This window comes from Ructibacterium sp. SJQ-7 (genome assembly GCF_054696575.1).
Genome location: NZ_CP195193.1, coordinates 461,372 through 692,057, shown reverse-complemented (window position 1 = coordinate 692,057; position 230,686 = coordinate 461,372). Strand labels below are relative to the sequence as shown.

185 protein-coding genes, 1 tRNA gene, 1 other RNA gene and 1 pseudogene (2 of these 188 cut by a window edge) are annotated in these 230,686 nt (G+C 39.0%); 170 read left to right on the top strand and 18 right to left on the bottom strand.

Annotation, left to right across the window (positions count from 1 at the left end; genetic code table 11):
* The 3 genes and pseudogenes from ACSAMO_RS03040 to ACSAMO_RS03030 form a co-directional block, all read left to right on the top strand.
* Positions 1–164 (top strand): annotated as a pseudogene (locus tag ACSAMO_RS03040) (IS3 family transposase) (its annotated part extends 733 nt beyond the left edge of the window); the annotation flags it as partial.
* A gap of 172 nt (positions 165–336) precedes the next feature.
* Positions 337–1,245, top strand: a complete 909-nt coding sequence (locus tag ACSAMO_RS03035) for a ParM/StbA family protein (protein WP_499209826.1) — start codon at positions 337–339, stop codon at positions 1,243–1,245.
* 151 nt (positions 1,246–1,396) lie between these two features.
* Positions 1,397–1,621, top strand: a complete 225-nt coding sequence (locus ACSAMO_RS03030; protein WP_499209825.1) for a hypothetical protein — start codon at positions 1,397–1,399, stop codon at positions 1,619–1,621.
* Positions 1,622–1,942: 321 nt separating this feature from the next.
* On the opposite strand, the gene ACSAMO_RS03025 is transcribed toward ACSAMO_RS03030, so the two are convergent.
* Positions 1,943–3,220 carry a transposase gene (locus tag ACSAMO_RS03025; RefSeq protein ID WP_499209824.1) on the bottom strand — a complete coding sequence of 426 codons (1,278 nt, stop codon included), beginning with the start codon at positions 3,218–3,220 and terminating at the stop codon, positions 1,943–1,945.
* Between the two features lie 181 nt (positions 3,221–3,401).
* Between ACSAMO_RS03025 and ACSAMO_RS03020 the strand changes: the two genes are divergently transcribed.
* The gene (locus ACSAMO_RS03020) at positions 3,402–4,268 is read left to right on the top strand and encodes an aldose 1-epimerase family protein (RefSeq protein ID WP_117968955.1); all 867 of its coding nucleotides are present in this window, start codon (positions 3,402–3,404) and stop codon (positions 4,266–4,268) included.
* A 309-nt stretch (positions 4,269–4,577) separates the two neighbouring features.
* Here ACSAMO_RS03020 and ACSAMO_RS03015 read toward each other — a convergent pair whose 3' ends face one another.
* Positions 4,578–6,263, bottom strand: a complete 1,686-nt coding sequence (locus ACSAMO_RS03015) for a DUF2264 domain-containing protein (protein ID WP_118447018.1) — start codon at positions 6,261–6,263, stop codon at positions 4,578–4,580.
* A gap of 284 nt (positions 6,264–6,547) precedes the next feature.
* Between ACSAMO_RS03015 and ACSAMO_RS03010 the strand changes: the two genes are divergently transcribed.
* From ACSAMO_RS03010 to ACSAMO_RS03000, 3 genes are read left to right on the top strand one after another with little or no spacing between them, the layout of a single operon-like run.
* Entirely contained in the window at positions 6,548–8,032 is a 1,485-nt protein-coding gene (locus ACSAMO_RS03010) for an L-fucose/L-arabinose isomerase family protein (RefSeq protein WP_117968544.1), read from the top strand.
* Between the two features lie 4 nt (positions 8,033–8,036).
* Entirely contained in the window at positions 8,037–9,542 is a 1,506-nt protein-coding gene (gene xylB / locus ACSAMO_RS03005; protein WP_499209823.1) for a xylulokinase, read from the top strand.
* A 39-nt stretch (positions 9,543–9,581) separates the two neighbouring features.
* Positions 9,582–9,716, top strand: a complete 135-nt coding sequence (locus ACSAMO_RS03000) for a hypothetical protein (RefSeq protein ID WP_499209822.1) — start codon at positions 9,582–9,584, stop codon at positions 9,714–9,716.
* A 97-nt stretch (positions 9,717–9,813) separates the two neighbouring features.
* On the opposite strand, the gene ACSAMO_RS02995 is transcribed toward ACSAMO_RS03000, so the two are convergent.
* The 3 genes from ACSAMO_RS02995 to ACSAMO_RS02985 form a co-directional block, all read right to left on the bottom strand.
* Positions 9,814–10,794: a phosphotransferase family protein gene (locus tag ACSAMO_RS02995; protein ID WP_499209821.1), complete on the bottom strand. Its 981-nt coding sequence runs from the start codon at positions 10,792–10,794 to the stop codon at positions 9,814–9,816.
* A 62-nt stretch (positions 10,795–10,856) separates the two neighbouring features.
* A complete protein-coding gene (gene manA / locus ACSAMO_RS02990) occupies positions 10,857–11,807 on the bottom strand; it encodes a mannose-6-phosphate isomerase, class I (protein ID WP_117968542.1) in 951 nt (316 codons plus the stop codon).
* Between the two features lie 229 nt (positions 11,808–12,036).
* Positions 12,037–16,779, bottom strand: a complete 4,743-nt coding sequence (locus ACSAMO_RS02985; protein ID WP_499209820.1) for a glycosyl hydrolase family 28-related protein — start codon at positions 16,777–16,779, stop codon at positions 12,037–12,039.
* A 202-nt stretch (positions 16,780–16,981) separates the two neighbouring features.
* Between ACSAMO_RS02985 and ACSAMO_RS02980 the strand changes: the two genes are divergently transcribed.
* The 7 genes from ACSAMO_RS02980 to ACSAMO_RS02950 all read left to right on the top strand — a co-directional run bounded on the left by ACSAMO_RS02980 (position 16,982) and on the right by ACSAMO_RS02950 (position 28,016).
* Complete coding sequence (locus tag ACSAMO_RS02980; protein ID WP_499209819.1) at positions 16,982–18,853, top strand: glycoside hydrolase family 3 C-terminal domain-containing protein; 1,872 nt, start codon at positions 16,982–16,984, stop codon at positions 18,851–18,853.
* A 105-nt stretch (positions 18,854–18,958) separates the two neighbouring features.
* Entirely contained in the window at positions 18,959–20,119 is a 1,161-nt protein-coding gene (locus ACSAMO_RS02975) for a LacI family DNA-binding transcriptional regulator (protein ID WP_117968538.1), read from the top strand.
* Positions 20,120–20,334: 215 nt separating this feature from the next.
* Positions 20,335–21,516 carry a substrate-binding domain-containing protein gene (locus tag ACSAMO_RS02970; RefSeq protein ID WP_499209818.1) on the top strand — a complete coding sequence of 394 codons (1,182 nt, stop codon included), beginning with the start codon at positions 20,335–20,337 and terminating at the stop codon, positions 21,514–21,516.
* Positions 21,517–21,727: 211 nt separating this feature from the next.
* Complete coding sequence (locus ACSAMO_RS02965; RefSeq protein WP_117968536.1) at positions 21,728–23,284, top strand: type 2 periplasmic-binding domain-containing protein; 1,557 nt, start codon at positions 21,728–21,730, stop codon at positions 23,282–23,284.
* 23 nt (positions 23,285–23,307) lie between these two features.
* The gene (locus tag ACSAMO_RS02960) at positions 23,308–24,255 is read left to right on the top strand and encodes an ABC transporter permease (RefSeq protein WP_117968535.1); all 948 of its coding nucleotides are present in this window, start codon (positions 23,308–23,310) and stop codon (positions 24,253–24,255) included.
* A 21-nt stretch (positions 24,256–24,276) separates the two neighbouring features.
* Positions 24,277–25,161 (top strand): carbohydrate ABC transporter permease, encoded by an 885-nt coding sequence (locus tag ACSAMO_RS02955; protein WP_117968534.1) that lies wholly within the window; start codon positions 24,277–24,279, stop codon positions 25,159–25,161.
* Between the two features lie 125 nt (positions 25,162–25,286).
* On the top strand, positions 25,287–28,016 hold the full coding sequence (locus tag ACSAMO_RS02950) for an alpha-mannosidase (protein WP_117968533.1): 2,730 nt from the start codon (positions 25,287–25,289) through the stop codon (positions 28,014–28,016).
* Positions 28,017–28,165: 149 nt separating this feature from the next.
* On the opposite strand, the gene ACSAMO_RS02945 is transcribed toward ACSAMO_RS02950, so the two are convergent.
* Entirely contained in the window at positions 28,166–29,443 is a 1,278-nt protein-coding gene (locus ACSAMO_RS02945; RefSeq protein WP_499209817.1) for a transposase, read from the bottom strand.
* A 180-nt stretch (positions 29,444–29,623) separates the two neighbouring features.
* Here ACSAMO_RS02945 and ACSAMO_RS02940 point away from each other — a divergent pair, with 180 nt between their 5' ends.
* The 37 genes from ACSAMO_RS02940 (at position 29,624) to ACSAMO_RS02760 (ending at position 93,482) form a co-directional block, all read left to right on the top strand.
* Positions 29,624–31,357: an S-layer homology domain-containing protein gene (locus ACSAMO_RS02940; protein WP_499209816.1), complete on the top strand. Its 1,734-nt coding sequence runs from the start codon at positions 29,624–29,626 to the stop codon at positions 31,355–31,357.
* Between the two features lie 14 nt (positions 31,358–31,371).
* Positions 31,372–33,999 (top strand): S-layer homology domain-containing protein, encoded by a 2,628-nt coding sequence (locus ACSAMO_RS02935; RefSeq protein WP_117967670.1) that lies wholly within the window; start codon positions 31,372–31,374, stop codon positions 33,997–33,999.
* 17 nt (positions 34,000–34,016) lie between these two features.
* Positions 34,017–36,731: a hypothetical protein gene (locus tag ACSAMO_RS02930; RefSeq protein WP_499209815.1), complete on the top strand. Its 2,715-nt coding sequence runs from the start codon at positions 34,017–34,019 to the stop codon at positions 36,729–36,731.
* Positions 36,732–36,744: 13 nt separating this feature from the next.
* Positions 36,745–40,269 carry a glycosyl hydrolase family 28-related protein gene (locus ACSAMO_RS02925; RefSeq protein WP_499209814.1) on the top strand — a complete coding sequence of 1,175 codons (3,525 nt, stop codon included), beginning with the start codon at positions 36,745–36,747 and terminating at the stop codon, positions 40,267–40,269.
* A gap of 10 nt (positions 40,270–40,279) precedes the next feature.
* Entirely contained in the window at positions 40,280–41,911 is a 1,632-nt protein-coding gene (locus ACSAMO_RS02920) for a hypothetical protein (RefSeq protein ID WP_147364950.1), read from the top strand.
* A 16-nt stretch (positions 41,912–41,927) separates the two neighbouring features.
* Entirely contained in the window at positions 41,928–43,040 is a 1,113-nt protein-coding gene (locus ACSAMO_RS02915; protein WP_117967654.1) for a glycoside hydrolase family 88 protein, read from the top strand.
* A 213-nt stretch (positions 43,041–43,253) separates the two neighbouring features.
* Positions 43,254–45,410 (top strand): hypothetical protein, encoded by a 2,157-nt coding sequence (locus ACSAMO_RS02910; protein ID WP_499209813.1) that lies wholly within the window; start codon positions 43,254–43,256, stop codon positions 45,408–45,410.
* Between the two features lie 17 nt (positions 45,411–45,427).
* Positions 45,428–47,578, top strand: coding sequence for a family 43 glycosylhydrolase (locus ACSAMO_RS02905; RefSeq protein WP_499209812.1), 2,151 nt, complete (start codon positions 45,428–45,430; stop codon positions 47,576–47,578).
* Between the two features lie 276 nt (positions 47,579–47,854).
* On the top strand, positions 47,855–51,712 hold the full coding sequence (locus tag ACSAMO_RS02900; protein WP_499209811.1) for a discoidin domain-containing protein: 3,858 nt from the start codon (positions 47,855–47,857) through the stop codon (positions 51,710–51,712).
* Positions 51,713–51,727: 15 nt separating this feature from the next.
* Positions 51,728–58,243 carry a sialate O-acetylesterase gene (locus ACSAMO_RS02895; protein ID WP_499209810.1) on the top strand — a complete coding sequence of 2,172 codons (6,516 nt, stop codon included), beginning with the start codon at positions 51,728–51,730 and terminating at the stop codon, positions 58,241–58,243.
* A gap of 17 nt (positions 58,244–58,260) precedes the next feature.
* The gene (locus ACSAMO_RS02890) at positions 58,261–63,021 is read left to right on the top strand and encodes an alpha/beta hydrolase family protein (protein WP_499209809.1); all 4,761 of its coding nucleotides are present in this window, start codon (positions 58,261–58,263) and stop codon (positions 63,019–63,021) included.
* Positions 63,022–63,082: 61 nt separating this feature from the next.
* Positions 63,083–64,720, top strand: coding sequence for a heparinase II/III domain-containing protein (locus ACSAMO_RS02885; protein ID WP_117967637.1), 1,638 nt, complete (start codon positions 63,083–63,085; stop codon positions 64,718–64,720).
* 233 nt (positions 64,721–64,953) lie between these two features.
* A complete protein-coding gene (locus tag ACSAMO_RS02880) occupies positions 64,954–67,668 on the top strand; it encodes an alpha-mannosidase (protein ID WP_499209808.1) in 2,715 nt (904 codons plus the stop codon).
* 2 nt (positions 67,669–67,670) lie between these two features.
* Positions 67,671–68,606 (top strand): ROK family protein, encoded by a 936-nt coding sequence (locus ACSAMO_RS02875; RefSeq protein WP_499209807.1) that lies wholly within the window; start codon positions 67,671–67,673, stop codon positions 68,604–68,606.
* A 69-nt stretch (positions 68,607–68,675) separates the two neighbouring features.
* Positions 68,676–71,396: an S-layer homology domain-containing protein gene (locus tag ACSAMO_RS02870; protein WP_117967633.1), complete on the top strand. Its 2,721-nt coding sequence runs from the start codon at positions 68,676–68,678 to the stop codon at positions 71,394–71,396.
* 68 nt (positions 71,397–71,464) lie between these two features.
* Positions 71,465–72,103, top strand: a complete 639-nt coding sequence (locus ACSAMO_RS02865; protein ID WP_117967631.1) for a lactate utilization protein — start codon at positions 71,465–71,467, stop codon at positions 72,101–72,103.
* 44 nt (positions 72,104–72,147) lie between these two features.
* Positions 72,148–73,776 carry a glycoside hydrolase family 43 protein gene (locus ACSAMO_RS02860; RefSeq protein ID WP_117967629.1) on the top strand — a complete coding sequence of 543 codons (1,629 nt, stop codon included), beginning with the start codon at positions 72,148–72,150 and terminating at the stop codon, positions 73,774–73,776.
* A 94-nt stretch (positions 73,777–73,870) separates the two neighbouring features.
* Entirely contained in the window at positions 73,871–74,407 is a 537-nt protein-coding gene (locus ACSAMO_RS02855; RefSeq protein WP_117967627.1) for an HAD hydrolase family protein, read from the top strand.
* A gap of 1 nt (position 74,408) precedes the next feature.
* Positions 74,409–74,558 (top strand): HAD family hydrolase, encoded by a 150-nt coding sequence (locus ACSAMO_RS02850; protein ID WP_499209806.1) that lies wholly within the window; start codon positions 74,409–74,411, stop codon positions 74,556–74,558.
* A gap of 449 nt (positions 74,559–75,007) precedes the next feature.
* Positions 75,008–75,856, top strand: a complete 849-nt coding sequence (locus ACSAMO_RS02845; protein WP_118447008.1) for a tyrosine-type recombinase/integrase — start codon at positions 75,008–75,010, stop codon at positions 75,854–75,856.
* Positions 75,857–76,586: 730 nt separating this feature from the next.
* On the top strand, positions 76,587–76,805 hold the full coding sequence (locus ACSAMO_RS02840) for an excisionase (protein ID WP_499209805.1): 219 nt from the start codon (positions 76,587–76,589) through the stop codon (positions 76,803–76,805).
* Positions 76,806–76,896: 91 nt separating this feature from the next.
* On the top strand, positions 76,897–77,670 hold the full coding sequence (locus ACSAMO_RS02835) for a site-specific integrase (protein ID WP_499209804.1): 774 nt from the start codon (positions 76,897–76,899) through the stop codon (positions 77,668–77,670).
* Positions 77,660–78,076: a tyrosine-type recombinase/integrase gene (locus ACSAMO_RS02830; protein WP_499210082.1), complete on the top strand. Its 417-nt coding sequence runs from the start codon at positions 77,660–77,662 to the stop codon at positions 78,074–78,076. The genes ACSAMO_RS02835 and ACSAMO_RS02830 overlap by 11 nt, the downstream gene beginning before the upstream one ends.
* 160 nt (positions 78,077–78,236) lie before the next feature.
* Positions 78,237–78,686 carry a low molecular weight protein arginine phosphatase gene (locus ACSAMO_RS02825; RefSeq protein WP_117967931.1) on the top strand — a complete coding sequence of 150 codons (450 nt, stop codon included), beginning with the start codon at positions 78,237–78,239 and terminating at the stop codon, positions 78,684–78,686.
* 1 nt (position 78,687) lies between these two features.
* Positions 78,688–79,146 (top strand): ribosomal protein S18-alanine N-acetyltransferase, encoded by a 459-nt coding sequence (gene rimI, locus ACSAMO_RS02820; protein ID WP_117967933.1) that lies wholly within the window; start codon positions 78,688–78,690, stop codon positions 79,144–79,146.
* On the top strand, positions 79,136–80,152 hold the full coding sequence (gene tsaD, locus ACSAMO_RS02815; RefSeq protein ID WP_117967935.1) for a tRNA (adenosine(37)-N6)-threonylcarbamoyltransferase complex transferase subunit TsaD: 1,017 nt from the start codon (positions 79,136–79,138) through the stop codon (positions 80,150–80,152). The genes rimI and tsaD overlap by 11 nt, the downstream gene beginning before the upstream one ends.
* 40 nt (positions 80,153–80,192) lie before the next feature.
* Positions 80,193–81,272: a 3-dehydroquinate synthase gene (gene aroB / locus ACSAMO_RS02810; RefSeq protein WP_117967937.1), complete on the top strand. Its 1,080-nt coding sequence runs from the start codon at positions 80,193–80,195 to the stop codon at positions 81,270–81,272.
* A gap of 11 nt (positions 81,273–81,283) precedes the next feature.
* Positions 81,284–81,751 carry a signal peptidase II gene (gene lspA / locus ACSAMO_RS02805; RefSeq protein ID WP_117967939.1) on the top strand — a complete coding sequence of 156 codons (468 nt, stop codon included), beginning with the start codon at positions 81,284–81,286 and terminating at the stop codon, positions 81,749–81,751.
* Positions 81,732–82,643 (top strand): RluA family pseudouridine synthase, encoded by a 912-nt coding sequence (locus ACSAMO_RS02800; protein WP_117967941.1) that lies wholly within the window; start codon positions 81,732–81,734, stop codon positions 82,641–82,643. Before lspA ends, ACSAMO_RS02800 begins: the two co-directional genes overlap by 20 nt.
* A gap of 76 nt (positions 82,644–82,719) precedes the next feature.
* Positions 82,720–83,781 carry a D-alanine--D-alanine ligase family protein gene (locus ACSAMO_RS02795; protein ID WP_499210081.1) on the top strand — a complete coding sequence of 354 codons (1,062 nt, stop codon included), beginning with the start codon at positions 82,720–82,722 and terminating at the stop codon, positions 83,779–83,781.
* On the top strand, positions 83,781–84,593 hold the full coding sequence (gene murI, locus ACSAMO_RS02790; protein WP_499209803.1) for a glutamate racemase: 813 nt from the start codon (positions 83,781–83,783) through the stop codon (positions 84,591–84,593). The genes ACSAMO_RS02795 and murI overlap by 1 nt, the downstream gene beginning before the upstream one ends.
* Positions 84,574–84,999, top strand: a complete 426-nt coding sequence (locus ACSAMO_RS02785; protein WP_022230744.1) for a YwiB family protein — start codon at positions 84,574–84,576, stop codon at positions 84,997–84,999. The genes murI and ACSAMO_RS02785 overlap by 20 nt, the downstream gene beginning before the upstream one ends.
* 5 nt (positions 85,000–85,004) lie before the next feature.
* Complete coding sequence (locus tag ACSAMO_RS02780) at positions 85,005–86,462, top strand: S41 family peptidase (protein WP_499209802.1); 1,458 nt, start codon at positions 85,005–85,007, stop codon at positions 86,460–86,462.
* 139 nt (positions 86,463–86,601) lie between these two features.
* Complete coding sequence (locus ACSAMO_RS02775; protein ID WP_499209801.1) at positions 86,602–87,672, top strand: ATP-binding protein; 1,071 nt, start codon at positions 86,602–86,604, stop codon at positions 87,670–87,672.
* A 78-nt stretch (positions 87,673–87,750) separates the two neighbouring features.
* Complete coding sequence (lon, locus tag ACSAMO_RS02770) at positions 87,751–90,063, top strand: endopeptidase La (RefSeq protein WP_499209800.1); 2,313 nt, start codon at positions 87,751–87,753, stop codon at positions 90,061–90,063.
* A 24-nt stretch (positions 90,064–90,087) separates the two neighbouring features.
* Positions 90,088–90,720: a ribosome biogenesis GTP-binding protein YihA/YsxC gene (gene yihA / locus ACSAMO_RS02765; protein WP_022230748.1), complete on the top strand. Its 633-nt coding sequence runs from the start codon at positions 90,088–90,090 to the stop codon at positions 90,718–90,720.
* Between the two features lie 251 nt (positions 90,721–90,971).
* On the top strand, positions 90,972–93,482 hold the full coding sequence (locus ACSAMO_RS02760) for an S-layer homology domain-containing protein (protein WP_499209799.1): 2,511 nt from the start codon (positions 90,972–90,974) through the stop codon (positions 93,480–93,482).
* A 52-nt stretch (positions 93,483–93,534) separates the two neighbouring features.
* On the opposite strand, the gene spo0A is transcribed toward ACSAMO_RS02760, so the two are convergent.
* Together spo0A and ACSAMO_RS02750 are read right to left on the bottom strand one after the other, a co-directional pair.
* Positions 93,535–94,317, bottom strand: a complete 783-nt coding sequence (spo0A, locus tag ACSAMO_RS02755) for a sporulation transcription factor Spo0A (RefSeq protein ID WP_499209798.1) — start codon at positions 94,315–94,317, stop codon at positions 93,535–93,537.
* Positions 94,318–94,544: 227 nt separating this feature from the next.
* Positions 94,545–96,677, bottom strand: a complete 2,133-nt coding sequence (locus tag ACSAMO_RS02750; RefSeq protein ID WP_499209797.1) for a heavy metal translocating P-type ATPase — start codon at positions 96,675–96,677, stop codon at positions 94,545–94,547.
* A gap of 453 nt (positions 96,678–97,130) precedes the next feature.
* On the opposite strand from ACSAMO_RS02750, the gene ACSAMO_RS02745 reads away from it, so the two are divergent.
* The 30 genes from ACSAMO_RS02745 (at position 97,131) to ACSAMO_RS02600 (ending at position 129,332) form a co-directional block, all read left to right on the top strand.
* Entirely contained in the window at positions 97,131–97,310 is a 180-nt protein-coding gene (locus ACSAMO_RS02745) for a DUF896 domain-containing protein (RefSeq protein ID WP_022230753.1), read from the top strand.
* Positions 97,311–97,313: 3 nt separating this feature from the next.
* Positions 97,314–98,321, top strand: a complete 1,008-nt coding sequence (gene asnA, locus ACSAMO_RS02740; RefSeq protein WP_499209796.1) for an aspartate--ammonia ligase — start codon at positions 97,314–97,316, stop codon at positions 98,319–98,321.
* Between the two features lie 93 nt (positions 98,322–98,414).
* Positions 98,415–99,818, top strand: a complete 1,404-nt coding sequence (gene asnS, locus ACSAMO_RS02735) for an asparagine--tRNA ligase (protein ID WP_499209795.1) — start codon at positions 98,415–98,417, stop codon at positions 99,816–99,818.
* 86 nt (positions 99,819–99,904) lie between these two features.
* Complete coding sequence (locus ACSAMO_RS02730) at positions 99,905–100,729, top strand: tetratricopeptide repeat protein (RefSeq protein WP_022230756.1); 825 nt, start codon at positions 99,905–99,907, stop codon at positions 100,727–100,729.
* A complete protein-coding gene (locus ACSAMO_RS02725; RefSeq protein ID WP_499209794.1) occupies positions 100,710–101,987 on the top strand; it encodes a replication-associated recombination protein A in 1,278 nt (425 codons plus the stop codon). Before ACSAMO_RS02730 ends, ACSAMO_RS02725 begins: the two co-directional genes overlap by 20 nt.
* Before the next feature lie 3 nt (positions 101,988–101,990).
* Positions 101,991–103,901 (top strand): NAD(+) synthase, encoded by a 1,911-nt coding sequence (locus tag ACSAMO_RS02720; RefSeq protein ID WP_499209793.1) that lies wholly within the window; start codon positions 101,991–101,993, stop codon positions 103,899–103,901.
* A gap of 25 nt (positions 103,902–103,926) precedes the next feature.
* On the top strand, positions 103,927–104,784 hold the full coding sequence (locus tag ACSAMO_RS02715) for a DMT family transporter (RefSeq protein WP_499209792.1): 858 nt from the start codon (positions 103,927–103,929) through the stop codon (positions 104,782–104,784).
* A 127-nt stretch (positions 104,785–104,911) separates the two neighbouring features.
* Positions 104,912–106,231: a DUF512 domain-containing protein gene (locus ACSAMO_RS02710; RefSeq protein ID WP_499209791.1), complete on the top strand. Its 1,320-nt coding sequence runs from the start codon at positions 104,912–104,914 to the stop codon at positions 106,229–106,231.
* Positions 106,232–106,243: 12 nt separating this feature from the next.
* Positions 106,244–107,569: a ribosome biogenesis GTPase Der gene (gene der / locus ACSAMO_RS02705; protein ID WP_022230761.1), complete on the top strand. Its 1,326-nt coding sequence runs from the start codon at positions 106,244–106,246 to the stop codon at positions 107,567–107,569.
* 12 nt (positions 107,570–107,581) lie between these two features.
* Positions 107,582–108,229, top strand: coding sequence for a glycerol-3-phosphate 1-O-acyltransferase PlsY (gene plsY / locus ACSAMO_RS02700; RefSeq protein ID WP_499209790.1), 648 nt, complete (start codon positions 107,582–107,584; stop codon positions 108,227–108,229).
* Positions 108,226–109,215, top strand: coding sequence for an NAD(P)H-dependent glycerol-3-phosphate dehydrogenase (locus ACSAMO_RS02695; protein WP_147513688.1), 990 nt, complete (start codon positions 108,226–108,228; stop codon positions 109,213–109,215). Before plsY ends, ACSAMO_RS02695 begins: the two co-directional genes overlap by 4 nt.
* Positions 109,212–110,564: a Trk system potassium transporter TrkA gene (trkA, locus tag ACSAMO_RS02690; protein WP_499209789.1), complete on the top strand. Its 1,353-nt coding sequence runs from the start codon at positions 109,212–109,214 to the stop codon at positions 110,562–110,564. Before ACSAMO_RS02695 ends, trkA begins: the two co-directional genes overlap by 4 nt.
* A 20-nt stretch (positions 110,565–110,584) precedes the next feature.
* Positions 110,585–112,027, top strand: coding sequence for a TrkH family potassium uptake protein (locus ACSAMO_RS02685; protein ID WP_499209788.1), 1,443 nt, complete (start codon positions 110,585–110,587; stop codon positions 112,025–112,027).
* Between the two features lie 75 nt (positions 112,028–112,102).
* A complete protein-coding gene (locus tag ACSAMO_RS02680; protein WP_499209787.1) occupies positions 112,103–113,455 on the top strand; it encodes a TrkH family potassium uptake protein in 1,353 nt (450 codons plus the stop codon).
* A 21-nt stretch (positions 113,456–113,476) separates the two neighbouring features.
* Positions 113,477–114,133: a potassium channel family protein gene (locus ACSAMO_RS02675; protein ID WP_499209786.1), complete on the top strand. Its 657-nt coding sequence runs from the start codon at positions 113,477–113,479 to the stop codon at positions 114,131–114,133.
* A gap of 333 nt (positions 114,134–114,466) precedes the next feature.
* Positions 114,467–117,052: a bifunctional acetaldehyde-CoA/alcohol dehydrogenase gene (gene adhE / locus ACSAMO_RS02670; RefSeq protein WP_499209785.1), complete on the top strand. Its 2,586-nt coding sequence runs from the start codon at positions 114,467–114,469 to the stop codon at positions 117,050–117,052.
* Between the two features lie 247 nt (positions 117,053–117,299).
* Entirely contained in the window at positions 117,300–117,767 is a 468-nt protein-coding gene (locus ACSAMO_RS02665; protein ID WP_118446660.1) for a zinc ribbon domain-containing protein, read from the top strand.
* Positions 117,768–117,771: 4 nt separating this feature from the next.
* Positions 117,772–118,776 (top strand): hypothetical protein, encoded by a 1,005-nt coding sequence (locus ACSAMO_RS02660; protein WP_117968889.1) that lies wholly within the window; start codon positions 117,772–117,774, stop codon positions 118,774–118,776.
* 203 nt (positions 118,777–118,979) lie between these two features.
* Positions 118,980–119,957 (top strand): foldase protein PrsA, encoded by a 978-nt coding sequence (locus tag ACSAMO_RS02655; RefSeq protein WP_499209784.1) that lies wholly within the window; start codon positions 118,980–118,982, stop codon positions 119,955–119,957.
* A gap of 119 nt (positions 119,958–120,076) precedes the next feature.
* A tRNA-Leu gene (locus ACSAMO_RS02650) sits at positions 120,077–120,165 on the top strand.
* Between the two features lie 143 nt (positions 120,166–120,308).
* Positions 120,309–121,118 carry a Rossmann-like and DUF2520 domain-containing protein gene (locus ACSAMO_RS02645; protein WP_499209783.1) on the top strand — a complete coding sequence of 270 codons (810 nt, stop codon included), beginning with the start codon at positions 120,309–120,311 and terminating at the stop codon, positions 121,116–121,118.
* Positions 121,115–121,951 carry a 3-methyl-2-oxobutanoate hydroxymethyltransferase gene (panB, locus tag ACSAMO_RS02640; protein WP_499209782.1) on the top strand — a complete coding sequence of 279 codons (837 nt, stop codon included), beginning with the start codon at positions 121,115–121,117 and terminating at the stop codon, positions 121,949–121,951. Before ACSAMO_RS02645 ends, panB begins: the two co-directional genes overlap by 4 nt.
* 1 nt (position 121,952) lies before the next feature.
* Positions 121,953–122,792 (top strand): pantoate--beta-alanine ligase, encoded by an 840-nt coding sequence (gene panC / locus ACSAMO_RS02635; RefSeq protein ID WP_499209781.1) that lies wholly within the window; start codon positions 121,953–121,955, stop codon positions 122,790–122,792.
* A 14-nt stretch (positions 122,793–122,806) separates the two neighbouring features.
* The gene (gene panD, locus ACSAMO_RS02630; RefSeq protein WP_022230778.1) at positions 122,807–123,190 is read left to right on the top strand and encodes an aspartate 1-decarboxylase; all 384 of its coding nucleotides are present in this window, start codon (positions 122,807–122,809) and stop codon (positions 123,188–123,190) included.
* A 24-nt stretch (positions 123,191–123,214) separates the two neighbouring features.
* Positions 123,215–124,399 carry a CDP-glycerol glycerophosphotransferase family protein gene (locus ACSAMO_RS02625; RefSeq protein WP_499209780.1) on the top strand — a complete coding sequence of 395 codons (1,185 nt, stop codon included), beginning with the start codon at positions 123,215–123,217 and terminating at the stop codon, positions 124,397–124,399.
* A 2-nt stretch (positions 124,400–124,401) separates the two neighbouring features.
* Positions 124,402–125,412 (top strand): glycosyltransferase family 2 protein, encoded by a 1,011-nt coding sequence (locus tag ACSAMO_RS02620; RefSeq protein WP_412615639.1) that lies wholly within the window; start codon positions 124,402–124,404, stop codon positions 125,410–125,412.
* An 89-nt stretch (positions 125,413–125,501) separates the two neighbouring features.
* On the top strand, positions 125,502–126,323 hold the full coding sequence (locus tag ACSAMO_RS02615; RefSeq protein ID WP_499209779.1) for a GDSL-type esterase/lipase family protein: 822 nt from the start codon (positions 125,502–125,504) through the stop codon (positions 126,321–126,323).
* Positions 126,324–126,345: 22 nt separating this feature from the next.
* Positions 126,346–126,792 (top strand): DUF4358 domain-containing protein, encoded by a 447-nt coding sequence (locus ACSAMO_RS02610; RefSeq protein ID WP_117967611.1) that lies wholly within the window; start codon positions 126,346–126,348, stop codon positions 126,790–126,792.
* Positions 126,793–126,810: 18 nt separating this feature from the next.
* Positions 126,811–128,205, top strand: coding sequence for an MBOAT family O-acyltransferase (locus ACSAMO_RS02605; RefSeq protein WP_499209778.1), 1,395 nt, complete (start codon positions 126,811–126,813; stop codon positions 128,203–128,205).
* Positions 128,206–128,216: 11 nt separating this feature from the next.
* Complete coding sequence (locus tag ACSAMO_RS02600) at positions 128,217–129,332, top strand: DHHW family protein (RefSeq protein WP_412294134.1); 1,116 nt, start codon at positions 128,217–128,219, stop codon at positions 129,330–129,332.
* A gap of 50 nt (positions 129,333–129,382) precedes the next feature.
* On the opposite strand, the gene carB is transcribed toward ACSAMO_RS02600, so the two are convergent.
* Both carB and carA read right to left on the bottom strand, forming a co-directional pair.
* Positions 129,383–132,595 carry a carbamoyl-phosphate synthase large subunit gene (gene carB / locus ACSAMO_RS02595; RefSeq protein ID WP_499209777.1) on the bottom strand — a complete coding sequence of 1,071 codons (3,213 nt, stop codon included), beginning with the start codon at positions 132,593–132,595 and terminating at the stop codon, positions 129,383–129,385.
* 1 nt (position 132,596) lies between these two features.
* Positions 132,597–133,649: a glutamine-hydrolyzing carbamoyl-phosphate synthase small subunit gene (gene carA / locus ACSAMO_RS02590; RefSeq protein WP_337600270.1), complete on the bottom strand. Its 1,053-nt coding sequence runs from the start codon at positions 133,647–133,649 to the stop codon at positions 132,597–132,599.
* Between the two features lie 562 nt (positions 133,650–134,211).
* Here carA and ACSAMO_RS02585 point away from each other — a divergent pair.
* The 5 genes from ACSAMO_RS02585 to recQ all read left to right on the top strand — a co-directional run bounded on the left by ACSAMO_RS02585 (position 134,212) and on the right by recQ (position 139,760).
* Positions 134,212–134,562 (top strand): P-II family nitrogen regulator, encoded by a 351-nt coding sequence (locus ACSAMO_RS02585; RefSeq protein WP_022230787.1) that lies wholly within the window; start codon positions 134,212–134,214, stop codon positions 134,560–134,562.
* Between the two features lie 32 nt (positions 134,563–134,594).
* Complete coding sequence (locus tag ACSAMO_RS02580; protein ID WP_499209776.1) at positions 134,595–135,878, top strand: ammonium transporter; 1,284 nt, start codon at positions 134,595–134,597, stop codon at positions 135,876–135,878.
* Positions 135,879–136,202: 324 nt separating this feature from the next.
* On the top strand, positions 136,203–136,553 hold the full coding sequence (locus tag ACSAMO_RS02575; protein ID WP_022230789.1) for a P-II family nitrogen regulator: 351 nt from the start codon (positions 136,203–136,205) through the stop codon (positions 136,551–136,553).
* A gap of 13 nt (positions 136,554–136,566) precedes the next feature.
* On the top strand, positions 136,567–137,799 hold the full coding sequence (locus ACSAMO_RS02570) for an ammonium transporter (RefSeq protein ID WP_022230790.1): 1,233 nt from the start codon (positions 136,567–136,569) through the stop codon (positions 137,797–137,799).
* Positions 137,800–137,936: 137 nt separating this feature from the next.
* Positions 137,937–139,760 carry a DNA helicase RecQ gene (gene recQ / locus ACSAMO_RS02565; protein WP_499209775.1) on the top strand — a complete coding sequence of 608 codons (1,824 nt, stop codon included), beginning with the start codon at positions 137,937–137,939 and terminating at the stop codon, positions 139,758–139,760.
* Positions 139,761–139,767: 7 nt separating this feature from the next.
* Here recQ and ACSAMO_RS02560 read toward each other — a convergent pair whose 3' ends face one another.
* On the bottom strand, positions 139,768–141,513 hold the full coding sequence (locus ACSAMO_RS02560) for an Rqc2 family fibronectin-binding protein (protein ID WP_499209774.1): 1,746 nt from the start codon (positions 141,511–141,513) through the stop codon (positions 139,768–139,770).
* Positions 141,514–141,651: 138 nt separating this feature from the next.
* Between ACSAMO_RS02560 and ACSAMO_RS02555 the strand changes: the two genes are divergently transcribed.
* The 35 genes from ACSAMO_RS02555 to ACSAMO_RS02385 all read left to right on the top strand — a co-directional run bounded on the left by ACSAMO_RS02555 (position 141,652) and on the right by ACSAMO_RS02385 (position 176,683).
* Complete coding sequence (locus ACSAMO_RS02555; RefSeq protein WP_499209773.1) at positions 141,652–143,037, top strand: copper amine oxidase N-terminal domain-containing protein; 1,386 nt, start codon at positions 141,652–141,654, stop codon at positions 143,035–143,037.
* A gap of 202 nt (positions 143,038–143,239) precedes the next feature.
* Positions 143,240–144,118, top strand: coding sequence for a YicC/YloC family endoribonuclease (locus ACSAMO_RS02550; RefSeq protein ID WP_337599460.1), 879 nt, complete (start codon positions 143,240–143,242; stop codon positions 144,116–144,118).
* A gap of 11 nt (positions 144,119–144,129) precedes the next feature.
* Positions 144,130–144,396: a DUF370 domain-containing protein gene (locus ACSAMO_RS02545; protein WP_022230795.1), complete on the top strand. Its 267-nt coding sequence runs from the start codon at positions 144,130–144,132 to the stop codon at positions 144,394–144,396.
* Positions 144,389–144,991: a guanylate kinase gene (gmk, locus tag ACSAMO_RS02540; RefSeq protein ID WP_117967592.1), complete on the top strand. Its 603-nt coding sequence runs from the start codon at positions 144,389–144,391 to the stop codon at positions 144,989–144,991. The genes ACSAMO_RS02545 and gmk overlap by 8 nt, the downstream gene beginning before the upstream one ends.
* Positions 144,992–145,010: 19 nt before the next feature.
* Positions 145,011–145,334: a DNA-directed RNA polymerase subunit omega gene (gene rpoZ, locus ACSAMO_RS02535; protein ID WP_117967591.1), complete on the top strand. Its 324-nt coding sequence runs from the start codon at positions 145,011–145,013 to the stop codon at positions 145,332–145,334.
* A 2-nt stretch (positions 145,335–145,336) separates the two neighbouring features.
* Complete coding sequence (priA, locus tag ACSAMO_RS02530; protein WP_499209772.1) at positions 145,337–147,772, top strand: primosomal protein N'; 2,436 nt, start codon at positions 145,337–145,339, stop codon at positions 147,770–147,772.
* Positions 147,773–147,786: 14 nt separating this feature from the next.
* Positions 147,787–148,236, top strand: a complete 450-nt coding sequence (def, locus tag ACSAMO_RS02525) for a peptide deformylase (RefSeq protein ID WP_022230799.1) — start codon at positions 147,787–147,789, stop codon at positions 148,234–148,236.
* A gap of 13 nt (positions 148,237–148,249) precedes the next feature.
* The gene (gene fmt / locus ACSAMO_RS02520) at positions 148,250–149,191 is read left to right on the top strand and encodes a methionyl-tRNA formyltransferase (RefSeq protein ID WP_499209771.1); all 942 of its coding nucleotides are present in this window, start codon (positions 148,250–148,252) and stop codon (positions 149,189–149,191) included.
* Between the two features lie 2 nt (positions 149,192–149,193).
* Entirely contained in the window at positions 149,194–149,883 is a 690-nt protein-coding gene (locus ACSAMO_RS02515) for a zinc metallopeptidase (protein WP_022230801.1), read from the top strand.
* Positions 149,883–151,142, top strand: coding sequence for a 16S rRNA (cytosine(967)-C(5))-methyltransferase RsmB (gene rsmB, locus ACSAMO_RS02510; protein WP_482489338.1), 1,260 nt, complete (start codon positions 149,883–149,885; stop codon positions 151,140–151,142). The genes ACSAMO_RS02515 and rsmB overlap by 1 nt, the downstream gene beginning before the upstream one ends.
* Entirely contained in the window at positions 151,143–152,162 is a 1,020-nt protein-coding gene (rlmN, locus tag ACSAMO_RS02505; protein WP_499209770.1) for a dual-specificity RNA methyltransferase RlmN, read from the top strand.
* Between the two features lie 44 nt (positions 152,163–152,206).
* Positions 152,207–152,950, top strand: a complete 744-nt coding sequence (locus ACSAMO_RS02500) for a Stp1/IreP family PP2C-type Ser/Thr phosphatase (RefSeq protein ID WP_499209769.1) — start codon at positions 152,207–152,209, stop codon at positions 152,948–152,950.
* The gene (gene pknB / locus ACSAMO_RS02495) at positions 152,940–155,108 is read left to right on the top strand and encodes a Stk1 family PASTA domain-containing Ser/Thr kinase (protein ID WP_499209768.1); all 2,169 of its coding nucleotides are present in this window, start codon (positions 152,940–152,942) and stop codon (positions 155,106–155,108) included. Before ACSAMO_RS02500 ends, pknB begins: the two co-directional genes overlap by 11 nt.
* Before the next feature lie 8 nt (positions 155,109–155,116).
* Complete coding sequence (gene rsgA, locus ACSAMO_RS02490) at positions 155,117–155,980, top strand: ribosome small subunit-dependent GTPase A (protein ID WP_147514829.1); 864 nt, start codon at positions 155,117–155,119, stop codon at positions 155,978–155,980.
* Positions 155,965–156,606: a ribulose-phosphate 3-epimerase gene (gene rpe, locus ACSAMO_RS02485; RefSeq protein ID WP_499209767.1), complete on the top strand. Its 642-nt coding sequence runs from the start codon at positions 155,965–155,967 to the stop codon at positions 156,604–156,606. The genes rsgA and rpe overlap by 16 nt, the downstream gene beginning before the upstream one ends.
* Complete coding sequence (locus tag ACSAMO_RS02480) at positions 156,606–157,214, top strand: thiamine diphosphokinase (protein WP_499209766.1); 609 nt, start codon at positions 156,606–156,608, stop codon at positions 157,212–157,214. Before rpe ends, ACSAMO_RS02480 begins: the two co-directional genes overlap by 1 nt.
* Complete coding sequence (locus ACSAMO_RS02475) at positions 157,211–158,338, top strand: cysteine desulfurase family protein (RefSeq protein WP_499209765.1); 1,128 nt, start codon at positions 157,211–157,213, stop codon at positions 158,336–158,338. The genes ACSAMO_RS02480 and ACSAMO_RS02475 overlap by 4 nt, the downstream gene beginning before the upstream one ends.
* Positions 158,339–159,517 carry a tRNA uracil 4-sulfurtransferase ThiI gene (gene thiI, locus ACSAMO_RS02470; protein WP_117967862.1) on the top strand — a complete coding sequence of 393 codons (1,179 nt, stop codon included), beginning with the start codon at positions 158,339–158,341 and terminating at the stop codon, positions 159,515–159,517.
* Positions 159,518–159,536: 19 nt separating this feature from the next.
* Positions 159,537–160,037, top strand: a complete 501-nt coding sequence (locus ACSAMO_RS02465; protein WP_499209764.1) for a CinA family protein — start codon at positions 159,537–159,539, stop codon at positions 160,035–160,037.
* A gap of 104 nt (positions 160,038–160,141) precedes the next feature.
* Positions 160,142–161,269: a recombinase RecA gene (gene recA / locus ACSAMO_RS02460; RefSeq protein WP_412274021.1), complete on the top strand. Its 1,128-nt coding sequence runs from the start codon at positions 160,142–160,144 to the stop codon at positions 161,267–161,269.
* Between the two features lie 176 nt (positions 161,270–161,445).
* Positions 161,446–161,709 (top strand): HPr family phosphocarrier protein, encoded by a 264-nt coding sequence (locus tag ACSAMO_RS02455; RefSeq protein ID WP_022230813.1) that lies wholly within the window; start codon positions 161,446–161,448, stop codon positions 161,707–161,709.
* 72 nt (positions 161,710–161,781) lie between these two features.
* Entirely contained in the window at positions 161,782–163,650 is a 1,869-nt protein-coding gene (gene uvrC, locus ACSAMO_RS02450) for an excinuclease ABC subunit UvrC (RefSeq protein ID WP_499209763.1), read from the top strand.
* Entirely contained in the window at positions 163,643–164,443 is an 801-nt protein-coding gene (gene pgeF / locus ACSAMO_RS02445; RefSeq protein WP_499209762.1) for a peptidoglycan editing factor PgeF, read from the top strand. Before uvrC ends, pgeF begins: the two co-directional genes overlap by 8 nt.
* 14 nt (positions 164,444–164,457) lie before the next feature.
* Positions 164,458–166,056, top strand: coding sequence for an ABC transporter substrate-binding protein (locus ACSAMO_RS02440; RefSeq protein ID WP_499209761.1), 1,599 nt, complete (start codon positions 164,458–164,460; stop codon positions 166,054–166,056).
* A complete protein-coding gene (locus tag ACSAMO_RS02435) occupies positions 166,053–167,276 on the top strand; it encodes a BaiN/RdsA family NAD(P)/FAD-dependent oxidoreductase (RefSeq protein WP_499209760.1) in 1,224 nt (407 codons plus the stop codon). The genes ACSAMO_RS02440 and ACSAMO_RS02435 overlap by 4 nt, the downstream gene beginning before the upstream one ends.
* 23 nt (positions 167,277–167,299) lie before the next feature.
* Positions 167,300–167,710, top strand: coding sequence for a HutP family protein (locus ACSAMO_RS02430; protein ID WP_022230818.1), 411 nt, complete (start codon positions 167,300–167,302; stop codon positions 167,708–167,710).
* An 18-nt stretch (positions 167,711–167,728) separates the two neighbouring features.
* Entirely contained in the window at positions 167,729–168,088 is a 360-nt protein-coding gene (gene aroH / locus ACSAMO_RS02425; protein ID WP_118445817.1) for a chorismate mutase, read from the top strand.
* A 17-nt stretch (positions 168,089–168,105) separates the two neighbouring features.
* The gene (cmk, locus tag ACSAMO_RS02420; protein ID WP_499209759.1) at positions 168,106–168,783 is read left to right on the top strand and encodes a (d)CMP kinase; all 678 of its coding nucleotides are present in this window, start codon (positions 168,106–168,108) and stop codon (positions 168,781–168,783) included.
* A 3-nt stretch (positions 168,784–168,786) separates the two neighbouring features.
* Positions 168,787–169,395 (top strand): lysophospholipid acyltransferase family protein, encoded by a 609-nt coding sequence (locus ACSAMO_RS02415; protein ID WP_117967880.1) that lies wholly within the window; start codon positions 168,787–168,789, stop codon positions 169,393–169,395.
* A complete protein-coding gene (locus ACSAMO_RS02410) occupies positions 169,392–171,413 on the top strand; it encodes a bifunctional 4-hydroxy-3-methylbut-2-enyl diphosphate reductase/30S ribosomal protein S1 (protein ID WP_499209758.1) in 2,022 nt (673 codons plus the stop codon). The genes ACSAMO_RS02415 and ACSAMO_RS02410 overlap by 4 nt, the downstream gene beginning before the upstream one ends.
* A 203-nt stretch (positions 171,414–171,616) precedes the next feature.
* Complete coding sequence (murD, locus tag ACSAMO_RS02405; RefSeq protein ID WP_117967886.1) at positions 171,617–172,990, top strand: UDP-N-acetylmuramoyl-L-alanine--D-glutamate ligase; 1,374 nt, start codon at positions 171,617–171,619, stop codon at positions 172,988–172,990.
* Between the two features lies 1 nt (position 172,991).
* On the top strand, positions 172,992–174,020 hold the full coding sequence (locus ACSAMO_RS02400) for a zinc-binding metallopeptidase family protein (RefSeq protein ID WP_499209757.1): 1,029 nt from the start codon (positions 172,992–172,994) through the stop codon (positions 174,018–174,020).
* Complete coding sequence (locus ACSAMO_RS02395; protein WP_499209756.1) at positions 174,005–175,021, top strand: M42 family metallopeptidase; 1,017 nt, start codon at positions 174,005–174,007, stop codon at positions 175,019–175,021. Before ACSAMO_RS02400 ends, ACSAMO_RS02395 begins: the two co-directional genes overlap by 16 nt.
* Positions 175,021–176,010 (top strand): M42 family metallopeptidase, encoded by a 990-nt coding sequence (locus tag ACSAMO_RS02390; protein WP_499209755.1) that lies wholly within the window; start codon positions 175,021–175,023, stop codon positions 176,008–176,010. Before ACSAMO_RS02395 ends, ACSAMO_RS02390 begins: the two co-directional genes overlap by 1 nt.
* 16 nt (positions 176,011–176,026) lie before the next feature.
* Positions 176,027–176,683, top strand: coding sequence for a zinc dependent phospholipase C family protein (locus ACSAMO_RS02385; protein WP_499209754.1), 657 nt, complete (start codon positions 176,027–176,029; stop codon positions 176,681–176,683).
* Here the strand turns inward: ACSAMO_RS02385 and ACSAMO_RS02380 are convergent, their stop codons facing one another.
* Positions 176,684–177,724, bottom strand: coding sequence for a hypothetical protein (locus ACSAMO_RS02380; protein ID WP_499209753.1), 1,041 nt, complete (start codon positions 177,722–177,724; stop codon positions 176,684–176,686).
* A 157-nt stretch (positions 177,725–177,881) separates the two neighbouring features.
* On the opposite strand from ACSAMO_RS02380, the gene ACSAMO_RS02375 reads away from it, so the two are divergent.
* The 25 genes from ACSAMO_RS02375 to ACSAMO_RS02255 all read left to right on the top strand — a co-directional run bounded on the left by ACSAMO_RS02375 (position 177,882) and on the right by ACSAMO_RS02255 (position 201,263).
* Positions 177,882–178,727, top strand: coding sequence for an NAD(+)/NADH kinase (locus tag ACSAMO_RS02375; RefSeq protein WP_499209752.1), 846 nt, complete (start codon positions 177,882–177,884; stop codon positions 178,725–178,727).
* 16 nt (positions 178,728–178,743) lie between these two features.
* Positions 178,744–179,190, top strand: a complete 447-nt coding sequence (gene argR / locus ACSAMO_RS02370) for an arginine repressor (protein WP_022230830.1) — start codon at positions 178,744–178,746, stop codon at positions 179,188–179,190.
* Positions 179,191–179,205: 15 nt separating this feature from the next.
* A complete protein-coding gene (recN, locus tag ACSAMO_RS02365; RefSeq protein ID WP_499209751.1) occupies positions 179,206–180,876 on the top strand; it encodes a DNA repair protein RecN in 1,671 nt (556 codons plus the stop codon).
* A gap of 25 nt (positions 180,877–180,901) precedes the next feature.
* On the top strand, positions 180,902–181,372 hold the full coding sequence (locus tag ACSAMO_RS02360; protein ID WP_499209750.1) for an acyl-CoA thioesterase: 471 nt from the start codon (positions 180,902–180,904) through the stop codon (positions 181,370–181,372).
* Positions 181,373–181,445: 73 nt separating this feature from the next.
* Positions 181,446–181,919 (top strand): SsrA-binding protein SmpB, encoded by a 474-nt coding sequence (gene smpB / locus ACSAMO_RS02355; RefSeq protein ID WP_337868984.1) that lies wholly within the window; start codon positions 181,446–181,448, stop codon positions 181,917–181,919.
* A gap of 3 nt (positions 181,920–181,922) precedes the next feature.
* Positions 181,923–182,274: a transfer-messenger RNA gene (ssrA, locus tag ACSAMO_RS02350) on the top strand.
* 435 nt (positions 182,275–182,709) lie between these two features.
* Entirely contained in the window at positions 182,710–182,892 is a 183-nt protein-coding gene (locus ACSAMO_RS02345) for a hypothetical protein (RefSeq protein WP_499209749.1), read from the top strand.
* A gap of 173 nt (positions 182,893–183,065) precedes the next feature.
* On the top strand, positions 183,066–183,248 hold the full coding sequence (locus ACSAMO_RS02340; RefSeq protein WP_499209748.1) for a hypothetical protein: 183 nt from the start codon (positions 183,066–183,068) through the stop codon (positions 183,246–183,248).
* A complete protein-coding gene (locus ACSAMO_RS02335; protein ID WP_499209747.1) occupies positions 183,245–183,439 on the top strand; it encodes a hypothetical protein in 195 nt (64 codons plus the stop codon). Before ACSAMO_RS02340 ends, ACSAMO_RS02335 begins: the two co-directional genes overlap by 4 nt.
* Positions 183,440–183,604: 165 nt before the next feature.
* Complete coding sequence (pyrR, locus tag ACSAMO_RS02330) at positions 183,605–184,156, top strand: bifunctional pyr operon transcriptional regulator/uracil phosphoribosyltransferase PyrR (protein ID WP_117967918.1); 552 nt, start codon at positions 183,605–183,607, stop codon at positions 184,154–184,156.
* 2 nt (positions 184,157–184,158) lie between these two features.
* Complete coding sequence (locus ACSAMO_RS02325; protein WP_499209746.1) at positions 184,159–185,079, top strand: aspartate carbamoyltransferase catalytic subunit; 921 nt, start codon at positions 184,159–184,161, stop codon at positions 185,077–185,079.
* Between the two features lie 15 nt (positions 185,080–185,094).
* Complete coding sequence (locus ACSAMO_RS02320; protein WP_118446831.1) at positions 185,095–186,384, top strand: dihydroorotase; 1,290 nt, start codon at positions 185,095–185,097, stop codon at positions 186,382–186,384.
* A gap of 10 nt (positions 186,385–186,394) precedes the next feature.
* A complete protein-coding gene (gene pyrF, locus ACSAMO_RS02315; protein WP_117967921.1) occupies positions 186,395–187,309 on the top strand; it encodes an orotidine-5'-phosphate decarboxylase in 915 nt (304 codons plus the stop codon).
* A 10-nt stretch (positions 187,310–187,319) separates the two neighbouring features.
* Positions 187,320–188,084: a dihydroorotate dehydrogenase electron transfer subunit gene (locus tag ACSAMO_RS02310; protein WP_022228861.1), complete on the top strand. Its 765-nt coding sequence runs from the start codon at positions 187,320–187,322 to the stop codon at positions 188,082–188,084.
* Positions 188,077–188,988, top strand: a complete 912-nt coding sequence (locus tag ACSAMO_RS02305) for a dihydroorotate dehydrogenase (RefSeq protein ID WP_499209745.1) — start codon at positions 188,077–188,079, stop codon at positions 188,986–188,988. Before ACSAMO_RS02310 ends, ACSAMO_RS02305 begins: the two co-directional genes overlap by 8 nt.
* A 242-nt stretch (positions 188,989–189,230) precedes the next feature.
* Positions 189,231–189,803 carry a flavodoxin family protein gene (locus ACSAMO_RS02300; RefSeq protein ID WP_022228859.1) on the top strand — a complete coding sequence of 191 codons (573 nt, stop codon included), beginning with the start codon at positions 189,231–189,233 and terminating at the stop codon, positions 189,801–189,803.
* 57 nt (positions 189,804–189,860) lie between these two features.
* A complete protein-coding gene (dnaG, locus tag ACSAMO_RS02295) occupies positions 189,861–191,663 on the top strand; it encodes a DNA primase (RefSeq protein ID WP_499209744.1) in 1,803 nt (600 codons plus the stop codon).
* Positions 191,664–191,667: 4 nt separating this feature from the next.
* On the top strand, positions 191,668–192,825 hold the full coding sequence (gene rpoD, locus ACSAMO_RS02290) for an RNA polymerase sigma factor RpoD (protein ID WP_499209743.1): 1,158 nt from the start codon (positions 191,668–191,670) through the stop codon (positions 192,823–192,825).
* A 67-nt stretch (positions 192,826–192,892) separates the two neighbouring features.
* Positions 192,893–193,858, top strand: a complete 966-nt coding sequence (gene prmA, locus ACSAMO_RS02285) for a 50S ribosomal protein L11 methyltransferase (protein WP_499209742.1) — start codon at positions 192,893–192,895, stop codon at positions 193,856–193,858.
* Positions 193,859–193,885: 27 nt separating this feature from the next.
* Positions 193,886–195,064 (top strand): FprA family A-type flavoprotein, encoded by a 1,179-nt coding sequence (locus ACSAMO_RS02280; protein ID WP_499209741.1) that lies wholly within the window; start codon positions 193,886–193,888, stop codon positions 195,062–195,064.
* 119 nt (positions 195,065–195,183) lie between these two features.
* Positions 195,184–196,314 (top strand): PP-loop family protein, encoded by a 1,131-nt coding sequence (locus ACSAMO_RS02275; protein ID WP_499209740.1) that lies wholly within the window; start codon positions 195,184–195,186, stop codon positions 196,312–196,314.
* Positions 196,315–196,501: 187 nt separating this feature from the next.
* The gene (locus ACSAMO_RS02270) at positions 196,502–197,854 is read left to right on the top strand and encodes a glucose-6-phosphate isomerase (RefSeq protein ID WP_412294137.1); all 1,353 of its coding nucleotides are present in this window, start codon (positions 196,502–196,504) and stop codon (positions 197,852–197,854) included.
* A 57-nt stretch (positions 197,855–197,911) separates the two neighbouring features.
* Positions 197,912–198,325, top strand: coding sequence for an ATP-binding protein (locus ACSAMO_RS02265; RefSeq protein ID WP_482489286.1), 414 nt, complete (start codon positions 197,912–197,914; stop codon positions 198,323–198,325).
* Between the two features lie 84 nt (positions 198,326–198,409).
* Positions 198,410–199,912, top strand: a complete 1,503-nt coding sequence (gene thrC / locus ACSAMO_RS02260; protein ID WP_499209739.1) for a threonine synthase — start codon at positions 198,410–198,412, stop codon at positions 199,910–199,912.
* 61 nt (positions 199,913–199,973) lie between these two features.
* Positions 199,974–201,263: a galactokinase gene (locus ACSAMO_RS02255; protein WP_499209738.1), complete on the top strand. Its 1,290-nt coding sequence runs from the start codon at positions 199,974–199,976 to the stop codon at positions 201,261–201,263.
* 53 nt (positions 201,264–201,316) lie between these two features.
* Here the strand turns inward: ACSAMO_RS02255 and spoVAC are convergent, their stop codons facing one another.
* A complete protein-coding gene (spoVAC, locus tag ACSAMO_RS02250; protein ID WP_022228849.1) occupies positions 201,317–201,766 on the bottom strand; it encodes a stage V sporulation protein AC in 450 nt (149 codons plus the stop codon).
* Between the two features lie 176 nt (positions 201,767–201,942).
* Between spoVAC and ACSAMO_RS02245 the strand changes: the two genes are divergently transcribed.
* Genes ACSAMO_RS02245 through ACSAMO_RS02225 form a run of 5 tightly spaced genes read left to right on the top strand, consistent with a single transcriptional unit; the run spans position 201,943 to position 206,301 of the window.
* On the top strand, positions 201,943–202,806 hold the full coding sequence (locus ACSAMO_RS02245) for a DUF5685 family protein (protein ID WP_499209737.1): 864 nt from the start codon (positions 201,943–201,945) through the stop codon (positions 202,804–202,806).
* Positions 202,793–203,386 (top strand): J domain-containing protein, encoded by a 594-nt coding sequence (locus ACSAMO_RS02240; RefSeq protein WP_499209736.1) that lies wholly within the window; start codon positions 202,793–202,795, stop codon positions 203,384–203,386. The genes ACSAMO_RS02245 and ACSAMO_RS02240 overlap by 14 nt, the downstream gene beginning before the upstream one ends.
* Positions 203,387–203,413: 27 nt before the next feature.
* The gene (locus tag ACSAMO_RS02235; protein WP_499209735.1) at positions 203,414–204,391 is read left to right on the top strand and encodes a DUF1385 domain-containing protein; all 978 of its coding nucleotides are present in this window, start codon (positions 203,414–203,416) and stop codon (positions 204,389–204,391) included.
* Positions 204,385–205,212, top strand: coding sequence for a peptide chain release factor N(5)-glutamine methyltransferase (gene prmC, locus ACSAMO_RS02230; protein WP_499209734.1), 828 nt, complete (start codon positions 204,385–204,387; stop codon positions 205,210–205,212). Before ACSAMO_RS02235 ends, prmC begins: the two co-directional genes overlap by 7 nt.
* A gap of 12 nt (positions 205,213–205,224) precedes the next feature.
* Positions 205,225–206,301 (top strand): 6-phosphofructokinase, encoded by a 1,077-nt coding sequence (locus ACSAMO_RS02225; RefSeq protein ID WP_499209733.1) that lies wholly within the window; start codon positions 205,225–205,227, stop codon positions 206,299–206,301.
* Positions 206,302–206,359: 58 nt separating this feature from the next.
* On the opposite strand, the gene ACSAMO_RS02220 is transcribed toward ACSAMO_RS02225, so the two are convergent.
* The gene (locus ACSAMO_RS02220) at positions 206,360–206,683 is read right to left on the bottom strand and encodes a helix-turn-helix transcriptional regulator (RefSeq protein WP_499209732.1); all 324 of its coding nucleotides are present in this window, start codon (positions 206,681–206,683) and stop codon (positions 206,360–206,362) included.
* A 132-nt stretch (positions 206,684–206,815) separates the two neighbouring features.
* Here ACSAMO_RS02220 and ACSAMO_RS02215 point away from each other — a divergent pair, with 132 nt between their 5' ends.
* Together ACSAMO_RS02215 and ACSAMO_RS02210 are read left to right on the top strand one after the other, a co-directional pair.
* A complete protein-coding gene (locus tag ACSAMO_RS02215; protein ID WP_499209731.1) occupies positions 206,816–207,295 on the top strand; it encodes a DUF4190 domain-containing protein in 480 nt (159 codons plus the stop codon).
* Between the two features lie 26 nt (positions 207,296–207,321).
* Positions 207,322–207,771, top strand: coding sequence for a zinc-ribbon domain-containing protein (locus ACSAMO_RS02210; protein WP_499209730.1), 450 nt, complete (start codon positions 207,322–207,324; stop codon positions 207,769–207,771).
* An 83-nt stretch (positions 207,772–207,854) separates the two neighbouring features.
* Here ACSAMO_RS02210 and sigK read toward each other — a convergent pair whose 3' ends face one another.
* Complete coding sequence (gene sigK / locus ACSAMO_RS02205) at positions 207,855–208,544, bottom strand: RNA polymerase sporulation sigma factor SigK (protein WP_022228843.1); 690 nt, start codon at positions 208,542–208,544, stop codon at positions 207,855–207,857.
* 219 nt (positions 208,545–208,763) lie between these two features.
* On the opposite strand from sigK, the gene ACSAMO_RS02200 reads away from it, so the two are divergent.
* On the top strand, positions 208,764–210,077 hold the full coding sequence (locus ACSAMO_RS02200) for a YARHG domain-containing protein (RefSeq protein WP_499209729.1): 1,314 nt from the start codon (positions 208,764–208,766) through the stop codon (positions 210,075–210,077).
* Positions 210,078–210,122: 45 nt separating this feature from the next.
* Here ACSAMO_RS02200 and metA read toward each other — a convergent pair whose 3' ends face one another.
* On the bottom strand, positions 210,123–211,040 hold the full coding sequence (gene metA, locus ACSAMO_RS02195; protein ID WP_022228841.1) for a homoserine O-acetyltransferase MetA: 918 nt from the start codon (positions 211,038–211,040) through the stop codon (positions 210,123–210,125).
* Between the two features lie 159 nt (positions 211,041–211,199).
* On the opposite strand from metA, the gene ACSAMO_RS02190 reads away from it, so the two are divergent.
* The 3 genes from ACSAMO_RS02190 (at position 211,200) to tyrS (ending at position 213,391) form a co-directional block, all read left to right on the top strand.
* Positions 211,200–211,898, top strand: a complete 699-nt coding sequence (locus ACSAMO_RS02190; protein ID WP_499209728.1) for a ClpP family protease — start codon at positions 211,200–211,202, stop codon at positions 211,896–211,898.
* A complete protein-coding gene (locus ACSAMO_RS02185; protein ID WP_022228839.1) occupies positions 211,895–212,080 on the top strand; it encodes a YlzJ-like family protein in 186 nt (61 codons plus the stop codon). Before ACSAMO_RS02190 ends, ACSAMO_RS02185 begins: the two co-directional genes overlap by 4 nt.
* A gap of 90 nt (positions 212,081–212,170) precedes the next feature.
* On the top strand, positions 212,171–213,391 hold the full coding sequence (gene tyrS, locus ACSAMO_RS02180; protein WP_337869015.1) for a tyrosine--tRNA ligase: 1,221 nt from the start codon (positions 212,171–212,173) through the stop codon (positions 213,389–213,391).
* A 43-nt stretch (positions 213,392–213,434) separates the two neighbouring features.
* Here tyrS and ACSAMO_RS02175 read toward each other — a convergent pair whose 3' ends face one another.
* Entirely contained in the window at positions 213,435–214,793 is a 1,359-nt protein-coding gene (locus tag ACSAMO_RS02175; protein WP_118445636.1) for a sodium-dependent transporter, read from the bottom strand.
* Positions 214,794–215,000: 207 nt separating this feature from the next.
* Here ACSAMO_RS02175 and csaB point away from each other — a divergent pair, with 207 nt between their 5' ends.
* The 10 genes from csaB (at position 215,001) to ACSAMO_RS02125 (ending at position 224,237) form a co-directional block, all read left to right on the top strand.
* Positions 215,001–217,235, top strand: coding sequence for a polysaccharide pyruvyl transferase CsaB (gene csaB, locus ACSAMO_RS02170; protein WP_499209727.1), 2,235 nt, complete (start codon positions 215,001–215,003; stop codon positions 217,233–217,235).
* Entirely contained in the window at positions 217,232–218,773 is a 1,542-nt protein-coding gene (gene murJ, locus ACSAMO_RS02165) for a murein biosynthesis integral membrane protein MurJ (RefSeq protein ID WP_499209726.1), read from the top strand. Before csaB ends, murJ begins: the two co-directional genes overlap by 4 nt.
* 4 nt (positions 218,774–218,777) lie before the next feature.
* The gene (locus ACSAMO_RS02160; RefSeq protein ID WP_499209725.1) at positions 218,778–220,634 is read left to right on the top strand and encodes an O-antigen ligase family protein; all 1,857 of its coding nucleotides are present in this window, start codon (positions 218,778–218,780) and stop codon (positions 220,632–220,634) included.
* A gap of 119 nt (positions 220,635–220,753) precedes the next feature.
* Positions 220,754–221,869 (top strand): glycosyltransferase family 4 protein, encoded by a 1,116-nt coding sequence (locus ACSAMO_RS02155; protein WP_117966281.1) that lies wholly within the window; start codon positions 220,754–220,756, stop codon positions 221,867–221,869.
* A 13-nt stretch (positions 221,870–221,882) separates the two neighbouring features.
* The gene (locus ACSAMO_RS02150) at positions 221,883–222,350 is read left to right on the top strand and encodes a DUF4330 domain-containing protein (protein ID WP_499209724.1); all 468 of its coding nucleotides are present in this window, start codon (positions 221,883–221,885) and stop codon (positions 222,348–222,350) included.
* A gap of 14 nt (positions 222,351–222,364) precedes the next feature.
* A complete protein-coding gene (locus ACSAMO_RS02145; protein WP_022230231.1) occupies positions 222,365–222,850 on the top strand; it encodes a DUF4330 domain-containing protein in 486 nt (161 codons plus the stop codon).
* A 105-nt stretch (positions 222,851–222,955) separates the two neighbouring features.
* Positions 222,956–223,180 (top strand): hypothetical protein, encoded by a 225-nt coding sequence (locus ACSAMO_RS02140; protein WP_117966272.1) that lies wholly within the window; start codon positions 222,956–222,958, stop codon positions 223,178–223,180.
* A gap of 12 nt (positions 223,181–223,192) precedes the next feature.
* The gene (locus ACSAMO_RS02135) at positions 223,193–223,498 is read left to right on the top strand and encodes a hypothetical protein (protein WP_022230233.1); all 306 of its coding nucleotides are present in this window, start codon (positions 223,193–223,195) and stop codon (positions 223,496–223,498) included.
* A 21-nt stretch (positions 223,499–223,519) separates the two neighbouring features.
* Positions 223,520–223,798, top strand: coding sequence for a hypothetical protein (locus ACSAMO_RS02130; RefSeq protein WP_118445641.1), 279 nt, complete (start codon positions 223,520–223,522; stop codon positions 223,796–223,798).
* A 52-nt stretch (positions 223,799–223,850) separates the two neighbouring features.
* Positions 223,851–224,237, top strand: a complete 387-nt coding sequence (locus tag ACSAMO_RS02125; protein ID WP_499209723.1) for a desulfoferrodoxin family protein — start codon at positions 223,851–223,853, stop codon at positions 224,235–224,237.
* A gap of 213 nt (positions 224,238–224,450) precedes the next feature.
* On the opposite strand, the gene ACSAMO_RS02120 is transcribed toward ACSAMO_RS02125, so the two are convergent.
* Positions 224,451–227,015 carry an S-layer homology domain-containing protein gene (locus tag ACSAMO_RS02120; RefSeq protein WP_499209722.1) on the bottom strand — a complete coding sequence of 855 codons (2,565 nt, stop codon included), beginning with the start codon at positions 227,013–227,015 and terminating at the stop codon, positions 224,451–224,453.
* 304 nt (positions 227,016–227,319) lie between these two features.
* Here ACSAMO_RS02120 and ACSAMO_RS02115 point away from each other — a divergent pair, with 304 nt between their 5' ends.
* The 3 genes in view from ACSAMO_RS02115 to ACSAMO_RS02105 are tightly spaced (at most 58 nt apart) and all read left to right on the top strand, a layout consistent with a single transcriptional unit that may run on beyond the window.
* Positions 227,320–229,206, top strand: a complete 1,887-nt coding sequence (locus ACSAMO_RS02115; RefSeq protein ID WP_499209721.1) for an S-layer homology domain-containing protein — start codon at positions 227,320–227,322, stop codon at positions 229,204–229,206.
* A gap of 58 nt (positions 229,207–229,264) precedes the next feature.
* Positions 229,265–230,407, top strand: a complete 1,143-nt coding sequence (locus ACSAMO_RS02110; RefSeq protein ID WP_499209720.1) for an AI-2E family transporter — start codon at positions 229,265–229,267, stop codon at positions 230,405–230,407.
* Positions 230,400–230,686, top strand: partial view of a BaiN/RdsA family NAD(P)/FAD-dependent oxidoreductase gene (locus ACSAMO_RS02105; RefSeq protein WP_499209719.1) — the 5' end (the start) only. The gene runs 910 nt beyond the window's last position; 287 of the gene's 1,197 nt are visible here — the first part of the coding sequence; it begins with the start codon at positions 230,400–230,402; its stop codon lies off the right edge, out of view. Before ACSAMO_RS02110 ends, ACSAMO_RS02105 begins: the two co-directional genes overlap by 8 nt.

The following is a 230,686-nucleotide window of genomic DNA, read 5'->3' as shown; positions in this document are numbered from 1 at the left end:
GAATATTAAAGCAGGAAATGTATTATGGAACTACATATTACAGCTTTGAAGAGCTTAAAGATGCTATTGAAAGATATATAAAATATTACAACGAGAAAAGAATAAAAGAAAAACTTGGGTGGATGAGTCCGGTTGAGTATCGGCTCAACACCTTGGCTGCATAAAAATAGCGTAGCAGTCGTTAAAACTACTACGCTATAAAAAGTCTAACTTTTGGGGGTCACATCATAAAAAATTTAAGCCTTATCTCTTTTTTATATTTAGAATATATATTTTAGTTGTAAATGAGCATTTTTGCTCGTGTAATATATTAAAAGATTTTGGAGGTACAAGATTATGTTAATAGCAATAGACCATGGGAACTACGCAATTAAGACACCGAAAAATTCATTTATATCCGGATTGTCCGAGCATACGGTAAAACCGCCTATGTGCTATGAAATCTTGGAATATGCAGGAAGCTACTGGACGCTCAGTGGCAAAAGACTGAGTTATATGAGTGATAAGACTCATGATGACCGATATTTCATTTTATCCTTGTTTGCAATAGCCAGAGAGCTTGAGGCGAATGGCAGGCATTCTCATATAGAACATATTGAGCTTGCTGTTGGTCTTCCGCCTGAACATTATGGCATATTAAGAGACAGTTTTGCAAAGTATTTCAAGCGTTACGGGGTTATAAAGTTCAATTATAAGGATAAGCCATACAGTATTATTGTGGATAAGGTTTTGGTCTTTCCACAGGCTTTTGAGGCAGTGATACCACAAAGCCATATACTTATAAACACTCTCAGAATGTTTATTATAGACATTGGCGGATATACAACCGATGTACTGCTCTTGAGGAACGGGAAACCGGATATGCAGTTCTGCCGCAGCCTTGAAACAGGTATTATAACTATGAACAACGAAATTGTAAGGAAAGTTGGTGCTCTGCACGATATGCGTATAGAGGATGAGCATATAAACGCAGTCCTCTGCGAACAGGAAACAATTTTGCCGGATGATGTAAAAAATACTATTCTTTGTGTAACAGAGCTACACGCAAAGGATATTCTTGACCAGCTTCGCGAATTGCAGGTGGATTTACGTTCAAATCCAGCAATTTTCATTGGCGGAGGTAGTATTCTGCTTAGAAAATTCATTGAAGAATCGACGCTGGTGGCAAAATCGGACTTTATAGAGTCACCGAATGCAAATGCCATTGGGTATGAAATGCTGGCAAGAAGCCAGTTAAAGCGATAAATTTGGAGGATAGCTTATGAAAAAGGACGGAAAATACAGATTTTCGTTGTAATTTAGAGCAGACTCAAAAGAACAAATCAGGGCAGGGGAATTATTAGAACGATTAGGGAACAAGAAAAGTCAGATTATTGTTACTGCTTTGAATGAGTATATGACAGAACATCCTGAGTTGTTAAATGAAGAATGTAAATTAGATATCAAATCATCATTTGTATATAGTCAAGAGGATATTAAAAGGATTGTAGAAGGTATGATACAATCAAAATTTGATAATATACAAACGTCAAATAATATGGAATATGGTATAGAATCTATGCAAGAAAATATTTCTGGTGATATTTCACAGATGTTAGATAATGTGGAGTTATTTAAGTAAATTGATTATAATGAAATGAATATAAATATGTATGAGTCATTGTAAAAGATACGTTATAAAGCCGATATGAGAGAAGGTTAAGTTCCAGTATAACTCTTGTGAGATTTAAATTGAAGTTTTTTGTTGCTATATTAATTGTATAGTGATATAATTAACATAGGTTTATGGGCATCTTTATAGAGAGGTGCAAAACACAAGAAATAAAAAGTAAATAAATCATAAATAAAGCTAAGCGAAGCAACAAAAGCGAATAATAGTTAAAAAAGTGCATAGCAAACAAACCTAACGGCAAGGAACAAAAATATTTGGTTTTAAACATTGTCAGGTAAGTCGTTTTAAAGTTTTTACGCTGCGATAAGAAACGTCTTTCTTAGTAATAACGGCGGCAATTGCAATCGATAAAAGTGATATATGAGCAATTGTATTAAGATTTTTTACAGAATTGCCATTACGAACAAAAACGCTTTCACAGCCTGCTTGCTTAAATCGTGAATTGTATCTTTCGGCTTCGGTTCTGAGAGCATAAACGGATTTAAAGGCTATTGAGCTTCTATCGATAGAAAGCCTGTAATCATCGGGAAGAGTTATGTATTTAGTACAACCGCGATTTTTCTTGCCATTATTCCAACATTTGTGATTACAAGGACAATTGCCATTTTTAGAGCGTTTCAACGGACAGCAGTATTTCTGACGTGTTCGACCGCTATCTGAAAACTTGCCGTCTTTATGCATTGCGAGTCCTGCTTCGCAAATGATATTCCCTGACGGTAACTTTTTAGGGCTTTTGGTATTTCGTTTGTTTAAGGCAATAAAGCAATCGCCATTGTATGTGTCATGCACAGTGTTGTAAATAGCCTTAACATCATAGGCTTTATCAGCTAAAAATGAGCATTCAGACATAGGAAGATAAGAATTTGCTCTTTTGAGTATTTCGAGTGTTACAGAACTGTCGGAAACATTGGCACCGGTTGTTAATTCACAAACGGGTAAGCCCGATATGCAGTCGACAAGAATATGATTTTTGTAACCCCAATAGAATTCATAATTCTTTTCGTTGTGCTGATTTGAAGCAGTTTGAACACCAAGCCTGCAATCTTTATCAGACTTTGGATGAGAGGCTTTGGAGAACTTATTCTTTTTAAAGGACTTGGGATTGTTGTTTGAAACATTAGCCTTAACAGGAGTAGCATCCAAAGCGATAAAAGATGAATCAATCAAAGATAAATCGGCAGCTTTCAAGACCTGTGATTGCATAACAGTTTGAAGTATATCGTTATCAAATTCACGGATAAATCGTGTGAATTTTGCATAAGAAGGTAATTCATGAGAAATGTCAAAGCCACAGTAATGGGCAATAATTAAGTTGTTTGACAGATAATCGTGTAAGTCCGAAATTTGAGAGAAACCTTCGCATTTCATAACGATAAAGGCACAAATCATAGAATGATTGCTATAACTTGCACGACCGAATTTTGAGTTTTGAGCCGGAATACAGCTTAAATCTAAATTAATGAATAGTTCATCGTAAAATTTAGCTTTTGGTTGTGAAGTGAAAAGACTGATGTCTTTTAAAATTTCTTGACGATAGATAAAAACCACTCTCCTTTGTGGGATTTTGATTTCAACTATATTATACCAAATCAGAGTGGTTTTTTCTATACATTAAATATTAAATTTATAGTGACCAAACGGATTTGCCACATTCGTAAAATTGCATAAACTCTATGTTTTTAGAGTTTTGCACGTGGCTAGGGCATCTTTATATAAAGGAGGGAAGAATATGCGTTACACAATGAAAAACAATATTATGTCTGTAGAAATAAACAGCAATGGAGCAGAGGTTAAATCTGTTATTAAAAATGGAGTAGAATATATGTGGAATGCCAATCCTGAATATTGGGGACGAACATCTCCAGTTTTATTCCCGTTTGTGGGTAGTCTTAATGGTGGAATATACAAAGTAGAAGATAAAGAATATGCTATGGGACAACATGGATTTGCGCGAGACATGGAGTTTGTATTGACTGAGCAGAGCGACACAAGGCTTGTTTTTATGCTTTCCTCAAATGAAGAAACACTAAAAAAGTATCCATTTGAATTCACTCTGAAAATTACTTATGCAATTATGGAAAATGTTCTTACTGTAGGCTGGAAAGTTGAAAATACAGCGGATAAATCAATGTATTTTTCTATAGGTGCGCATCCTGCATTTATGTGTCCTTTGAACGGTGGAAATCAAAGTGATTATAAGCTTAAATTTGACACTGACAAGGATATAGAATATTACTTGCTTGATGGAGGTCTTATTGACAAGTCTAAAACATATAAGTTATCTATATGCAATGGATATGCAAATATAAATGCAGGAATGTTTGACAGAGATGCGCTTATTGTGGAGGGAAGACAAGCGAGTAAAATTAGCTTGTGCTATCCAGATGGTATGGAGTATATATCTGTAAAAACAAATGCGCCCCTATTTGGCTTATGGTCACCAGCGGGTAAGGATGCGCCGTTTGTTTGCGTTGAACCATGGTATGGACGCGGCGATGCTGTTGGGTTTCATGGTGACTTATCCGAACGTGAATATTCCAATAATTTGCCTGCAGGTGAACAGTTTAGCGCAGAATACGCTGTGGAATTTAATTAATTTAAAAGAATTCGTATATTTCTATAATTTGGTGTTGAGGCATAGAATAAGTAGACAAAAAAGTGATCGTACCTTAAAATTTATTTTAATGTCAACCTATATCTATCATAAATTTTACTACAAATTTCTTTAATAGATATAGTCCCGTCAAGGTTGTATATTGACAAAATTGAAATAGCCAATCATACATGGTCGACTATTTCAATTTTTTTTCTTAAATAATAAAATAATTATGTATATGTGACATATAAACAAGACCACCGCTGAATAATGCGGTGGTCTTGTTTATAAAAATTTATGGAGAGCTATTTAGTATTTTACAATTGTTTCAAATTCCGTTGCACCTTTTTTTATATCATATACAACAAGCGGTGTAGCTGTTTTCTGATATGCGAGGCTCGTATTCGGATGGAATGAAACAACTTCTGGCTTACCGCCCGTACCGCTTTCTACAGTACAGAATGAAAAGTTGTTTTTAACCGTTACAGAATTGTCATCGCCATAGGATGTACAATCTGTGCCTTCGACACATGATACAGAGAAACCTGCATCACGCGCGATACAATCATAATCGCTTGTAATTTTATGACGGCGGATATGTCCCCCTTCAATAGGTATAAGAGTTGTTTCGACCATTATACCCTTGAAAGGAGACCAGAGAGAGAGAATTTTATCCTCTTCAACGTTTGTCTTTAGGGAGAGCCTACGAGTGAAGATATAGCCGTCTATTTCAAATGAGAGAGTACTGTCAGGTGCAGCGTGATTAAAAAACTTGTTTGAGCGGGGAACACTGAAACCAAATTCTGAGCTGTACGCGAATTTACAGTATTTCTCTGACACATGAACATGAATATTGTAATGTAGTCTACCTGGAGTAAGAGCTGTCACCTTGTCACCGTCGTGCTGAATAATCATTTGAGCTTCTTTAAGAAACTTATTTTTATTAAGCTGTGGCAAAGGATCAGCTTCTGCCTGCCAGAAAGGATGCTCATCAGGTAAAGCGAGTAATATAAACGCTTTTAAGCTCCAATATGGAGAACCTGGAGAGTTATAACTCTCTGACATATGTAAATTAGGATATCTATATCCGATTGTAAGAACGCCGCCGTTGTCAGTAATTGGATTTTGAAACCATTCTTCGAAATGACGGACAATAATTCCCTTTACTATGCCGTAAGAGAATACATCAACATCAGCATATAAGCAGGCACTCCAGAATGCAGCTTGAGCAAATCTGTATGTAAGCGATCTGCCATATACAAGAGCGCGTCCTTTCGAGTCGAACCAATATATGTATTCTTTAGCAAATTCTTCTGCGCGTTCTTTGAAAAGAGCGCAGCGTTCAGGATCGTCATTAGCGCAGACTTTAGCATAAATGAGACTGTAGAAGTGAAGAGCGAATGGGATATAATAATCACGCTGTTCAGTCACTCCGTCTTTATACCAACCATTTCCGAGATAGAACGAATCAAGGCGCTCCAGGCCATAATCAATTAAATGCTGGTCATACGGCTGATTGAGGCTTTTTAACGCAAGATTGACAAGAACGGGGAACATTCTCCAGTTGTTATCGGATACTTCATAATTGTTGCTTAATCTCAAATAAGCCGAAAGATTTTCTTTGGCTGTGTCACTGAGCGGTTCCCAAAGCTTATCTGGTGCAAGCAGCAGCCCATAGGATATTGCCGCTATTTCGACAAACTTCTGGTCGCCTTTTCTGAAACCACCCCAGTATTCGTCCGAAGACGGGTCTGTACCGGCAGTTAAGCCGGAGGCGTATATTTCTGAGAAGCCGTCAATATTTCCGCCGCCTGCCCACAAGGGAACAAGTCCCCAGAGAACTCTTGAAAATCCCTCCATAGGGATAGTGCGATCCTCATATGCGGCGCCTGTATGACCAAGGTACAGGTTTGCTCCTTTCGGAGAGTAATGCTGTTTTAAAGGCAGCACAAGTTTTTCAAGAAGCTTGACGAAATATTCTTTATCATAATTCATTGCACTAACCTCCAGAATTAAATTTGTTATATCAATCTATATAACAAAGACTAACTTTGTTATAATTGTATTATAACCTACTTAAGCTGGAATGTCAATAAAAAAGTAAAAAAAATACTGTGATTATGAGATTTGATGAAAAGTAGGAGCAATGATTGTATAAAATATATAAAAATATAACAAATGCAAGAAAAAGATTGAGTTTGATATATTATAATGATATAATCATATAGAAAAGTTTTTTAACAGAAATCAAATATAGAAATGGAAAAGAGGTAATAAAAATGAATAACATTCCAAAGGTAAAGGTGGGTATAGTTGCGGTAAGCCGCGACTGTTTTCCTGAAAGTCTCTCGGTAAACAGAAGAAAGGCGCTTGTAAAGGCGTATGCAGACAAGTACAGCGCAGATGGTATATATGAATGTCCTGTTTGCATTGTCGAAAGCGAAATACATATGAAACAAGCACTTGAGGACATAAAAAAAGCAGGCTGCAACTCGCTTTGCGTGTATCTTGGTAATTTCGGACCGGAAATCAGCGAAACTATGCTCGCGCAGCAGTTTGACGGACCTAAGATGTTTGTGGCGGCTGCTGAAGAAAATATCGGCACGCTTTCAGATGACCGCGGAGATGCGTACTGCGGTATGCTTAATGCGAGCTATAACTTAAAGCTTCGTGGTGTAAAGGTGTATATTCCGGAATATCCCGTCGGCAACGCAGAGGAATGCGCAGATATGATTAACGAATTTTTGCCTGTTGCGAGAGTGATTATCGGTCTTTCTGACTTGAAGATTATTTCATTCGGTCCGCGTCCGTTGAACTTCCTTGCCTGCAATGCGCCTATTTATCAGCTTTATCAGCTCGGTGTTGAAATAGAGGAAAATTCGGAGCTTGACTTGTTTGAAAGATTTAACGAGCATGAAGGAGATGAGAGAATCACTGAGGTTATAGCAGATATGGAAAAAGAGCTTGGTGAGGGCAATAAAAAGCCTGAAATCCTTTCAAAGCTTGCTCAGTACGAGCTTACATTGCTTGATTGGATTGAGGCTCATAAGGGGTCAAAGAAATATGTTGCAATCGCCGGTAAATGCTGGCCTGCGTTCCAGACGCAGTTTGGATTTGTTCCGTGTTATGTAAACAGCCGACTGACAGGAAGAGGCATACCAGTTTCCTGCGAGGTTGATATTTATGGTGCGCTCAGCGAATACATAGGAGCATGCGTATCACAGGATGCGGTTACGCTGCTTGATATCAACAATTCAGTTCCAAAGGATATGTTTGATGCAGATATTAAGGGTAAATTTGATTATACGCATAAGGATACCTTTATGGGCTTCCACTGCGGAAATACCTGCTCATCAAAGCTTGCGGCATGCTCGATGAAGTATCAGAAAATTATGGCTCGCTCACTCCCTGTTGAGGTTACAAACGGAACGCTTGAGGGAGATATAGCGCCGGGAGATATTACATTTTTCCGTTTGCAGTCAACCTCTGATGCTAAGCTTCGCGGTTACATCGCAAACGGCGAGGTGCTTCCCGTTGCGACACGTTCATTCGGTTCAATCGGCGTATTTGCAATCCCTGAAATGGGACGTTTTTATCGTCACGTATTGATTGAAAAGAATTATCCGCATCACGGCGCAGTGGCATTTGGACATCATGCAAAGGCTTTATATGAAGTATTTAAGTATGTGGGCGTTCCTGTTGAAGAAATTGGATACAATCAGCCGAAGGGGGTGAGATACCCGACTGAAAATCCGTGGGGTTAAGGCTATGGCTATGGCATATTATATAGGAATTGATTTAGGAACATCAGCAGTAAAAATGCTGATGATGGACAATAATGGAGAAATTATAAAAAGTGTTTCAAAGGAATATCCATTGTATTTCCCCCAAGCTGGTTGGTCAGAGCAAAATCCAGAGGATTGGTGGATAGCTGTAAAAGACGGATTAAAAGAACTTATAGCAGACTATGATAAGTCAATGATTGGTGGAATTTCTTTCGGTGGTCAGATGCACGGACTTGTAATGTTAGATAAGGACGATAAAGTAATAAGACCAGCCATTCTGTGGAATGACGGCAGAAGTACTAAACAGTGCGAATATCTCAACAACATAATAGGAAAAGAAACATTATCTGAATATACCGCAAATATTGCCTTTGCAGGCTTTACTGCTCCGAAAATCCTGTGGGTAAAGGAAAATGAACCTGATAATTTTGCACGTATAAATAAGATAATGCTGCCAAAGGATTATATAGCTTATAAGTTGACGGGGATACATTCAACAGATGTGTCGGACGCATCAGGTATGCTTCTTTTAGATGTAAAAAACCGATGCTGGTCTGAGGAAATGCTCGGTATATGCGGGATAAGGGAAGCAGTAATGCCAGGGCTTTATGAAAGCAGTGATGTTATCGGAACGCTTACAAAAGCAGCGTCAGAGGAAACGGGACTGCCGCAGAGTGTGAAAGTTATAGCCGGAGCAGGGGATAATGCTGCCGCTGCGATAGGCACAGGAACGGTAGGCAAGGGCAAATGCAATATTTCGCTTGGTACATCAGGAACAGTGTTCATTTCACAGGATAAATTTTCGATGGACAACAATAACGCGCTTCATTCCTTTGCGCATGCCGACGGTAAATATCATCTCATGGGCTGTATGCTTAGTGCCGCATCGTGCAATAAATGGTGGCTTGAGGAGATACTTGGAACGAAGGATTATGAGGGTAGTCAAAAGAACATACAAAACCTTGGTGAAAATAATGTCTTCTTTTTGCCTTATCTTATGGGCGAGCGCTCTCCTCATAATAATCCGGATGTGCGAGGAGCATTTATAGGGATGAGTATGGACACGACAAGAAATAATATGACTCAGGCAGTGCTTGAGGGAGTAGCGTTCGCTATAAGAGATTCCGTTGAGGTTGCAAGAACTTTGGGAATTAAGATACATAGATCCACAATATGCGGCGGCGGTGCAAAGAGCCCTCTTTGGTGCTCGATTATGGCGAATGTGCTTAATATGGAGATTGTAACTCTTGTAAAAGAAGAGGGGCCTGCAATGGGTGCTGCTATACTTGCAGCTGTAGGCTTCGGTGAGTATAAGGATGTGGACGAAGCGGCTGATAAAATCGTGAAAACGAAAGATGTATACACGCCGAGCGTTGATATTGCAGCAAAATATGAGGAAAAGTACAGAAAATTCGTTGAAATATATCCAAGTGTGCGGGAGTTGTTTAACAAGCAAAGCTTCCCGCAGCGCTTGAAACAGGAGAAATAGTATGATGAAATTGACTAAGTTATGGCGCTTGCAGGAGATATGGGAGCATCAGCAGGTCTGACAGCTGTAGGCTTTGCTGCAAGTGTGCTTGGCGGAAATTTGAAATACGGACTGCTTATTGCAACTGTTTTTTCGGTGGTAATGCTGCTTGGAATATGTAAATTGAAGGATTAGAACTGCGAAAAAAAGGCTTAATTTCATTACATGAAATTAAGCCTTTTTCTTAAACAATATTGAATTGGATTTACTCTTATGGAACGCAGCTGCCTGATTATTTTATGTGCAGTAGGGTGCTAAGTATATCTATCTGGTGTAAGGCTTTGATTTTTCTCTCATTAGCATTTTCCGGTTGATTGTATTCTTGTAAATAAACATAAGCATCGAGTAAGCTCCACAAAAGCGTATATATCGTTCTGCGGATGCGGCTGCCAAAATCCTGCTTTAGGGCTTTGCCATATCCTTCCCAAAATGTTGGTTCGCTATGTGTCCAATTGATTGAGGAAAACTCAACGTCGGGATCTCCCCACATTGCTCGGTCTGCATCAATTATTGCAGCGAATTCAGGAATGTCAGAATTAAAGCAAATCAGAACATTTCCTTTCCAAAGATCAGTATGCACAAGGCTGGGAGTTTGGATTTTATCCAAGAAAGGAATAGAATTTTCAAAAGTTCGCCTGATTTTTATATATTCAGCATCCGAAAAGAGAGAGGTTGATTTTGACAGGCGTTCCCATTGATTTAATTCGTGCAATAAGCAATCACTCCATTTAGAAAACCCTTTTCCATTTTCAACATCTACAATTCGCCCAAAATGAGAGTGTGTAATTGAGTGCATTTTTGCAGTTGCGGCTCCAATATCTCGGCAAATTTGTGAGTTATTATCAGAACATAATACTGCTTCATTCATTGGTACGCTTGGAATATATCTGACAATCATATAATCACAATCAATGATTCTTTTTGAAGTGTCCATAAACAAGATTTCGGAAACGGGAACTTGCGCTTCTCGGCATAATTTGTATACCAACTGTTCAGCTTGCATTAGGCTGTGTTCAAACGGAAGAAGCAAGTGCCGATTAACAGGACCTGCACGAAGCACTACTGAACCATATTTCATTGTATCTATGTAATAAGTGGTATTGAACAATCCTCCGGTAAGCAGTTTGGCGGAATTTATGTCAGTATTCAGCGTTTCGCTTATGAGTTTCCTTAATTCTTCTTTGGACAACTCAAGATATAAAGACGAATTCATAAAAATCTCCTTGTAAAATATTAATTCATCAGTTAGTTGCCGCATAAGTATACTAAGATATATTATACCTGCGACATAATCAGAGTGCAGTTTCCGTAAATATTCAATCTGCCTGACTGCGCGGGAACGAAAATGCTGTTGCCTTTTTCAAGTGAAAGCGTTTCGTGGTTTATTTCAAGCTTTGCGCTGCCCTCGGTTACTATCAGGGAACGGAAACTGGTTGTATCAAGGTCTATTGACGCAGTATCAGCTACGGTTATCTCGCGGACTGTAAAATATTCGCATTGAGCAAGTATTGCATTGCTTTCATCGGACTCTTGCTGAATTTCGGGAGCCTTAGATAGATTAGATACGGCGATTGCCTTTTCAACATGAAGCGGGCGCGTATTTCCTTTTTTATCACGTCGGTTATAGTCATATACACGGTAGGTAGTATTGGAATTCTGCTGTATTTCACATATCAGTATTCCGGCGCCTATTGCGTGTACTGTTCCAGCAGGAATGAAAAATACATCGCCCTTGTGTACGGGAATCTTGTTTAATATATCCGTAAGTGTGTTATTCTCAATCGCGTTCTTGTATTCTTCTTTTGTTACGTCCTTTTTAAAGCCATAATACAGCGATGCATTTTCTTCACAGTCGAGTATGTACCACATTTCTGTTTTCCCGTACTCGCCTTCATGCTCAAGCGCATAGCTGTCATCAGGGTGTACTTGCACGGAAAGAGCACTGCGGGCGTCTATGAGTTTTATTAGGATAGGAAAGTAATCAAAGTTTTTAGCATTTGTGCCAAGTGCGCTGTTTCCTATTGCGTTAAGGTATTGTGTTAGCGTAAGGCCGCTATATGGACCGTCTGCAACTATGCTTTCACCATCCTTGTGCGCTGAAAGTTCCCAGCTTTCAGCGACAATATCAAGGGCGGAATGTTTGTTATACATTGTTTTAAGCTTTGTTCCGCCCCAAATATAGTCTTTGTAGGCGGGTGTTAGTTTTATGGGCGATAATTTTGTCATAAAATCTTAATTCCTTTCTGATTAAAGATATATCAATTTAATTAATAATGATATAACAATTATAACACTTTAATATATCAAAATCAATCTTTTTTTGAGAAAAATATGACAAATAAGCGTATTTGGTTATAATGAATACAATTAAATGAATTTGTCAGTTAAAAATACAGCAGAAATGAAAAAAAGAGACCCGAGCAATAGCGTCGAGTCTCCCAAAGTCAGTTTATGATTATTGGGTCTTAGTCGATGTATAAGCGGAAAATATAGGTTCAGCAACGGGCATCATTCCGAATTCCCCATCTATATCATTCCATCTGAATAATGCGACTTTGTAATATTCTATGTTGGGAACAGTAATGTTTTCGAATATTAAAGTGTTTTCTTCAGGGGATTCTTTAACCGAATGCATTCGCACGCTTATAAGGACACCCGAATTATCATACAGTGCAAGTATTGCTGTATATGGATTGGTAAAAGGCTGTGCAAGCATTGCTGTTGCGGTAAATGTAAGTCCGCTATCCGACTCTGTCGCAGTTAAAGCTAAAAAATCTTTATCAGGAGCAGGAGTATCTGTTGTATGCGGGATATCCGGAGTATTTGTAGGTTCAGGTATACTTGTGGACTCTGGAGTATTTGTAGGCTCTGGAGTATTAGTGACCTCAGGAATTGTTACAGGCTTTTCAGACGGGATAACGGATACATCTCCTGACCATACAGAATCTACTGATCCATACAGTTCAAGTTCAAACAAACGGAAACCATATTTGTACTGAACCGAGCCATCCTCTTTTGTGTCAGGATTGTTTATATCGCTGTAGCCGCCTTCGGGGAAAGTGATTGTAAATTCATCTGCTGTTATATCAAGCGTTGATGACAGCACATAAGGCAGACTGCGCGGATAGCCTATTTCCGCAGGACTTTGCGCAGTGAACGAATGAGTGGATATATCAAAGCCTTTAGGATACCAGCCGTTAGGTCCCCATGCGTACAGCGCAAGCTGAGAAATACTGTATTCCTTATCAAAAGATGCCGAAACAAAGCTTGAAGAAGGCGTTGCTTTTGGGTCAACATGCCAGAACATTGAGAAATTGCTGTCGCTTGCTTTATTTCCGTCAAACATATATTCAGGGCTGCTTAAAAGCTCTGAGCCTGTTGCAGTGATTTTATATTGCAAGTTTTCATCCTTGTATAGCTTTACAATCGGCTTGTTTTCTGCCGTAATTTCAATATGATCCGCTGTGAGATTGTAAAGATTAAACACCTCCGAATTAGAATTATTTTCCGACGCCTCAGCCGCTCCGTTTAAAAGGTTGAGTGTCTTTCCGTTTACAGTTCCTTCTAAAATGATTCCGTTTACATTGACACGAACATCATCGCTTTGTTCCTCCTCCCACACAAGCTGTATGCGATTAAATTCTGTTGTTTCGTTAAGCTCGGCGATATATGTCGGTTTGGAGTTTAGCGGATAATATGTACCGGGTCTTGGATTGAGCGGTGCTCTCGGCTCGGAATTTGGTTTGTCTGATGGCTGTTTTGTTGTTTCTGGCAGGCTGTTATAGTTTCTGTTAAAAAACAAATCCCTAAAGGAAATATTATTCTCACCGATTACAGGCTGCACAGTGTTTGCGTTGGCGTTGTTTATCCATCCGGTTTGCAAAAAGACATATGCGTCATTGCTCAAATCCGCAAAAGCAGTTCTGCTTACACCGTTAAAGGTGGAGTTATACATATATATTTCTCCGCCGTTCGAGCGTATGTTAGCTGATGGTGTTGACCATGCGCTGGTATTAAGAAAATCACATCTTCCGCCGTATCCTTCGTCTGCGGTTATATGTGATGAATCAGTATAATAAAAGCTTACTATCTGCGTATTGACAAAATCCACATTGGCATTGTCTGCAACTCTCAGTCCAAAACGAGAGCCGTCGGCGCCCTGACCTATACAAAGTCCCTTTGTATCACCTTTCAAGGTGAGTGAGCTTGAACCGAAAATGCTGAAATTATTGTAAAGCAGTATGTTTTTACAATTGTCAACCGTGACACAATCAAGGTTCATTGACATATATTTTTCCATATACGGTTCATTTACTGAGCTGCGCGGGTCTATATTGCTGCCGTTTGCGTCTGTATAGCTGTTAATAGGTGAGTCTTCCCAGCAGCCGAGCTTGTTTTGCGAACCGTACAGCAGAGAACCCCAGTTAAATTGAGTATTTGCAATAACGCCGTTATCGGAATTGGCAATATCTATTTCACTGTGCCACGCAATGCCCGCAACCCCGTTTATATAATGGTTATTGCAGGAATAGGTCTTGAAATCTATGCCGTCATACACATTGCGAAGAGCGATGTTTTTAACATATATATTATTGCCTTGTCCCCGAATCATATAGGGAGAGGGATTGGGTGAGGGAAGATATTTCTGACCTATACAGTTAAATGTAATACCATTTATACCGCTGCCGCCTCTGAGCATAACCCATGCAGGTTCATTTAGCTCATTGTCCCTTTGTACGCTTGCGCCATGAACATATACTTCTGATTCACCGCTGCTCTCGCCTGAAACTTTAGAGGCTTGCAGAAGTATGTGGCCTACATTATCGACATTTCCTTGATAGGCATCCGGAAATTTAGCGGCAGACTTGAATATCTCGCCCTTTTGGTTGCCCTTTGTGGCTATTACGGTGGTTGTGATTGTTTTATTGTTTATATCTGTAAGGTCAAGTTCCCATCGGAAAGAATACATTTCATCATTCAAAAATTCAGTTTTTACGCCGCCTAGTAGCTCAAGGATATTACCGTTAGCCTTGAAATTGGCTATACGAAAAGCATCCGCATTTTTATTTGTTCCTGCATCATGTCTTGAAAGTGTTATAAAAAATTCGCCGTTCTCTTTAATGGATTTTGGAGACACAACAGCCTCAATGATATATTTACTGTCGCTTTTCCCGCATTCAAGCTGAGTTGAATGGTCAAATGCGTGAGCCTGTTCTGCGGCTGCAGCTGAATACAATCGTAAGCCGTAGGGTGTGACTGTTACAGAACGTGCAGCTGTACCGTCTTCGTTTACAATGGGAGAGGGCACTTCTCCAAAAATACTGTTGCCGCTTAAGACATTATCAATTCCGTCAACGGTTTTTGTGTTAAGTTCCGTGAAGGAGGTATTTAAAAATTCATTTTCGGGAACAACGGTATCAAATATAGTTCCGAGCTTTATCGGTAAGCGCGTATGGTCTATTGCGCCTCTGAGTTCAACACCGGCTGCAACTGAAAGGGGTGACTTTAATGTATATCTGCCGGGTGGACAGAATACAATACCTCCGCCGTTTGCTTCGGCGTCATCAAGAGCCTGTTGTATTGCCGCTGATGCGTCCTGTTCACATGGAGAGTTGAATTTTTGAAAGTCAACCTCGTTGTGCGGCGCGTTATACGGCGCATTGGTTACAACGAATATATCAGGCTTATACGGTTTTGTGACAAGGTTGGGCTCTTCTGTAATGCTGCTTACATTTGGAGGCATATATTGCAATGTATTATGTATAACCTGACTGCTGTTTTGATTATCTATGGCAGGAAGATTATCTGATGAAGAAATAATCAGCTGTCCTGTTTTTATAACGGGATTTCCATTTTTATCAAGAACTGTATCAGTGTTGTTTTTCAGCGTAATAGAAGGGCAGTTCTTAAATTCCGCGCCTGCGATAGAAACATTGCTGCTTTGAATATCTATGTTTCCGTCAATCTTTGAATTTCCTATACACATTCTCGAAAGAGCGTTATAGTTGATTGCATAATTGCTGCCGCTTATAACAGAGTTTGCTATTTCAAGATTGCCGTTGCCTGATTCGATGCCGTTTACAGCTTCAATTCCTGTGTCACAGTCATATATATTCATTTCAGCAACGAGCATACCCGCGCCGGAGGTTCCTTCTGAGAATAATCCTACTTCACAGCCGGATATATCTGCATTGTATATCTGTCCGTTAGGATACGACCATGCGTTCATAGTACCGTTAAGATCTCCGTCTTTGTAGCTTAGAACGCTGTGAGAAAGTGTAAACTCCATACCATGCTTACAGCCTTCAATTTCAGAAAAAGACAGATATGACCAGTCTATTCGCCCGAGCTTGATACCGGTTGCGTTTTCCTTTGTATACGTTCGCAGAGAATTTTCACACTCTTTGGCGTTATCAAGTTCGGAGTTAATCCAATAATCGGGCGAGATATGAATATTAGTGAAACGACCAACATCAGCAAGACCGTCAATATCAACTGCGGTGTGCAAGGGCGATATGTATACATTTTCAATATTGGGACAACCGCTTGAATAGGGTCCCTGACGAATAGCGTTGTATGAGTTCACAAATGTAACATTGCTTATTCTCGTGCTGTCCGCGCCCCATGTTTTAGGGTCGTACATACGAATAGTCGTCGGGTAGGGGACAATATTGTCAGGTGCCTGTTCGGGATACCATATATTTATTCCCTTGATGGATGCGTTTGGTTCGAGTGTTATAAACGGCATATTTTCAGTCTCACTGTCGTAATTGTCATTTATATCATTTTCTCCGCGTCCTGAGTATGCCATAAGTATTGTTCCGGCAGCCTTTCCGTTGTTTTCGTCAGGACTTTGCCAGTCGCCGGCAAGAATTACTCCCTGAGGTATTTTCAGTGTTCCCTTTACAACATAGCGTCCTGCAGGTAAAAATAACGTGCCGCCTCCGATTTTGTATAATTCGTCAAGAGCGGTCTGGATTTTTTCAGTTACATCAGTTCTGCCGTTAGCGGAAATTCCAAAATCCTTGGCTTCATATCCGGCTATAACATAATCGTCTGTTTTGTATTGTGTTTTTACTACATGCCAATTCGGATCAGGTGCGGCGGCATAGGATGTTGAAACAGGCATTGAAATGGCAATTATGGCAGCAGCCTGAACACCAGTGCATATGCGAAGCAATTTTGATGATAAATTCATATTGAAAACCTCCAGCAAAAAGAGTTTGTATTATATTCGAATACATATAATAAGTATAACAATTGACAATTTAATTCTATACTAAAAACATAACAAAGTCAAGAAAAAAGTATTGAATGTTATAAAAACATATGATAAACTGTATTTATAAAAAATTGAAAACAGTGGAATTATGAGAACTCTGTTCAGGGAGGTAAATATAATGGAGGATTTTAAGGAACGGGCAAAAGAGCTTGTGTCAAAAATGACATTGGCTGAAAAAATAGCACAAATGCAGCATGACGCGCCGGCAATAGAACGTCTTGGAATTCCGGCATATAATTGGTGGAATGAGGCTTTGTATGGCGTTGCGCGCAGTGGAACTGCGACTGTTTTTCCACAGGCAATTGCAATGGCAGCATCATTCAATGAAGATTTGATGTATAAGGTGGCTGAGGATATTTCAAATGAGGTGCGTGCCAAATATAACGGATACAAATCATTTGGATCAACAAAAATATATCAGGGACTTACCTGCTGGGCGCCGAACATAAATATTTTCAGAGATCCGCGTTGGGGCAGGGGTCATGAAACCTACGGGGAAGACCCGTATCTTGCAGGAGTGCTTGGTACGGCATTTGTAAAAGGAATGCAAGGTGATGGCAAGTACAGAAAAACAGATGCGACATTGAAGCACTTCGCTGTTCACAGTGGACCTGAGGGAATAAGACACAGTTTTAATTCTGTTGTCAGCGAAAAGGATTTGCGTGAAACTTATCTGTGGGCGTTTAAATATTGTATTGATAACGCAGAGCCTGCGGCAGTTATGGGCGCATACAACCGACTAAACGGTGAGCCTTGCTGCGGCAGTAAAACATTGCTTCAGGATATTCTCTGTGATGAGTGGGGGTTTGACGGATATATTGTATCAGATTGCGGAGCTGTTTGTGATTTTCATACACATCACAGAGTTACAGAAGATGCAGCTGAGAGTGCTGCGCTTGCTGTAAACAATGGCTGTATAATGAACTGCGGAGCTGAATATGCTTATTTGATAGCCGCCATAGCAAGAGGACTTGTGAGCGAGGAAACCATAACAAAAGCGGTGGAAAAGCTGTTTGAAGCAAGGTATAGACTGGGAATGTTTGATGATGACTGTGAGTACAACGACATTCCGCTTGATGTCATAGAATGTAAGGAGCATATGGAAACAAATCTTAAGATGGCGCAGGAAAGCGTTGTTCTTCTTAAAAATGACGGAATACTTCCGCTTAAAGGAACAGAACACATTGCGGTAATAGGACCTAATGCAGATGACGTTTCTGTGCTTCTTGGCAATTATAACGGAACACCATCGAGGTATTCAACCATACTCAAAGGAATACAAGATAAAGCAAGCGGGCATATTACATATGCAAAAGGCTGTGATATATCAAACTCAAACTCACCGCATATTCCGTTTGAGGAGGCAATTATAGCAGCAAGGAATGCAGATGTGGTAATCCTTTGTATGGGGCTTAATACTTTGCTTGAAGGAGAGGCTGGAGATGCGTATAATGCCGATTACAGCGGCGACAAGCGTGATTTAGAACTGCCTCCGTGTCAAATGAGGCTTTATGATGCAGTTATTGCACAAGGGAAACCGACTGTATTCTTTAATGTAACGGGAAGCTGTACTAATTTGTCGCGTCAGGATAAAGAGTGCAATGCAGTATTGCAGGTGTTCTATTCGGGCGCTATGGGAGGAGAGGCAGTGGCGGACATATTATTTGGTAATGTTAGTCCAAGCGGGCGTTTACCGGTGACTTTTTATGAGTCGATTGATGATTTGCCGCCATTTGAGGATTATTCAATGGAAAACAGAACATATAAGTTCTTTAAGGGAAAACCTGTTTATGAATTTGGTTATGGACTTACATACTCAAATATAACTGAAAATTGGATTGATGATAAAACTGTTGAAATTGAAAATAAAGGATATATTGATACCGCATACAGCGTGCTAAGATATGAATACATTCCTCATAAAAATCTCTGCGGATTTAAAAAGATTTTTCTTAAAGCGGGAGAAAAAGAAAAATATATCTTTTTATAAATGATATATTTCGTACAATAGCTATTTGACAAATTGTCTCAAAAGTGATATATTAAAATAAGAAAGAACACAGTTTAAGATATATTATTTTGGAGGAAAATACAAATGTCAGATAAGAAGCCGCTATATATGCAGGTTATAGATAAATTAAGGGAACGGATTAAGTCTGGAGATTTTGAATATGATGTTCCGTTTGTGACTGAGGACAGGATAACAAAGGAATTCGGTGTAAGCCGTATTACTGCTATACGCGCATTGGAAGAGCTTGAAAAGGCAGGTATAATTAACAGAAAAAGAGGCAGCGGAAGCTTTGTTTCGCGTGAAGCGGTTGATATTATAGAAGGCAGAAGTGTGTCTGATATCAGGACAAATTCGGAAAATAAAGACAGAGAAGTATTACTTGTAGCATTAGTGCTGCCATTTGACATAAAGCTGGGAAATATGTTTAAATGTTTTGATGGTATTAACAGTGTGTTAAATAAAGAGAATTGTTTTGCCAGTATATATAATGCAAACCGGGATGTTGAAACTGAGGCGAGTATTTTGCGCTCTCTTTTAAATCAAGGTATAGACGGAGTTATATGTTATCCTGTAAACGGCACAAAGAACTTTGAGGTATATAACCAGTTTCTTGCAAAAAAAATTCCGCTTGTTATTATTGATAATTATATTGAAAATATGCCTGTGAGTTATGTTGCATCGGATAACTTCGGGGGAACAAAGATGCTGTGTGAGTACGCTATAAGTAAAGGGCATAAAAAAATAGGCTTTTTCAGCAAACGAAGAATAAATGAGTCGTTGTCGATACGCGACAGATATATGGGCTATACATCTGCTCTTGCTGAGAATAATATTGAGGTAAATCTTGATTATGTATGTGTTGATCTTGACGATAAGTATAATATGCTTAATGAAACAGAGGCGGCTCGGTATGACAGTCTGAGAGCGTATATCGCTGAGATTATAGGACAAATGCGCGCAGAAGGAGTTACCTGTATTTTATGCCAGAATGACTGGGTTGCCGTTGAGCTGTATTCTGTTTGCGAAGAACTTGGAATATCAGTTCCTGATGATATGTGTATTATGGGATTTGACAATATGGACGAACTCAATAATATGCATGGCGGAGATAAAATAATAACCGTTGAACAGGACTTTTATGAGATAGGTGTGAGGGCAGGAGAAACAATACTTAAAGAAATCCGTGGGGAAGAAAAGGGTATAAGAGATGTTGTACCGGTAAAATTGATTACACGGGATTATTAACAGAATAAATATTGGATAATTCAAGGATATGTGAGATTGAACTTTTCACATATCTTTTTTTGTTAAGAAAATATAATAAATACAACACAAATACAAGAAAAAAACGAAAAAACACTTGACTTTGATATATTATATTGATATAATTTATATATCAAATGTTGAAAATCTGCAAAAACCGTAGAAAATTTTATTACAGTGTGAGGTGGGACCAATATATGAAAAAAATACCTTTATATTCAAAAATTATAGACGAGTTAAAGGAACGAATAAGAACAGGTGATTTTGAATATGATGTTCCCTTTGTGACAGAAGAAAAAATAACAAAGGAATACAATGTCAGCCGTATTACCGCAATCAGAGCACTTGATGAGCTTGAGAAGATAGGAGTTATATATAGAAAACGCGGCAGCGGAAGTTTTGTTACGGAGAATGGCATAGAAATACTTGACGGTGTGCAGAATGATACTAACGAGAAAGAAACTGTGTTTATTAAACGAAATAAAGAACTGTTACTTATCGCGCTTGTGCTTCCGTTTGATGTAAAAAGAGGCGGAATGATGGAGTGTTTTAACGGAATAAATGATTTGCTCAACAGTGAAAACTGTTTTGTACGTGTTTATAATACAAACGGGAAAAACGAGACTGAGGCAACCGTACTTAGGGAACTTTTGGACAATGACATAGATGGGGTTATCTGTTATCCTAAAAATGATAATAAAAATCTCGAAATATTTAATCAGTTTCTGACGAAAAACATACCACTTGTACTTATTGATAAATATATAGAAAATATGCCCATAAGCTATGTTGTGCCTGACAATTATAACGGCGCACGGGAACTATGCAATTATGCCATAGAAGCTGGGCATGACAGAATAGGATTTTTCAGCGTGACTGATTTTTCAGGAGTTTGCTCGCTGCGTGAACGATATATGGGATATGCTATGTCCATGAATGACCACGGCAAAGAGGTTAACCTTGACGATGTGCTGATAGGAGACCGAAGAAAAGATTTTTACTGCGAAGGTATGAAAAACGACGGCGAATATTTAAGGCATGCGGTAAAAAAGCTTTATAAGTCCGGAACAACCGCGATTATATGCCAGAATGACTGGGTTGCGAGAGATATTATTCATTGCTGTGATGAACTTGGAATATCAGTCCCAGACGATATGCTAATTATGGGGTTTGATCATGTAAACGCTTTTACTCCTATTGATGTTGGCGAAAGGATAACTACGGTAGAACAGAACTTCTATGAAATAGGTAAAAAAGCGGGAGAAGTGATTCTTAAAGAGTTGCAGGAAAGAAAAGGACAGTGCCTGAGAGTTGTAGTTCCGATGAAGCTTATTGAAGGTGTTTCGGATAGCGTCCTGAAAGAAAACGTATATGTTTAAAGACAGCCATTGTTTGATATAGCATAAATGATATATCAAACAATGGCTGCTTTTTGTATATTTCTTCGAAAATAATGGATATTTTTTTATAAAATATATTGACATTCTATATTAAATATGCTAAAATAAACTTAAATGATATATCAAACAATAAAACAGCTGTTTGATATGGGAAAGAGTTAAAACATTTAAAAAGAGGAGGAGTAAGAACATGAATAGTAAAATTAAAAAGGCTTTGTGCGTTGCTGTGGCAGGTGCCTCGCTTGTCGGTGCCTTGAGCGGCTGCAGTAATAGTAAAGAGGTTTCAAATGTTGTTACATATTGGGCAGGTATTCCGATGGGTGACGGAAGCAGCGATGCAGAAAGTATTCCGTTTGTTCAATATCTTCATGAGGCTACAGGTATAGATGTGGATTTCACGATTGCCTCAAGCGATGGGGGACAGAGAACAGAGCAGTTCAATATATTGATTGCTTCTAATGAGTATCCTGACATTATGGAATCAAACTGGGCAGGATTTAAAGGCGGCGCTCAGGGAGCGATTGACCAGAAAGTCATAGTACCTCTAAATCAGTATATGGATGAGGGTAAGCTGCCGAACTTTGTAAAATACCTTGAAGAGCATCCTGAGATTGACAAACTTTTAAAAACTGATTCGGGCGAGTATTATACAATCCCGTTCATCCGCGAGGATGATAAATCGCGTATGTTTAACGGACCTATTCTCCGTAAGGATTGGCTGGATGAACTTGGACTTGAAGTCCCGGAAACTATTGACGAGTGGGAAAATGTTCTTGCTCAGTTCAAGGAAAAGAAAGGTGCGACTGCACCGCTGACAATTCTCTCTAACTTCTGGGATGTGGGTGCATTTATGGGCGCATACGGCGTTAAAAATGGATTTATCCTTGACGATAGCGGCAAGGTAGTATATGGACCTATGCAGGACGGATATAAAGAGTTTCTTATAAAAATGAATGATTGGTATAAGAAGGGTCTTTTGGATAATGGATTTGCTCAGATTGACGGAAATATGCTTAATTCTCAAATGACGTCGGGAAAATCAGGCGCAGCAGTATTCTCGGCAGGCGGAGGAATGGGTAAATGGCTTGGCGCAATGTCAGACGATCCCACATATGACCTTGTAGGCGCGAAATTCCCTGTGCTTAACAAGGGCGACAGACCGAGATTCGGTACGAAAGCATCTGCATTTGATGGTTCAGGTGCTTCAATAACAACATCATGCCCTGAAGAGAGAATTGACAGTGCACTGAAGCTTCTTGATTATGCTTACAGCGATGAAGGAAGAAATCTGTTCAACTTCGGTAAAGAGGGTGTTGACTACACAATGGTTGACGGCAAGCCGACTTATACTGATTATGTAACAAACAATCCTGACGGAAAAACAATGTCTGAAATGCTTGCTCTTGAAACAAGAGCCACAGGCGGTCCGTTTGCTCAGAGCGTAAGATATACGGAGCAGTTCCTTGGTCTTCCTCAGCAGAGCGCTGCCGTTGACAACTGGAGAGATACAGATGATGAAAAATATTCGCTTCCGGCTGTTATGGCACTTACACAGGAAGAATCTGATGAATATACAAGAATAATGACTAATGCTAATACGCTTAAGGGCGAAAAGTTTGTTAAGTATATTCAGGGGACGGAAAGTATTGATACTTGGGACAGTTATATAGATGAGCTTAAAAATATGGGTATTGAAAGAGCTATAGAAATTGAACAGGCTGCATACGAAAGATTTTTGAGCAGATAAATTTTTGCGAGGGGGCTTCGGAAATGCGATTAAGAAAAAATAAGGCAAACACTTTAAAAGTAAGCAACCGCGGAGTTATAAGAGCGGATTTTCACAGAAATAAATGGGCGTATTTTATGTTTATACCTGTACTTGTATGGTATATTGTATTTTGCTACGCTCCGATGTATGGCGCTATAATCGCATTTAAGGATTATTCGCCGTCCCTGGGAATATTGGGAAGTAAATGGGTAGGATTAAAGTGGATAAAGGAATTTGTTACAGATTACTATTTCCTGCGTCTGCTGAAAAATACTTTGGTTATCAGCGTAACTTCACTTGTTGTAAACTTTCCGATACCTATCATATTTGCACTTTTGGTGAATGAACTTAGAAGCAAAAAGTATGGTAAGCTGGTTCAGACTGTTACAAGTCTGCCGCACTTTATATCATTGATGGTTATATGTGGTATGATTAAGACATTTACGATGGATACCGGCATAATAACAAAGATTGTCGGAGCGCTTACGGGAGATTATAGCAACCTTCTGAATAAACCGGGAGCGTTTGTTCCTATATACATACTTTCAGGAACGTGGCAGGAAATGGGCTGGAGCGCTATCATATACATAGCTGCTCTTGCGGGAGTTGACCAGGAACTTTACGAAGCTTCCGCCATAGATGGCGCAGGAAAGCTACGGCAGGTGTTTGCAATAACTCTTCCAAGCATTATTCCGACAATAGTCGTTATGCTCATACTGAGAATAGGCGGTCTGTTAAATGTCGGATATGAAAAGATTATTCTGCTGTATAATGAGGGTATATATGATACGGCTGATGTAATATCGTCATTTGTATACAGACGAGGTATTGTTCAGAGCGACTGGAGCTACAGTGCGGCAGTCGGCTTGTTCAATTCGGTAATCAACTTTATACTGATTATCACGGCAAACAAGATAAGCAATAGACTGACCGAAAACGGTTTATGGTAAAGGAGAGGGGTTGTGTTTGAAATGAAAATAAAACGCAGTAAAGCAGAACAAGCGTTTAATATATTTAATATTATACTTATGTTTGTTCTAATGGTTGTAACTCTGTATCCGTTACTATATGTATTGTTTGCATCGCTATCGGACGCGTCGAAACTGATGCAGCATAGTGGACTTCTGTTCAAACCGCTTGGGCTCAATTTGTCCTCGTATAAAATAGTTATACAGGATAGGCAGATTCTCAGCGGCTATATGAACACAATCATAGTAGTTGTGGCAGGAGTACTGATAAGTATGGTGCTTACTATACTTGGAGCGTACACTCTTTCGAGAAAGAACCTTTATTGGGGCAAGATGATTTCGATGATAGTAATTATTCCTATGTTTTTCAGCGGAGGATTAATACCGTTTTACTTGCTCGTAAAGAACCTTGGAATGTTGGATAGCCTTTGGGCGCTTATTCTTCCAACCGCCCTGTCTACATATAACATGATGATAATGCGTACGGCATTGGCGGGGGTTCCAAAGGCGCTTGAGGAAGCGGCGGAAATTGACGGGGCTAATCCGTTGGTCGTTCTTTTCAGAATTCTTATTCCGCTTACAATTCCTACGATTGCTGTTTTAATTCTCTATTATGCGGTTGCAAACTGGAATTCGTGGTTTAATGCTATGCTGTTTTTGCCGAAAGCAAAAGAAAAGTGGCCGCTGCAGCTGGTATTAAGGAATTTACTTATTCAAAATCAAACGGACGATTTAACATCGGGGGTAGCGGCAGCCGATAAATTTTCGGTTTCTGAAACAATTAAATATGCTACAATTATAGTATCAACGCTGCCAATACTATGCCTGTATCCGTTCCTGCAAAAATACTTCCTGAAGGGTGTCATGGTCGGCAGTGTGAAGGGTTGATGATTTTTACCTCAGAAAAATATAAATTGCAGTGAATTTTAATGACCGGCATAGAATGAGAGGGACGGGTTTTCCGTCCCGCTCGTTTTATAAAATAAAACTTATGCGAATATCGGAGGATTGTTATGAAAAAGGAATATTGCGTTATATCACATACGCATTGGGATAGAGAATGGTATTTTACTTTTGAACAATTTAGGTTTCGTCTTGTAAAGCTGATAGATAATCTGTTGGATATAATGGAAAAAGAAGAGAATTTTGTTTTTCATTTAGATGCGCAGACGATAGTGCTTGAAGATTATTTAAAAATAAAACCGCAGAATAAATTTCTTTTGGAGAAATACATAAAAGAAGGCAGAATTATAGTAGGTCCGTGGTATATACAGAACGATTTCTATCTGACAGACGGTGAGGCTACAGTAAGAAATCTGCTCGTCGGAACCAAAATGGCAAATGAATTTGGCGGCTGCGGAACTACAGGATATATTCCTGACCAGTTCGGAAATATCAGCCAGCTTCCGCAAATATATAATCAGTTCGGAATAAAGACTTGTCTTGTTGGAAGAGGCTACAGCTTCTATCACATAAACGATGACGACGAATTAGAGAGGATAATGACTTCTCCGGAATTCTATTGGAGAGGCAAGGATGGTTCTGAGGTGTTTACAGTACGCTTTACAACGTGGTATAACAACGCGCAGAGATTTTCCGAAGACGTATCGAAAAATCTGAAGCTGATTGATCATATAGAAGCTATGTATCAGGGGACGGACAGAATTCCGTATTATCTGCTGATGAATGGTGTTGACCACCTTGAAGCGCAGGAGAATCTGCTTGAGGTACTGCCGCCTACAAATGCGGCTCTTGAAAAAGGTGTAATTAAGCAGTGTACCATGCAGGAGTTTACAGATAAAGCAGAAAATTATATCAAAGAAAATGATATTGACATAGAAGAAGTGATCGGTGAGCTTAGATATGGACATGATAATGACCTTCTAAAAGGAACATTATCTGCACGGGTGTATTTAAAAACTGCAAATGTAAAGGCTCAGAACAAGATAGAGAATGTAGTTGAGCCATTATACGTTATGGCAGAAGCGATGGGCTTTAAGGGTATATATCCCAAAGACTATCTTGAATATTTGTGGAAGTTGCTTATGGAAAATCACCCGCATGACAGCATTTGCGGCTGCAGCATTGATGCAGTTCATTCTAATATGATGGACAGAACGGCAAGATTTAATGAAGCTGCTGATGAATTAACAAATGATATTCTCGGAGTTCTTACAGCGCATATCACACGAGAGGGTGTGAAAGAAAATGAATATATTGTTACAGTATGGAACACCTCGGAGATGAAAATCAGCGGCACTGCAACAGTTGAATTTAATTTCCCTGTGGAAGAAGACTTTGAAAATTTTGCTGTTATTGATGAGCAGGGCAGAGAAGCAGTGTTTGATGTGATAAGAAAAGACGCATACTGTATGAAAACAACAAGCCCGATAAATCTTCCGGGTCAGATTGATTGCGACAGTTATCTTGTCAAGCTGGCTGTCGATGAGATTGAGCCAATGAGTTATCGTACATATGTTGTCAAAAAGATAGATGGCAAATGTAAAGTAGTGGATGAGCAAGAAGTAGCAGCGAAGGAAATTAAGCTCGAAAATGATTTGTTTATGGTAGAAGTAAATGAAATGGGCGAGATTTCTGTAACTGATAAAAAGCAGAACAACACCTATGTAAATTGTATTAGAATTGAGGATATGGGTGAAAAAGGTAATTCATATATACATTATGATGTTGAAAATGATGTGCCTATTGTAACAGACGGTATAAAACCGAAAATCTCAGTGCTAAAGGATACGGACATTGAAAAGAGCTGTGTTCTGAGGTATACGCTCAATCTACCAACGCATTTAGATATCGAGACACTCACAAGAAGTGAAGAAATGGTAGAAAACATTGTTGAAATTAAGCTGTCACTCATAAAGGGTAAGCCGTGGATTGACATTGAATGCGCGGTGGATAATAAAGCAAAGGACCATAGACTTCGTATACTGTTTGATACAGGTATGACAACTGATTATACAACCTCGCTTATTCCGTTTGACACGATTGAGCGGGATAGACGCGAGGTACTTAAGAAAGTTTCAAATGGCACGCAGCCCAATAGCGGACTTATACATATAGAAGAAAATGGCAGCGGAATTGGAATTATGAATGAGGGGCTGTATGAATATGAGCATCTCTTAAACGATAGAGGTACTATTGCTGTAACGCTTATAAGAAGTGTAGGAATGATTTCAAATTTACCTGACAGACATCAGAGAAATACAATGAAGAATATTGATAGTCAATGTATAGGAAAATACACTCTGCATCTTGGTCTTACTTTTGCAAAAGGCGAGGCGGATATGCAGGTTAGCGAGTTGGTACGAAGAACCAAGATTTTCCAAAACGGACTTATCGGATATTTCCAGCCTTATTCGGAAAAGAAATTCACAGGCGGCAGACCTCAGGTTCAGGACACAGATATTGCAGAATTATTCTTCAGAGAGGATAGATATAAAGACATTAGTCTGAATAAGAGCGGAAAACTGCTTAATATAAGCGGTGATGCTATAACAGTATCGGCTCTGAAACAATCTGAGGATGGCGAGCTTATGGTCTTGAGGGCATATAACACTTCTGATAATGCAGCAGACTTCAAAGTAGAACTTAGTACAGAAACGGAAAAAGTTTACAGGCTTGCAATGAGTGAGGAAATATTGAAAGAGGAAGCCGTTGATGATAAAATAGTAAGCATAAGGGTTAAGCCCAGAGAAATTGTCACATTAGGTTTTAAATTAAAGTAAAATTCTAGAGAGGTGCAAAACACAAGAAATAAAAAGTAAATAAATCATAAATAAAGCTAAGCGAAGCAACAAAAGCGAATAATAGTTAAAAAAGTGCATAGCAAACAAACCTAACGGCAAGGAACAAAAATATTTGGTTTTAAACATTGTCAGGTAAGTCGTTTTAAAGTTTTTACGCTGCGATAAGAAACGTCTTTCTTAGTAATAACGGCGGCAATTGCAATCGATAAAAGTGATATATGAGCAATTTTATTAAGATTTTTTACAGAATTGCCATTACGAACAAAAACTCTTTCACAGCCTGCTTGCTTAAATCGTGAATTGTATCTTTCGGCTTCGGTTCTGAGAGCATAAACGGATTTAAAGGCTATTGAGCTTCTGTCAATAGAAAGCCTGTAATCATCGGGAAGAGTTATGTATTTAGTACAACCACGATTTTTCTTGCCATTATTCCAACATTTGTGATTACAAGGGCAGTTGCCATTTTTAGAGCGTTTCAACGGACAGCAGTATTTCTGACGTGTTCGACCGCTATCTGAAAACTTGCCGTCTTTATGCATTGCGAGTCCTGCTTCGCAAATGATATTCCCTGACGGTAACTTTTTAGGACTTTTGGTATTTCGTTTGTTTAAGGCAATAAAGCAATCGCCATTGTATGTGTCATGCACAGTGTTGTAAATAGCCTTAACATCATAGGCTTTATCAGCTAAAAATGAGCATTCAGACATAGGAAGATAAGAATTTGCTCTTTTGAGTATTTCGAGTGTTACAGAACTGTCGGAAACATTGGCACCGGTTGTTAATTCACAAACGGGTAAGCCCGATATGCAGTCGACAAGAATATGATTTTTGTAACCCCAATAGAATTCATAATTCTTTTCGTTGTGCTGATTTGAAGCAGTTTGAACACCAAGCCTGCAATCTTTATCAGACTTTGGATGAGAGGCTTTGGAGAACTTATTCTTTTTAAAGGACTTGGGATTGTTGTTTGAAACATTAGCCTTAACAGGAGTAGCATCCAAAGCGATAAAAGATGAATCAATCAAAGATAAATCGGCAGCTTTCAAGACCTGTGATTGCATAACAGTTTGAAGTATATCGTTATCAAATTCACGGATAAAGCGTGTGAATTTTGCATAAGAAGGTAATTCACGAGAAATGTCGAAGCCACAGTAATGGGCAATAATTAAGTTGTTTGACAGATAATCGTGTAAGTCCGAAATTTGAGAGAAACCTTCGCATTTCATAACGATAAAGGCACGAATCATAGAATGATTGCTATAACTTGCACGACCGAATTTTGAGTTTTGAGCCGGAATACAGCTTAAATCTAAATTAATGAATAGTTCATCGTAAAATTTAGCTTTTGGTTGTGAAGTGAAAAGACTGATGTCTTTTAAAATTTCTTGACGATAGATAAAAACCACTCTCCTTTGTGGGATTTTGATTTCAACTATATTATACCAAATCAGAGTGGTTTTTTCTATACATTAAATATTAAATTTATAGTGACAAAACAGATTTGCCACATCCGTAAAATTGCATAAACTCTATGTTTTTGGAGTTTTGCACGTGGCTAGTAAAATTCAGAAATGGAGGGGAAAAAATTGAAGAAATTCACGGTAGCATTGTTAACTGCCGCTGTTATAACCGGTAGTACAATTGCTTATGCTGCTGACGGAATAATTACTTCAATAGATACGGACCCTGATACACAGTATATTACTGTATCGGGCAAAATAAATTCCGAAAGCAACAGAGAGCGAGTTACTTTGAGAGTAACAAAAGCGGGAGATGTACCGCAGGAAGATACAATATTATGTACATATCAGGTTAACACTGATGAAACAGGAGAATACAGTTTTGGATTTTCTATGCCTGATGGCGCAGAGGCGGCAGAGTATGACGCATATGTGAAGGCGGATGTAACGGAAGAACTAAAACAAAGCTTTCGATATTTCGGAGATATTTCCTCTGTGTTAAGCTCTAAGATAAATGGAGCTTCAAATGCATCACAGCTGCGTTCGTTTTTAGAATCTGACAATAATGCAGGTATGGAGATGTTTGGTATTGATACCGAGGTATACGAAACATTAAGTGATACCGGAAAAATGTTTGTTGTATCTGCTGTATTTGAAACAAAGCGGGATTTAAGCGGATTTGTAAACGGTAAACAGCTTCGGGATACTTTTAATCAGGCGCTGATTATTGCACAGATACGTGAAAATAAGGAAACGATAAATGATAACAATATAGAAATGATTACAGTTAATTATTCAAAATCTGTAAACGGAAGTTATGATTCGTTTAAAACAATGTATGAAAGCGCAAAAAAAGCCGGCTCGTATGTAATGACAAAAGCAATGTCAGCTGTTCAGACATCAAGCGTAAAAGACGTGGAGTCTTTCTGGAACGCATATAACAACAGTGTGACAAATACAGTTATTTTTGGAACTGAGTACTGGACTGAGGTGCGCGACTTTATAACTGAAAATAGAGATCTTATCGGAGAAAAAGCCAATATAAGCTGGACTCAGTATAATAGCAATGTGCAGACTGTCTGCAAACAGCTTGTAAGAGGAAATTATGCTACACTGGATACCTTTGCGGCAGCGGTAAAAGCAGCGATTAGCGAGTCTGAAAATCCATCAAACAATAATAACAACTCCATCGGCGGCGGTGGAGTAGGTGGAGGAAACAACGGAATAAAATCAACCTCGGTATCGCTTCCGAAACCTGACAATTCAAATACAGGTATATTTGGAAGTAACGATGTCTCATCTCCGGTTACTTCTGACCCATATAAATTTGACGATATGCGCAGAACGCCGTGGGCAAATGATGCGGTCAATTATCTTGTAGAGAGAAAAGTTATAAGCGGCTACGGCGACGGCACCTTCAGACCAGAAAATAATATAACTCGTGCTGAGTTTGTGACACTTGCAATAAAGGCATTTTACGGTGATTCTGAGATGATGGATTGTGATTTTGATGATGTAGACAAGAACGCATGGTTTTATCCGTATGTAGCGGCGGCGAACAACCTCGGGCTGGTGCAGGGAATAGGGGACAATCAATTTGCTCCTAATGCCAACATTGTTCGCCAAGATATGGCAGTGATTATTAAGAATATACTTGATAAAACGGGACGTACTTCGGGTGCTGCAGGTGCAGAACCATTTGGTGATGAAAACGATATAAGAAGCTATGCGCTTGACGCGGTTAATACGTTAAAGGCGGAGAAAATAGTAAACGGTGATCAAAATAATAATTTCAACCCATTAGCAAATACAACACGTGCTGAGGCAGCGGTTATTATTTATAATGTATTAAGTAAGTAAGGAGGAAATCAGGCATGAAAAAGAAACGAATAATATCTATAATATTGTCGTTAATTACAATGTTCAGTGCTTTTTCTGCTTACGCAATTTCAGACAGCGAGGCACTTGACAGAGGTATATCTTATGGATGGGCAGAATATGACCATGACGAGAGTATAACGAGAGCGGAGTTTGCAGAAATGATGCTTAGGTTTGCGGTTATCCCTGCAACAGGCGGCAGTACAAGTTCGTTTGAAGATATACCAAATGGTGATGAAAGTTTATCATATATAAATACAGCGGTTGATCAGAAAATAATCCTTCCGTATCTCAACAACCGATTTGATCCTGAGGGTGTAGTTACAAAGCAGCAGGTAGCAAGAGCGGTACTTACAGTATTGGGTTACGGCGGATGGGCAGAATCTGCCGGTGGATATCCGAATGGCTATATTAAAACAGCGGCAGGAACTGCGATGTTTGATGGTATTAAAAAAGGCGAAACAGATGTTATGACATATTCCGATGTAATTAGAGTATTGGCGAATTCATCTACAATTCCTCTGTGTGAACCGGTTTATCAAAATGGATACATAGACTATGATGTTAATGAAGACAAGACTATCCTTTCTGAAAATCATGAAGCATCAAGCATTAAGGGCACAATAATTGCAAATGATATTACATCAATTACAGGTCTTTATGCGACGAAGGGTTGTATTATTGTGAATACAAATATCGGACATGTTCAGCTTAACAGCGGCGGAAAGGATGTAACAAAATACATAGGTTATAATGCGACAGTGTACTATAAAACAGAAAATGATCAGGATATTTTGGCATATATTGTACCGAATTCAAAAACAAAGGAAATAACCTTTAATAATTCTGATGTTGATAAGTATTCAAATGGTACATATCAGTATTATGAGGATGGGAAGAGAAAGACAGCTCGTATCGCAAATGATGCTGAGGTTATATATAACGGAAAAAGAGTGACTGATTTATCCGCGTTTAAGGATGCGTCATATATGTATTTTCCGAGGAATGAAAAGGAGATTCCGGACGATGGAACAATAAAGCTTGTTTCAACAGACGGGTCGAGTAATTATAATCTTGTATTTGTAAATGTGATGGATTGCTTTGTTGTTGATCATTATGGCGGTACAAACAAGTCTATATATTTTAAGGACAATAAGGCTGCCGTTAATGTTGAAGACGAGGATGACTACGATATATATGATTTAGACGGGAAAGAAATGCTGCCTACCGAGCTTAAAGAGTGGGATGTGCTGGAAGCTTATAAAGCTGCCGATAATTCCTATACAAAATATGTTGTTGTGCGAAATGTCGTAGAAGGTACTGTAACTTCAATAAAAAAATCAAATAATGATTATGACGAAATTGTAATCAATGGAAATAGCTATTATTATGATAATGAGGATGATGGTAAAATAGCAGTTGGCATTGGCGGTGTGTTTTTGCTTTCATCGAATAATAGGATTATAATGATGACAGATGAAAGTGTAGCTCATGATGTTACTTTCGGATATTTAGTATCTTCATGGCATGAGGACTACGAGGATATGGGAGAAGCACGAATTCTCACAATGGACGGTAATCTGGTGATATATAAATTCGCAAATAAGGTGAAACTTGACGGCGTAACATATAAAAAACAGGATGATATGCCGCTTGAAAATCGTCAACTTATAACTTATAAACTCGCAAACAATGAACTTAAGACTATTGATACGGTTTATTCGAATAAAACGGCTTCTCCGAGCGATTTAAGAGTGCTTTATTCCAATATGCCAAATGGTTCAGCATCTGAGTCTGAAAAGAGCGACGGACTTCTTTATAAAAAGAATTTGAACTGCTTCGGCGGTAGAATTCTTGTTAATGCCGATACGAAATTCGTCACTGTCCCGGATAAAAACAGTAGATTTGAAAAATATTCTGTAAATAGCATTTCAAGCTTAAAGAATGATAAGAATTATAAAAATCTCACAGCTTATGCATTAGGTAAAAACAGTATAACAGCTGATATTATTGTTCAGGAATTAGCCGGTGGAATAGATGGTGATATTGAGGGTGAAACAAATATTGCAGTAGTTTCAGATGTGATGTATGGTCTTAATCCCAAAGAAGACGAAGCAGATGCTATGGAGGTTTATATAAACGGCACGACTCAGAATATTTTTGGTGAAGGACGCAATACACTTGGAAAAACAGAAGGTGATAGTTTCTATCCTGTTAGTGTAGGTGATATTGTACGCTACAATATTGATTCGGACGGAATAGTAACAACACTTGATCCAATTTACATTCAAAGCTATGGAGAACTTGCGATGCCAGATGATTTTGAAAAAAATATATATGGCACTGACAGAAGATTTTTGTGCTGGGCATATGACAGGGCAGGAGACTTCCTTGGTGTAGCAGTAAACCCTAATCATGAAATTGTGTCTCCGGAAAGAGGCGGTGTTGTTTACTTTTCTGCGAGTCAGGCAAATGTATACATATACGACCGAAGCAGGAAAAAAGTTTACACTGGAACTTTAGATGATGTTGAGACTTACAGTACTGTAAGTGATGAATGCAGCAATATATATGTTTCGGCATTTAAGGGTGAAATTAAGGATATAGTGGTATTTCTTGACTGATAGAAAGGAGTATGTAAATGAAAAAGATAAAATATCTAATCGGACTAATAACTGCTGTATTAGCATTTACATCATACAGCGTTATGGCAGCCGATGCTGTTGTTAAAGAAGCATATTTCAAACAGAATAATGAAGTTGTACATACCCTTTCAAACGGTGGTTTGGAATGCGTTATCAATGCTTCTGGTATCAACAATGATGCGGTGATGATAAATGCAATATATGAAAAAAATACTAATAAGTTGGTTAGTGTCCGATATACAAATTCAAACAGCGGTGAATTTAAGAATACATTAGACATAACCAATGCGCAAAATACATATGTGACAATGTGCATTTGGGATAGTTTAAATAGTGCGAATGCTAAAACACAGGTTTATTCAATCGCGTCATCAGATACAGCTCCCGAAAATCCGTGGAATGTAAAGCTCAACAACAAGGGCGCAATATCCTTTAAATGGGAAGAATGCGAAGATAATATAAAAACTGAGGGTTACAGGATATACAAAAACGGCGAAAAAATCGGTGATACAAAAACAGCAGACTTTAATGACGAAAGTGTGAAATGGTATAAATCCGGAAAAGCAGAGTATCGTCTTACTGCATATGATGAATACGGCAATGAGTCGGACGGAAAACTTCTGACCGATGTTTCCATTGATAATTCTGATATAGCAGCAGTTTTGTTTTCACAACCTAATATAACAGAAAAAATGTCATTGTATATTGCTACTGGAAAGGAAACAGATGAGGGCTGGTATGGTTATAATACGGCTTACATACAGGATGGTGTTCCTTGCAGACGTATTCCAGCTGACGGAAGAGCAGTGTTTAAGTATTCAGGCGATTTTAAAAACCGTATAGGCGATGGAGTAAGAGACGCTGTTATACGCGTGACCTATTTTGACAACGGTACAGACGGATTTAAGGTGTCATATGTGGGAAAAGGCGCGCGTTATACCACATTTAACATTGTTAAAACAAATACACAGCAATGGATTACAAAAGAACAAAAAGTGTCCGATTTTACTGCGGCATTTATTGACCCGAGAGAGGGTGCTAAAACTCAGGACGAGGGTGTTGATTTCACAATATGGTCAAAGGCTGATTCAGATAAAGGTGATGTTGTCGATGTAGAGACATATATTTCCGAGGTTCAGGTAGTGCTTGAGGGCGATGCTCCGGAGCCTACACCAACATTGGAACCGGGTCAGACTCCTTCTCCGACAGCTGAACCAACACCGACACCAACTCCGGCTCCGACAATAAATCCTGCCGATATAAAGAAGGCATCTATCAACTTCCTCGCAGGACAGACAGCTGATAGCTGTTCAGAAAGCGAAAATGATCTTATTCATATATTCTGGGCAGGAAAGAATAATGATGAACAGATTAACAATTCTGGTGATAAAGCTTACAATTACGGAGTAACGCAAAATGACGAGGAATGTCGCGCGATTGACGATGATAAGCGTTTAGTGCTTATATACAGCAATCCGCTTAACGAAGCAATTGGAAATGAGCCGAGAAACGCTAAGATTCGCGTGAGATATCTGGATCAGGGAACAGATAAAATCAGAATTTCCTATATCAGTAAAACGAAAAGATATTCTGACCTTAACATACAGAAAACAGATAGCGGAGACTGGAAATGGGAGGAATTTGTCGTAACCGATTTAGTGAATGAAAGTGATGACCAGGGTTCAAAGGGCGGCTATCAGGATGGCAGAGTGGACTCTAAGGTTTCGCCGATATATCCTGACGGACCGAACCTTACTATATGGGCAAAGGGCTCAGGTGATGCCGTTGGTTCAACAGAATATATTTCTCAATTTGAGCTTATTCTTGAAGATGAAACTCCGGTTGAGACACCACAGCCTACCGAACAGCCGAAACCTTCCGATATTTCACTGGAACAGGATATGGATAAGTCAACGCTTGAGAATATAGCTTTTAAATGGGATGCAGTTGAGAATGCCGCAGGATATAATGTATACCGCGGTGAGGAAAAACTTACAAATGAGCCTATAACCAATACGGAATATGACGACAGCAGTGAAGAACTTGTATGGTATGAGGATTATACATATAAAGTGGAGGCGGTTGATATTGAAGGCACAGCTCTTGGAACAGGCACAGAGAAATTTACGGTCAATAAAGATAATTTCGCCGGAATAAGACTGCTTGACGGTACAACCTATGACACAACATATACAGGTGAAAAGATGACCGTATACTGGGGAGGCACAAATCAGCATGTTGCAAATACAGCATGGTTTGGCTATAGTGAAGCGGCAGAGATTGGCGGAATTAAATGCAGAAAAATTTTGGCTGCACATGAAAAAACAGACGGCTCAGGTGGCTGGATTAACGGTCAGAGAATTTCACTGAGATTTGATGATACGCTTCAGAATTTGATAGGCGCAGAACCGAGAAATGCAAAAATTCGTATTTGTTATTATGATAACGGTACGGACGGAATAAGAGTTTGCTATATATCCAATACGGACAGAAACAAGACAGTTAATATCCAAAAGGAAGATACCAATACATGGAAATGGTATGAACTTGATGTAACCGATTTGATAAATGCGAGTCCAGCAGACACGAGCGCTAATAATGGACTTCAGGATGAGAAGACAAATTTTGCGGTATGGGGCAAGACAAAAGAGGAATCCAACGAAAGAGATACGGATACGTATATTGCGGAAATTCAGTTAATTTTAGAATAGGAGGCAGCGGAACATGATGAAGAAAATTAAACAAGCAGCGGCGGCGGTTATATCCGCTGCCATGCTTCTATCAATTATTCCGGCGGCGAATGCTGCCGAGGAGGAAAAGCCTTCATATCCCGCTCCGAATTTTAAACTGTACCAGACGGATTACTATACAGATGAATATGTAATAGCCGGCTATACGGTTCAGGATTTCGGCGCTAAGGGTGACGGAGTAACTGATGATACCAAGGCGTTTCAGGATGCAATAGACGCGGCCGCTGCGGCAGGCGGCTGCACCATTTGGGTACCTGAGGGCAGATATGCTATTAAGGGAAATCTTGTTATGAAGCAGGGAGTTTCGATTAATGGAGAGATTGATACGCCTGGCAGAGATAAGGCTGTAAAAGGAACTATTTTGCAGGCATATGCCGGAAGAGGAAGTATAGAAGGAGATCCTTTTATCATGATGCAGCCGGTTACGGGTATTCATGACCTTGCAATATGGTATCCGGAGCAGGAGGCTGATAATATTCAGCCATATCCTCCTGCTATTCAGATGGGTGATCCGTCTGTTTGGGGTAACGACTATGTTACGGTTGACAATATTGAATTTGTCAACGCATATCTTGGCTATAAAAACAACCCTAATATGGGCGGTTGTCCCATTGTTCGTAATATATACGGCACACCGCTGAAAAGCGGAATTCGCATAGATTCTCTTGCCGATGTCGGCAGAATAGAGAACTGCGATTTTTCACCGCTGTATTGGGAAAACTCGGGACTTCCGGGAGCTCCCAGCGATAAAGATTCGCACAGAAGCTACATATATGAAAACGGTATAGCATATGAGATGAGCCGTAATGACTGGTCATACGGACGCTGGCTTACGGCGGACCGTTACGGTGTTGGCTTTTATGCGCTAAATTCCTTCTGCGAAGGAGCATGGAATGGCGAAAGCCGAATATCAAATATGTACCCTAACGGTGAAAATTACGGTATGAAGTTTAGCAATTGCCATATAGGTGTTGCGATTGAGGATACCTCAAATTCAGGTATGGTTATCACGCATACGGAGATTGATAACTGTGAAAACGGTTTTGTGGCAAGAAATACAATGGCAAGTAAAATATCGCTTATAGGCTGGACTATAAACGCAACGGATAACGCCATATTAAACGAGGGTACAGGTCAGGTTATGATGCAGGAGATGGATATAGAGAGCGGTAAGGTTTCTCTTTCAGCAGGCTATGCAAGCATGCTTAATTGTAAGTTTAACAATGCAGCTCCTCAGATAACGCTTGGCAAGTACAGCAATGCTTCAATACTTGGAAGCACATTTAAGGAAACTAAAACAATAGAAAACAATTCAGTTCTAACAGTTACAGTTGATGATACTCCTGTTGAAATGGAACCCACTCCTGAATTTCCTCAGGTAAATGTTCTGGAGGTTAAGCCGCCGAGAGCTGTTATGTATAATGCTAAAGATTTCGGCGTAAAAATAGACGGTGTAACCGATGATGCTCCGGCAATCCAGAAAGCCCTTGACAAAGCGGCGGCTGACGGCGGTGGTATCGTATTTTTACCGCCCGGATTCTATGGCATTAAGTCTGAATTAACAGTGCCGTCGAATGTCGAGTTCAGAGGCGCGCTTGATACAGGTACTATGCCGAGAAAGAACGGCTCCACGCTCGAAATATATCACGGCAAGGGTCAGGAAGGCGGAGCGACAATTCATCTTCAGGAGAAATCAACTATACGCGGTATCTGTGTAGATTATCCGGAACAGGATTATAATGACCCTATTAAATTCCCTTACACTGTGCAGGGTATGGGTGCAGATGTTTCAATTATTAATATGGCAATCAGAAACGCATATGATTTTGCTGATTTGTTCACATACAGATGCGACAGAGCATATATGGAATATCTCTGCGGTTCATGCTGGCATATTGGCGTGCGTGTAGGCGCCGGCAGCGAGGATTGCCTCATATCTAATACTCAGATGAATTATAACACAGTTACTACAGGATATGAGAGCAAGCATGGATCGTGGGAAGGCAGTGGAACTCCGGTCAAGAATAACAACGACCCGGTGATTAAGGAAAAATATGACGCTGCTGTTTCGGCGATTGATGGATATATGAAGGATAATTATCAGCCCTTCATTCTTGGTGACACAAAGAATATACTGTTTTACAACGATTTTATATTCCCGGCAGGCGTGGGATTGAGGCTTATGAGCGAAAATGGCACGGGTCCTTCAGGACTATCGCTTGGATATGGCTCAGACAATTCCAGAACTGCATTGTTGGTTGAGGATATAGGAGAGGGAGGCTTTTCGTTTATAAATACTCAGCTTGTTGGTATTAACAGCCATGATAAGATTTCGGGCGGATTTGAAACGGCACCGTCATTCAAAGGAAAGGTTACTCTGCACGGTATCGCAATATGGGGAAGTCTTGGTCACTTCGTTGAGTGCAACGGCGGAACGATAGAGCTTCAATCCGGAAATTTCGCATCCTCGCTCGACAGGTGCTTTATTCTTAACAACGGTCAGCTTATAGTGAGAAATGCAAAGATAAACACAATCAAGGAACGTCTAATGGACGGAAATACGGGAAACGCATCGTTTGTTGGCGTGAACTATCTTCACAATGCTTCTATGCAGGAAATTGTTCCGGGTTCGTATAAGGAATGGACAGGAAACCATGATTTGCAGGGAGTAGAATTTAGAAGGGTTAAAAATCCGGCTGTTACCGTTCCGCTTGCTGATTTATCTATTTCGGTGAGAGCGGGAGGAACGAAGCTTAATATGGAAAATCAGGTGCCTTTTATAGAGGGCAGCACGCTTTATGTTCCAATGGAGAAAATTCTTGAGCAGTTTGGATACTCATATGAAATTGACAATGGCTCAAAAACACTTTCTGTCTCGAGAAGTGATAAGTCAATTATGGTAACTGCGGACAGCATATATGCCATTGCGGACGGCAGAAAAGTAACGCTGTCTTTGCCTGCCAAGCTGATGAACGGGAGTATGATGGTTCCGTCGTCATTTATTACGGATGCCATAGGCTCACAGATTTCATGGAGTCCAAAGAATAGAGAATTGACGGTTAATATACCAAATCTCCCCGACGTAGATAAGAATTCAACAAGTCCGATTGTTAAGCTGAATACATATTCAATTTCAGCAACTGCACAGGAAACTGCGAATGTTGCCTCATATGCTGCAGACGGCAAAATGGATACAAGATGGTCGTCAATCGGTGCAAACAACATTATGATTGATTTGGGTTCAAAGCATCCGATAACCTCAATAAAGCTTGCATTCTTCTCCGGTAATCCGAGAGTATATCCGTTTACTATAGAGGTTAGTGAGGACGGCAAGACATGGACACAGGTGCTTGACACAAAGAACAGCGGAACAACAGATCAATTAGAAGAATATGTCTTGGAAACACCCGCATACGGAAGGTATGTATGCGCTAAGTTTAACGGCAATAATGTAAACCAATACAGCAGTATTTGGGAATTTGAGCTTTATGGAAGATAAGGAGGACGGCATGAAGAAATTTAAAAGAATTATTTCAGTGATTATTGCCGCTGCTCTCTTAGGTGCAAATGTTGCTGCGGCAGAGGTGACGAAGATTAATGACAAGGCAGAAGTGCTGTATCGTCTTGGGCTGATAAAGGGCGTAAGCGACACGGGCTTTGACCCGGGATTAGGGATGATTTGTACGCGCGAGCAGGCGATTGTTGCAGTTCTGCGTGTGACGGGAAATTTGGATAATGTATTTAAAGAAAATTATAACTGCTCTTTTGCTGATGTTTCAGAATGGGCAAAGCCGTATGTTGCATACGGTGAAAGTATAGGATTGTGTTATGGAATTGAGGATGGTTATTTCGGCGCAGCTGAGAATGTAACCTTAAGACAATTATGCGCAATGTATTTGAGAATGCTTGGATATAAAGGAAACGCATCGTCTGATATTTATGAACATGCGCTTGAGACGGCAAAGCCGTTGGGAATGTGTTCTGCTGACACTGATATGAACGGAAGTCGTTCAGACCTTATAGATATATCATATAATTCGCTGTATGTAAGCGTTTACGGCGGTACAACCGCGCTTGTGAGATATTTAGCGGACAATGGAATTATGTCGGTATCTGATATAGCCGGATGCGGTGACGATGGACTTATAAGCGCGTATTATTCAAGTGAACCGGCAGCCGGTGTTGTTTCCGATGAGCTTCGCGGCGATTTGGAGCATGCCATAAGTTATAACTTCGCTGAAGGCAGCGGAACAGGTATGTCAATAGCGACAGACAGTGAGAAAACGGAATATGAAGGAGTAACGTGCGAAAAAATAACCGTAGGAAAGAATTTGTCATTTAAGCTTGACGACGGATATATTACTTCTGATGATAAGTACTTTACATTGGTTGTAAAATATTTTGATAGCGGCGTTGACAGAATACGTATTGCATATAATGTCGCAAACATGCCGTATTGCAGCGGATATATTGCCAAGACAAATACAAATGTCTGGAAGGAAGCAAGGTTAGTTATAAAGAATGCGCAATTTTCTCATTCACAGAGCGATGGCGCTGATATAAGCATATTTGCGGAAAACGAGAGCGGCGCAGGTGTAGACGAGTATATATCAGAGGTTATGCTTGTCAAGCAGTCGCCTGATGAACAATATGTAAATCCGCTTGAGGTTGAACCTATTGTTACGACGGCTGTCATAAGCTTTGACGGAATGGGACAGAACGTATGCCTGACGCAGTCCACAACAGGAACAGCCACAGCCTATTATTACACAAAGCAAACTGAACAGGGTGGCGAGGGCTGTATTTCAATAGGTGTCGGAAAGAGATGTATATTGAATTTAGATGATGATTTTATGGATCCGGACGATCATAATTGTCAGATAAATATAACATATTTCGACCATGGAACAGATAGAATTCGTTATGCATACTCAACAGAGGAAAACCGCTATAAGGATGTATATATTCAGAAGACCGGCACAGATACATGGATTACGCATACTCTTAATGTAACTGACGCTTCGTTTATGAACCGTCAGGACGGAGGTATTGATTTCAGTATTTGGGGACTTTCCGCCGAGAATTCAAAAACAGGCGATGAAAATGAATATATAAGCAGAGTTGAAATTATTAAGCAGTGAGAGGATAAATAAAACTATGAATATTGAAAAAATCAAAAAAGCGCTTGAATACTGCATAGACAGGGAAAGAGAAAATATTGATATTTTCGGTTCTCTTTATCCGTGTCCTCAGAGCCGCGACTACTTGTACGACGGTCAGACAAATTATGAATGGACTAACAGCTTTTATACGGGTATGCTTTGGCTTGCGTATGAAATGACAAAAGAGGAATGCTTTATGAAAAAAGCGCAGGAGCAATCCGCCGATTTCAGAGACAGACTTGATAACAGGCTTGATACTCTTAATACTCACGATATAGGCTTCCTTTACAGTCTTTCATGTGTTGCCGACTACAAGATAACAGGCAGTGAGAAGGCAAAGAAAACTGCACTTGAAGCCGCAGAGTTGCTTGCAAAACGCTTCAGCGATAAGGGAGGCTTTATACAAGCATGGGGTAATCTTAACGACCCGGCAAGCCATAAGCTTATTATCGACTGCATGCTTAATATTCCGCTTTTGTTCTGGGCGGCTGAGACTACAGGTGAGGAAAAATACAGAAATATGGCGGTGTCACATCTGAAAGCAACTGTTTCAAATGCGATACGCGACGACTTTACAACCCACCACACCTTTTACTTCGACAAGGAAACGGGCAGACCGTTGAGGGGTGAAACACATCAGGGCTACAGCGATGATTCCTGTTGGGCAAGAGGACAGTCGTGGGGAATATACGGCACGGCGTTAGGCTACTCATATACGAAAGATGAAAGTATAATTCCGATATTCAACGGACTTGTGGATTGTTTCCTAAGCAAATTGCCGGAGGATAAAGTTCCCTACTGGGATATGATTTTTACAAACGGCGATGAGCCGCGAGATACTTCTGCGGCATCAATAACATTATGCGGCATACTCGAAATGAATAAGCATGTGCCAAATGAACGATATATGCAGGCGGCTGAGGAGATACTCAATTCACTTATTGACAAATATATGACTGATAAAATAACCTCTACGGGGCTTTTGACTGACGGTATGTATGCCCGAATGAGAGGTGACAGACCTGAGTGTAACATATGGGGCGACTATTACTTTATGGAAGCACTTGTCAGAATAGTCTCAGGCGGCGAATGGAAAAAGTATTGGTAAAATTAAATATTTAAGCAGTATATTCATTATAACGATGAACATGCTATTTAAGCGATATTCATATCGTATATATTACAGGAGGACGTAGCTAAGCGGCGCTGTTATCGGCGCTGCACGGCTGCGTCTTTTAACATTAAATAAATTTTATGCGGAGTAATGTCTGCGCTTTGCATAATAACAAATATTTGCAGACGGAAAGGCTTGGAAAAGATTATGAAAAAAATTAAAAAGAAAATCAGCCTGCTGCTGTCGGCAGGTCTGACAATGTCGTGTATGGCTGCCGTACCGAATGTGAGCCTTGCAGCGGATGAGCAGATTATTCCGTTTGGCGCGGTGTGCTCGTTTGATAAGTTTACATTATCCTATAAGGACGCGCAGACGGCTGATGTGATGATTGCGTTTTCGGAGGACGGAACAAATTACGGCGAGTATCAGACGGTAAGCTTTTCAAATGACACCGATGAAACAAAGTATCTTGAAAGCACAGCTAAAGCAAAATGTGCCAAGCTCAGGGTAGGTAGCGAGGGACTGCCGAAGATTAAGCTTGAACAGATTGTACGATATTCATCGTCAAAAGCCAATGTCGGACTTGGCTCAAGAGGTATCGACGGAAATACAAAACCGATGTGGAGTGCTGCCAATGACAATTTTACTCAGTTCTTTGACGGCACATACAATGCGGACGGCTCTATAGCAAATCTCGGAAAGTGCAATCTTACAGGTCTTTATCATGATGCGATAAAAGAAGGTAAGACAACGGATAAGTCATTGGCAATGGTAGAGCTTCCTTTTGTATTTGATGAAGCTTTGGAATTTGCGTATGCGATTGTCTATATGGACGCTTCAAATGCGGCGGATTTCTATGTGCGTATTCCTGATAAAAACGCGAAAAACAGACACGAGCTTACCAAAGCGAACGATTTTGGCGAGCCAAAAACAATAGATTCAGAAACCGGCAATAAGAGCGTTTTCGTTATAAAAGCTCCGCTTTGCAATGAGGGTGAAAAAACGAACAGCGTTGATTTTTATTGGCACAACTTCCACAATTATACGGGAACGCCGGAAAACGCTATGGTGAATATGCCTGAGATAGCGTTCTACTATTACAGTCCGGTGTTTGAGTCTGAGTACATACTTCATGACGGAGCGGAGTATACTTTTGACACTCCGAAGACCTTTTCAAGGATTGTCGGAGAGCTTCCTGCGGATATGTGGTACGTTGGGATAAAGGCTGACGGCGGCGAAGCCGATTTCAGAGTGAATGAAGGCGCCACGGGTTATTTTGCGGATAATCTTATGGAGATAAAGAAAATAATCGTGCGGGGATATAACGCGGAAAATGTGGCGAAAACAAAGCTGCCGAATACAATAAGGCTTTACGGTGAGGTCAGCGATTTGGCAAAGTCGGCATACACAGTCGATAGTAATTCTGTAACCATTGAGGGAAAAGCGACAGACGCAGATTTTGGCAGTGACCCGAGAAAGGATTATATGTCTGTTGAAAAGGAAACAGGCATTGCGGCGTTGTTTGACGGAGATACACAATACAACTCATATGCTCCTTATCATCCCTTTGTCGACTCCGACCCTGACCGTCTTACGCTTAAAAGCAACAGTTCAATTACAGTAGATTTCGGCAAAAAGGCTATTGTCGATACTGTATCATACTATGCAGGACCTCAGTATACACCGAAAAAGTATGATGTTTATGTAAGCGATACAGCCGCCTTTGGCAGTAAACCGGTATTTTCAAAGTCATATGACGTGGTGGAGGGACGTCTTTCGCCGTTCGTCAATGATTATGGACCATACTACTGCGCTATGCACGAGGACCAAAATGTAACAAATGCGGAGGGACGATATATAAAGATTGCAAACAACGGAGTTTTAAAGCCCGAAAGCGACAGGCTTCAAATTGTTGACCAAAACGGCAATACAGTGGTTGATACGGTTATGAAGAATGATGCGCTGATGAACAAAAATGTAATTCTTGCAAAGGAACTCAGAGTTATGGGCGCACCGCTTGTTGAGAGCATAACAACAGGCGAACAGACTAATGAATTCACCGTTACATGTAAATATAATGACGATAACGAGGTTAAAGCGGGAGATAACAAACTTACCTTTACCGTAAGCAACGCAACTGATAAAGTTGTAAATGACATTACAATCTATGTGGCCGTTTATAACAGTGATAAAACACTGAAGAGCATAAAAATAGTAAATACTTTTAATGCTGAAGCAGGTGATGAGAATATTGAAAAGACTATTGAAAATGTTTTGGCTTTAAAGGGTGATACAGTAAGACCGTTTGTATGGAACTTAGAACAGAAGCCGCTTGCGACAATTGACGGCGTTGTAGTTCAGTGATAGGGAGGAATAGAAAAATGAAAAGAAATATAAAGAAAATCATAGCGTCAATGCTTACATCTGCTATGGCTCTTGGTGGAGCGAATATTGCGTTTGCGGTAAACTTGCCCGCTCCCGATGTCGCAGAGGGTTATACAAGATACGAAGCGGAGGACGCAGAGCTTATAAACGGCGCAAATGTCGCCAATTTCAAGTTGGAAAATCAAGCGGGGCAGTCAAACGACATAAATACAGAGGGGAATGTTGTAGGAGGCTTTAAAAGCTTGAGTTCGGCAGAAAGCTTAAATTATGATTTCAGCAATACAACATCTGTCCGCTTTACGGTAGAAAGACAAGCGGAGGGAATGGTAACTGTTATACTCGGATACCGTTCCTCTCAGGAGGTAAATATGGAGCAGCGCTGCGGCAACATTCCGATTAAGTGTAATGACGGTACTGTAAAGGAGCTTGAGGTGGGAGTTGACCCAACGGCTGACAAACCGAAAAAACAAGTATCGGTAGATGTTGATATGAAGGTCGGAACGAATACGATTTATGTTGCGGGTCCAATAAAGGGCAGCGGCTGGATAAACATCGATTATATTGATGTAGCTAATTATACAGATACGGAGAATAGGGTTGAGCCTGAGGAGAAAGAAGCTGATGATATGGGAATAAATCCACCTATAAAAACGATATATACAGCTGACCCGTCAGCACATGTATGGAAAACAGACCCCGACAAGCTGTATGTGTATCCATCGCACGACAGATACCCTCAGCAAGGCTGTAACAGAATGGACGCGTTTCATATTTACTCGACAAAAAATATGGTTGACTATACTGATGAGGGCGAGATTTTCAGTGCATACGACCTTGAATGGGGCAGAGAAGCCTTCGACAAAGACGGTAAGTTTGACGACGGCACGTTTATGTGGGCGCCCGACGCGGCATACAGCGAGAAAACAGGCAAGTATTATTTCTATTATCCACGTCCCGCGTCAAGAGCATTTAATGACGAGTGGATGGTAGGAGTGGCGGTAAGTGATTACCCTGATCACGGCTTCGTTGATGTCGGCGTGCCGATTATTGGAATAGGCGGCAGGGGAATGATTGACCCCTGCGTATTTACGGATGATGACGGCAGAAGCTATATCTATCTCGCTGGAGGCGGAACATGGATGAATGGCTGTGCGGTTGCAGAACTTAATGACGATATGGTTACGCTCAAGGAGGTTCCGAAGGTTATGATAGTCGAGGGAATTCCTGAAGAGTGGGATGAAAACGGTGTGTATATAGGAAAGGATGAAAACGGAAATCTCATAAATATGGGCGGTATTCCTGATTATCACGAAGGAACTTATGTCGTAAAGAGGGACGGCGTATATTACATGATGTATGCGGACGCGTATGTACGCAATGAGGACAATGAATACGGTACAAAGGGAGCTCATAACAGACAGCGATATGTCTATAGCACTGTAAGTCCTAAAGGACCGTGGAAAATACCGACAGGCGACAATTCCTTATCATCAGAGCCGGACGGTGCAAAGGGGGTAATACTTGACCCCGAAAGCTCGGACACCTCGCATGGCTCTATTGTGCAGTTTAAGAATCAGTGGTATATGTTCTACCACACAATGGATTTATCAGGAAACGGTGCGCTCCGCTCGTTCCAGGCGGATAAGCTTACATTCACCGATGATACCATTGACAAGGTTATACAGACAGATGGCTCGGAACTGCTTATAGGCGACCGCGAGATAATAGCGGATGCTGATGTGGTATATGAGGCGGAGGACGCTGAATTTGCCAATACAAATACGGAAGCCGCGCAGCCTAACACGGAGAAATTTGAATATAACGGAAATCAGATTACCGCTGTTACAAATCTTATGATACCGGGTGCGTACGTTGCATTTAACAATACTGACGGAGGAGAAAATGGCGGCAGAGTAAATATCAAGCTGAAGTATTCGGCAAAAACACAATGCTATGCAAAGCTTATTGTAAATGGACGCGATTACTCATTTATAAATCTAATGGGTACGGGCGGCAAGGGCTTTTTCAAGGGTGAGTCAAATATTACCGTAACAATGAAGCCGGGAGAGAATAATACAATAAGTCTTACAGAGTTTAACAGTGCTGTTTCGCTTGATAGTATTGAATTGAGATATTTGGACAAATAGTTCATTTTTAAACAGGGACTGACGCAGAATTAATGTGAAAGTCCTTGTTTTATTACAAATTAAGCTGGGCAAACCAGCTATAAAAAAATGCTGATTGACAAAGTTAACATGTATTTTTTATATCAATTTTTAAAATTTGATATAAAAATAGTAAAATGCAATAAAACCTATTGACAAATTTGATATATCATAGTACAATATAATCATATAAAACATAATAAATGATATATCAAAAAAACAAAACGGAATAATGCAATTTTGCAGTAAGGAGGAAATATGAGAAAGTTTATTAAATTTATTGCGGCAGCATGTGCGGCGGCTATCTTTACGGGTAGTGTTTCAGCCGTTTCATTTGCATCTGGAACAGGAACGAAAAGTGTAGCTATAGCCGCACAGGAGGGCACTAAATCAGTAAAGATTACTACAGAAGAGACTATACCATTTGACGGTGTAGTTATTTACGCGGTTTATGAGGGGCAGACGCTGAGCTCTGTGGAGGCAAAGACGTTTAAGGATATTTCCTCCGAGAAAGAAGGAGAAGTTCAATTTGATAAGGATTATACAAAAACAAACTCCAAGCTTTTTGTGTGGAGCAGCCTTTCAGAAATGATACCGTATAATGTAACAGTTACACCGGAGAAAGTACAGATAAACACAGTGGCAAAGGTTGAGATTTCGGGTGATAAAACAGCTCCCGCGACTTTAAATGCAACTGTATCAGCAATAAATGATTCTGGATTTGAAGATACATCCGCTTTTATATATGAATGGAAAAAGGGTGAGGAAATTCTTTCGGAAACAGGATCAATACTTGAAGATGCCGCAGAAGGCAATTATACTGTAACGTCAACCTATACCGGTACAGGCAATTACGAAGGCAGTATAACAATCGCAGCTCCGTATGTTGTAAGTCCGGAGGGAGATACAAGAGCGGATATTACCGGCGATGATACCGTAAGCGTATCAATTAATGCTTCATCACAGACGGCTCCGTCAAATCTCACTGCACAGATTTCAGCCGGCGAAACGGCTCTGGCAGTAAATGACTTTACATATGTTTGGTCGCGGAACGGCTCGCCTATATCGGGCGGCGAAAACGGCACGCTTGAAAATGTGCAGGCGGGTGAATATACCGTAGTTGCTACCGTTAAACCGGATAATGCAAGCTACAAGGGAAGTACAGCGGCTTCACAGGCTGTAACCGTTAAGGCGGTTTATACAGTAACATGGAGTGTAGAAGGAGATACTACGCAGGAAACTTACGTTGAAGGTGAAATGCCTTCATACAGCGGCACGCCTTCAAAGGATCAGACAAATACAGATACATATGAATTCACGGGATGGACTCCGGAAATTACAGCTGTAACGGGTGATATAACCTATACGGCGCAGTTCAGCGCATCAAAGAGAAGCTACAACGTAACCTATAATACGAATGGGGGTACTATTGCGAATGAAACAAATTATACAAGCTATACCTGCGGCACGGCGTTGACACTTCCGATACCGACGAGAAACGGTTATACCTTCGGCGGCTGGTATGAAGAAAGCGATTTTAACGGCACACCGGTAAAGACTATTGACGCAGAGGCTTATGGTGATAAAGAATATTTTGCAAAATGGAACTCTAATGAGCCTGATAAATTTACTATCACATGGAAGAATGATGATGGCTCGACAATTAAAACCACACAGGTCTCAAGCGGCGTAATGCCTGTGTTTGACGGCAATAATCCTACAAAGGCTGACACTGCGCAATATACATATACCTTTGCAGGTTGGACTCCAGAAGTGATTGCGGCAACAGCAGATGCCGAATATACAGCTACATTTACTCCGACCACAAGAAGCTATAAAATCACATGGGTAGTTGCAGGTAAGGAGAATAAGGAAGAGGATGTTGAATACGGTGTAACTCCTGAATACGGCGAAATGCCAACAAGAGAAGCTACGGCAGAGTACACATATACCTTTAAAGAATGGTCGCCGGAAATTGCAGCTGTAACAGGGACGCAAACTTACACTGCAACGTGGAACGAGGTTAAGAACAAATACACCGTTACATGGAAGGATGGAAACAATACACTTAAAACCGAACAAATAGCTTACGGTGAAACACCTGAATACAGTGGCGATGCACCGACAAAGGAAGGCTACAGCTATACATGGACGCCCGAGATAACGGAGGTCACAGGCAATGCGACATATACAACTAACTGGACAATCAATAAGTATACGGTTACAAATAATTCTGCAACTGATGACGATGGCACAAAGCACGGTACAATCACACTCAACGGACTTGACGGTGATGGAAAGGCGGAGTACAATAGTACTATAAAAGTAACTCCTTCAGCAGCCGAGGGTTATGAACTGAAAAAGATAACTGTAAACGGTGCAGATATTACAAAACCGGTAAATGGCGTATGGCAATTTACTATTCCCGCATCAGATGTCGCGGTAACTGCAACCTTTGAGAAGGCTGTTAAGTCCATAACTGTAGAGGGCGCTTCGCGTGTTCAAAAGGGCAAGACGTCGAATTATACCGCAAAGGTTACAGCGGTGGATGATACGGATGTTACAGCCGTATATGCATCGGATATAGAATGGTCCGTTGATGAAGCCAGCACAGGTGCAGGAACTACAATAGAAAACGGCACTCTTGCCGTAAACAGCGCTCAGACATCGGAAATTACCGTTACGGCAAAGGTTGGAGAAGTAAGCGACACAGCAACGGTAACTCCGACAACTCAAAGACCTGACGCATTGAAAATAGTTTCGGCTGAGGATATAACTAATCATCTGAGTAACAATGCAGTAGCAGTAAATGCAATAGACGGTGATACAGCGACCAATTATAATGCAATAACGCAAGATCCGTCAGAAAATCCGACAGGAAGAACGCAGACATATATGACAGTTGATTTGGGTGCTGTTAAGAAAGTTTCAAATGTTCAGATTTGGTTTTATGCAGGAAATGCAAGAAAATACAATTTTGATATAAGAGTAAGTAAAGATGGAATTTACTGGGAAAAGATAAATACATTTGAAAGCAGTGGTACTACTGCAAACGGTTTTGAAACATTTGATTTTGGAAAGACGGTGAGCGTGCGTTATGTGCGTTATGTCGGACGCGGGGCATATGCAAATGCCAATAGTACATTCATCCAATACAATGCAATTCAAGAATTTGAAGTGTATGGTTCCGATACAGCAACTGATGCAGCAGAACTGCTCACTTCATCGGATACGCAAATTACAGCCAGCGCATATCTAAATGCAGATCAGGCGCCTTCAAAGGCTGTAGACGGCGATAAAACTACTCAATGGAATGCGATGATGACAAATACAGAACCAAACACATTAACTATTGACTTATTGGCAAAGCAGTCAGTATCAGCAGTTGAATTGCTGTTCTATCAGCCATGGATAAGGTCGCATAAGTTTAAAATTGAAGTAAGCGCTGATGGCTACGAATGGATTACAGTTGCCAACTATGTCGAAAACGGTGTCGGATATACGGTAGGAGAAGCATATGATGAGGGTGAACGAATTACATTTACCGCACAGACAGCGCGTTATATTCGATTTGTAGGCTATGGTTCAACGTTGAATAATGGAACTCAAAATACTTACAATCCTGTTCGTGAGTTCAGAGTGTACGGAACAGGTCCTAAATCTTTAACTCTAACTGCATCGGCAGAAAATGAGCATGGAGGAACCACTGCGTCATATGCAGTAGACGGTATCATTGGTAAGCTTGAGGATACTACTACTGATTCCCGTTGGTTGGCAATGATGATAACAGACACCAGACCAGAAAATAAAATAACCTTTGACCTTGGCGAGGAAAAGAAAATATCAGCTGTTGCAATATCATTCTATCTGGGAAACGCAAGGTCGTATAACTTTGACATTGAGGTCAGCTCCAAAGGTGATACTTGGACAAAAGTGCTTGAAAATAAAGATAGCGGCGCAAAGGTCGATAAAGAATATGAAGCCTTTGAGTTTGAGGAAACAACAGCGCGTTATGTGCGCTATATCGGACGCGGTGCGACAGAGTTGAGCGGTGGCGTGCATAACAATTACAGCAGCTTCTGGGAATTTAGAGTATATGGATATGACAACGAGTAAAAAGGAGGAAGAATGATGAAAAATATCTACAAAGCGGTTGCGGCGGTATGCGCAATGGCAGCTCTTATGAGCAGCGTGCCCGCGCTGCCTGTGAGCGCGGATACTGTAACAAAGCCTATGTATTATGCTCAGGCGGATATGGGTGCGGCGACAGATTTTAACAGAGTTAACATTGACTTTGGAGGCAGCGCGCCTGATGAATACACCGTTGAAAGCTCAATGGACGGCAAAATATGGACTGAGCTTACAAGCAATGTTACTGAAAAAAACGCGGCTGCTGATTTCAGCTTCAACGAAGCTAATAATTGCTACGTTTACAAGGATTATAACACACGCTATGTAAGAGTTGTTTCGGATGAAGATATGTCAAAAGCGACAATAAAAATAAGCAAAACAACAGACATTGCTCCGGAGGGAAGCTCAATGCTGTTTGAAAAAAACGACGGTACAGACATAAAATCGTCAACCGACGTCGTGGATGCAAGACTTAACAAGAAGGATATTTCTGCCTGTGCATATATTTACTGGGGAAGTGCAAGCCCTGAAACATATGATTTTGAAGAAGCTAATATCATAATTCCGCTTGGAGAAGAAAAAGAGATTTCAAGATTTGAGATAGGCTCGTATTTTAATGATAAAACGAAGGCTTTTCAAAACTTCTTTGCAAAGAATTATGAAATCTCATATATAAACAGCAGCACCGAGGTACATGCAAATACAGAAGGCTGGAAACCACTTAAATCCGGAAATACTGCTTCAGGCTGGCTGACTGCCGCATTTAATCCTGTAAAAGCAACTCATATAAAGTTCAATACGAACGACAAGGGAGTTGCAGGAAGAAATAACGGCAAAATCGCAACATTTTTAAGCTACATAGGAGTATATACCTCTGCCATTGTTCCGTCAGATATGAGATATGGAAGCTATGACACTGAGGTGGAAGAAGTAGAGGATATGGGCGAGGTTGACCTTGTAATGTTTATGGGGCAAAGCAACATGGCAGGACGCGGAGAGGCGGCGGACAGTGTGGTTTGTCAAAGCGGACACGGCTATGAATTCCGCGCGATAAGCGACCCTGCAAAGCTGTATGATGTAAGGGAACCGTTTGGAGTTAACGAGAATAATGCGGCGAGCGGAGTTAACGAGCTGGGTTCAAAAAGCGGCTCGATGGTATCGGCGCTTATGGAGGAATATTATTCCTATACCGGAGTTCCTATGGTCGGAGTATCATGCTCAAAGGGCGGTAGTCAGATAAGCTTTTGGCAGCCCGGCAGTCCGGCGCTTGACGATGCTGTTTCGCGCTATAAGGCGGCAAAGCTGTTTCTTAAAAAGAATGGCTATACCGTAAGACGCAAGCTTATGGTATGGTGTCAGGGTGAAAGTGATGCAGATGTGTCAACTCCTATTGCGGACTATAAGGAAATGACGCAGAATATGGCGCAGGCTATGATAGACGAAGGCATTGAGAAATGCTTTATGGTACAAATCGGACACAAGAATGATACAAGCGGTAAATATGACCCATATATTGAGGCTCAGTCAGAACTTTGCGCTGCAGATGATCGTTTCGTAATGGTATCGGAAAAGTTTGCCGATAATCAGGCAAGTATGAAGGATTTATACCATTATCATCAGTCGGTATATAACGAAGTCGGCGCAGATGCTGGTAAGAATATAGCTGCTTACTACGGAGATACAACAAAAAATCTTCCGTCAACTATAAATATAATTGATAAACTGAGAACCAATACGGAAGCGGGAGTTACAATAGACGGCGATACGGACGGTGTTGTAATTGCAGCGCTTTATGACAAAAACGGCGCACTTGAACAGAGTAAAATTGTAGATAAAATTGACAAGGCTACTACAGTAAAATTTATCACTTCGGAAAACAGCAAAACAATTAAACTTTTCAACTGGAATAGCCTTAGTGAAATGCAGCCGATAGGTGAGAGCAAAAGTATAAATATAAATGGAATAGATATAAAAACCTCGGCAACAACAAGCGACTTCCTCTATGGAAGCTATGAGGACAGTACAAAGTACGAACATGCTATGCCGTACAGATATATCCTGCCTGTCAATTATGACAGCAGTAAGGAGTATCCGATACTTATGTATCTTCATGGCGCAGGCAGACGCGGAAACGACAATGAAAATCAGTTAAATAACCCGAAACCGCTGTTTGACAGACTGTTGAGTGAGGAGAACATAAACAAATATCCTTGTATAATTGTCGCTCCGCAGTGTCCTGAAGGTGAGCAATGGGTTGACACACCATGGGGCAAGGGAACATATAAGGTAAGCGAAGTTCCTGTAAGCGATGAGCTGAGTATGGCAAAAGATATTATTCTTGATTTTGAAAATCGCTTCAGCGTAGATACTGACAGAGTTTATATAGCCGGACAGTCAATGGGCGGCTACGGAACATGGGATATGATTATGAGAAACCCCGATATGTTTGCGGCGGCAATACCGCAGTGCGCCGCAGGTGATGTGACACAGGCGGAAAGTCTTAAAACAATGGCTGTATGGGCGCATCACGGTGAAATTGATGACACCGTTCCTTTAAGCGGCTCAAGGGAAATGGTGGCGGCTCTTAAGGAGGCAGGCTCAACGAATGTGAGATACACTCAGTATCCAAGCATAAGCCATGAGGTACAGATTGAGACATTTAAGGAACCGGATTTGCTGTCATGGTTATTCTCAAAAAGCCTGACGTCAAATGCAAATGTTAAGGATGATTACACTTATCTTAAGGTTAATGATGTGCTTGTAAGAGAGTATACAGAGGAGAATCCAAGACCTGTTAAGCAGGACGGTAAGGTATATGTAAGCGCAGAATATATAGCATCAGAGCTTGGTATGACATATGAGAACAGCACAATGACAAAGGGTGAAAAATCACTCACTCTTACTGATGGAAACAGCATAACATCAGATGGCGTTGTTATGGTTGACTCGGCAGCTTTGGCGGAAACTCTTGGGCTTGCAAGAGAGTTTGACGAGGTGTCAAATACGCTTTCGTTCAAAGCGAATACCCAGCGTAATGGAGCGCTTGAAATTAAAGAAGTTACAGCGAGCTCACGTCTTACAGACGGAAACGAGCAGTATGCGGCAGACGGCAAGCCTGACACGCGCTGGACGGCGATTGTACAAGGCGCTGAAACAACTAACACCCTGACAGTAGACCTCGGTACAATAAGAGGTGTAGAGAAAGCGTCTATTATGTTCTATCTCGGCAATGCGAGAAAGTATGATTTTGATATAGAGGTCAGCACAGACGGAAGTACATATACAAAGGTAAAGACCTTTACAAGCAGCGGTACTACAAACGACTTTGAGGATTTTGTATTTGATCAACCTGTAAATGCGAGATGTGTAAGATATGTAGGACGCGGCTCGACAGTAGTGGCTAATAGTTCACATAACGATTATAACAGCTTCTGGGAATTTGAGATATATGGTTCAGAAGAGCCAATAGAGGATCCGAATGCACCTCAGGTATTTAAGGAGCTGAAAATAAACTCGGCAGAAGCAAATGCAGAGAGCATTGATTCAGGCAAAGGCATAGGTTATGCTTCTCAGGCGATAGACGGTATTGTAACTGATGCAAGCCGCTGGTCTGCTATGGTGACAACGGCAAAGCCTGAGAATACGGTAACTTTCGATTTTGGAGAAATAAGATGTGTCAGCTCCGTTGATATTGCCTTTTATGCATCGTCAGCAAGAAAGTATGATTTTGATATAAAGGTCAGCAATGACGGACAAAAATGGAAGAAAGTTAATACCTATGCGAGTGATGGAAAAACGCAGGAACTTAAATTCGAGAGATTCGAATTTGAAAAAGTAAATGCGAGATATATTCAATATTGCGGACGCGGTGCTACTGTTAACGGTGGCGGAACCAATCCATACAACAGCTTCTATGAGTTTAAGGCGTTCGGATATGATAAAGCGGATAAAGACGCACCCAATGCTCCTTCGTTTGCTGACCCTAATATCACAGTTGTGCGTGATGATGACAACACCACGTATGACAGCATAGGTCTTACGTGGACATATGACGGCGAAGCGGAAGACGCTCCGAAATACTATCGTGTTCAGCGTGTAATGGATGGCGTAGTGGAATTTGAAACCGACGGAGAAGTATCAACGACAAGCTATGTTGATAAAGGCAGTGCACAAAGACCGCAGTACGGTCCGTATGAGGCTGATTACAGTCAACAGGATAATGGCAGATATTATATATCGGATTTGAATGACACCACGAAGAGTTTGAGTGATGCGGGAGATACTACAAAGATCTATGAGGCATATGAGGGAATTCCGCTTGTTTCTGGCGGTGAATACGGATATATTGTAAAGGGCTATAATGCCGCAGGAGAGGTTGTTGCTCAAAGCGCTTTGACACCGCTAAAGACAATGGAAAAGGAAAACACAGCGTCATTGGTATTCAGCGGCGAACCGAGTACAGAGCTTGAAGGCTACAATATGTCGGTAAGTTACGTTAATAATATGAGCAGAGTGGATGGAATTTTGGATCAAAATGACCGAACAAAGGTGCTTACAAAAGGCTCCTGCTGGAATTTTAATCCTAAGACGGGCGACAATATAACAACGAGCGACATTCTAAATTCTAATTTGGGACTTAAATTTGATGATAAAAGCGGTCTTATGAATGCAGAGGAGGACAACTGGTATCTTCTAAAGATTACATGGGGCGCAGAGTTCTTTAATCCGAGTTCTACAATAAGAATGAACCTTCAGAGAACTGCAAATACTACCGGTTATAATCCTGAGCTGAACGCAGTGAAGCCTGCCAATGCAAACTCCGACTATTGGAAAAACTTCCTTCAGTTGGAGTCGGGCAGTATGGCGAGAAATCACAAGTGGTACACCAGAGAAGTGGCATATTGCGGAAAAAACAGCCACAGTATAAATGTGAATGACGTTCTGTCTGACATTGCGATAAACTCATACCCCAGCGGTATGTATGGACACGTATATATCAAGTCAATCGAAATCTCGCAATGGGATGGACCGGAGGAAAGACCGTTTGAAATACATATGCCGTCAATGTTCACGGATAATATGATTATCCAGCGTGATAAGGAAATTAACATCTGGGGACGACTTGACGGTACGCCGCGGAATGACGATAAAACCTATAAGTCGGCAACGGTAACGGCAATACTTAAAGATGAAGGTGGCGCAGAAGTAGCAAGCAATACTGCAACATCTGCCGCAACAAGAGCAGGTGACTGGACAATAACATTACCTGAACAATCGTATCAGGTAGACAAAACTTACACTCTTGAACTTACAGCTACAGCGGGTGATGCAACATCAAAAACAACTACAATCAGCAATATTATATTTGGTGATGTTTACCTGTGTGCCGGACAATCAAATATGAGATACGGTTATGAATATCCGTATTGGACTGACTACCATAATGATGTTGACAGCGGCTTGCTTGATAATGAAAATATAAGAATTATATCAAATGAAAACAATACGGTATCAAATTATTGGGAAACAGACACTGTCGGCTGGAAACAGTCAAACACTCAAAGCATACAGGACCTTAAATTCTCGGCGACAGCTTCGTATTTCGGAAAGCATCTGTATGGCGACAACGGCCATATTCCGATTGGCTTAATATCCTCGGCAGTCGGCGGCGCAAGCATAGAAACATTCCTTGTAAACCAGGTGGATAATGGCAATGGCGCACAGTTTGGTAATTCTGCGCTGTATAAAAGACTGATATATCCATATACAAACTGGGAAAACAGTGAGACAGGAAAAGGTATTCAGCTTGCCGGAGTGATTTGGTATCAGGGCGAAGCTGATGCCAACAGCAGCAAGATAACTATGCCGGCATATACAAAGGCTATGGAATCAATGGTAAGTGATTACCGCACGGTATTTAATGACGATAGTCTTCCGTTTATGTATGTTCAGCTTGCCGCATTTGATAATCCGGGCGGCGAATACGCAGCTATGCGCGAGGCGCAGTTTAACTATATGATAGGCAAGAATACCACTAACGGAAAACCTGAAAATGTAGGTATGGCGGTTATTACAGATAATACTGACAACATAAAGGATATTCACCCGAGAAATAAGAGTGAGGTCGGCAGAAGATTGAGCCTGTGGGCGAGAAAGCTTGTATATAATGAGGAAAATCTTGAATATACAGGACCGATATTCAAGGCCGTAGAGCAGGTGACAACAGAGGACGGTACAAAAGCGCTGAAAATCACCTTTGAGGACTATTCTGTTATGAATGGACTTAAGCTTAAAGACAACACACTTGTCGGTATGACGCTTGCGGGTGACGATAAAGAGTTTAAGACGGTATCTGGCTATGAGCTTGCGGATGATAATAAGAGTATCATTGTATGGAGTGATGATATAAGTGAACCGAAATATGTTAATTACGGTTATTACAAGCTTCCGACAGACGCAACGTTGTTTAACAATGATGATTTGCCGGCATCGGCATTCAGAAATTATGAGGATTAAGAAAGGATATGAAAGCAATGAACAAAAAAAGATTTATTTCATGGCTGTTATCAGCCTCAATGCTGATGCCATTAGGTATGTTTAATACGGCATTAGCGGCAGACCATCAGGAAGGCGCGCATGATTTCGGAGACCCATTTGCGCCGTATGTAGATACAAAGCTTGTTTTGAAGTCTCAGATTAAAGAGCCGGAAACAATATTGCATACATCAAAGAAAGTGCTTGGGAGTGACGCAGTTACGGCTGATATTATAGAATCATCAGCGCAGTTCTACACAAGAGATAACGGCAACAGCGGTCTTAATGACGGCGAATATAAGACTATAAATAATATAACCGAAAAGAGTGAATACGGAAATATAAAAAATAAGATGTTCGCATATATGTATGAGCCGGCAGCAGAAGGAACATACCCTGCTATATTATTTCTGCATGGCGGCGGCGGTACAGCCGACACGCTTAAGGAACGCGCAAAGGATTTTGCGGCAAAGGGTTATGTAACAATGGCAATAGACATTCCTGCGCTGACAGGAAGTGTGGGAACGGTCACAGTAAATGGCGTTGAGGAAACACGCTCGGACGGACAATACATAGGAAATGACAATTACCGCTTTAATATTACGGAAAAGGACGGCGGAGCGAAGAACTCTAACCTTGTTGACGCTGAAGTAGGCGTAATACAGGCGTTCAATTATCTTGCGTCAAATTCAAAGACAGACACAGACAAAATGGGCATTATGGGAAGCTCATGGGGCGGATACTCAACGACCTTTGTAACAGGTATTCTCGGCGACAAGGTAAAGGCAGCTTATTCGCAGTACGGTTCGGGCTTCTACGGTCCTACATCTGATGGCACAAAGTACGAGAGCTTCTGGACAGACAATGGATATTTTCCGAAAGATGAGTTTGCCATTGAGGAATGGTACAGCTATCTTGATCCTTCGGCTTATCTTGAAAATATAACGGCAAACTACTATATGGACGCTGCGGCAAAGGACACCTTCTTCAGACCCAAATCAGTTGAAGCTACCTTGAATAAAGCAGCAAATATGGGTAATGCGGCAAGCGCAAATCACGTATGGAGTTATAATTCGAGTCACGAAAGTATAAGCGGAAGTGACTCAGTATATACCTTTATGGATTATTACCTTAAGGGGCAGGGAACAGCTCCGTCAAAAACGGAAATAACAAAAACTGTTTTGCAACAGGATGGTACAAATAAAGTTCATATAAAGGTAAATTCTGATGCAGATCCGTTTTCCGTAAAGCTCGTATATAGTAAAAACAATGCTGCATATACGGCAAGAGAATGGAAGACTATGGATACCGTAAAGGAAAATGATGAATATACAGCGGTTATTCCGGCAGATGTAGTTGCTGACGGAGTAGAATACTATGCACTAACGCGCGATAGCGACAAAGCGATGTATTCATCAAGTATGATGAAAACAGGCTTCACTCAGAAGGTATCTGTTGACGGAACACCGTCATTTACGCTCAATAATCAAAATGTGTATTTCCTGGGTAAGGGCGAATTTGCTGCTAAGGTCCCGGTTGTAAATAATGACGACGCGGAGGCGAGCGATGTAAGAGTTCTGCTTGCTCTCTACGAGAATGGTTCATTAAAGGAGGTTAACTCCTCAGATACAACTCAGCTAACTGCGGGAGAAAGAAAAGAAATTTCTGTTTCGGTAGGAATTGACGCGGAGGATGTGTCAAATTATACCGCAAAGATTTTTGTATGGGACAGCATCGAGGGGATGAGACCGTATTCAAGAACATATAATCTTGCCGATACGGATACTGCTCCGACAGCTCCTGAAAATCTTGAGGTTGTACGCAGTACAATTAACGGTATAGAGCTTGCATGGGACGAGGCAGAGGACAATATTGCTGTCGAAGGTTATAATGTATACAGAAGAACGGACGGTACCTACGAAAAAATAGCTTCACTTTCAGGTAATGCGCTATCATATACTGATACAATGATAGAAGTAAATGAAAGTTATCAATATGCGGTTTCAGCCTTTGACGCAAGCGGTAATGAGTCGGAAAAGGCAGAAGTTAGAGCGGAGTCTGTAGAGGGTGCTAAGGTTGTATTTGACGCATTTGACGATGGCTCAAGCAATACAGTCACAGGAGAAAAAATGCAGGCGGTACTCCATACAAGAGAAGGCAGTCCTGTATCTATAGAAGAAGACCATAAGCCTCTTCAGGACGAAACAACATTGAACTGCTTGAAGGTTGAAAATACAGTCGGCGGAACGTATATTCAGCTTAAGGTTGACGATAACTATATCAATTCAGAGCTTGACAGCAGAGTGGCTGTAATGGTTACATTTGATGAGGTTGGATTTGATAATATTCGTATGCAGTACAATGCGGCGGACGGTACAAACAATAAGGGTGTGGTTGTACGTAAAAAGCTGAATGAACAGCGCTGGATGACACATACATATATTATAGAGGACGCTGCATTCGCAAATGCGCTCGGCGGCTATGATTTAAGACTTAACTTTGATAATGATACAAACTATATCCGTATGATTCAGATTGTAAATCTGTCAGATGATTTCAGCGCAATTTCTGCAGGAGTTGATTCAATAAAGCTTGCGTGGAAGACGGTAGAAAATGCGCAGGCATACAGCATTTACAGAGACGGTGAATTTGTAGAGATGGTTGATGCGCCGGCAAGAAGCTATGAAGATAGCGGTCTTACAATTGATACTGAGTATGAATACAGACTAATAGCGCATATAGGAGGAACAGAGCCGACTATAAGCGAAATAACCGCGTCAACTCTTAAAAAGGTTGCCGCTGAGGTTGATTTTGCTAATGGAACTGAAAGCAATATGAGAGCAACTGCAACGGGCTTTGAGGAGGAAGTAATTGACGGAATAAAAGCGTTTACAACTGAGTCAAATGCTAATACTTTAAAACTTGCTGTTGACAATACAGCTGTAACAGGCAAGGGACACAGACTTGTAATCTTTAAGTATAATGACTGCGGAAATAAGCTGAGAATGCGTGTTTCAATGATAAATCCTGCCATTGACCGCGCGCATTATTTCAGCACAACCGGAACAGGAAAGTGGGAAACAGCATCGGTATTAATACCTGACGCGTCATTCAATAACAATGCTGAAGATATTCAGCTTAAATCAGCAGATAACCTGAAATATGCAATAGCAGATGTAAAGCTTTCAGACTGTCCGTCATATGAAGTAGGCGGATACTATTTGAACGGTATTGTTTCAGGTGTAACTGTTGCAGATGATATGCTTAACACTACAATGGCTTCGTTAAGCACAGCAAATGAAAAAATGAGCGTAGAGGTTGCCGAGGTTGATGGCGAGAAAGCAATTAAGCTAAACTCAACTGATGTTAATAACGGTAATAAACGCGCAGAAATCAGGCTTGTACCGGATTATCGTTTTTTGGGTCAGGCATATGGCAATGCGAAACTTCCAAGTGAAAAGGATTATACCGAGGAAAATGCAGCGCAGGTAAGACCTGTAACAGTTAAGGTTACATACTACGCGAACAACACAAACGGTGCGCTTTATGTAAAGGGTGCAAAGAAAAAGGCAGAAGACGGCAGCATTTATTGGCCTGACAATGACGCTTCGCTCTCACTCATAGGCAGCGGCGAATGGAAAACAGTAAAGATTAATATTGATGATTACTATGTTAAGGGAACTTCAGAATCCACATTCAGCCCTATTCAGTTTATTGCTTCGGCTGTTCCTGAGAATGAGGATATAATTATCGGCAAAATTGAGGTAACTTACCGTGATTACAGCACAAAGCTGGGAGAATATAGCTTTGCTGACCCCGATAATGCAGAAGCGCTTACAATGACGGCTGACGAGGGAATAACAGTTGACGACGGGGCGGCTACTATAACAGGAACCGATAAATCACTTCATTTTGCGGTTGACAAAAATGTTGTATCAGGTCAGAAGGACAGACTTGTTACCATAACATATCATGATGGCGGCATGGCTGATATACCTGTAAGAGTTTCAATGATAAATACCGCTATAGACGGCGCGCACTATTTCTATACAGCCGGAACAAACCGCTGGGAAACAACTACTGTTCTTATTCCGGATGCTCAATTTGGTGGAATGGACAGTGATATAACTATCAGATTGACCAGAAGTGACGGTACTATCAAAATTTCAAAGGTTGAGTTGTTTGACGGCAGCGAACATGAGGACAGAACCGAGGATATGGGCGCGACAGGAGCAACAGGCATTCGTTCGGGCTTGACAGCGTATAACGGTATGTTCAACAGCTCGCTTGCAACGTGGAAAACAAACGATGTAACCTCCTTTGTACCTGAAAAACTTGATGACGGCACATATGGTATCAGAATAAAATCATCACAGGAAAATGAGCGCGCGGAATTTTCTATAGTACCGGATTACCGTTATCTCGGACTTACGCAAAAGAGTGAGTCTGTATCTGATGGTGTAAAAACTCCTATAAAGGTACGAGTAACATATAAAAAGAACGCGGGTACGATGTTTATAAAATGTACCGAGCTTAACGAGGAAGAAAACGGCTTGGTGATGACATCGGAAGACAATCAGCAGAGAATAGTGCTTGGAAGCGGAGATGGCGAATGGATAACTGCTGAAGTGGATTTGGATAATTTCTATATGGTCGGAGGCTCAACGAAGCGCGATTCGTATATACAGTTTGTAACAAACGCTGCAACAGGAGGGACTCTTATCAAATCAATTGAAATTATAAATAAAATAGTAGAATAATGCAGAATAAAACACCACAGAGCTATCTGTTCTGTGGTGTTTTCTATAAAGGGGTAAAAGTATGCAGGTAAATGATTTTAAGGCTATAAAAAATATGTCTTGTTTAGAGAAAAATTTAGCTTATATAAGGTCAGAGTACAAAAAATTCAGAGATATGGAAATGCCTGAACTGACTGAGGAATTATTTAACTATTTTTATGCAACAGGTCAGCGACAGGAATATGAACAAAAGTATTTTGTGCGTCGGGGCGCACTGCTAATGTCGGCTATGATGTGCTTTATTTACGGTGAAGATGAACATTTTGAGACGCTTTTACGAATTATAAATGATATATGCGCTGAAAAGACTTGGGCATTTCCGGCACATATGTCAGAGGGGACGTTACATCCCGAACGTGTGATTGACCTGTTCTCTGCGGAAACAGGTCATGCGCTCACGGAGATATGCGAATTTCTCGGCAGTAAATTGCCTGTGGATATTATCGAAAAAATCAGAGTTGAGGTAGAGACACGTATTATAAATCCATTTATAGAAGAAATTTTCCCTTGGGAAACATTTAATCATAATTGGGCTGCGGTTTGCGGCGGAGCTGTCGGAATGACATTTCTTTATGCGTTCCCTGAAAAATTTAATCTGGTAGAGAAACGCATTAACGGTGCGCTTAAGTCATACCTTTCGGGCTTTGGAGACGATGGAATTTCTACTGAGGGCTTAGGTTATTGGAATTATGGATTTTGGTATTTTACAGGCTTTGCTGATTTGTATAAGGAACGCTGCGGCGTGGATCTTATGAATAATTCAAAGGTGAAAAATATTGCTATGTGTCAGCAGAATATGTTTTTGACGGACAATAGTGTAATAAGCTACGGAGATTGCGTAAGACACGAACAGTATCATTCCGGACTTGCACATTATCTGAGAAATCGTTATGGCAGCGATATAAGAATTATAAATGACAAAATTTCGTCAGGAGTAGACCATTGCTACAGATTTCTTTCCTGCACGAGAACCTTTATGTGGACTGATAAAAACTTGGCGGGACTCAAAGAAGCCAAACCATCAGAAAGCTATTTTAAGGATGCGGAATGGTATATAAATCGTAAAGCAAAATTCGCATTTACGGCAAAAAGTGGCAGCAACGGCGGAAATCATAATCACAATGATGTCGGCAGTTTTATAATCGCGGGTGAAGAAGGACAGCTTATAGCGGATTTTGGTTCAGGCGAATACACTCACGAGTATTTTAATGAAGGACGGTATGATTACCTTTGTAATTCTTCAAGAGGACATAATGTTCCTATAATAGACGGCAAATATCAATCCGCCGGACAGAGTTTCAAGGGAAAGGTCATATGGAATGGAGCTGGAGTTTTTGAACTGGATATGGCAGAAGCGTATGCTGGTGTCATAAAAAGACTTAAACGAAAATTCAATCTGAATGATAACTATATTGAACTTACCGACGTTTTTGAATTTAATGATGACTCAAAGCATGATATAACAGAGCGCTTTGTTTCGGTAATAAAGCCTAAAATAACAGACGGAAAAGTTGCTATAGGCAGTATGGTGATTGAATGTGATGAAACTCCGATACTAGGCAGTGAGCATTTGCAAAATCATGCGGCAGAGGACGATGTGCTCTATTTTGTAGATTACAAATCAAATACAACTTTTAAAATAAAATTTATTATGCAATAAAAAAGCGGATGTTGAAGTGAATTACTCAAAGGAAATACGCATACTGCTTTTATGATATGCGTATCTTTTTTTGTAATTGTTATATATGAAATAATGAATAATATCTGTGCATTTGATATAAAAAATATCAAATGCATGTTGACTTTGATATGATATAATGGTATAATATCAATATAACAAATATAACAAACTCACATAAATGTTTTGAAAATATTCGGAAAGGTGGTATAACAATGAGTAAAAACATACATATAATATCACATTCACACTGGGACAGAGAGTGGTATCTTCCTTTTGAGGAACATAGAATGCGATTGGTTGAGCTTGTTGACAAGTGTATGGAACTGTTTGAAACTGACGGTTCCTTTAAGAGCTTTCATCTGGACGGTCAGACTATAGTGATTGACGATTATCTGGAGATTAAGCCGGAAAACAGAGATAAGTTAATTAAGTATGTCAAAGAGGGCAGATTTATTATAGGTCCCTGGTATGTTCTGCAGGACGAATTTTATACAAGCGGAGAATCCAACGTAAGAAATCTGCTTATAGGTATGAAATCTGCTGAAAAGTACGGCGGTATGTGTAAAATGGGTTATTTCCCTGACGCGTTCGGCAATGCAGGGCAGATGCCGCAGATTTTAAAACAGGCGGGAATGGAGACGGTTACTTTTGGCAGAGGTGTGCGTCCTGTTGGTTTTGATAACGAAGTTCAGGCAAATGGCAGCTATGAATCACCATATTCTGAAATGATATGGCAGTCGCCGGACGGTACGCCTATTCTCGGAATTTTATTTGCTAACTGGTATAATAATGGCAATGAAATCCCGACAGATGTGGAAACTGCAAAGGCATACTGGAATGAGCGCATTAAGAATGCTGCGAGATTTGCCTCAACGGATGAATACCTGATGATGAACGGCTGCGATCATCAGCCGGTTCAAACGGATATAGGTGAAGCTATTGAAACCGCGTCAAAGTTATATCCGGACATAAACTTCATACATTCCAATTTCCCTGATTATATAAAAGCATTAAATGATAATCTTTCTGATGATTTAACGGTAGTAAAAGGCGAGCTTACAAGTCAGGATACCGATGGCTGGACAACGCTTGTTAACTGCGCATCCTCACATGTATATTTAAAGCGCATGAACCGAAAATGCGAATCGGCGCTTGAAAATGAAGCTGAGCCTATATGCGTTATATCGTCTCTTTTTGGACAGAGTTATCCTGCTGACGAGCTTGAATATTCATGGAAAACCCTTATGCAGAATCATCCGCATGATAGTATTTGCTGCTGCAGTGTTGACGAGGTACAGCAAGAAATGGTAACGCGCTTTAATAAGAGCAAGCAAGTGGCTGATTATCTTATAAGTGAAGGAAAGAGCTATATAGCAGATAAAATTGATACTTCTGTGTTTGAAAAATATTGTGAGGCTATACCGTTCTCGGTATTTAATACAACTGGCAGAGAGAGAACGGGCGTTATATCGGTGGATTTGGATATAGTGCGTAAATCAGGTTGGCTTAAAAAATGTGCATATGAAATAGACGAGATTACCGTACCCGAATACAAACTTATTGATGCGGACGGCAGTTCAATTCCGTTCAGACTTGAGGATTTAGGTGTAACATTTGGTTTTGATTTACCTAAGGATAAGTTCAGACAGCCGTATATGGCAAGAACGGTGCGTATAACTTTTGAAGCAGAGAATGTACCCGTAATGGGATATAGAACATATGCGCTTGCAGAGGGCAGTGATATAGATACAAAGGAAACACTTGTCACAGGCGAAAACCGTATGGAAAACAGTGTAATAAGCGTGCAGATAAACGGCAACGGAACTCTCGACATAACCGATAAGATGAGCGGCAGAATATATAGAGGTGTCGGTTATTATGAAGAAACAGGCGACATAGGTAACGAGTATATGTATAAGATGCCTGAAGGAACAGAGCCGATAACAACAAAGGGAGATAATGCTAAAATTGAGCTTGTAGAGAACGAACCGTTCAGAGCTGTTTATAAGATTACAAATACAATAACAGTTCCCGAAGCAGGCGATGAAGCATTTGAGGACGAAAAGCGTCACATGGTATTTTTTAAAGAAAGAAAAGGCGGAAGAAGTAAAAATACTGTCGAGCTTACAATAGAAACTTATGTATCTCTTGATAAGCATGGAAAAGGCGTAAAAATAAAAATAGTATTTGACAATAGGGCAAAGGATCATAGAGTCAGAATAATGGTGCCGACCGGTATAGACTCCAAGGTACATAGTGCAGATTCTGTATTTGAGCTTGTTACGAGAAATAATTGTCATAATGCTTGCTGGGATAATCCGAGCGCCTGCGAGCATGAACAGGGATTTGTGAGTATAGACGACGGCGAAAGTGGCATAGCTGTTGCTAATATTGGTCTTTATGAGTACGAAATGCTGCCCGACATGAATAATACGCTTGCAATAACACTTCTGAGAGCTACGGGCGAAATGGGTGATTGGGGAGTATTCCCGGCACCTGAGGCACAGTGTATAGGCATAAGCGAGACAGAAATAGAAATTGTGCCGTTCAGCGGAAATATTATAAACAGCAAAGCCTATGAAGAATGTTATCAGTTCCGTGTGGATATGCCTGTTGCAACAACGAGCTTGCATAAAGGCAGTATGCCGGATAAATATTCAATGCTTGACTGGAGTGGAGAAGGTTTGACGCTTACAGGACTAAAAGCAAAACAGGATTCTGATGATATTATTATCAGATGGGTGAATTTGAGTGATAAGCCTACTGTATTGACGATAAAGAAGACAGAAGTAATAAACAACCTATATCAGAGTAATATCATCGAACAGCGTTTTACGGATATTGCCGCAAAAGATAACGAATACTTTAATATCGAGGTAAAACCGTATGAGATTTTGACAGTCGGAGTTGAGAGAAAGGAAGCGTAATAATGTATATAGGAATAGACCTTGGCGGAACAAATATAGCCGCCGGCATTGTAAGAGAAGATGGAAAAATTGTTGTGCAGTCTTCAGTACCGACGCTTTCTCAAAGACCTACAGATGAAATTGTAAAGGATATGGTATTTTTGTCAAAACAGCTTATAAAGGATGCGGAGCTTGAATTGAACGATATTGAGGCTGTCGGAATAGGCTGTCCGGGAACAATTAACTTTGAGACAGGCGAGGTTATTTATTCAAATAACATAAAAATGGAGCATTATATGCTTGCGAAGGAGTTTCAAAAATATCTTAATTTGCCTGTCAAGATTGATAATGATGCAAACTGTGCCGCTATGGGAGAGTATATTGTGAGTGGTAACAATGTTCCTATATTTATGTTTATAACGCTCGGAACAGGTGTTGGCAGCGGACTGATTTTGAATGGGAAGGTGTTTCGCGGTTTTAACGGAGCTGCGAGCGAAGCAGGGCATATTACTCTTGTTTCGGGCGGAGAACCGTGTACTTGTGGAAAACGTGGTTGCTGGGAGACGTATGCTTCGGTAACGGCGCTTATACGTCAGACTAAAGTAGCAATGGAGAAAAATCCTGAAAGCCTTATGCATGAAATCGCCAAGGCAGAAGGCAAAATTTCGGGCAGAACGTCTTTTGATGCGGCAAAGCAGGGTGACAAAGCTGCGCAGGCTGTTGTAAAGCAGTATGCTCAGTATGTTGCGGATGGAATTGTGAGCGTAGAGAATGTATTGCAGCCCGACATTATATCTGTAGGCGGAGGAATAAGCAGGGAGGGCGAGTATCTTTTGCAGCCTGTATGCGAATATGCAGCAGCAAACGGCTTCAATAAATTTATGCCTAAAACAAAAATTGTAACGGCACAATCCTTTAATGACGCGGGAATAATCGGCGCGGCTATGATTGCAAAATAAATATTGGGAAAAGAAGATGCCGATAAAATACTTTCTTTTCTATTCAAATTTAGAAAGGGGACATATCTAATGAAAAAAATAACAAAAGTGATTGCGGCGGCAACAGCGCTCAGTGCAGCGCTTGGAGTATGCGCGTATGCTGCGGAGGATACGATAGAGGATAAGGTTATAGCTGGCTATCAGGCATGGTTTAACACGGAAGGAGACGGTTCACCGAGAAATGAATGGGTACATTGGGGCAGACCGGAGGTTGGACATTTGACCTTTGACGCGTATCCTGATGTAAGAGATTACTCCGTGGAGGACTTGAAAGAAACATATTTTGCAGAACTTGGAAACGGTGAAAAATCAAAGCTGTTTTCTTCGTATCGCGCAGGTGTTATAGATAAGCATTTTGAGATGATGCACGATTACGGCATTGACGGAGTTGCGGTTCAGCGATTTGGTTCGGTTACAATAAACGGTGTTGAGGAAAGATTTAAAAACAGCGTTGATATACTGAAAAACGTAAAGGCATCGGCAGAAAAGCATAACGAGCTTTTCTATGTAATGTATGATATATCGGGTCTTAGCGAGGAAAATCTCGTAGAAGATTTAAAGGCGGATTGGCAGCAGGTGATTCTTAACGACTTGGATATTACCTCCTCGCCGTCATACGCAAAGGATAATGGCAGACCTGTTGTATGTCTGTGGGGTTTGGGAATACGCGAAGGTACTGGAGAACAGTATTCCGAACTGATCGATTGGTTTCACGATAAGGGCTGCTATGTAATAGGCGGTGTTTCAAAGAGCTGGAGAGATCAGATAGCGAAGGACGAAGCTATGGAGAAAGCATTCTGTAAGCTTGATATGCTGTCACCGTGGTCTGTCGGCAGTGCAAAAACAGACAGTGATGTTGACAGTGATGCGAGTATTCTTGCAGCGGATAAGGCATATCTTGACGAAAAGGGTATAGCGTATCAGCCTGTAATGTTTCCCGGATTTTCGTGGTCAAACTGGAAGGATAACGCGGTAAGAAATCAGATACCGAGACGCGCAGGGGATTTCATGTGGCGTCAGGCATATAATATTGCAAAGCAAGATATACACTGCGGATACATTGCGATGTTTGACGAATATGACGAGGGTACTGCAATTTTAAAGCTTGCGGAGGACTCGTCTATGATTCCTAAGGATCAATATTTTATAACAGCAAGCGCAGACGGAAGTTACACTTCATCGGATTTATACATGCGGCTTGCGGGATATATTCCAAAAGTGCTGCGCGGCGAAGAGGAAATTACAGAAGAAATGCCGCTGCTGTTAAGTGAAGGTCCTGTTTATTTCAGAAGCGGTTTTGAGAAATATTTTGATGCGCAGCCTGTAGATGGCAACGGTGAGCTTGTAAAGGATGAACTTACATATAACGGCAGATATGCCTTGAAGCTTAATAGAGTGGGCGGCGGAGGCGAAATGTTGACAAAGCTGTCCGAACTTGATTTCAGCGCGGAAAAGATAAATATAGGAATAAGCGCATATCTGGCAGGCGGCAGCGCGGAATTAAGCGTTGGACTTGAAACAGCTGACGGTGATGTATTATACAGCGACCTGAGTTTCGCGAATGGGAAGTGGACTTATAACACTCTTACAGATATATCTGTGGCAGGAAAGAATATTACAGGACTTATTTTGAAGGCTAAAGGCACAGATGATTACAAGATTTATATAGACGATGTAATCGTAACAGAGGACGCTTCACTTATAAATTCACAGGTAAACGGTTCAAAATACGATTTATACGCAAGAAATCTGTATAATCTCGGACTATTGGATGGCGAAAATGCTGATAAATTTGTAATGAATCTTGAGAACGAGGTTACACGTGAGCAGGCAGTAAAGGCGATAATAGGCGTTTTAGGCGAAAAGGCTGACGATAATGCAGAAAATCCGTTTACTGATTTATCGTCATGGGCTGTTCCGTATGTATCAAAAGCTTATGAAATGGGTATTGCTGTCGGCACAGGTGACAAAACATTTAGCGCAAAAGCGACAATTACAAAACGCGAGGCTACCGCAATTTTACTGCGCGCTTTGGGATATCAGGGTGACGCTTACGCAAACTGCGAAAAAATAGCGGTTGAGTCAGGATTATATAAGGATGAAAGCATGTGTGTAGAGTTAGACAGCCCGATTACATATGATGAGCTTGTATTCCTGTCATACCGAGCTCTTTTCACAAACCCGTATCAGACGAATAATGTATTGCTTGGTTCACTGCTTCAAAAAGGCGTAATTAAAAACGAGCAGTTAAACAAGGAGACTGATGTTCTGGAGGAATATAATATGTCTCTTGAGCCGCCCGCAAGAATAATATTCAACGAGGATTATTTCTATAATCTTATGAACATAACACTTAACACTGACCCGACTAAGGGCGATTCTTATACAAAGTCCGAACTAAAAAAGGAAACGGCATGTGTTTTTATTCCTGAAAATCAATATATGTACTGCCAGATAAGCGACACATATATTGCGCCGGAGGATAACAGGGTTAAAGTAACAATAACCTATCTTGACGAGGGTACAGGTGAATTCGGGATACATTACAATTCTTCAGATGAAGCGTTTGAGGGTAATGCAAGAAATTATAAGAATAGTATGTTTGAACCGAGAACAAACAGCGGAGAATGGAAAACGCAGTCTGTAGTTCTTGAAGACGCTTCGTTTAATAACAAACAAAATAACGGCGCAGATATGAGAGTTTTCGGACCTGACATATATATAAGAGAAATAGCGGTGGAGAAGCTTTAAAAAAGCGAGTTCCAACGAAAATAAGCAGTTATTACAAAATAGATTAAAGAAAAGGCTGGCAATCAAGAATGAATGAAATAAAAAAATGGAGTTTAGAATGCAGGGCAAAAGACGCTGTAGAGGTTTTGAATAAACGCAAATTTGATGCGCATTATGCCGATACAGCCGAAGATGCAAAAAAAATGGTTGAGAAAATGCTTCCGGAAGGTGCTGAAATTGCCGTAGGCGGCAGCGTAACGCTTCAGAAAACAGGAATACTTGATTTAATTAAAAGTCCAAAGTATAAATTTATTGACCGCTTTACGAATAAGTCGTGGGAAGAGGAACTTCATAAATATCGTCTGGGTTTCTTGTCAGATGTGTTTGTGACAGGGTCAAATGCAATAACTATGGATGGGCAGATAGTAAATATAGATTGCACCGGAAACAGGGTAGGATGTATAGGCTTCGGACCCAAAAAAGTAATTGTTGTAGTTGGCGCTAATAAAATTGTTGCAGATGCGGCAGAAGGAATTAAGCGCGCAAAATCAGTTGCTCCAATGAATTCTAAAAGAATACATCATAATAATCCGTGTGATGAAACCTGCCGATGTGAGGATTGTACAGGCGAAATGCGAGTATGTAATGTAATAAGCATTATTGACGGATGTTACAAATTCCCTGGACGTATCAGTGTTGTAGTTGTTGGAGAAGAACTTGGCTTTTGATTATGTAAACGATGAGTATAGAACAATGAGAGGATGAAGTATAAATGATTAAAAATCCTATTCTTCCGGGCTTTAATCCGGATCCGTGTATTTGTCGCAAAGATGACGATTATTATATAGCGGTTTCAAGCTTTGAATGGTTTCCCGGAATACCTGTTTACCATTCAAGGGATATGAAAAATTGGGAACTTTACACTCATGTACTCACTGATGATGAAACTGTTGACTTAAAAAAACTTCCCTCCTCGAAAGGTATATGGGCGCCGTGTTTGACATGGTGCGAAAGCGAGAATCTGTTCTATGTTGTTTACGGTGTAATGAACTCAATGAATGCAGGATATTTTGAGGTTGACAACTATCTTATTACAGCAAGTGATATAAAAGGTCCTTGGAGCGAGCCTGTTTATCTGCATTCGGCAGGATTTGATGCGTCAATCCTGCACGATGATGACGACAGAAAATATATAGTGTCACTTGAGTGGGAAACACGAGAGGGCTACGAAAAGCCGGGTGTGATTTCAATGTCAGAATATAATCCTGTAAAGAAAGAAATTATAGGCTATCCAAAACGTATATGGCGCGGCGGTACTAACAGAGGTTGTATTGAAGCTCCGCATCTGTATAAGAAAAACGGATATTATTATATAATGTGCGCTGAAGGCGGAACAGGTTATAATCATTGTGTCACAATGGGAAGATCGAGGAATATATGGGGACCATACGAAAAAGACCCGAATGGTCCTGTGGTGACTTCAAATCCGGTGGAAACGAACGAACGGAATAACATTGACCATTTAAAGCCTCAATATTTTAATCCTTATACTACGCTTCAAAAGGCGGGACACGGAAGTCTTGTAGATCTTCCAAATGGCGAAAGTTATCTTGTTCATCTGTGCGCAAGACCGTTTGTTCCGGAACTGCGCTGTACTTTAGGACGTGAAACAGCAATTCAAAAAATGAAATGGACTGACGAGGGATGGCTCAGAATGACCGATGGAACAAATATTGCAAAGGAATATACGGAGGAAAGCGCATTAGAGGAATATCCGGTGAGTCAAATTCCTGATTTTGATGATTTTGACAGTGATATTCTCGGCAGTTGGTATTACTCGCCGCGTATTATGCCATCGTGCTTTGCAGATATAAACGCAAGAAAGGGTTATGTGCGCCTTAGAGGTCAGGAGTCGAGAACATCATTAAACAAGGTAAGCATACTTGCAAGAAAACTCACAAGCACTTATGCGACTGTAACTACAAAAATGGAATATATTCCAGAAATGCCTCATCAGAGCGCCGGTCTGATATTTTACTATGATAATATGAACTATATCAATCTCCGTAAATATTATAGCGAAACACTTGGACAAAGCGCGCTGTCGATTATACATATTGAAAACGGCGAAAAAGCGGAGATGCTTGATACACGTGTGGCAGTTGAGGATGTCCCTGTATATATGAGAGTAGAAGTACGCGGTCGTAAAATGCAATTTATGTGGAGTCTTGACGGAAAAAAATATATACCAATCGGTCCTGTATTTGATGCTACGAAATTTTCGGATGAATACTGCCGGTATGGTGAGTTTACAGGAACAATGGTGGGTATTACCTGTGCGGATAGAGTCAAACACAAGCATTACGCGGATTTCGATTTTTTTGAATACAAGACGGAATAAATACTATTTTGAATTAAAACGTATTTATAATATTTGTAAAGAGTTTTATTTTAATATATAATAATAGAGAAAATAAAATTAAGGAGAGGCACTAATGATAGTATTTTTTGATTTGGACGGCACACTTATATCTGATGATGGGGCATATATAATCCCGGAAAGCGCTATAAACGCAATTCATAAAGCACAGGCAAATGGACATCTTATGTATGTTGATACTGGTAGGACTATTATGAATATTGAGCAGCGCTTGTTAGATATAGGTTTTGATGGTTATATATGTGGATGTGGAATGTATATAGAGTGTGGCAAAGAAGTAATATTTCAGCATAAATTACCGCAAAAACTATGTGATAGTGTAGCAGAACTAATATATGAGTGCGATATGACACCAATGTATGAACATTCAAAATCATTTTTTACCGATAAACGCTGCCGCTCATTTGAAGGCTTTATGAAACTTAAAAGACGTTTTGAAAATCAGGGTAAGAACTTGTCACCCGACGTAAGTGATGATAATTTTGCTTTTGATAAGCTGCTTGCGTGGTATGATGAGAAAAGGAACATGAATAGATCGTGTACTCAGGTATCATCATATACATTTATCAGATGCCTATGCCATAGGCGATAGTATGAATGATATTCCTATGCTTGAGGCAGTGCCAAATAGTATTGCAGTGGGTGAAAGTCCAGAGAAACTAAAACAACTATCTTCATTTGTTACCAAGAATTTATTAGATGATGGAATTGAGTATGCATTGAGGTATTTCAATATAATATGATATATAGTTCTTTTCAATAAGAACATAGCATAGAAAACTATTACAGAGGACATCGAAGTAGTTTACAGTTTGCTTTTCGCAAATTGCAAGCGTTGGTAAAATAATAGGAATTAAATAAATAAAAAATATATAGTTGATCTCAGAATATACGGGTACATGTGAACACCCCATAATAAGAATATCTCTCTCTCTTTTTTTCTTAAATATAACCGTGTATTCTGTGATGAGTGATATATTCAATATAGTAAGAAGTATATTCAATATGCAGACACATAACTAATTTCAATATTTAATATATTGCGGATAAAAAAGATTTTATTATAAGCATATAAAGCGCATTGCGAAATGGCTAAAAACCGTTTTGTAATGTGCCTTGTTTTTTATAACCATTTTTTGGTATATGACAAATTTAAAAATATATTGTATAATGGTTGTGGAGGAAATTATTGATGTTACAAAAAATTAAGGAATTTGAGAGCTACCTTATTTTGGAGGAAAAGTCAAAAGCGACAGTGATGAAGTACACTCATGATGTAACCGCATTTGTTCAGTGGCTTGACGGACAACAAATCAGCAAAGCGGTTGTTCAAGAATATAAGCAATTGCTGGAGAGTGAATATGTGCCTAAAAGTGTAAATTCAGTATTATCATCGCTAAATTCATTTTTTGGATGGATAAATCATCCGGAATACAGGGTAAAAAGTCTTAAAATTCAGAAAAACACATTTATTGAACCAAACCGTGAGCTTACAAAAGCGGAATATGACATACTTCTTAAAACAGCTTACGAACAGGGGAAAACACGTTTGTATCTTGTAATGCAGACAATTTGTGCTACCGGAATCCGTGTGTCCGAATTGGCATATATAACGGTAGATGCAGTGAAAAACGGTGTTGCAAGCATTAAATGCAAGGGAAAAAATTGTGTTATTTTCATTCCGAGCAAGCTGTGTAAGATGTTACAGCGGTACATTAGGGAAAAGAATATTAAAAATGGAGCTGTGTTTGTTACCAGAAAAGGAAATCCACTTAATCGGAGTAATATCTGGGCAGAGATGAAGCGTCTTTGCATTAAAGCAGGAGTGCTTGCAAGCAAGGTGTTTCCGCATAATCTAAGACACTTGTTTGGTAAAACATATTATGCTGTTTATCAGGATATAGTCCGTCTTTCTGATATTCTTGGACATTCGAGTATAAATACCGCGCGTATTTATACAGCGGAAAGCGGAGAAGTACACCGCAAGAGAATTCAAAATCTCGGTCTTATACGGGACTATTTTCTACACGATACAACATAATAATTGATTATGTTGTGATTATATCATTCGCAAAAGTAATTGTCAATAATTTCCACTACATTTTAGACAAGAATCGTTCGTGAATATAATCTATGAAATGTTGATTTTAGACAGTTTTTTATAATATTTTCAGCCATTTTCATTACAAAATCAATTATTATGTAACAGCCACAAATGTTGTCGCACTAAAATTGCGTTATGTAATGAAAAAAGTGTTTGATTAGCAGTTAAATTTGTTTTCAGATACTCGCAGGTGACATGGCAAAAGCTGTGCCGTCTTATTGTTGTGCTCTCAAATAAATTGTGGAATAACATACTGTTGATTATATAAATGGTCAGTGGAAGAACGTAAAAAGAAAGTCCCGGAAGACAATGCTGGGACAGAATAAGAGCAAGCGGATACATTCCTATATGAATGAGCCAGACGACAGATACGCCATAATCTATAATTTGCTTCTACCTCTTTGTATAATTTCTTTCATTGAAGTATATAGATTGCGATAAATTATCAATGCCGAAAAACAGAATTTGCAAGCTGTGGGCGATAATCTTGTATAGGGACAATGATACTTCTGTCCAGCCGTAGACCGCGCTATAAAAGGCGTGTATGCAAGCATCGGGGACAGTCCGGGCAGAGCGCCGGGAAGGTGAAATTCCTATGGAGCAGTCTTGCAAGCTGCTATTCGTTTTGCCTATATAGGGGGTGATATATTTTTAGGAGGTGCATATTTTGGATAAAGCTTCGGTTAAAAAAATTCCGATATCAGAAAAGTATTTACTGACAATTAAAGAGGCGTCGGAGTATTTTAATATCGGAGAGAATAAAATGTACAGGATAGTTAATGATTTTTTGGAATCCGATTATAAATTTATTGTTCAAAATGGTAGTAGAACAATGATAAACAGAAAAAAATTTGAATCCTTTTTAGATGAAACGACATCAATTTAGGAAATATAAAAAAATAGTAGAAATTTAGTCATAGATGTGATATACTAATATTACACTATGGCTTCTTTTTGTTAGAAAGGAGCAAATATTTATGAGTGAAAAAAGAAGAGATAAGAAAGGAAGGATTTTAAGAAACGGCGAATGTCAAAGGGATAATGGTTTATACCAATTTGACTATGTTGATATATTTGGTAAGGCAAAATGTGTTTACAGTTGGAAACTTGAAGAAACTGATCCGCTTCCTAAAGGAAAGAGAAAATGTATTTCATTAAGAGAAAAAGAAAAAGAAATATTGAAGGATATTGATGATGGACTTATACCATATGGTGGTAATCTTACGGTGTATGAATATGTTATTCAAAGAAGAGGAGTGCGAGAAAATACAAGAACAGGTTACAATACTGTATTGAGACGCTTAGAGAAAGAACCTTTTGGTATGCGTAGGATTGATGAAGTGAAAATTTCAGATGCAAAGCTTTGGCTTATAAAGCTTCAGGAAAATGATGGATTAAGTTACAGTACCATTCATAGTATAAGAGGTGTTTTACGACCGGCGTTTAAAATGGCTCTGGATGATGAACTTATACGAAAAAATCCGTTTGATTTTTCTGCTTTTACAATTATTGTAAATGATGGTGTAAGACGAGATGCATTGACACATGATCAAAAAAGAAAATTTTTGGCTTTTATCAAAAATGACAAGCATTTTTGTAAATATTATGATGCAATATATATTCTGTTTTATACGGGTATGCGTATTTCAGAATTTACCGGATTGACTATAAATGATATTGATTTAAAAGCAAAGAAAATCAATATTGAACGCCAGCTTATACGCCCAAGTAATATGAGGTATACTATATGAAAAACCCAAAACGAAGGCAGGAAAAAGGATTATACCGATAACAGATAATGTATGTCAATGTTTTGAAAGGATTCTTAATAACAGAACGTCCTTAAAGATTGAGCCTGTCGTAGATGGTTATTCGGGATTTCTCTATTTAGATAAAAACAATATGCCTACTGTTGCAATGCATTGGGAAAAGTATTTTCAGCATATCCGCGAAAAATATAATAGCATATATAAAGAAGAATTGCCGCTAATAACACCTCATGTTTGCAGTCATATGGCAAGTGCAGGAATCAATCCAAAACATTTACAGTATTTGATGGGGCATTCAGATTTAAGCGTTACTATGAATACATACACTCATGCAGAGTATGAAAATGTTGAGAAGGAGCTAAAACAGCTACAATGCGCCGTCCTGTAAATTCGTCAAAATCGTCTTATTTTACAGAGGATTTACAGAAAATGACCATCAAATTAAGTGGCAAATCATAAGAAAGCATAAAATTAACAGATAATGTAAAGTGTCGAAAAATGTAGGCATAGAGCCAAAAATAAGGGTTTAAAGGAGTTTAAAAGAGTTTATGAATATACTGTTTGTATGTACAGGCAACACGTGCAGAAGTGCGATGGCGGCGGCGATAATGGACAAAATCGCTGTTGAAAACGACCTTGATGTATTTATCGAATCAGCCGGAATATTTGCCGAGGACGGTCAAGGTGCAAGTGAAAATGCGATTAAAGCACTTATGAAATACGGCATAGACTTATCAGGCCATAGAACACAGCCTGTAACGGAGGACCTTATAAAGCAATGTGATTTAATCCTAACAATGACAGAGGGACACAAGCAAATACTTGAGCCTTTGGCAAAAGGCAAGGTATACACATTACTTGAATATGCAGGTTCAAGCGGTGACATATCCGATCCTTACGGCGGTGACCTTGAAGAATATGAAGAAGTTGCACAAGAGATTTATGACGCGCTTGTAGACATTGCGGAAAAAATCGCAGATATGCAAAGTAAAAAGTGATATGAAAAATATTACGATAACACGAATGACAGATGATGACGTTGCGGAAATTGCGGAGCTTGAAAAAAAGTGCTTTGCAGTTCCGTGGTCGGAAAAATCTTTTCACGACGAAATGCAAAACAAACTTGCGGTGTATTTTGTCGCAAAGGATAATGGTAAGTGTATAGGCTATGCAGGGTTTTGGAACGTGTCGGGTGAGGGTGACATAACAAATATCGCAGTACTTCCGGAATACAGAAAAAACGGAATAGGCAGTATGCTTATCAGTGAAATGATAAAAACAGCCATTACATTAAAGCTGGAACTTTTAACTCTTGAAGTCCGCAAAAGTAACATAGCGGCCCAAGGGCTTTACAAGAAATACGGTTTTGATATAATAGGTGAGAGGAAAAGATATTACAGTGATAACGGTGAGGACGCTTGGATAATGACGAAAAGCTTTGAACCGTGTGAGGAGTGATAACGTGCTTATACTTGGAATTGAAAGTTCATGTGACGAAACTGCGGCTGCTGTCGTAAAAGACGGCAGAGAGGTTTTGTCTAATGTAATAAATACGCAGATTGCACTGCACAAAAAATTCGGAGGTGTTGTGCCGGAGGTTGCGTCAAGACGGCATATTGAAACGATTGACGCGGTTATAGACGAGGCATTGGAGGAGGCAAACGTAACATTTGACGATATTGACGCGATTGCGGTTACATACGGTCCGGGTCTTGTCGGTGCGTTGCTTGTCGGAGTATCAACGGCAAAAGCACTTGCGTTTGCACTTAACAAACCGCTTGTGCCGGTACATCACATAAAGGGACACATAATGGCTAATTTTGTGGCACACAAAGATTTAGAACCGCCGTTTGTATGTCTTGTTGCGTCAGGCGGACACAGTCATATTGTGAGCGTTGAGGATTACACGCATCTTGAAATAATGGGCAGAACACGTGACGATGCGGCAGGTGAGGCGTTTGACAAAATAGCTCGTGTGCTTGGTTTGGGTTATCCGGGCGGCCCGCTTATTGATAAACTTGCCAAAGAGGGTAATCCGAAAGCGGTTGATTTTCCACGCGTGAGAATGGATAAAAATTCGCTTGATTTCTCATTCAGCGGTGTTAAAACAGCGGTCATAAATTATCTTCACAAACTTGAACAAAACGGTGAAGAATATAATAAAGCCGACATTGCCGCAAGCTTTCAGGATGCGGTTACGGACGTTTTGTGTGAACACACGATAGAGGCGGCAGAACAGAAAAACAGCAAGATTATCGCACTTGCAGGCGGTGTTGCGTCAAACAGTGCGTTGCGTGAAAAAATGACAAAACTTGCAGGCGAAAAGGGCATAAAAGTTGTATATCCGGAGCCTATACTTTGTACGGATAATGCAGTAATGATAGCCTGTGCGGGATATTACGGTTATCTTGAAAAGAATTTTGCGGATATGACGCTTAATGCGATACCGTCACTTTCACTATAAGGAGACACTAAAAACAGGGACACTAAAAGGAATATTGAATATGGAAAATTTATTTGTTGATTTAGGAAAAAAATCATACGATATACTTTTTTCGGATAGCTTTAACGGCTTTGCAAAAGCAATGTCGGATATAAATGCACCGAAAAAATTACTTGTTGTAACGGACAGTAACGTAGAAAAACTATATGCCGACGAAGTAAATGATTTACTTATAAAAAACGGCTATGATTCAAAAATATACGCATTTACGGCAGGTGAAGAAAACAAGGGTATGGATACAATACTCGGCATATGCGGTGCGTGTATCGAACACGAAATGGACAGAAAAAGTATGATTGTAGCACTTGGCGGCGGCGTGGTAGGAGATATGGCAGGATTTGCCGCGGCAATATTTATGCGCGGTATTGATTTTGTGCAAGTGCCTACAACACTACTTTCACAGTCGGACAGCTCTGTCGGCGGAAAAACAGGTATTGACTTTATGGAAAGCAAGAATATTTTAGGTGCTTTTCATCAGCCGAAACTTGTGTACATAAATGTGGCAACTTTGAAATCACTTCCGAACGAACAATTTGTTTCGGGTATGGGAGAGGTTATCAAGCACGGAATTATAAGAGACAGCGAGTTCTTTGATTATATCGAGAAAAACAGCGACAAGATAAAAACACTTGACAATGAAACGCTTATAAAGATGGACAAGATAAATTGTTCGATTAAGGCTGACGTTGTTGAGCAGGACGAAAAAGAAAATGGACTTCGTGCAATTCTCAATTTCGGTCATACAATCGGTCACGCGGTCGAATCGGCATACGATTTTAAGATGACTCACGGTGAGTGTGTCGGAATCGGTATGGTCGGTGCATCGTATATTGCGTATAAGCGAAATATGATTGATGAAAGTACATTAAATCGTATTGAGAACGTACTTGATATGTACGGTTTTAAAATTCGTGTTGATTTGCCTGAAAAAGAGGTTGTTTACGGCTATATGCAGAAGGATAAAAAGAAAATTGCAGGTAAATTAAAATTTGTTTTGCCGACAAAAGTCGGCGAGGTTATGCAGACGACTGATGTTTCAAAGGACGAAATATTTGCTGCATTCGATTATATTACAAAATAAGGAGATTATATATGCTTTGGCTTATTATTGCGATGCTTATAATTATAGCCGATCAAGCGGTAAAATACTTGGTCGTTTCGGGTATGAATGTAGGCGATACCGCATTTTCGATACTGAATTTATTTGATATAACATATATTCAAAATAAGGGCGCGGCATTTTCATTACTTTCGGGAAAACTCTCGCTTTTGAGCATTATTTCGGTTGTATTCTGCGTTTGTGCGGTAATATACTGGATAAAGAAAAAGCCGACACATCCGCTTTTGTGTACATCGATTACAATGATGTTTGCGGGCGCATTCGGCAATGCAATAGACAGAATTTTCAGAGGTTTTGTTATTGACTATATACAGACGTCATTTATAAACTTTCCGGTATTCAATATTGCCGATATAGGTATAACTGTCGGTGCGATATTGCTTGTGGTTTATTTTATTTGGTTTGATAAAGAGGATAAAAATGCAGACGTTAAAAATTAATGCGGCAGAGGAAAACAAAGGCGAAAGACTTGATAAATTCATTGCGGACAATTCGGATATTTCGAGAAGTTATGCGGCAAAATTATGCGAGGACGGTCTTGTGCTTTGCGGAGAAAAACAGCTTTTAAAGAAATATAAGATTTTGGGTACGGAGGAAATAACGATAAATGTACCCGAACCCGAAGAACATTCTATTGAGCCTGAAAATATACCGCTTAATATCGTATATGAGGACAGTGATGTTATCGTTGTGAACAAACCGCAGGGACTTTGCGTTCACCCTGCACCGGGTAACGAGAGGGGTACGCTTGTAAACGGTCTTGTCTACCATTGCGGTGACGAACTTTCTGCAATTAACGGTGTAATCCGTCCCGGGATTGTGCATAGAATTGATAAGGACACGTCGGGACTTTTGATAGTCGCAAAAAATAATGAGGCACATTTGAAGTTGTCGGAACAGCTTAAAGAACGCAAAGCAATGCGTAAATATGTTGCACTTGTAAACGGCAATATAAAAGAGGACAGCGGCACAATAAATAAGCCTATCGGCAGAAATCCGTCTGACAGAAAGAAAATGGCTGTTGTATTCGGCGGACGTGAGGCGGTTACGCATTTTAACGTACTTGAACGATTCGGACAATATACACTTGTTGAATGTATCCTTGAAACAGGCAGAACACATCAGATAAGAGTGCATATGGCGTCAATCGGTCACAGCATAGTAGGCGACCCGCTTTACGGAATTAAAAAAGAAAAGTTCAATTTAAACGGTCAGTTGCTTCACGCAAAAACGATTGGTTTTGTACACCCGCGGACAGGCAAAATGATGGAATTTACAAGTGATATACCGGAGTATTTTGAAAATGTACTCGAAAAGTTGAGAAAAAGATAAACTTTTAATAAATACACTTGCAATTTAGTGACGAAAAAGGTATTATAATATTATATAAAGTTTTAGGAGTGATTACATAATGTTAGAATTGTGTGTTATTTTCGGCGGACAGTCACCGGAACACGAAATTTCAAGAAAATCGGTTACATCGGTTTTAAATAACCTTAATAAAGATAAATACAATATTTCAACAATAGGAATTACAAAAAATGGTGCATGGTATCTGTACACAGGCAACTATGCAAAGATTGAAAGCGGAGAATGGGAACAGGATACGGAAAACAAGAAGAAGGCAATTCTTTCTCCTGATGCAGAGGATAAGGCTATACTTGTTTTTGAAGGTGATAAGGTTACGAAAATTCATCCTGACGTTATTTTTCCTGTACTTCACGGTGAGTTCGGAGAAGACGGAACAATTCAAGGTCTTTTTGAACTTTCGGGAATACCTTATGTCGGTATGGGTGTAATGGCGTCTGCAAACGGCATGGATAAGACTTCATCAAAAATCGTGTTTGCAAGTGCAGATATTCCGCAGGCTGATTGGGTTGTTGTAAATAAAACAGACAACTTTGCAGATAAGATGGATGAAATCGAAAACAAGCTTGGTTATCCTTGCTTTGTTAAGCCTGCAAGAACAGGTTCGTCTGTTGGTGTGGGAAAGGCTCACGACAGAAAAGAATTAAAAGCCGCACTTGAAAATGCCGCACAGTTTGACAGAAAAATACTTGTAGAAGAAAATATCGACGGTCATGAGGTTGAATGTGCCGTACTTGGTAATGAGGACGTAAAAGCCGCAACAGTAGGTGAAATTATGCCAACTGTTGAATTTTATGACTTTGATGCAAAGTACAACGACAACTCAACAGAACTTCAAATTCCTGCCGATCTGCCTAAGGAAACAATCGAGCAAATCAGAGAGTATGCCGTAAGAGCGTTTAAGGCACTTGACGGCAGCGGACTTTCAAGAGTTGACTTTTTTGTTAAGCACAGTGACGGAAGTGTTGTATTAAATGAAATCAACACACTTCCGGGATTTACAAACATAAGTATGTATCCGAAACTATGGGGTGCTGTCGGTATAGAATACAGCGAGCTTTTAGACAAACTTATCGAGCTTGCGGAAAAGAGAGTAAAATAATGGATAACAAATGTATAGGTGTTTTTGATTCAGGACTTGGAGGACTTACTGCCGTAAAGCAGATAATAAATGAGTTACCGAAAGAGGACATTATATATTTTGGTGATACGGGCAGAGTTCCTTACGGCTCGCGTTCAAAAGAAACGTTGCTTAAATATACAAGAGGCGACATACGTTTTCTAAACACATTTGATGTGAAAATTATAGTTATCGCTTGCGGAACTGCAAGTTCTGCGGCATTGCCTGCGATTAAGGACGAATTTGACGTGCCGATTATCGGCGTAATTGACGCGGCTGTTTATGCGGCGGTAAGAGCGACAAAGAACAAGAAAATCGGCGTTATAGGTACGGCGGGAACAATCAAAAGCGGTGAATACGAAAAGCAGATAAAGGCATATGACAGAGAGATGCAGACTTTTGCAAAGGCTTGCCCTATGTTTGTACCGCTTGTTGAAAACGGATATTTCGATACGGAGGTTACGAGAATTATCGTGGCGGAATATCTTGAAGAAATAAGAAATCAAGGTGTTGATACACTTATTTTGGGCTGTACGCATTATCCTTTGATTGAAAAGGTTATAAGAGAATATATGGGTGATGACGTTACACTTATAAATTCGGGTGCGGAGGTTGCAAAGTATTTAAAAAAGAAACTTACAAAAGAAAACCTTCTGCATGACGGCAAGTGTGACGAAAATCAATACAGATATTATGTAAGCGATGATATATCAAGCTTTGAGGAGCTTGGCGGAATTTTCCTTGAAAGAGAAATTAACGGACAGGTGAATAAGATTGACATTGAAAAATACTGATAACGAATATCGTATAACGGTCAGCAACAGACAGACGATTGATTCGGAAACCGACACAATAGAAGAAACGGCTTACGGAAATTACACCGAAAAAAACGGTAAGCAGTATATAACGTACAAAACAGAAAATGACGGAGATAAAATTTCGTCTATGATAAAAATAGACGGCAACGAGATACTTATAAAACGTACGGGAAGTGTAAATTCGTCAATGACGTATAAGGTTGATACAAAGAAAGAGTTTTTGTATCATTTGCCTTACGGCACAGTGCCGATGGAGATTGAAACGCAAAGAATAGTATCAAAACTTGACGAGAACGGCGGAACTATCGAGCTTGTTTATACACTTACGGTACAGGGCGAAAAATATTTTAACGATATGAAAATAACAGTAAGTAAGAGGTAGTGCATATGAAGAAGAAATTGACAGCGGCTATTTTGTCTGTTGTTATGTTGCTTATGTCGGGAAGTGTTTTTGCGGCTGAAACAGAAACAGCGGAAGAATCAAAATACAGCGGTGAATACGGTGCATTTGAACAAATGGCAAAATATGTTGCCGAAAGATATATAGACGATTCACTTACGGAAGAAGAAATAATGAAACAGGGTCTTTCAAAGTTGCTTGAAAATAATGACCCATTGTTGGTGCAGTTGTTGAAGTCAATGCTTGAAAGTCTTGATGATTACAGTGAATTTTACACTCCGGAGGAGTATAAGGCATTTCAGGATAAATTAAATCAGAATTTTTACGGTATCGGTATATCAATGAAAATGTCTGATGACGGTTATGTTGAAATTGTGGGTTTTCTCAATGAGGACAGTAAGGCTGAAAAAGCAGGACTTAAAATCGGCGACAAGATTTGCAAGGTTGACGGTGAGGACGTTACGGGTTGGAGCATATCCGAAGTGCGTAACAAAATAATCGGCGAAGAAAATACAAGCGTCAGAGTTTCCGTGTTGCGTGACGGGGAAGAACTTGAATTTATAACAACGCGTGTTGCGGTACATGAAAATTCCGTTAATTCGGCTGAATTGAAGGGTAATATAGGTTATATTCAAATTATAACCTTTAATTCGACAACTACCGATGAATTTACAGATGCACTTGATTGGATGCGTGAAAAGAATATTAAGAAGATAATTCTTGATTTGAGAAATAACGGCGGCGGTCTTGTATCGTCATCAGTTGAGATTGCACAGCAGATTGTTAAAAAAGGTAAGATAATCGACGTTAAATTCAGAGATACAAAGTATAACGTTACATATGAATCAAAGCTTGATAAGCCTGAATTTGACTTTGCGGTACTTGTAAATGAGCATACTGCGTCTGCGTCTGAAATTCTTGCAAGTGCAATTCAAGATTCCAAGGGCGGTACTCTTATCGGAACAAAGACTTTCGGTAAGGCGGTAATTCAAAATACATATCCGCTTTCAAACGGTTCTGTTTTTAAACTTACAACAGGTCAGTATGTGACAAGAAACGGTAAGGAAATAAACCATATCGGACTTACACCTGATGTTGAAGTTGAAAATACTACAGACAGAATAGATACATCAAAGTATACGCCGTTTGATTATACAACAAAACAATCATACGGTAATTCGTCCGATAATGTTAAAGCCGCAAAGGAAAGACTTTATCTGTTGGATTTCTATAACGGAAATACGGACAGTGATGTATTTGACGATGAATTGAAAACTGCGATAAAGGACTTCCAAAAAGCAAATGATTTGCTTTCATACGGAGTCCTTGACATACCGACTCAAAAGAAAATTGAAAAAGTTTTTTCAAAGATTGAAGTGACAACAGATAATCAGTTTGAAAAAGCATACGAATTGATGGGCGGAAATTTAGAAGATTTGAATTAGACATTACTTAGACAACAGAGCAAAAAGCTCTGTTGTTTGCGTTAAAGACTAAAAATATTCCCATAGACATTTTGGAATAATTAAAATTACTCTGAAAAGAATATAGTTAGAGTATTAAGAAATGTCCGGAGGAATAGATATGAATAGTGTAATAATGATAACACAGTTTTTCTTTACACTTGTTATAGGAATGTATTTTTTCACAAAGCTGAGGAATGAAAAAAGCGACAGTGAAACCCTTGCAAACAATTCAAAAAAAGAGGCTGAACACCTTAATTATATGCGACATATACATTTGTCTGAACCTGTAACGGAAACGGCAAGACCTAAAAACGTGAATGAAATAATAGGTCAGGACGACGGAATAAGAGCGATAAAAGCGGCACTTTGCGGTCCTGACCCGCAGCATATTTTGATATACGGACCGGCGGGTGTCGGCAAAACGGCAGCGGCAAGAGTGGCGTTGGAATGTGCAAAGAAAAGTAACGGCACACCGTTTTCAAAAAATGCGAAGTTTATCGAAACAGACGCAACGATAATGCGATATGATGAAAGAAGCATTGCCGATCCGCTTATCGGCTCGGTACATGATCCGATATATCAAGGTGCAGGCGCATACGGCGTTGCAGGTGTACCGCAGGTTAAAGAGGGAGCGGTGTCAAAGGCTCACGGCGGAGTTTTGTTTATAGACGAAATCGGCGAATTACAGACTTGCCAGATTAACAAGCTGTTAAAGGTGCTTGAGGACAGGAGGGTTATGTTTGAAAGTGCATATTACAGCGAAGAAAACAAAAAAATCCCAACGTATATACACGATGTATTCAAAAACGGCATACCTGCAGATTTCAGACTTATCGGTGCAACAACCAGAAAACCGGAAGAAATTCCCGAGGCTGTTCGTTCAAGATGTGTCGAAATTTATTTTAACCCTTTGACGAGGGATAATATAGAAAAAATAATTTACGGTGCGGCTGAAAGAATAAAAATCAATATAGAACAAAATGCGGTTGAGATGATTGCACGTTATGCGAAAAACGGCAGAGATGCGGTTAAAATTCTTCAAATGGCTAAAAATATTATATTTCTTGACGACAGAAGAAACGTAACTTTGGACGATATTGCGTGGATTTTAAAAACGTGTCATTATACAAACGGATATATAAGCAGTGATGAAAAAATAATTGATATATCGGTCATAAAACCTAAATAAAAAACTGTAAAAAACAGTTGAAAATTATACGAAAAAATTATATAATAGTAATATTAATCTTATAGGAGTGAAAACGGATTGGAAAAAGAACTAAAACGTGTGTCGGTAGTGCCAATGCGTGGAATGGTTTTGTTCCCGCATATGACGCTTAATTTTGACGCGGCACGAGAAATGTCTATAAAAGCACTTGAAAGTGCTGCTGAAAATGATTCAATAGTATTCCTTGCGGCGCAAAAGGATTATACAATAGAACAACCGACTGTTGACGATATATACAGTATAGGTACGTTTGCGGTTATAAAACAGGTTATGCGTATGCCCGGCGGTATAACAAGAGTTATAGTAAAGGGATTGGAACGTGGAATTATTGAAAATTTCATTTCCGAAAAGCCGTTTTTTGAGGCAGAAGTACAGGAATTTGACGATTTGTACGAAGAAAATCATCCTTTAAAACAGGCTTATATAAGACGACTTAAAAAGTCTTACGAAGAATATTTTTCTCAAAATCCAAAACTTACTGCCGATAATTTTATGGCGGTTATGGGTATTGAGGAAATAGGCGAACTTTGTGATGTGATTGCCACAAGTCTTGAAATTGACACAAAAGAAAAACAGGAAATTTTATCTGAATTTGATTCATATGACAGAGCGGAAAAACTTATAATTACAATACAAAATCAGCTTGAAGTATTGAAGTTGGAGCAACAGCTTGCACAGAAAGTCAAAGAAAGAATTGACAAAAATCAAAGAGAATATTATTTACGTGAGCAATTAAAAGTGATACAGGACGAGCTTGGTGATACTGACGGCATAAAGGCGGAAGTAGAAGAATATAAGCAGAAAATAAACAAATTGAAAACCGTTAAGGATACGAAAGAAAAACTTATGAAAGAAGTTGACAGGTTTTCAAAAATGCCACCGTCATCAGCTGAAAGTTCGGTGCTTAGAAATTATCTTGATACTGTTTTAAGCCTTCCTTGGAACAAACTGTCAAAGGAAAGCTTTGATATTAAAAATGCCGAAAAGATATTGAATGAGGACCATTACGGACTTGAAAAAGTCAAGGAACGCGTGCTTGAATATCTTGCGGTCAGACAGAACACAAAAGGCAAAAACGGTACGATACTTTGTTTTGCGGGACCTCCGGGAGTGGGTAAAACGTCGGTTGCAAAGTCAATCGCACGTTCGCTCGGCAGAAAATATGTCAGAATATCTCTCGGCGGTATTCACGACGAATCAGATATAAGAGGTCACAGAAAGACTTACATAGGCGCTATGGAGGGCAGAATTATAGCGGCAATGAAAGAGGCAAAAACAAAAAATCCGCTTATTTTGCTTGACGAAATTGATAAAATGGGTGCGGATTATAAAGGTGATCCGTCAGCCGCACTTTTGGAAGTGCTTGACTATGAACAAAACGGAACATTCCGCGACCATTATATTGAAGTACCGTTTGATTTGTCGCAGGTGTTGTTTATCACAACAGCAAATTCACTTGATACGGTTTCAAGACCGTTGCTTGACAGAATGGAAATCATTGAACTTTCGGGTTATACAAGCAATGAAAAATTCCATATTGCAAAGGATTATCTTGTGAAGAAATCTATGAAAAATAATGGACTTGATGACAATGATTTGACAATTTCAGATGACGCGATTGAGGCTGTAATCGAATATTACACCCGTGAGGCGGGCGTCAGAAAACTTGAACAGCAAATAGGTAAGATATGCCGTAAGGCGGTTAAGAAACTTCTTGAAAACACCGAAAGACCGATAGAGGTTACAAAGCAAAATCTTGAGGAATATCTCGGTAAGGAACGTTTCCATTTTGAAAAAATGAATGAGCAGGACGAAATAGGTGTTGCAAGAGGATTGGCTTGGACGTCGGTAGGCGGTGACACGTTGTCGATAGAAGTTAACGTTATGCCGGGAAGCGGAAAAGTCGAACTTACAGGTAAGCTCGGCGATGTTATGAAAGAAAGTGCAATGGCGGCAATCAGCTACATAAGAGCAAATTCACAAAAACTCGGTATTGCGGAAAATTTCCATAAAACAAAGGATATACATATTCACGTGCCGGAAGGCGCAGTACCGAAAGACGGTCCGTCAGCCGGAATAACAATGGCAACAGCAGTTGTATCGGCGCTTACAAAAAATCCTGTAAGAAGCGATATTGCAATGACAGGTGAAATCACGCTTAGAGGCAGAGTTCTTCCGATAGGCGGTTTGAAAGAAAAGTCGCTTGCGGCATTCAGAGCAGGAATAACCGATATTATTATTCCGAACGAAAACAAAGCCGATATAGACGATGTCCCTAAGGAAGTAAGAAGCAAAATCAATTTCATACCTGTAAAGAGTATGGATACTGTACTTGAAAATGCTTTGAGATAAGTGAAGAAAGGAATGATATAAATTATGAATATACATAATGTTAGCCTTACAATTTCCGCAGTACGTCCAAACCAATACCCAACGACAGGTTATATGGAATTTGCATTTGCCGGACGTTCAAATGTCGGTAAATCTTCGATGATAAATAAATTGCTTAACAGAAAATCGCTGGCGAGAGTATCGGGTACACCGGGTAAAACAATTACGATTAATTTTTATAATATCGACGATACAATTTATCTTGTTGACTTGCCGGGTTACGGATATGCACAGCGTTCAAAGTCCGAAACGGAAAAGTGGGGCAAGATGATGGAGGATTATCTTGCAAACCGTGAACCGCTTGTGCAGACGATATTGCTTGTTGACAGCCGTCATAAGCCGACTAAGGACGATATAACAATGGCAAATTGGATTCGCCATTATCATACGAATTTGATAGTTGTTGCAACAAAAATGGATAAGCTTAAAAAGAGAGAGATTGAGCCGAATCTTCAAAGAATTTGGGAAACTCTTGAAATGGGCGAAGATGATATTCTTGTACCGTTTTCAACACAAGATGATGAGGGCAAATATACTGTATGGGATATGATTGAAATGATGCGTGCAGGTGAGCTTTATTACAGTGATGATGAAGAAAGCGAAGAAACAGAAGAATAAAAATACGCCACCACTCCGCCTTTCAGGCATCTCTCCTCAAGGAGCGGCATACTAAGGCTCCCTTTGAGGGGAGCTGTCGTCAAAGCCGACTGAGGGGTGGCAAGAAAGATTGGCACATTTTACAACCCACAAAATACACATCACACACAAAACGGAACTGAGATGTTCCGTTTTTTTACGGAAACAAATGGAACAAAATTGAATTATTTAACGTCTAAATAAATATAAATATACAAAAGGAGGACGAGGAATTGAAGAAAATATTAGCAATTATAGTATTGCTTTGTGCATTGGGGGTAAGTGCATCGGCAGCAGATATGACATTTACGCCTGAAGGTGAAGGCAAGTGGATTTACTGCAACAATCCCGAAGCAATCAGAAATCAGGACTTAATGAACAGTGACGACAATCCGCCGTCATATATTATGAACAACGAAAATCTTGAACCGGATTTATATGACTTTCTTATTTGTCATATAAATTACACTGACAGTAACGGCGGTTACGGTGCAGGATATGAAATTGAAGTTGATGTTGAACTTACAGCTGTTGAGGACAGTGAAATAACTATAAACAAAGCCTTTTTTGAGGCTGTTGAGGACGAGTCGTTTATATTCAGTGACGGAACGTGGTCAAAAGAAACAAACAAATTCGGTTGCATTAACGGACTTGCGTCAATGCTTGGTGTAAACCTGTCACAATTAAACGGTGCCTGGTTATACGAGGCAAAGCCATATGAGCCTGTAACTGTTGAACTGAAAAAAGGCGAAACAATATGGCTTAGCGACTATATGGACGATTACACAAGTATCGGCTATCACAAGCCGTCACAGATACTTGGAGAATTATCACTTAATTACGGCAAAATGAATTTTAATGTTGCGGCATTCAAAACGGGTGATGAACTAAAGGACAGAAGCAGTTTTGACCCGAATGCAAAGTTCGGAAAATATTCATACACAAGAACGGAAAAAGGCATTGCCGATTCACTTCCAAAGGTTAATGTTGACCTTGAATATACTATTGACAATACATACAAAGACGGTGAGTATATAAAAAACAAAGTATTCAATCAATATCAGCCTGACGGCTATGTCACGGACGCGTGGTGCACCAATCTTAATCCGCAGGACGATATTTGGTCGAAAGATATATCTGTACAATCGGACTTGCTCACTTTGACATACAAAGATGATTCAAAACTTGATTATTACGGCTCTAATGTAAAGGAAAAAGAAAAAAATAATTTATGGATATGGGATCCGTATCACAGTGATACTGCGGAATATCCGGGTGCGTCAACTTGGTACAACAGAGAGGACTATGTTCCAAATTATGAACTTTCCGTTAAACGCAGTAATCAAGGCTACGGTTGCAGTATGGGCAACTATTGCGTAACCGAGGCATATAATTTAAAAGTTAAGAACGTAACGAATAAAGACAAGTATTTTGAATACGTTGCCGAAACTTCGTCAAATATTGCGGTGTATGTTGAGGACGAAAACGGCAAGCACAGCGGTCTTTTGAAAGACGAGTCAAGTCCTGCTAAAAAAGATACAATGGCAAGTGTATTAATTCCGGCAAACAGTGAAAAGGCATTTACGATTAATATGGTATTACCTATAAATTACGTCGGCGGTATAAGAAATTCATTCAGAGTATGCAATGAAAGTCATATTGATAAGTATTACGAAGATTATGTCGATGAACCGAGAGCAGAGCAAGGACCGATTACAACAGGTGTCTTGGCATCGGAAGTAAAGGACGAATTGCCGCAGGAAGTAAAGGATATTATAAACGGTAATTATGACAGTTACGAACTTTTGAAAACAAATACCGGATATATGTTAAGATGGATTGAATGGGACGGCTGTCCTTATTACTACACTTCAGAGTGGGGGAAGGTAAAGACAATTTACTATCTTGACAAAAATTATAAAATAAAAGATAAGTATGAATTTGATAAACTTATTCAGCTTGCCGTTTATTATGACGGATATTACTATGTTGAGGACGCAGACGGAAACAGATTTAAGTCGGCAGACGGTCAGAAGTGGGAGAACTATAATCATCGTATGCCGCTTGCAAATATAACATTCAATAAATCAAAGCCGTCAAAGTGGGCAGAAAAAGAAGTTAAGAGAGCGTATTCGCTTGATGTTGCACCGTACAGATACAAAGATACACTTGTGTATACGGACAATATGACGCGTGAAAAGTTCTGCATAATCCTTGCAAATATGCTAAAGGCAAAGGATAAATTGCCGACAGAGCAGAATGTCAAATTCAGCGATACAACAAGAGAAGAAGTTTCGCTTTTGGGTACGGCAGGAATTATAAGCGGTTATGAGGACGGTACGTTTAAACCTAATAATTCGATTACGCGTGAAGAGGCGTCGATGCTTTTGTATAAGACAGCACAGTATATGGGGTATAACGATTTCTATGAGGATTACAAATTGTCGAATTATAAGTATGCCGATGATGAAGAAATAGGCGAGTGGGCAAAAGAGGCTGTTTATCAGATGAACAAAGCCGAGATAATGACAGGTATGGGCGACGATATGTTCTCACCTAAATCAAATTATACAAATGAACAGTCAATCTCAACTATTATGAGATTATACGATTTGCAGAATAAACCTAAATCAACACCAACGCCAACTTTAGCTCCGACACCTGAGCCGACAGAAGTACCGACAACAGAGGAAACAGACATTCCCGAAACAGACGGCGGAGAAACAACAGTTCAAGAAAATTAACAAAAAAGTATCCTCAACAGAGGATACTTTTTTTGAGAGAAGATATATTTTATTATTTTAATTGAAGTCTGATTCTGTCGGCAACCATTGCGATAAATTCTGAATTTGTCGGCTTGCCTTTGCCTGTGTGGATTGTGTAGCCGAAAATTTCATTCATAACCTCAGGCTTACCTCTGCTCCAAGCGACTTCTATTGAGTGGCGGATTGCACGTTCGACACGGCTGGCGGTGGTATTATATGCCTTTGCAATTTCGGGATAAAGCTGTTTAGTGATGAAGTTTAACAGGTCCATATTTTCAACAACCATCATTATTGCACTTCGGATATATTGATAACCCTTAATATGTGCCGGAACACCAAGCTCGTGAATGAAGTCCGTAACGATAGTTTCAAGGTCTGTTTCTTCGGCTTTTTGAACTGTTATATTGTGTGAAAGCGGTATTGCGCTAACCATAGGAACAGATGTTAAATCTTGAATAACTTCGTATACACGTTCGTTGCTTTGTGGCTTTAAAAGACAGTAGTCTATTAAAGGACTTACTGACGCAGCCATTTTAATTGCTATTGATGAAACGGAATAAACTATGATTTTAGGCTTTTTATCAAATGTCAAAGTCTGCATACGCTTTAAAACTCCTATACCGTCAAGTTTCGGCATTACAAGGTCAAGAATTATAACGTCGGGTCTGGTTTGAGAAATAAGAGTGTAAGCCTCTTCACCGTCTGTTGCAATAGCCGTTACTGTCATATTAGGCTTTGCACCTATGTATGATGATAATTCCTTTGCTAAATCTTCGTTGTCATCTGCTATTAGTACAGAGATATTGTTGTTCATAAGTAAGTCCTCCTATTGTATAAAGTTAATATGATGTCTACTATTTGTAAATGTTTTCCATTACGTAAAGTATATTACCATAAAATGTTAATAAAATCAAGAGATTTTTCAAAAAAATTCCAAAAAATTTTAAAATATATTTTTTTAATGCCGTAAATACTGTAAAATACAACAAAAAAAGATGTCAAAACTTTTTGTTTTGACATCTCTTATATGGTGGTATGTTATTAATCTTTGTAATATAATGCTCGAAGTGAGTTTAAAATCGCAAGCAATGATACACCTACATCAGCGAAAATTGCAAGCCACATTGTGCTTATGCCAAGTACGCTTAAAATCATAACAAGAACTTTAACTCCGATAGCGAATACAATGTTTTGGATTATAACCGACATAGTTTTTGCGGAGATTTTAGATGCTTTGGCAATTTTTGAGGGTTCATCAGTCATAAGGACAACATCAGCCGCCTCAATTGCACTGTCCGAACCGATACCACCCATAGCAATACCGACGTCCGAACGCATAAGTACGGGTGCGTCGTTAATTCCGTCACCGACGAATGCAACATTCTTTTTAGGATTTTTAGAAGAAAGGATTTCTTCAAGTTTTGAAACCTTATCCTGTGGCAACAACTGCGAATAAACTTTATCAATACCAATCTGCTCTGCGGTATAATCGGCGTTTTTCTTTACGTCGCCTGTGAGCATAACAGATTTGATATTAAGCTGTTTCAATGCTGAAATTGCAGCTTTACTGTCAGCTTTGATTTCATCAGATATAACGATATATCCGGCAAATTTTCCGTCAACTGCAATGTATATAATACTTCCGATGTGTGATTTTGCTTTTTCGTGAGAGATATTGTTGCTCTCAAGAAGTCTGCCGTTACCGGCTAAAACTTTATGACCGTCTATATCTGCACTGATACCCATACCGGAAATTTCTGTGTAGTTTAAGATTTTTGCAGTGTCAACGGTGTTTTTGTAAGCATTTTTAACCGATACTGCGATAGGGTGTGTTGAGTAAAATTCAGCATAAGCGGCATATTTTATAAGTTCGTCTTTGTCGATAACAGAATATACGTCTTTTACGGCAAATACACCTTTTGTAAGAGTACCTGTTTTGTCAAATACGACAGTATCAAGTTTAGCAAGCTTTTCGATGAAGTTACTGCCCTTAACAAGAATACCGTTCTTTGACGCACAACCGATACCGGCAAAGAAACCAAGCGGAATTGATACAACCAATGCACAAGGGCAAGAAACCACAAGGAACATAAGTCCGCGATATATCCAAGTTCTGAAATCTCCGAGAAACAGGGGAGGAACGAACATAACTATTACCGCAAGTGCAACGACAATCGGTGTATAGTATTTAGCAAATACGGAAATAAATTTTTCCGATTTTGCTTTTTTGCTTTGAGCGTGTTCAACCATATCAAGAATTTTTGAAACGGTACTTTCGCCGTATGTTTTTTCTACTTTAATATATATAGGTGAGCCTGTATTCAAACTTCCGCTCAATACAGTATCACCCGTAACAGCCTTACGCGGTACGCTTTCGCCTGTAAGTGCTTTTGTATCAAGATATGTTTCGCCCGAAGTTATTGTACCGTCAAGAGGAATTTTTTCGCCGGGTTTTACAATTATAATATCTCCGATTGAAATTTCAGACGGAGAAACTTTTGTAATCGTGCCGTTTACTTCTGTATTGGCATAGTCGGGACGAATATCCATAAGTTCCGTAATTGAATTACGGCTCTTTTGTGCCGCACGTTCCTGCAATGCCTCGCCGACTTGATAGAACAGCATTACGGCAACTGCCTCAGGGTGTTCGCCGACTGCAAATGCACCGATACTTGCTATACTCATTAAGAAGTTTTCGTTGAATAAGTGTCCTTTGAATATGTTTTTAATCGCATTCAAAACTATATCATAGCCAAGAACAATGTAAGCGACTATAAATAAAATATCTGATACCAATGGGGAAGAAAGTACGTTTTCTGTTACGATACCTGCCGCAAAAAGTATTGCACCTGCTATAAGTCTTATGATAAGAACTTTTTCATTTTCCTCGCTATGTTCGCAACCGCAACCACATCCGCAGCCACAGCCATTTTCGTGATGATTGTGATCGTGACCGCAACCGCAATGGTCTTCATGCTCGTGTTCGTGATGATGGTCGTGACCACAACCGCAGTGGTCATCATGCTCATGATGATGTTCATGTCCGCAGCCACAATGAGCCTCGTGATCGTGACCGCAACTGCAATGATCCTTATGTTTATGATGATGTTCATGTTTTTCACAACAGACATCTTTATTTTTTTCTGAAATATTACTATCGTTATTCTTTTTCATATCTACACCTCCATACTTGAATATATGAATAACTGTTCATATATTCATTATACGGTATGCTCTATCATTTGTCAATAGTTTTATTCAAAAAATAAAAATAATACTTAAAAATATGTTTTTTCACCGCAAAAGAGCGGTGCTTCCGAAAAAACACCGCTGTTTGCCACTAATATTTTGAAAGTGGAGTTAATGTAAGATTAGTTGTTGCACATACAAGTAACGATAACGATAATAATAAGAACCCAAATAATCATATCAAGATCAAAATCGCAACCGCCTCTTTGACAACCGTTTCCACAACATTCGCCCATTGTGAGTGCCTCCTTTCAATGTTTTGTAATATATATTATGACTAATCTATTAATTTTGCACATTGTCCCATATTTTACTTGAATTTTTCTTCAAAATGGGTTAGAATAGTAGTAGTGATATTTTCTTGGGGAGGTAAATCTTTTGGATAAGAAGAAAATTGACAGAATAAATGAACTTGCGAAAAAGGCAAGAAGTTCCGATGGGTTGACGCCTGAGGAAATGACGGAGCGTGCAAAGCTCCGTGAAGAATATCTTAATGCCATACGTCAGAATTTCAAACAGACGCTTGACAATATTGAAATAATTGATAAAGGAGAATAAAAAATGTCACTAATAATTCCCGAAACCTATAAATCAAATCTTAACGGACGCGAAACGGAAAAAGCAATTAAATTTATAAAGGATACATTTCAGCATGAAATAATTTCTGCACTTAATTTGCAGAGAATTTCAGCACCGTTATTTGTACGTCCAGAAACAGGTCTTAACGATAATCTTAACGGAGTTGAACGTCCTGTAAGTTTTGATGCACCTTGTATCGGCGGTGCTACACTTGAAATTGTTCATTCACTTGCAAAGTGGAAGAGAATGACTCTCGGCAGATACGATTTTAATCCGGGTGAGGGCTTGTATACAGATATGAACGCCATAAGACGTGATGAGGAAGTGGACAATCTTCACTCTATGTACGTTGACCAATGGGACTGGGAGGCTGTTATAAATAAGTCAGACAGAACTGTTGAAACTTTAAAGAGTTTTGTAGAACGTATATATACCGCTATGAAGTCGACTCAAAGCAGAGTATGCCAAAAGTTCAGCGGTATTGAAAATAATTTCCCTGAGGAAATTACGTTTATAACAACGCAAGAACTTGAGGATATGTACCCTGATCTTGAACCGAAAGAAAGAGAAAATAAACTTCTTCGCGAAAAGAAAGCAGTATTCCTAATGCAAATCGGTAAAGAATTGAAGTCGGGTCAAAGACACGACGGCAGAGCACCGGATTATGACGATTGGGAGCTTAACGGTGATATTCTTGTTTATTATCCTGTTCTTGATATGGCTTACGAACTTTCAAGCATGGGCATCAGAGTTGACGAAGATTCACTTCTTTCTCAAATTAAGATTGCAGGCTGTGAGGACAGACTTGAACTTGATTTTCATAAGAAACTTCTTAATAAGGAACTTCCTTATACAATCGGCGGCGGTATCGGTCAGTCAAGATTGTGTATGTATATGCTTGGTAAGGCTCATATAGGCGAAGTACAGGCATCTGTATGGCCGGACGATATGCGTAAGACTTGTGAAGAAAAAGGAATAAAGCTACTATAATAAGCCTCTCCTTAAGGGGAGGTGCCTAAAATGCGAAGCGGTGGCACAGAGCTACTATATTTTATAACTATTGAAAGGATTATTATTTAGATTATGAAAACAGTTGTAAAAGACTTGTTCAGAAAACAGGATGAGTTTGGGGAAAAAGAAATAACAGTATCGGGTTGGATAAGAAACATAAGAATTTCAAAGAATTTCGGTTTTATCGAATTAAATGACGGTACATTTTTTAAGAATTTGCAGATAGTAATTGAGTCGGATAAACTTGATAACTTTGCGGAACTTTCAAAGCTAAACATTGCAGCTGCAATTACGGCAACAGGTACACTTGTACTTACACCGGACGCAAAACAGCCGTTTGAATTAAAGGCTGAAAACGTTGTAATCGACGGTGAATCTACACCGGATTATCCGTTACAGAAGAAAAGACACAGCTTTGAATATTTGCGTACAGTCGCTCATTTAAGACCGCGTACAAATACATTCTCGGCAGTGTTCAGAGTGCGTTCAATGATTGCGTATGCAATTCACCAATTCTTCCAGGAGAGAGGATTTGTATACGTTCATACTCCGATTATCACTGCAAGTGACTGCGAGGGTGCGGGCGAAATGTTCCAAGTTACAACACTTGATTTGAACAACGTCCCTAAGAATGATGACGGAACTGTTGATTATTCACAGGACTTCTTCGGCAAACAGGCAAACCTTACGGTAAGCGGTCAGCTTAATGTTGAAACATACTGTATGGCATTTAGAAATGTTTACACATTCGGTCCTACATTCAGAGCCGAAAATTCAAATACAACACGTCATGCGGCTGAATTTTGGATGATTGAGCCTGAAATCGCATTCGCAGACCTAAAAGACGATATGGAACTTGCAGAGGATATGCTAAAGTATATCATTAACTATTGTCTTGAAAATGCTCCCGAAGAAATGCAGTTCTTCAATCAATTTATCGACAAGGAACTTCTTGACCGTCTAAACCACGTTGTAAACAGTGAGTTTGCTCACGTAACATATACAGAGGCTGTAAATATACTTATCGAAGATTCAAAAGCCGGTAAGGTTAAGTTTGACAATAAGGTGGAATGGGGCTGCGATTTACAGACAGAACACGAAAGATACCTTACAGAACAGGTATTTAAGCGTCCGTTGTTTGTAACAGATTATCCGAAGGAAATCAAGGCTTTCTATATGAAACTTAACGATGACCAAAAGACGGTTGCGGCTATGGACTTGCTTGTTCCGGGCGTCGGAGAAATCATCGGCGGAAGCCAGAGAGAAGAAAATTACGACGTACTTGTTGAGAGAATGAAAGAACTTGGTCTTAAGGAAGAAGATTATAATTTCTATCTTGACCTTCGCAGATACGGAACAAACAAACACGCAGGTTTCGGTCTTGGCTTTGAAAGAGCTGTTATGTATATTACAGGTGTTTCTAACATTCGTGACGTTCTTCCGTTCCCAAGAACAGTCGGTACTGCCGAATATTAATCAAGACAAAACTATAGCGGTTTTGACTACTATTTTAAGAGGCTGCTTGCAGCCTCTTGATTTTTATAAAGAAAGGTACGATTTTTATGAATTTAATTGCAGTTCTTATTGCACTGGCTATAATTATTGTAGCGTTTAAGTTTAATGTATTTCTTGGAATAGCCGTTGCGATTGTGGCTATAGGTGTGGGAATATATAATTTTTTGCCGACCTATTATGCGATAAACGGCAACAAAGCATTTGAAATCGGTGACGAGGACCGTGCGAGAGAGTGGTATAAAAAGGCGTGTGAAACGGGCAGAGCAAATGTAAAGTTGAAATCGTCTTACGCATACGTGCTTTTACGTACAGGTTATGCCGACGAGGCGGAAAAAGTTCTTGATCCGATTATAAGAGTAAAAGGGCTTGCACCGGAAAAAAAGAATTTGGCAAAGCAACAAAGATGTATGGTTTACTATAAGCAGGGCAGACTTGACGAGGCGATTGAGGACGCACAGTCAATGATGAACGAAGGTTACAGAAATTCAAGTATTTACGGTATGCTTGGCTATTTTAAATTACTTAGAAATGATGACCTTGACGAAACGACAAAACTTTGTGAAGAAGCTTATGATTACAACAGTGATGACAGGGACATAAAAGATAATCTTTCAATTTGTTATTTCAGAAAAGGCGAATATGAAAAAGCAGAAAAAATATCTGATGAACTTGTCGGGTCGGCACCAAACTTTGTCGAGGGCTTTTATCACGGCATACAGATTGCAATGAAACTTAACAAGTACGATAAAGCCGCAGAATATGCCGAAAAGCTGAAAGAATGTAAGCGTTCTGGAATGACAACGGTTACGGAGGAAGAAGTTAATAAGCTTATACAAGAGGTAAAGAATCACAATGAAAACACCATTGGCTGATAGAATACGTCCAAAGACGCTTGATGAAGTTGTCGGACAAAAGCACCTTATAGGTGAAGGAAAAATTTTAAGAAACATAATCGAAAATGACGAAGTACCGAATATGATATTTTACGGTCCGAGCGGAGTCGGTAAAACTACCATTGCAAACATAATCGCTCAAAAAACGGGTAAAACTTTGCATAGACTTAATGCGACAACTGCGTCCGTTGCTGACATAAAAAATATTGTATCAACGCTTGACAGCTTTTTGGCAATGGACGGAGTATTGCTGTACCTTGACGAAATACAGCATTTTAATAAGAAACAACAACAGTCTTTGCTTGAATTTATGGAAAACGGCAAGATAACGCTTATCGCAAGTACAACGGAAAATCCGTATTTTTATGTGTATAATGCGGTGCTTTCGAGAAGTGTTGTGTTTGAATTTAAACAGATTGAGCCGAGCGAGATTGAAAAGGCACTTGAAAGAGCGGTTGAAGAATTAAAGCAATCGGATTATAAAGGCTTTGACGTAACCGTTGACAAAGACGCAATACGGCATATGGCACACGTTTCAAACGGAGATGTGAGAAAGGCTTTAAATTCGCTTGAAGTTGCATTTATTGCAACACCGCCAAACAAAGATAAAAAAATACACATATCGCTTGACACGGCGGTACAGGCAACGCAAAAAAAAGCTATGCGTTACGACCGTGACGGTGACAGTCATTATGATATTTTAAGTGCGTTTCAAAAATCAATAAGAGGTTCAGATCCGGATGCGGCAGTTCATTATCTTGCAAGACTTGTTTCGGCAGGTGATTTGCCGAGCATTTGCCGCAGACTTTTGGTTATTTCGGCAGAGGATATAGGACTTGCATATCCCCAGGCTATATCGGTCGTGAAAGCTTGTGTTGACAGTGCCCTGCAGCTTGGTTTCCCGGAGGCGAGAATACCGCTTGCGGAAGCGGTTATTTTACTTGCAACCGCACCAAAATCAAATTCGGCAATAATGGCGATTGACAGTGCGTTGAGTGATATTGAGGGTATGGATACGGGCGATATACCGGAACATCTGAAAGATTCGCATTACGGCGGAGCAAAAAAACTCGGTCATGGAACAGAGTACAAATATCCGCACAGTTATGAAAATCATTATGTCAAACAGCAATATTTGCCTAATAACATTAGGGACACTAAATATTACGATTTTGGGGACAATAAAACCGAACAGTCGGCAAAAGTTTATTGGGACAGAATAAAGAAAGGAATTTGATTTATGAAAGACGGATTTGTAAGATGTGCAAGCGCAACTGTTGATATAAAGGTTGCGGACACTGATTATAATACATCAAATATAATAAAGGCAATCGAAGACGCGGCTCAAAATAATATAAAGCTTATAGTATTTCCGGAACTTTGCATAACGGGATATACTTGCGGTGATTTGTTTTTGCAGAAAATATTGCTTGACAGTGCAAAAGACAGCTTAATCAAAATAGCAAAAGCAACGGAAAATCTTGATATAACCGCTGTTGTCGGACTTCCGTACGTTGCGGAGCAGACACTTTATAATTGTGCCGCAGTGGTAAACGGGGGACACATAAAAGGTCTTGTTCCGAAACTTAATATTCCAAATTATGCCGAATTTTATGAGGTAAGACATTTTACGGCCGGTAAAAATGAAGTGACATATGTGAATATAAACGGTGAAGAAATACCGTTCGGTGCGAATATATTATTTAAAACAGATGCGTGTGAAGATTTTGTTCTTGCGGTTGAAATTTGCGAGGATTTGTGGACGGCTATGCCGCCTTCAGTCAACCACGCGCTTGCAGGTGCAACAATTATAGCAAATCTTTCTGCGAGCAATGAAGTTATTGCAAAAGATGAATACCGCGAAATGCTTGTAAAAAGTCAGTCTGCAAAACTTTATTGCGGTTATATTTATTCCGATGCGGGATACGGCGAATCAACGACTGACTTTGTATTTGCAGGTGATAATATGATTGCCGAAAACGGCACGATTTTGGCAAGAAGTAAAAGATTTAACAACGAATGTGTATATACCGAGCTTGATTTGGAAAGACTTGTGGGTGAGAGAAAAAAGAGCAATACCTATAATATAGTCGGCAGTGAAAAATATGTGAGTGTAAAACTTGATATTAATATCGGGGACACTAAAATAACACGATATGTCGATAAACAGCCGTTCGTTCCGTCAGACGACAAAAAACGTGAAAAACGCAGTGAAGAAATTCTTTCAATTCAGTCGCTGGGACTTAAAAAGCGACTTGACCATACAAATGCCAAAACGGCGGTTGTGGGTGTAAGCGGAGGACTTGACTCGACACTTGCACTTTTGGTAACCGTGCGTGCATTTGACAGTCTTAATCTTGACAGAAAGAATATAATCGCGGTAACAATGCCGTGTTTCGGTACAACGGACAGAACGTATAACAATGCGGTTAATTTTGCAAATTCGCTTGGTGTTACATTAAAAGAAGTAAATATCAAAGCGGCGGTAAATCAGCATTTTGCGGATATAGAACACGATCCGAATGTCTATGACGTCACATATGAAAATTCTCAGGCGAGAGAAAGAACTCAAATTCTTATGGACGTTGCAAACAAAAGCGGCGGCTTGGTAATCGGTACCGGTGACATGTCCGAGCTTGCACTCGGCTGGGCAACGTATAACGGCGACCATATGTCGATGTACGGCGTTAATGCGGGTGTTCCGAAAACACTCATTCGCTACCTTGTCGATTATGAGGCTAAACGTACAAATAACGATATATTGAAGAAAACATTACAGGATATATTGGATACACCTGTAAGTCCCGAACTTCTTCCGCCGAAAGACGGAAAAATATCTCAAAAGACCGAACATATTGTCGGTCCGTATGAACTTCACGATTTCTTTTTATATCATCTTATGCGTTTTGGTTCAAAGCCGTCAAAGATACTGAGATTGGCTGAAGTTGCGTTTGAGGGGATATATGACAGAGAAGTTATACTTGAATGGTTAAAGGTATTTTACAGAAGATTTTTTGCACAGCAATTCAAACGTTCGTGCCTGCCTGACGGTCCGAAAGTAGGAAGTGTTGCTCTTTCTCCGAGAGGCGATTGGCGAATGCCGTCCGACGCCTCATATCAAATTTGGGCGAAGGAGCTTGAAACACTTTAACGCCCTATTCTATGGAGGGATTTCGGTGTCAAAGAGTAAAGCTTGTTTAATTTTATCGGCATTTATTTACGGATTTGCACCGATATTGGCTAAATTTGCATACAAAAGCGGAGCAAACGGAATTACGCTTACTTTTTTGCGTACATTCCTAATGCTGCCGCTTTTATTTTTTATAATGATTTTCAGAAAAGTGTCGTTTAAACTTACAAAAAAAGAGCTTGTAGATATAATTCTACTTGGTGTGGTGGGTGGCTCATTTTCAATGATTTCACTTTATGCCGCATATGACTATATATCAACCGGACTTGCAACAACGCTCCATTTTATATATCCGCTTATAATCGTAATAACGTCGGCGGTGGTTTACAAAGAAAAAATCAAGAAGATAAAACTTCTTGCGGTTATGCTTGTCACGCTCGGAATGTTTATGTTTGTTGACCTTAATAATACAGCCGATAAAATCGGCGTGATACTTGCGATTTTGTCGGGGATATTTTATAGCTTTTATGTTGTTTATATGTATCGTTCCAAACTTGACGAAATGGACTATATAAAACTTACGTTTTATCTTATGATTATTATGAGTATCGGCACATATATTTTCGGTTTGACAACTGATAGCTTGGTGTTTGCGGAAATGGATTATAAAGCATGGATACTGTCGGTGGCTATATCACTTATTATAACGCTTGGAGCAGTGCCGCTTTTTCAAGTGGGAGTACGCTGTGAGGGTGCGTCAACCGCTGGGATAGTATCGGCATTTGAGCCGATTACTTCAATAATACTAGGTGCGATATTCTTGGGCGAAACAATGGGATTGGTGCAGTATATCGGCGGTGGTTTGATAATTTTGGGTGTGGTATTGGCAGAAAAGTATGGATAATTTATAAATAAACATTAGATAAGACAACCTCTGATTACATTGGTTGTCTTTATTTTTGCCAAATGCCTTGATTTTTTTCTGTGTTTGTGTAATAATACATATTGGATAATAATGCGGAGATAAAAATATGAGAAAAGTTAATACCACAATTAAATATATAGAACCGTATTCAATCGCGGAAGATGCCGAAATTGAAGTCGGGGATAAGCTGATAAGCATCAACGGACACGATTTTCACGATATACTGGAATATCGCTATCTTACAGCCGAATATGAAGTTACTCTCGAAATACTGAAAAAGGACGGTACTACCGAAGTTATAACGGTTGAAAATGATTACGACGATATAGGTATTGAATTTGAAGAGGGACTTATTGACGAGGCACAAAGTTGTCGAAATAAGTGTATATTCTGTTTTATAGATCAGTTGCCTAAAGGTATGCGTGAAACGGTTTATTTTAAAGATGATGATACGAGATTATCGTTTTTGCAGGGAAACTATGTAACGCTTACGAATATGTCAGACGAAGAAATAGACAGACTTATAAAAATGCGTGTTTCGCCGATTAACGTATCGGTTCAGGCAACCAATCCCGAACTTAGATGTAAAATGCTGAATAATCGTTTTGCGGGTAAGTGCTATGACATAATGAAAAAGTTTGCGGCTAATAATATTTATATGAACTGTCAGATAGTGCTTTGTCCCGAAATTAATGACGGCAAGGAACTTGACAGGTCAATATCCGAGCTGGCGGCACTGTTCCCGAATGTAAACAGTGTATCAATCGTTCCTGTCGGTCTTACACGCTATCGTGACGGACTTTATCCGCTGAAACCGTTTACAAAGGAAACTTCCGCACAAACAATAAAACAAGTTGAGACTTGGCAGAAAAAACTGTATGATAAACTTGGAACAAGGCTAATTTATCTTTCTGACGAATTTTATTTGAATGCGGAATTGCCTATACCTGACGCAGAAGTGTATGAGGGTTTTCCGCAGCTTGAAAACGGTGTAGGATTGATTGCCAGTATGGCAGAAGAATTTGATTCGGCAATTAAACTTGTGAAAAACAAAAAGTATGACAGAAATGTAACTCTTGTAACGGGTGAGGCGGCGGCATCTTTTATAACGGGTTTGTCGGAACGTCTTATGGAAAAGACAGACGTAAAGATAACTGTTTATGCGATAAAAAATAACTTTTTCGGCGGAGGCGTAAACGTTTCGGGACTTGTCACGGGCGGAGATATAATCGACCAGCTTAAAGACAAGCCTATAGGGGATATAATGCTTATTCCGCACAGTATGCTGAGAGATGAAGACGGGATTTTCCTTGATGATTTGACTGTATCAGACGTTGAAAAAGCATTGAATGTGAAGATAGAGCCTGTCATAAATGACGGATATGAATTTATTGAGAAAATCTTGGGAGAAGAACTTGAATTTTAAAAGGAGAAGAATATGAAACCATTGGTAGCGATAGTCGGCAGACCGAACGTCGGAAAATCGACTTTGTTTAATAAGATAACAGGAAAGAGAATAAGTATAGTAGAGGACACACCGGGTGTAACGCGTGACAGAATTTATTCTGACGCAGTGTGGCTTGACAAGCACTTTACGCTTATCGATACAGGCGGTATCGAGCCTGCGTCAAAGGACGAAATCCTTGTACAAATGCGCCGTCAGGCACAGCTTGCTATTGAAATGGCAGACGTTGTTGTGCTTATGACAAACGTAAAAGACGGTGTTACGGCAAATGACCAGGACGTTGCACAAATGCTTTTAAAGGCGAAGAAAAAGATTGTGCTTGCCGTAAACAAGGTTGACAATACAGGCGATCCGCCGTTTGAATTTTATGAATTTTATAATTTGGGACTTGGCGATCCGATTGCTATTTCATCAACTCACGGTTTGGGTGTAGGTGATTTGCTTGACGAAGTTACTCACTTGTTCCCTGAGGACGCAGATACGTCAGATGACGAGGACGAAATTAAAGTTGCGGTAATCGGTAAACCGAATGCAGGTAAATCGTCGCTTATAAATAAAATTTTGGGTGAGGACAGAGTTATTGTAAGTAACATCGCAGGAACAACGCGTGACGCAATCGACTCACATTACGAAAAGAACGGCGACAAGTATCTGTTTATCGATACCGCCGGTATGAGAAAACGCGGTAAGATTGACGAAAACGTAGAGCGTTATAGTGTTGTACGTTCGCTTGCGGCGGTTGACAGAAGTGACGTGTGTGTTATTATGATTGACGCAAACGAGGGTATTACAGAACAGGACACAAAGGTTGCCGGCTATGCTCACGAGCAGGGTAAGGCTTGTATTTTTGCGGTTAATAAGTGGGATATTGTTTCTAAAGACACAAAGACTATGAAAAACTTTACAATGCGTGTGCGTGAAGAATTTGCGTTTATGTCTTATGCGGAAATTATATTCATCAGTGCAAAGACAGGTCAGAGAGTTGACAAGCTTTTGGAACTTATCAAGAAAGTAAATGAGCAGCACAAGAGAAGAATTACAACCGGTATGCTTAACGACGTCTTAAACGAAGCAATGGCAAAGCAACAGCCACCGTCAGACAAGGGCAGACGTTTAAAGGTTTACTACGGTACACAGGCTGCAACAGCACCGCCGACATTTATTTTGTTCGCAAATTCAAAGGATTTGTTCCACTATTCGTATTTGAGATTTATCGAAAATCAAGTGCGTGAGGCATTTGGTTTTGAGGGAACACCTATAAAGTTTATCGTAAGAGAGAAAAATGAAAAGAAAATGTAATGGGAGATAGTTATGACATATTTAATAATTGCCCTGACGGCAATAGTATCATATTTAATCGGTTCGGTTAATTTTTCTATACTGCTTTCAAAAATGCTGAGCGGTAAGGATATCCGTGAAAGCGGTTCGGGAAATGCGGGTGCAACGAATATGCTAAGAACATACGGCAAGAAAATGGGTGTTATAACACTGTTGCTTGACGTGTTAAAAGGCATAGTCGTGATACTTTTATCAAGACTTGTAAAAAATATTGCGGGTACAGATGAAATATATCCTGTTATAAGCTATATCGCAGGTGTATGCGTAATTCTCGGTCATAATTTTCCGCTTTACTTCGGATTTAAAGGCGGCAAAGGCGTTGCGACTTCGCTTGGTGTTGTGTTAATGCTTGACTGGAAAGTCGGACTTATTGTGGCTGTCGTTGCAATAGCGGTTATGGCAGTAACAAGGTATGTATCGCTCGGTTCAATCTTGGGCGGTGCAATGTACATAGTTATAGAAATCGTTAAAATGATTGTTACAAAGAACGTTGATGCAATTCAGCTTATGTGCGTTGTTATTATCGGCGGACTTTTAATAGCAAGACATCATGCAAATATAAAGAGATTGTTAAATGGTACAGAAAACAAACTTGGAGCAAAAAAAGGAGAAGTAAAATGAAAATTGCAGTAATTGGCTCAGGCGGTTGGGGAACTGCCATAGCGATACTTTTATCTTCAAGAGGACATAATGTATATTTATGGTCGTGGATACAGGAAGAAACGGACAGACTGAAAAAAGACAGAGAAAACAAAGAATTTTTGCCGGGAGTGAAATTTCCGGATACAATTTATTGCAGTCACGATATGGCTGAATGTACAGACGGAGCGGAGCTTATTATAACAGCCGCACCGTCACCGGCAACGAGAACAACGGCGAAACAGCTTTCGCCGCACGTTAAAGAGGGACAGAAAATAGTAAATATATCAAAGGGACTTGAAGAAGGTACACTTTTACGTCTTTCGCAGGTGTATAAAGAAGAAATTCCGCAGGCGGATATATCTGTTATGAGCGGTCCGTCACACGCAGAGGAGGTTTCAAGAGGACTTCCTACAACGAATGTTGTTGCGTCGGAGCATATTGATACGGCTAAATTTATTCAAGACGTGTTTATGGGCGATATGTTCAGAGTGTACACTTCAACCGATATAATCGGTGTTGAACTTGGCGGAGCACTTAAAAACGTTATCGCACTTTGTGCGGGAATAAGTGACGGACTTGGTTACGGCGACAATACAAAAGCGGCACTTATGACAAGAGGTCTTGCTGAAATTGCAAGACTCGGCAAGGCTATGGGTGCAAATGAAAAGACATTTATGGGACTTAGCGGTGTAGGTGATTTGATTGTTACTTGCACAAGTATGCATTCGAGAAACAGACGTGCCGGAATACTGTTGGGTCAAGGCAAGAGTTTAAAGGAAACTTTGGAAAGCGTTCATATGGTTGTTGAGGGTGTAAACACCGCAACGGCGGCATATGAAATGGCACACAAATATAATGTTGAAATGCCTATTGTTGAAGAAGCTTATAATATTTTGTACAATGGCAGAAATGCAAGAGAAGCGGTATTATTGCTTATGACACGGGAGAAAAGAGAAGAAAAATGAATGTCATCGTAGTAGGCGGCGGTAAGGTCGGCAGAAAGCTTGTAGAGGATTTTAATTATGAGGGCGACGACGTAGTTCTTATTGATATTAAAAGTGAAATCTGCGACCGAATTCAAGATGATTATGATGTAAGGTGCGTATGCGGGAGCGGTACTGACCTTGAAACTTTGCGCGAGGCGGAGGCTAACAAGGCGGACATATTTATTGCCGTTACGGAAAATGACGAATTTAACGCACTTTGCACCGTTATGGCTAAAAAACTCGGTGCGGACAGATGTGTTGCAAGAGTGAGAAACAGAGAATATTTTAAACAGCTTGATTTTATGCGTAACGCTCTCGGAATAAATCTTATAGTAAATCCCGAATATGCAACTGCTTGCGAAATATCGAGAATACTTCGTTTCCCTGCCGCAATTAAAACAGAAACTTTCGCAAAAGGCAGAATTGAACTTATTGAATTTAACATCAGTTCGGATAATGCACTTTGCGGAAAAGCTATTTTTGAGATATACAAAAAGTTTAAGATAAAACTTCTTATATGTGCGGTGCAACGCGGTAATGAGGTGTATATTCCGAACGGTGATTTTGTTATCGAAAGCGGAGATAAACTTCACATAACCGCATCTCACAGAGATGTTGCGAAATTTATGCGTGAGATAGGTGTTATAAACACAAAGGTTAAAACCGCAATTATAATCGGCGGCGGAAGAATATCGTTTTATCTTGCGAAACAGCTTCTTGAAAGCGGCATAAGGGTTAAAATTATAGAACACAATATGAACAGATGTAAGGAATTGACCGAGCATTTGCCGAAAGCGGATATTGTGTGTGCCGACGGAACAGATAAGCACGTTCTTGCGCAAGAGGGCATTGACAGAGTTGATTCGCTTGTTGCACTGACGGGTATTGACGAAGAAAATATGATTATATCAATGTATTCGCAGTCAAGATTTGTCGATAAGATAGTAACAAAGGTAAACCGTCTTTCGTTTGCGGAGCTTATGGAAAACACAGGCGTGTACAGTATTGTTACGCCTAAAAACATAACCGCAAATATTATAATCGGTTACACAAGAGCGATGAAATCGGCAAAGGATACGGAAATGAGAAGTCTTTACCGAATAGTAAACAATAAAGCTGAAGCTATGGAATTCAGAGTTACAAGAGAATCCGAGCTTACTTCAAAGTCACTTTCACAGATTAAGATGAAACATAATGCTTTGATTGCGGCAATTCTCAGAAATAACAAGATTATGCTGCCGGACGGTGAAAGTAAACTTGAAGTCGGTGATACGGTTGTGATTATGACAACGCATCATATTGCCACACTCGGCGATATACTTGCATAGCGGTTACGAAAGGAAAAGATATGAATTATAGGATGATAGCATATTCCGTAGGACGAATACTTGTAGCCGTTGCGGCAACAATGCTTGCACCTTTGGGATTGTCTTTGCTTTACGGTGAGTCAATAGCTTTGGCGTATGTAATACCGATAGTAATATCCGTATTAATCGGACTTTGTGTATCTGCAAAAGCACCGAAAAATAAAAGCCTTTACGGACGTGACGGAATGTTTATCGTTGCGATAGGCTGGATTGTAATATCAATAATCGGTTGTCTGCCGTTTTATATCAGCGGTCAGATACCGAGTTTTGTGGACAGTTTTTTTGAAACGGTGTCAGGTTTTACAACAACCGGTTCATCTATACTTACAAATGTCGAGGCACTTGACAAGAGCTTGCTTTTTTGGCGAAGCTTTACTCATTGGCTCGGCGGTATGGGTGTACTCGCGTTTGCAATGGCGATTTTTTCGTCAAAGGATACAAGAACAACTCATATGATGAGAGCGGAAATGCCGGGACCTGTTGTAGGCAAACTTGCAAGCAGATGGCAGTTTTCGCTTAGAATACTTTACGGAATATATATAGCGCTTACGGTCATTGAATTTGTGCTTTTGCTGTTTGGCGGTATGCCTGTATTTGACAGCTTGCTCCATACGTTCGGCACAGCCGGTACAGGCGGTTTCGGAATAAAGAATAGTTCCGTTGCGTATTATAACAGTGCATATATCGATTATGTTATCGGTATATTTATGATGTTGTTCGGATTGAATTTTAACGTGTATTTCTTGATAATTGCAAGAAAATTCTCGCAGATAAAGAATAATGACGAAGTTAAGTGGTATATAGGAATGATGATAGGTGCAACGGTAATTATTGCACTTAATATTATGCCTATGTATCACGGATTTGGCAGAGCGTTCAGATATTCATTCTTCCAAGTGTCGTCAATTATGACAACGACGGGATATTCAACTGCCGACTTTGTGCGTTGGCCTATGCTTTCACAGATTATACTTGTATTATTGATGGTAGTCGGCGCGTGTGCAGGCTCAACAAGCGGCGGTATGAAAGTTACAAGATTTATTATACTTATGAAAACAGCCACTCACTCAATAAAAAAAGCGGTAAGTCCGCGAAGTATATTTTCGGTTAAGGTTGACGGCAAAACGGTTGAAAAGAATATTGTAAACGGTGTGTTGGGATATTTCGTTGTATATATGTTGTTTGCGGCTGTGTCAATTCTTCTTATCAGCTTTGATAATAAGGACTTTACAACAACGGTTACTGCCGTAATTGCGACTATGAACAACATTGGTCCGGGATTGGGATTGGTAGGTCCGACAGGCAGTTTTGCCGATTTCTCGGCATTGTCAAAAATAGCGATGTCAATAGGTATGCTTGTAGGCAGACTTGAATTTTATCCGATACTTATATTGTTTTCGCCGTATGCGTGGAAACGAACTTAAAGAGTCTGACGACAGCTCCGAAAATTACATCGGAAGATGTGATTTTTGAGTATTTTTTGGAGGAAGCAAATAAATATGAATATTATCAGAAAAAATTTATTTCACAAAAGAATAAATACGGCAAGGTGTATTTCGTTTGGATTTGCGTTGATTATCCTTGTCGGAGCATTACTTTTAATGTTGCCGATTTCGTCAAAAGAAAGAGTTGTGACACCGTTTTTGTCGGCACTGTTTACAACAACGTCCGCAACTTGCGTAACAGGACTTACGCTTATAAATGTCGGTGCATATTTCAGCTTGTTCGGACAAGCGGTGATACTGTTTTTAATTCAGCTCGGCGGTTTGGGATTTATGACGATACTTTGTATTGTGTTTATAGTTTCAAACCGACAAATCGGACTTAGAAACAGAATGCTTATAGCTCAGACAATGGGTACGGAAAGCCTTGAGGGAATAGTCAAACTTGCAAAGCACGTTTTGTATATAACGGGAATTATAGAATTGTCGGGCGCGATAGTGCTTTCAATACGCTTTGTACCGAAATACGGATTTTTTAAAGGAATGTGGTTTAGTATATTTCATTCCGTATCGGCATTTTGCAATGCGGGATTTGATATAATCGGTGACGGAAAAAGTATGCTTTCATACAGACACGATCCGCTTGTGCTTTGTACGCTTGCGATACTTGTTGCCATAGGCGGATTGGGTTTTATTGTGTGGGAGGATATTATCGCAAAAAAATCGTGGAAACGACTTAACGTGTATTCAAAAGTAATAATTTTGGCACAGATATTTTTTATTGTCGTGGGTACATTTGTGTATTTCATTCTTGAATACGGCAACATAAATACAATCGGTGCTGAAAGTGTCGGTCAGAAAATATTGGCGTCATTCTTTCAGTCGGTCACAACAAGAACGGCCGGATTTGACGCACTTATACAGAATAATTTAACCGACTTGTCAAAGGCTTGGGGAACGGTGCTTATGATGATAGGCGGCGCTTCAGGCTCGACTGCGGGCGGCGTAAAGCTCGGAACGGCTGTACTTGTAATAATGACTTTGATTTCCGTATTGCGTGGCAAATCTGATGTTGTTATTCACGGCAGAAGAGTTGCACACACGACTATTCTTCACGCAATGGCATTGCTTGTCTTGTGGCTTATGCTTGTTGTGGGCGGTTCGGTGCTTATAAGTTATATTGATAATCAAGATTTGATAAATTCGATATACGAAGCTGCGTCGGCATACAGTACGGTCGGTCTTTCGGTCGGTGTATCGGGGAGCGCGTCCACATTTACAAAGATTTTGCTTATAGTGTATATGTTCTTCGGCAGAGTGGGCATTATGACGATAAGCGTTGTGTTTATGACTCGCATCAGAAAAACTAATGATATAAGGTATCCGGAATGTAGTTTCATTGTCGGATAGCAGAAAGGCTAGGGATTTGTTATGAAAACTTTTACAGTAATAGGATTGGGCAGGTTCGGAACATCTGTTGCAATGCAACTTTTTAATATGGGTTATGAAGTGCTTGCGATAGACAAAAATATGGATAAAATAAACGCTATTGCAAATTTGGTAACAAGAGCGGCTTGTACCGACGCAAAAGACGAAAGCTTGTTAAAACAACTTGGAGTGAAAAACTCGGATTGTGCAATCGTGTGTATCGGCGGTGACGATATAACGGACAGCGTACTTACAACTCTTGCACTAAAAGATATGGGAGTTAAGCAGGTTGTCTGTAAAGCAAAGGATAATATGCACAAAACCGTACTGAAAAAAGTCGGTGCGGATAATGTTATAATTCCCGAACAGGAGGCAGGCATTAAAGCCGCAATAGAACTTGTTTCGGACAGATTGTTTGATATAATTGAATTGTCGGACGAATACAGTATTGTGGACGCTGTTGTACCGAACACATGGATAGGCAAGAGCATTATGGAATTGTCTGTTCGTAAAAAATATAACGTAAATATTGTTGCGATAAAGAGTAATAACGGCGGTAAGGTGAATATTTCACCTGAACCCGAATACAAATTTAAAGATACCGATATTGTCGTGCTTGTAGGAGATATCGAGTCGATAAACAGATTGGAAAGTATATAAAAGAATGTATATAAAAAGTATTGCTGAAAATGCAATACTTTTTTATTTGTTTTAAACAAGAAAGTAATGAATTATATATGAAAAACTTACAAAGAATAAAAATATCAAAAAAACTATTGACAAAAGTTTAACAATTTCGTATAATAGTGTTGTAAAGATTGATAAATAAATAACGATAAAAATTTATCAATCTAAATAAACAAAGTTAATAATAAAAATTCGGAAGATTTCATACTATGTCAAAACAGAGTCTTCTGTATAAACATCTTATCAGCCTACAATAAGATGTAAAGAAAACTAACAACCCGTAGGCAGAAAGGCTATGGAATTATTATGGCAGAGATTAACGTAAATGAAATGATTGACGGCTACGTTGCAAAAGCACAAAAAGCTTTGAACGAATTTATGGCACTTAATCAAGAACAGATTGACGCAATCGTAAAGGCAATGACTCTTGCAGGTCTTGACAAGCATATGGAGCTTGCAAAGATGGCTGTTGAGGAAACAGGCAGAGGCGTGTATGAGGACAAAATAACAAAGAATATGTTTGCAACAGAATATGTTTATCATTCAATCAAGAATGAAAAAACAGTCGGTGTTATTGCTGAAAACGACCTTGAAGATTACGAAATTATAGCAGAGCCTGTAGGCGTTGTATGTGGTGTTACACCTGTTACAAACCCTACATCAACAACAATGTTTAAGGCTTTGATTTCCGTTAAGTCAAGAAACCCTATTATTTTCGGTTTCCACCCGGGCGCTCAAAAATGCAGTGCGGCGGCTGCCAAGATAGTTCTTGATGCGGCAGTTGCGGCAGGTGCACCTGAAAACTGTATACAGTGGATTGAATACCCATCAATCGAGGCAACAAACGCACTGATGAATCATCCGGGTGTTGCAACAGTTCTTGCGACAGGCGGCAGCGGAATGGTTAAGGCGGCATACTCAACAGGTAAGCCTGCACTTGGCGTCGGTCCGGGTAACGTACCTTGCTACATTCATAAGAGTGCTGACCTTGAACAAGCGGTTAACGACCTTATCCTTTCAAAAACATTCGACAACGGTATGATTTGTGCGTCTGAACAAGCCGCAATCGTAGATAAGGCAATCGCACCGAAATTTGAAAGACTTATGAAGAAATACGGCTGCTACTTTGCAAAGCCTGACGAAATTAAAAAGCTTAGCGATTACTGCATCGACAGTGAAAAGGGTGCTGTAAACCCTGTAATTGTAGGTAAGCCTGCAACATGGATTGCGGAGCAAGCGGGAGTGAAAGTTCCTGAGGGTACGAAAATTCTTCTTGCAAAACTTGACGGCGTAGGCCCTGAATATCCGCTTTCAAGAGAAAAGTTGAGTCCGGTACTTGCATACTTTATCGTTGATTCAACAGAAGAAGGAATCGACAGAGCAGAAGAAATGGTTATGTTCCACGGTATGGGACACTCGGCTGTTATTCACGCAAATGATGAAGATGTAATTCAAAAGTATGCTGCAACAATGAAAGCAAGCCGTCTTATCGTAAATTCACCGTCATCACACGGTGCAATCGGTGACATTTATAATACAAATATGCCGTCACTTACACTTGGTTGCGGTAGCTACGGCGGTAACAGTGTCAGCGGTAACGTTACAACGGTGAACCTTATAAATCAGAAGAGAGTGGCTAAGAGGAGAGTAAATATGCAGTGGTTTAAAGTTCCGGATAAGATTTATTTTGAGCATAATTCAATTCAGTACCTTGAAAAAATGCCGAATATCACTCGTGCATTTATCGTAACAGACCCGGGTATGGTTTCTCTTGGTTATGTAGATAAGATTTTGTATTACCTAAGAAAGAGAACGGAGCACGTTCATTGTGAAATTTTCTCAGATGTAGAGCCTGACCCGTCAATCGAAACAGTAAAACGCGGTGCACAGATGATGGACGAATTTAAGCCTGACGTAATTATCGCACTTGGCGGAGGCAGTGCAATGGACGCCGCAAAGGGTATGTGGCTGTTCTATGAACACCCTGATGTAGACTTTAATTCACTGAGACTTCGTTTCCTTGATATAAGAAAACGTGCGTTTAAGTTCCCTAAGATGGGTAATAAGGCACAACTTGTAGCTATTCCGACAACTTCCGGTACAGGTAGTGAAGTAACAAGTTTTGCGGTTATTTCGGATAAGAAGAATAATATGAAGTATCCTCTTGCAGACTACGAACTAACACCGAATATTGCGATTATCGACCCGCAGTTTGTAATGTCACTTCCGAAATCAGCAACTGCCGACACAGGTCTTGACGTGCTTACACACGCACTTGAGGCGTATGTATCTGTAATGGCGTCGGATTACACAGACGGTCTTGCAATGAAAGCTATTCAGCTTGTATTCAAGTATCTTCCGAGAGCATACAAGAACGGTGCTGAGGACGCAGAGGCAAGAGAAAAGATGCACAATGCAAGTTGTATGGCAGGTATGGCATTTACAAACGCATTCTTGGGACTAAATCACTCAATCGCTCATAAAATCGGCGGTGAGTATCACGTCCCTCACGGCAGAGCAAATGCAGTATTGTTGCCGCACGTAATTAAGTATAATGCGTCGACACCTTCAAAGTTTGTGTCATTCCCTAAGTATAAGAAGTTCATTGCAGATGAAAAGTATGCTGAAATCGCAGCATTCTTGGGACTTCCTGCAAAAACAACAGAAGAGGGTGTACAGAGCCTTATAAATGCGGTTATAGACCTTATGAAAGAAGTTAATGAGCCGTTGTCATTCTCTGAATGCGGAATTGATGAAGAAACTTATATGAGAAATGTTCCTGACATTGCAAACAAGGCTTTTGAGGATCAGTGTACAACTGCAAATCCGAAGTTGCCGCTTGTTAAGGAAATTGAACAGATTATGAGAGACGCTTATAAAGGTGTAAACTAATTGTTGAAATTTATCGGAAATAGGTATATAATTGATTGCGGAATATAAAGTTCTGTATTCCATAATCAATCAACGGGGGTTACCGAAAGGTAGCCCCTTTTCCTTTTTACTCAAAATAACGTAATGTCAGAATTTGTTGTGAAACGAAAAAATAATGAAAATGTCATATAAAAGCACTCATTTTATGTTATAATATAAATAATTAATTTAATCGGCATATAATAAATTAGGAAGGAGCGATTTTAAAATGGAAGAAGTATTTGATAAAATAAAGGAACACGCAAACAAAGCTAAGGACAGCGCGGTGCAGGTGACAAAAACAGTCATTGAGAAAACAAACAACATAGTAAACCAAACAAAATTAAAGTTTTCAATAAGCGAAACGAAAAGCAAAATTAAGGACATCTATACCGAAATCGGTAAGTCTGTATATGAAAATTATAAATCAACAGGCGAAGTGATTGACGATATGGAAGAAAAGTTCGCTAAAATCGACGCTATGACTGAGGAAGTTAACGAGCTTAAAGAACAGCTTTATCAGCTTAAAGAAAACGTAAAGTGTCCGAAATGCGGTGCGTATAATCATTCTGATGATGTGTACTGCTCAAAGTGCGGTGAAAGAATTTACAACGTAAATTCAGACGATACAGACAGTTATGACGATGATGAAGTTGTTATAATAAACGCTAAAAAACCTGAAACAGAAGAGGATTAATTATATGTCCGGTAGATTTGATAAGTTTTTTGATTATGCCTATGAAAAGGGCAGAGATATAGCTAAGAAATTTCACGGAAATAAGGGTGACAAGATGGATAAAAAGGGAATGAACATAGAATCATATGACGGTCAGGACGCTTTTTACACAGGCACTGACGAGGAATATGAAGAATTTTTGAAAAATGTCGATGTAAAAACAGATAATGATGCCGACGCAGAGCCTGTTGAAAACACTCAAAGAATTAATTTGAACGAAACGATTAATATTCAAAGTGTTATTGATAAATTCAAGAAAAAAGCCGGTGACATTGAAAACGGCGCAAGAAAGTTTAAAGACACGGTTGTAAGCAAGGTTGATGAATTTAAAGCTAAAAAAGAAGCCGAAAATACAACTGAGGCTGAAAACGAAAAAGAAGAAAAAAAGAAAGATAATTCTTTTGAAAAGGTTGTAAAAACGGCAGAGGATATTAAGGAAGATATTAAAAATGCCGTTGACGAAAGCGGTATAAAGGAAAAAGTTAAGAATACCGTTAAAAATTCGGTTGAAAAGATTGACAATAAGCTTGATAACATTCGCGAAAGCGTTGTTTCTGTATCTGAAATGTCAGACAGATTTGATGATGTTGAAAGCAAAATTCAAAATGTGTCAGAGGATATTGACGGCTTGAAATCGAAGATTAAAGATATTTCGGAAAAGTTGAATATTATTGATGTTCAAGATAACGAAAGAATGAAAGAACATAAGGATAATTATTCCGAGATCAAAAATTCGGTTGATGAAATAGCGAAAAGTGTTTCGGAAGTTAAACAAGCATTTAATTCGATTTCAAAACTTAATGACAGTGTGTTCGATTTGAAGAATACACAACTTAATACAAAAAATACAATTTCAGAACTTGAATCGAGTTTTGTAAAACTTAAAAAGAAATGCGTTCTCGGTGTAACAGTGCTTAGCATTTTAAGTGCGATTGTGATTGTGCTTGAAGTTGTATTAATGCTTTCATAAAATTGAATTATACATGAAAAGATCATAAGTAAATTATGGTCTTTTTGTAAACAATTTTTTAAATCTATTGACATAAACGTCAATAAGGAATATACTAATATGTGTTGTATGTGTTAAACATATAACGAATATAACGACTTATCTGCCCGCTGATAAGCGTTAGAATATAATAATTGTGGGCAGAAAGGCTATGGAATATAATTATGAATTTTGGCAGATTTGGAAAAATAGCAAGTGTATCATTGATTGGTGCAATGCTGCTTGCAGGTTGTTCGGGAAACGGTCAAACTGTTATGAAAATAGGCGATACTAATATTACGGAAGGTGCGGTTAATTTCTTCGCAAATTACGGAATGGGTACAGAGGACGTAGACACCGCAGTTGATAATCTAAAGCAAGAATATCTTCTAAAAGAAGTTGCAAAGGCAATGGATATAACTCTAACCGACGATGAGGCTAAACAAGTTAAAAGCACTATTTCAAATTTTAAGGCTCAACAGGGCGGTAAAAAAGCCGGCGATAAGTTGCTTAAAAAGTACGGTGTTGATGATGATATAATGGAAACAATTATTTCGGCATCAACATATTCAAAGCAGATAATGGATCAGCTTGACGTTGCAGAACCGACAGATGATGAAGTTAAGCAATATTTCGTAGATAATTATTTAAGAGCAAAGCATATTCTTATTTCAACAAAGGATATGACGACAGGTGCAGATCTTGATGAAGACAAGCTTGCAGAGGCTGAAAAGAAAGCAAACGAAATTCTTGAAAGAGCAAAGAACGGTGAAGATTTCGATGCACTTATAAAGGAATACAATGAAGACCCGGGTATGGAATCAAATCAAGACGGATACTTCTTTACAGACGGTGAAATGGTTTCTGAATTTGAAGATGCGACAAAGTCAATCGAGCCGGGCGAAATTACAATGTGTAAATCAGACTACGGTTATCACATCATAAAAAGATTACCGATAGACGAATCGGATTCAAAGTTCAGTGAGTATTTGGAAAACAATAAATCAGCAGTTCAGTCGGCAGTCACTTCAAAGAAACAAGAAGAGGCTCTTGAAAAGAAAGCTGAAGAATTGGGTATCAAGGTAGAGGTAAACCAAGATAAGATTGATAAAATGGTTATTCAGCCAAAGGATACGCCGGAACCTACAACAGAGGCTAAATAAAATGACAAATCAAGCAAGTCTGTTATAAAAACAGACTTGCTTTTTTAATCTTTTTTCGTACAAAAGTCTTGACTAATGTCAAAAAGTATGGTATAATTTCATATGTTGTTGACAAGTATGCCGATGTGGCGGAACTGGCAGACGCCCGGGACTTAAAATCCCGTGGGAAGAAATTCCCGTACCGGTTCGACCCCGGTCATCGGCACCAAATGACTTAGAACTTTGTTCTAAGTCATTTTTTGTTGAAAAAATATAATATTAATTAGTGAAATAATATTGTAATACAAAACAAAATATGATAAAATAAAACTGATGGGCGGTATTTCGGAAGAAAATTGCACCTGACATTTAGTGCGTTGCGGTGATATTATCGGAGGTGATAATATAAACGCAATAGGATTTATCGGAGCGGGAAAATGCGGTATGAGTCTGGCTTACTATTTCAGAAGCAAGGGCGTAAATGTAATCGGTTTCTCGTCACGAAGTAACAATACAGAAGATTTTGAGCTTTACAGCCGTGAAAAGCTTATAAATAATAGTGACATAATTTTTATAACTACAAATGATGATAATATCCAAACGATTTGGAACAAAATCAAAGATATGAATTTAAAAGAGAAAATTATATGTCATTGCAGCGGCTCTGTGTCAAGTGAAATTTTTAAAGGTGCAGACAGTGAAAATGTTTGCAGTGTTCATCCGATGCTGGCATTTAACAGCAAGCATACGTCATTAAATGCAATATCAAACGCTTTTTTTACAGTCGAAGGCGGCGGAAAAGCAGTTGATACTGTTTCAGAAATTCTTTCATTATGCGGTAACAGATTTAAGATTATTACATCGGAAAATAAAGCCAAATACCATGCGGCGGCGTGTTTTGCGTCAAATTTTGTCGTATCGGTTTGCTATAAGGCAACGGAGCTTTTACAGGAGTGCGGTTTTTCAAAGTCAGAAAGTGAGAGTGCACTGTCAACACTGATGAAGTGCAATATGGACAATATACTTAAAGTCGGTTGTGAAAAAGCAATCACAGGACCTGCGGCAAGAGGGGACATGGCGACTATTGAAAAACATATTGAAGTGCTTGATGAAAGAACAAGAGAGTTATACAAAGAACTGACAAATGTTATATTTGATATGAAAAACGGAGGAATAGAATGAAAAACACAACAGTAACCTTTAAAAATAAGAAAACTGACGGTGAAAAAATTACAATGCTTACGGCTTATGATTACACAACAGCAAAACTTGAGGACGAGGCAGGCGTTGATTCAATACTTGTAGGCGATTCGCTTGGTATGGTTATTATGGGATATGACAGTACATTGTCTGTGACAATGGAAGATATGATACATCACAGTAAAATCGTTGCAAGAGGTGCAAAAAATGCACTTGTCGTAACAGATATGCCATTTATGTCGTATCAAACATCTGTGTATGACGCAGTTGTGAACGCAGGCAGACTCATAAAAGAAGGTCATGCCGATGCGGTTAAACTTGAGGGCGGAGTTAAATTTGAGGAACATATAAGAAAAATCGTAGACGCGTCTATTCCTGTTGTCGGTCATATCGGAATGACGCCTCAATCGGTCAACGCGTTCGGCGGCTTTAAGGTTCAAGGCAAAAATATAGATGACGCAAAACGAATTATAGATGACGCAAAAGCGGTTGAAAGAGCCGGCGCATTTGCGGTTGTTTTGGAATGTGTACCGACACCTCTTGCAACATATATAACTGAAATTCTTTCAATTCCTACAATAGGAATCGGTGCGGGCAACGGCTGTGACGGTCAGGTGCTTGTATATCAGGATATGCTTGGAATGTATTCCGATTTTACACCGAAGTTTGTAAAGAAATATGGTGAATTGGGCGAGAGTATGAAAAAATGCTTTAAGGAATATTGCAGCGAAGTGAAAAACGGTACATTCCCAAAAGAGGAAAATTCGTTTAAAATGAGCGAAGAAGTTATGAAACAAATAACGGAGGAAAAATAAAATGCAGATAGTAAAAACAATAGATGAAGTAAGGAAAACAGTTAAAGCATGGAAAAAAGAAGGACTTACGGTTGGTCTTGTTCCTACAATGGGTTATCTTCACGAAGGACATAAAAGCCTTATAGAGCGTGCGGTAAAGGAAAATGACAGAGTTGTTGTAAGTGATTTTGTAAATCCTACACAGTTCGGTCCTAACGAAGATTTTGAAAGCTATCCGAGAGATATTAATGCGGATACGAAACTTTGCGAAAGTGCGGGTGCGTCAATTATATTTAATCCTGAAGCTGATGAAATGTATGACAATGCACTTACATTTGTTGATATGAACAAGATTACAAAGGTACTTTGCGGTAAAACAAGACCTATTCATTTTTCCGGTGTGTGTACTGTTGTAAGTAAGCTGTTCAATATCGTTCAGCCTGACAGAGCGTATTTCGGTCAAAAGGATGCGCAACAGTTGTGCGTAATAAAGAAGATGGTTAAGGACTTGAACTTTGATATTGAAATAGTCGGTTGTCCTATAATTCGTGAAAATGACGGTTTGGCAAAGAGTTCAAGAAACACATATCTAAACACAGACGAACGCAAGGCGGCACTATGCCTTTCACGTTCTCTTGAAATCGGCAAGAAGATGATTGCAGACGGCGAAACAGACGTAAAGACAATTATTTCGGCAATCAAAGCGGAGATTGGAAAAGAACCTCTTGCAAAGATTGACTATGTGGAAATGGTTGACTTCAATCAGCTTGAAACACTTGAAAAAGTACAAAAGCCGCTCCTTTGTGCAATGGCGGTATATATTGGAAAAACACGTTTAATAGATAATTTTATAATGGAGTAAGGAGAAAATAAGCAATGGAATTAACAATGCTTAAAGGTAAAATACATCGTGCAACCGTTACACAGGCAGAACTTGATTATGTCGGAAGTATAACGATTGATACGGCACTTTTGAAAGCGTCCGGTATACTTGAATATGAAAAGGTGCAGATAGTTGACGTAAACAACGGTCAGCGCTTTGAAACGTATACAATAGCCGGAGAAGAAAATTCGGGTGTTATATGCCTTAACGGTGCGGCGGCAAGATGTGTTCAAAAGGGTGATAAAGTTATTATTATGGCATACTGCAATATGACGGCGGACGAGGCAAAAGAACACAGACCGACAGTTGTATTTGTTGACGACAACAATAAGGTGTCGCAAATCACGCAGTATGAAAAACACGGAGAAATAAAGTAATCTTTGCATATTGGAGGGATATATATGAATTTGCATACATTTATAAAGAAGTCAAAGGATTATATTTCCTGTTTCGTAAAATACGGTGCGGCGGTAATTGTCGCACCTTTTGCGAAAAATAAAGAAAAGTATAAGGATTTATGGCTTATAGCGGAGCGTGGAATTGACGCAAGGGATAATGCGTATTATTTGTTCAAGTACATTACCGCAAATCATCCCGAAATCAATATTGCTTACGCAATAACGAAAGATTCCGCTGACAGAGAACGTGTGGAAAAACTCGGCAGAATTATAAATCATAACAGTTTTGAACATTACATTTCGCTTGTGCTGTCAAAAGTAAAAAGCAGTACACATATTATGGGTTACACACCGTATATAGATTTTTTTGTTAAGGCTGATAAAAAGGGGATTATAAAGGGCAAAAAGATATTTTTACAGCACGGTATCATCAAGGATAACCTCACATATTTGTATAACAATAATGTGAATTTGGATTTGTTTGTGTGTTCGGCAAAGCCTGAATACGAGTATGTCAAGAGCTTGTACGGATATAAGGATAACGTTGTGCAAATGCTCGGTTTGTGCCGTTATGACGCACTGTATAAAAATGAACAGCCGACCAAAAAAGTTTTGCTTATGCCGACTTGGCGATACAATCTTCAAGGGGCTGACAAAAAAGAATTTGTAAAAAGTGAATATTACAAGGTGTATTCAAATTTTCTTGCAAGTGAAAAATTGAAAAACGTTCTTGAAAAATACAATTATGAATTGCTTTTCTATCCTCATATTGAGTTTCAGAGATTTATTGATACGTTTAAAGGCGGCGAGCAAGTTAAGATTGTTACGTTCAATGACAGTACGGTGCAAAATTTACTTATTAAATCGGACGTTCTTATAACCGATTTTTCAAGCGTGTTTTTTGATTACGGATATATGGAAAAACCTATGATTTTCTATCAGTTTGACAAAGAGTCATTCAGACAACAGCATTACGAAGAAGGTTATTTTGACTATGAACGTGACGGTTTCGGTGAAATTTTGTATGATGAAAATGACGTTATAGACGAACTTGACAGAATACTTGAAAACGGTTGCGTGCTTGATGATAAGTACAGAAAAAGAATTTATAAATTCTTTACGCTTAGAGATGAAAATAATTCACAGCGTAATTTTGAGGCTATAAAAGAAATTTGCGACAGAGGTTGAGTATGAAAAAAGTAAGTATCATAATTCCCGTATACAATATGGAAGATTGGGTTGAAAGCGGAATTAAGTGTATAACGGAACAGACATATGAAAATCTTGAAATTATAATAATTGATGACGGTTCAAAAGACGGAAGTTATATGAAATGCCTTGCCGAGGCGGATAAGGACAGACGTATTGCGGTATTCGGCAAAAACAACGAAGGACCTGGTGCGGCAAGAAATCTTGCACTGAGAAAAGCAACGGGCGATTATATATATTTTTTTGATATAGACGATTATCTTGAAAAAAATGCGATAGAAAAATTTGTCCGGTATATGGAAAATGAAAATACCGACCTTGTTGTATGCAGTTTTTCTATGTTTGACGGTGAAAAGGTTTTTCGTACTGTCAAAAAGGCTGACGGACTTAAACGTACAGGCGGAGATGCACGAAAAGATTATTATGAGCATATGTTTATGTACGGCGAACGCGGTATTCAAGGGGCGGCTTGGTTTAAGCTATACAAGACCGATATAATCAGAAAAAACGGTATTGAGTTTCCTAAGCTCAGAAAAAGCGAGGACGATGTTTTTGTTGCAAGGTATGTAAACTGTATAGACAGTTTTTATATGACAGGCGATGTGCTTTGCAGATACTATGTAAACTCATATAAAAGATTTTGGGATAAGTATCGCTTTGATATTTTTGATACGTCAAGACAGTCTACAATGTACGTTAAGGATATTGTTTTAAGTTGGAACAGAAATAACAAAGATGTTTTGCAGAGAATTTATGACGATTATTTTCATAAAACATTCGGAAGTTTCTGCTTTTTGTTTAATCCGAACTTGAAATTAAACCGCAAGGCAAGGTATGCGAGGTTAAAAGAAATAACGGATATTTTTATGGACGATATATCTTGTGACGGTATAGAAATCAACCATCCGATTTTTAAGTGTATGAAAAAGAAAAATTACAGAGCGATTTATGTAAGAATTGTGCTTCATATTTGGAAACATAAATTCGACTGAATTTGATACAAGCTATTGACTAAAGAATAAAACAGTGGTACTATTTTATAGTGCCACTTTATTGATGTATAAATTAAGGGGAGAGAATTTTGAATCAGAAAGAACGTCTTGAAATGATCAGAAGAAAGCGTTTGCGTGAACAACGCAGACGTAAATTTTTAATTCGCAGAGTGTTTGTATTTGCAGTTGCAATTATAATTGCAGCTCTTGTCATATTCGCAATTAAAGGGTGCGTGTCGTCCGTATCGCAAAGGGCTGAGCAGAAAAGACAGGAGGAGCTTGCGGCTATGTCAATGCAGACGCCGACAACTGCACCGGCACAAAAATCAAATTCATCGGATATTGACCAAAATTATTATCAAAATTCGGCGTTCATCGGTAATTCGTTCGTAGACGGAATGATGAATTACAGCCTTGTAGAAGGTGCGGATTATTTTGCGAGAATCGGTTTGAATGTCAATGACGCAATGACGAAATCCACGTCAACGGGTACAGTGCCTGTTATTGAAGAACTTAACAACGGCAAGAAGTACAATAAAATATTTATGATATTCGGTGAAAACGAACTTGGTTGGGCTAATTCGGATACATTTGTAGAGCAGTACGGTGCACTTATTGACAAAGCAAAGTCATATCAGAGTACGGCAAAAATATATTTGCTTGCGATAACCCCGGTAACCAAAGAGGTATCGGACAATAACGTGGATAATACAAATAACGAGCAGATAGTTAAATACAATGAATTGATAAAGAAACTTGCCGAGAGCAAAGGTGTTGTCTATGCGGACGTATACAGTGCCGTTTTAGGCGAGGACGGCAATTTGCCTGACGGAGTGGCGAGTGACGGTATTCATTTCGGAGAAGATTATTATAAAAAGTGCTTGGTTTATATACAAAATAATATACAATAATTAAAAGAGAGGATATATTGAGATGAAAAAATTAGTTTTGGGTTTGGCGGCAGTTATGATGTGCGTATCGCTTGCAGGCTGCGGAGGTAAGGCTGTTGATATAAATGAGCTTGCGTCGGCATTGTCGAGTGATGGTAAATTTGCGGAACAGCTTACGGAGGTTTCATCGGATATTGCTGAAAAGAGATATATGATTTCAGACGGCGAAGTTGAAGAATGTGTGTCATATACAGGTACACCGGCGGTTGTTGATGAAATTACAATATTTAAAACATCAGATACGGAATCTGTGAAAGAAAAAGCCGAACAACATATTGAAACACAAAAAACAACATACACAAGCTATGCGCCGAATGAAGTGTCAAAGCTTGACGACTGCGTTGTTGAAACTGTCGGCGATTACGTTATCGTATGCGTAAGCGAGGACTCATCAAGCGTACAGAGCATAATTGACCAATATACAAAATAATTTGAAAGGGTGTAGGTAGTGTACTTTTCAAGTTTATTATTTTTGTTCGTGTTTCTGCCGATAGTTTTGGCGGTATACTATATTGTGCCGAGAAAATTCGGAAATGCATTTTTACTCTTGGCCAATCTTGTATTTTACGGTTGGGGAGAGCCTGTTTTTATTTTAATAATGATTGTTTCTGTCGTGTCGAATTATATATTCGGACTGCTGATAGAAAAATACCGTGATAACCAAAAACGTAAAAAAACGTTTTTGGTTTTGTCGCTTGTAATTAGTTTAGGACTTTTGGCGGTGTTTAAATATACGGGATTTGTGACTGATATATTGAGAGCAATTCCACCGTTTAGCTTTATGCCGAAAATCAATTTACCGTTGCCGATAGGAATTTCATTCTATACATTTCAGACGTTATCGTATACGATTGATGTTTACAGAGGGGACACTAAAGCACAAAAAAGCCTTGTGTCTTTCGGAACGTATGTTTCATTTTTCCCACAGCTAATAGCAGGACCGATTGTAAGATATACAGACATTGCGAAAATGCTTGATGAAAGACGTGAAAACATATCGCAGTTTGCCGACGGTATAAAGTTGTTTGCAGTTGGGTTGGCGAAGAAAGTTCTTATCGCAAATCAAATGGGTGTACTTTGGGATACAATCAGAGGAACATCGTCAAACGGCATAGTCGGTGCGTGGATTGGCATAATTTCATACGCGTTTCAGATATATTTTGACTTTTCGGGATATTCCGATATGGCTTGCGGACTGGGTAAAATGTTCGGTTTTGAATTTATGAAAAACTTTAATTATCCGTATGTTTCAAAGACGATAACTGAGTTTTGGCGCAGATGGCATATTTCGCTTAGTTCATGGTTTCGCGACTATGTTTATATTCCGCTCGGCGGCAACAGGTGCAAATTACCGCGTGTGATTTTTAATTTGTTTGCGGTTTGGGCATTGACAGGATTATGGCACGGTGCAAATTTTAATTTTATTGCGTGGGGAATTTATTATTTTGTTATCCTTGTGCTTGAAAAATATGTGTACGGCAAATATCTTGAAAAATTGCCGTCTTTGCTAAAACACATATACGCATTGTTTTTAATACTTCTCGGTTGGACAATTTTCTATTTTGAAGATTTCGGACAATTTGCGACGTATTTGACAAGTATGTTTACGTTGAAAAACGGTATTATCGGCGGTGATACGCTCAGTACAATACTTATGTATTTGCCGATTTTGATTGTGACGGCAATGGCGTCACTTCCGATATGGAAGAACACGTATTTGAAATTAAAGGATAAAAAGTATATGGGCGTGTTGGAAATTGCATTTTGTGCGGTTGTGATTGTGCTTTGTACGGCGTCACTGGTAAATCAAAGCTATAATCCGTTCCTGTATTTCCGTTTCTAAGGGGTGATATAATGGCTAAAAAAAGAGATATATTGCTTACAGTATTGTTTTGCGGATTTATAGGTGCAATGGCGGCGCTTACCGCGTTTTTGCCGAAACAAGAGGTTTCGGTGAACGAAAAACGAACACTTGCAAAATTCCCTGAATTCAGTGTACAAAAATTGTTTAACGGAAAATGGGAAAAGGATTTTGAAACATATATTTCAGACCACTTTCCCGCAAGAAATTTCTTTGCGTCAACCGATTCATATTATATGCTTTATTCGGGACGTAACGGCTCAAATGGGGTATATAAAGGAAAAGACGGGTATATTATTAACACACCTGTAAAGTGTGATGAAGAGAAATTAAATGCAAATATAACGGCGATAAATAATTTCGTGAAAAATACGGGTATCGAAACAAAACTTATTGTTGTACCGTCAACGGGATATATAATGTCGGAAGAACTTCCGAAAGTTCATACCGAATATAATGACGGCGAAATAATCGACGATATAAAAAACAGGGCAGAGAACGCAGAATTTATTGATATACGCGATACTCTGACCGAAAACAAGGACAAGCAGATTTATTATAAAACCGACCACCACTGGACAAGTTACGGTGCGTATTTGGCATATAAAAAGTGGGCGGAAAGTGAAAATATTGAAGTTCGCAGTGATTATGATATTGAAAGTACAGACGGCTTTTTCGGCACGACTTATTCAAAAAGTGCATTGTGGTACGAAAAATCTGACAGTATAGAAACGTGGGAATATCCGATTAATGTTACGGTGACGATTAATGACGGCTTTGAAGATGAGGTTTATGACAGTATGTTTTTTAAAGAACATCTCGAAGAACTTGATAAATACCCGGTGTTCCTTGACGGAAATCATAATTTTGAAAGGATTGTGAATAACGATAATGAGGACGGTAAGAAAGTGCTTGTGATAAAAGACAGCTATGCACATTGTTTCGTGCCGTTTATGGCTGAAAATTGTTCACAGATTGATATGGTGGACTTGAGATATTATCTTAATAATGTATCTGCATTGACGGAGCAGAACAGCTATGACGAGGTGCTTATACTTTACGGAATAAGCAATATGTGTGAAGCAAACGATTTGGCGATACTTCAATAATACAGAGTATTAAAAAAACGGAGATTTTTAAAATCTCCGCTTTTTGTATGTTATTTAATATCCGAAAGTGAAATAACTTCAACAGTATCAGGTGTATAGCGATGTTCCATAACATCAACAAGTGCTTTAACAGTGTCAAGACTTGTCATAATCGAAACGTCACATTCAATAGCTGTACGTCTGATTTTGAATCCGTCTGAATGAATATCATTACCCTTCTTAGGAATGTCGATGATAAGGTCAATCATACCGCTTCTGATAACATCAAGGATATTCGGAACACCCTCTGAAATCTTCTTTGCAACCTGTACCGGAATATCGTTATCTTCAAGCAATTTTGCAGTGCCGGCAGTGGCAATAAACTTGCAGCCAAGTTCGTGGAATTTCTTTGCGATAGGCAAGAAGTTTTCTTTATCCATTTCACGAACCGTAACAAGAATTGTTGAACCTGCCTTTGGAATTGTTGTACCGGCGGCAGTAAATCCTTTGTACATAGCCTCGTGGAAGTTTTGACCTACGCCTAAAACTTCACCTGTCGAACGCATTTCAGGACCAAGACTTACTTCAACCTGCGGTAATTTTTCGGTTGAGAATACAGGAACTTTTATAGCGACTGTATTTGTCTGCGGTGCAATACCTGTTGAATAACCCATTTCTTTAAGCGTTTTGCCAAGCATAATGTTTGTTGCAATATCAATAACAGGTACGTTTGTAACCTTTGTTATATAAGGTACTGTACGGCTTGAACGTGGGTTTACTTCGATAATATAAAGTTCATCTCTGAATTCAATAAACTGAATGTTAATCATACCGATAACCTTTAGTTCAAGTGCAATTCTGTATGTTACGTCAACGATTTTATCAATAATATGCTGAGGTACATTTTGCGGTGGATAAATTGAAATTGAGTCACCACTGTGTACACCGGCTCTTTCAAGGTGTTCCATGATACCCGGAATAAGAACGTCTGTACCGTCACAAATAGCGTCAACTTCAAGTTCACGTCCGCCAAGATAACGGTCGATAAGAACAGGATTTTTTGTATCTTTAATAAATGCATCTGTAAGGTATCTTACAAGGTCGATTTCGTTTCTTGTGATTTCCATACCTTGACCGCCAAGAACGTATGACGGACGTACAAGTAACGGATATTCAAGCTTATTAGCTTCTTCAATACCTTCCTTAACACTCCAAACAGCCTTACCTTTTGGACGCTTTATGTTAAGTTTTTCAAGCATTTCGTCAAACTTTTCTCTGTCCTCGGCCTCGTCAATGTACTTAGGCTGTGTACCAAGTACAGGAACGTGCATACTGTCAAGGAAGTTTGCAAGTTTGATAGCAGTCTGACCGCCGAATTGAAGAATAACACCGTCAGGTTTTTCAAGTTCGATAATGTTGTAAACATCTTCTTCTGTAAGCGGCTCGAAGTATAGTTTGTCTGATGTATCAAAGTCTGTACTTACTGTTTCAGGGTTGTTGTTTATAATAATTGTTTCGATACCTGCTTTTTCAAGAGAAAGAACAGAATGAACACTGCAATAGTCAAATTCGATACCTTGACCGATTCTGATAGGACCCGAACCGATAACGATAACTTTTTTCTTATCAGAAGGGAATGACTCTGTAGTTTCGTCATATGTTGAGTAATAATACGGAGAAACAGCCTCAAATTCACCCGCACAAGTATCAACCATTTTGTAAACAGGGATAATACCCAAAGATTTTCTAAGATTATATACCTCGTCTGCGTCACAACCGATAAGTTCTGAAATGCCCTTATCACTAAAGCCCATTTTCTTATATTTCTTTAGAATGTCATAAGTCAAATCGGCTAATTTATATTTCTTTAATTCTTCTTCTGCGTCTACGATATTTTTAATTTTCTGCAAGAAGAATGGGTCCATACCTGTGATTTCGGCAAGCTTTTCCATATTGTAATTTCTGCGGATAAGCTCTGCAAGGTCGAAAAGTCTTTCGTCATCGGGAACGATAACGCGTTGCTTTAATTCAACGGTGGTACGTTTCTTTGAAGATTTTCTTTCAAGTGTGTATTGTTTTATTTCAAGTGAACGAATACCCTTTAGAAGTGATGATTCAAGAGTATTGCCGATAGCCATAATTTCACCTGTAGCCATCATCTTTGTACCAAGGTTACGCTTTGCACCGAAGAATTTATCAAACGGCCATTTTGGAATTTTTGTTACAACGTAGTCGATAGCAGGTTCAAAGCAAGCGTATGTTTTACCTGTAACGGCATTCTTAATTTCGTCAAGGTTGTAACCAAGTGCAATCTTAGCGGCAATCTTAGCGATAGGGTAGCCTGTTGCCTTTGATGCAAGTGCGGATGAACGGCTCACACGAGGGTTAATTTCGATAACCGCATAGTTAAAGCTTTCCGGATCAAGTGCAAACTGTACGTTACAACCGCCTTTAATTTCGATTGAATTGATAATATCAATAGCCGCTTTACGCAACATTTGATATTCTTTATCAGCCAAAGTAAGTGCAGGAGCGACAACGATTGAGTCACCTGTGTGAACACCGACAGGGTCGATGTTTTCCATTGAACATACCGTGATACAGTTACCTTCACCGTCACGCATAACTTCAAATTCGATTTCTTTCCAACCCTTGATTGACTTTTCAAGAAGAACCTGACCTACTCTTGAAAGGTGCAAACCTTGTGAAAGGATTGTTTCAAGCTGTTCGGGATCTTCAGCAATACCGCCGCCTGTACCGCCAAGTGTGTAAGCGGGACGAACGATGACAGGGTAGCCGATTTTCTTTGCAAATGCAAGACCCGATTCAACATCTGTAACGATTTCAGACGGAGCAATCGGCTGATTTGTGCGTTCCATAAGACGCTTAAAGCTGTCACGGTCCTCACCCTCTTTGATAGACGGAATTGAAGTACCGATAACCTTCATATTATACTTTTCAAAAACGCCCTTGTCGTAAAGCTCACAAGCAAGGTTAAGACCTGTCTGACCGCCCATGCCGGCGATAATTGAGTCCGGACGTTCTTTTTGAATAATCTTTTCTACATATTCTGCGGTAAGCGGCTCAATATAAGTGTTTGTAGCCATACCTCTGTCAGTCATAATTGTAGCCGGGTTTGAGTTTACAAGTACAACGTCAATACCCTCGTCTTTAATTGCCTGACAAGCCTGTGTACCCGAATAGTCAAATTCGGCAGCCTGTCCGATTACGATAGGACCTGAGCCTATAACAAGAACTTTCTTTATACTTTTATCTAAAGGCATATTAGTTTACCCCCTTTAAAAATCTGTCAAATAACCAACCTGTATCAAGCGGTCCCGGTGATGCTTCAGGGTGGAACTGAACGCTTTGGATTGGTAGAGTTTTATGTCTGATACCCTCGCAAGTACCGTCATTTACGTTTACAAATGTTTCTTCAACAGTGTCCGGCAAATCTGCAACTATATAGTTGTGATTTTGACTTGTAATGAAAACATTGCCTGTTGTAAGGTCTTTTACAGGGTGGTTTCCGCCGTGGTGACCGAACTTTAATTTTTTAGTTTCGCAGCCAAGTGCAAGACCTATAATCTGATGTCCCATACAGATACCGCAGATTGGATATTTACCTATTAATTGCTTAACAGTATCAACTGTACCCGGAGCGTCAAGCGGATCGCCGGGACCGTTTGAAAGGAATACAAGGTCCGGATTTGCTTCTTCGATAACCGAAGCGGGAATGTTGGCAGGGAATACTGTAATTTTACAGCCTCTCTTCAATAAATCGCGGATAATACCTTGTTTTGCACCCATATCTATGAAAGCAACGTGCGGTCTGCCTGTTTCATTTAATGTATATACCTGCTCAGCAGTTGTGTCCATAATAACGTGACTGTTGTCAAGAGAGTTCATAAGTACATTGACTTCTTCATCACTCGGCTCGCCCTGCATAATGACACCCTTCATTGTACCTGCTTCACGGATAACTCTTGTAAGTGCTCTTGTATCGATACCCTCAATACCTACAACACCCTGTTGACGAAGAAAATCATCAAGGTTCATTTCATTTCTGAAGTTAGACGGAAAATCGCACTTTTCTCTTACTACAAATGCTTTAAGATTAGTGTGCTTTGCCTCCATATCCTCAAGATTAATTCCGTAGTTACCGATAAGAGGGAAAGTCATAGTGACAATCTGACCTGCAAAAGACGGATCAGTAAGAGTTTCCTGATAGCCTGTCATACCGGTTGTGAAAACTACTTCTCCGACGATGTTTTTCTCAGCGCCGAAAAGCGTTCCCGAAAAACGCATACCGTTTTCCAAAATAAGCTGTGCTTTCATAATTGTTCTCCTTCCATATTAGTGAATTAGGCTATATAGCCCAAAAAAAAAGACAATGAATAAATAACATTGTCAATTGGTTTTTAAAAAAGAAAATAGAAATAAAGGGGAAACAGAATACCCTTTGTCTGCTTTTATTGAGTTGTAATTGCCTACGCAGTACATACTGTTTTATATCTCCTTTATGTCATTTTTATTATTGTACCACGCAATGAGTGGTTTGTCAACATATAGTACGGATTTTGTTGGTTGGTGTCAAGGTTTGTTTATATTTTCTAAATAAATAAGTGCAAAGTAACTTTTATTTTGTAATGTTAGTCAAAATTAAAAAAAGCTATTGACATTTTAAATCCATAGGCGTATAATGCAATTAAAGTTAAAGAGATTGAACACAAGGGCGTGTTCGTAAGATTGAAAAAAGGTCTTACGAATGCGCTTTTTCAGTTCAATTAGGAAAACTTAATATTATACATTATAATTAAGCACAAAGGCGTGTTTATCGAAAGTATCAGAAAACTTCGATAGACACGCTTTTTTGTTTAAAAGAAAGGGGAGTTTAGTCATGGCAGAAATGACAAAAGTCGAAATTATCACCAGACAAAGCAAGCTTGAAGATTTAAAGGCGGCTTTGAATGAAATCGGAATCAACGGTATGACAGTTACCAACGTTCTTGGATATGGTGTACAGAAAGGTCAGAAACATCAGTACAGAGGTGTTGAGTATAACGTTGATTTACTTCCGAAAATTAAGATTGAAATGGTTGTATGTACAGTACCGGTTGAAGATGTTGTAAATACAGCGATTTCGGTTTTAAGAACAGGCGAAATCGGTGACGGTAAGATTTTCATTTCTCCGGTATCACGAGTTATTAAGGTAAGAACCGGTGAAGAAGACAGAGAGGCTTTATTATAGAAAGTTTCATTAAATAGGAGGATTGATTGATTATGAGTACAGAACTATTAACAACAGCAGTAGACTGTTTTTGGTTATTCTTTGGCGGTGTATTGGTGTTCTTTATGCAAACAGGTTTCACAATGGTTGAAGCAGGCTTTACAAGAAGTAAAAACACAGGTAACATTATTATGAAGAACATAGTTGACTTTATGTTCGGTTCAATTATTTATTGGTTTATCGGTTACGGACTTATGTACGGCGAAGGTAACGGATTTATCGGTATTCCGTTCGGAGATATGTTTATGAACGGTATGGCAGGTGCAGAGAATATGGATTATACGGCATTGTTCTTCCAAACAGTATTCTGTGCAACATCTGCAACAATCGTTTCGGGTGCAATGGCTGAAAGAACAAACTTCAAAGCATATTGTATCTACAGTGCGGCTATTTCATTGTTTATTTATCCAATCGCAGGTCACTGGGTATGGGGCGGCGGCTGGTTGTCAGAGTTAGGCTTCCATGACTTTGCAGGTAGTGCAATCGTACATATGCTTGGCGGTACATTATCATTTGTAGGTGCTGCAATTCTTGGTCCGAGAATCGGCAAGTACACAAAAGACGGAAAAGTAAACGTTATTCCGGGTCACAACATTCTTATCGGTGCACTTGGCGTACTTATCCTTTGGGTAGGTTGGTTCGGATTTAACCCTGCATCAACAGGCGGTCTTTCAGAAGGTGGCGTACAAGTAGCCGCTAAGGTATTTATCACAACTAACCTTGCCGCTTGTGCAGCTGCAATCACAACAATGTTCTTTACATGGATTCGTTACGGTAAGCCTGATGTTTCAATGACTCTAAACGGTGTTCTTGGCGGTCTTGTTGCAATCACAGCTCCTTGTGACCTTGTAACTCCGTTTGCGTCAATTATTATCGGTGTTGTCGGTGCAATCTTGATGTGTCTTGCAATTCCGTTTATCGATACAAAGCTAAAGGTTGACGACCCTGTCGGTGCAATCAGTGTTCACGGTATATGCGGTCTTTGGGGTACAATCGCAGTCGGTTTGTTTGCTTCAGATACAAGTGCCGGTGCAGAATTACTTGGTCTGTTCTATGGCGGTGGTCTAAAGGCTTTGGGCGTTCAAGCATTGGGTGCTGTTTCGCTAATTGCATGGGCAGCAATCATTGGTTCAATTCTGTTTGTTGTATTGAAGAAGGCAGGATTGCTTCGTGCTAAGCCACAAGAAGAAATTGAAGGTCTTGACTCAACAGAACATGGTCTTGCATCAGCATACCCTGACTTTGTTGTATCGTATAATGAGAAAAGATCAATGTAATTCAATAAGGTTAATCTCTTTTTCAAAGATTAATATATATACCCCCTCAGCGAGCTAATTTATTAGCTCGCTTTCTCTTTTTAGAAAAATTTCAAAAAAACTGTTGACAACAAAAAGTTAGTGTTGTATAATAATGTTACGGTGATTGAACACAAGGACGTGTTTGTAAGAGAATATTCTTACAAATGCGTCTTTTTTGTTTTTACGGTTCAATCGGAATAAAAAATAATGAGTTAAATTAAACACAAAGGCGTGTTTGACGGATTGATTGCGGTCAATTTGTCAGACGCGCTTTTTATGTTTAAGAGAAAGGGGAGTATAGTCATGGCAGAAATGACAAAAATCGAAATTATCACTAGACAGAGCAAACTTGAGGATTTAAAGACGGCTTTAAACGAAATCGGAATTAACGGAATGACCGTATCCAACGTATTGGGTTACGGTGTGCAAAAGGGACAAAAGCACCGTTACAGAGGTGTTGAGTACAGCGTTGACTTACTTCCGAAGATAAAAATTGAAATGGTTGTATGTACAGTGCCTGTTGATGATGTTGTTAATACGGCAATTTCGGTTTTGAGAACAGGTGAAATCGGTGACGGTAAGATTTTTATTTCACCTGTATCGAGAGTTATAAAAGTAAGAACCGGCGAAGAGGACAGAGAGGCTTTATTATAGGGGGGTATAAAATATGTTAAACAGTGGAGATATAGGATTTATGATAATTGCGGCAACGTATGTGTTTTTGATGACACCGGGATTGGCATTTTTCTATGGCGGTCTTGCACAAAGAAAAAATGTGCTCAATACAATGATGATGTCAGTAGCATTTATGGGACTTTCATCGGTATTGTGGGTACTTTGCGGATATTCGCTTTCATTCAGCGGTGACTTGGGCGGAGTTATAGGAAACTTAAAGTGGTTTGCGTTTAACGGTGTCGGAGCGGAGGCAGGTCCTTACAGTGACAATATCCCTAATATGGGTTTTGCGTTGTTTCAGATGATGTTTGCCATTATAACACCGTCGCTTATTACAGGTGCGGTTGCGGGAAGAATGAAATTTAAAGCAATATTCTTATTTGTATTCTTGTGGCAGTTTGTGGTTTATTATCCGATGGCTCATATGGTTTGGGGCGGCGGATTTCTTGCTCAAATCGGCTCAATCGACTTTGCCGGCGGTAACGTTGTACATATAAGCTCCGGTGTTTCGGGTCTTGTGCTTGCAATATTAATCGGTAAGAGAAAAGGCATTGAGAAAAGAAGTGTCGTACCGCATAATATTCCGTTTGTTGTACTCGGCGCGTCACTTTTGTGGTTTGGTTGGTTCGGATTTAATGCAGGAAGTGCGCTTGCAGCAGACGGTCTTGCACTTCACGCATTTACAACAACTAACACTTCTGCGGCTTGTGCAATGCTTTCATGGATGATTATAGATATAATCAAAGGCGGAAAGCCGACAGTAGTCGGAGCTTGTACAGGCGGTGTTATCGGTTTGGTGGCAATTACACCGGGTGCAGGTTTCGTACCGATATGGGCGTCGTTTATTATCGGTGCACTTGTCAGCCCGATTTGTTACTTTGCATTATCTGTACTAAAACCAAAATTCGGATATGATGACGCACTTGACGCATTCGGCTGTCACGGTATCGGCGGTATATGGGGCGGTATCGCAACAGGCTTGTTTGCACAAACTTCGATTAATCCGGTAGCTAAATGGGACGGTCTTGTTTTCGGTGATTATCATTTGTTCGTGGCACAGGTGCTTAGTATATTGGTAACAATAGCCGTTGCGGTTGTCGGAACATTGATTTGTGTGGGTATTGTAAGATTGTTTACAAAACTTCGTGTTGATGAAAACAGTGAAAATGTCGGTCTTGACGACAGTGAACACGGCGAACGCGCATATTCGGCAATATGGGAGTAAAGCATAGAAAAATGACAAAAGGCAGACAAAATCATTATGGTTTTGTCTGCTATTTTTTTATTTAAAAATATCTCTTGCAATGTATTATCTTTTTCGATAAAATAGTAGTAACATATGTAAACGAAAGAAGTATATTGATGAAAAAGGAAAAAGTTCTTAAAAAATATTTCGGACACAGGAAGTTTCGTGACGGACAGTCTGAGATTATAGATAATATATTAGAAGGAAACGATATTCTCGGAATAATGCCGACAGGTGCGGGAAAATCAATGTGTTACCAAGTACCGGCACTGATGATGGAAGGTATAACGATTGTAATTTCGCCGCTTATATCACTTATGATTGACCAAGTAAATTCACTTGTTCAGTCGGGTGTTGCCGCCGCATACATAAACAGTTCGCTGACTTTGGCACAGCAAAATAAAGTTGTAAGCAATATTTACAAGGGTATGTATAAAATAATATATGTTGCACCCGAAAGACTTGAACTTGAGGGATTTATAAGGGTAGCGCAAACAGTGAAAATCTCTATGATAACCATAGATGAAGCACATTGTGTATCGCAGTGGGGACATGATTTCAGACCGGGATATTTGAAAATAGAAGAATTTATAAAAAAACTTTCATACAGACCGATTATAGCTGCTTTTACCGCAACAGCGACCGACGATGTGAGAGAAGATATAATTCGTATTTTGAAACTAAACAATCCGTATGTTAAGGTTACGGGCTTTAACAGAGAAAATCTGTATTTTGAAGTGCAAAGACCGAAAGATAAATTTACGGCACTTTGTGATATTTTGGACAGTCATAAAAATCAAAGTGCGATAGTGTATTGCTCGACAAGAAAAACGGTTGAGGAAGTGTGTGAAAGACTTAATGACAACGGATATGATGCGACAAGGTATCACGCAGGACTTGACGATGACGAAAGGCAGAAAAATCAAGACGATTTTATATACGACAGATATGAAATAATGGTTGCGACTAACGCATTCGGTATGGGTATAGATAAATCGAACGTTTATCTTGTTGTACATTACAATATGCCGAAAAATATTGAAAGCTATTATCAAGAGGCAGGCAGAGCAGGACGTGACGGCGGTGATGCAGACTGTATTATGCTTTACAGTGCCCGTGATGTCAATACTGCAAGATATTTTATCGAAAATCCGGATGAAAACTCGGAAATATCAGACCAAATGCGTATCAAAATTATGGAGAAAGATTTTGAACGCTTGAAAATGATGACGTTTTATTGTACTACAAGTGAGTGTCTTAGAGCATTTATTCTCGAATATTTCGGCGAAAATCCGCCGCTTAACTGTGACAACTGCGGAAATTGCAATACTAATTTTGAAACAACGGATATAACCGTTGACGCACAAAAAATAGTGTCATGTGTATACAGAATACGAAAAAAGGGGAGAAGTTGCGGTAAGACGCTTTTGGCGGAGGTGCTTTACGGAAGTAAGCTCGACAAAATAAAAAGACTTGACCTTGATACTATTTCTACATACGGAATTATGAGCGATATGTCGCTTAAAAGGATAAGATATATCATTGATTATTTAATTCAAGAGGGTTATCTTGAAGTTGACGAAATGAATTACAGGACAGTACAACCCACACCAAAAACAAAGGAAATATTAAACGGTAAAGAACTTTCGATGAAATTGATTAAGGAAGTTTCTTATATTCATAAGAAGGATACCGTTTTGACATCTGAAGAAGACAGACTGTTTGAAAGACTAAAAAAACTTCGTAACAGACGTGCCGTTATGGCAAGTGTTCCTGCGTATGTTATATTTCAAGATTCTACACTTCGTGAAATGTGCCGTAAACGTCCTGTTACGGATAGCGAATTTTTGAATATTTCCGGTGTCGGCGAAATGAAAAAACGTAAATACGGTAAAGAATTTATGAAAGAAATACAAAAGTTTATAAAAGAGAACGAGTAGTCATTGACTACTCGTTCTTTAATTCTTTCGGTGTAACATATATTGTGTTGTAATAATCGTATATCACCATACCGGGTTTTGCACCGTTTGGTTTTTTGACATTTTTAATCTGCGTAAAGTCAACGGGAACTTGTGACGAATCACGACCTTTTGAATAGTATGCCGCAAGTTCGGCAGCCTCCGTGATTGTCGTTTTCGGAACGTCTTTATCAAGTCCGAGTTTTATGATTGTATGCGAGCCGTGAATATTTTTGGTATGAAACCACAAATCAGACGAATTTGCAAATTTTAATGTAAGGTAATCGTTTTGGGTATTATTCTTGCCCACATAAATATCGAAACCGTCGGAACTTACAAAGTGCATAGGTTTTGACGCATTTTGTTTTTGTTTTTTTGGATTGAACTTTCTGTTTAAATAGCCTTCGGCAATCAGTTCCGCGCGGATTGCGTTTAAGTCTGATTCCGTATCCGATGTTTCGATAGCGGCAAGCGTGCTTTCAAGATATTCAAGGTCATTTTTGGCGTTTTCAATTTGCTTTGCCGCCTCAATTTCGGCATTTTTCGCCTTGTTATATCGTTTGTAATACTTCTGTGCATTCTGTGACGGTGAAAGCTGCGGCGAAAGCGGGATTTTTACGGTAGGCGAATCCTCTTTGTAGTAATCTATAACTTCAACGCTCGACTGACCGTTTTTTATATTATAAAGATTTGCCATAAGCAAGTCACCGTATATTTTATATTTATCTTTATTCTCCGAATCGGCAAGCGTTTTATTTAAAATGCCGAGCTTTTTTGAAACACGTTCTATATTATTGTTAAGAAGTTTCACAAGGTCGGCACTTTTTTGACGCATTCTCTCGTGCATATCGCGTGTTCTGTAAAATGTGTCAAGCAGTACGCTTATGTCGTCAAATTCTTTAATTTCCGCAAGTGATTCGTACTGCGTTATAGGCGTGGCGCTGAATTCCATTAACTTGCCCGAGGCGGAATTTATAATCATACAAGGGCTGAAATTGTTTTGCTGAACGTCTTTGGCAAGTTTAACCGTTTCGTATAAAAGTTTATTTCTGCCGTTATCCGTAAGTTCGGAACACTTCACGTCTGTGCGACCGAACGCACGATATACAATTTCTCTTGATGTAAGCGGGCTGATACCTGCTATTGCGGAAAGAATGGCTTTATCGGCGGTCTGTATCGGTGACGAAAAATCTATGTTTGCTGTTTCGTTTATTTCCGTAAGGTCGGTTTTATCCTGGACAGGCGGTGAAACATAGTCAAGTCCGGGAAGCAGCTGACGTACCGAACTTACCGTAAAATCAATGTGTTTGATACAGTCAAGAATACGCATATCTTGATTGGTAAGAATAATATTTGAATGTCTGCCCATAATTTCGGCTATAAGATATTTTGTCGTAAGGTCGCCGAGTTCGTCATAACTTTCTATCGAAAATTTTATAATACGTTCAAAGCCAATCTGTTCAATATCCGTAATTTTACCGCTGCCGATATGCTTTCTCAAAAGCATACAGAACATAGGCGCACTGATAGGATTTTTCTTTGAAACGTTTGTGAAATGAACACGCGGATGTGCAGGACTTGCGGAAAGCACAAGTTTAAAATTATCCGTCATTGTTCTTAGATTTATTGTAATTTCGTCTTTTTCGGGCTGATGTATTTTATCTATACGGCTGTTTATAAGCTTGTCTTTAAGGTCTTTGACAAGACAACGAACCGCTACTGCGTCAAATGCCATAATGTCCTCCTGTGTAAATGTATTATTTTTTATTATACCATATTTATATAAAAAAACAATAAAAATATTGCTAAAACGATTTTGCTGTGGTATAATAACATCAAAGCAATGCTTTATACGAAAGTGAGGAAAAATAATATGAAGAAAATTATTGCGGCGGCAGTTGTGGCGTCAATGGTTGTACCGTGTTTTTCGGTAAGTGCGGCGGAAAGAGTAAAAGAAGTTTCGAGCGTGTACGGTGATAAATCGGAAATACATATTGTATATAATGATAAGGTTGTAAAATATGATGACGTTAAGCCTGTAAATACTGACGGCAGAGTTATGATACCATTCAGAGCGGCACTTGAAAATATGGGCGCAAGCGTTGATTATGATGATTCGAGCAGACTTGTAACGGCTAAAAAGGGTGACACAACAATTAAGTTTACACTTATGGACGATACAATATATGTAGACAATAACGGAAGTGAATCAACTGTTCAAATGGATACGCCTATGATTATTGTTGATGACAGAACTCTTGTTCCTATTCGTTTTATGAGTAACGCATTCGGTATGCAAGTAGGCTGGGACGGAGATACGGAAACAGTTGTAATCCTTGATGCTGATGATTATTTTAACGAATTTGAAAACTCGGCACCGAATATGTCAAAACTTTTAAATCAGGAAACACCGAAATATAATAAGGAATATACTGCATTTGATGTGAGTTTTGATTTGAATAACGGCAACAGTAAATACAGTGTTGCGGCAAACGGAAGTATTGACGGCAAAAATAAAGATAATGTTGCGGGTGCAGAGGTGAAGTTTAACGGCTCATTGAATGAAAGCAGTGTAAATGACGCAACACTTAACGCAGTAGTAGCGGATGATAAGGTTTACTTTAAAACAGATGTTATAGAAAAACTTGCTCAAAGCTCGGACAATGCAAAAATCAAGGCATTGGCACTTATCGTGAAGAGTGATGTATGGTACAGTGTTGATTTAAACAAAGCCTTGACTTCTCTTGGCGTACCGACTGCCACAATAAATATAGTGGACAGTGCTGTCAGCGGAAATACTGCAAAGGCTATGGACACATTAAAGAGTGCTTATCAGACAGAGGGTGATACTGATATTGATACTATTATTTCGTTGGCATCAATGTTTGATATGTATGAACAGATGGATAAATATATAACGGTTACAGAAACTGAAAACGGCGGTTACAGCCTAAAAATGAATATCAAATCAGAAGATATGCTTAACATTTTGAAAAATATAAGCAATATATCGGACAGTGACTATAATCAATTAAAAAATGATTTTAAGTTCAACATTTCCGCAAACAGCAAAACGGATGCAACAAAATCAACAAGTGACGCAAATATAGAAGTCGGATATGCTGATGATATGTCACTTAAAATGACAGTATCGTCAAATGCGGAAAAGGACGATACAATAGTGACACCTGAAATTCCGACAGGTGCGGCTGATATAACTGATTTATTTGTAAGTGCGATAAAAACAAAAAATAATTAAGTCGGTAAACAGACGAGCTGAATTTACAGTTCGTCTGTTTTTTTGTCGAAATAACAAACTTGACGGATACATTTCTGTTATTTTTGTAATGAATTTTTCAAAAAAATTTAAAATAAGACTGTTCAAATACAAGAACTTGTGGTATAATAAAAAAATAATGGGTTAATATGCCTATATAATATATTAGACGGGAGAACGTGCTATGCTGAAAAGTATGACCGGATACGGCAGACGAGAGGCCGTAACAGAAGGAAAAAAGATACTTGTGGAGATAAAATCGGTAAATCACAGATATTCGGATTACAATATAAAAGTGCAAAGACATCTTGGCTTTTTGGAAGATAAAATCAGAAAGTATGTATCGTCAAGTATAACTCGCGGTAAGGTTGATATATACCTTAATGTAGAAAACTACGAAACTGCCGACAAGCAGATTACATTAAATAAGGAAATCGCAAAAAATTACATAGATGTTTTATACCAACTTAGAGATGAATTTGGATTAAAGGACGATATAACAGTATCAAACGTTGCGTCAAATCCGGACATTTTCTCAACCGAAAGAGTTGAAGAAGATGAGGAGGCTCTGTGGAATACGGTTAAAACCGTTCTTGACGGCGCACTTAGCGACTTTATCGCAATGCGTGAGCGTGAGGGTGAGAGAATACAAAAGGACTTGTGCGAGAGAATTGACTATATGCGTACACTTGTCAAGGAAGTGGACGAGCGTTCACCGCAGACTGTTAAGGAATACAGTGACAAACTTTATGACAAGATTAAAGAAGTTCTTGACGGTAAAGAAATAGACGAAGCAAGAATACTTACCGAAGTTGCAATTTATGCCGATAAAGTGGCAGTAAATGAGGAAACAGTAAGACTTGGCAGTCACTTTGAAGAATTTGACACTATAATAAACAGCGGTTCGCCGGCAGGAAGAAAGCTTGATTTCTTAATTCAGGAAATTAACCGTGAAGTAAATACAATCGGTTCAAAGGCAAGTGATATTGAAATCGCCAAAACCGTTGTAACGCTAAAGGGTGAAATTGAAAAATTAAGAGAGCAAATTCAAAATATTGAATAACAGGTGATATAATGAAACTTATAAATATAGGCTTTGGAAACATGGTTAATGCCGAACGTGTTGTGGCAGTTGTAAGTCCAGAGTCCGCACCGATTAAACGTATAATTCGTGAGGCGGAGGATAAGGGTAATCTTATAAACGCAACATACGGCAGAAGAACAAGAGCCGTTATAGTAACCGATTCCGACCATATTGTTCTGTCGGCTTTGCAGACGGAAACGGTATCAGGCAGACTTAGCGGTGATACAGGAGAGGAGAGCGTTAAAGGCGATGAGTAGAGGTGTACTTTTTGTAATGTCCGGACCGTCGGGAACGGGCAAAGGAACGATTTGTAATGAACTTCTTGCAAATGAAAATAACGACGTATTTTTGTCCGTATCGTCAACAACGAGAGAAAAACGCAAAGGTGAAACCGACGGCGTGACATATAATTATACAACGGTGGAAAACTTTAAGAAGATGATAGACAACGGAGAAATGCTTGAATATGCTATGTACAGCGGCAATTATTACGGTACTCCGAAAAAGACTGTTGAAGATATGCTTGAGGGCGGCAAAAACGTTTTGCTTGAAATCGAGCCGCAAGGCGCACTTAAAGTTAAGAAACTTTTTGAAGAGGCAGTACTTATGTTTATAGCACCGCCGTCAATGAAAGTTTTAAAACAGCGACTTGAGGACAGAGGCCGTGAAACGGCAGAACAAATAGAAGAACGACTTGAGGCGGCAAAATGGGAATTATCTCAGTCGACGAAGTATGACTGTATATTCGTAAACGACGAACTTGGAGAGTGTGTTCGTGAAGTCGAAGAAACAATGCGTGATAAGGTTCAAAAGCGTAACCTTGTTGATAAATTATTAGCTGAAAATTATTGATTACTGGAGGAATATTATTATGATGATTAAACCTGGAATTTCGGAACTTTCAAAGTGTGTGGACAGCCGTTATACACTTGTTACAATGGCGGCAAAGCGTGCAAGAATGATTGGTGAAGAACGTATGCACGATATGGACGCATACGGCGATGAAAAACCTGTATCAGTTGCGGCAGAGGAAATCGTAGAGGGAAAAGTAGGCTATGTTCGTTCAGAGGCTATCAAGCGTGCAAAGGCTTGGGAGGACGAAAAGGCTGCGGCTATTCTTTCTCTAAACAGTAATGATGATGTACAGCCGGAAGAAGTTGAAGTCGTAGAAGACGATACAGAAGATAACGAATAATAATGATAGCAAAAATTATTGTGGATAATAAGTCAAAGCAAGTTGATAAACCTTTTGATTATCTTGTCCCGAAAGAACTTGAAGGCAAAATTAAAATAGGCAGCAGAGTGCTTGTTCCGTTTTCTTCCGGTAACAGAGAAATTGAGGGTTTTTGTGTCGGCACTGCGGATACAAGTGGCAGTAAACGTCTTAAATCCATAATAAGAACGGCAAACGATACCGTAGGCTTTGACGAAGATATGCTTGAACTTATCGAGTGGATGCACAAAAAATATCTTGCGTCATATCTTGATATAATTCATACGATTGTCCCGTCGGGTACAGCACTTAAAACGAAAGAATGGATTATTCTTGAAAATAAAAGTGAAGAAAAGTCGGAGATTAGACGACGTATTGCAGAAATACTGACTGATAACGGCGGAAGTATGGAATTTAAAGCACTTAAAGAAATGTGCGGAGTTGATATACAAAATCAAGTCCGTGCGATGATTAAAGAGGGTACTTTAAAAAAGGAATACAGACAATCGGTTGATATTAAGGATAAAAAAATTAAATGTGTAAAGCTTATATGTGACAGAGAAACAGCACTTGAAAGTGCCGAAATTTTACGCAGAAAAGCACCTGTTCAAGCAAAAATGCTTGAAGTGCTAAGCGAAAACGAGTATGTTTCTCTTGCCGATTTGCAGAAATTCACAAACGGCTCACACAGTACCGTAAAAGCACTTGAAAAGAAAAATCTTGTCAATGTGTTTGATATGACGGTTGAACGTGATCCGTATTGGAACAGAGTTTTTGAGAAAACAGAAAAGATGGTTCCGACACCGGAACAGGAATACGCGATAGATGAAATCACAAATTCCGTAAAATCGGGTGACGGAGGGATATATCTTCTGCACGGTGTGACAGGCAGCGGTAAAACCGAAGTTTTTATGCAGACGATTGAAAATGTGATAAATATGGGTAAAAGTGCGATTATGCTTGTACCCGAAATATCGCTTACACCGCAGATGGTTTCAAGATTTATGTCGCGATTCGGCGGCAGAGTTGCTATTTTTCACAGCGGTTTGTCCGCCGGTGAAAGATATGACCAATGGAAGAAAATTCGTGACGGTGAGGCTGATATTGTAATCGGTGCAAGAAGTGCGATTTTTACACCGCTTAAAAATATCGGAGTTATAATAATGGACGAGGAACATTCCGATACTTATAAGTCGGATATGTCACCGAGATACCACGCACGCGAAACGGCAATATTCAGAGCAAGTCAGTTTGGTGCAGCGGTTGTCTTGGCGTCGGCAACGCCGTCTGTTGAAAGCTATTACAAAGCACAGACAGGCGAATATAAGTTGCTTGAAATGAATACAAGATACAATAAAAATAAAATGCCCGAAATATCGGTTATTGATATGCGCAGCGAGTTGGAAAAGGGCAATAAAAGTATGCTTTCGGGTAAATTGTATAACGAAATCGAAGAAAATTTAAAACGCGGTGAACAGACGATTTTGTTTCTTAACAGGCGTGGATTTTCTACATTTGTTTCGTGTCGCAGTTGCGGATATGTACCGCATTGTCCGAATTGCAACATATCGCTTACATATCATAAATTTGAGGATAAATTAAAGTGCCACTACTGCGGATATGAACGATCGAATTATAAGCTTTGTCCGAAATGCGGAAGTAATTATATACGTTATTTCGGCGGCGGTACGCAAAAGGTGGAGGACGAATTAAAGCGTCTGTTCCCAAATGCGACAACTGTCAGAATGGATATGGATACAACAGGTAAAAAGCAGTCGCACGAGAAGATTTTGCAGAAGTTTGAAAAAGATAAAATCGATATTCTTATCGGTACGCAAATGGTGGCAAAAGGACTTGATTTTGAAAATGTAACGCTTGTCGGAGTTATAACGGCAGATACAATGCTCAATATTAACGATTACCGAAGCGGTGAGAGAACTTTTGCAATGCTTGAACAGGTTTCGGGACGTGCCGGCAGAGGAAGTAAAGAGGGCAGAGCCGTTATTCAGACGTATACGCCCGAACATGAGGCGGTCAGCCTTGTAAAAAGTCACAATTACAGAACTTTTTACGATAAGGAAATTGCAAAACGAAAGCTTATGTGGTATCCGCCGTTTTGTAAAATAGTGAGTGTGCATTTTCAAGGCAATGTTGAAAATACTGTTGCGAAAACGGCAAAATATTTTTTAAACACTGCAGAAAAAACACAGAATGTATCACAAAAAATACAGGTTTTAGGACCTGTGCCGTCATATATTTCAAAAATAAAAAACAAATACAGATGGCAGATTATTTTTAAATGCGAAGATGACGATAACTTGGGTGAGATACTTTCACAAGCTGAAATGACATGCAGAAAAAACAAGGAATTTTCGGATGTGGCGATAATAATAGACAAATCACCCGGTATGATAAATTAGAGAGGGGAAACATAATGGCAATCAGAGAAATAAGGGAAAAAGGCGATGAAATCCTTTATAAGAAATGCAAAGCTGTAGTGAAGTTTGACGAAAAACTTCATATACTTCTTGACGATATGTATGAAACAATGCAAAGCCGTGATGGTGTCGGACTTGCAGCTCCGCAAGTGGGAATACTGAAACGTGCGGTTGTCATAGATGTCGGTGACGGTAAAATTGAACTTATAAACCCTGAAATAGTAGAAGAAAGCGGAGAACAGACCGGCAGCGAAGGCTGTCTTAGCGTACCCGGAGTGTTCGGCGAGGTTACAAGACCGAATGTCGTAACCGTAAAAGCACAGGACAGGGACGGCAAGTGGTTTAAAATCACAGGTAAGGAACTCTTGGCAAGAGCTTTTTGTCACGAAATTGAACATCTTGACGGTAAATTGTTCTTGGACAGAGTAATTAGATTTATTGACTAACGGAGATGGTTGAATGAGAATTTTATTTATGGGTACACCCGATTTTGCGGCGGCGAGCCTTAAAGCTATGACAGACGCAGGTCTTGATGTTGTTGGTGTTGTATCTCAGCCGGACAGACCGAAAGGCAGAGGACATAAACTTGTACCGACTGATGTTAAGGCGGCGGCACTTGAGGCAGGTATAGAAAATATATATCAGCCCGAAAAACTGAGAAACGGTGAACTTCAGCCTGTTCTTGACAAACTGAAACCGGAGCTTATTGTCGTTGTCGCATACGGCAAAATTTTGCCTGATTATATAATAGATTATCCGAAATACGGCTGTGTTAATGTACACGCGTCACTTTTGCCGAAGTACAGAGGTGCGGGACCTATTCAGTGGGCGATTATAAACGGCGAAAAGGTTACCGGTGTTACGACGATGAAAATGGACAGCGGACTTGATACGGGCGATATGCTTTTAAAAGCGGAAACCGAAATCGGTGAATATGAAACGGCAGAGGAACTTTTTGACCGTTTAGCCGTAATAGGCGGCGATTTGCTTTTAAAAACAATAGACGGACTTGAAAAAGGCAGTATAACACCTACTCCGCAAAATGATAAGGAGCATACATATGCGCCTATGATTTCAAGAGAAACGGGTGTTATAGATTGGAGTAAATCGGCTCGTGAAATTTCAAAACTAATATGTGGCATGAATTCGTGGCCGCTTGCTTGCACAAAATATAAAGACGGAATTTTAAAAATTGTTTCCGCAAGAGTTTGTGATGAAAATTCGGATAAAGAGGCGGGAGAGATACTTGCACTTGAAAAGGGAAAAGGACTTAAAATTTCTTGCGGTGAGGGAACATTGTACATTGTAACGGCACAGTTCCCAAACAGTAAAAAAATGAATGTTGAAGATTATGCAAGAGGACATGAAATTGAATTAGGAGTTGTACTCGGAAAGGAGTAATTATGTTCAGCTATTATTTTGACCCAACGTATGTACTTGTAATAATTGCATTTTTACTTACATTGTTTGCGTCAATGGGAGTTAAATCGACTTTCAGTAAATACAATGATGTAAGAAGTTCAAGAGGAATTACCGCGGCGAGTGCGGCAAGGCAAATTCTTGATGCAAACGGACTTCAGAATATAAGAATTGAACACGTTTCGGGTGACCTTACAGACCACTACAGCCCGAATGAAAACGTCATAAGACTGTCGGATTCAACATATAATTCTACATCGGTAGCCGCAATAGGTGTTGCGGCACATGAGTGCGGTCATGCGGTTCAGCACCAAGTAGGATACGTTCCGATAAAAATTCGTAACGGAATTGTACCGATAGTAAATGTCTGCAACACGCTTTCAATGCCGATTTTCATAATCGGACTTATACTCGGACTTGGCAGACTGGCAATGGTTGGTGCGATACTTTTCGGTGCGGTGCTTGTATTTCAGCTTGTAACATTGCCGACTGAAATCAATGCGTCAAGACGTGCAATGAAAACTCTTGAAAGTATGTACTTACTTGAGGGTGATGAGCTTACAGGTGCAAGAAAAACACTTACGGCGGCGGCTATGACATATGTTGCGGCGGTTGCGTCAACGGCACTTCAATTTTTAAGACTTGTTTTATTGGCAAATCGTAGGAGAGATTAATGAGTAACGCAAGAGAAATTGCAATGAAAGTAATATACGACGTTGAATTTAACGGAGCATATTCAAATATGGCATTGAAAAAAGCTTTGAAAACGGATATGCCAAAACAGGATAAGGCGTTTATTTCCAATCTTGTTTACGGCGTCACAGACAGAAAATTGACTCTTGATTATGTTATAGGAAAGTTTTCAAAGATAAAATTGAAAAAAATATCGAAGTACATTCTTATAATTTTGAGAATGGGAATATATCAGATAATGTTTATGGATAAAGTGCCGATAAGCGCCGCAGTGAATGAGAGCGTAAAGCTGGCAAGAAGATACGGTCACGGTGCATCGGCAGGATTTGTAAACGGACTTTTGAGAAATGTGTCGAAAACAGAAATCGAATATCCGTCCGATAAAACAGAATATTTGTCTGTCAAATATTCGTTCCCGATGTGGCTTTGTGAAAAGTGGATTGATGAATTCGGATATGATTTTACCGAAAAATTGATTGAAAGTTTCGGCATGGAAAAAAGACTTAATATTCGACCGAACAGATTAAAGATAACGGCAGATGAACTTTGCAAGAAGTTTAACGACAACGGAATAAATGCCGAAGTTTATGACGGTTATATAGTGTCGGACGGATTTGACATTTCGGCGGACAGCTTATATAATGACGGATATTACACAATACAGGATTCAGCAGCAATGCAGACAGCAAAAGTGCTTGCACCGTGTGAGGGTGATACAGTGATTGATATGTGTGCCGCACCGGGCGGAAAGACAACGCATATTGCGGAATTGATGAACAACAAAGGCAAAATATACGCCTTTGACGTACACGAACATAAAATAGAGCTTATAAAAAAGAATGCCGAAAGGCTCGGAATAACGATAATAGAACCTAAACTTTCGGATGGCTGTAAAATAGACGAAAGTATGATAAATACGGCAGATAAAATACTTTGTGATGTTCCGTGTTCGGGTTTGGGAATAATCGGACGAAAGCCCGAAATAAAGTGGAACAGGGCAGAGGATAACGATTTACCGAAAATTCAAAGACAGATACTTGACAATGCGTCAAAATATCTTAAAATAAACGGTGAGATTGTTTATTCAACGTGTACGATTGAAAAAGAAGAAAATGAGGCTGTTACAGACAGTTTTACGGCGGATAACGAAAATTTTGAAAAAGTATTTGAAAAGACATTTTATCCGCACATAGATAACACAGACGGATTTTATATCTGTAAGATGAAAAGGATTAAGTAAATGATTGATTTAAAAGATTTTGAATATGATGAATTAATTGAATATCTTACATCCGTCGGCGAGAAGAAATTCAGAGCTGAGCAGATTTTTTCATGGCTTCATAAAGGCGTGGAAAGCTATGACGAAATGACGAACCTGTCAAAGGCAACAAGGGAAAAACTTGAAAAAGAAACGTATGTTTCAACGCTTAAAATCAGAGAAAAATATGTATCGAAAATAGACGGTACTGTAAAATATCTCTTTGAACTTCCGGACGGAAATTGTATAGAAAGCGTTGTTATGCGTTATCATCACGGACTTACGATTTGTATATCAAGTCAAGTCGGCTGCAGAATGGGTTGTCGTTTTTGTGCGTCAACGATAGGCGGACTTTACAGAAGTTTAACGCCGGGTGAAATACTTAATCAAGTTATTTTTGCACAAAAAGACGTCGGCGAGCGTATAAGCAATATTGTTATGATGGGTATAGGTGAGCCACTTGACAATTTCGATAACGTCATAAAGTTTTTGCACAATGTAAACCATGAAAAAGGACTTAACATAGGATACAGACACATTTCGTTGTCAACCTGCGGTGTTGTGCCGGGGATATACGCGTTGGCAAAGGAAAAACTTCCTATAACGCTGACAATATCTCTGCACGCGCCTAACAATGAAATTCGTGACAGTATAATGCCTGTAAATCATAAATACGATATTGAAGAATTATTGACGGCTTGCAGAGAATATGTAAAGACGACAAACAGACGTATCAGTTTTGAATATTCTCTTATTCACGGTGTAAATGACAGTATGGCAAATGCAGAGGAACTGGCAAATCTTGTCCGTGACCTGCACGGGCATATAAATCTTATACCTGTAAATAAAGTTGAAGAAAGAAATTTTGAAAAAGGAAGTAATGACGATATAAAAGCGTTCCAAGAAAAATTGACACATCTTGGCATAAATGCGACAGTAAGACGTGAACTCGGCTCAGATATATCAGCTTCCTGTGGACAACTGAGAAAAAAAGTGATATAATATCAAAAACTATAATTCTTTAGTGAAATGAGGTGATTTTCAAAATGCAGTTTGGTGCGGTTACCGATATAGGAATGCACAGAAAAATTAATGAGGACAATTATTACGTAAATGAAAGCGACACGTTCCCTTACGCAGTTGTTGCGGACGGAATGGGCGGTCATCAAGCCGGTGAAGTCGCAAGTATGATGGTTGTCGATATTATAGAAAACCACTTAGAAAAAAATCTTGATACCGAACTCGACTATGTAGAGGCAGGAGAAGTTATACGTCAGGCGTTTATATCGGCGAACAGTATCATATACAATTATGCAAAGAATCATTATAAAGTAATGGGAATGGGAACAACGGCGACGCTTGTAATGATTTATCAAAACAAGATTATTACGGCACACGTCGGAGATTCACGAGCCTATATGATAGGTGATGAAATCAAACAGATAACAAAAGACCATTCCTATGTACAGGAGCTTGTATCAAGAGGTGAAATAAGTCCCGAAATGGCAAAAAATCACCCTAAAAAGAACTACATAACGCGTGCTATGGGTGCAGAGGACACCATAAAAGTAGATATTTCGATTAAACCTTATAATGGTGAAACTCTTGTGCTATGCTCTGACGGTCTTACAAATTTCGTAGAGGACGATGAAATCAGAACATATATTAAAAATAAAAGCAACCTTCAGAAAAGTGCGGAAGAACTTGTAGCACTTGCAAATGAACGAGGCGGCGGAGATAATATTACCATTGTGGCTTTGGAAAGGGAGAAATGTGATAATGAACAGTGATAATTTAGTTGGAATAACACTTGGAAATAGATATGATATGCTTGAAAAAATCGGTACCGGCGGTATGGCTACAGTTTATAAGGCGAAAGATACGCTTTTAAACCGATATGTTGCGATAAAAATACTTCGTGATTCGCTTGAGGGTGAAGAACAGGTTGTTTCAAACTTTATAAAAGAGGCTCAGTCATCGGCGAGCTTGGTACACAATAACATTGTGTCTGTTTACGATGTCGGCGAAGAAAACGGGCTTAATTATATGGTTATGGAATACGTTGACGGCATTACACTTAAAGAATACATAAAGCAAAAGGGTGCACTTCCTTGGCAGGAGGCCTGCGACTTTGCTATTCAGATCGGACAAGGTATAAGCGAGGCACATTCTATTAATATAATACATCGCGATATTAAACCTCAAAATATTCTTATGACAAAGGACAAAACTTTGAAAGTAACGGACTTCGGTATTGCCAGAGCTGTTGCGGGAGAAACTACCGTTGTCGGCGGAAGTGCTTTGGGTTCGGTGCATTATATTTCGCCTGAACAGGCAAGAGGCGGATTTACGGACGCAAGAAGTGATATATATTCACTTGGTATTGTGCTTTACGAAATGCTTACCGGAAAAGTTCCTTTTGACGGTGATACTCCTGTGAGCGTAGCACTTATGCACCTTGAAAAAGAACCTGTAAACGTTAAATGCGTAAATCTTGATATACCGACTGATTTGGCATATGTTACAATGAAAGCAATTTCAAAAGAACAAAGTAACAGATACCAAAATGTACAGGAATTTGTTGACGATCTTCATGCTGTACTTGCAGATGAGCCGCTTCCGAGCCGTGATGATGTATATGAAGAAGTCGCACCGCAGGAAGATTATTCGTATGACGACGAAAGTGATTTTGACGATAATCTTGATGTGCCGGAAACGGTAGAGGAGGAAGAACCTTATGAAGAGGAACTTCCTGCAAGAGGTCGTACAAAACGTAAAAAAGTAGTAAAGAAAAAGAATAAAAAGCAGAAGAAAGAGGACAGGATTGCTGTTGTTCTTGCAATTTCAACGGCGGCGGTTATTTTACTTATAGTTCTTGGAGCATTTTTCTTTATAAATATGCGTAAAGAGGCGATTGTGCCTGACCTTAAAAATATGACTATTGAACAGGCAACTGCGGAAATTGAAAAAGCAGGACTTCATTTGGCTGATGAAATCGAATATTCGCTTTCGGATACGGTTGCGGAAAACTGCGTAATTTCACAAGACCCTACAGCCAAAAAGATTGTGGCAAAAAATTCTGATGTAAAACTTATAGTTTCAATAGGTTCATCGGGCGGTGATATTGTAGCGCCTGATGTTACGGGAAAACAGTTTGATGAGGCTATTGCGGAAATTCTTGAACTTGAGCTTAATTATACGGTTGTTGAGGAAGAATCTGATGATGTACCGTCGGGATATGTAATTCGTCAGACGCCGTTGGGCGGAACAAAGCTTAACAAAGACGATATTATAAATATCCACGTCAGCAAAGGTAAGGGAGAAAGCAGTGCGCAAGCTACTCCTGCAGCTGAAAGAGTATCAGTTCCGAGCATAATCGGTTTGGGCAGAGAACAGGCAGAGGCAACACTTAAAGCAAACGGATTAAATCTCGGTAACGTTTCAAGAAAAGCGTCTTCGGCACAAGAGGGAACTGTTATTTCACAAAGTCCTGAACTTGGCAAGACTGCGAATAAAGGCTCATATGTAAGCATTGTACTTTCAAAGGGTGAAGAAGCTCAGGCAGATCAATCAAATCAACAAGCGGAACAAAATAATTCATCACAGACAAAAAATGAACAAAACAATGCAAGCACAAACCAAAACAGTTCAAGCAATTCAAACACATCAAGCAACGACAATTCAAGTTCAAACACATCCGACAGTTCAAACAGTGATTCGGGTTCATCAAACCAAACATCAACAAGAACTTTCACTGTAAAAATTCCTGACACTGCAGATGATTCGGTTGATGTTGAAATTGTAGCAAACGGAAAAACAGTTCATAATGCAGTTCACTCAAAGGACGAAGGCACTGTATCGGTTGAAATTACAGGCTCGGGAACTGCGGAAGTTCAGGCTTATATAGACGGAAGTAAGGTAAGTGACAGAACAATAAACTTTAATTAGAGGTAATTATGGTTGGAACTATAATGAAAGGTATTGGAGGCTTTTACTATGTAAAGGCCTCTGATAGCATATACGAATGTAAAGCAAGGGGAATTTTTCGCAAGGAAAAGATAACACCTATGATTGGCGATAAGGTGAATATTGAAACGGACGGCGAAAAAGGCAGTATTATTGAAATAATGCCGAGAAAATCGTCGCTTATAAGACCACCGGTTGCAAATGTTGATACAATGATGCTTGTCGTTGCGGCGGCGTCACCGGAGCCGAATTTGTTTTTGATAGACAAAATGCTTATAAATGCGGAGATTAATAATATAACTCCTGTTATTTGCATTAATAAAACAGATATAAAAAAACGTGAGGATATAGAAGAAATATATTCAAAAGCCAAATATAAAATATTTTCTGTAAGTGCCGAAAGACAAGACGGCACGGATTTGCTTATGGGTTATTTGAAGGATAAGACGACTGCATTTGCGGGACTTTCGGGAGTTGGTAAGTCGAGTCTTTTGAGTATTATCACAAACGGAGAACTTGAAACGGGAAGTATTTCCGAAAAAATAAGCCGCGGAAAACATACGACGCGTCACGTTGAATTGTTTGAACTTGAAAGCGGAGGTTTTGTACTTGATACACCCGGTTTCAGTTCACTTGAAATTGAAAATATAAAGGCTGACGATTTGTGGCAGTATTTTCCCGAAATGGCGGACTCTCAAAATAAATGCCGTTTCAGAGGATGCTCACATATAAACGAGCCTGATTGCTATATAAAAGAAAAGCTTGAAAACGGAGAAATGGCTCAGTCACGATATGACAGCTATACTCAAATATACAATAAACTAAAATCAGTAAAGGAATGGAAAAAGAAATGATATTATCACCGTCTATATTGTCGGCAGATTTCGGTATACTTGCCGAGCAGGTAAAAAGGGCAGAGAACGCAGGAGCACAGTGGTTGCATATTGATGTTATGGACGGACATTTTGTTCCGAATATGACTTTTGCAATGCCTGTTATAAAGTCATTACGCAAGTATACAGATATGTTTTTTGATGTACATCTTATGATAGATAAGCCGGAAAGATATATTGATGAATTTATCAATGCCGGTGCGGACGGTGTTACTATTCATATCGAGGCAACCGAAAAGCCGAAAGAATGTATTGAAATGATACAGAAGAGAGGTAAAAAAGCGGCGATTTCGATTAATCCGAAAACACCTGTATCGGCGATTGAAAAGTACCTTGATAAAGTCGATATGGTGCTTGTTATGAGCGTTGAGCCGGGTTACGGCGGTCAGAAATATATTGAAAGCGTTAATGAAAAGATTGCGTATATTCGTGAAAAAATGGGCAGTGACTTTGATATTGAAGTTGACGGCGGAATTAATGCAAACAATATTGACAATGCGATTAATGCAGGCGCAAATATAATTGTTGCGGGAACGGCTGTGTTTAATGACGATATTGAGGGCTCTGTAAGGAGTCTTATGAGATAATGCGTGCGGTAATAATCGGTAACGGTGATATAAAAGACTATCAATATATAAAAAGCAAAATCAATGACAATGATTTTATAATATGTGCCGACGGCGGCTATAACCATGCGAAAAAAATGGGGATAGTGCCTAATGTGCTTATAGGTGATTTTGATTCGGCAAAGAATTTTGAAAAAGTTAAGGACAGAATTGAATATCCAAAACGCAAGGATTTTACAGACGGTGAACTTGCGGTAGCTTACGCGGTGGATAATGGATATGAAGACATAGTCCTTATCGCCATGACAGGCGACCGTTTTGACCACAGTATAGCGGATATTTTATTGCTTGAAAAGTGTAAAAACGGTGTGCTTATAGACGATAATAATGAAATTTATTTGTTAAAAGATAAATTGGCGTTAAACGGAAAAACAGGACAAACTCTGTCTATAATTCCGATAAAGGATAATGCGGTCGGAATAACAACAGACGGACTTGAATATCCGTTGAATGACGAAACTTTGTATTTCGGCAGCAGCCGCGGCATAAGCAATATTATGCTTGCGGATAAATGCAATATTACAATAAAAAGCGGAATGGCATTGGTAATAAAGGTGGAAAGAGTATGATATATCTTGATAATGCGGCAACAACAAAACCGTCAAAAGCGGCAGTTGATGCAATGATTAAGGCGGCGGAATGTTTCGGTAATCCGTCGTCGCTTCACGGTTTGGGTATTGAGGCTGAAAAACTCATAAACGAAAGCAAAAAAAATATTGCCGATATGCTTGGCGTTGAAAGTAAAAATATTTTGTTTACATCGGGCGGTACCGAGGCGAATAATTTGGCTGTTTTCGGCGTTGCGGCGGCACGTCACAAAATCGGTACAAAAATTGTTACGAGCAAAATCGAACATCCGTCTGTACTTGAGGCATTCAGAAAACTTGAAATTGACGGATTTAATGTTGAGTATCTTGACGTTGACAGTGAAGGCAGAGTTGACCTTGATATGCTTAGAAACGTTCTTGATGATGAAACGATACTTATAAGCGTTATGCACGTCAATAATGAAACGGGCGTTATTCAGCCGATTGAAGAAATAAGAGAAATTATGCTTGAAAAAGCACCTTATGCACATCTTCATACTGACTGTGTGCAGTCGTTTGGTAAAATAGATGTGAAACCGAAAAAAATGGGTGCGGACCTTGTTACGATAAGCAGCCATAAAATTCACGGCTTTAAAGGTACGGGTGCATTGTATGTAGCAGATACAAGAATGATACGTCCGATATTGTTCGGCGGTGAACAACAGGGGGAAATAAGACCGGGTACGGAAAATGTAGGCGGTATACTTGCGTTCGGTGCGGCGGCGGCTGAATGTGACACCGACCAATCAAAACTTATACATTTGAGAAACACAATGAAAGAAAAACTTCAAGAAATACCGAATATTAAGATAAACGGCTCTGACGAATATAATTCCGGCAGTGTTTTAAACGTATCGTTTATCGGCATAAAGGCTGAAATACTTCTTCATTCGCTTGAGGCACATAAAATATATGTTTCAACAGGTTCGGCTTGTTCAAGCCACAAACCGCAGCCGAGCCATGTACTTACGGCTATGGGACTTGATAAAAAAGAAATTAACGGTGCGGTGAGAATCAGTTTTGACAGATTGACAGAAGAATCAGACGTTATAAAAGCGGCGGAAATTATTGCAAAAGAGGTTGCGACAATAAGGAGATTTATGTAAATGAAAGAGATTATTCTTGCAAAATACGGAGAAATTATATTAAAGGGCGGTAATCGTCCGAAGTTTGAAAATATATTGATGAACAACATCAGAAATTCACTGAAAAATGTGGCGGAGGTAAAGGCAAGACTTGCACAGGCTACAATTTATGTCGAAGTTTTTGATGAAGACAAAATGGATATTGTAGTGGAAAGATTGTCGAAAATATTCGGTATTGTTTCAATTACAAGAGCGGTTGTTTGTGAAAAGGATATTGAGGATATAAAGGCGAAAGCCAAGGAATATTTGAAGAAAGACTTTAAGGACGGCGTTAAATTTAAGGTTGAGGCAAAGCGTTCTGATAAGCAGTTCCCGCTTAACTCACCTCAAATTTGTATGGAAGTCGGCGGTTATCTTGACGACGAATATCCGAATATAGTCGTTGATGTTCATAATCCCGAAGTTACGGTTAAAGTCGAAGTCAGAGATTTCGGTGCATACGTTTATGCAGATGAAAATAAAGTGCAGGGACAGGGCGGTATGCCGATAGGCACAGGCTCAAAGGCAACCTTGCTTTTGTCGGGCGGTATTGACAGCCCTGTTGCAGGTCATATGATTTCAAAACGCGGTGTTGAAATTGATGCGGTAAACTTTTTCTCATTCCCATACACAAGTGAGAGAGCAAAAGAAAAGGTTATTGAACTTGCAAGCATAATCGCACAATATACGTCAAAAATCAATTTGTATATCGTGCCGTTTACGGAAATACAGCTGCAGATTGCAGAAAAGTGCCCTGAGGAACATTTGACGCTTGTTATGCGTAGATTTATGATGCGTATTGCGGAGAGATTGGCGCGTAAGCATAAATCGTTGGCACTTGTAACAGGCGAGAGCGTCGGACAGGTTGCAAGCCAAACTCTTGCGGCACTTGACGTTACAAATTCGGCTGTTGATATGCCGGTATTGCAGCCGCTTATCGGTATGGATAAGATTGAAATAGTTGACAGAGCACACGAAATCGGTACATTTGAAACATCAATTTTACCGTATGAGGACTGCTGTACAGTGTTTACACCAAAGCACCCTACAACAAATCCGAAACGTGCAAATATTGAAAAGTCTGAAAATAGACTTGACGTTGAAACACTTATCGAGGCTGCTTTGGCAGGCGTTGAAAAGATAGAAGTATATCCTAAATAATAAGGCTTGGGTGATTGATATGAAAGTGGAAGTAAACGGTTTAAATGAAAAAGTTGTAAAAATGCTTGCGGAAAGAAAAATGACTGTTTCGGCGGCTGAAAGCTGTACAGGAGGACTTTTTGCGGCACTTATAACAAATGTTTCGGGTGCGTCGGAGGTTTTGAATGAAAGCTTTGTGACTTATGCAAATTCGGCGAAGATGAAATATCTCGGTGTCAAGGGCGAAACGCTGGAAAAACACGGTGCAGTGAGTTATGAAACCGCTTTTGAAATGGCAGATGGACTCAGAAAAAACACAGGTGCGAATGTTACTGTCGGCATAACAGGCATAGCAGGCCCGACAGGCGGAACGAAAGAAAAGCCGGTAGGACTTGTATATGTCGGCATATGCGTTATGGGTGAAACGGAAGTGAAAGAACTTCATTTAAACGGTACACGCGAAGAAGTTCGTGAGTGTACTTGCAAAATTACGTTTGAAAATATCGCAAACCGTATTGAAAATATCACTAAAGTACAATAAATTGTACTTTGCACGGCATTGAGTTAAAAACTGCTTGAAAAAAGAGTGTTTATGTAATATAATTGACGTATAAAATATAAGTGATACTTTAAAGGAGAAAATAAATGGCAAAAGAAAAGGATAAGAGTAAACCTAAAGTTGTAAAAATGACTGACGCAGAGGAAAAGAAAAAGGCTCTTGAATCTGTATTCAGTGTTATAGAAAAGGAATACGGTACAGGAAGTATTATGAAACTCGGCGACGCAAATTCGGTTGACGTTGAAGTTATTCCGACAGGCTCGTTGACGCTTGATATGGCACTTGGAGTAGGCGGACTTCCGAGAGGCAGAGTTATAGAAATATACGGCCCTGAATCTTCGGGTAAGACAACCGTTGCACTTCACGTTGTGGCAGAGGCACAGAAAATGGGCGGTGAGGCTGCATTTATTGACGCGGAACACGCTTTAGACCCTGTATATGCAAAAAAATTGGGCGTTGATATAGACAATTTAATTGTTGCACAACCGGATACCGGTGAACAGGCTTTGGATATTGCCGAGGCACTTGTACGAAGCGGTGCGCTTGACGTAATCGTTGTCGACTCTGTTGCCGCACTTGTTCCGAAAGCGGAAATTGACGGTGAAATGGGTGACAGCCATGTCGGTTTGTTGGCAAGACTTATGTCACAGGCTCTAAGAAAGCTTACTGCCGTTATCTCAAAATCGGGTACAGTCGTAATCTTTATCAACCAGCTAAGAGAAAAAGTCGGTGTTATGTACGGTAATCCCGAAACAACTCCGGGCGGTCGTGCACTAAAGTTCTTCTCATCTGTAAGATTGGACGTAAGACGCGGCGAGGTTATAAAGAACGGTACGGAACTTATCGGTAACAAGACAAAGGTTAAAGTTGTTAAAAACAAGGTTGCACCGCCGTTTAAAACTGCCGAATTTGATATTTTGTACGGCGAGGGTATTTCAAAAGAAGGTAATATTCTTGACTTTGCAGTTGAAAACAATATTATCAAGAAGTCGGGGGCTTGGTTCAGCTATAACGGTGAAAAAATCGGTCAAGGCCGTGACAATGTAAGAAAATATATGGTTGAGAACAAAGAATTTACTGCTGAAATCGACAGACAGGTTAGAGAATTGTTGAAAAATAACAGCGGATACTTGCCGAGTGAGGCTGACGACAGTGATAATACTGACGGCAAACAGCCGACGGAAACGGAAACAACCGAAACAACTGAAGAATAAGCGTGTATTATTTCACAAAATTATTATCCGAATAATAAAAAGATAAGTAAATAATAACTAAAAATTGTTACAAAACGATAAAAAGGATTGACGTGGGACAAATTTTTTAGTATGCTAATTATAATATTTATATCGGTAAAATATGTGATTAAAATTTAAGACAGGGGGCACAATTCATGGTTTCAAGTGAAGTGGCAGTTCAAAATTCGGTAGGCTTGCATGCAAGACCTGCAACATTTTTCATTCAAAGAGCAAATGAATTTAAGTCAAGCATATGGGTTGAGAAAGACGAAAGACGTGTGAACGCGAAGAGTCTTTTGGGAGTTCTTTCACTGGGTATCGTTAAGGGTACATCAATATCAATCATTGCTGACGGTAGTGATGAAGAAGAGGCAGTTAAGACTTTGGTTGAATTGATTGAATCTAATTTCTCTGAATAATTTTAAATAATATTTAAGAAAATAACTCTGCATTATTATGTAGAGTTATTTTTGGTGTAAGGAGGTGGCAATATGTTTGATTTGGAACAGGAATTAAAGAATTTGCCCGAAGATCCGGGTGTGTATATAATGCACGACAAGGACGATAAAATAATATATGTCGGTAAGGCGAAGATACTTAAAAACCGCGTCAGACAGTATTTTCAGAAAAATTCAAACCACACACCGAAAGTTCTTGCCATGGTGTCGAACGTGGCATATTTTGAATATATTGTCACAGACTCCGAAACAGAGGCGCTTGCGCTTGAATGTAATCTTATAAAAAAGCACAGACCGAAGTATAATATACTTTTAAAGGACGACAAGCATTATCCGTATATAAAAGTCACGATAAACGAACCGTATCCAAAGGTTTTGAAAGTCCGAAGACTTTTAAAGGACGGTGCGAAATATTACGGACCGTATGTGTCGGGAATAACAATAAAAAATACTCTTGAGCTTGTGCAGAAACTTTTTAAACCGCCGACTTGTCACAGAAAATTTCCGGACGATATTAGAAAAGGCAGACCGTGTCTTAATTATCACATCAATAATTGCTTTGCACCGTGTACGGGAAAGGTTTCAAAAGAGGAATACAGACAGGTGTTTTTTAATATTTGCCGTTTCCTTGACGGCAACCACAAGGAGCTTATAGCAGAACTGACAGAGCAAATGATGAAGGCTTCACAGAATATGGAGTACGAGAAAGCGGCTGATTTAAGGGATAAAATTCAAGCCGTAAAGGATATAGAAGAACATCAGAAGATTATAAATACCGATAAACAGAACGATAAAGACGTCATTGCACTTGCAAGGGAAGAAAGCGTTGCATTTTGTGAGGTATTCTTTATCAGAAACGGTAAAGTTATCGGCAGAGAAAGCTATAAAATTGACAACACACAGCACAGTACAAATGAAGAAATACTTACCGATTTCGTAAAGCAGTTTTATCAAAACAGTGAATTTATACCCGAAGAAATTTTGACCGAATACGAAGTTGACGACAGCGAAGCGATAATGAAGTGGCTCAGCGGTATAAGAAAACGCAAAGTTACTATTGCAATGCCAAAACGAGGCGAAAAACTTCATTTGGTTGAAATGGTGCGTAAAAATGCCGATATTGCACTTGGTAATTATAAAATTAAGGTTATGAAAGAACGTGAAAAGAATACTGTTCTTGATATGATGCAGGAACAGCTAAGAATTGAAAAACGTCCTTACAGAATTGAGGCATACGATATTTCAAATATTCAAGGTACAGATAATGTCGGTGCAATGGTTGTATTTGAAAACGGTAAGCCTGCGAAACGTAAATACAGAATATTCAAGATAAAATCGTTTGAGGGTGCGGACGATTATGCGGCTATGCGTGAGGTCATATACAGACGTTTCAGACACGCGCTTGAGGAGGAAGAACAGGTTGAAAAGGGGACGCTTTTGAAACGAAACGCAAAGTTTTTGCCTTTGCCTGACCTTATACTGCTTGACGGCGGTAAAGGGCATTTAAACGTGATAACAGAACTTCTGGATATGATTGAAGTAGATATTGAAACATTCGGTATGGTGAAGAATGACAAGCACAGAACAAGAGGACTTGTTTCAAAAAACGGTGAAATCGAACTCAGTGCAACAAGTCCTGTATTTAAACTTATAACTCACATTCAAGACGAAGTTCACGATACCGCAATATCATATCACAGAAAATTGAGAGGTAAAATCAATTCCGAACTTGATAAAATAAACGGAATTGGTGAAAAAAGGCGAAAAGCCCTATTGACTACTTTCAAAACTATTGATAAAATAAAAGAGGCGACTTTGGACGAATTGTTAAACGTCAAAGAAATGGACAGTAAATCGGCACAAAGCGTATATGATTATTTTCGGAGGAATAGCGATGTTTAAGCTTAACAGAAAAAACGGTGTTTCGTATTACACAATTACATCATTTGAGAAAACAGGACTTGTAAAACACGGTTTTTCCACGCGTGAGGGTGGCGTCAGCGACGGCTGTTACAGCAGTATGAATTTTCGCTTTCACTGTGATGATACACGCGAAAATGTGCTTAAAAACTTTGAAATAATGGCTGATACGCTTGGTATGGACTATAATAAACTTGTGCTTTCAAAACAAGTTCACGAAGATGTTATTCATACCGTGACAGAGGACGATTTCGGAAACGGTATTGTGCTTGAAAACAAGTTTGATAGCGTTGACGCGCTTATTACGGATAAGAAAGGTATTCCTATGGTTACGCTGTTCGCCGACTGCGTACCGTTGTTTTTTCTTGACAAAAAGCTCGGAGTAGCCGCATTGGCACATTCGGGTTGGAAAGGTACGGTAAAGCGAATAGGTCAGAAAACAATCGAAAAAATGAAAAGAGATTACGGAAGTCGTGCGGAAGATATTTTGACCGCTATCGGTCCGTCAATACAGGAATGTCATTTTGAAGTAGGTGACGAAGTTGCCGAAATATTTATAAAGGAATTCGGTGAAGATACCGCAGTGAAATACGGTGAAAAGTATCACGTTAATATGCAGAAAACAATCGAAAAACAATTTATTGAAAGCGGCATATTGAAAGAAAATATTGATAATTGCGGAATATGCACTTACTGTAACAGTGATTTATTATTTTCGCACAGAAAGACGAACGGAAAAAGAGGAAATCTCGGTGCATTTATTGAGTTAATATAGATTTGGAGAATTAGATGAGAAGGATAAAGGGTTTAGTGGCGGTGTTGCTTGCAGTATGTACAGTTTTTTCTGTAACAGGGTGCGATACCGTTGAAAGAATTAAAGAGAGAATATCACAGGAAACTGTTGATGACGAAAAGGTTGCAGATGAAAATAAGACGGAAGTATCAAACAGCATAAGCGTGGGATTGCTTGATTTTGATACGTTTAATCCGCTTTTGACAAAATCAGAAACGGTTAAAGAGTGTATGGAATTTGTGTATGAACCGCTTTTTGAACTTAACGAAAAATTGCAGGCAGTACCGATTTTGGCTGAAAGCTATACTGTATCTCCCGACGGCAGAACGATTGATATTACGCTTAAAAACAACATACAATGGCAGGACGGCTCAAATTTCAACGCATATGATGTAAGCTATACATTTAAGCAAATACGTTCCGGTGTTACTAATTACACATCTGTGTTTGCAAATATGGCGGATTATATGGCAACTGGCGATTATACGTTTCAGATTACATTGAATTACGCAGTGCCGAATTTTGTGTCACTTTTGACATTTCCGATAGTGAAATATCAAAGTGATATGAAAGGCAATGCGAATTATATACCGATGGGAACAGGTCCTTATAAGTATAATTCACAGTTAAGCACAGGCAAGCTGTTGTTTTCGGCATTTGACAATTATCACAACGGCAGAGCAAAAATCGACAGCCTTTATGCTTATACCGTACCCGACTTGCAGAAGTATGAATCAATGTTTGAAGCAAGCGAAATTGACCTCATGACAGGCAGAACGGTAGACCTTTCGGAATATACACCGAGAGGCAGTGCAAGAAATAATGAGTATATAACAAATCAAATGACTTTTATCGGGTATAATACGGCAAATCCGTTGCTTTCGGGCGTTGAAACAAGACAGGGTCTGTCGAATATTGTTGATAAGGACAGTATCGTAAATTCAACGATATATTCGCGCGGTAAGGCAAGCAATATTCCGATTAATCCGTCATCAATTTTCTATTATGACACAAGTACAAAATTTAAGCCTGATGAAATTTTGACAACACAGCATTTGGGCAATGATAAATGGGGTTTGGACAATGACGGAAAATATGTACGCCATGTCGGTGCGCAAAAACAGGTTTTGCAATTTGAAATTTTGACAAACAGTGACAGTGCGGAAAAGGTTAATATAGCAAACGAAGTGGCAGACAGTTATACAAGATTCGGTATTCCGACAACAGTTACTGCACTTCCGTATGATGAATATATTGCAAGAATTAATGCGAAAAATTATGATATAATGATAGGTGAGATAGAAGTCAGTGCAAATAATGACTTGACTCCGCTTGTATCGTCGACCGATAATTATTTCTCGTATGCAAATCTCGACCTTGATATGCTTATTGGTCAGCTTGGAATGACGAATGACGAAGAACAGCAAAAGGCTTTATTCCGTCAGTATGGTGACATAATAGTGAATGATATGCCGTTTACTGTATTGTTTTTCAGAAAAGGCAATGTAATGTCAGGCTCAAAAATTAAAAGCGAAATTCTGCCGTCTGTTGACAGAATGTTCAGAAATATTGAAACTTGGAGTGTGACGGAATGAAAATAGTAGTAATCGGTGCCGGTGCGGCAGGGCTTTTGGCGTCAGGAAAAGCCGCCGAAACGGCTGATGAAGTGGTAATAATCGAAAAGAACGATATAATCGGAAAAAAACTTCTCATAACAGGCAAGGGAAGGTGTAATATAACAAATTCAGCCGATATTGAGGATATGATAGGTCAATATCCGAGAAATGCGAAGTTTTTGTATTCGGCACTATATACGTTTACAAATGACGATATAATACGAATTATTGAAGAAAACGGCGTTAAAACAAAAGTTGAAAGAGGCGGCAGGGTATTTCCGGTAAGCGATAAGTCGCAGGACGTTGTAAAGGCACTTAAAAAATACGCTTTAAAGCCGAATGTGTCGCTTGTGCATGATACGGTAAAGTCACTTATAATCAGTGACGGTGCCGTAAAGGGAGTAAAGACGTCTAAAACGTCAATTACAGCGGACAGAGTGATAATATGTACCGGCGGTAAATCATATCCGAGAACAGGTTCTACGGGCGACGGATACAAATTCGCAAAACAAGCGGGACATACAATTATCGAGCCTAAAGCGTCGCTTATACCTGTTTTAACGGAAGAAAAGTTCGTTAAGGATATAATGGGCTTGTCGCTGAGAAATATTAAAATAACGGCATTTAATCAGAAAAACAAAAAGGTGTATTCCGATTTCGGAGAAATGCTTTTTACGCATTTTGGAATTTCGGGGCCGGTAGTGCTTTCGATGTCGGCATATCTGAAAAATATCGGTAAGGAAAAATATAAAATAGAGATAGATTTAAAACCGGCTTTGACCGATGAACAGCTTAACGCAAGAGTGCTCAGAGATTTTGAAAAGTACAGTAAAAAGCACCTTGTAAACAGTCTTGACGATTTGCTTCCGAAAGCACTTATACCGATTGTAATATCACTCTCGGGAATAGAGCCGCATAAGGCAGTAAATGAAATTACGAGAGAAGAAAGAAACGGGCTTGTTCACGTTTTGAAACACTTTACACTTACCGCAGTCGGCGTACGACCTGTCGAGGAGGCTATCGTAACAGCCGGCGGAGTTAAGGTAAGCGAAATAAATCCGTCCACAATGGAATCAAAACTTGTGAGCGGTTTGTATTTTGCCGGTGAAGTGATTGACATAGACGGTTATACAGGCGGATATAATTTGCAGGCGGCATTTTCGACAGGCTATCTTGCTGGTATGAATGCAGCCGAATAGCATAGAAAGGAACAGTTGTGGATATGGAAGTTGGCAGCAGAGAGGTTTGTAAGGCGGCTATACAAATTGCACTTACAGATTCAAGAGAAGAAGAAATTGAGATGAAAGCAAAAAATAAGGAAAACGGTATTCTTTCCGTTGCAGTCGATTTCGGCAGTGATTTCGGCAGTGCGGTACCGAAAGTGCTTGAAAGAGCGGTTGTTGCGGCGAAACGTGAAAATGTTATATCTTCAACCCATGCGGAAGAAGGTGCGGTTGCCGGTGCGGCACATGAGGCAATTCAGCAGATTGTTGATAAGTGTGTCGGACTTAATCTCGGCGGTAAGATCGGTATTGCAAGACACGGTTCACATATCGGTGTATGTGTATTTTTTGCTATCGGTTTATTAAATCTTAATGATGTCGCAATCGGTATGGGACACAGAGTTGTATAATCAAAGGAGAATGGTAGTATGGTAAGAGCAATAAGAGGAGCAACAACGGTTGAAAATAATGACAGGGAAGAAATTATAGAGGCGACAAAGGAAATGCTTGAAACTATAATTTCGGAAAACAATATAAAAACAGAAGATATGGTGTCTGTCATTTTTACGATAACGCCCGATCTTGACAAAGTTTTTCCGGCTGTTGCGGCAAGAAAAATGGGGATAGTTGATGTACCGTTGCTTGATATGAGCGAGCCGGAAATTGACGGTGCATTAAAGAAGTGTATAAGAATTTTAATGCACATAAATTCCGATAAACAAAATAAAGATATGGTACACGCATATTTAAGGGGTGCAACGGTGTTGCGTCCCGATTTGGTAAAATAAATCTAAAGGAGAACAAAATGAAATATATTTCAGTTGCGGTGGACGGACCGGCAGGAGCAGGTAAAAGCTCCGTTTCAAAGGCTGTTGCCAAAAGTCTTGGCTATACATACATAGATACGGGTGCAATGTATCGTGCGGTTGCACTTTTTGCTATTAACAACGGAATAGACGCGAAAAATGAAACAGAAAAACTGGTAAGCCGTCTTAACGAAGTGGAAATCGACATAAAATATACAGATGAGGGACAGCAGATTTATTTATTAGGCGAGAATGTTTCAAAGCGTATCAGAGAAGAAGACGTTTCTGTAGGTGCGTCAAATGTTGCGGTAATTCCCGAAGTCAGAAAAAAACTTGTTGAACTTCAAAGAAAAATGGCTGAAAGTGCAAATGTTATAATGGACGGTCGTGACATATGCTCATATGTACTTCCGAATGCGGACGTTAAGATTTTTCTTACCGCGTCGGCTGAATCAAGAGCGAAAAGAAGATATGACGAACTTTGCGGAAAAGGCATTGAATGTGATTTTGAGAAAATTAAAGCCGATATGGAATATCGTGACAAGAACGATTCTCAAAGAGCCGTTGCGCCTTTGAAAAAAGCTGATGACGCAACATTGATTGATACGACAGAATATGATTTTGACGGTGCGGTTAAGCTTGTAAAAGACTTAATTCTTGAAAAAACGGAGGGCTGAAATATGCTATATAAATTTTTAAGCGGTTTAGCAAAAGGCGTTACACACTGTATTTTCAGAGTAAAAGTAGTGGGCAAGGAAAATGTTCCGAAAGACGGCGGTATGATACTTGCCGTAAACCATAAAAGTAATTGGGATCCGATTTTTGCAGGGGCATATTGTCCGCGTCCGCTAAGATTTATGGCAAAAGCCGACTTGTTTAAAAATAAGCTTTTCGGCGGACTTATAAAAAAACTCGGTGCGTTTCCGATACAGCGCGGCAGAGGCGATATAGGTGCTATAAAAGGTGCGTTTTCAATATTAAAAAATAATGACGCAATGCTTATTTTTCCTGAAGGTCACAGAATAAAAAACGGCAAGAGAGTAAAGGCTAAATTGGGTGTTTCGATGATTGCCGTGTATGCCAAAGTGCCTGTCATTCCGCTTTGCATAAGCGGTGAATACAAGCCTTTTCACAAGGTCACAGTAACATTCGGTAAACCTATTACGTTTGAAGAATATTATGGCAAAAAGCCTGATAACGAAACTTTGCAGACGCTTGCCGATGAAGTTATGCAGACAATTTATTCGTTTGACAATACAGATATTAAGAAAATCGGAGAACAAAAATGATTAATGTTGCAAAAACGGCAGGATTCTGCTACGGTGTAAAAAGAGCGGTGGACGATGTTTATAAAGAAATCGAAAACGGTAAAAAAATCGCAACGCTCGGTCCGCTTATTCATAATAGGCAGGTAATCGAAGATTTGGCGAGCAAGGGCGTGTATGCGTATGACAGTATAGAGGATATTCCGAGTGACCATACGGTTGTTATAAGGGCGCACGGAGTGCCGAGAGCTGTTTATGACAAGATGAACGGTCGTGAGTATATTGACCTTACCTGTCCTTTTGTGGCAAAGATACATAAAATTGTATCGAAACATCACAAAGAGGGGTATCAAATTATTATTGTCGGCGATAAAAACCATCCGGAAGTTATTGGAATAAATGGCTGGTGCGATAACAAAGCTGTCATAATTAACGACGTGAAAAGTGAAATTGACGGTAATTTAGCCTCAAAAGACATATGTATTGTAGCACAAACCACAATTAATAGAGATTTTTTTGGTGAAATCGTACAAAATGTAAAAAAAACTTGCAAAAGTACCCTAGTTTTTGATACAATATGTAGTGCGACGAAGGATAGGCAAGAAGAGGCAGACAAACTTTCGAGAAATTCGGACATGATGATTGTAATCGGGGGAAAGGAAAGCTCAAATACAAGAAAGCTGTTTGAAATATCAAAGCGAAACTGTAAACACACCTATCACATCGAAACTTTTGAGGATTTACCTCAAGAAAAAACATATAATAAAATAGGTATTACTGCAGGAGCGTCTACACCCGGCAGTATTATCGAGGAGGTAGTAAAGGCTATGAGTGAAAATTTAAAAAATGAGGAGAACTTTGCAGAACTGTTTGCACAGTATGAAAGTAAAACTCTTAATAACGGGGACATTGTAGAGGGAACAGTTGTAGAAGTTCGCAATAATGAGGTCATCGTTGATTTGGGTGGCTTTAAGTATAACGGACAATTAGCAGCTGATCAGCTTACTGATGACCCTGCACTTAAGCCGTCTGATGTAGTAAAAGAAGGCGATACAATCAAGGTTTACGTTGTAGGCGTAAACGATGCTGAGGGTAAAGTAGTTCTATCAAGAAAGAAATTGGTAGCTATGGAAAGCTGGAACAAAATCAAAGAAGCTTATGAATCAGGCGAGACTTTGGAAGGAAAGATTATAAAGGCTGTTAAGGGCGGTGTTATTGCACTTACAGACGGTTCTCAGGTATTTATCCCTGCACGTCAGGCATCCGGAAGATTTGTACAGGACCTTCAAAGCCTTGTAGGAACAACTGTAAACTATAAGATAATCGAAATCGACGAAAGAAGAAGACGTGTTATCGGTTCAGTCAGAGTTATTCTTGAGGCTGCAAGAAAAGAAAAAGAAGAAAAGTTCTGGGCAGAGGCTGAAGTTGGCAAGAAGTATCAAGGTACTGTTAAGTCACTGACATCATTCGGTGCATTTGTTGACATCGGCGGTGTTGACGGTCTTGTTCACATCAGTGAACTTTCATGGAATAAAATCAAGCACCCTTCAGAAGTTGTTAAAGAGGGTGACGTTCTTGATGTTTACATTAAGGACCTTAACAGAGAAACAAAGAAGATTTCTCTTGGATTTAAGAAGATTGAGGACAATCCTTGGACAATCGCTCAATCAAAGATTAATGTAGGTGACGTTGTTAAGTGTAAAATAGTTCGTATGATGCCATTCGGCGCATTCGCTGAAATTATGCCTAACGTAGACGGTCTTATCCACATTTCTCAAATCGCTGACAGAAGAATCGGCAAGCCGGAAGATGTTCTTACAATCGGTGAAGAAGTTGAGGCTAAGGTTACAGATCTTAACTGGGACGAAAAGAAGATCAGTCTTTCAATACGTGCTCTAATTCCTACACCTGAAAAGGAAGAAGAAGTTAAGGAAGAAGAAGCTCCTGTAGAAGACCATAATGCTGAAACACTTGTTTATTCAACAGACCCTGAGGTAGAAGTTGAAGAGGCAATCGAAGTTGAGGCTGACAACGCTGAATAATTCAGAATATTAAAAGGGTATTGCAATGCAATATCCTTTTTTTATGCTTGGTTTTACTTTAATATCCCATTTCCTTGATTTTTGAACGCATTTGTGATACAATAGAAAAAATAATTGGTATATTTTCTGATATATGCAGTTAAGTTTAGTCAGAAAATTCGGAGTAATATGATAAAATAAGAATTTCGGAGGAATAATTTAGTATGAACAAATTAGATGAATTCAAGTATAATGTTGCCGGAAAGAATATAACTGTAATCGGAATCGGCATATCAAATTTGCCGCTTATAAAATATCTTGTGTCACTCGGTGCGAATGTAACGGCTTGTGACAGAAGAAGTGCAGAAGATTTGGGGGAGAATTATACCGAACTTGAGAAGTTGGGCGTAAAGTTCAATCTTGGTGACGGTTATCTTAACAATCTTTCTGGCGATATGATATTTAAAACTCCGGGAATGAGATATGACGTACCTGAACTTTTAAAAGCTAAGGAAAACGGAAGTATCGTAACAAGTGAAATGGAAGTGTTTTTTGAAGTGTGTCCGTCACATATAATTGCCGTTACAGGCAGTGACGGTAAGACAACAACAACGACGCTTATCCATAAAATGATGACTGATGCAGGCTATAAAACATGGCTCGGCGGAAATATCGGAAATCCGCTTTTGACTGATACCGAGAAAATGAAAGAAAACGACTGGGTAATTCTTGAACTTTCTTCATTCCAACTTCATACAATGAGAAAGTCACCTGAAATTGCGGTTATCACAAACATAAGTCCGAACCACCTTGATATGCACAAAGATTACAAGGAATATATCGACGCAAAGAAAAATATAATGCTTTATCAGAATGAAGGCGATACGCTTATCGTAAATGCAGATAATCAAGTTACGGCAGATATAGGCAAGAGTGCAAACGGTGCGGTTAAGTATTTCTCAAGAAACGGTATGGCTGACGTATATCTTGACGGAAATATTATAAAAAGAGGTATAGTAGAAATACTTAATATCAAGGACATTAAAATACCGGGTATGCACAATGTCGAAAATTATATGGCTGCTATTGCCGCAGTAAGCGGTTTAGTGAGCAAGGAAGTTATAGTGAACGTTGCAAAAACTTTCGGCGGTGTGGAACACAGAATTGAGCTTGTAAGAACACTTGACGGAGTTAAGTATTATAACAGCTCAATAGATTCAAGCCCTAACAGAACGATAAACACTCTAAGAGTATTTCCTAATAAGGTTATAATGATAGCCGGCGGTAAGGATAAGGGCATTCCTTATGACGAAATAGGACCTGCACTTGCCGAACACGTTAAGGTGCTTATATTAATCGGTGCAACATCGGATAAAATTCAAGAGGCGCTTGACGCTGAAATAAATAAGACCGGAAATGGTAAAGATATAGAGGTAATTCGTGCAACGTCTTATGAGGATGCAGTTAATACAGCAAGAAGTAAGGCACATGACGGTGACGTTGTTCTTCTGTCACCGGCAAGTACAAGTTTTGATATGTTCAGAAACTTTGAAGAAAGAGGAAATCTATTCAAGAAAATAGTAAATGAGTTGAATTAATATGAGAAAACTTATAAGAAAATTAAGTGATATGCGTGGTATATCGGGATTTGAATATCGTTTGACAGACCAAATTGCCGATATGTTTAAAAAGTATTGTGATGATGTAAAAATCGATTCTTTAGGCAGTGTGATTGCGGTAAAACGCAGTAATAAACCTAACGCACCTAAATTGATGATTGAGGCACATTGCGACGAAATAGGATTGATTGTCACATCAATTACGGATGAGGGATATTTGACATTCGCGAATGTCGGCGGTGTTGACGAAAGAACACTTCCGTCAACCGAAGTGACTGTACACGGCAAAGAAGATTTGTGGGGAGTAATAGGCATAAAGCCGAATTACTTACTGGAGCAAGGAAAGACAGCCCAATTAAAAGAATTGGCGGTTGATACAGGTTTGAGTGCCGAAAAAGTTAAAGAACTTGTGGCTGTCGGCGACAGTATAACTCTTGCACAGTCTGTAGGCAGACTCGGCAAAAAGCAATTCAGCGGTAAATCGCTTGACGACAGAGCAAGCGTTGCGGCTATAATGCGTGTTATGAAAAATATCAAAGATTTGGATATTGACATTGATGTGTACGCCGTTGCGGCAGTGCAGGAGGAAGTCGGCTGCAGAGGCGGTAAAACCACTGCATACGGCATTAATCCGGATATGGCTGTTGCGATTGATGTGTGTCACGGTATAACGCCTGACAATTCGGATAATGCGTTTGAAGTCGGAACGGGTACTGTTCTTTCGGTAGGTCCTAATCTCCACCCAAAACTTACCGATGAACTTTTTGCGGTATCAAAACGTCACGGAATAAAGGTAAGCACGGACGTTGACGGCGGCAATACAGGTACGGACGCTTGGGAGATACAAGTGGCGTGTGACGGTGTACCGACGGCACTTATATCAATACCGCTTAAATATATGCACACATCAGTTGAAACTTTGGCGGTTTCAGATGTTAAAGCGACAGTTAATCTGCTGACTGAATTTATAAAAGAACAGAGGGGAGAATTACAATGGCTGAACTTCTGAAAAAAATGTCTGAAATAAATGCTGTAAGCGGAAATGAAAATGATATACGAAATTTGATAATTGCGGAAATTAAAGATAATGTTGACGATATTACCGTTGATACAATGGGTAATGTTATTGCATATAAAAAAGGCAGTGACAGCGGTAAAAAAATCGCAGTTGCGGTTAATATGGACGAACCCGGTTTTATCATAAGCGGAGTAACCGAAAAGGGTTATTTGAAATTTAAAGCGGTAGGCAATATTGACCCGCGAAAAATTATTTCAAAAAAGGTTGTAATCGGTGCTGATAAAATCAAGGGTGTTATCGGTATGAAAGCAATACACTTGCAGACAAAGTCCGAACGTGAAAATGTTGTGGCAGCTTCAAAGCTGTTTATTGACATCGGTGCAAAGGACAAAGAGGATGCGGAAAAGTACGTTAAACTCGGCGATTATGTGACTTTTGACACTGAATTTATGCAAATTGGCAGTAACGTCAAAGGCAAAGCACTTGACAGGAGCGGTATTTGTACCTCGCTTATAAATGCAATTGAGAAAGAATATAAATACGACACATATATGTGCTTTTTGGTACAGCGTGAAGTCGGAGCAAGAGGCGCGAAAATCGTATCGCACAGAATAAATGCCGATGTTATATTGTCGGTTTCATCTGCCGAAACAGCCGATATGTACGGTTGTGAAAGTAATGCGGGTGTAAAACTCGGTGACGGTGCGGTTGTTAATTTTGCAGACAGAACAATAATTGCGGATAAAGAAATAACAGAAAAAATGATTAAAGCCGCTAAAAAGGCGAAAATAAAGGTACAGCCTCAGGTTTTAATGCCACAGACAAGTGACGGCGGTGCAATGCAGAGCGGAGCGGACGGTGCGATATGCCTGAGTTCGTCTGTTCCTTGCAGATATTCTCATTCGCCTGTTTCCGTAATGTCACTTGATGATATTAACAGTATGACGGAGTATATCAGATTATTTTTAAATAAAATCGGAGAAATGATATAATGGATATTTTAAATGTATTGGAAAAAGCAACACAAATAAACAGTGTTTCGGGCTCGGAAAATGAAATCAGAAAGTTTATTTCCGATAATGTAAAAAAGTATTGTGACGAACTTTCGGTTGATGCAATGGGTAATCTTATTGCTCATAAAAAAGGCAGCGGCAAAAAGATTATGTTCGCGGCACATATGGACGAGATTGGTATAATTGTAACCGATATTGACGATAAAGGATTTGTGCGTTTTTCGTCAGTCGGCGGACTTAATTTGAGAAATCTTGTAAATCTTCGTGTGCGTTTTGCAAACGGCGTTGAGGGCGTAATCGGTGCAGAGGAAGAAAGTTTTAAAGATAAACCGGCTATAAGCAAATTATACGTTGATTTGGGTGCGGCAGATAAGAAAGAGGCTGAAAAAATAGTTTCAATCGGTGATACCGCGTCATTTGTCGGCGGATTTGTGAAGTGTGGCGATAATGTTGTTTCAAAGGCTCTTGACAACAGAGTCGGCTGTGCGATTTTAATGCAGGCTTTGAGTGAAATAAAAGATTGTGAAAACGACTTGTATTTCGTGTTTACAACTCAAGAGGAAGTGGGACTTCGCGGAGCGAAAACGGCAGCTTTTGCAATCAATCCAGATATTGCGGTAGCGGTTGACGTTACCGATACGGGCGATACACCGTCCGCACCGACTATGGCGATTGAACTCGGTAAGGGTACGGCTATAAAGGTTATGGACCGTTCGATTATGTGTGATGCCGATGTTCGCACAATGATGATTGAAACTGCTAAGAAAAACAAAATTCCGTATCAGCTTGAAATTATGACGGACGGCGGTACAGACGCAGGTGCAATTCATCTTACAAGAGCAGGAATTAAGACGGGCGGTATTTCCGTACCGACAAGATATGTACATTCACCGTCTGAAATGGCAAGCATGAGTGACATAGAAAACAGCATTAAACTTTTGTATAATATAGCAATAGCTCAGTGGTAATCGGAGGTGTATTATATTGGCAACTTGGGGAGTTCATTTAAGAGTGGCAAGGTGTTTTATTGATAATTTAATAGCTAAAAAATATCATAGAGAGTTTGTCATAGGCAGTGTTGCACCTGACTGCGGATACGGTGTTAAGGACAGTTTTGGTGAGTTCACACCGCCGCCTAAAATAACTCATTGGTCACCGAGCGGTATGAAACGTGATTGCCGATATAACGACTTCCAAAAGGAATATCTAAACGATAAATCAAACGCCGATTATTGGTTTTACCTTGGGTATTATGTGCATTTGCTGACGGATATAATGTGGTCGGTTACGATGTATATGCCGACAAGGATTAAATATGCGGAGGAATATAAGAAAAACCCCGAATTTTTAAAGGTTATAAAAAAGGACTGGAATGATATTGACGTATGGCATTTAAGAAGTCTTACATATCATCCGACTTTTGATATACTGAAAAATGCGGGTGAAATAAAAGATTATCTGCCGTATTACGAGCATAATCAGCTTACAAAACAGGTTAAGTTTATTGTTGATTATTACGAAAGATACAGTTCAAATACGGACAGAGAATTTGAATATACACAAAAAGAAGATATTCAGAATTTTGTTGAATGTTCATGTGAATTGCTTTATAAAGTTTTAAAAGAAAAAGAACTTATCTGATTAGATAAGTTCTTTTCTGTATTTGGGAATATTTGAACTGTCGTTAAATGCAATGATTGAATTTGTACTTGATGTTATCGGCTCGTCAAGGTCGGTGATTTGACGACCGTCAACGATACCGCCGACTATAACCGTTTCGGGAGAAGTATATCCGCTGTCGTGAAGAAGTGACGAAACAGGCAAGCCTATCGGCACTTTGTAATTATTCGGCGGAAGAATATCGTCGCCTGAAACCGTTATAATTTTTTCCGTAACAGGCTTTTGAAGTGTAAGTGCGTCATAGATGTTGCAAAGTGTTTCGGGTGACAGTATGACGGTATTTATTTTGTCAATATCCTTGCCTGTAAGCGTTTTCACAAGAATGTCATCTCTGCTCTGCGGATAACGTGCTTTGAGCGAGCAGAGAGAAATATTTTCGTTATATCTAAGATTTAGTTTGAAATCGGAAAATATCTTTTTTGTATTATTTTCAACGGCTATAATTGCCTTTTTTGTATTAAGAATTTTCATCACAATGTTAAGACTTTTTAAGATTTTTTCGGTGTTTCCGAGTGAGGCAAACTGCGTTGAGGAAACATACGGGTCGCTGTCAAATGTAGGTACTATAATATATTCAGGTTTTTTTTCAGTACCTAAAAGTATGTGTGCCGGAATACCGTTTCTGACTTCGCAAATGCCTGCCTCACGAATAATCCACAACATTTCACGCGTGGTAAGAAAATTAATATTATCCGTTTTTTGAGTTTGGACTGCGGTGTACTTCATATTATTTTCAACGCATATAAACGTATCGCTTACAGATGTAACAATACCTGATACGGAACTGTATAACGGCATTGCGTCATAGCTTTCAAGATCGGCGATTTTTGAACCGATTTCAACCGTATCACCGACTTCGACAAGCGGACTTAACGCAACATCAGTGTTTTGAACAAGATTAAAAAAGTATACAGGTGCAGGGAGCGGTGAATGTATTTCGGCTGATTTATCAAATCCGTTATGCTTTTTATATTTTTTTGCTCCGCGAAATGAAATTGACATTTTAAATTCCCCTTATCACTTAATTATTAAAGGAATTTTACCATATAACGAAAAAAAATGCAAATATAAATCAATAAATCAATGCGATAAAAACTATTGAAAAAAAGCAATTTGTGGTGTATAATATGTATAATAGGGGTAGTGAGGTGAAACATTTATGAAAAGAATAGCGGTAATACCTAATAACAGTAAGGATATAGGTCTGGTAAACACAAAGCGACTTGTTGAATTTTTAAACGGAAAAGCTGAAATTTATATAGATGAGGCGTACAGCGTTCTTGGATTGAATGTTAATTACGTTGCCGAAAGCGAGATACTTGACAATGCGGAATATCTTATCGTTCTCGGCGGTGACGGTACTATTTTGCAGAGAGCTGCGGAATGTGCAAAAAGAAAAATTCCCGTATTGGGAATAAATCTCGGTAAAATCGGTTTTATGACCGAGATTGAAATAGACGATATGGGGGACGCTATTTCAAAGTTTTTGCAGGATGATTTCACTGTCGAAAAAAGAATGATGATGAAAGCGGAAATAAGAAAAGAAAATAAAATCCAATTTTCGTTTCATGCACTCAATGACGTTGTGGTGTCGAAAGTGGCGGGCGAAAAACTTATCTATATGGAACTTTCGACTGACGGTGTAGCGGTAAACAGATACACCGCCGACGGACTTATAATCGCAACACCGACAGGCTCTACGGGTTATTCAATATCAGCCGGCGGACCGGTGGTAGACCCTTGTATGAGATTGTATGTTGCGACTCCGATATGTGCACATATGTTGTCTGTCAGAAGTGCGGTACTTTCGTCAAATAAGGATATAAGAATAAAGCTTGACGGAGAATACGGAAATGCGGACGCGGTTGTTACGGCGGACGGTGACATTCAGGGATATATAAAAAATGCGGACGAAGTAATAATTACCGAATCCGAATATGATTTTGAACTAATAAAAATAGGTGAACAGTCGTTTTACGACACATTAATTAAAAAGTTATCGTAATTAGGGAGGATAAGAGTTGAAGTACAAAAGACAGGGTCAAATTCTCAGAATAATACATGAGAAGAATATCAAGACTCACGAACAACTTATAGGTGAACTCAATAAGTGCGGGTATAATGTTACACAAGCGACTGTATCAAGAGATATTAAGGAACTTGGACTTATAAAAATACCGTTGCCTGACGGTGGAAGTGTTTATTCATCTTCTAAGGATATTCCGGAGGAACTTGACAGACGTATAAATATGATTACCGATACGGTAATAAGTGTTGATTATGCAATGAATAATATCGTTGTGAAAACATATCCGGGAATGGCGTCGGCTGTTGCGGCGTCTGTTGATGCGTCTATGCGTAACGAGTTCTTGGGTTCTATTGCCGGTGATGATACATTGCTCATAATTGCAAGAAATGAAGAAAAGGCAGCGGAAATTGCAGAAAAATTGATTCAATTATTTCAGTAAGGAGTATTACAAAGTATGTTAAACCAGCTTTCTATCAGAAATGTAGCGGTGATAGATAAACTAGACATAAATTTGCATGACGGTGTAAGTGTGCTTACAGGTGAAACCGGTGCAGGTAAGTCTATTATAATAGATTCGATAAATATGATTTTGGGCGACAGAGCAAATAAAGAGCTTGTAAGATACGGTACGGATAAGGCTGTTGTACAAGCTGTTTTTGATGCACCTAAAAGTGTTATAAATGTTCTTGAAGAAAACGATATTGACGTTGAGGACGAAACTGTTATAATTACACGACAAGTTACAAAAGAGGGAAAAAGCGCAGCGAGAATAAACGGAATGGTTGTAACGCTTAACATACTTCGTGAAATATCGGACAGACTTATTAATATTCACGGTCAGCACGATAATCAGGCACTTTTGACGCCGATAAGACATATTACGTTTTTGGACGCGTATGCTGATAATGAGGAATATATAAACAGGTATAAGGACATATTATCAAAAAAACGTGAAATAGAAAAGAAGATTTCTTCACTTGAAATGGACGAGCAGGAAAAAATGCAAAGGATTGACTTGCTTGAATATCAAGTTAAGGAAATAAAAAAAGCGTCGCTTGAAAAAGGTGAGGAGGACGATTTAAGAGAACAACGTGATATATACACCAATGCGGAGCAGATAACAAAGTCCGTAAATGAGGCGTATATGAACTTGTATGAGGGTGATGAAATACAATCCGCATATGACGGTATAAGCATTGCCGTGAATGAGATTTCTCAGATAAGCGACTTAAATCCTCAACTTAAATCGATTTATGATACTTTAAATGAAATTATGTATTCGCTTGAAGATACGGCACACGAAATAAAAGAGTTCGGCGAAACTGTTGAATTTGATGAGCAGACTTTAAACGAAATTGAAGAACGACTTGATTTGATTTCAAGATTGAAACGCAAATACGGAAACAGTATTGAAGAAATACTTGAATATTTGAAAAAAGCCGAAAGCGAACTTAATGATATAAAGCTAAGTGATGAGAGAACAAACGAACTAAAAGAAGAACTTAAAAGCATAACGAAAGACCTTAAAGAAAAGGGCAATGTTCTTACGCAAAGACGTGAAAATGCCGCAAAAGTTCTTGAAGAAAATATCGAAAAGTCGTTGCATGAGCTTAATATGGAAAAATCCAAATTTAAGGTTAATATAGAGAATAACGGTACATTTTACGATAATGGTATGGATAAGGTTGAGTTTTTAATCAGCACAAATCCGGGTGAGCCGTTAAAACCGCTTGTGAAAATTGCGTCGGGCGGTGAATTGTCAAGAGTAATGCTTGCGATAAAGTCGATTTTGGCTGATTCGGACGGCGTTGATACAATGATATTCGATGAAATTGATACCGGTGTTTCCGGTAAGGCGGCAATGAGTATTGCGAAAAAACTTGCGGTTATTGCAAAAAACAAGCAGGTTATTTGTATTACACACCTTCCGCAGCTTACGGCAATGGCGGATAATCATTATTTGATACAGAAGAATACAGACGGCGAGCTTGCGTCTACAACTTTAAAAGAGCTTGACGAAGAAGGCAGAGAACTTGAACTTGCGAGAATAATCGACGGCGGCGAGGTTACGGAACTTGCTTTAAGTCACGCAAAGCAAATGCTTGAAAATGCTAAAAATAATTAAAAATGTGCAGTAGGGAGGCGGCATAATGGAATCACAGACAATGAAACACTCACATTCGATACTTGCACAGCTTGTATTGCCAATGCAGGCTAATCCGGCGGGGAATGTGCATGGTGGTGAAATTATGAAAATGATGGACAGTGCGGCAGGGGTTGCGGCACAGAAACACGCCCACACAAACGTTGTAACCGCACGAGTTGACGAGCTTAATTTTAAAAAGCCGGTGCTTGTGGGCGAGCTTGTAACGTGTAAGGCACAGGTCATATATGCGGGACGTTCGTCAATGGAGGTCTTTGTGACAGTCGAGTCGGAGGACCTTATTACAGGTAATAAACAGATTGCACTGACTGCATTTTTTACGATGGTTTCGCTTGATGAAAACGGTAAGCCGTCATCTGTACCGAAGCTTGTTTACGATGAAAATAATGCGTATGAGAGTAAATTATATAAAGTCGGCGAAAAAAAGCATATTTTGCATAATCAGAGAAAATCTTAATATATGATTTTGTTTGCAATTTGTTTTAGGATATGTTATAATATCAAAGCAGTTTGACGAAAGGAGAATTTCTATGGCGGATAAAAAAGAAAATACAAAAACTCTTGCGCAGAATAAAAAAGCACGTCACGAGTATTTTATTTTGGAAACAATAGAGGCAGGCATAGAATTAGCCGGAACAGAAGTTAAATCTGCAAGATTGGGTAAGGTTAATCTTACCGACGCGTATGCGTCAATCAAAAACGGGGAAGTATTTATAAAGCAGATGAATATAAGCCCTTTTGAACAGGGAAATATATTTAATCGTGACCCTCTTAGGGACAGAAAACTTCTTCTTCATAAGAAAGAAATATTGAAACTTACAAACCAAATGCAGCAGGACGGTTATGCTTTAATTCCTCTTGCAGTGTATTTGAAAGGCTCTTTGGTTAAAGTATCTTTGGCAGTTGCAAAGGGTAAAAAACTTTATGATAAGCGTGAAGATATTGCAAAGAAAGACGCAAAACGTAATATTGAGCGGTCGATAAAAAATTATAACCGTTATTAATATGGGGGTGCAATGGTTTCGACGGGGATGTTGAATCCCGAGTAGCGAGTAGTGTTGAGTGCCACTTAAAACGGCTCAAACTTTTAAATATAAACGCTAACGATACAGAATTAGCTTACGCTGCCTAATTGCGGCGTTGTCTCCCCTGTGAGTACCACGGCATAGGGCAAGGCATCATTTTAGTGGTGAACGTGAGTAAAGGGATGTCCTGACCTTTTCCATGATTTAAGGACTACCGATGATATAACTTTGGTTGTGGAGTAGTATCAAAGGGAATATTGACCATAACCTGCACTCGGAGAAACTTGGGTGGATATGTTTTCGGACAGGAGTTCGATTCTCCTCACCTCCACCAATTAAAAAACAAACCGCTAAAATTGGCGGTTTGTTTTTGTTTTAAATAGACTGTACACGTTTTTTACACGTTTTTTCTTACGGAATATATTTCAGTTAAATAATAAAGGATACAATATCTATACGAAACGGCACAACAAAGGCGCCATTAGGTAGTATAAATATTGTATCCTTAACAGATAGTATAGTCTATAATGAAATAATTGTCAAGAATTTTTGAGGCAGAATGTAGATAATAAAATTATTTTGTGATATTAATTTCAATAAAAAAGCCGTTGTCTTACTTCAGAAGGCAAGGCTCCGATTGCCAAGAGTCCTGTTTCAAAACAACGGCTTTATATATAGTATAAGTGAAAAATTTACAGAGGTCAATCCTAAAATTGAAAATTAACCTTGAAATATGATATTTATTAATTTAAGAAAGAGAGGATAAAATATGAAAAATCAAGAAAAGGAATTACAGAATGAGAACTCGGACAATACAGAAAGAAAATTGACAAAAGAAGAGTTGACGGCTTTATGTCGAAGAGCGAAGGAACACGCGCAGAAATTCGGAGAGTATATGAGAATGGTGGAAGAAGAACGTGAAAGAGCAGAACAAGAGAAAAATCAAAAATAAAAAAAGTAACCGCCTACTCTGCCAAGTAGACGGTTAAAGTTTATAATAAACCGTTATGCAGAAATAACCGTTGGTTATTCCTCTTGCTTACATTCTATCAAATAAAGGTTGTATGGTCAATGAGTTTTTGTTATATTTTATTTATATAAAATATGATTGAAAGGATTAAGAAAATGGAGAGCAAGAAAAGTGACTGGGCAAGAGGTACGATTAAAGAAGTACCGTTTTGGAGAGAAGATATGTCGGTTGAAGAATACGAGGAAGAAAGAAATTATCTTAATAAACATTGGACTGATTATATGAATAATAGATATATTCCATTATGGAAACAGAAACAAACAGGAGATAAAAAATGAAATTAAAATATATAGGTGAGAGTTTTGGAGTTGATAGTCTGACAGATGGAAAAAATTACGAGGCAATAGACGAAGGTGACGTTTATAGAGTAATTTATGATAGTGGCGAAGACTGTTTATATTCAAAAGTTAATCCTGCACCGTCTGATAGCAGTAGCTCTGGCGGAGTATGGTTGGTTATAGAAAAATAAAAGCACGTTTTAAACGTGCTTTTTTCTTACCCAAGAAAAAACATAGGTAAATTATTTTGAATGTTTTGTCTGTCATTGTATAGACAAAAAGTGAATTATGTTATATAATAATATAAATAAATATGGCGTAATATAATACAGTACAGCCAAGACGGAGGAAAGGTTATGGCGAATTACGAAGAAAAAACAGTGCTTATGGATGAGGCTACCTCAAAAAGAGCGGTCAGCCGAATTGCATATGAAATTGTTGAGAGAAATCGAGGAACTGAAAATCTTGTCATAATAGGTATTCAAACGAAAGGTGTATCACTTGCAAAGCTTATAATCAAGAAAATCGAAGAAATCGAGGGTATTAAGCTTGAACTCGGAAGTCTTGATATAACGTTTTACAGAGATGATTTGACAAGACTCAGCAAGCACCCGGTAGTTGCGGGAAACGACATTGCATTTTCAATAGAGGATAAGAAAATAATCTTAGTTGACGATGTATTGTATTCAGGCAGAACTATAAGAGCGGCGATGGAAGAACTTTTTGACATGGGACGTCCGGAAAAAATCGAACTTGCGGTACTTGTAGACAGAGGAAACCGAGAACTTCCTATCCGTGCTGACTACATTGGAAAAGATGTTCCGACTTCACATGATGAATATATTGATGTTGTAATAAACGATGATAAATTAGAAAAAGTATCAATATGCGGTAAGGGGGATAATTAATAATGAAGAAAGATTTACTCGGACTTAAAGACATAAGTGCGAAAGAAATAGAAAACATACTTGAAACAGCCGGAACGATGAAACTTATATTAGGTCAGACTAATAAAAAGACTCCTCATCTTCAAGGCAAAACTGTTGTAAATCTGTTTTATGAAAACAGTACAAGAACAAGATTATCTTTTGAGCTTGCGGCTAAATATATGAGTGCCAACGCGGCTAATATTACTGCAAGCGGTTCATCGGTACAGAAAGGTGAAACGCTTATAGACACTGCCGAAACAATCAATGCAATGGGTACTGACATTCTTGTAATGCGACATAATATGAGCGGTGCACCGCATCTTATCGCTCCGCTTGTAAGTGCGTCGGTAATCAATGCCGGTGACGGTATGGACGAACACCCTACGCAAGCACTTTTGGATATGCTTACAATCAAGGAGAAAAAGGGCAGTTTTAAAGGTCTTAAAGTTGCGATTATAGGAGATATTTACCACAGCAGAGTTGTGAGAAGTAATGTTTACGGACTTACAAAGCTTGGTGCAGATGTAAGCGTAGGTGGCCCTACAACGCTTATGCCTCCGGGAATGGAAAGACTTGGAGTAAAAGTATTTAACAATGTTGAGGATGCGATAAAAGACGCAGATGTTGTTATGGGACTTAGAATACAGCTTGAAAGACAGAAAAAAGGCTTGTTCCCAAGTATAAGAGAATATTACAGATTCTTCGGAGTTGACAACGAGAGATTAAAACTTGCCAAACCGGGCGCACTTGTAATGCACCCCGGACCGGTAAATCGCGGTGTGGAATTTTCATCAAGCGTCATTGACGGCGAACAAAGCGTTATAAACGAACAGGTTACAAACGGTGTTGCAGTCAGAATGGCGGTTATGTATATATTGTCAAGAGGCGGATTTGAAGACTAACGAAAGGGAAAGAATATGAAGATATTAATTAAAGGCGGTAGGGTAGTTGACCCTAAAAATGATTTTGATAAAGTAGCGGACGTACTTGTGGATAACGGCGTTATATCCGAAATAGGCGAAAACATTAATGCCGACGGTGACGTTACCGTTATAGATGCAGAAGGTAAAATTGTGTCACCGGGACTTGTTGATATGCACAGCCATTTGAGAGATCCGGGACAGGAATATAAAGAAGATATTGAATCGGGTACAAGAAGTGCCGCAATGGGCGGTATCACATCAATCGCTTGTATGCCGAATACAAAGCCTGTAACAGACAGTGAGCCGATTGTTACTTATATAAAGACAAAGGCTAAGGAAGTCGGTCATGTAAACGTATATCCGATAGGCTCAATTTCAAAAGGTCTTGAGGGTAAGGAGCTTGCTGAAATCGGCGAACTTAAAAATGCCGGTGCGGTTGCAATATCAGATGACGGCAGACCTGTTGTTGAATCGGGGCTTATGCGAAGAGCGTTGGAATATGCAAAAATGTTTGATATAGCCGTTATATCTCACTGCGAGGACTTGGGACTTGCCGACGGCGGTCAGATGAACGAGGGCTTTATGGCAACATATCTTGGTTTAAAGGGTATAACAAGAGCGGCAGAAGAAGTAATGGTTTCAAGAGATATACTAATCGCAGAAGCTACACATACTGCAATTCACATTGCGCATGTAAGTACAAGAGGTTCTGTTGAACTTGTAAGACAGGCTAAAAAACGCGGAGTAAACGTTACTTGCGAAACTTGCCCGCATTACTTTACACTTACTGAAAATGCTGTTGACGGCTTTAATACAAATGCGAAAATGAACCCGCCTTTAAGAACTTCTGATGATGTCGAGGCAATCAAAGAGGGATTGAAAGACGGAACGATTGATTGTATCGTAACAGACCACGCACCGCACCATATTGATGAGAAAAATTGCGAGTTTGCACTTGCATTAAACGGTATCGTAGGTTTTGAAACATCATTGGGATTGGGACTTCAATACCTTGTAAAATCCGGTGTTTTGACTTTGAACGAACTTATTGAAAAAATGGCAGTTAATCCGTCAAGAATACTAAGAATTAATAAAGGCAGTTTGTCGATAGACGCAGACGCCGATATTACGATATTTGATCCGTCAAAAGAATGGACGGTTGATATTTCAAAATTCCAGTCAAAGAGCAAAAACTCTCCGTTTGACGGCTTTACTCTTTGCGGTAAACCGGAATACGTTATAGTAGGCGGAAAAATAGTTGTAAACAATGGTGAACTTGCGTAGGAGGTAAACAATGTCAGTAGATTTATTAGTACAGAAAATTAAGGAAAAGGGCAATCCGTCAGTAGCCGGACTTGACCCGAAAATCGAATATGTTCCGGAGTATATCAGAAAAAAAGCATATGCCGAATACGGACAGAATTTAAAGGGTGCGACAGAGGCTATATGGGAATTTAACAAGGGTCTTATAGACGCACTTTATGACGTTGTACCTGCTGTAAAGCCACAGTCGGCTTTCTATGAAATGTACGGTCTGTGCGGTGAGGAAGTAATGCACAGAACTATTTCGTATGCAAAAGAAAAGGGTTTGTATATAATTCTTGACGTAAAGAGAAATGATATAGGCAGTACGGCAGAGGCTTATTCAAAAGCATATCTCGGTAAAGTTGATATAGATGGTGTGGAATGTGAGCCTTGCCCTGTTGACTGTGTTACAGTAAATCCTTATTTGGGAACAGACGGAATACAGCCGTTTGTAAATGATTGTAAGACGTTTGATAAGGCGATATTTGCACTTGTAAAGACATCTAATCCGTCATCCGGCGAATTGCAGGATTTGCTTGTCGGTGACGAACATATATATGAAAAGGTTGCACAGTGTGTTAATAAGTGGAACGAAGAAACTATCGGCAAGAGCGGATACGGTGCAGTCGGCGCGGTTGTCGGTGCAACATATCCCGAACAGGCAAAGGTTTTGAGAAAGCTTATGCCTAAATCATACTTCCTTGTACCGGGTTATGGTGCACAAGGCGGCGGCGCAGAGGGTGTTAAGCCATGCTTTAATGAGGACGGACTTGGTGCGATAGTGAACTCGTCAAGAGGTATTATGTGTGCATATAAAAAGGGCGATTGGAAAGAAGAACAGTTTGCCGAGGCGGCAAGAGCAGAGGCAATCAGAATGAAAAATGATCTTACAAGCGTGTTATAAGGAGTAGCAGATGAAAAAAGTTGAGAATTGCAAACTAATCAGCAAGACGGAAATTATAGACGGAATTTTTGATTTTGTAATCGAAAGTGAAGATATTTCAAAAGAGGCACAATGCGGACAGTTCCTTCATATAAATTGCGGTGACAGCACATTTTTAAGACGTCCTATAAGTATTTGTGACGCCGAAAACGGAAAAGTAAGATTTATTTTTGAAGTCAAGGGTAAGGGTACAGAGGAACTTGCTAAAAAAGAAGTCGGCGATTATATAGATGTTATGGGTCCTTTGGGACACGGCTTTGAAATAAAGGACAGTGTGAAAAATGCTGTTATAATCGGTGGCGGTATCGGTGTATTTCCACTATACAAATTGGCAAAGAATATAAATGCCGATGTATTTCTCGGTTTCAGAAGTAAAGACAGAGTTGTTATGGAAGATGAATTTAACGATGTTTCAAATATGGTTATAGTCGGAACAGATGACGGAAGTTACGGTTACAACGGATATATTGCATCGGCTATGGAACAATATCTTGATTCGCATAAGTGCGATATGATTTATTCATGCGGTCCTATGCCTATGCTTAAAGCTGTTAAGAAAATTGCGGAAAGCAGAGGTATAAAGTGTCAGGTGTCTTTGGAACAGCGTATGGGCTGCGGTATCGGTGCTTGCCTTGTATGTAGCTGTGAAACGAATAAAGAGGGTACAGACAGATATGCAAAGGTTTGTACAAACGGTCCTGTTTTCTACTCTGAGGAGGTGACTCTGAATGACTAATACAAAAATTGATTTTTGCGGTGTTGAATTTAAAAACCCTATCGTAACTGCATCGGGTACTTTTGGCTTCGGTATGGAATACAATGAATTTGTATCTATCGAGGAGTACGGAGGGTTCGGTGCAAAAGGTCTTACAAGAGTACCGAGAGAGGGAAACAAACCTCCGAGAATTGCAGAAACGCCGAGCGGTATATTAAACAGTGTCGGACTTCAAAATCCGGGTGTTGAGCATTTCGCAAAGCACATAATGCCGATACTTGCGGAATATGACACAAATGTAATTGCAAATATGTCGGGTAACACGATAGAGGAATATTGTGAAATGGCTGAAATTCTTTCAGATACTGACGTTGCAATCATAGAAATGAATATTTCTTGCCCTAATGTAAAGCACGGCGGTTTAGCTTTCGGAACAGACACTAAAGTAGTAAACGAACTTACAAGTGCAGTAAAAAAACATTCAAAGAAACCGCTTGTTGTAAAACTTTCACCGAATGTAACTTCAATCACTGAAATCGCAAAAGCCGCAGAGGCGGGCGGAGCAGACGGATTGTCGCTTATAAATACGCTTATGGGTATGAAAATTGACATACACACAAGACGTCCGATTTTGGCAAACAATACAGGCGGACTTTCAGGTCCTGCCGTAAAACCTGTTGCAGTCAGAATGATTCATGAAGTGCATGAGGCTGTAAAATTGCCATTGATAGGTATGGGCGGCGTTATGAGCGGTGAGGATGTAATCGAATTTATGCTTGCCGGTGCTTCGCTTGTGGCTTTGGGTACAGGACTTTTTGTAAAACCGGATTTAATTCTTCCTGTAAAGCAAGAAATTAAGGAATATATGGAACGTTACAATATTGAAGATATTAACAGCATTATCGGTACTGCTGTTATGAATTAGTTACAAAAAAGAGGGTGGTATCATCCTCTTTTTTGCGGATTATGAGAAATTTTAAAATTAAAAAAGGATTTTTGGGTGCGTATGTTGTATTATAAAAAGCGAAAGTTTTTAAGACATAAAGCATTTTTTGAATAAAATTTCAATATAATATAAATAAAATGTTATAAAATGAGAAAATGGGGGTAAATATAACGTGAAGTGTATTTTTACCTCTGTTTTGATGAAAGATTGGAGCGTATAATATGTACATATTAGCATTAAACGGAAGTCATAACAATGACGGAAATACAGCATTTTTGCTTAACGAAATTTTAAGACACTGTGCCGAAAAGGGTGCAGAAACTGAAATTTGCAGTGTCAGTGAGGCGATTATGGATACAAAAACACCGTTTTGCGTAGCCTGTTCAACGCCTTGTACAAAAAAGTGCTATAAAGATACAAAACTTGATACATTATTTGATAAAATCGAAAGAGCTGATTTTGTCGTTTTCGGAAGTCCTGTTTATTTTGGTTCTATGACGGGTCAGATGAAATGTTTTTTTGACAAGACAAGGGACGCAAGAGCTAATAAAAAGTGGCTCGGAAAGCCTATGGCGGCGGTAACTGTCGGTGCGTCAAAGTACGGCGGTCAGGAAAGGACTTTGGAGCATATTCATTCATGCGCGCTTGTTTCGGGTATGACGCTTATAGGCAACAGCTCTGTATCGGGTATGGGACATTTCGGTGTATCTGCTCAGAAACCGGCAAATGAAGATACATATGCTATAAATCAATGCAAGATTTTAGCAGAAAGAATAATTGAAACGATAAGATAAGTATATTTTTACGCATTATGTGTGAAAATAGTACCATTGATAAAAGGAGGTGACGGTGTGCCAAGAAGAATTTCGGACGATATGATAGCGCAAATATGTGATGAAAATGACATAATTGACTATGTATCGAGATATGTACAATTAAAAAAATCGGGACGTGATTACAGCGGACTTTGTCCGTTTCACCACGAAAAAACACCGTCATTCCATGTAAGTCAAGAGAAACAGCTTTTTCACTGCTTCGGATGCGGTGCGAGCGGTAATTTGGTGCAGTTCGTAATGCGTACAGAAAATCTTGACTTTATTGATGCGTTGAAGTTGCTTGCCGACAATGCAGGTATAATAATTCCCGAAGATGACGGGAATTTTTCGGACGCGTCGCATGAAAAGAAGAAACGTATTTTGGCAATGAACAAACTTTCAGCGAGATTTTTTTATAATTGCCTGCGTGATAAAAGCATAGGCGAAAAAGGTCAGAAGTATTTTGCAAAACGTAATATACCTTGGAAAACGGTTACGGTATACGGTTTGGGATATGCACCCGAAGGACACGATCATTTGCTTAAATATTTGACTTCGCAAGGGTTTAAAACAGAAGAAATTGTCGAGGGCGGACTTGCCGTAAGCCGTGAGGGCAGAATATACGATAAATTCAGAGATCGTGTTATGTTTCCGATAATTGACGTTAGAGGAAATGTTATTGGTTTCGGCGGTCGGATTATGCACGACAATAAAGAAATTAACGGTTATAAAATACCAAAATATCTGAATTCGCCCGAAACACCTGTTTTTGATAAAGGCAGAAACTTATTTTCGCTCAACTTGGCGAAAAATGCAAAATCGTCGGAGATAATACTGTGTGAGGGATATATGGACGTAATATCCGTATATCAAGCCGGTATAAAAAATATTGTTGCAACGCTCGGTACGGCTATTACGGAAAATCAGGCTAAATTGATGTTGCGTTACGGCAGTGAAATACTGATATGTTACGACAGTGATGAGGCAGGTACAAAAGCGGCGTTAAGAGCTATTGACATAATAAACAATGTAGGTGGCAGAGCAAGGGTGATACGGCTTAAAAATGCCAAAGATCCCGATGAATACATAAACAAAAACGGAGTTGAAAAATTCAAAGAGGCGGTAAAGAATGCGATGCCTGCCACTGAATTTAAGATTTCTTTGATAAAAAAGCAGTACGACGTAACGAGTACGGACGGTAAGATACTGTTTATAGATGAGGTAGTAAACATATTTACAAAATTAAAAGATGCCGTTGAGGTAGACGCCTATATAACGAAAGTCGCGGAGGATACTGGAATAAGCCGAGAGGCGATAGCAAGCAAATACCGCGAAAAAATATCAAAGGGCAGCTATAAAAGAATACCGACTAAAAATGAGTATCAGAAAAAAGTCGAACAAAGAAAGCGTGAAACAACGAAAAATCAAATGGTTACAAGCAGTTTGCTTGAAGCTGAAAAACGGCTTTTGGGACTTATATCGCAAAGTAAAAAACTTTATAAAATGTCGTCGGCGCATATTAAAGCCGAGGAATTTTCAACAGATGTGTACAGACGTTTGGCGAAAAGTATGTATGTCAGCTATGAAAACGGAATGTCACCCGATCCGGCAATGATGTTAAATGATTTTTCGGGTGACGATTTGAGTGAGGCGTCGGAAGTTTTTTATAATCTTGAAGTTTACAGCGGTGACGAAGAAACCGTCAAAGAACTTTTATATACAATTAAATTGGAGAAGTTGAATATGCATATCAATGCCGAAACAGACCCTACGAATTTGATGGATTTGTTTAAGCAACGTGAAGAACTTCTAAATGAGAAAAATACTTGGGAGGAATAGTTTAATGCAGGAAAAGAAGAAAGACATTAAAAGAGAACTTATCGAAAAAGGTAAGAAAAAAGGGGTACTTACTTTTAAGGAAATAAGTGACGCTTTTGAAGACATTGAAGTGACACCGGAAGAAATAGAAAGACTTTATGACGTTTTTGAAAAAGAATCTATCGAACTTGTTGAAGATTTGGATAAGGAACTTGAAGAAATCGAAGTAAGTAAGGAAGAACTTGAGGACTTGTCTGTTCCGGAGGGTATCAATATTGATGACCACGTTAAAATGTACCTAAAAGAAATAGGTAAAGTTAATCTGCTTACTCCCGAGGAAGAATTGTCACTTGCAAAAAGAATGGCAGACGGAGAAAAAGCGAAAGAACAGCTTGAAGAAATTGGCGAGGAGATAGACGAAGATACTAAAAAACAGATTGATTTATTGATTGCGGACGGCGAAAAAGCAAAGAAAAGCTTGGCAGAGGCTAACTTGCGTCTTGTTGTAAGTATAGCAAAGCGTTATGTCGGTCGCGGTATGCTTTTCCTTGACCTTATTCAAGAGGGAAATCTCGGTCTTATCAAGGCGGTTGATAAGTTTGACTATACAAAGGGTTATAAATTCTCAACATATGCGACATGGTGGATAAGACAAGCTATTACAAGAGCCATTGCGGATCAAGCGCGTACAATCAGAATACCTGTTCATATGGTTGAAACCATCAACAAACTTGTAAGAGTTTCAAGACAGCTTGTGCAGGAACTTGGCCGTGAACCTACGCCGGAAGAACTTGCAAAAGAACTAAATATGCCTGTTGATAAAGTGCGTGAAATTTCAAAGATTTCACAAGAGCCTGTTTCACTTGAAACTCCTATCGGCGAAGAAGAGGACAGCCATCTTGGCGACTTTATTCCGGATGAGGATGCGCCTGCACCGTCAGAGGCGGCAAGTTTTGTACTTCTAAAAGAACAGCTTGGAGCGGTTTTGGAAACATTGTCTGAAAGAGAGGCGAAAGTTTTAAGACTTCGCTTCGGTCTTGACGACGGACGTGCAAGAACGCTTGAAGAAGTGGGTAAGGAATTTGATGTAACAAGAGAAAGAATAAGACAGATTGAGGCAAAGGCACTAAGAAAACTTCGTCACCCGAGCAGAAGTAAGAAATTAAAAGATTTTCTTGATTAATAACTAAAAAAGCAATAACGAAAGTGTATTGCTTTTTGCAAATGATTTTATAAACACGGAGGATATTATGGATTGGATTAAAGTATCTATATTTACGACATCAGAGGGGATTGAGCCTTTGAGCGGAAGACTGTATCAGCTTGGGATAACAGGTCTTGAAATTGAGGACGAAAAAGATTTTAAAGATTTTCTTGAAAACAATAAACAGTATTGGGATTATGTTGATGATGAGCTGATTAAGGAAAAAGAGGGCGAAACGGAAGTAATCGCCTATGTCAGCGATAATGCGGCAGGTCATGAAATGCTTATGGCAATCAGAAATACTGTTGCCGAAATGAAACAGCTTGATGATGAAAACGAGTTCGGCAGACTTGAAATCCATATTGACAATATGAAGGAAGAAGACTGGGCGAATAACTGGAAGAAGTATTTTCACCCGTTGGAAGTAGGCGAAAAAATTCTTATCAAGCCTGAATGGGAAGAACTTAAAGATAATACCGACAGAATTGTATTCAATATAAATCCGGGTATGAGTTTCGGTACAGGCGGACACTATACAACACAGCTTTGTATCGAAACACTTGAAAAATACATAAAACCGGGCGTTAAAGTGCTTGATTTGGGCTGCGGCAGCGGTATTTTGTCAATTATATCATTGCTGTTGGGTGCAGACAGTGCGTTTGCGGTTGATATTGACCCGAATGCGGTTGATATTGCATATCAGAACGCAGGCATGAATGATGTCGACATATCGAAATATACGGTTAAAGCCGGAGATATAATTACAAATACAGAATTGCAAAATGAAATTGCCAAAAATGAATATGACGTTGTTGTGGCAAATATTGTTGCAGATGTCATTGTAGCACTTGCTCCAAAAGCACGTGAATATATGAAAAAAGGCGGTGTGTTTATTACTTCGGGAATAATTGAAGACAGAGTAGACGACGTTAAAGCGGCACTTGAAAAATGCGGCTTTGAAATAAATTCAATCAAGCAAAGAAAAGATTGGGTATCTATTGTTTGTAAATAGCATTAACGGTGAAAGGAATGATAAAAAATGCTTGAATTAAAGAATAATATTTTTTATGTGGGAGTGAAAGACCCTACACTTAGAACATTTGATATTTTTATGAAAACTGAATACGGTACGACATATAATGCGTATCTTGTAAAGGGTGAAAAGACGGCACTTATAGAAACAGCACACGAAAAGTTGCTTGATTCGTATATTTCAAATATTGAGGAAATAATGCCTGTTTCTGAGATTGATTATTTGATATGCAATCATACAGAGCCTGACCATTCGGGAAGTGTCAAGAAGATACTTGAATTAAATCCTGATATTGAAGTTGTGGGCAGTATTGCGGCTATAAGAAATCTAAAAGAAATAACAAATATGACTTTTAAGGAACATATTGCAAAAGACGGTGCAGAGCTTGATTTGGGTGACGGAAAGGTATTGAAATTCTGTATAGTTCCTAATTTGCATTGGCCTGATACTATGGTGACATATCTTGAAAGTGAAAAGACACTTTTCAGCTGTGACGTATTCGGTGCACACTATTGTGAGGACGCAGTGGTTGATGAGGATATAATTTACTACGATAAGTATGAAAAAGCAATGAAAGTTTATTATGACTGCATTGTATCGCCATTTAATTCTTTTGTTGTCAAGGCACTTGAAAAGTTGTCGGCACTTGACATTGAAATGGTTTGTAACAGTCACGGACCTGTACTTAAAAAATATATAGCAGAAGCCGTTAAAAAGTATTCTGCTTGGAGTGCACCAAAAATTACAGAGAAAAAAACAGTCGCAATATTCTATGCGTCGGCTTACGGATATACAAAGAAAATGGCAGACACTATTGCAAAGACGCTTAATTCTTGTGATTTTGATGTTAAAGAATATGATGTTGCCGAAATCAACGACGAAATGATAACGGCACTTCACAGTGCGGATGCGCTTGTATTCGGTACACCGACAATCAACAGAAATGCGGTAAAGCCTGTATGGGATATTATTTCTTCGATTGACCTTGTTAATATGAAGAATAAGCCTTGCTTTGTATTTGGCTCATACGGCTGGGGCGGTGAAGGTATTCAGTTGGTGCATAATCATCTTGAATTGCTTAAACTAAAGCCTTTTGAAAAGCCGTTCGGTTGTATATTCAATCCGTCAGACGAAAAACTTGCCGAACTTGAAGATTATACAAAGAAATTTGCGGAAACGATATAAAACAAAAGCAGAGTCATAAGATATGACTCTGCTTTTTTGTATTTGACAAATCGACAAATTTGTTATAAAATTATGCCTACTGAAATAATAGGAAATATATTTGAGGATAGGGAATAATTATGAGCATAACAATAGAAGAATTGAATAAATTAGATAAAGACACATATCAAATTATAGATATTCGTGACAAAGAAGAAGTTCAAAAAGACGAAATGCCGGGAGCGGTTTATGTTCCGTCAGATGAAATAGAAACAAGCGAAAAGGTTGATTTATCAAAAAAACTGATTATTTGCTGCAGAATAGGTAAAATCAGCATAGACGTTGCGGAGCGGCTAAGAGAAAAAGGCATTGACGCGGTGAGCCTTGAGGGCGGATATACTGCATGGCTGTTGGATTCGATAAAGCGAAAAGAGGCTGAGAGTATAAGTCGTGATGTTGAACAAAGTATAAGAAAAAAATTCCGTAAAAAAATTTGGCGTATGTTTGCAAAAGCAATTAATACTTATGATTTGGTTAAAGAGGGCGACAAGATTGCGGTCTGTATATCGGGCGGAAAAGACTCAATGCTTATGGCAAAACTTTTTCAGGAACTTAAACTTCACAATAAATTTGAATTTGAAGTGAAATTCTTGGTTATGGATCCCGGTTACAGCCCTGAAAACCGTAAGGTTATAGAGGAAAATGCAAGGAAATTGAATATCCCTATAACTATTTATGAATCCGATATATTTGAGTCGGTTTATAATGTTGAAAAGTCGCCTTGCTATTTGTGTGCAAGAATGAGAAGGGGATATTTGTATAAATTCGCAAAGGATATGGGCTGTAATAAAATTGCGTTGGGACATCACTATGACGATGTAATTGAAACGATATTAATGGGAATGCTGTATTCGGGACAGGTGCAAACAATGATGCCGAAACTTCACAGCACAAACTATGAGGGAATGGAACTTATACGACCGCTTTATTTAATTCGTGAGCAGGATATAAAATCGTGGTGTCGATATAACGATTTGCATTTTATACAATGTGCCTGCAAGTTTACGGATACTTGTACAACGTGTAATAACGAAGAAAACCGATCAAAGAGAGTTGAAATAAAAGAACTTATAAAAACATTGAAACAGGTAAATCCGTACGTTGAGGGGAATATATTCAAAAGTGTTGAAAACGTCAGTTTAGAGGCGATTGTTGCGTACAAAATTGACGGTGTGAAACACAGTTTTCTTGAAACGTACGACGAAGAATAACTATATGTTGTACCGTTCAATTTGGCGTTACACAACAAAATCCAAACAAAACAAGAATTTTGAAATGAAAAAGAAATAAATATTCACAAACTATTTTCACAATGACTATTGATTTATTTGGCAAAATAGTATAGAATAATAAGTAACAAAACATAATATGTTTTATATGAAATTTAGGAGGCAATATATAATGAGCAATATTAGGTTTGACTATTCAAAAGCACTTCCGTTTGTCGGACAGCATGAGATTGATAATATGGCTGAATATGTTAAAGAGGCACATAATATGCTTCATAACAAAACCGGTGCAGGTAACGATTTTCTTGGTTGGGTAAACTTGCCTACGGATTATGATAAAGAAGAATTTGCAAGAATTAAAAAAGCGGCTGAAAAGATTCGCTCTGATTCAGATGTACTTGTTGTAATCGGTATAGGCGGTTCGTACCTTGGTGCAAGAGCGGCTGTTGAAATGTTACAACATTCATTCTATAATGCTCTTGACAAAGACAAGAGAAAAGGTCCTGCTATTTTCTTTGCCGGAAATAACATCAGTTCGACATATATGGCTGATTTGCTTGAAACAGTAGAGGGTAAAGATATTTCAGTAAACGTAATATCAAAATCCGGAACAACAACAGAACCTGCTATTGCGTTCAGAATATTTAAAGACTTGCTTGAAAAGAAGTACGGCAAGGAAGGCGCAAAAGAAAGAATTTATGCAACAACAGATAAAGCTCGCGGTGCATTGAAGTCGCTTGCAGATGAAGAAGGTTACGAAACATTTGTTATCGCTGATGACATCGGCGGCAGATACTCTGTTCTTACTGCAGTAGGTTTACTTCCGATTGCAGCGGCAGGTATCGATATTGACAAGATGATGCAGGGTGCAAAAGAGGCACAGGATGAATATGCTAATCCAAATCTTTCAGAAAACCAATGTTATCAATATGCGGTTGTAAGAAATGCACTTGCAAGAAAAGGCAAGACTGTTGAAATGATGGTTAATTATGAGCCTGCACTTCACTATTTCGGCGAATGGTGGAAACAGCTTTACGGCGAAAGTGAAGGTAAGGACAACAAGGGTATTTTCCCGGCGGCGGCAGACTTCTCAAGTGATCTACATTCAATGGGACAATACATTCAAGAAGGACAAAGAATTTTGTTTGAAACAGCTTTGCTTGTTGAAAATCCTCGCAAGAATATTGAAATTCAAGCAACAGAGGATAATATCGACGGACTTAATTTCCTTGCAGGCAAGACTATCGACTATGTAAATTCAAAAGCCGCACAGGGTACGGCTTTGGCTCATACAGACGGTCAAGTTCCTAACCTTGCGGTTATTGTACCTGCGCTTGACGCATATAATTTCGGTAAAATGGTATATTTCTTTGAAAAGGCTTGCGGTCTTTCAGGATATTTGCTTGGGGTAAATCCTTTTGATCAACCGGGTGTTGAAGCATACAAAAAGAATATGTTTGCACTTCTTGGTAAGCCGGGTTACGAAAGCGAAAAGGACGCTCTTGAAGCAAGATTAAAGTAAAATCAGAGAGGGCGACTCTCAGAAAATAAAAATTTATTATAAAGGAGGAAGGTTAACATGGTTGAACTTCTAATTGGAAAAAAAGGCACCGGTAAGACAAAGGCTCTTATTGAGAAAGTGAACAACGCTCTAACGGTTGCAAAGGGCAACGTTGTTTTTATCAGCAACGACACAAACAGAAATATTTTTGATGTAAAGTCAAAGGCGAGAATGGCAGACACATCAGAGTTTGAAATTAAGTCATATGATGAATTCCTTGGATTTATCAGCGGTATTGTAAGCCGTGACTTCGATATTACAAACATTTTTGTTGACGGTATTTTCAAAATTGTCGGCTCAGACAATCTTGACGGATTTGAATCATTCCTTAACAGACTTGAGACTATGAGCCAAAAGTTTGAAATCACATTTGTAATATCAGTAAGCATAGATGCTGAAACGGCACCTGATTACATAAAGAAATTAGCGTAAGACGCGGAAAAAACAAAGGTGCCTGTATGAATTGAACGTATGAAATTTGTACAGGCACGATTAATTATTTGGAGGTTTTGATTAATGCAGTATCATAGTACGAGGGATAAGAGCATATCTGTAAGTTCGGCAGAGGCTATAAAAACAGGACTTAGTGCAGAGGGCGGACTTTTTGTTCCGGAAAGCTTTCCTTCAGTTAGTTTAGATGAGATTAAAAATTTGGCGTCAAAGTCATATAACGAAAGAGCATATTTTGTACTTAGCAAGTTCCTTTCGGACTTCACGGAAGAAGAACTTAAAAAGTGCATAGACAGTGCATATACAAAGGAAAAGTTTGAAACAGAGAGCATTGCTCCTGTTTATAAACTTAACGATACAACATATTTCCTTGAATTATGGCACGGTCCGACTTGTGCTTTTAAGGATATGGCACTTCAAATTCTTCCTCATCTTCTTACAACATCAATGAAAAAGACTAATGAAGATAAAGAAATCGTAATCCTTGTTGCAACGTCGGGTGATACAGGTAAGGCTGCACTTGAAGGCTTTAAAGATGTTGCAGGCACAAGAATTATCGTATTCTATCCTGACAACGGTGTAAGTGAAATTCAAAAGCTTCAAATGGTTACTCAAGAGGGTAATAACGTAAGTGTTGCCGCGGTTAAGGGTAACTTTGACGATGCTCAAAGCGGTGTTAAGAAGATATTTACAGACACTGATTATAAAAATCTTCTTGACAGAAATCAATTTAAGCTTTCATCTGCAAACTCAATCAACTGGGGCAGACTTGTTCCTCAGATTGTATATTATTTTTCATCATATGCAGAGCTTGTAAAGAATAACGAAATTGAAATCGGCGATAAGATTAATGTTGTCGTTCCGACAGGTAACTTCGGTAATATTCTTGCCGCATATTATGCAAAGAAAATGGGCTTGCCAATCGCTAAGTTTATTTGTGCGTCGAATGAAAATAATGTTTTGACAGATTTCATAAAGACCGGTGTTTATAATAAGAACAGAGATTTCCATACAACAATCTCACCGTCAATGGATATTCTTATTTCAAGTAACCTTGAAAGATTTCTTTATGACCTTACAGGTTGTGACGATAAACTTGTTGGCGAATGGATGAAAGAGCTTAACACTAATGGCAGCTATGAAGTTTCAGCTGACGTTAAGACAAAAATGCAGGAAATGTTTACTGCAGGTTGCTGTGATGATGCAGAAACAATGGCTACAATTAAAAAGTGTGCATCTGAATATGATTATGTTATTGATACTCATACAGCTGTTGCAAAGTCTGTTTATGATAAGTATGTTGCTCAAACAGGCGACACAACAAAGACAATTATTGTATCAACTGCAAGTCCGTTCAAGTTTAATCAGAGCGTTCTTATTGCACTTGAGGATCACAATGCAGTTGTCGGTAAAGACGAATTTACTCTATTGAAGGAACTTTCTGAAAAGAGTAATATGCAAATTCCTAAGTCACTTTATGAACTAAAAGATAAGTCAGTTGTATTTGATCTTGTATGCGATAAGGATGAAATGCAACAGATTGTAAGTGACTTTCTTATGGTTGAGTAAAATTAAATAATTAAGGCAAGGTGTAACTGAGTTACACCTTTACTTTTGACGGAGGTTTTATATGCGTTCTATAAAAGAAACAATAAATGCACTAAAAAACGGTGAATATGATGATAAGCTTACATATTTGTATTCATGCGATAAAAATGATGTGAAAAAGTATTCGGACAGATATATTGATGTTATAAACGGCTTTGAAGAAACATTCGGTAAAGATGGTGATATTGCTTTGTTTTCTGCTCCTGGCCGTACAGAAATCGGCGGTAATCATACAGACCATCAGCACGGTTGTGTACTTGCGGGAAGTGTTAATCTTGACGTTATATCTGCCGCAAGGCCAAACGGTACAAACACAGTTCGTATTCAATCAAGAAACTATCCGCTTGATGTGATTGAACTTGACAGTCTTGAAATAAGAGAAAAGGAATTTGACAAGGCAATTTCTCTTATAAGAGGTGTAATTAAAAAATTTGTTGATTTGGGTTATGATGTTAAAGGCTTTGACGCGTACACAACATCAAATGTACTTAAAGGCTCGGGACTTTCATCGTCAGCGGCTTTTGAAGTGCTTGTCGGAACAATTATAAACGGACTTTTTGCAAATAACGAAGTAAATCCGATTGAAATTGCAAAATTCGGACAGTTCGCCGAAAATGTTTATTACAATAAACCAAGCGGACTTATGGATCAGATGGCATCATCTGTCGGTTCGGTTGTGGCTATTGATTTTAAGAGTACGGAAGAACCGATAGTTGAAAAAGTTGAATTTGATTTGAAAAAGCATAATCATGCTCTTTGCATTATTGATTCAGGTGCGGATCACGCAGATTTAACTGATGAATATGCGACAATTCCGTCTGATATGAAAGCAGTTGCGGGATTTTTCGGTAAGAAATTTTTGCGTGAAGTTGATGAAAATGAGTTTATGGCGAATATCAAAAACATTCGTGCAAAACTTAATAATGACAGAGCAGTACTTCGTGCAATCCATTTCTTTAATGATAACAAACGTGCACAGGAAGAAGTTAAGGCTTTGAAAAATGATGATTTTGAACTTTTCAAACAACTTGTAAATAAATCGGGACAGTCGTCGTATATGTATCTTCAAAATGTGTTTGCAACAAGTATGCCTAAAAATCAAGCAGTGTCGTTGACATTGGCTTTGTGCGACGAAATACTTGGCGACAGAGGCGCGTACAGAGTTCACGGCGGTGGTTTTGCCGGAACTGTACAAGCGTTTGTTCCGCTTGATATGCTTGATGAATTTAAAACAAAAATTGAGAACGTGTTGGGTGAAAATATGTGCCACGTTCTTTCAATTCGTCCTGTCGGCGGATATGAACTTAAATAATTAAAAAAATCTTCTTGAAGTAAATTTTGTTTCTTCAAGAAGATTTTTGTTTTTTAAAACAAACTTATAATCCAATACACAATACCGGCAACGAACGAGGCGAGTGTACCGTAAAGGATAACAGGACCGGCGATTGTGAATATTTTCGCACCGACACCGAGCACCATACCTTCGGTTTTTGCCTCAAGAGCAGGGGAAACAACGGAATTTGCAAATCCGGTAATCGGTACAATAGTTCCCGCACCCGCAAATTTAGCGATTTTCGGGTAAATATCAAGTCCTGTAAGCAATGCACCGGCAAACACCAATATGATTGAAGTGGCAGTGCTTGCGGCTTCTGTATCAAGTCCCCATTTTTTAAACATAGTTAAAATAAAATGCCCGATTACGCATATTATTCCGCCTGATACAAATGCTTTTAAACAGTTTGAAAAAAGCTTTGAATTGGGTGTTTTTGTTTTTACGTATTCATTATATTCTTTGTTAGTCATTTCGTGTTTCATATTAAATTACTCCAGTCACATTATTTTAATATTATTTTCTCATAATAACGATAAAAGTATGCTTAATTATGAATAAAAAATAAAATTTTATCTTAAATATATCATACACCTTGAAATTTATGGCGATTTGAGATATACTTTAAATATACTTATGTTATTATGGAAGGAATGTTTTAATGTTCGGATACGTTACAGTATGCAAAAATGCGTTGAGCGAACAAGGCTTAAAGACGTTTAAAGCATATTATTGCGGATTGTGTAAGGCTATCGGCAAGAGATGTTCGCAATCGGCAAGGCTGGGACTTAGCTATGACATAACATTCCTTGCGATTGTTTTATCTTCGGTTTGCAAAAACGAAATAAGTATGAAAGATAAAAAATGCGTGTTACATCCTATCCGTGAAAATATATGTGTTGAAAATGATACGGCTCTAAATTATGCCGCTGATATGGGTGTTATACTCACTTATTTGAAATTGCTTGACGATTGGAACGATGACAAAAGTATAAAAGCGTTGTTTAGTATGTTGCTTTTTGCAAACGGTGTCAGAAAAGCTAAAAAACATTATCCGAGAGAATATGAAAGTATCAGAAAATGTCTTGATGAATTGAGTCGGCTTGAAAAAAATAACTGCAAAGAAATTGATGAAACAGCCGATTGTTTTGCAAGAATTCTTGAAATATTATTTACACCCGATTTTATTGAGGACAAGGATAAAAAACGTATTCTTGCGTGGCTTGGATATAATACAGGACGATGGATATATATAATTGACGCATATAACGATTTGGAAAAAGACGTAAAGAAAAATGATTACAATACCTTTAAAGCAAAATATGAGGATAAAAACGCACAAGAAATAAAAGACACGATTAGAGAGGGTTTATATACCTCAATGACGTTCACTCTTGAAAATGCGGCGTCTGCATATAATTTGCTTGAGATATACAAAAATAAAGAAGTTTTGGACAATATTATGTATATTGCACTAAAAACTAAACAGAAAAGTATTTTAGGAGAAAGTAATGAATCCTTATGAAGTATTGGGCGTTAGTGAAAACGCCGATGAAGAAACAATAAAAAAAGCGTACAAAGAATTGGTGAAAAAATATCATCCTGACAGATACATTAATAATCCGCTTGCGGATTTGGCGGCTGAAAAGATGAAAGAAATCAACAAAGCCTACGATATGATAACGAATAAGCGTACCGCAACTAATGCGGGATACAGTACGTCATCAAGAGGATATTCAACATCACAGACGCATACAAGCGGACAGGCAAGTTTTCAAAATGTTCGTATTCTTATAACGCAGTCACGAATTCGTGAGGCACTTGAAATGCTTAACTTATTGCCGAAAACAGCGGAATGGTATTATTTATCGGGTCTTGCGAGAATGCAGGTCGGTTGGTATGACCAAGCTATAAGCTTTTTACAGACTGCTGTACAGATGGAGCCGAACAATGTTGAATACAGAAGTACATTAAACAATGTAATGAACAGAAACAGAACATACACATCAACCACAAGTACCGGCTCAGATTCGGCAGGTTGTTGCGATTGCAGTGACTGTTGTAATTGCTGTACAACGTGGTTATGCTGCAACTGTATGTGCTGATAATATTAAACAGATTGGAGAAAATAAATGAGTAAAGAAGGACAACAGCAACATATTACATCAATAGGCGGTCAGGCGGTTATGGAGGGCGTAATGATGAGAGGACCTTTCAAAACAGCCGTGGCGGTGAGAAAGCCTGACGGTGATATTGAATGTAAGGTCGAGGAAAACGGAACAAAAACAAGAAAGAAGTTTTGGAGATTGCCTATAATAAGAGGTTGCGTGAGTTTTGTAGACAGCCTTGTTATAGGAATGAAAGCACTTATGTTCAGTGCGGAATTTGTCGATATTGAGGAAGAGGAAGGAACGGAAAGTAAGTTTGACAAGTGGCTTGACGATAAGTTCGGCGACAAAATCAAGGATATAGTAATTTATGTATCAATCGCAATATCGCTTGTATTCAGTATTGCTTTGTTTATGGTACTTCCTACTTTTCTTACGAAAGGTGCGGAAAAAATCGGTACACTTATTCCGCCAATTTCGGCATTTACAGATTCACACTTATTTACAAGCCTTTTTGAGGGTATAATAAGAATGGTGATATTTATAGGATATTTGGCTATTGTTTCAAATATGAAAGACATTAAACGTGTATTCCAATATCACGGTGCGGAGCATAAGACGATAGCGTGCTATGAGGCAGGAGAAGAACTTACTGTTGAAAATATAAAAAAGCATACAAGATTTCATCCGAGATGCGGAACAAGTTTCTTACTTTTCGTTATGATAGTGAGTATTTTGCTTTTTGCACTTTTGCCGAGAGTGGATATGGTTATATTGCGTGTTTTAATGCGTCTTGCGCTTTTGCCGGCTGTAGCGGGTATTTCATTTGAAATTATAAAATTCGCCGGAAGAAGTAAAAGCAAATGGGTGGCATGGCTTTCAAAACCGGGATTGTGGCTGCAAAAACTTACTACAAGAGAACCTGACGCGTCGCAAATTGAAGTAGCGATTGAATCAATGAAACCGTGCATACCTGAAAATAAAGAGGACGACAGATGGTAATATCGGAATTTGTGAGAGAAACGGCAAAACAGCTTGGAGATAATGCAAGGTTTGAGGCGGAGCTCATGGTTATGAGCGTTATGGAGATGAACAGAACTCAGCTTGTTTTAAACGGCAAATTGCCCGTAATGCCTCAACATACTTACAGAATGAATAAAATGATTGAAAGACGTAAAAAAGGTGAGCCGCTGCAATATATACTCGGAGAAACCGAATTTATGTCACTTGATTTTTTTGTTAGGGAGGGTGTGCTTATACCGAGAAGTGATACGGAAATTCTTGTTGAAACCGTAATTGATAAAATCGGCGATAAGAAAACAACCGTAGCCGATATATGTACAGGCAGCGGCTGTATCGGAATAAGTATTGCACATTACAAAAAAAATACAGATGTTGAGCTGTTTGATATAAGTGATATTGCACTTGAAACGGCTGAAAAAAATATTAAAAGAAATAATGTGTCAGACAGAGTGAAATCGTATAAAATGGATATATTAAATGAATATCCGAAAAAAAAGTATGATGTTGTCGTATCAAATCCGCCGTATATAGAAAAAGCGGTTATTGAAACGTTGCATACGGAAGTTAAGGACTATGAGCCGAGAATTGCGTTGGACGGCGGTGAGGACGGACTTGTTTTTTACAGACGTATAACCGGAACGGCACATAATTTTTTGAAAAAAGGCGGTCTGCTTGCATTTGAGATTGGCTATAATCAAGGCGAATCTGTAAGAGGTCTTATGCAAAACGACTTTTATGACACAGAAGTGATAAAAGATTTAAACGACAATGACAGAGTCGTAATCGGAAAACTAAAATGAGAGGATGATTTGATGAAAAAGATTGGTATTTTAACAAGCGGCGGAGATTGTCAAGGTCTTAATGCGGCAATCAGAGGTGTTGCAAAGGGACTGTATGAAGAAATTGACGACGTTGAAATTTACGGTATTCAAAACGGTTATGCCGGACTTATCCACGGTGATTACAAGAAGATGAATCAATCTGATTTTTCCGGTATACTTACAATAGGCGGTACAATTTTGGGTACATCACGTCAGCCGTTTAAGATGATGCGTGTCATTGAAGATGAAAACAGCATTGATAAAGTTGCGGCAATGAAAGATACTTATAAGAAAATAGGACTTGACTGTCTTGTTGTTTTGGGCGGTAACGGTACACATAAAACCGCTAATTTACTTTCTGAAGAAGGTCTTAATGTGGTTACAATGCCAAAGACGATTGACAATGATGTTTGGGGTACGGAAATGACTTTCGGTTTCCAAAGTGCCGTTGATATTGCAACGGAAGTGATAGACTGTATTCATACAACAGCTACTTCTCACGGACGTATTTTTATTGTTGAGGTAATGGGACATAAAGTAGGTTGGCTTAATTTGTATGCAGGTATCGCAGGCGGTGCGGATATAATTCTGTTGCCTGAAATTCCTTATGATATTAACGAAATTGCCAAAGTTATCGAAAAGAGAGAACAAGCCGGAAAGAGATTTTCAATTCTTGCCGTTGCAGAGGGTGCAATTTCAAAAGAAGAGACAAAGATGAAGAAGAAAGAGCTAAAAGCACTTCGTGCGTCAATGCCTTATCCGTCAATCTCTTATAAGATTGCAAAGGAACTTGAAGAAGTTACGGGTCACGAAATCAGAGTAACTGTTCCGGGACACTTCCAAAGAGGAGGAAGCCCTTGTGCATATGACAGATTTCTTTGCACACGTTTCGGTGCGGCTGCCGCAAGACTCATAAAGAACGAACAGTACGGCTTTATGGTTGCATTGCAGAATGAAAAAATTGTTCCTGTACCTCTTGGCGAGGTTGCCGGAAAACTTAAAAAAGTCCCTGTTGACAGCGATATTATCGAGGCGGCAAAGGAAATAGGCATATCATTTGGTGACTAAAATCAGAAATATATATAAAAAGATACATTCCAAAAAATAGAATGTATCTTTTTTGTTATTAATCATTATCAGAAGAAAACTCTTTATGAGTTTCGTGAAAGGATTCGACAATGTTTAAAATAGCGGTTATTTCACGGTCTGTCAAGTTATCCGTACGTATGGTAATGCAATCGTCAAGTCCCAATAGATAGTCTGTTGTGACGTGAAAAAGTCTTGATAATTCAACAAGAAAAGGTGTAGATGGAGCAGATAAAGCCATTTCCCAAGCATTTACGCTTGCTCTTGTAATTGATAATTTCTTTGCCAATTCCGATTGTGTATAGCCGTATTTATCACGTAAAATTTTTAATCTGCTTGGAAAATCATACATAGTTTCTTTCATAAATAATCACCTCTAAGTTTATATTAACTTATCATTAATGATATAACATTATCATTAATGATAAGTATAGTTGACAAAAATAAGTATGTGTTGTATAATAGAGAAAAATACGAAGAAAGGTGGGAACGTAAAATGTTTTGTAAAAATTGCGGTGCAGAATTAACGGCGGACACTAAATTTTGCCCGAAATGCGGAAAGGGGGTAACAAGTAATAACGCAAACAAAATGTATTGCTCAAATTGCGGAAAAGAAGTGCATGACGAGTATTGTTCAAATTGCGGTACGAAGATTACCGAAAACGGTAATTGCAATAATGTGCATAATATAAACTTAAATATCGGCAGACAGCATAATCCTTATAAAACAAATACATATGCAATATGGAGTTTGATATTGGCTTGTACGTCGTTTGTTTTTGGGTGGTTTCTACTTGCCATTGTAGCAATTATTTTAGGTAATATGGCTAAAACGCAGATAATGGAAAGAAATGAGCAGGGGTGTAATCTTGCATCGGCGGGAATTGTATTGGGGTGGATTAATATAGGCTTGTCGATTTTCGCGGTTGTGCTGTTGCTTATTTTTTCGGCAGGATTTTTAGCTTGGTTGGTATAAATTAATTTTTTGAAAGGATGTTTTTTATGTTTTGTAACAAATGCGGAAAAGAAATACAAGGGAATGTGAATTTTTGCAACAGCTGCGGCAACCCGTTAAATGGCGTAGGGAATAATGCGGAAAAACTGTTACATCAACTATCGGAACGATACAAAATAAACGGAATTATATGGATTGTTGTAGCGGTAATTCAAATTATTCTCGGCATTTTTGTTAATTGGATTTGCTTGATTGTAGGTGTATTGAACATAATATCGGCAATTCAAGATATTATTTTCAGCGGGAAAATGCTTAAAAATCCTAATGGTATCGTTGATAAGGTACGACCGCTTGTGGGAGCAATCTTAATTTTGATTTATAACGTAATATTCGGCGGTGTATTGGGTGTTGCAGGTTCTATTTATTATTTGGTGGGTATACGAAATTTTGTAATGAAAAACGAAGGCGAATTCAAATCGTTGGAAATACAAGCGTAAAATAAGAAAATTAAAAAAAATTTTAACCTTTTTTATGGTTATAGATTAATACATTTAAAGGCTCTCCGTGATTGTGGAGAGCCTTATTCTTTTAATTCGTCTAAAAGACGTTCAAGACATTTTTTCTCTATTCTGCTGACGTAACTGCGGCTTATGCCGAGTATATCGGCAATTTCTTTTTGCGTTTTTTTCGGCTGATTACCGAGTCCGTATCGCCAACAGAGAATATTTATTTCGGTTGGGGCTAATATTTTTTTCATTGCGTTGTACAGTTTTTGAGCTTCAAGCTTGCCGGAAATGAGGTCGGCAATATCTGTTGAATCGCAAGTCAGTATATCCGAAAAAGTCATATTGTTGCCCTCACGGTCTGTGCCGATACTTTCATCAATGGAAATTTCATTTTGAAGTTTCTTTGACGAACGCATAACCATAAGCACTTCATTCTCAATACAACGTGAAATATATGTAGACAGACGTGAATTTTTTTCAGGATTGAATGTGTTTATCCCTTTGATAAGACCGATTGTGCCGATAGATATAAGGTCCTCAAGATTTTTTTCGTCAGCATACTTTTTTGCAATGTGGGCAACAAGTCTGAGATTGTGTTCGATAAGTACATTTTTTGCACTTTCATCACCTTTTGCATACAAGTCAAGATATTTCTTTTCTTCACTTTTGTTTAATGGCTTTGGAAATGTCGCATTACCCGAAACGTATCCGGCAAGTATTAAAACAGTCTGTATCCATTCAAAAAATAAACCGCCAAGAAACATATCTCATAACCTCCTTTACACATAATATGCTTAACATATCGTACAAATAGCTAAATTGATGTCCTTATTTTTGTTAAAATTCGGAAAATTGGGTAAAATTAAAATGGTTGACGTAAAATGTCTTTTTATTGTAAACAATACGATATTGACTTGAAATGAGGAACATAATATAATGATAATTGAATAGGTATGAAATATTGAAATCGGAGGGTAGAATATATGCTATGTAAAGTATGTGGAGCTCAGATACCGGATGATGCTCAAGAATGTGAATTTTGCGGTACAAAAGTTAATGAAGATGCAAGTGCGGCAGAAGAAACAAAAGTAATTAATACAGATGAAATAGAAAATGCGTATCAGGAACATCAAGCCGAGTTGAATGAAAATTTGGGTGATAAACAAAATGATAATTCTGAAGAACAAGCAAATTCAGAAGGTGATGAAATCTATGATGATAATGAAAGAAGACGTCGTGAACAGGTAAAGAAAATGATGGAGGATAAGAAACAACAGTTGTCTGAAATCGAACGTCGCCGTAATGAAAAAAGAAAAAAACAAAGACGTAATCGTATTGTGCTTATCGGTGCAATTTGTGCTCTTGCAGTTGCTGCTGCCGGAATAGGTGTGTATTATCTTGTGTCTAACGTCAACGGCGGAAACAAAATAGAGGAAACACCTGCACCGTCAGTGGCAGTTGTGTCAACACCGAGTGTAATTGCAACACCTGCGGTAAGTGAAGAACCTGTACAGACGCCTGAGTTGTCAATGGAAACATCTCCGAGAGATGAAAACAGTACATCATCAAACAGCCAATCGTGGTCTGCAACAGGTAATACAGGCAGCGGTACATCAGCCTCAAGGAGCGGAAGTACATCGTCAAGCGGCACAACATCTAAGAGTAATACTTCAAAAGGTTCATCAAGTACATCATCTAAAGGAACAGGTTCAAGCGGTTCATCATCAAGTACATCAAGTTCAAGCGGTACAGGCTCATCGTCAAATACATCATCTGCGCAAAACAGCGGAGTTTCATCTTCAAACATTTCTTCACAGCTAAGTACAGGCGGTGAAGTTATATATGACTCAAATGCCGGAAAACATTTAATGACATTTGTAACCAATAATGTTAAATATTATGCAACTGTTTCAGCTGGTAGTACAACGGAACAGATAAACGGCAAGCCTTACACGATAACGGCTGTACCGACGTCGGAAACGTATAACGGAAATACTGTATATGAAATTACGAGTATAACGAATTATGCAGGGGACTATATACTTGCAAATTCGGGTACAAAACTTCTTACAAATGATGATATTAAGGGAATGTCAAAGCACGACCTTGCACTTGCGAGAAACGAAATATATGCCCGTCACGGACGTAAATTCCAAACGGAAGAATACAGCAAATATTTCAGCGGTAAGTCTTGGTATTCAATTAATCCGAATTATAATTACAGTGATGATGACAGTAATCTTAATTCGATAGAAGTTAAGAATGTGCAATTTATATTAAATGCTGAAAGAAATTAAATAATATCAATAAACTAAAAAGTCTGACCCACAGGGTCAGACTTTTTAGTTTATGCTGTCAATATCATAAGGTGTGATTTGATATACAAAGTAATTGAGCCAATTTGAGAATAACAAATTAGCGTGAGAACGCCAACGGACGATCGGTTTTTTTGTAGGATCGTCATTAGGGAAATAGTGTTTTGGTATTATCGGATTTTTACCTTTGTCCAAATCTCTGAAATATTCATCACGCAACGTTGTTGCGTCGTATTCTGCGTGACCTGTTACAAAAATACGTCTGCCGCCTTTTGTAAATACGATATACACGCCCGCCTCTTTTGAATCACAAAGAATTTCAAGCTCTTTAACCTTTTTTATATCCTCTGCACGCACTTCCTGAAAACGTGAATGCGGTGCGTAAAATTCATTGTCAAAACCTCGTACAAGCTTTGCCGTGCGTCTGTTCACCTTGTGTTTAAAAACTCCCGAACATTTTTCTTTTAACGGATGCTTCGGCACACCGTAATGATAGTAAAGACCGGCAAGTGCCGCCCAACATATGTGCAATGTTGAAGTGACGTGAGTTTTGGACCAATCCATTATGCGTGTAAGCTCGCCCCAATAATCAACATCTTCATATTCAAGGTTTTCAACAGGCGCACCTGTTATAATCATTCCGTCATATTTTGAATCTTTTATTTCATCAAAGGTTGTATAAAATGTTGCCAAATGTTCTGACGGTGTGTTTTTTGATTCGTGTGTATCCATTTGCAGAAAATCTATTTCAATTTGTAACGGTGAATTTGAAAGCAGTCTTAAAAGCTGTGTTTCGGTAGCTATTTTAGTCGGCATCAAGTTCACTATTACAATTTTAAGCGGACGAATATCTTGGTGCATAGCCTTTTTTTCGCTCATAACAAAAATATTTTCTTTTCTGAGCTGTGCTGTTGCCGGAAGTTTGTCCGGTATCTTTATAGGCATATATATCCACTCCCTTGCTTAATATACTAACGTTTATTATAACACAAAACAGTATATATTACAATAGATTATCATTAATTATAATATAACAGAAAATTTGCAATATGTATAAATTATACCCAAAAGCATTATAATAAGTATAGTACGGAGGTGTGTACAGTGATAAATGATACAGATACAGAAAGTAATATAGCGGAACAGGAACGACGGAATATTGAGGATTTGGGAAGTGTTGAAACAAAAAATCCGAGAGGTAATATACATTGTCTGAATATAATCGGTCAGGTTGAGGGGCATATGGTATTGCCGCCGCAGAACAAGACAACGAAATACGAACACGTTCTGCCGCAGCTTATAGCGATTGAGGAAAATCCAGAAATTGACGGACTTATGGTGCTTTTAAATACGGTAGGCGGTGACGTTGAGGCGGGATTGGCGATAGCTGAAATGATAGCCGGAATGAGTAAACCCACCGTTTCGCTTGTTTTGGGCGGTGGACACAGTATAGGTGTACCGCTTGCGGTTGCGACAGACTATTCATTCATTGCACCGACCGCAACTATGACAGTGCATCCACTCAGAATGAACGGCGTTGTAATCGGCGTTATGCAGACATTTCAATATTTTCAGAATATGCAGGACAGAATAATTGATTTTGTTGTTTCCAACTCAAATATATCATACAACAAATTTAAACAGTTAATGCTCACGACTGATGAAATAGCAAACGACGTGGGGAGTATATTATTTGCAAAAAAGGCGGTTGAATATGGGCTTATAAATGAAATGGGCGGACTTAAAGACGCACTTGAAAAAATGTATGAGCTGATAGAAAAGGAGAGAGAAAATAAAAAATGATTTATTCAATAGTGCCGACAGATGTTGTGTTTTTCGACAATACTCAAATAAGACAAAGACATCTAAAAATGTATAACAACGTGACACTTGAATTGACAGACGGACGTGTGGAGAGAATTATAAGCACAAATCCTCAGGATTATCTGAAATATCATAATTTACTCGGTTCAAACAATATTTAGAAAAAAAATCTTGCAAAACTTTGTCTTATGGTGTATAATGTAACAGATTGCCGTACTCGTGGCAATACACTAATGAAGGAGGAAAAGAATATGCAAGATAATGTATATGACGTTTTGCTGGAGCGTGGACTTATTGCCCAGACAACACACGAACAAGAGATACGAGAATTATTAGGAAAGGAAAAAGTTACGTTCTATATTGGCTTTGACCCAACAGCAGACAGCCTTCATGTAGGACACTTTTTGCAGATGGTCGTAATGCGACATATGCAGAATTACGGACACAGACCGATTGCCCTTGTCGGCGGCGGTACAGGTCATATCGGTGACCCGTCGGGAAGAACCGATATGCGTCAGATGATGACTAAGGAAATAATTGACCATAACTGTGAATGTTTCAAACAGCAGTTATCAAGAGTTATTGATTTCTCGGACGATAAAGCTATAATGGTAAACAATGCCGATTGGCTTTTAGACCTTAATTATGTGGAATTTTTGCGTGACATCGGTTCATGTTTCTCAGTAAATAAAATGCTTACTGCCGAATGCTTTAAGCAAAGACTTGAAAAGGGACTTTCATTCCTTGAATTTAACTATATGCTTATGCAGAGCTATGACTTCTTAATGCTTAACCGTAAGTATGACTGTAAAATCGAATTGGGCGGCGACGACCAGTGGAGTAACATTCTTGGCGGTATCGACCTTTGCAGACGTAAGGACCAAAAGCAGGTTTACGGTATGACATTTACTTTGCTTACAAACAGTGAAGGTAAGAAAATGGGTAAGACACAATCGGGTGCTGTTTGGCTTGACCCTAAAAAGACTACTCCGTACGATTTCTATCAGTATTGGGTAAACGTACAAGATGCTGACGTTATTAAGTGCTTAAAACTTCTTACATTCGTTCCTATGGACGAAATTCGTAAAATGGAAAAGTGGGAAGGTAAGGAACTTAACGAAGCTAAGAGAATTCTTGCTTATGAAGTAACAAAGCTCGTACACGGTGAAGAAGAGGCTGAAAAAGCTAAGAAAACAGCAGAAGAAGTATTCGCTAAAGGCGGAGTAAGTGCAGATATGCCGACAAGCGTTATACCTGACGTTGTCGGAATGGGTGTACTTGATATGCTTGTTAAGACAGGATTGTTGCCGTCGAAGGGTGAGGCAAGACGTCTTGTTCAACAAAACGGTCTTTCAATCAATGATGTAAAATACAATGACGTAAACGGTGTTGTTACGGAAGATATGATTACAGATGAAGGTATGATTATCAAAAAGGGTAAAAAGACATTCCACAGAGTTGTTACAAAATAAGACAAAAATTAAAAGCGTTCACATTTAGTGAACGCTTATTTTTTTAGAATTTTATAATTCCGAGTGCTTCAAGTATTGAAGAAATCAATATTGCAACGATAAACACAGGTGCAACGTATTTAATCATAATATCGAAAAGTTTTTGACGTTTGAATGCTGATGATATGCGTACTTCATCGTGTATTGAGTTGACGCCGATAACGTATGCGACAAATATACAGGTAAGCAATGCGCATATAGGCATAAGTATTGAATTTGTGGCAAAGTCCATCATATCAAGAATTGTCATACCGCCTAAAGTCGCTTTATCCCAAACATTGTATCCTAAAATCGGCGGTATACCGAATAAGAAAGAACCGATACCTGCACAGATTGTTGTCTTATTTCTGTCCCAACCGAAACGGTCACAAAGCGAAGAAACGATAGCCTCCATAATTGAAATGGAAGAGGTAAGTGCGGCAAGCAGAACAAGTATGAAGAATACACTTCCTATAACCGTTGCCATACCCATGCTTTCAAATACCTTTGGCAATGTCACAAACATAAGGCTTGGACCTTTGCCCAAAGCACTTTGGTCACCGCCTGAAAAAGCGAATACCGCCGGAACAATCATAAGACCTGCCAATATAGCGATAGCTGTATCGAAAAGTTCAATTCTGCCTACATTCTTTTCAAGGTCACTGTCTTTAGGCAAGTATGAGCCGTATGCAATCATAATACCCATCGCAAGCGACAGTGAGTAGAACATTTGTCCCATTGCGGCAAGCACACCTTGAATTGAAAAGTTTGAAAAGTCGGGAACGAAGAAATACTTAACACCCGTCATAGCACCCGGAAGTGTAATTGAGTACACCGCAACAATTATTGCAAGTACGATAAGTACCGGCATAAGTATTGTACTGAACTTTTCAACGCCTTTTTGAACACCTCTTAAAATTACAAAAGTCGTAATTGCCGAGAATATAAACTGATAAATAAGAAGTCTTTGCGGTGATGCAAGCATATCAGTAAAGAAATTGTCTTGTGCCAAAAGCTGATGATTGCCTGTTACATATTTTGTTGCATATTCGATAACCCAACCGCCGATTACGTTGTAGTAAGGCTGAATAATCATGGGAATAAGCGTTGCGATAATTCCGATAAATCCCCATTTTTTACTAAGTTCGCGGAATGCACAAAGTCCGCTCTTACCTGTTTTACGTCCGATTGCGTTTTCGGCAATCATAAGTGAAAAACCGAATGTTACGACAAGAAGTATGTAGAATAATAAGAATATACCTCCGCCGTATTTTGCGGCGAGGTAAGGAAAACGCCAAATATTACCCAATCCTACCGCACTTCCTGCCGCAGCAAGAACAAATCCGAATCCGCCTGAAAACATGCTTCTTTTTTTGTTGTTCATAAGAAAATACCTCTCTTGATTTTATAATAATGAATTTATTATACTACATCGCAAACAATTTGTAAAATACTTTTTGATAAATGTCAGATATTTTGTGAATATTGCTGTAACATAGTATATAAGTTGCCGACAAAAACAGTGATTGAAATTTAATACAGAATATGATATAATAAAAAATAAGTATGTATGAAAGAGCAGGTGAGTACTTTGGAAAAAGGTGCAAATATCCTTTTATCATTGATGCAGTTAAATATCGGAGGTGCGGAAACACACGTTGTCGAACTTGCAAAAGAGCTTAAAAGAAAAGGCTTTAATGTAATTGTTACATCAAACGGCGGTGTTTATGTAAAGGAACTCGAGGACTCGGGAATAAAGCATTACGCAGTACCTTTGCAGAATAAAAATCCTTTGAATATGCTGAAATCGGCAAGACTTTTGAAGAAGATAATTAAAGACGAAAAAATAGACATAGTTCATTCTCACGCTAGAATCCCTTCTTTTATATTGGGAAAACTTCAAAAGAGAATGAAGTTTCCGTTTGTGACAACGGCACATTGGGTATTTAATACAGGCTACGGTCTTAAATATATAACCGATTGGGGTGAAAAGACTGTTGCGGTGTCGGAGGATATAAAGACCTACTTAATGGACAACTATCACATACCGGCAGGTGATATAAATGTTACGATAAACGGTATTGATACTGAAAAGTTTTCACCTAAAACAGATTGTGAAGATATAAAAAAGGAACTCGGTATAAAAGATGACGATACGGTTATAACTTATGTAAGCCGTTTGGACGAATCAAGAAGCCTTGTTGCAAAGCAGCTTATCGAAGCAGTTCCCGAAATCGACAAAGCGGTTAATAATTTAAAAGTTATAGTTGTCGGTGCGGGCGATGATTATGATAATGTAAAAACTATGGCTGACAGCGTAAATCAAAAGTTGGGTCGTGATGTCATTGTACTTACAGGTGCAAGAACAGATATAAATAAACTTATTGCACCGTGTAAACTGTTTGTGGGTGTGAGTCGTGCGGCTCTTGAGGCAATGGCGGCGGACAAGCCTGTTATAATTGCAGGTAATGAGGGATATATCGGATTGTTTGACGAAAGCAAACTTGCGGTCGGCATTGATACTAACTTCTGTTGCCGCGGTTGTGAAATGTCGGACAGTGAGCTTATAAAACGTGATGTACTTAAATTCTTCAATCTTGACGAAAATAAGCAGAAAGAACTCGGCGAATACGGCAGAGAACTTATTAAGAAAGAATATTCCGTAACTCGTATGGCTGATGACAGTATAAAGGTTTATGATTGGGCATTGCAGAAAAACAAAGAAATTCTTATATCAGGTTATTACGGCTTTAAAAACAGCGGTGATGACGCACTTTTGCAGGCGATTATAAATGATTTAAAGCAGTATAAGGAAAGTCCGAACATAGTTGTTTTAAGTGCAAACCCTGCCGAAACAATGGAATATTACAAGGTTAAATCTATAAATCGATTGAATGTATTAAAGATTGCCAAACATATGAAAAAGGCAGATATGCTTATTTCCGGCGGCGGTACACTGATACAGGACAGAACAAGTACAAAGTCACTTTGGTATTATCTTACGGTTATTGCAATGGCAAAAAAGAAAAACATGAAAGTTATGCTTTATTCAAACGGTATAGGTCCGCTTGAAAGAAAGGGCAATATCAAGAAAACCAAGAAAATACTTGATAAAGTTGACCTTATAACATTGCGTGATGAACGTTCATATAAAACATTGCGTGAAATCGGTATTGAAAACAAAAATGTAAAGGTTACAGCCGATCCTGCACTTGATTTGGATATTGCAGACGAAAAGCTCGGAAAGGCTATTTTGAAAAATGAGGGTGTTCCGAGTGATAAAAAACTGCTCGGAGTGTCGGTAAGAAAGTGGCAGAACTTAGGCAGTGACTTTGAAACTCAAATTGCGAACGCTTGCGACTACGCATACGAAAAATACGGCTACTATACGGTATTTCTTCCTATGCAGTCAAGTCGTGACACAGCTATAATGCAGAACATAAAACGCAAAATGAAACACGAATCGGCAATTATCAAGAAACGTTATTCCGTTGAGGGAATGCTTTCAATTATTAAATGCTTTGATATGTGTATCGGTATGCGACTTCATACATTAATTTATGCGGCTATAAATTCCGTACCGCTTATCGGTTTGGTGTATGACCCTAAGATAAACAGTTTTATGGAATACACACATCAAAGACACTACGTTGACGTAAATGAAGTAACAGATGAAAATTTAAAGAAAATGCTTGATGAATGTGTGGCAAATTACGACACGATAAAGCAGGATTTAAAAGAAAATTACAGCCATTTAAAAGAAAAAGCAAAGCTTAACGGCAAATATGCGATTGAGCTTTATGAAAAAGGGAGTGTGACGCTGTGAAAGAAAAAACTTCCGGACAGAAAATGCTCCTGACGGCAGGCTTTATGGCAATGGCAACGCTTTTGTCAAAGGTACTCGGACTTGTAAGAGATTCGCTTTTAACAGCATATTTCGGTTCCGGCTTGGAGTCGGACGCATTTTTAACCGCGTCAACTATTCCTACAACGTTGTTCGATGTCATAATCGGCGGAGTTATATCTGCGGCATTTATACCTGTTTTCAACGATATAATGTCGAAAAGAGGCAAAGACGAGGCAATGAAATTTGTCAATAAGTTCGTAACGCTTATTGTCTGTATAACCTTATTTATCGTTGTGGGCGGAATAATTTTCAGAGATGTACTTGTGAACATACAAGCACCGAATTATACAGCCGACAAGCACAATCTTGCGGCACAGCTTACCGCGATAATGTTCCCGATGGTAATATTTACGGGACTGGCATTTTCATTTGTCGGATTGTTGCAGTCATTCGGCGAGTACAATATTCCGTCAATAATAAGCCTTGTATCGAATTTGGCTATTATACTTTATTATGTGGTATTCGGCAAGAAGTTCGGTATTTACGGTTTGTCGGTAACAATGGTTATTGCATGGAGCTTGCAGTTTATAATACTGATACCTTGGATAAAAAAATTCGGAGTAAAGTACAGACCTGATTTTAAGTTTAAAGATCCGTATATAAAGCAAATGCTTTTGCTTGCAGGACCTATGCTTATATCAACTTGGGTACAGCCGCTTTATTCAATAGTCAATCAAAGATTTGCGTCAAATATCGATTCTGCGGTAACATATATTCAGCAGTCGAACAGACTGTATATAATCGTTGTCGGAGTATTCAGTTTTGTGGTTACAAACTTGATATTCCCAAAACTTGCACGTGCGGTTGCGGACGGAAACGACAATGAGGCGAAAAAACTTACAGTAAGCTCAATGCGTGCGATTGTGATTGTAATAGCACCGCTTATGGCAGGATTTATAGTTCTTTCAAAACCGATTGCGTCTGTTATTTACGGCTACGGCAAAATGGGTGCAGAGGATGTTGAGGCAATAAGCACATTGCTTAAATTCTATTCTGTCGGTATGCTTGGACTCGGACTTAATGAGATTTTGTCAAAAGCATTTTTCTCGCTGCAGGACAGCAGAACGCCTATGAGAAACTCGGTTATAAGTATGGTTATAAATATTTTGCTTGCGTATGTACTGTATAATGTAATGGCAACCAACGGACTTGGACTTGCGGCGGCAGGCGGTTCAATCGTGAATGCGGTTTTGAACTGGTTCTGTATGCACAGAAAGTATCCCGATATGATAAAAGGCAGAGATATTTTGAATATGATAAAAGCCGTTATATCGGCGGCTGTTATGGGAGTAGGCGTATTCTTCGTTTACGGATTTGTAGGTGCAAGATTTGACGGTGTTGTAGGCAATATCCTCACTTGCGGTATATGCGGTGTGACAGGAGTTATAATATACGGTATTATGATTTTTGTTACGGGCGAGGACGATATAAAAAGTATTATAAAAAAGAAAGGGTGAGAAGATGAATAGTTTTATACTGTCTTCAATAGCGGCATTTTGTCACAGCTTTGCAAATGCGTTCAGAAAAAGCGGACTTTGCAAATTGCTTATGAAGATATATAACGGAATATCAGGTTCTTGGAAAAACAGTTCTGTTATGACTTGGATCAGAAATATAGGTCAAAACGAGTCAAACAGTGTTGCGGTAAGAATTGTCAGATGTCCGTTTACGTTTTTAACTTTTATAAAAAAGAAAATCGGAAAATTTGTGGAAAGCAACATAAAAAACAGTTTTATATGTCATTGGGCGAGAGTATATATACAGAATTTTATGGCGGTGAATACACGTTTTTTCGGTATAATGATTCTTGCAACGGTTGTATGTTACAGTATTGTAGGTATGCACCTGTCGAAAATCGCTTTGATTGTCGCTGTTATCGGCGCGATTATGAGTGTGTTTAACTTCAATCTTATGTCTTTTTTAAATCCGAGTAAGGTCGTAAGTGTAATCAAAAGTGCGGCGGGATTTAAAAATCTTGATTTTGAATTTTACGATGAAAAGTATACAAATGGCAAGCTAAGACTTGTACTTGCACTTTTGTGCGGTATTATTGTCGGAGCGGTAATGAGCGTTTCAAAGCTTTACGGCTTGGCAATACCTTTTGCGTTGTTCGGTATGGTACTTGTTATGTATGCACCGATTACGGGTGTATATGCGGCAGTATTTTTAGCACCTTTTATGCCGACAATGATACTTGCCGGTATATGTTTGTGGACGGCTTTGTCACTTGTTATTAAATCGCTTTCTGACGAAAACTTCAAGTGGAAGTTTGACGGTGTAGGTATGTGTATATTACTTCTTTTGGGAGTATTGCTTGTATCATCACTTGCGTCATTCGCAAGAATGGGAAGTCTTAAAGTATGGACGATGTATCTTGTATTCCTAACATTTTACTTTGTGGTAGTGAATACGGTTAAGACAAAGGAACAGCTTTACGGATTGTTTAAGATATTTGTTATATCGGGTGCACTTGTTGCACTTTACGGTGTAATGCAGTACGCATTCGGTTGGACAACTTCAAATGCGTGGATTGATGAAGAAATGTTTGAAGACGCAACAATGCGTGTATATTCAACACTCGGCAATCCGAACGTACTGGGCGAATACTTGCTTTTGGTACTTCCTGTTGCGGCGGTATATATGCTTAAAAACAAGTGGAAAGAACTTTCAAAATGGGCGTACGGATTAATGTTCCTTGTGCTTGCGTTGTGTCTGGTACTTACACAGTCAAGAGGCTGTTGGATCGGCTTTATGCTGAGCGTAGTTATATTCTTAACATTCTATGAAGGAAAATGGTGGGGCTTTATACCGATTGTGTTGTGTATATTGCCGTTTATCATACCGCAGACTATTGTTGACCGTATAATGAGTGTCGGCAATATGGAGGACTCGTCAACATCGTATCGTGTATATATTTGGATGGGTACGCTCGGAATGATGAAACATTATTGGCTCGGCGGTATAGGTATGGGCGAGGCGGCATTTTCACAGGTATATCCTTTCTTCTCATACAACGCTATCATAGCACCTCATTCACATAACTTGTTCTTACAACTTCTTGTTGAGGCAGGTATAAGCGGACTGGGAGTATTCTTGGTAATGCAAATCGTATTTGTAAAGAAAATGTCTGATGTATACAGAATGGATGATAAAAAGAGCACGGATTCAATGCTTGCATTGGCTTTGGGCAGCGGTGTAATAGGATTTTTGGCACAGAGTATGTTTGACTATACATTCTACAACTACAGAGTAATGGCAGTATTCTTTATGGTGTTAGGTTTGGGTTTAGCGTTGAAACACTTAAAAACGACTGACTAAAATTGCCCACAACACCACTTTTTGCTCGGTGCAGTACCTATGTACGGCACCGTGAGCTGCAAAGCGGTACTGTGAACAATTTTTAAATTAGTTTGGAATTTCTGTGAAAGGAGTAATCTATGAAAAAAATAAAAGTAATAGAAGTGTCCTCGGATACAAACATAGGCGGTGCGGGAAAATGTCTTCTTACACTGCTTGAAAATTTTGATTACAACACATTTGACGTAAAAGTAGTTCTTCCGAAAAACAGCCTTTTAAAACCGCATATTGACAAGATGAATATACCTGTAATCGAGGTTGACGGAATTGCGGATAAGTCGCTTGATTTTGCGGCGGTAAAGGAACTTAGAATGATATTTAAACGTGAAAGACCCGATATTGTTCATACTCATGCAAGTATGTCAGCAAGAATTGCGGCAAAACAAGCGGGTGCAAAGGTTGTTTATACGCGTCACAGCGTATTTGAACCGTCAAAGAAAATATCGAGAGGTATAGGCAAGGTTATAAACGGAATGATTAACAATCATTATGCGGACAGTATTATTGCCGTTGCAGAGGCGGCAAAGGACAACCTTACTGATACGGGTGTTAAGGAAAGCAAGATAAAAGTCATTTTAAACGGCGTTGACGGACTTACACCTGTTTCGACAGACGAAAAACGAATTATAAAAGAACGCTTCAATCTTCCCGACGGATATAAAGCGGTGTCAATCGTTGCACGTCTTGAGGATATAAAAGGTCACGATTATTTTATCGAGGCGGCGGACAGACTTTTGCAAAAAGGAATAAAAGCAAGATTTTATATTGCCGGTACAGGTTCATATGAAAATCACTTAAAAGAAAAAGTTAAAAATATGAACAGACAGGAACAGATTATATTTACCGGTTTTATATCTGATGTAGATAAACTTATGAGTATAACTGATGTTCAGGCGAATGCATCATTCGGTACAGAGGCTACATCGCTTGCTTTACTTGAAGGTATGAGTCTTGGAATACCGGCAGTCGTTTCGGATTTCGGAGGTAATCCGGGGGTTATAAAGAACGGACAAAACGGATATATCGTTCCGAAACAAAATTCAAAGGCTTTGGCTGATAATCTTGAAGTATTGCTTACAGATCAAAAACTTTACGATTATATGTCGCAAGGTGCTAAAAAGATATTCCAAAAGACTTTTACGGCACAGGCGATGACGAAACAAACAGAACAAGTATATCTTGATTTGATGAAATGAGGAGGATAAATAAATGTCAGAGAAGAAAGCAAAATTCACTGCGATAGACGCAATAATAATCTTGGTTATACTTGCGGTTATCGTTGTTGGTGCAATAAAAATTCTTCCGTCGTTTACAAGCGGAAGTGAAAAAGAAAAGGTTGATTTTACAGTTATGGTTCAAAACAAAGACGAGGACTTTGCAAATGCAATCACGGTAGGCGATGACGTAACAATCAGTCTTACGGAAAAAGACGGCGGAGTTGTGAAAAATGTTGAGTCAAAACCGGCTGTAACTATGGTTTACAACAGTATTGACGGTACTTACTCAAACGAAGTTATAGAAGGTAAATATGACGTGTATGTGACGATTGAGGCTGATACAGATGTTTCTGATCTTGCTATAAAGGCAGGAGGTACGGCAGTTAAAGTCGGTGCGGAAATACCTGTAAGAGGTAAAGGTTATGCGTCAACAGGCTATGTTATAGGAATAGATGACTAAAGGAGGTATGTATCGTGGATAAGAACGGAAAAATCGGCGGAAAAGTAAGCATTATTGATATTCTTGTTGTTGTGCTTGTTGTTGCCGTAATAGTGGGAATTGTGGCAAGATACGGCAGCAGTGTTACGGGTGCGGTTAAATCAAATAAACAGTTTGAATATGTACTTAAAGTTGAAAGCGTAAGACAGTATACTGTTGACGCACTTGAGAAAAAAGGCAAGGTTACAGATAAAAAGTCTGAAAAAGACTTGGGCGAAATTGTTGATGTGCAGGTTGAAAATGCAACATTGCAGTCAACAACCGCGTCGGGTGAACTTAAAAACCCTGAATTGCCCGGAAGATATACTTGCTATGTGACAATCAGAGCAACAGGCAAGGAATCGGACGATAACTATATCCTTGAGGACAGTACGGAATTGTCTGTCGGAAGAAATGTAGATTTGTATTCAAAGTATGTTAAAACTTCTGGCGACATAAAGAGCGTAAAAGTTGTTGAATAAAACACTGTTTTAGATGAGTATGTTTTTGGACATACTCATTTTTTTTATTGCGGAATATAATAAAAGGAGGTAACATAGTATGTTTTAAGAGAGGAATGGTGAATTATGAACAGGTTAGAGAGAATGTTAAAGGATTTTGATGAAAATCAGTTAAGAGAGATAAATAAATTTTTAAATTCGGCAGACGGAAGAAGATTAAAAAGTCATATTAATTCAACAGATAAAGATAAGTTGTTGCAGGAATTTTCAAAACTTGACCCAAATGAAGTAAAAAAAAGAATATCGGGACTCAGCACGGCTGATTTAATGAAGATTATGAAAAATTTATAAGAGGTGAGTGAAATGGCAGACGCAATGGATACACTCAAAAATATATTGGGTGATGACGCGGAAGACAAAATTAAAACTGTAATGAACTCACTTTCTTCTGCGGATAATACATCGGAGGGAATTGACAGTTCAAACGGTTTAAATCAAATTATGCAGATAAAAAATATTATGGACAGTATGGCGGTGAACAAAAACGATCCGAGAACAAATTTACTCCTTTCGTTAAAGCCGTATATGCGTGAGGGCAGAAAACATTCTATTGATTCGGCGGTAAGGCTTTTGGGGCTTACAAACGTAACAAAAATGCTGAAGAAATAATATGATTTTGGAGGTGGCGAGATGTATAGGACGTATAGCTATAATGATATGCCGATTCCGGTACAACGACGTAATGAGGATATGAGGAAACCTATGCCGCCACCCAAAAAAGAAATAGAATGTAAAGAGGAGAAAATTGAGAAAAAATTCGACAAACCCGACAACGGCGGAATTTTAAGCGGTTTGGGTACTGACGATTTAATACTTATTGTGGTTGCATTGGTATTACTTATTGACGATTGCGACGACAAACTTCTTTTGATAGCACTTGCATTTATATTTTTATCGGAGTGGTTTTAGTATAAATTACTAAAATTAGAAAATACTAAAGAAAAAGGAGGCGAGGGCAAAATTGCTTTATGAACCTAAATTTTATAAATGCGGTGTATGTGACGCGATATTGGAGTCGATAACACCGCATTGCTGTGATGATTTGACTTGCTGCGGAAAGCCTATGGAATTATTAAAGGCGAATGAATTGATTGCTCTTGAAGAAAAACATTTGCCAATAGTCAAAAGGGAGGGGAATAACTTAACCGTATGCGTGGGGCGTGTGCTTCATCCGATGAGTAAGGAACACAGCATACAGTGGATAGAAGTAAAGAGTAAATATCTTGAACAGCGTATTACGTTGAAAAAAGGTGACGATCCGATTGCAACGTTTGGAGTACCTGAAAATGTGCCTGTTACGGTGTATTCATATTGTAATTTACACGGGCTTTGGAAAACTATGTCGTAGAATGTTGCATTATGATTACAAACAATGTCTGAAACGCTTACATTTTATTTACAACATTCAAAAACGTTTGATTTACCAAAATTTTTATTGTATAATTATGTTGTAGGAAAACACAAGATAAAAGGGTAAAATTAAAATAAAGCGGGTGTTCTGAATGAACACCCGTTTTGTCGTGTAAAGAGAAGATATTTTAAGCTGATAGATTAAATGTTATTACTTGATAATTACGATTTCAGAAACTACATCATCATAAATCTTTATGAAGATTCTGTTATTTTCGTCTGAATCAAAGTTTTGAATATCACTGATTTCAGCAACTGTAATCGGATTCTTTGATTTTGTTGTATCCACGCTGTAAACAGGTGTTTCAGCCGGGATAGTGTAGTTTACTGTATTTGAATCATTTACAGATACGTTTACGGAATTTGAAAATTTCTTTGTAACCTTGCCGTATACTATTTCAAGTTTGTCGGTTGGGTTTAGTGTAAATTCGTTATTCTTTGCAGTTATATCAAGAAGTAATCTAATGCTTACGATTTCGCCTTTTGAGTTAGTTTTGTATTGAATGATGTCGCCTTCTTGCAACTTTCTGTCACCGTTTACAAGGATATTTTCGCTTTCTGCGTAAATTGATACTTCCTTGCCGTCAACAAGTGCTACAAGCATATCTGTTTGTTCATCATCATTATTTGTTGCTTTCACAATATCTTTAACAACTGCGATTGAAGAATCGGCTGCTGCGTTAATTTGTGAATTTGTAACAACAATAACTTTTGCGGTATAGTTTTCAGACATATCATAAACTGACGCATTGTATGTCTGACCGTCCTCAAACATAGCGATATTTCTTATTGCGTAATCATCTGTATTTTCTGTAATATCGAATATAACAGTATTGTCATCAACTCTTACATTGCCTACTTTTGAAAGAGTTTTTGAAAATTTTGCGTTTGTAAGGTCATAGTTCTTTGTGAACTTGTCAGTGTTTACCGCACCGCTTTCACTGTTATCAACGGCAGTGTTTATGGCAGTGATTTTGTTGTCTGCATTTGTGCTGTAAGTTACAAGCTGACTTGCTGTTACATCTTCAGATGTGTTTAGTGAATTTACAACGTCAAGTGCTTTAACATTGCTTTTACCGTTGAATTTTATCTTGTTGTTTGCGTCAAGAGTTACTTCTTTTCCGTCCTTTGTAAAAAGTTTGAATGACGCTTTTTCTGTGTTCTTTGTATAGTATGCTTTCATCAAATAAGCATAGTTTGAACTTAGAGTTTTTGATGCGTCAAATGCAGCAATTTTGCCGTCTGTATCAAGATAGAATACACCCTCACTGCCGATGTCGATTGAATCGGTGTAGTTTGCCGCAACTTTGTATTTTGTACCGTTGATAAGAACACCCTTACTGTCTTTACCGGTTACTTTGCCCTCAACGGTTTTGTTTGTTACTTCAACTTCGTAAAGCTCTTTGTCAAGACTTGCCGCAACTGAAAGTACATCATATTCCGCAAGATCTGAAACGCTTATTTCTTCAAGACCTTTTGTAATTCTGAAGTCAACAGTATCATCAAGCTTTAACACCTTTTGAGAATACTTATCAACAATTTTACCTGTTGAAGAAACGCTGTCTACAACGATGTTTTCATAATTTTTTACGAAAACAATATCGTATTTACCGTTCTTGTTTGAGTCAAGAAGTGTAATGTTACCCGACTTATCTGTAAGGTCAATCAAGTTTTTGTCCATAGCCTGATACTTACCGTTATAAATAAGTGTGGCGTCTGATGAAATTTCTGCGGTATTTGTCTTTGAAGTGTTTTCATCTTTGAAATATTCAATGGCTGTGTTGCCGTTCTTTGTTGTAAGTTTTGAGAATAGCTCTGATGAGATTGTCAAATCATTGTTTTGATTTTGAATAGGCATTGCAAGAATAACCGATTCATCATTTTTACCCTCGTTTTTCACATAGTAAGTTACGTTGTAACCTAATAGATTATTCATATTGTAGGCTGTTTCGTAAGTTTTGTTGTCAATTTTGATTTGTCCCTTTGCAAGTGATGATGAACCCGTAAGGGAAGTGTTTTCTATTGCTGTGATACGACCTGTATCTTTTGTGACTTTTAACTTGTCTTTTAAAAGGGTTTTTTCTGTAATTTCATATTTGCCGTCAGAACCGAAACCTGTTTGTTCCATTAGTTTTGATTCAAGTGCATTTGTTGTAAGGTATGCAACGTTACCTCTTGAAATCTTGTCTGAATATGAGCCTTGAACATTCTTTGCAAGACCGTTTGAAGTACCGGTTTTCATATATCCGTGAGGATAACCGCCGTTTTCTTCGGCTGATACCGTATAACCTGTTGCGCGAACCATTATAGTCATTGCCTCTGCATATGAAATAGGTGCGTTAGGTCTGAAATTACCGTCACCGTCACCCTCGATAATGCCTTGAGATACTGCAAGGTTTATATAGCCGTTAGCCCAGTGTTCGGCTGAAACGTCGTCAAACATAGTCTGACCTTTTGAAGATTCTGCCGCATCTTCGAGTCCAAGTGCGTGTATTGCCATTTTGGCAACTTCAGAACGAATGATGGTATCATCAAGTCTGTAAGCACCGTTTTCGTCACCGACCATAATGTTAAGTGCCGAAAGAACTTGTACAGGTTCTTCGTAACGTGTACCTTGTACGTCAGCCGGAATAGCCGCCATACTTACAGGAACACAGGAAAGAACTGTACTTGTCGCAACTGCGACAGATAAAATCTGCTTTTTTAAATTGTTCATTTAAAAATTACCTCCTTTGGGGTTGCCCCTTATCCTAAATAGCAAATGGGTGAATTGTTATCAACCACAAGTGAGATAATACAGTATAACACAGTAAGTTTCAAGCTGTAATATTTGACAATGTGAAAGGTTTTCGGACTATATTAAAGTAGCAACTGAGTTTTGTTCTCAATAATTAACATTACGAAAGTTAATTTTTTGTTAATTTTTGTTTAAATCGCAAAAAGCTATTGCACAAATAAAACTGATATGTTAAAATTGATATATGTAAACCAATGTTATGTTTGGAAAAGGAGAAATTATAATGAAAAGAGTAATAAAAACAGCGTCGGCAATATTGCTTGCACTTGCTATGACAACACCTGCATTTGCGGCACCGACAGATACAGATACCACAACAGATACACCTATTGCTACACCTACAGCAGCACCGTCAACATCAATTCGCTTTACTGATATTAACAGTGAAGAATTTGCTTGGGCAAAGTCATATATTAATGATATGGCGGGCAAGGGCTTTATTTCGGGTTATGAGGACAATACATTCAGACCTGACAATGATGTAACAAGACTTGAGGCATTGTCGCTTTTCGCAAGAGCAATGGGTTCAAATGATTCTGCTAATACTGAATTATTGAAAATCGCACACGATAAGTTCGACAGTGTTATAAAAGAGTACGGCTTAAAGTGGGGGACTGATGAAATCGCATATCTGATGTATAAGGGTGCTTTGAAGAAAACAGACCTTGATACATACCTAAAAGATGATGAAAAAGATACACCGATGAAACGTTATGAGGCTGCTATAATCATAACTAAGGCAATGGGCGGCGAAGAAAAAGCACTTTCAGAATTGGGTGTAGTGCTTGATTACACAGACGCACGTGAAGTACCGTCAAATGCTATTCAGTACGTGTCTTATGCAACAGATGCGGGAATTATGGAAGGTATGGGAGAGGGCCTATTCTCACCTAATACAGCTGTTAAGAGAAGTCAAATGGCAGTTATGCTTTCGAGAACTGTAGACAAGACAAACTATACATTTGAAAAGAATAAGATAACAGCTGTTGATACCGAAAACAAGACAATCACGGCAACAAATTCAAAAGGCAAGGAAACTCAATACACATATACAGACAGTACAGTTATAAAGAGCCTTGGTGACGAAATACAAGCGTCAAGACTTGTTTCGGGTGTTGAGGCAGTGTTCGTTAAGTCGGGTAATACACTTGTAAGCGTTGACACTGTATCAAGTGAACCGGACAGAACAATCACAGGCAGATTTGTTAATTCATCTGTTAAATCCGGCGTTGTATCAATAAAGATTAAGCCTGACGATTCGGAAGAAAACGAAACTTATGAATGTGCGTCGAATATATCGGTAACATATGACGGCTCACCGGCAACTGTAAGAAGTTTTGCAGACGGTGACGTTGTAACAGTAAATCTTGTAAACGGTAAAATCGCATCTCTTGCAGGCGAATCAAAGACAACTACAATAAGCGGTGCAACAATCGAAGATATGGAAATCGGTGACGATATTAAAATAACAATCAGCCACGGAAATGATGCTTACAACGGTAAAACATATGCTGTAAGCAGTGACGTTGTTGTAAAGAAAAATACTTCAACTGTTGACCTTTCAAGTATATACAAGGGCGATAAGGTTACACTTACATTGAAGTACGGTGTAATCACACAAATCAACGCAACTTCAAGCACAAAGGTTGTTGAAGGTACAATTCAGTCACTTACTATTGCAACTAAGTCAATTATGGTTGTAAAGGTTGACAATAAGGAACAGACATATGAAATTCCAAGCGGCGTACAAATTCTTATAAACGGTGAAGAAAAGACGCTTTATGATTTCAGAGTCGGCGATATTGTAAAACTTACAGTTGAAAGTGACGCAATAACAAAGATTGTCGCAACATCAACTCAAGAATCATCGGGTTCAATGTCCGGTGTCGTTACGGGAATTAATACTTCTTACGGCGTAATCAGTGTACAGCCGGAGGGATCAACAGATTCAAAACAAGCATTCTGCAAAGACGGAAATACAACTTTTGTAACGGCTGCAGGTATTGCAAAGAAAATGAAAGACATCAAAGTCGGACAAAAGGTAGAAATTAAAGGTACAATTTCAGGCGGCGTATTTATCGGTAAGCTTGTTGTTATTGTTTCTGAATAATATATGCTTTAGATAAAAGGGCGGAAGTGTTTCCGTCCTTTATTATTAAGGAGAAAAAATGAAGAGATTTGAAAAATATTACGGATGGATAATTGCATTTGTATTTTGTGTGGCAGTTATTGCAGTGTACAAAACTTTTGATAACTTTAATAATATAACGCAGTATTTGGCTAAAATTTTTGACGCGGTAAAGCCGTTCTTCATCGCATTTATAATTGCGTATATCCTCAACATACCCGCAAAACGTATGCAAAAATGGCTTTCTAAATCGAAAAAGTCATTTATAAAAAAACATACGCTTGGTATAAGTATTATAACAATATATGTTTTGGCGATTATGGCTGTTCTGGCAATTTTGAGAATGTTAATTCCGGCATTGTACAAGAATATTATGGACTTGTATAACAATTTGCCGAATTATATAACTTCATTCCAAGACTACATCAATAACTTTGAAATTATCAAAAAATCAAGCTTGTTTGCAAATGGTATTGATTTGTACAGTGAGATGAATAAGATAGTTACGTCAATAGATATGTCGCAGTTCGGCAAGTACGCACAGGGTGTATACAATATGACAACGGGATTGTTTGATATATTTGTTGCGGTGATTGCGTCAATATATATGCTTATTGACAAGGAACGGCTGCAAAAGGGGATTTTTCGGTTGATGGGAATATTCCTAAAAGAAAAGCGTGCAAATTCAATTACGGAACACGCAAAACGTATAAATGATATTTTTACAAATTATCTTTACAGCCGACTTATGTGCAGTATTATAATGGCTGTTGTGTGCAGTATCGTGCTTATGATTATGAATGTTAAGTATGCGCTTATACTCGGTTTGTTTATCGGTGCAATGGATATGATACCGTATTTCGGTTCGATTATATCATTTGTTATTTCGCTGATTGTGACGTTCATCACAGGCGGAGTGTGGAAAGGCGTTTGGACTGGTATTGTTTTGCTTGTCCTTCAACAAATTGACGGAAATTTGTTAGGTCCTAAGATTATGGGGGATTCGCTTGAAATCAGACCTTTGTGGATTATTTTCGCTGTTACGGTCGGCGGCGCATTGTTCGGTTTTATGGGAATGTTGTTCTCAGTGCCTGTTCTTGCGATAATTCGCGCGATTATGTCGGACTATTTTACGGCCAGAGAAATGAAGAAAATGTCAGAGGAAAGTGAAAATAATGAGTAAGAAAATTGCGGTTATAGGCGGAGGGGCGTCCGGACTTTTTGCGGCGATATTTGCGGCACAGAACGGAAACAGCGTTACGATATATGAAAGCGGTGAAAGAGTAGGCAGAAAGATACTTGCAACCGGCAACGGTCGCTGTAATATGACTAATATGAATGCCGATATTGAAAATTATCACGGCAGAAATCCTAAATTTATAATGGGTGCAAGAAATAAATTTTGGGTGGAAGAAACACTTGAATTTTTCTCTGAACTCGGTATTGTAAGTAAAACCGAAGA

Coding starts and splice junctions, on each gene's coding strand:
- ACSAMO_RS02960 (WP_117968535.1), top strand. CDS start 23,308: ATGCGATTAAGAAAAAATAAGGCAAACACTTTAAAAGTAAGCAACCGC.
- smpB (WP_337868984.1), top strand. CDS start 181,446: ATGGCGGATAAAAAAGAAAATACAAAAACTCTTGCGCAGAATAAAAAA.
- recQ (WP_499209775.1), top strand. CDS start 137,937: ATGAAAAAGGAAAAAGTTCTTAAAAAATATTTCGGACACAGGAAGTTT.
- ACSAMO_RS02155 (WP_117966281.1), top strand. CDS start 220,754: ATGAAAAAAATAAAAGTAATAGAAGTGTCCTCGGATACAAACATAGGC.
- recA (WP_412274021.1), top strand. CDS start 160,142: ATGGCAAAAGAAAAGGATAAGAGTAAACCTAAAGTTGTAAAAATGACT.
- ACSAMO_RS02915 (WP_117967654.1), top strand. CDS start 41,928: ATGAATATTGAAAAAATCAAAAAAGCGCTTGAATACTGCATAGACAGG.
- ACSAMO_RS02110 (WP_499209720.1), top strand. CDS start 229,265: ATGAAGAGATTTGAAAAATATTACGGATGGATAATTGCATTTGTATTT.
- ACSAMO_RS02800 (WP_117967941.1), top strand. CDS start 81,732: ATGCAGACGTTAAAAATTAATGCGGCAGAGGAAAACAAAGGCGAAAGA.
- prmC (WP_499209734.1), top strand. CDS start 204,385: ATGGTAATATCGGAATTTGTGAGAGAAACGGCAAAACAGCTTGGAGAT.
- uvrC (WP_499209763.1), top strand. CDS start 161,782: ATGTTTGATTTGGAACAGGAATTAAAGAATTTGCCCGAAGATCCGGGT.
- ACSAMO_RS02480 (WP_499209766.1), top strand. CDS start 156,606: ATGCGTGCGGTAATAATCGGTAACGGTGATATAAAAGACTATCAATAT.
- ACSAMO_RS02775 (WP_499209801.1), top strand. CDS start 86,602: ATGAATAGTGTAATAATGATAACACAGTTTTTCTTTACACTTGTTATA.
- ACSAMO_RS02625 (WP_499209780.1), top strand. CDS start 123,215: ATGAATTTGCATACATTTATAAAGAAGTCAAAGGATTATATTTCCTGT.
- ACSAMO_RS02435 (WP_499209760.1), top strand. CDS start 166,053: ATGAAAATAGTAGTAATCGGTGCCGGTGCGGCAGGGCTTTTGGCGTCA.
- ACSAMO_RS02275 (WP_499209740.1), top strand. CDS start 195,184: ATGAGCATAACAATAGAAGAATTGAATAAATTAGATAAAGACACATAT.
- ACSAMO_RS02340 (WP_499209748.1), top strand. CDS start 183,066: ATGGAGAGCAAGAAAAGTGACTGGGCAAGAGGTACGATTAAAGAAGTA.
- ACSAMO_RS02875 (WP_499209807.1), top strand. CDS start 67,671: ATGTATATAGGAATAGACCTTGGCGGAACAAATATAGCCGCCGGCATT.
- ACSAMO_RS02855 (WP_117967627.1), top strand. CDS start 73,871: ATGATAGTATTTTTTGATTTGGACGGCACACTTATATCTGATGATGGG.
- ACSAMO_RS02620 (WP_412615639.1), top strand. CDS start 124,402: ATGAAAAAAGTAAGTATCATAATTCCCGTATACAATATGGAAGATTGG.
- ACSAMO_RS02850 (WP_499209806.1), top strand. CDS start 74,409: ATGAATGATATTCCTATGCTTGAGGCAGTGCCAAATAGTATTGCAGTG.
- ACSAMO_RS02570 (WP_022230790.1), top strand. CDS start 136,567: ATGTTAAACAGTGGAGATATAGGATTTATGATAATTGCGGCAACGTAT.
- ACSAMO_RS02720 (WP_499209793.1), top strand. CDS start 101,991: ATGAAAGACGGATTTGTAAGATGTGCAAGCGCAACTGTTGATATAAAG.
- ACSAMO_RS02215 (WP_499209731.1), top strand. CDS start 206,816: ATGTTTTGTAAAAATTGCGGTGCAGAATTAACGGCGGACACTAAATTT.
- ACSAMO_RS02200 (WP_499209729.1), top strand. CDS start 208,764: ATGCTATGTAAAGTATGTGGAGCTCAGATACCGGATGATGCTCAAGAA.
- panD (WP_022230778.1), top strand. CDS start 122,807: ATGGAATTAACAATGCTTAAAGGTAAAATACATCGTGCAACCGTTACA.
- manA (WP_117968542.1), bottom strand. CDS start 11,807: ATGACAAAATTATCGCCCATAAAACTAACACCCGCCTACAAAGACTAT.
- ACSAMO_RS02500 (WP_499209769.1), top strand. CDS start 152,207: ATGCAGTTTGGTGCGGTTACCGATATAGGAATGCACAGAAAAATTAAT.
- aroB (WP_117967937.1), top strand. CDS start 80,193: ATGGAAAATTTATTTGTTGATTTAGGAAAAAAATCATACGATATACTT.
- ACSAMO_RS02845 (WP_118447008.1), top strand. CDS start 75,008: ATGTTACAAAAAATTAAGGAATTTGAGAGCTACCTTATTTTGGAGGAA.
- ACSAMO_RS02325 (WP_499209746.1), top strand. CDS start 184,159: ATGAAGAAAGATTTACTCGGACTTAAAGACATAAGTGCGAAAGAAATA.
- ACSAMO_RS02900 (WP_499209811.1), top strand. CDS start 47,855: ATGAGAAAGTTTATTAAATTTATTGCGGCAGCATGTGCGGCGGCTATC.
- ACSAMO_RS02695 (WP_147513688.1), top strand. CDS start 108,226: ATGAAAATTGCAGTAATTGGCTCAGGCGGTTGGGGAACTGCCATAGCG.
- murD (WP_117967886.1), top strand. CDS start 171,617: ATGAACAAATTAGATGAATTCAAGTATAATGTTGCCGGAAAGAATATA.
- ACSAMO_RS02395 (WP_499209756.1), top strand. CDS start 174,005: ATGGCTGAACTTCTGAAAAAAATGTCTGAAATAAATGCTGTAAGCGGA.
- rlmN (WP_499209770.1), top strand. CDS start 151,143: ATGATTGATTTAAAAGATTTTGAATATGATGAATTAATTGAATATCTT.
- ACSAMO_RS02305 (WP_499209745.1), top strand. CDS start 188,077: ATGACTAATACAAAAATTGATTTTTGCGGTGTTGAATTTAAAAACCCT.
- ACSAMO_RS02905 (WP_499209812.1), top strand. CDS start 45,428: ATGAAAAGAAATATAAAGAAAATCATAGCGTCAATGCTTACATCTGCT.
- ACSAMO_RS02140 (WP_117966272.1), top strand. CDS start 222,956: ATGAACAGGTTAGAGAGAATGTTAAAGGATTTTGATGAAAATCAGTTA.
- yihA (WP_022230748.1), top strand. CDS start 90,088: ATGAATATACATAATGTTAGCCTTACAATTTCCGCAGTACGTCCAAAC.
- recN (WP_499209751.1), top strand. CDS start 179,206: ATGTTAAACCAGCTTTCTATCAGAAATGTAGCGGTGATAGATAAACTA.
- ACSAMO_RS03000 (WP_499209822.1), top strand. CDS start 9,582: ATGGGAGCATCAGCAGGTCTGACAGCTGTAGGCTTTGCTGCAAGTGTG.
- ACSAMO_RS02920 (WP_147364950.1), top strand. CDS start 40,280: ATGAAGAAATTTAAAAGAATTATTTCAGTGATTATTGCCGCTGCTCTC.
- ACSAMO_RS02220 (WP_499209732.1), bottom strand. CDS start 206,683: ATGAAAGAAACTATGTATGATTTTCCAAGCAGATTAAAAATTTTACGT.
- ACSAMO_RS02115 (WP_499209721.1), top strand. CDS start 227,320: ATGAAAAGAGTAATAAAAACAGCGTCGGCAATATTGCTTGCACTTGCT.
- ACSAMO_RS02280 (WP_499209741.1), top strand. CDS start 193,886: ATGCTTGAATTAAAGAATAATATTTTTTATGTGGGAGTGAAAGACCCT.
- trkA (WP_499209789.1), top strand. CDS start 109,212: ATGAATGTCATCGTAGTAGGCGGCGGTAAGGTCGGCAGAAAGCTTGTA.
- ACSAMO_RS03015 (WP_118447018.1), bottom strand. CDS start 6,263: ATGAATTATGATAAAGAATATTTCGTCAAGCTTCTTGAAAAACTTGTG.
- ACSAMO_RS02880 (WP_499209808.1), top strand. CDS start 64,954: ATGAGTAAAAACATACATATAATATCACATTCACACTGGGACAGAGAG.
- ACSAMO_RS02970 (WP_499209818.1), top strand. CDS start 20,335: ATGAAAAAAATACCTTTATATTCAAAAATTATAGACGAGTTAAAGGAA.
- ACSAMO_RS02995 (WP_499209821.1), bottom strand. CDS start 10,794: ATGAATTCGTCTTTATATCTTGAGTTGTCCAAAGAAGAATTAAGGAAA.
- ACSAMO_RS02430 (WP_022230818.1), top strand. CDS start 167,300: ATGGAAGTTGGCAGCAGAGAGGTTTGTAAGGCGGCTATACAAATTGCA.
- rimI (WP_117967933.1), top strand. CDS start 78,688: ATGAAAAATATTACGATAACACGAATGACAGATGATGACGTTGCGGAA.
- carA (WP_337600270.1), bottom strand. CDS start 133,649: ATGAAAGCACAGCTTATTTTGGAAAACGGTATGCGTTTTTCGGGAACG.
- ACSAMO_RS02455 (WP_022230813.1), top strand. CDS start 161,446: ATGGTTTCAAGTGAAGTGGCAGTTCAAAATTCGGTAGGCTTGCATGCA.
- ACSAMO_RS02910 (WP_499209813.1), top strand. CDS start 43,254: ATGAAAAAAATTAAAAAGAAAATCAGCCTGCTGCTGTCGGCAGGTCTG.
- ACSAMO_RS02410 (WP_499209758.1), top strand. CDS start 169,392: ATGATTAATGTTGCAAAAACGGCAGGATTCTGCTACGGTGTAAAAAGA.
- ACSAMO_RS02750 (WP_499209797.1), bottom strand. CDS start 96,677: ATGAAAAAGAATAACGATAGTAATATTTCAGAAAAAAATAAAGATGTC.
- ACSAMO_RS02580 (WP_499209776.1), top strand. CDS start 134,595: ATGAGTACAGAACTATTAACAACAGCAGTAGACTGTTTTTGGTTATTC.
- ACSAMO_RS02465 (WP_499209764.1), top strand. CDS start 159,537: ATGAAAGTGGAAGTAAACGGTTTAAATGAAAAAGTTGTAAAAATGCTT.
- ACSAMO_RS02885 (WP_117967637.1), top strand. CDS start 63,083: ATGCAGGTAAATGATTTTAAGGCTATAAAAAATATGTCTTGTTTAGAG.
- rpe (WP_499209767.1), top strand. CDS start 155,965: ATGGAAAAAGAAATGATATTATCACCGTCTATATTGTCGGCAGATTTC.
- def (WP_022230799.1), top strand. CDS start 147,787: ATGGCAATCAGAGAAATAAGGGAAAAAGGCGATGAAATCCTTTATAAG.
- ACSAMO_RS02265 (WP_482489286.1), top strand. CDS start 197,912: ATGGTTGAACTTCTAATTGGAAAAAAAGGCACCGGTAAGACAAAGGCT.
- ACSAMO_RS02685 (WP_499209788.1), top strand. CDS start 110,585: ATGAATTATAGGATGATAGCATATTCCGTAGGACGAATACTTGTAGCC.
- gmk (WP_117967592.1), top strand. CDS start 144,389: ATGAGTAGAGGTGTACTTTTTGTAATGTCCGGACCGTCGGGAACGGGC.
- lspA (WP_117967939.1), top strand. CDS start 81,284: ATGCTTTGGCTTATTATTGCGATGCTTATAATTATAGCCGATCAAGCG.
- ACSAMO_RS02655 (WP_499209784.1), top strand. CDS start 118,980: ATGAATTTTGGCAGATTTGGAAAAATAGCAAGTGTATCATTGATTGGT.
- ACSAMO_RS02515 (WP_022230801.1), top strand. CDS start 149,194: ATGTTCAGCTATTATTTTGACCCAACGTATGTACTTGTAATAATTGCA.
- tyrS (WP_337869015.1), top strand. CDS start 212,171: ATGCAAGATAATGTATATGACGTTTTGCTGGAGCGTGGACTTATTGCC.
- ACSAMO_RS02825 (WP_117967931.1), top strand. CDS start 78,237: ATGAATATACTGTTTGTATGTACAGGCAACACGTGCAGAAGTGCGATG.
- ACSAMO_RS02545 (WP_022230795.1), top strand. CDS start 144,130: ATGAAACTTATAAATATAGGCTTTGGAAACATGGTTAATGCCGAACGT.
- ACSAMO_RS02160 (WP_499209725.1), top strand. CDS start 218,778: ATGAATAGTTTTATACTGTCTTCAATAGCGGCATTTTGTCACAGCTTT.
- rpoZ (WP_117967591.1), top strand. CDS start 145,011: ATGATGATTAAACCTGGAATTTCGGAACTTTCAAAGTGTGTGGACAGC.
- ACSAMO_RS02335 (WP_499209747.1), top strand. CDS start 183,245: ATGAAATTAAAATATATAGGTGAGAGTTTTGGAGTTGATAGTCTGACA.
- ACSAMO_RS02255 (WP_499209738.1), top strand. CDS start 199,974: ATGCGTTCTATAAAAGAAACAATAAATGCACTAAAAAACGGTGAATAT.
- ACSAMO_RS02860 (WP_117967629.1), top strand. CDS start 72,148: ATGATTAAAAATCCTATTCTTCCGGGCTTTAATCCGGATCCGTGTATT.
- ACSAMO_RS02890 (WP_499209809.1), top strand. CDS start 58,261: ATGAACAAAAAAAGATTTATTTCATGGCTGTTATCAGCCTCAATGCTG.
- ACSAMO_RS02985 (WP_499209820.1), bottom strand. CDS start 16,779: ATGAATTTATCATCAAAATTGCTTCGCATATGCACTGGTGTTCAGGCT.
- ACSAMO_RS02930 (WP_499209815.1), top strand. CDS start 34,017: ATGAAAAAGATAAAATATCTAATCGGACTAATAACTGCTGTATTAGCA.
- ACSAMO_RS02135 (WP_022230233.1), top strand. CDS start 223,193: ATGGCAGACGCAATGGATACACTCAAAAATATATTGGGTGATGACGCG.
- ACSAMO_RS02665 (WP_118446660.1), top strand. CDS start 117,300: ATGGAAGAAGTATTTGATAAAATAAAGGAACACGCAAACAAAGCTAAG.
- ACSAMO_RS02390 (WP_499209755.1), top strand. CDS start 175,021: ATGGATATTTTAAATGTATTGGAAAAAGCAACACAAATAAACAGTGTT.
- ACSAMO_RS02150 (WP_499209724.1), top strand. CDS start 221,883: ATGTCAGAGAAGAAAGCAAAATTCACTGCGATAGACGCAATAATAATC.
- ACSAMO_RS02130 (WP_118445641.1), top strand. CDS start 223,520: ATGTATAGGACGTATAGCTATAATGATATGCCGATTCCGGTACAACGA.
- ACSAMO_RS02950 (WP_117968533.1), top strand. CDS start 25,287: ATGAAAAAGGAATATTGCGTTATATCACATACGCATTGGGATAGAGAA.
- asnA (WP_499209796.1), top strand. CDS start 97,314: ATGTCACTAATAATTCCCGAAACCTATAAATCAAATCTTAACGGACGC.
- ACSAMO_RS02560 (WP_499209774.1), bottom strand. CDS start 141,513: ATGGCATTTGACGCAGTAGCGGTTCGTTGTCTTGTCAAAGACCTTAAA.
- ACSAMO_RS03035 (WP_499209826.1), top strand. CDS start 337: ATGTTAATAGCAATAGACCATGGGAACTACGCAATTAAGACACCGAAA.
- plsY (WP_499209790.1), top strand. CDS start 107,582: ATGACATATTTAATAATTGCCCTGACGGCAATAGTATCATATTTAATC.
- ACSAMO_RS02310 (WP_022228861.1), top strand. CDS start 187,320: ATGAAAAAAGTTGAGAATTGCAAACTAATCAGCAAGACGGAAATTATA.
- ACSAMO_RS02175 (WP_118445636.1), bottom strand. CDS start 214,793: ATGAACAACAAAAAAAGAAGCATGTTTTCAGGCGGATTCGGATTTGTT.
- sigK (WP_022228843.1), bottom strand. CDS start 208,544: ATGTTTCTTGGCGGTTTATTTTTTGAATGGATACAGACTGTTTTAATA.
- ACSAMO_RS02550 (WP_337599460.1), top strand. CDS start 143,240: ATGCTGAAAAGTATGACCGGATACGGCAGACGAGAGGCCGTAACAGAA.
- ACSAMO_RS02235 (WP_499209735.1), top strand. CDS start 203,414: ATGAGTAAAGAAGGACAACAGCAACATATTACATCAATAGGCGGTCAG.
- ACSAMO_RS02475 (WP_499209765.1), top strand. CDS start 157,211: ATGATATATCTTGATAATGCGGCAACAACAAAACCGTCAAAAGCGGCA.
- ACSAMO_RS02300 (WP_022228859.1), top strand. CDS start 189,231: ATGTACATATTAGCATTAAACGGAAGTCATAACAATGACGGAAATACA.
- priA (WP_499209772.1), top strand. CDS start 145,337: ATGATAGCAAAAATTATTGTGGATAATAAGTCAAAGCAAGTTGATAAA.
- ACSAMO_RS02835 (WP_499209804.1), top strand. CDS start 76,897: ATGAGTGAAAAAAGAAGAGATAAGAAAGGAAGGATTTTAAGAAACGGC.
- ACSAMO_RS02975 (WP_117968538.1), top strand. CDS start 18,959: ATGTCAGATAAGAAGCCGCTATATATGCAGGTTATAGATAAATTAAGG.
- cmk (WP_499209759.1), top strand. CDS start 168,106: ATGAAATATATTTCAGTTGCGGTGGACGGACCGGCAGGAGCAGGTAAA.
- prmA (WP_499209742.1), top strand. CDS start 192,893: ATGGATTGGATTAAAGTATCTATATTTACGACATCAGAGGGGATTGAG.
- panB (WP_499209782.1), top strand. CDS start 121,115: ATGAAAAACACAACAGTAACCTTTAAAAATAAGAAAACTGACGGTGAA.
- thiI (WP_117967862.1), top strand. CDS start 158,339: ATGAAAGAGATTATTCTTGCAAAATACGGAGAAATTATATTAAAGGGC.
- ACSAMO_RS02730 (WP_022230756.1), top strand. CDS start 99,905: ATGAATTTAATTGCAGTTCTTATTGCACTGGCTATAATTATTGTAGCG.
- carB (WP_499209777.1), bottom strand. CDS start 132,595: ATGCCTTTAGATAAAAGTATAAAGAAAGTTCTTGTTATAGGCTCAGGT.
- spoVAC (WP_022228849.1), bottom strand. CDS start 201,766: ATGAAACACGAAATGACTAACAAAGAATATAATGAATACGTAAAAACA.
- aroH (WP_118445817.1), top strand. CDS start 167,729: ATGGTAAGAGCAATAAGAGGAGCAACAACGGTTGAAAATAATGACAGG.
- ACSAMO_RS02225 (WP_499209733.1), top strand. CDS start 205,225: ATGAAAAAGATTGGTATTTTAACAAGCGGCGGAGATTGTCAAGGTCTT.
- xylB (WP_499209823.1), top strand. CDS start 8,037: ATGGCTATGGCATATTATATAGGAATTGATTTAGGAACATCAGCAGTA.
- ACSAMO_RS02865 (WP_117967631.1), top strand. CDS start 71,465: ATGAATGAAATAAAAAAATGGAGTTTAGAATGCAGGGCAAAAGACGCT.
- ACSAMO_RS02185 (WP_022228839.1), top strand. CDS start 211,895: ATGATTTATTCAATAGTGCCGACAGATGTTGTGTTTTTCGACAATACT.
- adhE (WP_499209785.1), top strand. CDS start 114,467: ATGGCAGAGATTAACGTAAATGAAATGATTGACGGCTACGTTGCAAAA.
- ACSAMO_RS02610 (WP_117967611.1), top strand. CDS start 126,346: ATGAAAAAATTAGTTTTGGGTTTGGCGGCAGTTATGATGTGCGTATCG.
- ACSAMO_RS02780 (WP_499209802.1), top strand. CDS start 85,005: ATGAAGAAGAAATTGACAGCGGCTATTTTGTCTGTTGTTATGTTGCTT.
- ACSAMO_RS02600 (WP_412294134.1), top strand. CDS start 128,217: ATGGCTAAAAAAAGAGATATATTGCTTACAGTATTGTTTTGCGGATTT.
- ACSAMO_RS03030 (WP_499209825.1), top strand. CDS start 1,397: ATGACAGAACATCCTGAGTTGTTAAATGAAGAATGTAAATTAGATATC.
- ACSAMO_RS02680 (WP_499209787.1), top strand. CDS start 112,103: ATGAATATTATCAGAAAAAATTTATTTCACAAAAGAATAAATACGGCA.
- pyrR (WP_117967918.1), top strand. CDS start 183,605: ATGGCGAATTACGAAGAAAAAACAGTGCTTATGGATGAGGCTACCTCA.
- ACSAMO_RS02375 (WP_499209752.1), top strand. CDS start 177,882: ATGAAAAGAATAGCGGTAATACCTAATAACAGTAAGGATATAGGTCTG.
- spo0A (WP_499209798.1), bottom strand. CDS start 94,317: ATGAACAACAATATCTCTGTACTAATAGCAGATGACAACGAAGATTTA.
- ACSAMO_RS03010 (WP_117968544.1), top strand. CDS start 6,548: ATGAATAACATTCCAAAGGTAAAGGTGGGTATAGTTGCGGTAAGCCGC.
- pknB (WP_499209768.1), top strand. CDS start 152,940: ATGAACAGTGATAATTTAGTTGGAATAACACTTGGAAATAGATATGAT.
- der (WP_022230761.1), top strand. CDS start 106,244: ATGAAACCATTGGTAGCGATAGTCGGCAGACCGAACGTCGGAAAATCG.
- ACSAMO_RS02415 (WP_117967880.1), top strand. CDS start 168,787: ATGCTATATAAATTTTTAAGCGGTTTAGCAAAAGGCGTTACACACTGT.
- ACSAMO_RS02710 (WP_499209791.1), top strand. CDS start 104,912: ATGAGAAAAGTTAATACCACAATTAAATATATAGAACCGTATTCAATC.
- ACSAMO_RS02660 (WP_117968889.1), top strand. CDS start 117,772: ATGTCCGGTAGATTTGATAAGTTTTTTGATTATGCCTATGAAAAGGGC.
- metA (WP_022228841.1), bottom strand. CDS start 211,040: ATGCCTATAAAGATACCGGACAAACTTCCGGCAACAGCACAGCTCAGA.
- ACSAMO_RS02555 (WP_499209773.1), top strand. CDS start 141,652: ATGAAGAAAATTATTGCGGCGGCAGTTGTGGCGTCAATGGTTGTACCG.
- pgeF (WP_499209762.1), top strand. CDS start 163,643: ATGTTTAAGCTTAACAGAAAAAACGGTGTTTCGTATTACACAATTACA.
- ACSAMO_RS02955 (WP_117968534.1), top strand. CDS start 24,277: ATGAAAATAAAACGCAGTAAAGCAGAACAAGCGTTTAATATATTTAAT.
- ACSAMO_RS02345 (WP_499209749.1), top strand. CDS start 182,710: ATGAAAAATCAAGAAAAGGAATTACAGAATGAGAACTCGGACAATACA.
- ACSAMO_RS02240 (WP_499209736.1), top strand. CDS start 202,793: ATGAATCCTTATGAAGTATTGGGCGTTAGTGAAAACGCCGATGAAGAA.
- ACSAMO_RS03020 (WP_117968955.1), top strand. CDS start 3,402: ATGCGTTACACAATGAAAAACAATATTATGTCTGTAGAAATAAACAGC.
- ACSAMO_RS02575 (WP_022230789.1), top strand. CDS start 136,203: ATGGCAGAAATGACAAAAATCGAAATTATCACTAGACAGAGCAAACTT.
- ACSAMO_RS02725 (WP_499209794.1), top strand. CDS start 100,710: ATGAAAACACCATTGGCTGATAGAATACGTCCAAAGACGCTTGATGAA.
- ACSAMO_RS02980 (WP_499209819.1), top strand. CDS start 16,982: ATGGAGGATTTTAAGGAACGGGCAAAAGAGCTTGTGTCAAAAATGACA.
- ACSAMO_RS02120 (WP_499209722.1), bottom strand. CDS start 227,015: ATGAACAATTTAAAAAAGCAGATTTTATCTGTCGCAGTTGCGACAAGT.
- ACSAMO_RS02400 (WP_499209757.1), top strand. CDS start 172,992: ATGAGAAAACTTATAAGAAAATTAAGTGATATGCGTGGTATATCGGGA.
- thrC (WP_499209739.1), top strand. CDS start 198,410: ATGCAGTATCATAGTACGAGGGATAAGAGCATATCTGTAAGTTCGGCA.
- ACSAMO_RS02870 (WP_117967633.1), top strand. CDS start 68,676: ATGAAAAAAATAACAAAAGTGATTGCGGCGGCAACAGCGCTCAGTGCA.
- ACSAMO_RS02245 (WP_499209737.1), top strand. CDS start 201,943: ATGTTCGGATACGTTACAGTATGCAAAAATGCGTTGAGCGAACAAGGC.
- ACSAMO_RS02675 (WP_499209786.1), top strand. CDS start 113,477: ATGAAAACTTTTACAGTAATAGGATTGGGCAGGTTCGGAACATCTGTT.
- fmt (WP_499209771.1), top strand. CDS start 148,250: ATGAGAATTTTATTTATGGGTACACCCGATTTTGCGGCGGCGAGCCTT.
- ACSAMO_RS02935 (WP_117967670.1), top strand. CDS start 31,372: ATGAAAAAGAAACGAATAATATCTATAATATTGTCGTTAATTACAATG.
- ACSAMO_RS02925 (WP_499209814.1), top strand. CDS start 36,745: ATGATGAAGAAAATTAAACAAGCAGCGGCGGCGGTTATATCCGCTGCC.
- ACSAMO_RS02895 (WP_499209810.1), top strand. CDS start 51,728: ATGAAAAATATCTACAAAGCGGTTGCGGCGGTATGCGCAATGGCAGCT.
- panC (WP_499209781.1), top strand. CDS start 121,953: ATGCAGATAGTAAAAACAATAGATGAAGTAAGGAAAACAGTTAAAGCA.
- rpoD (WP_499209743.1), top strand. CDS start 191,668: ATGCAGGAAAAGAAGAAAGACATTAAAAGAGAACTTATCGAAAAAGGT.
- ACSAMO_RS02320 (WP_118446831.1), top strand. CDS start 185,095: ATGAAGATATTAATTAAAGGCGGTAGGGTAGTTGACCCTAAAAATGAT.
- pyrF (WP_117967921.1), top strand. CDS start 186,395: ATGTCAGTAGATTTATTAGTACAGAAAATTAAGGAAAAGGGCAATCCG.
- rsmB (WP_482489338.1), top strand. CDS start 149,883: ATGAGTAACGCAAGAGAAATTGCAATGAAAGTAATATACGACGTTGAA.
- rsgA (WP_147514829.1), top strand. CDS start 155,117: ATGGTTGGAACTATAATGAAAGGTATTGGAGGCTTTTACTATGTAAAG.
- murI (WP_499209803.1), top strand. CDS start 83,781: ATGGATAACAAATGTATAGGTGTTTTTGATTCAGGACTTGGAGGACTT.
- ACSAMO_RS02585 (WP_022230787.1), top strand. CDS start 134,212: ATGGCAGAAATGACAAAAGTCGAAATTATCACCAGACAAAGCAAGCTT.
- ACSAMO_RS02380 (WP_499209753.1), bottom strand. CDS start 177,724: ATGTCAATTTCATTTCGCGGAGCAAAAAAATATAAAAAGCATAACGGA.
- ACSAMO_RS02965 (WP_117968536.1), top strand. CDS start 21,728: ATGAATAGTAAAATTAAAAAGGCTTTGTGCGTTGCTGTGGCAGGTGCC.
- asnS (WP_499209795.1), top strand. CDS start 98,415: ATGAAAACAGTTGTAAAAGACTTGTTCAGAAAACAGGATGAGTTTGGG.
- ACSAMO_RS02210 (WP_499209730.1), top strand. CDS start 207,322: ATGTTTTGTAACAAATGCGGAAAAGAAATACAAGGGAATGTGAATTTT.
- ACSAMO_RS02360 (WP_499209750.1), top strand. CDS start 180,902: ATGGAATCACAGACAATGAAACACTCACATTCGATACTTGCACAGCTT.
- ACSAMO_RS02440 (WP_499209761.1), top strand. CDS start 164,458: ATGAGAAGGATAAAGGGTTTAGTGGCGGTGTTGCTTGCAGTATGTACA.